General features: G+C 46.7%; 196 protein-coding genes and 4 pseudogenes (2 of these 200 running past the window's edge). 104 read left to right on the top strand and 96 right to left on the bottom strand.

Annotated features, from left to right (window positions below; genetic code table 11):
* The 5 genes from C9I98_RS01770 to C9I98_RS01750 all read left to right on the top strand — a co-directional run.
* Positions 1-579: the 3' portion of a GH92 family glycosyl hydrolase gene (locus C9I98_RS01770; protein ID WP_036822384.1), read on the top strand. The gene continues 1,848 nt to the left of window position 1, outside the view; 579 of the gene's 2,427 nt are visible here — the last part of the coding sequence; its start codon lies off the left edge, out of view; it ends in the stop codon at positions 577-579.
* A 65-nt stretch (positions 580-644) separates the two neighbouring features.
* Positions 645-3,350 (top strand): GH92 family glycosyl hydrolase, encoded by a 2,706-nt coding sequence (locus C9I98_RS01765; RefSeq protein ID WP_107271490.1) that lies wholly within the window; start codon positions 645-647, stop codon positions 3,348-3,350.
* A 153-nt stretch (positions 3,351-3,503) separates the two neighbouring features.
* On the top strand, positions 3,504-5,957 hold the full coding sequence (locus tag C9I98_RS01760; RefSeq protein ID WP_036831592.1) for a GH92 family glycosyl hydrolase: 2,454 nt from the start codon (positions 3,504-3,506) through the stop codon (positions 5,955-5,957).
* Between the two features lie 71 nt (positions 5,958-6,028).
* Positions 6,029-8,503, top strand: a complete 2,475-nt coding sequence (locus C9I98_RS01755) for a GH92 family glycosyl hydrolase (protein ID WP_036831594.1) — start codon at positions 6,029-6,031, stop codon at positions 8,501-8,503.
* 211 nt (positions 8,504-8,714) lie between these two features.
* Positions 8,715-9,053 carry a hypothetical protein gene (locus tag C9I98_RS01750; protein ID WP_146153847.1) on the top strand — a complete coding sequence of 113 codons (339 nt, stop codon included), beginning with the start codon at positions 8,715-8,717 and terminating at the stop codon, positions 9,051-9,053.
* Positions 9,054-9,205: 152 nt separating this feature from the next.
* Here C9I98_RS01750 and C9I98_RS01745 read toward each other — a convergent pair whose 3' ends face one another.
* Positions 9,206-11,113 (bottom strand): PTS fructose transporter subunit IIABC, encoded by a 1,908-nt coding sequence (locus tag C9I98_RS01745; RefSeq protein WP_036819090.1) that lies wholly within the window; start codon positions 11,111-11,113, stop codon positions 9,206-9,208.
* A gap of 428 nt (positions 11,114-11,541) precedes the next feature.
* Here C9I98_RS01745 and C9I98_RS01740 point away from each other — a divergent pair, with 428 nt between their 5' ends.
* Positions 11,542-12,384 (top strand): helix-turn-helix transcriptional regulator, encoded by an 843-nt coding sequence (locus C9I98_RS01740; RefSeq protein WP_036819092.1) that lies wholly within the window; start codon positions 11,542-11,544, stop codon positions 12,382-12,384.
* Between the two features lie 6 nt (positions 12,385-12,390).
* On the opposite strand, the gene C9I98_RS01735 is transcribed toward C9I98_RS01740, so the two are convergent.
* Positions 12,391-13,167 (bottom strand): PTS sugar transporter subunit IIA, encoded by a 777-nt coding sequence (locus tag C9I98_RS01735; RefSeq protein WP_036819095.1) that lies wholly within the window; start codon positions 13,165-13,167, stop codon positions 12,391-12,393.
* A gap of 8 nt (positions 13,168-13,175) precedes the next feature.
* Positions 13,176-13,478: a PTS fructose transporter subunit IIB gene (locus C9I98_RS01730; protein WP_036819097.1), complete on the bottom strand. Its 303-nt coding sequence runs from the start codon at positions 13,476-13,478 to the stop codon at positions 13,176-13,178.
* A gap of 199 nt (positions 13,479-13,677) precedes the next feature.
* Here C9I98_RS01730 and C9I98_RS01725 point away from each other — a divergent pair, with 199 nt between their 5' ends.
* Entirely contained in the window at positions 13,678-15,549 is a 1,872-nt protein-coding gene (locus tag C9I98_RS01725; RefSeq protein ID WP_107271488.1) for a fructose-specific PTS transporter subunit EIIC, read from the top strand.
* Between the two features lie 95 nt (positions 15,550-15,644).
* Here C9I98_RS01725 and C9I98_RS01720 read toward each other — a convergent pair whose 3' ends face one another.
* The 7 genes from C9I98_RS01720 to C9I98_RS01690 all read right to left on the bottom strand — a co-directional run bounded on the left by C9I98_RS01720 (position 15,645) and on the right by C9I98_RS01690 (position 24,782).
* Positions 15,645-16,361: a hypothetical protein gene (locus C9I98_RS01720; protein WP_036830750.1), complete on the bottom strand. Its 717-nt coding sequence runs from the start codon at positions 16,359-16,361 to the stop codon at positions 15,645-15,647.
* A gap of 219 nt (positions 16,362-16,580) precedes the next feature.
* On the bottom strand, positions 16,581-17,426 hold the full coding sequence (locus C9I98_RS01715) for a DmsC/YnfH family molybdoenzyme membrane anchor subunit (RefSeq protein ID WP_036830751.1): 846 nt from the start codon (positions 17,424-17,426) through the stop codon (positions 16,581-16,583).
* Position 17,427: 1 nt separating this feature from the next.
* Positions 17,428-18,045 (bottom strand): DMSO/selenate family reductase complex B subunit, encoded by a 618-nt coding sequence (locus C9I98_RS01710; RefSeq protein ID WP_036830752.1) that lies wholly within the window; start codon positions 18,043-18,045, stop codon positions 17,428-17,430.
* Between the two features lie 10 nt (positions 18,046-18,055).
* Positions 18,056-20,485 carry a DmsA/YnfE/YnfF family dimethyl sulfoxide reductase gene (locus C9I98_RS01705; RefSeq protein ID WP_107271487.1) on the bottom strand — a complete coding sequence of 810 codons (2,430 nt, stop codon included), beginning with the start codon at positions 20,483-20,485 and terminating at the stop codon, positions 18,056-18,058.
* A 392-nt stretch (positions 20,486-20,877) separates the two neighbouring features.
* On the bottom strand, positions 20,878-21,723 hold the full coding sequence (locus C9I98_RS01700) for a dimethyl sulfoxide reductase anchor subunit family protein (protein ID WP_036828078.1): 846 nt from the start codon (positions 21,721-21,723) through the stop codon (positions 20,878-20,880).
* Position 21,724: 1 nt separating this feature from the next.
* The gene (locus C9I98_RS01695) at positions 21,725-22,342 is read right to left on the bottom strand and encodes a DMSO/selenate family reductase complex B subunit (RefSeq protein WP_036830725.1); all 618 of its coding nucleotides are present in this window, start codon (positions 22,340-22,342) and stop codon (positions 21,725-21,727) included.
* 10 nt (positions 22,343-22,352) lie between these two features.
* A complete protein-coding gene (locus tag C9I98_RS01690; RefSeq protein WP_036830726.1) occupies positions 22,353-24,782 on the bottom strand; it encodes a DmsA/YnfE/YnfF family dimethyl sulfoxide reductase in 2,430 nt (809 codons plus the stop codon).
* A gap of 381 nt (positions 24,783-25,163) precedes the next feature.
* Here C9I98_RS01690 and C9I98_RS01685 point away from each other — a divergent pair, with 381 nt between their 5' ends.
* Complete coding sequence (locus C9I98_RS01685) at positions 25,164-25,748, top strand: molecular chaperone TorD family protein (protein WP_245907067.1); 585 nt, start codon at positions 25,164-25,166, stop codon at positions 25,746-25,748.
* 69 nt (positions 25,749-25,817) lie between these two features.
* On the opposite strand, the gene C9I98_RS26765 is transcribed toward C9I98_RS01685, so the two are convergent.
* Together C9I98_RS26765 and C9I98_RS01680 are read right to left on the bottom strand one after the other, a co-directional pair.
* The gene (locus C9I98_RS26765; protein ID WP_245907075.1) at positions 25,818-25,991 is read right to left on the bottom strand and encodes a helix-turn-helix domain-containing protein; all 174 of its coding nucleotides are present in this window, start codon (positions 25,989-25,991) and stop codon (positions 25,818-25,820) included.
* 34 nt (positions 25,992-26,025) lie between these two features.
* The gene (locus C9I98_RS01680; protein ID WP_245907066.1) at positions 26,026-26,700 is read right to left on the bottom strand and encodes a cupin domain-containing protein; all 675 of its coding nucleotides are present in this window, start codon (positions 26,698-26,700) and stop codon (positions 26,026-26,028) included.
* 182 nt (positions 26,701-26,882) lie between these two features.
* Between C9I98_RS01680 and C9I98_RS01675 the strand changes: the two genes are divergently transcribed.
* Complete coding sequence (locus C9I98_RS01675) at positions 26,883-27,080, top strand: hypothetical protein (protein WP_036825002.1); 198 nt, start codon at positions 26,883-26,885, stop codon at positions 27,078-27,080.
* 136 nt (positions 27,081-27,216) lie between these two features.
* Here C9I98_RS01675 and lhgO read toward each other — a convergent pair.
* Together lhgO and C9I98_RS01665 are read right to left on the bottom strand one after the other, a co-directional pair.
* Positions 27,217-28,416 (bottom strand): annotated as a pseudogene (gene lhgO / locus C9I98_RS01670) (L-2-hydroxyglutarate oxidase); the annotation flags it as partial.
* Positions 28,417-28,710: 294 nt separating this feature from the next.
* Complete coding sequence (locus C9I98_RS01665; protein WP_107271486.1) at positions 28,711-31,173, bottom strand: choice-of-anchor L domain-containing protein; 2,463 nt, start codon at positions 31,171-31,173, stop codon at positions 28,711-28,713.
* A gap of 474 nt (positions 31,174-31,647) precedes the next feature.
* On the opposite strand from C9I98_RS01665, the gene C9I98_RS01660 reads away from it, so the two are divergent.
* From C9I98_RS01660 to C9I98_RS01650, 3 genes are all read left to right on the top strand, one after another.
* The gene (locus C9I98_RS01660; RefSeq protein WP_107271485.1) at positions 31,648-31,872 is read left to right on the top strand and encodes a hypothetical protein; all 225 of its coding nucleotides are present in this window, start codon (positions 31,648-31,650) and stop codon (positions 31,870-31,872) included.
* Positions 31,873-32,002: 130 nt separating this feature from the next.
* The gene (locus tag C9I98_RS01655; RefSeq protein WP_036826563.1) at positions 32,003-32,410 is read left to right on the top strand and encodes an ester cyclase; all 408 of its coding nucleotides are present in this window, start codon (positions 32,003-32,005) and stop codon (positions 32,408-32,410) included.
* 78 nt (positions 32,411-32,488) lie between these two features.
* Positions 32,489-32,782, top strand: a complete 294-nt coding sequence (locus C9I98_RS01650; protein ID WP_036826560.1) for a DUF3303 domain-containing protein — start codon at positions 32,489-32,491, stop codon at positions 32,780-32,782.
* 17 nt (positions 32,783-32,799) lie between these two features.
* Here C9I98_RS01650 and C9I98_RS01645 read toward each other — a convergent pair whose 3' ends face one another.
* The 4 genes from C9I98_RS01645 to C9I98_RS01630 form a co-directional block, all read right to left on the bottom strand.
* Positions 32,800-34,173 carry a sensor histidine kinase gene (locus C9I98_RS01645; protein ID WP_036826557.1) on the bottom strand — a complete coding sequence of 458 codons (1,374 nt, stop codon included), beginning with the start codon at positions 34,171-34,173 and terminating at the stop codon, positions 32,800-32,802.
* A gap of 9 nt (positions 34,174-34,182) precedes the next feature.
* On the bottom strand, positions 34,183-34,986 hold the full coding sequence (locus C9I98_RS01640; protein ID WP_107271484.1) for a response regulator transcription factor: 804 nt from the start codon (positions 34,984-34,986) through the stop codon (positions 34,183-34,185).
* 146 nt (positions 34,987-35,132) lie between these two features.
* Entirely contained in the window at positions 35,133-35,828 is a 696-nt protein-coding gene (locus C9I98_RS01635; RefSeq protein ID WP_107271483.1) for a spondin domain-containing protein, read from the bottom strand.
* Positions 35,829-35,838: 10 nt separating this feature from the next.
* Positions 35,839-36,522, bottom strand: a complete 684-nt coding sequence (locus C9I98_RS01630) for a spondin domain-containing protein (protein ID WP_036827963.1) — start codon at positions 36,520-36,522, stop codon at positions 35,839-35,841.
* A 200-nt stretch (positions 36,523-36,722) separates the two neighbouring features.
* Here C9I98_RS01630 and C9I98_RS01625 point away from each other — a divergent pair, with 200 nt between their 5' ends.
* From C9I98_RS01625 to C9I98_RS01610, 4 genes are all read left to right on the top strand, one after another.
* Positions 36,723-36,938: a TIGR02450 family Trp-rich protein gene (locus tag C9I98_RS01625; RefSeq protein WP_036827965.1), complete on the top strand. Its 216-nt coding sequence runs from the start codon at positions 36,723-36,725 to the stop codon at positions 36,936-36,938.
* Between the two features lie 128 nt (positions 36,939-37,066).
* Entirely contained in the window at positions 37,067-37,498 is a 432-nt protein-coding gene (locus C9I98_RS01620; RefSeq protein WP_036827973.1) for a GNAT family N-acetyltransferase, read from the top strand.
* 617 nt (positions 37,499-38,115) lie between these two features.
* Positions 38,116-39,477, top strand: coding sequence for a C4-dicarboxylate transporter DcuC (gene dcuC / locus C9I98_RS01615; protein ID WP_036829294.1), 1,362 nt, complete (start codon positions 38,116-38,118; stop codon positions 39,475-39,477).
* 379 nt (positions 39,478-39,856) lie between these two features.
* Positions 39,857-41,929, top strand: a complete 2,073-nt coding sequence (locus C9I98_RS01610; RefSeq protein ID WP_107271482.1) for a PhoX family protein — start codon at positions 39,857-39,859, stop codon at positions 41,927-41,929.
* 69 nt (positions 41,930-41,998) lie between these two features.
* On the opposite strand, the gene C9I98_RS01605 is transcribed toward C9I98_RS01610, so the two are convergent.
* Complete coding sequence (locus tag C9I98_RS01605; protein ID WP_107271481.1) at positions 41,999-42,538, bottom strand: cytochrome b; 540 nt, start codon at positions 42,536-42,538, stop codon at positions 41,999-42,001.
* Positions 42,539-42,880: 342 nt separating this feature from the next.
* Between C9I98_RS01605 and C9I98_RS01600 the strand changes: the two genes are divergently transcribed.
* Complete coding sequence (locus C9I98_RS01600) at positions 42,881-43,444, top strand: sugar O-acetyltransferase (protein WP_036822135.1); 564 nt, start codon at positions 42,881-42,883, stop codon at positions 43,442-43,444.
* A 78-nt stretch (positions 43,445-43,522) separates the two neighbouring features.
* On the opposite strand, the gene C9I98_RS01595 is transcribed toward C9I98_RS01600, so the two are convergent.
* Positions 43,523-45,214, bottom strand: coding sequence for an amidohydrolase (locus tag C9I98_RS01595; protein WP_036822132.1), 1,692 nt, complete (start codon positions 45,212-45,214; stop codon positions 43,523-43,525).
* 540 nt (positions 45,215-45,754) lie between these two features.
* Here C9I98_RS01595 and C9I98_RS01590 point away from each other — a divergent pair.
* Entirely contained in the window at positions 45,755-47,416 is a 1,662-nt protein-coding gene (locus tag C9I98_RS01590; protein WP_107271480.1) for a cytochrome c peroxidase, read from the top strand.
* 82 nt (positions 47,417-47,498) lie between these two features.
* Here C9I98_RS01590 and C9I98_RS01585 read toward each other — a convergent pair whose 3' ends face one another.
* The 9 genes from C9I98_RS01585 to C9I98_RS01545 form a co-directional block, all read right to left on the bottom strand.
* Complete coding sequence (locus C9I98_RS01585) at positions 47,499-48,467, bottom strand: MBL fold metallo-hydrolase (RefSeq protein WP_211318294.1); 969 nt, start codon at positions 48,465-48,467, stop codon at positions 47,499-47,501.
* Between the two features lie 98 nt (positions 48,468-48,565).
* Positions 48,566-49,222, bottom strand: coding sequence for a CoA transferase subunit B (locus C9I98_RS01580; protein ID WP_107271479.1), 657 nt, complete (start codon positions 49,220-49,222; stop codon positions 48,566-48,568).
* Between the two features lie 80 nt (positions 49,223-49,302).
* Positions 49,303-49,998, bottom strand: coding sequence for a CoA transferase subunit A (locus C9I98_RS01575; protein ID WP_107271478.1), 696 nt, complete (start codon positions 49,996-49,998; stop codon positions 49,303-49,305).
* Positions 49,999-50,156: 158 nt separating this feature from the next.
* Positions 50,157-50,789, bottom strand: coding sequence for a maleylacetoacetate isomerase (gene maiA / locus C9I98_RS01570; RefSeq protein ID WP_107271477.1), 633 nt, complete (start codon positions 50,787-50,789; stop codon positions 50,157-50,159).
* Positions 50,790-50,809: 20 nt separating this feature from the next.
* Positions 50,810-51,799, bottom strand: a complete 990-nt coding sequence (locus tag C9I98_RS01565) for a fumarylacetoacetate hydrolase family protein (protein WP_107271476.1) — start codon at positions 51,797-51,799, stop codon at positions 50,810-50,812.
* Positions 51,800-51,819: 20 nt separating this feature from the next.
* A complete protein-coding gene (locus tag C9I98_RS01560; RefSeq protein ID WP_036817445.1) occupies positions 51,820-52,947 on the bottom strand; it encodes a homogentisate 1,2-dioxygenase in 1,128 nt (375 codons plus the stop codon).
* Positions 52,940-53,167 (bottom strand): DUF2783 domain-containing protein, encoded by a 228-nt coding sequence (locus C9I98_RS01555; RefSeq protein ID WP_036817446.1) that lies wholly within the window; start codon positions 53,165-53,167, stop codon positions 52,940-52,942. Before C9I98_RS01555 ends, C9I98_RS01560 begins: the two co-directional genes overlap by 8 nt.
* An 11-nt stretch (positions 53,168-53,178) precedes the next feature.
* Complete coding sequence (locus tag C9I98_RS01550; RefSeq protein ID WP_036817447.1) at positions 53,179-54,858, bottom strand: FAD-dependent oxidoreductase; 1,680 nt, start codon at positions 54,856-54,858, stop codon at positions 53,179-53,181.
* Between the two features lie 26 nt (positions 54,859-54,884).
* Positions 54,885-55,841 (bottom strand): MBL fold metallo-hydrolase, encoded by a 957-nt coding sequence (locus tag C9I98_RS01545; protein WP_036817448.1) that lies wholly within the window; start codon positions 55,839-55,841, stop codon positions 54,885-54,887.
* 303 nt (positions 55,842-56,144) lie between these two features.
* On the opposite strand from C9I98_RS01545, the gene C9I98_RS01540 reads away from it, so the two are divergent.
* From C9I98_RS01540 to C9I98_RS01510, 7 genes are all read left to right on the top strand, one after another.
* Positions 56,145-57,173 carry a TRAP transporter substrate-binding protein gene (locus tag C9I98_RS01540; RefSeq protein ID WP_036817449.1) on the top strand — a complete coding sequence of 343 codons (1,029 nt, stop codon included), beginning with the start codon at positions 56,145-56,147 and terminating at the stop codon, positions 57,171-57,173.
* Between the two features lie 2 nt (positions 57,174-57,175).
* Complete coding sequence (locus C9I98_RS01535) at positions 57,176-57,715, top strand: TRAP transporter small permease (protein ID WP_245907065.1); 540 nt, start codon at positions 57,176-57,178, stop codon at positions 57,713-57,715.
* Positions 57,712-59,013, top strand: coding sequence for a TRAP transporter large permease (locus C9I98_RS01530; RefSeq protein ID WP_107271475.1), 1,302 nt, complete (start codon positions 57,712-57,714; stop codon positions 59,011-59,013). The genes C9I98_RS01535 and C9I98_RS01530 overlap by 4 nt, the downstream gene beginning before the upstream one ends.
* A 117-nt stretch (positions 59,014-59,130) precedes the next feature.
* Positions 59,131-59,586 (top strand): MarR family winged helix-turn-helix transcriptional regulator, encoded by a 456-nt coding sequence (locus C9I98_RS01525; RefSeq protein WP_036828125.1) that lies wholly within the window; start codon positions 59,131-59,133, stop codon positions 59,584-59,586.
* A 168-nt stretch (positions 59,587-59,754) separates the two neighbouring features.
* Positions 59,755-60,345 carry a GNAT family N-acetyltransferase gene (locus tag C9I98_RS01520; RefSeq protein ID WP_036828122.1) on the top strand — a complete coding sequence of 197 codons (591 nt, stop codon included), beginning with the start codon at positions 59,755-59,757 and terminating at the stop codon, positions 60,343-60,345.
* Between the two features lie 107 nt (positions 60,346-60,452).
* Complete coding sequence (locus C9I98_RS01515; protein WP_107271474.1) at positions 60,453-61,310, top strand: GNAT family N-acetyltransferase; 858 nt, start codon at positions 60,453-60,455, stop codon at positions 61,308-61,310.
* A 176-nt stretch (positions 61,311-61,486) separates the two neighbouring features.
* Complete coding sequence (locus C9I98_RS01510; protein WP_036819289.1) at positions 61,487-62,206, top strand: class I SAM-dependent methyltransferase; 720 nt, start codon at positions 61,487-61,489, stop codon at positions 62,204-62,206.
* A 128-nt stretch (positions 62,207-62,334) separates the two neighbouring features.
* Here C9I98_RS01510 and C9I98_RS01505 read toward each other — a convergent pair whose 3' ends face one another.
* Entirely contained in the window at positions 62,335-63,768 is a 1,434-nt protein-coding gene (locus C9I98_RS01505) for an amidohydrolase (protein WP_036819291.1), read from the bottom strand.
* 515 nt (positions 63,769-64,283) lie between these two features.
* On the opposite strand from C9I98_RS01505, the gene C9I98_RS01500 reads away from it, so the two are divergent.
* Both C9I98_RS01500 and C9I98_RS01495 read left to right on the top strand, forming a co-directional pair.
* Positions 64,284-65,183 carry a phosphate/phosphite/phosphonate ABC transporter substrate-binding protein gene (locus C9I98_RS01500; RefSeq protein WP_107271473.1) on the top strand — a complete coding sequence of 300 codons (900 nt, stop codon included), beginning with the start codon at positions 64,284-64,286 and terminating at the stop codon, positions 65,181-65,183.
* A 25-nt stretch (positions 65,184-65,208) separates the two neighbouring features.
* Positions 65,209-67,380, top strand: a complete 2,172-nt coding sequence (locus C9I98_RS01495) for an EAL domain-containing protein (protein ID WP_107271472.1) — start codon at positions 65,209-65,211, stop codon at positions 67,378-67,380.
* Positions 67,381-67,390: 10 nt separating this feature from the next.
* Here the strand turns inward: C9I98_RS01495 and C9I98_RS01485 are convergent.
* Positions 67,391-67,785: pseudogene (locus C9I98_RS01485) on the bottom strand (LysR substrate-binding domain-containing protein).
* 127 nt (positions 67,786-67,912) lie between these two features.
* Between C9I98_RS01485 and C9I98_RS01480 the strand changes: the two are divergent.
* Together C9I98_RS01480 and C9I98_RS01475 are read left to right on the top strand one after the other, a co-directional pair.
* Complete coding sequence (locus C9I98_RS01480) at positions 67,913-68,863, top strand: ankyrin repeat domain-containing protein (protein WP_036821304.1); 951 nt, start codon at positions 67,913-67,915, stop codon at positions 68,861-68,863.
* A 221-nt stretch (positions 68,864-69,084) separates the two neighbouring features.
* A complete protein-coding gene (locus C9I98_RS01475; RefSeq protein ID WP_211318293.1) occupies positions 69,085-69,453 on the top strand; it encodes a hypothetical protein in 369 nt (122 codons plus the stop codon).
* 103 nt (positions 69,454-69,556) lie between these two features.
* Here the strand turns inward: C9I98_RS01475 and C9I98_RS01470 are convergent, their stop codons facing one another.
* The 6 genes from C9I98_RS01470 to ltnD all read right to left on the bottom strand — a co-directional run bounded on the left by C9I98_RS01470 (position 69,557) and on the right by ltnD (position 76,082).
* The gene (locus tag C9I98_RS01470; protein ID WP_081878923.1) at positions 69,557-70,765 is read right to left on the bottom strand and encodes a multidrug effflux MFS transporter; all 1,209 of its coding nucleotides are present in this window, start codon (positions 70,763-70,765) and stop codon (positions 69,557-69,559) included.
* Between the two features lie 159 nt (positions 70,766-70,924).
* Positions 70,925-72,379, bottom strand: coding sequence for a GntP family permease (locus tag C9I98_RS01465; protein WP_036821301.1), 1,455 nt, complete (start codon positions 72,377-72,379; stop codon positions 70,925-70,927).
* A gap of 134 nt (positions 72,380-72,513) precedes the next feature.
* Positions 72,514-73,290: a 2-oxo-tetronate isomerase gene (gene otnI, locus C9I98_RS01460; protein WP_107271471.1), complete on the bottom strand. Its 777-nt coding sequence runs from the start codon at positions 73,288-73,290 to the stop codon at positions 72,514-72,516.
* Positions 73,290-73,922, bottom strand: a complete 633-nt coding sequence (gene otnC, locus C9I98_RS01455) for a 3-oxo-tetronate 4-phosphate decarboxylase (protein WP_036816502.1) — start codon at positions 73,920-73,922, stop codon at positions 73,290-73,292. The genes otnI and otnC overlap by 1 nt, the downstream gene beginning before the upstream one ends.
* Entirely contained in the window at positions 73,915-75,174 is a 1,260-nt protein-coding gene (gene otnK / locus C9I98_RS01450; RefSeq protein WP_036816504.1) for a 3-oxo-tetronate kinase, read from the bottom strand. The genes otnC and otnK overlap by 8 nt, the downstream gene beginning before the upstream one ends.
* A 2-nt stretch (positions 75,175-75,176) precedes the next feature.
* Positions 75,177-76,082 carry an L-threonate dehydrogenase gene (gene ltnD / locus C9I98_RS01445; RefSeq protein ID WP_081878815.1) on the bottom strand — a complete coding sequence of 302 codons (906 nt, stop codon included), beginning with the start codon at positions 76,080-76,082 and terminating at the stop codon, positions 75,177-75,179.
* Positions 76,083-76,376: 294 nt separating this feature from the next.
* Here ltnD and C9I98_RS01440 point away from each other — a divergent pair, with 294 nt between their 5' ends.
* Together C9I98_RS01440 and C9I98_RS01435 are read left to right on the top strand one after the other, a co-directional pair.
* Positions 76,377-77,135 (top strand): DeoR/GlpR family DNA-binding transcription regulator, encoded by a 759-nt coding sequence (locus C9I98_RS01440; RefSeq protein ID WP_036816509.1) that lies wholly within the window; start codon positions 76,377-76,379, stop codon positions 77,133-77,135.
* A 208-nt stretch (positions 77,136-77,343) separates the two neighbouring features.
* A complete protein-coding gene (locus C9I98_RS01435) occupies positions 77,344-78,066 on the top strand; it encodes a hypothetical protein (protein WP_036816512.1) in 723 nt (240 codons plus the stop codon).
* A 12-nt stretch (positions 78,067-78,078) separates the two neighbouring features.
* Here the strand turns inward: C9I98_RS01435 and C9I98_RS01430 are convergent, their stop codons facing one another.
* Positions 78,079-78,594, bottom strand: coding sequence for an RNA methyltransferase (locus tag C9I98_RS01430; protein ID WP_036816515.1), 516 nt, complete (start codon positions 78,592-78,594; stop codon positions 78,079-78,081).
* A gap of 245 nt (positions 78,595-78,839) precedes the next feature.
* Here C9I98_RS01430 and C9I98_RS01425 point away from each other — a divergent pair, with 245 nt between their 5' ends.
* Positions 78,840-81,212: a Lon protease family protein gene (locus tag C9I98_RS01425; protein ID WP_036816518.1), complete on the top strand. Its 2,373-nt coding sequence runs from the start codon at positions 78,840-78,842 to the stop codon at positions 81,210-81,212.
* A gap of 76 nt (positions 81,213-81,288) precedes the next feature.
* Here the strand turns inward: C9I98_RS01425 and C9I98_RS01420 are convergent, their stop codons facing one another.
* The 3 genes from C9I98_RS01420 to C9I98_RS01410 all read right to left on the bottom strand — a co-directional run bounded on the left by C9I98_RS01420 (position 81,289) and on the right by C9I98_RS01410 (position 84,022).
* Entirely contained in the window at positions 81,289-82,380 is a 1,092-nt protein-coding gene (locus C9I98_RS01420) for an acyltransferase family protein (RefSeq protein WP_107271470.1), read from the bottom strand.
* Positions 82,359-82,985, bottom strand: coding sequence for an SGNH/GDSL hydrolase family protein (locus tag C9I98_RS01415; RefSeq protein ID WP_107271469.1), 627 nt, complete (start codon positions 82,983-82,985; stop codon positions 82,359-82,361). The genes C9I98_RS01420 and C9I98_RS01415 overlap by 22 nt, the downstream gene beginning before the upstream one ends.
* A gap of 125 nt (positions 82,986-83,110) precedes the next feature.
* The gene (locus tag C9I98_RS01410) at positions 83,111-84,022 is read right to left on the bottom strand and encodes a DMT family transporter (RefSeq protein ID WP_211318292.1); all 912 of its coding nucleotides are present in this window, start codon (positions 84,020-84,022) and stop codon (positions 83,111-83,113) included.
* Positions 84,023-84,272: 250 nt separating this feature from the next.
* Here C9I98_RS01410 and C9I98_RS01405 point away from each other — a divergent pair, with 250 nt between their 5' ends.
* On the top strand, positions 84,273-85,019 hold the full coding sequence (locus C9I98_RS01405; RefSeq protein WP_107271468.1) for a hypothetical protein: 747 nt from the start codon (positions 84,273-84,275) through the stop codon (positions 85,017-85,019).
* A gap of 46 nt (positions 85,020-85,065) precedes the next feature.
* On the opposite strand, the gene C9I98_RS01400 is transcribed toward C9I98_RS01405, so the two are convergent.
* Positions 85,066-86,124: an isopenicillin N synthase family dioxygenase gene (locus C9I98_RS01400; RefSeq protein ID WP_211318291.1), complete on the bottom strand. Its 1,059-nt coding sequence runs from the start codon at positions 86,122-86,124 to the stop codon at positions 85,066-85,068.
* 341 nt (positions 86,125-86,465) lie between these two features.
* Between C9I98_RS01400 and C9I98_RS01390 the strand changes: the two genes are divergently transcribed.
* The 5 genes from C9I98_RS01390 (at position 86,466) to C9I98_RS01370 (ending at position 92,299) form a co-directional block, all read left to right on the top strand.
* Complete coding sequence (locus C9I98_RS01390) at positions 86,466-87,155, top strand: GntR family transcriptional regulator (protein ID WP_158262649.1); 690 nt, start codon at positions 86,466-86,468, stop codon at positions 87,153-87,155.
* A 276-nt stretch (positions 87,156-87,431) separates the two neighbouring features.
* On the top strand, positions 87,432-88,397 hold the full coding sequence (locus tag C9I98_RS01385; RefSeq protein ID WP_036826777.1) for a TAXI family TRAP transporter solute-binding subunit: 966 nt from the start codon (positions 87,432-87,434) through the stop codon (positions 88,395-88,397).
* A gap of 94 nt (positions 88,398-88,491) precedes the next feature.
* On the top strand, positions 88,492-90,426 hold the full coding sequence (locus tag C9I98_RS01380; protein ID WP_107271466.1) for a TRAP transporter permease: 1,935 nt from the start codon (positions 88,492-88,494) through the stop codon (positions 90,424-90,426).
* Between the two features lie 165 nt (positions 90,427-90,591).
* Complete coding sequence (locus tag C9I98_RS01375) at positions 90,592-90,735, top strand: DUF2256 domain-containing protein (protein ID WP_081878976.1); 144 nt, start codon at positions 90,592-90,594, stop codon at positions 90,733-90,735.
* The gene (locus tag C9I98_RS01370) at positions 90,728-92,299 is read left to right on the top strand and encodes a cryptochrome/photolyase family protein (protein ID WP_036824299.1); all 1,572 of its coding nucleotides are present in this window, start codon (positions 90,728-90,730) and stop codon (positions 92,297-92,299) included. The genes C9I98_RS01375 and C9I98_RS01370 overlap by 8 nt, the downstream gene beginning before the upstream one ends.
* A gap of 102 nt (positions 92,300-92,401) precedes the next feature.
* On the opposite strand, the gene C9I98_RS01365 is transcribed toward C9I98_RS01370, so the two are convergent.
* Both C9I98_RS01365 and C9I98_RS01360 read right to left on the bottom strand, forming a co-directional pair.
* Positions 92,402-93,661 carry a hydroxymethylglutaryl-CoA reductase gene (locus C9I98_RS01365; protein ID WP_107271465.1) on the bottom strand — a complete coding sequence of 420 codons (1,260 nt, stop codon included), beginning with the start codon at positions 93,659-93,661 and terminating at the stop codon, positions 92,402-92,404.
* 95 nt (positions 93,662-93,756) lie between these two features.
* A complete protein-coding gene (locus C9I98_RS01360) occupies positions 93,757-94,164 on the bottom strand; it encodes a helix-turn-helix domain-containing protein (RefSeq protein ID WP_036824138.1) in 408 nt (135 codons plus the stop codon).
* Positions 94,165-94,265: 101 nt separating this feature from the next.
* Here C9I98_RS01360 and C9I98_RS01355 point away from each other — a divergent pair, with 101 nt between their 5' ends.
* A complete protein-coding gene (locus tag C9I98_RS01355; protein ID WP_036824141.1) occupies positions 94,266-95,174 on the top strand; it encodes an aldo/keto reductase in 909 nt (302 codons plus the stop codon).
* A 93-nt stretch (positions 95,175-95,267) separates the two neighbouring features.
* On the opposite strand, the gene C9I98_RS01350 is transcribed toward C9I98_RS01355, so the two are convergent.
* From C9I98_RS01350 to C9I98_RS01310, 9 genes are all read right to left on the bottom strand, one after another.
* The gene (locus C9I98_RS01350) at positions 95,268-96,719 is read right to left on the bottom strand and encodes a tetratricopeptide repeat protein (RefSeq protein WP_036824144.1); all 1,452 of its coding nucleotides are present in this window, start codon (positions 96,717-96,719) and stop codon (positions 95,268-95,270) included.
* Positions 96,716-97,741 carry a family 8 glycosyl hydrolase gene (locus C9I98_RS01345; RefSeq protein ID WP_036824147.1) on the bottom strand — a complete coding sequence of 342 codons (1,026 nt, stop codon included), beginning with the start codon at positions 97,739-97,741 and terminating at the stop codon, positions 96,716-96,718. Before C9I98_RS01345 ends, C9I98_RS01350 begins: the two co-directional genes overlap by 4 nt.
* A complete protein-coding gene (locus C9I98_RS01340) occupies positions 97,738-99,801 on the bottom strand; it encodes a hypothetical protein (protein ID WP_107271464.1) in 2,064 nt (687 codons plus the stop codon). Before C9I98_RS01340 ends, C9I98_RS01345 begins: the two co-directional genes overlap by 4 nt.
* The gene (gene bcsA, locus C9I98_RS01335; RefSeq protein ID WP_051902141.1) at positions 99,801-102,032 is read right to left on the bottom strand and encodes a UDP-forming cellulose synthase catalytic subunit; all 2,232 of its coding nucleotides are present in this window, start codon (positions 102,030-102,032) and stop codon (positions 99,801-99,803) included. Before bcsA ends, C9I98_RS01340 begins: the two co-directional genes overlap by 1 nt.
* Before the next feature lies 1 nt (position 102,033).
* Positions 102,034-102,558, bottom strand: a complete 525-nt coding sequence (locus C9I98_RS01330) for a hypothetical protein (RefSeq protein ID WP_036821487.1) — start codon at positions 102,556-102,558, stop codon at positions 102,034-102,036.
* Between the two features lie 311 nt (positions 102,559-102,869).
* Positions 102,870-103,310 (bottom strand): VOC family protein, encoded by a 441-nt coding sequence (locus C9I98_RS01325; RefSeq protein ID WP_036821490.1) that lies wholly within the window; start codon positions 103,308-103,310, stop codon positions 102,870-102,872.
* 44 nt (positions 103,311-103,354) lie between these two features.
* A complete protein-coding gene (locus C9I98_RS01320) occupies positions 103,355-104,032 on the bottom strand; it encodes a type 1 glutamine amidotransferase domain-containing protein (protein WP_081879018.1) in 678 nt (225 codons plus the stop codon).
* 121 nt (positions 104,033-104,153) lie between these two features.
* A complete protein-coding gene (locus tag C9I98_RS01315; protein ID WP_036826085.1) occupies positions 104,154-104,582 on the bottom strand; it encodes a MarR family winged helix-turn-helix transcriptional regulator in 429 nt (142 codons plus the stop codon).
* 28 nt (positions 104,583-104,610) lie between these two features.
* Positions 104,611-105,231: a cytochrome b/b6 domain-containing protein gene (locus C9I98_RS01310; RefSeq protein ID WP_036826087.1), complete on the bottom strand. Its 621-nt coding sequence runs from the start codon at positions 105,229-105,231 to the stop codon at positions 104,611-104,613.
* A 128-nt stretch (positions 105,232-105,359) separates the two neighbouring features.
* On the opposite strand from C9I98_RS01310, the gene C9I98_RS01305 reads away from it, so the two are divergent.
* The 3 genes from C9I98_RS01305 to C9I98_RS01295 all read left to right on the top strand — a co-directional run bounded on the left by C9I98_RS01305 (position 105,360) and on the right by C9I98_RS01295 (position 107,696).
* A complete protein-coding gene (locus tag C9I98_RS01305) occupies positions 105,360-105,845 on the top strand; it encodes a c-type cytochrome (RefSeq protein WP_036826089.1) in 486 nt (161 codons plus the stop codon).
* A 112-nt stretch (positions 105,846-105,957) separates the two neighbouring features.
* Entirely contained in the window at positions 105,958-107,145 is a 1,188-nt protein-coding gene (locus C9I98_RS01300; RefSeq protein ID WP_036822531.1) for an MFS transporter, read from the top strand.
* An 89-nt stretch (positions 107,146-107,234) separates the two neighbouring features.
* Positions 107,235-107,696: a dCMP deaminase family protein gene (locus C9I98_RS01295; protein WP_036822521.1), complete on the top strand. Its 462-nt coding sequence runs from the start codon at positions 107,235-107,237 to the stop codon at positions 107,694-107,696.
* Positions 107,697-107,811: 115 nt separating this feature from the next.
* Here C9I98_RS01295 and C9I98_RS01290 read toward each other — a convergent pair whose 3' ends face one another.
* From C9I98_RS01290 to malK, 3 genes are all read right to left on the bottom strand, one after another.
* Positions 107,812-107,994 (bottom strand): hypothetical protein, encoded by a 183-nt coding sequence (locus C9I98_RS01290; protein ID WP_036822523.1) that lies wholly within the window; start codon positions 107,992-107,994, stop codon positions 107,812-107,814.
* Positions 107,995-108,176: 182 nt separating this feature from the next.
* Positions 108,177-109,037 (bottom strand): alpha/beta hydrolase, encoded by an 861-nt coding sequence (locus C9I98_RS01285; RefSeq protein WP_051902194.1) that lies wholly within the window; start codon positions 109,035-109,037, stop codon positions 108,177-108,179.
* Positions 109,038-109,171: 134 nt separating this feature from the next.
* Positions 109,172-110,281, bottom strand: a complete 1,110-nt coding sequence (gene malK / locus C9I98_RS01280) for a maltose/maltodextrin ABC transporter ATP-binding protein MalK (protein WP_036822527.1) — start codon at positions 110,279-110,281, stop codon at positions 109,172-109,174.
* A gap of 606 nt (positions 110,282-110,887) precedes the next feature.
* Here malK and malE point away from each other — a divergent pair.
* The 3 genes from malE to malG all read left to right on the top strand — a co-directional run bounded on the left by malE (position 110,888) and on the right by malG (position 114,620).
* Positions 110,888-112,069 carry a maltose/maltodextrin ABC transporter substrate-binding protein MalE gene (gene malE / locus C9I98_RS01275; protein WP_036822112.1) on the top strand — a complete coding sequence of 394 codons (1,182 nt, stop codon included), beginning with the start codon at positions 110,888-110,890 and terminating at the stop codon, positions 112,067-112,069.
* 65 nt (positions 112,070-112,134) lie between these two features.
* On the top strand, positions 112,135-113,718 hold the full coding sequence (gene malF / locus C9I98_RS01270) for a maltose ABC transporter permease MalF (RefSeq protein ID WP_107271463.1): 1,584 nt from the start codon (positions 112,135-112,137) through the stop codon (positions 113,716-113,718).
* An 11-nt stretch (positions 113,719-113,729) separates the two neighbouring features.
* A complete protein-coding gene (malG, locus tag C9I98_RS01265) occupies positions 113,730-114,620 on the top strand; it encodes a maltose ABC transporter permease MalG (RefSeq protein WP_107271462.1) in 891 nt (296 codons plus the stop codon).
* 572 nt (positions 114,621-115,192) lie between these two features.
* Here malG and C9I98_RS01260 read toward each other — a convergent pair.
* From C9I98_RS01260 to C9I98_RS01250, 3 genes are all read right to left on the bottom strand, one after another.
* Entirely contained in the window at positions 115,193-116,452 is a 1,260-nt protein-coding gene (locus tag C9I98_RS01260) for a GGDEF domain-containing protein (protein WP_036821964.1), read from the bottom strand.
* 52 nt (positions 116,453-116,504) lie between these two features.
* Entirely contained in the window at positions 116,505-117,059 is a 555-nt protein-coding gene (locus C9I98_RS01255) for a DUF1415 domain-containing protein (RefSeq protein WP_036821967.1), read from the bottom strand.
* Between the two features lie 90 nt (positions 117,060-117,149).
* Positions 117,150-119,156, bottom strand: a complete 2,007-nt coding sequence (locus C9I98_RS01250; protein WP_107271461.1) for an exoribonuclease II — start codon at positions 119,154-119,156, stop codon at positions 117,150-117,152.
* Positions 119,157-119,473: 317 nt separating this feature from the next.
* Between C9I98_RS01250 and C9I98_RS01245 the strand changes: the two genes are divergently transcribed.
* The 3 genes from C9I98_RS01245 (at position 119,474) to C9I98_RS01235 (ending at position 125,250) form a co-directional block, all read left to right on the top strand.
* On the top strand, positions 119,474-121,153 hold the full coding sequence (locus C9I98_RS01245; protein ID WP_051902740.1) for a sensor domain-containing diguanylate cyclase: 1,680 nt from the start codon (positions 119,474-119,476) through the stop codon (positions 121,151-121,153).
* A 314-nt stretch (positions 121,154-121,467) separates the two neighbouring features.
* On the top strand, positions 121,468-123,348 hold the full coding sequence (locus C9I98_RS01240) for a DEAD/DEAH box helicase (RefSeq protein WP_036832504.1): 1,881 nt from the start codon (positions 121,468-121,470) through the stop codon (positions 123,346-123,348).
* A 198-nt stretch (positions 123,349-123,546) separates the two neighbouring features.
* Positions 123,547-125,250 (top strand): phospho-sugar mutase, encoded by a 1,704-nt coding sequence (locus C9I98_RS01235; RefSeq protein WP_036832506.1) that lies wholly within the window; start codon positions 123,547-123,549, stop codon positions 125,248-125,250.
* A 95-nt stretch (positions 125,251-125,345) separates the two neighbouring features.
* Here C9I98_RS01235 and C9I98_RS01230 read toward each other — a convergent pair whose 3' ends face one another.
* Positions 125,346-125,798 carry a hypothetical protein gene (locus tag C9I98_RS01230; RefSeq protein ID WP_036832530.1) on the bottom strand — a complete coding sequence of 151 codons (453 nt, stop codon included), beginning with the start codon at positions 125,796-125,798 and terminating at the stop codon, positions 125,346-125,348.
* Between the two features lie 228 nt (positions 125,799-126,026).
* Between C9I98_RS01230 and mrcB the strand changes: the two genes are divergently transcribed.
* From mrcB to C9I98_RS01215, 3 genes are all read left to right on the top strand, one after another.
* Complete coding sequence (mrcB, locus tag C9I98_RS01225; RefSeq protein WP_051902742.1) at positions 126,027-128,372, top strand: penicillin-binding protein 1B; 2,346 nt, start codon at positions 126,027-126,029, stop codon at positions 128,370-128,372.
* A gap of 103 nt (positions 128,373-128,475) precedes the next feature.
* A complete protein-coding gene (locus tag C9I98_RS01220) occupies positions 128,476-129,024 on the top strand; it encodes an NUDIX domain-containing protein (protein ID WP_036832535.1) in 549 nt (182 codons plus the stop codon).
* Between the two features lie 349 nt (positions 129,025-129,373).
* Positions 129,374-130,663, top strand: a complete 1,290-nt coding sequence (locus tag C9I98_RS01215; protein WP_036832509.1) for an L-cysteine desulfidase family protein — start codon at positions 129,374-129,376, stop codon at positions 130,661-130,663.
* Positions 130,664-130,714: 51 nt separating this feature from the next.
* On the opposite strand, the gene C9I98_RS01210 is transcribed toward C9I98_RS01215, so the two are convergent.
* The 3 genes from C9I98_RS01210 to C9I98_RS01200 form a co-directional block, all read right to left on the bottom strand.
* On the bottom strand, positions 130,715-130,990 hold the full coding sequence (locus tag C9I98_RS01210) for a Rho-binding antiterminator (RefSeq protein WP_036832512.1): 276 nt from the start codon (positions 130,988-130,990) through the stop codon (positions 130,715-130,717).
* Between the two features lie 144 nt (positions 130,991-131,134).
* Positions 131,135-131,914: a RelA/SpoT domain-containing protein gene (locus C9I98_RS01205; protein WP_173424733.1), complete on the bottom strand. Its 780-nt coding sequence runs from the start codon at positions 131,912-131,914 to the stop codon at positions 131,135-131,137.
* A gap of 306 nt (positions 131,915-132,220) precedes the next feature.
* Positions 132,221-133,024: a nucleotidyltransferase family protein gene (locus C9I98_RS01200; protein WP_036832516.1), complete on the bottom strand. Its 804-nt coding sequence runs from the start codon at positions 133,022-133,024 to the stop codon at positions 132,221-132,223.
* A 561-nt stretch (positions 133,025-133,585) separates the two neighbouring features.
* Between C9I98_RS01200 and C9I98_RS01195 the strand changes: the two genes are divergently transcribed.
* Entirely contained in the window at positions 133,586-133,918 is a 333-nt protein-coding gene (locus tag C9I98_RS01195; protein WP_036832519.1) for a hypothetical protein, read from the top strand.
* Positions 133,919-133,997: 79 nt separating this feature from the next.
* Here the strand turns inward: C9I98_RS01195 and C9I98_RS01190 are convergent, their stop codons facing one another.
* From C9I98_RS01190 to C9I98_RS01180, 3 genes are all read right to left on the bottom strand, one after another.
* Entirely contained in the window at positions 133,998-134,363 is a 366-nt protein-coding gene (locus C9I98_RS01190; RefSeq protein ID WP_036832522.1) for a HopJ type III effector protein, read from the bottom strand.
* Positions 134,364-134,445: 82 nt separating this feature from the next.
* The gene (locus C9I98_RS01185) at positions 134,446-134,844 is read right to left on the bottom strand and encodes a DUF2750 domain-containing protein (RefSeq protein ID WP_036832525.1); all 399 of its coding nucleotides are present in this window, start codon (positions 134,842-134,844) and stop codon (positions 134,446-134,448) included.
* A 163-nt stretch (positions 134,845-135,007) separates the two neighbouring features.
* Complete coding sequence (locus tag C9I98_RS01180) at positions 135,008-136,024, bottom strand: transporter (protein ID WP_338049228.1); 1,017 nt, start codon at positions 136,022-136,024, stop codon at positions 135,008-135,010.
* 423 nt (positions 136,025-136,447) lie between these two features.
* Here C9I98_RS01180 and C9I98_RS01175 point away from each other — a divergent pair, with 423 nt between their 5' ends.
* From C9I98_RS01175 to C9I98_RS01150, 6 genes are all read left to right on the top strand, one after another.
* A complete protein-coding gene (locus tag C9I98_RS01175) occupies positions 136,448-137,023 on the top strand; it encodes a hypothetical protein (protein WP_036827383.1) in 576 nt (191 codons plus the stop codon).
* A gap of 41 nt (positions 137,024-137,064) precedes the next feature.
* Positions 137,065-137,400: a hypothetical protein gene (locus tag C9I98_RS01170; RefSeq protein ID WP_036827381.1), complete on the top strand. Its 336-nt coding sequence runs from the start codon at positions 137,065-137,067 to the stop codon at positions 137,398-137,400.
* A gap of 83 nt (positions 137,401-137,483) precedes the next feature.
* The gene (locus C9I98_RS01165) at positions 137,484-138,146 is read left to right on the top strand and encodes a hypothetical protein (protein WP_245907064.1); all 663 of its coding nucleotides are present in this window, start codon (positions 137,484-137,486) and stop codon (positions 138,144-138,146) included.
* Positions 138,147-138,262: 116 nt separating this feature from the next.
* Positions 138,263-138,937, top strand: a complete 675-nt coding sequence (locus C9I98_RS01160) for a C39 family peptidase (RefSeq protein WP_051902458.1) — start codon at positions 138,263-138,265, stop codon at positions 138,935-138,937.
* A gap of 8 nt (positions 138,938-138,945) precedes the next feature.
* The gene (locus tag C9I98_RS01155) at positions 138,946-139,455 is read left to right on the top strand and encodes a hypothetical protein (protein WP_036827149.1); all 510 of its coding nucleotides are present in this window, start codon (positions 138,946-138,948) and stop codon (positions 139,453-139,455) included.
* A gap of 299 nt (positions 139,456-139,754) precedes the next feature.
* On the top strand, positions 139,755-141,101 hold the full coding sequence (locus C9I98_RS01150) for a sigma-54-dependent transcriptional regulator (RefSeq protein ID WP_107271459.1): 1,347 nt from the start codon (positions 139,755-139,757) through the stop codon (positions 141,099-141,101).
* Between the two features lie 81 nt (positions 141,102-141,182).
* Here C9I98_RS01150 and C9I98_RS26985 read toward each other — a convergent pair whose 3' ends face one another.
* Together C9I98_RS26985 and C9I98_RS01145 are read right to left on the bottom strand one after the other, a co-directional pair.
* Positions 141,183-141,308 carry a hypothetical protein gene (locus tag C9I98_RS26985; RefSeq protein ID WP_275451434.1) on the bottom strand — a complete coding sequence of 42 codons (126 nt, stop codon included), beginning with the start codon at positions 141,306-141,308 and terminating at the stop codon, positions 141,183-141,185.
* Between the two features lie 177 nt (positions 141,309-141,485).
* Positions 141,486-142,925: an MltF family protein gene (locus tag C9I98_RS01145; protein ID WP_036823487.1), complete on the bottom strand. Its 1,440-nt coding sequence runs from the start codon at positions 142,923-142,925 to the stop codon at positions 141,486-141,488.
* A gap of 454 nt (positions 142,926-143,379) precedes the next feature.
* Between C9I98_RS01145 and nrdD the strand changes: the two genes are divergently transcribed.
* From nrdD to C9I98_RS01125, 4 genes are all read left to right on the top strand, one after another.
* A complete protein-coding gene (gene nrdD / locus C9I98_RS01140) occupies positions 143,380-145,500 on the top strand; it encodes an anaerobic ribonucleoside-triphosphate reductase (RefSeq protein ID WP_036825346.1) in 2,121 nt (706 codons plus the stop codon).
* A gap of 108 nt (positions 145,501-145,608) precedes the next feature.
* Positions 145,609-146,076: an anaerobic ribonucleoside-triphosphate reductase-activating protein gene (gene nrdG, locus C9I98_RS01135; RefSeq protein ID WP_036825348.1), complete on the top strand. Its 468-nt coding sequence runs from the start codon at positions 145,609-145,611 to the stop codon at positions 146,074-146,076.
* A 480-nt stretch (positions 146,077-146,556) separates the two neighbouring features.
* Positions 146,557-148,632 (top strand): EAL domain-containing protein, encoded by a 2,076-nt coding sequence (locus C9I98_RS01130; protein ID WP_245907063.1) that lies wholly within the window; start codon positions 146,557-146,559, stop codon positions 148,630-148,632.
* Between the two features lie 32 nt (positions 148,633-148,664).
* Positions 148,665-148,928: a DUF2960 domain-containing protein gene (locus C9I98_RS01125; RefSeq protein ID WP_036823239.1), complete on the top strand. Its 264-nt coding sequence runs from the start codon at positions 148,665-148,667 to the stop codon at positions 148,926-148,928.
* 3 nt (positions 148,929-148,931) lie between these two features.
* Here C9I98_RS01125 and C9I98_RS01120 read toward each other — a convergent pair whose 3' ends face one another.
* The 4 genes from C9I98_RS01120 to C9I98_RS01105 all read right to left on the bottom strand — a co-directional run bounded on the left by C9I98_RS01120 (position 148,932) and on the right by C9I98_RS01105 (position 151,969).
* The gene (locus C9I98_RS01120) at positions 148,932-149,735 is read right to left on the bottom strand and encodes a ceramidase domain-containing protein (protein WP_051902215.1); all 804 of its coding nucleotides are present in this window, start codon (positions 149,733-149,735) and stop codon (positions 148,932-148,934) included.
* A 7-nt stretch (positions 149,736-149,742) separates the two neighbouring features.
* Positions 149,743-150,144 (bottom strand): globin, encoded by a 402-nt coding sequence (locus C9I98_RS01115; RefSeq protein ID WP_036823242.1) that lies wholly within the window; start codon positions 150,142-150,144, stop codon positions 149,743-149,745.
* Positions 150,145-150,296: 152 nt separating this feature from the next.
* Positions 150,297-151,193 carry an EamA family transporter RarD gene (rarD, locus tag C9I98_RS01110; RefSeq protein ID WP_036823246.1) on the bottom strand — a complete coding sequence of 299 codons (897 nt, stop codon included), beginning with the start codon at positions 151,191-151,193 and terminating at the stop codon, positions 150,297-150,299.
* A gap of 179 nt (positions 151,194-151,372) precedes the next feature.
* Positions 151,373-151,969, bottom strand: a complete 597-nt coding sequence (locus C9I98_RS01105) for a hypothetical protein (protein ID WP_036823247.1) — start codon at positions 151,967-151,969, stop codon at positions 151,373-151,375.
* Positions 151,970-152,306: 337 nt separating this feature from the next.
* Here C9I98_RS01105 and C9I98_RS01100 point away from each other — a divergent pair, with 337 nt between their 5' ends.
* From C9I98_RS01100 to C9I98_RS01085, 4 genes are all read left to right on the top strand, one after another.
* Positions 152,307-152,660 carry a DUF2750 domain-containing protein gene (locus tag C9I98_RS01100; RefSeq protein ID WP_036823249.1) on the top strand — a complete coding sequence of 118 codons (354 nt, stop codon included), beginning with the start codon at positions 152,307-152,309 and terminating at the stop codon, positions 152,658-152,660.
* Positions 152,661-152,777: 117 nt separating this feature from the next.
* Positions 152,778-153,029, top strand: coding sequence for a hypothetical protein (locus C9I98_RS01095; RefSeq protein ID WP_245907062.1), 252 nt, complete (start codon positions 152,778-152,780; stop codon positions 153,027-153,029).
* A gap of 110 nt (positions 153,030-153,139) precedes the next feature.
* On the top strand, positions 153,140-153,730 hold the full coding sequence (locus C9I98_RS01090) for a TetR/AcrR family transcriptional regulator (RefSeq protein WP_036823251.1): 591 nt from the start codon (positions 153,140-153,142) through the stop codon (positions 153,728-153,730).
* A gap of 85 nt (positions 153,731-153,815) precedes the next feature.
* On the top strand, positions 153,816-154,670 hold the full coding sequence (locus C9I98_RS01085; RefSeq protein ID WP_107271458.1) for an alpha/beta hydrolase: 855 nt from the start codon (positions 153,816-153,818) through the stop codon (positions 154,668-154,670).
* Between the two features lie 95 nt (positions 154,671-154,765).
* Here C9I98_RS01085 and C9I98_RS01080 read toward each other — a convergent pair whose 3' ends face one another.
* Positions 154,766-155,524 carry a 1-acylglycerol-3-phosphate O-acyltransferase gene (locus tag C9I98_RS01080; protein WP_036816038.1) on the bottom strand — a complete coding sequence of 253 codons (759 nt, stop codon included), beginning with the start codon at positions 155,522-155,524 and terminating at the stop codon, positions 154,766-154,768.
* Positions 155,525-155,775: 251 nt separating this feature from the next.
* Between C9I98_RS01080 and C9I98_RS01075 the strand changes: the two genes are divergently transcribed.
* The 3 genes from C9I98_RS01075 (at position 155,776) to C9I98_RS01065 (ending at position 159,123) form a co-directional block, all read left to right on the top strand.
* Entirely contained in the window at positions 155,776-157,446 is a 1,671-nt protein-coding gene (locus C9I98_RS01075) for an amidohydrolase (RefSeq protein WP_036816039.1), read from the top strand.
* A 485-nt stretch (positions 157,447-157,931) separates the two neighbouring features.
* Positions 157,932-158,444, top strand: coding sequence for an NlpC/P60 family protein (locus tag C9I98_RS01070; RefSeq protein ID WP_051901773.1), 513 nt, complete (start codon positions 157,932-157,934; stop codon positions 158,442-158,444).
* Positions 158,445-158,604: 160 nt separating this feature from the next.
* Positions 158,605-159,123, top strand: coding sequence for an aminoacyl-tRNA deacylase (locus tag C9I98_RS01065; protein ID WP_036816042.1), 519 nt, complete (start codon positions 158,605-158,607; stop codon positions 159,121-159,123).
* Positions 159,124-159,215: 92 nt separating this feature from the next.
* On the opposite strand, the gene C9I98_RS01060 is transcribed toward C9I98_RS01065, so the two are convergent.
* The 4 genes from C9I98_RS01060 to ylqF all read right to left on the bottom strand — a co-directional run bounded on the left by C9I98_RS01060 (position 159,216) and on the right by ylqF (position 163,474).
* Complete coding sequence (locus tag C9I98_RS01060; protein WP_036816045.1) at positions 159,216-159,764, bottom strand: protein disulfide oxidoreductase; 549 nt, start codon at positions 159,762-159,764, stop codon at positions 159,216-159,218.
* Positions 159,764-161,866 (bottom strand): protein-disulfide reductase DsbD family protein, encoded by a 2,103-nt coding sequence (locus tag C9I98_RS01055; protein ID WP_036816053.1) that lies wholly within the window; start codon positions 161,864-161,866, stop codon positions 159,764-159,766. The genes C9I98_RS01060 and C9I98_RS01055 overlap by 1 nt, the downstream gene beginning before the upstream one ends.
* A gap of 73 nt (positions 161,867-161,939) precedes the next feature.
* Positions 161,940-162,344, bottom strand: a complete 405-nt coding sequence (locus tag C9I98_RS01050) for a hypothetical protein (protein WP_036816055.1) — start codon at positions 162,342-162,344, stop codon at positions 161,940-161,942.
* A 179-nt stretch (positions 162,345-162,523) separates the two neighbouring features.
* Positions 162,524-163,474: a ribosome biogenesis GTPase YlqF gene (ylqF, locus tag C9I98_RS01045; protein WP_036816056.1), complete on the bottom strand. Its 951-nt coding sequence runs from the start codon at positions 163,472-163,474 to the stop codon at positions 162,524-162,526.
* Between the two features lie 283 nt (positions 163,475-163,757).
* Here ylqF and C9I98_RS01040 point away from each other — a divergent pair, with 283 nt between their 5' ends.
* Positions 163,758-163,937, top strand: a complete 180-nt coding sequence (locus tag C9I98_RS01040) for a hypothetical protein (protein ID WP_036816058.1) — start codon at positions 163,758-163,760, stop codon at positions 163,935-163,937.
* A gap of 141 nt (positions 163,938-164,078) precedes the next feature.
* Here the strand turns inward: C9I98_RS01040 and C9I98_RS01035 are convergent, their stop codons facing one another.
* Positions 164,079-164,264 (bottom strand): hypothetical protein, encoded by a 186-nt coding sequence (locus tag C9I98_RS01035; protein WP_036816059.1) that lies wholly within the window; start codon positions 164,262-164,264, stop codon positions 164,079-164,081.
* A gap of 247 nt (positions 164,265-164,511) precedes the next feature.
* Between C9I98_RS01035 and C9I98_RS01030 the strand changes: the two genes are divergently transcribed.
* From C9I98_RS01030 to C9I98_RS01010, 5 genes and pseudogenes are all read left to right on the top strand, one after another.
* The gene (locus tag C9I98_RS01030; RefSeq protein ID WP_107271457.1) at positions 164,512-165,414 is read left to right on the top strand and encodes a LysR family transcriptional regulator; all 903 of its coding nucleotides are present in this window, start codon (positions 164,512-164,514) and stop codon (positions 165,412-165,414) included.
* Positions 165,415-165,766: 352 nt separating this feature from the next.
* The gene (locus tag C9I98_RS01025) at positions 165,767-167,257 is read left to right on the top strand and encodes a DASS family sodium-coupled anion symporter (protein WP_051901989.1); all 1,491 of its coding nucleotides are present in this window, start codon (positions 165,767-165,769) and stop codon (positions 167,255-167,257) included.
* A gap of 141 nt (positions 167,258-167,398) precedes the next feature.
* Entirely contained in the window at positions 167,399-168,862 is a 1,464-nt protein-coding gene (locus tag C9I98_RS01020) for a class-II fumarase/aspartase family protein (protein WP_158262648.1), read from the top strand.
* Between the two features lie 287 nt (positions 168,863-169,149).
* Positions 169,150-169,479 (top strand): annotated as a pseudogene (locus C9I98_RS01015) (DUF3332 family protein); the annotation flags it as partial.
* 379 nt (positions 169,480-169,858) lie between these two features.
* Positions 169,859-170,218: a DUF3332 family protein gene (locus tag C9I98_RS01010; protein ID WP_051901983.1), complete on the top strand. Its 360-nt coding sequence runs from the start codon at positions 169,859-169,861 to the stop codon at positions 170,216-170,218.
* A 93-nt stretch (positions 170,219-170,311) separates the two neighbouring features.
* On the opposite strand, the gene C9I98_RS01005 is transcribed toward C9I98_RS01010, so the two are convergent.
* Entirely contained in the window at positions 170,312-171,427 is a 1,116-nt protein-coding gene (locus C9I98_RS01005; RefSeq protein WP_152557101.1) for a helix-turn-helix domain-containing protein, read from the bottom strand.
* A 167-nt stretch (positions 171,428-171,594) separates the two neighbouring features.
* Positions 171,595-171,756, bottom strand: coding sequence for a hypothetical protein (locus tag C9I98_RS26610; RefSeq protein ID WP_170111204.1), 162 nt, complete (start codon positions 171,754-171,756; stop codon positions 171,595-171,597).
* Positions 171,757-171,898: 142 nt separating this feature from the next.
* Between C9I98_RS26610 and C9I98_RS00995 the strand changes: the two genes are divergently transcribed.
* From C9I98_RS00995 to C9I98_RS00965, 7 genes are all read left to right on the top strand, one after another.
* On the top strand, positions 171,899-172,660 hold the full coding sequence (locus C9I98_RS00995; RefSeq protein WP_036824348.1) for a ribonuclease H family protein: 762 nt from the start codon (positions 171,899-171,901) through the stop codon (positions 172,658-172,660).
* 420 nt (positions 172,661-173,080) lie between these two features.
* Positions 173,081-173,341 (top strand): chaperone NapD, encoded by a 261-nt coding sequence (locus C9I98_RS00990; protein ID WP_036824347.1) that lies wholly within the window; start codon positions 173,081-173,083, stop codon positions 173,339-173,341.
* A 1-nt stretch (position 173,342) separates the two neighbouring features.
* A complete protein-coding gene (napA, locus tag C9I98_RS00985) occupies positions 173,343-175,829 on the top strand; it encodes a nitrate reductase catalytic subunit NapA (protein WP_107271455.1) in 2,487 nt (828 codons plus the stop codon).
* Positions 175,830-175,846: 17 nt separating this feature from the next.
* Positions 175,847-176,608, top strand: coding sequence for a ferredoxin-type protein NapG (gene napG / locus C9I98_RS00980; RefSeq protein ID WP_036822588.1), 762 nt, complete (start codon positions 175,847-175,849; stop codon positions 176,606-176,608).
* Positions 176,608-177,462, top strand: a complete 855-nt coding sequence (gene napH, locus C9I98_RS00975; protein WP_036822590.1) for a quinol dehydrogenase ferredoxin subunit NapH — start codon at positions 176,608-176,610, stop codon at positions 177,460-177,462. The genes napG and napH overlap by 1 nt, the downstream gene beginning before the upstream one ends.
* On the top strand, positions 177,452-177,886 hold the full coding sequence (locus tag C9I98_RS00970) for a nitrate reductase cytochrome c-type subunit (RefSeq protein ID WP_036822593.1): 435 nt from the start codon (positions 177,452-177,454) through the stop codon (positions 177,884-177,886). The genes napH and C9I98_RS00970 overlap by 11 nt, the downstream gene beginning before the upstream one ends.
* Positions 177,887-177,894: 8 nt before the next feature.
* Positions 177,895-178,491, top strand: a complete 597-nt coding sequence (locus C9I98_RS00965) for a cytochrome c3 family protein (RefSeq protein WP_036822595.1) — start codon at positions 177,895-177,897, stop codon at positions 178,489-178,491.
* Between the two features lie 125 nt (positions 178,492-178,616).
* On the opposite strand, the gene C9I98_RS00960 is transcribed toward C9I98_RS00965, so the two are convergent.
* Entirely contained in the window at positions 178,617-179,474 is an 858-nt protein-coding gene (locus C9I98_RS00960) for a patatin-like phospholipase family protein (protein ID WP_107271454.1), read from the bottom strand.
* A 468-nt stretch (positions 179,475-179,942) separates the two neighbouring features.
* Here C9I98_RS00960 and C9I98_RS00955 point away from each other — a divergent pair, with 468 nt between their 5' ends.
* Positions 179,943-182,144, top strand: a complete 2,202-nt coding sequence (locus tag C9I98_RS00955) for a bifunctional metallophosphatase/5'-nucleotidase (protein WP_036822245.1) — start codon at positions 179,943-179,945, stop codon at positions 182,142-182,144.
* A gap of 58 nt (positions 182,145-182,202) precedes the next feature.
* A complete protein-coding gene (locus tag C9I98_RS00950) occupies positions 182,203-183,327 on the top strand; it encodes a YibE/F family protein (protein ID WP_036822248.1) in 1,125 nt (374 codons plus the stop codon).
* 112 nt (positions 183,328-183,439) lie between these two features.
* On the opposite strand, the gene C9I98_RS00945 is transcribed toward C9I98_RS00950, so the two are convergent.
* From C9I98_RS00945 to C9I98_RS00935, 3 genes are all read right to left on the bottom strand, one after another.
* The gene (locus tag C9I98_RS00945; protein ID WP_051902179.1) at positions 183,440-184,750 is read right to left on the bottom strand and encodes a DUF1501 domain-containing protein; all 1,311 of its coding nucleotides are present in this window, start codon (positions 184,748-184,750) and stop codon (positions 183,440-183,442) included.
* Between the two features lie 3 nt (positions 184,751-184,753).
* Positions 184,754-186,706 (bottom strand): DUF1800 family protein, encoded by a 1,953-nt coding sequence (locus C9I98_RS00940; protein WP_051902182.1) that lies wholly within the window; start codon positions 186,704-186,706, stop codon positions 184,754-184,756.
* Between the two features lie 449 nt (positions 186,707-187,155).
* The gene (locus tag C9I98_RS00935; RefSeq protein ID WP_173424681.1) at positions 187,156-188,835 is read right to left on the bottom strand and encodes an RluA family pseudouridine synthase; all 1,680 of its coding nucleotides are present in this window, start codon (positions 188,833-188,835) and stop codon (positions 187,156-187,158) included.
* Positions 188,836-189,041: 206 nt separating this feature from the next.
* Between C9I98_RS00935 and C9I98_RS00930 the strand changes: the two genes are divergently transcribed.
* Together C9I98_RS00930 and C9I98_RS00925 are read left to right on the top strand one after the other, a co-directional pair.
* The gene (locus C9I98_RS00930) at positions 189,042-190,130 is read left to right on the top strand and encodes an iron-sulfur cluster-binding domain-containing protein (RefSeq protein WP_036822251.1); all 1,089 of its coding nucleotides are present in this window, start codon (positions 189,042-189,044) and stop codon (positions 190,128-190,130) included.
* An 8-nt stretch (positions 190,131-190,138) separates the two neighbouring features.
* Positions 190,139-191,200 carry a fatty acid desaturase family protein gene (locus tag C9I98_RS00925; RefSeq protein WP_036822254.1) on the top strand — a complete coding sequence of 354 codons (1,062 nt, stop codon included), beginning with the start codon at positions 190,139-190,141 and terminating at the stop codon, positions 191,198-191,200.
* Between the two features lie 136 nt (positions 191,201-191,336).
* On the opposite strand, the pseudogene C9I98_RS00920 reads toward C9I98_RS00925, so the two are convergent.
* Positions 191,337-192,535 (bottom strand): annotated as a pseudogene (locus C9I98_RS00920) (MFS transporter).
* A gap of 154 nt (positions 192,536-192,689) precedes the next feature.
* On the opposite strand from C9I98_RS00920, the gene C9I98_RS00915 reads away from it, so the two are divergent.
* Positions 192,690-193,571, top strand: a complete 882-nt coding sequence (locus tag C9I98_RS00915; protein WP_036831192.1) for a LysR family transcriptional regulator — start codon at positions 192,690-192,692, stop codon at positions 193,569-193,571.
* 106 nt (positions 193,572-193,677) lie between these two features.
* On the opposite strand, the gene C9I98_RS00910 is transcribed toward C9I98_RS00915, so the two are convergent.
* Positions 193,678-194,199, bottom strand: coding sequence for a cysteine hydrolase family protein (locus C9I98_RS00910; protein WP_036831194.1), 522 nt, complete (start codon positions 194,197-194,199; stop codon positions 193,678-193,680).
* Positions 194,200-194,315: 116 nt separating this feature from the next.
* Between C9I98_RS00910 and C9I98_RS00905 the strand changes: the two genes are divergently transcribed.
* Positions 194,316-195,281: a GlxA family transcriptional regulator gene (locus C9I98_RS00905; RefSeq protein WP_036831197.1), complete on the top strand. Its 966-nt coding sequence runs from the start codon at positions 194,316-194,318 to the stop codon at positions 195,279-195,281.
* A 127-nt stretch (positions 195,282-195,408) separates the two neighbouring features.
* Entirely contained in the window at positions 195,409-196,521 is a 1,113-nt protein-coding gene (locus C9I98_RS00900) for an alkene reductase (protein ID WP_036831199.1), read from the top strand.
* Positions 196,522-196,632: 111 nt separating this feature from the next.
* On the opposite strand, the gene C9I98_RS00895 is transcribed toward C9I98_RS00900, so the two are convergent.
* A complete protein-coding gene (locus tag C9I98_RS00895) occupies positions 196,633-197,949 on the bottom strand; it encodes a DEAD/DEAH box helicase (RefSeq protein ID WP_107271453.1) in 1,317 nt (438 codons plus the stop codon).
* 218 nt (positions 197,950-198,167) lie between these two features.
* Between C9I98_RS00895 and C9I98_RS00890 the strand changes: the two genes are divergently transcribed.
* Positions 198,168-198,782 (top strand): glutathione S-transferase family protein, encoded by a 615-nt coding sequence (locus tag C9I98_RS00890; protein WP_036828626.1) that lies wholly within the window; start codon positions 198,168-198,170, stop codon positions 198,780-198,782.
* Positions 198,783-198,902: 120 nt separating this feature from the next.
* Here the strand turns inward: C9I98_RS00890 and C9I98_RS00885 are convergent, their stop codons facing one another.
* Positions 198,903-199,778, bottom strand: coding sequence for a LysR family transcriptional regulator (locus C9I98_RS00885; protein ID WP_107271452.1), 876 nt, complete (start codon positions 199,776-199,778; stop codon positions 198,903-198,905).
* Between the two features lie 140 nt (positions 199,779-199,918).
* On the opposite strand from C9I98_RS00885, the gene C9I98_RS00880 reads away from it, so the two are divergent.
* From C9I98_RS00880 to C9I98_RS00860, 5 genes are all read left to right on the top strand, one after another.
* A complete protein-coding gene (locus C9I98_RS00880; protein WP_211318290.1) occupies positions 199,919-201,016 on the top strand; it encodes an alcohol dehydrogenase family protein in 1,098 nt (365 codons plus the stop codon).
* Positions 201,017-201,117: 101 nt separating this feature from the next.
* Complete coding sequence (gene modA / locus C9I98_RS00875; protein WP_107271451.1) at positions 201,118-201,885, top strand: molybdate ABC transporter substrate-binding protein; 768 nt, start codon at positions 201,118-201,120, stop codon at positions 201,883-201,885.
* Positions 201,885-202,574 (top strand): molybdate ABC transporter permease subunit, encoded by a 690-nt coding sequence (modB, locus tag C9I98_RS00870; RefSeq protein ID WP_036822440.1) that lies wholly within the window; start codon positions 201,885-201,887, stop codon positions 202,572-202,574. Before modA ends, modB begins: the two co-directional genes overlap by 1 nt.
* The gene (gene modC / locus C9I98_RS00865; RefSeq protein ID WP_036822443.1) at positions 202,571-203,650 is read left to right on the top strand and encodes a molybdenum ABC transporter ATP-binding protein ModC; all 1,080 of its coding nucleotides are present in this window, start codon (positions 202,571-202,573) and stop codon (positions 203,648-203,650) included. The genes modB and modC overlap by 4 nt, the downstream gene beginning before the upstream one ends.
* A gap of 533 nt (positions 203,651-204,183) precedes the next feature.
* Positions 204,184-204,825: a CAP domain-containing protein gene (locus C9I98_RS00860; protein ID WP_036816456.1), complete on the top strand. Its 642-nt coding sequence runs from the start codon at positions 204,184-204,186 to the stop codon at positions 204,823-204,825.
* Positions 204,826-204,922: 97 nt separating this feature from the next.
* Here C9I98_RS00860 and C9I98_RS00855 read toward each other — a convergent pair whose 3' ends face one another.
* From C9I98_RS00855 to malT, 5 genes are all read right to left on the bottom strand, one after another.
* On the bottom strand, positions 204,923-206,203 hold the full coding sequence (locus C9I98_RS00855) for an LssY C-terminal domain-containing protein (RefSeq protein WP_036816458.1): 1,281 nt from the start codon (positions 206,201-206,203) through the stop codon (positions 204,923-204,925).
* Positions 206,204-206,206: 3 nt separating this feature from the next.
* Positions 206,207-206,938, bottom strand: a complete 732-nt coding sequence (locus C9I98_RS00850) for a glycosyltransferase (protein ID WP_036816461.1) — start codon at positions 206,936-206,938, stop codon at positions 206,207-206,209.
* Positions 206,939-207,242: 304 nt separating this feature from the next.
* On the bottom strand, positions 207,243-207,521 hold the full coding sequence (locus C9I98_RS00845; protein ID WP_036816463.1) for a hypothetical protein: 279 nt from the start codon (positions 207,519-207,521) through the stop codon (positions 207,243-207,245).
* 145 nt (positions 207,522-207,666) lie between these two features.
* On the bottom strand, positions 207,667-208,350 hold the full coding sequence (locus C9I98_RS00840; protein WP_036816465.1) for a DUF4336 domain-containing protein: 684 nt from the start codon (positions 208,348-208,350) through the stop codon (positions 207,667-207,669).
* A 54-nt stretch (positions 208,351-208,404) separates the two neighbouring features.
* Positions 208,405-211,113 (bottom strand): HTH-type transcriptional regulator MalT, encoded by a 2,709-nt coding sequence (gene malT / locus C9I98_RS00835; RefSeq protein ID WP_036816468.1) that lies wholly within the window; start codon positions 211,111-211,113, stop codon positions 208,405-208,407.
* Between the two features lie 488 nt (positions 211,114-211,601).
* Between malT and C9I98_RS00830 the strand changes: the two genes are divergently transcribed.
* The 8 genes from C9I98_RS00830 to C9I98_RS00795 all read left to right on the top strand — a co-directional run bounded on the left by C9I98_RS00830 (position 211,602) and on the right by C9I98_RS00795 (position 225,121).
* Positions 211,602-214,061, top strand: a complete 2,460-nt coding sequence (locus tag C9I98_RS00830; protein WP_107271450.1) for a glycogen/starch/alpha-glucan phosphorylase — start codon at positions 211,602-211,604, stop codon at positions 214,059-214,061.
* Between the two features lie 149 nt (positions 214,062-214,210).
* Complete coding sequence (gene malQ / locus C9I98_RS00825; RefSeq protein ID WP_107271449.1) at positions 214,211-216,394, top strand: 4-alpha-glucanotransferase; 2,184 nt, start codon at positions 214,211-214,213, stop codon at positions 216,392-216,394.
* Positions 216,395-216,410: 16 nt separating this feature from the next.
* Complete coding sequence (gene glgB / locus C9I98_RS00820) at positions 216,411-218,594, top strand: 1,4-alpha-glucan branching protein GlgB (RefSeq protein WP_107271448.1); 2,184 nt, start codon at positions 216,411-216,413, stop codon at positions 218,592-218,594.
* Between the two features lie 396 nt (positions 218,595-218,990).
* Positions 218,991-219,890, top strand: coding sequence for a hypothetical protein (locus C9I98_RS00815; RefSeq protein WP_170111203.1), 900 nt, complete (start codon positions 218,991-218,993; stop codon positions 219,888-219,890).
* A gap of 14 nt (positions 219,891-219,904) precedes the next feature.
* Positions 219,905-221,092, top strand: coding sequence for a BamA/TamA family outer membrane protein (locus C9I98_RS00810; RefSeq protein ID WP_036827543.1), 1,188 nt, complete (start codon positions 219,905-219,907; stop codon positions 221,090-221,092).
* A 5-nt stretch (positions 221,093-221,097) separates the two neighbouring features.
* Complete coding sequence (locus tag C9I98_RS00805; protein WP_107271446.1) at positions 221,098-222,357, top strand: DUF4056 domain-containing protein; 1,260 nt, start codon at positions 221,098-221,100, stop codon at positions 222,355-222,357.
* A complete protein-coding gene (locus C9I98_RS00800) occupies positions 222,350-223,327 on the top strand; it encodes a patatin-like phospholipase family protein (RefSeq protein ID WP_107271445.1) in 978 nt (325 codons plus the stop codon). Before C9I98_RS00805 ends, C9I98_RS00800 begins: the two co-directional genes overlap by 8 nt.
* A 210-nt stretch (positions 223,328-223,537) precedes the next feature.
* Positions 223,538-225,121 (top strand): methyl-accepting chemotaxis protein, encoded by a 1,584-nt coding sequence (locus C9I98_RS00795; protein ID WP_036827266.1) that lies wholly within the window; start codon positions 223,538-223,540, stop codon positions 225,119-225,121.
* 186 nt (positions 225,122-225,307) lie between these two features.
* On the opposite strand, the gene C9I98_RS00790 is transcribed toward C9I98_RS00795, so the two are convergent.
* On the bottom strand, positions 225,308-226,957 hold the full coding sequence (locus C9I98_RS00790; protein ID WP_107271444.1) for an ABC-ATPase domain-containing protein: 1,650 nt from the start codon (positions 226,955-226,957) through the stop codon (positions 225,308-225,310).
* A gap of 259 nt (positions 226,958-227,216) precedes the next feature.
* Complete coding sequence (locus tag C9I98_RS00785) at positions 227,217-229,166, bottom strand: methyl-accepting chemotaxis protein (RefSeq protein ID WP_107271443.1); 1,950 nt, start codon at positions 229,164-229,166, stop codon at positions 227,217-227,219.
* A gap of 556 nt (positions 229,167-229,722) precedes the next feature.
* Here C9I98_RS00785 and C9I98_RS00780 point away from each other — a divergent pair.
* Positions 229,723-229,962 (top strand): hypothetical protein, encoded by a 240-nt coding sequence (locus tag C9I98_RS00780; protein ID WP_036819730.1) that lies wholly within the window; start codon positions 229,723-229,725, stop codon positions 229,960-229,962.
* Between the two features lie 47 nt (positions 229,963-230,009).
* On the opposite strand, the gene C9I98_RS00775 is transcribed toward C9I98_RS00780, so the two are convergent.
* Positions 230,010-230,686 carry the 3' portion of an ATP-binding protein gene (locus C9I98_RS00775; protein ID WP_036819733.1) on the bottom strand. The gene runs 661 nt beyond the window's last position, so the window shows 677 of its 1,338 coding nt (coding positions 662-1,338); its start codon lies off the right edge, out of view; its stop codon occupies positions 230,010-230,012.

The raw sequence follows: 230,686 nt of genomic DNA, 5'->3' as shown, positions 1-230,686 counted from the left end.
TTGGACAAGCTCACGGAAATCATGGGGGGAACCCAAGGGTTAAACGACAAGCTAAACAACTTGTTTAATGCCGATCCTGAGGGGGGTGAAGCCCACCAAGATATGACAGGCTACATCGGCCAGTATATCCACGGCAACGAGCCATCACACCATGTGATTTACCTGTACAACCGCACCGAAGAATCTTACAAGGCGCAGGAATACCTCGATCAGGTTTACGACCAGTTCTACAAGCCTACGCCTGACGGCATTATCGGTAACGAGGATGTGGGGCAGATGTCTGCCTGGTACTTGATGTCTGCGCTGGGCTTCTACCAAATCTCGCCGACCGACCCTACCTACAGTATCGGTCGCCCAATCTTTGATAAGGCAACGGTAGATATTGGTTCCGGCTCATTTACGGTGACTGCTGAAAATAATGGCCCAGACAATATGTACATCAAAGAGGTCACCATCAATGGTAAGCCTTTGGATGTGTACAACACCTTCCAGCACAGTGAATTTAAAGCGGGTGGTGAACTGCATTTTGTCATGACTGCAAACAAGTTCGAGGCGATGCAAGCCAACTTAGCCAAGTAACTTCATTTTTTAGGGGACCTCGTGTCCCCTTTTTTTACGTGTATAAACCAATCGTGGATAAAATAATGAAACTAAAAAGAACACTTCTTTCTACGGCAGTGCTTTCCGTCCTGCTTGGTCTTGTTGGCTGCAACAGCGATTCAAACTCGGAAACGCCTTTCACCTCGACGCCTATTTTGGAATACGTTGACACCCTTATTGGTACACAGGGGTTAGGTAACGTTAATCCGTCACCGGTTATGCCTGAAGGCATGATCCAGCCGTCGCCTGATAACTTTGACCCTACGGGGTGGGAAGGGAAGGGCTCGCCGGTTGAGTATGATCCCGTGCATAGCTTGATCTCTGGTTTTTCCATGACGCATATTTCCGGTGCGGGTAAGGGCGACTTAAATGATTTTGCTTTTTTGCCTTACACCGGTTTCAACACGGATCCCGTCACCATGGATAAGACTGCCGAAGTAGCTGAAGTGGGCTATTACGCGGTGGACTTAATGGAAACGGGCGTCAAGGTTGAGTTATCGACCACCGATCGCGTGGCATTTCAACGCTACACCTTTAAGCCGGGTGAAGACCGCAAAGTACGTATCGATCTCCAGCACGAGCTGCTTGAGCAATATGGCAACCACTCACGCAGTATCTACTACAAGCGAGTTAATGACACGACGGTTGTGGGTGCGCGAACATCCAATGAGTGGGGGCAATGGCAGACCGTTTTCTTCGCCGCAGAATTTTCTGAGCCAATTGTCGAAGAGAACCTGTATTCAAAGCTCGCTTCAGAAAGCAACTTGAGTCCAACCGATGCGACCGAAGTTGGCCTGGAGGACTACCGGGGTTATGCCGAGCATGAGTCAATGCCGGGTGAACCAGAGCCGGATCCAGAGCGTTTGGCTCGACGTGTCAACGACGTGATGACCCACTTGAACTTTGGCAAGAATGACGAACCACTTGTTGTCAAAGTGGCGGTGTCTGGTACGGGTGTTGACGGCGCATTAAAGAACTTACAGGCAGATGCTAACGGTTGGGATTTCGATGATGTGGTGGAGCAAAACCGCATGTCGTGGCAAAACCTACTGGGTGAGTTCGAGCTGGAGGGGGGAAATGCAGCGGATAAAACCATGTTCTATACCTCGCTATACCGCACCTTCATCGCGCCATTCTTGTACCAAGATGTCGATGGCAAATACCGTGGCATGGATGGCAAGGTGCATCAGGCCGAAGACGGCTTAGTTAACTATTCTGTGTACTCGATGTGGGATACCTTCCGCGCTGCCCACCCACTGAAAACCATCATCGACAAAGACCGTGCCATCGAGCATGCCCGCGACTTGCTAAATAAATACCGAACCGGCGGTGTGTTACCGAAATGGGAGCTGCACTCAGACTATACCGGGGAAATGGTAGGCCATCCTGCGGTGTCTGTGATTGCCGATATTATGGTGAAACACCCAGATGCCTTTACCACCGACGAGTTTGACTTGGCGCTCCAAGCGGCGGAAGAAACGGTGAACTTTGACCTCGCCAAAACCGAAAGTTGGGTGCCGTACCAAGACGCGTGGAATGGTGACAAGCGCTTTACGGTAATGACGCGCCATAACGACTACCAAGAAGACATCGGTTTCATTCCAGCAAATACCAAATGGGCACCAGACGCAGGTGACAAGCCGGGCTATGTTGAAGGCTTGAGAGTGGATAAATACGATGAGCTAGTGAGCGAGTCGGTTTCTTATGGTTTGGAAAATGCCTACTACGACTGGTGTATTGCGCAAATAGCCAAACTGGCTGGTAACGATCAGCAGTACCAACGTTACATGGCTCGCTCTGAGTCGTTCAAAAACTACTTTGATTACAACCCAACTCAATACGGCAAATTGCAAGATCCCAACGGTAACGCATTGGGTGTGACAGGCTTTATGCGCCCAGCTTACATGAACAGTGGTAACAAAGTTTGGGCGAACAACCTCAAAGCGGAATGCTTGGATGAGAATATGGCGTTGTCGATTCCCGATGGTATGGACTACGACGCGTGTAAAGATCGTTCTGCGCTCACTGAAAGCGATGTATTTTGGCCATACCGCGCCGAGCACCGTGGCGAAGACTTTACCGAGGGCAATACATGGCAATGGACATGGTTCGCGCCCCATAGCTTGAATGGCCTCGCCAATGTGATGGCGGGCGAATTCATTGAACGGACGGACTTCTCACTGCCTGAAAGCGTGACTGAACAGGGCAAAGCCGCATTCCTGACCAACCTGAACGCATTGTTTAATGCCGATCCTAATGCAGACACCAGCCAATCCCATGACATGTCGGGCTACATAGGCCAGTTTGTGATGGGTAACGAGCCGGATCACCACGTCCCTTACCTATACAACTGGACGGCAGAGCCTTGGAAGACCCAAGAAGTGGTCGACCAAGCCATGAACGAGTTCTACCACCCAACGCTTGAAGGCCTGATCGGTAACGAAGATGTCGGCCAAATGTCGGCTTGGTATGTGATGTCTGCACTGGGTTTCTATCAAGTCACGCCGGGGGATGCCACCTATACCATTGGCCGTCCTCTGTTCGACAAAGCTGTGATCCCTGTTGATGGCGGCAAATTCACCATTACATCGCAAAACAACAGTGAAGAGAGCATTTACGTTAAGTCAGTGACTATCAACGGCCAGGCGCTGGGGGACAATTTCAGCTTTGCCCACAGTGATCTAAAAGACGGTGGTGAACTGCACTTCGTGATGACGTCCGATAAATCTGAAGCGATGCAAGCGCAGTAGTCCACGCGCAATAAACCATGCGCAGTAAGCTATGCACAGCAGTTCACGCCCAGTAACTCGCTCGCAGTAAATCATGCTCTCCAAAATAACAAAAAGGGGGACACCCTCGTCCCCTTTATTTCTACAGAAACGTCAACGCTATGGAACAGTAATATGAAACTAAAAAGAACCCTTATCTCTACCGCTATTGTTGCGGTCATGTTTGGGCTTGTTGGCTGTAATAATGACAGCGACAGCAAGTCTGGAACACCACCCTTAGAAACGTCTCTAACCCAATACGTCAATCCGTTCATTGGTACTGGCGCCGATGGTCATACTTTTCCTGGCGCCGTCGTGCCCTATGGTTTGGTGCAATTGTCACCCGATACAGAAATGGAAGGCTGGGGATCGGCGGCAGGTTATTTTGATCATGGTAAGTTGACCGAAATTCCCGTGTACGGTTTTTCCCATACCCACCTTTCCGGAACAGGTATTACTGATCTTGGCGATATCTTAGTGCTGCCGTTCACTGAGAAAGAAAGCGCGGTCTTTAATACCTTTGATAAAGAGAATGAAACGGCTGAAGCCGGCTATTACGCAGTGGAGCTAAACAAGGGGGAAATAAAAGCCGAGCTTACCACCTCATCGCGGGTTGGCTTTCATCGATACACTTTCAAAGAAGGCACTAAACCACAGATCAAATTTGACTTAGACCACACCCTTAACAAGGGGCACTTTGATAACCGTACCATGAAGGGCGATCTTGAGTTTATCGACGCCTACACGATTCGTGGTTTACGCAGCTCAAATGGTTGGGCGAATAACCAGCATGTTTACTTCTATGCCAAGTTTAACCAGCCTATCGTAAAAGCGGTCGCGTTGGTCGATGGTGTTGAAACTGAGGTTGATGTAGAAAACGACAACATTGATGCCACCAAAACCATCGCTTACCTAGAGTTTGACCCATCAGCGTCACCACTTGAAATCCAAGTCGGCCTATCACCTACCGGCACGGAAGGCGCACAGAAAAACCTAGAAGCCGAAGCGCAAGACATATCGTTTGATACGGCGCGTGCCAACGCCAACGAAGCGTGGCATCAAGAGCTAAGTCGAATGATCGTTTCGGGGGGTACAGAAGATCAGAAAGAAATCTTCTACACCGCGCTTTATCATGCCTCCATCGCCCCGATGATTTTCCAAGATGTTGATGGGCAATACCCTGCAATGCGAACCCGCATTCAAAAAGATGCAGAAGAGACACCTAACTATTCGGTGTACTCAATGTGGGATACCTTCCGTGCGGCGCACCCCCTGAAAACAATCATTGACCCAGTGCGTGCAGAAGAGTTTGCCAATGACCTGATCCGTAAATATCAGGACGGCGGTATCTTGCCTAAATGGGAGCTACACAGTCATTACACCGGAACAATGATAGGTTTCCCAGCCGTGTCTATTATTGCGGATGCAATGGCAAAAGGCTTGGATGTTGATCCACAACTTGCGAAAGAGGCGGCTGAGTTTACTGTCCGTTACCATGAACCATCCGAGTTCCCGGATTGGACAGAAGACAACAATATTGGCGCGGCAAGTGTCGTACAGGTGCAAGTGTACGAGGAAAACGGCTTTGTTCACCATGGCTACTGGAACAGCGCATCATATACCCTTGAGTTTGCCTACGGCGACTGGGCAATGTCAGAAATCGCGCGCATGGCAGGTGATGTGAAGCTGCAAGAAGAATTCCTTACTCGTGCTGACAACTGGCTCAATCATTGGGATGCAAAAACGGGCTTTTTACGCCCTAAGAACCACCCAGAGAGTACATCGCCGAATAAGCCTCCGTTGGAGTTCAACCAACCGGTTGATGAAGAGCGATTGGATGAGTGTGTGATGGTGGAATACCCAGAAGGTTCTGGTGAGATGAAACCGCAATGTCCGCTATTGCCTTTCGACCCTTACTACGTGGACGAGTTTGCCTATACGGAAGGTAACGCGTGGCAGTGGAAGTTCCAGCCAATGCACGACTACAACCGCTTGAAAGAAGAGATCTACCAAGCGGATTTAGCAAAAGGCAAAGACACTACGCCAGAGATAGCGTTCCGAGAAGACTTGGATGAGTTATTCAACGCAGATTCATCGAATACGGGTGAAGAACTGCCTGATCTAACCGGCTACATCGGCCAATACATGCATGGGAACGAACCATCGCATCATATTCCTTACCTGTATGCATTAACGGATGAACCATGGAAAACACAAGAGTACCTCGACCGAATCATGTCTGAAATGTATACCACCGAGCCTACCGGTTTGATTGGTAACGAAGATGTGGGGCAGATGAGTGCTTGGTACCTAATGTCGGCAATGGGTTTCTATCAAGTAACACCAGCGGATCCGATTTACACTATCGGTCGTCCTATCTTTGATGAAATTACTATCCCTGTCGAAGGTGGTGAGTTCAAGATCATTGCAGATAACAACAGCCCACATAATAAGTATGTGAAATCAGTGACCATCAATGATCAGCCACTAGATAAGAACTTCACCTTTAAGCACAGCGAAATTATGGCTGGCGGCGTTCTGCGCTTTGTAATGACAGGCGATAAACAGGAAGCACTACAAGCTCAGTAAATATGAACTGAAGTATTCAGGAATCAGTGCAGATGGGGGAGCGTTTGCTCCCTTAATAAGGAATTAAAATTATGAACTTTAATAAAACTGCGACCACTATCGCTGTGGTGGCTGGTTTGGTTGGCCTCGTTGGTTGTAATAGCGATGATGCTGACCCCAGAAGTGGCCTTACAGGCAATCTAGAGTACGTCGACCCATTAATTGGTACTGGCTTTAACGGCCATACTTTTCCGGGGCCTGTTGTACCCGAAGGAATGGTCCAGCTTTCCCCGGATACCGAGCTGATCGGCTGGCATTCATCATCGGGCTATCACTTCGATAAGAAGACGCTGTTTGGATTTTCCCATACTCACCTTTCTGGAACAGGGATGGGCGGCTTGGGTGATATTTTGTTTCTGCCGTTTACAGAAGATAAATCTAAGTACATTGAAGAAAGCGATGATTATACCGAAGCTATCTCGGTCAAAATGGATAAAACATCCGAGGTGGCAGAGGCTGGCTATTACTCGGTTACAATTGCTGAAAACGGCATCAAAGCTGAGCTGACATCATCTGAGCGTGTGGGTTTCCATCGCTACACCTATCCCCAAGGCCAGCCACAGCGGTTGAAGATTGATCTGAACTCTATCCTCAACAGTGATTGGGGGGCGACCTCTTTACGTAACAAGCTGACGGTAAGTGAAGATGGCTACACGATAGTTGGCGAGCGTGACGCGGCGCATTTCTCTGGCTGGGCGAAGAACCAAAAAATCTTTTTCCATGCGACTTTCGATAAGAAGATCAAAGATGTTTACATTCTTGCCAATGGCGAACCGGTTGATGGCCTAACTGCCGAACACGTTTCTGAGTTGATTTACGATGAGAACGACACGCCAATCAAGCGGGTAACAGCAGACGTTACGGCATATGTGGAGTTTGAAGATGAGGGCTCGCAACAGCTGAATGCGAAAGTGGCATTGTCGGCTGTTGATGCCGAAGGGGCTGAAAGCAACCATGAAGCGGAAGCGAATATTTCGTTTGATATCGCACAAAGCAATGCTCGCGAGAAATGGGCGAATGCACTCAATATCTCTATCGAAGGTGGCACCGAGTCGCAAAAGGAGATTTTCTATACCGCGCTTTACCACACTAAGATAGCCCCTATTGTTCATCAAGATGTTGATGGCCGTTTCCGTGGTATGGGCAAAGGCTCAATTCGTGAAGGCGAAGGGGAGTACTCAATTGCTTACGGCCAAGCCACTGATGAACAGCCAAACTTCTCGGTATATTCATTGTGGGACACGCACAGGGCGTTGCATCCATTAAAGACCATTACCGAACCCGTACGCGCCGTGCAATATGCCAAAAACCTTGTACAGAAGTACAACGAGAGTGGTTTGCTGCCGAAATGGGAACATTTAGGCGACGAGACGGGAACCATGGTGGGCTATCCAGCGGTCGTGGTCATTGCTGATGCGATGATCAAGTTTTCGGATCAGTTCACTCAAGAGGAGAAAGCGTTGGCTTTGAAAGCCGCGGTAGACTCATCCACTTATGATAATTACCCAATGCTGCAAGCTGAATGGGATCAAGCGGTATTGGATCGCACTTTAACCAACCATATAGATTACATTGAGAAAGAAGGCTTTGCGCCTGCGATTCAACGTATTGACGGTGAGCCGGTTTTTGATGACTACACGGTTGAGTCTGTTTCTTACGGCCTCGAAAATGCCTTTTATGACTGGGCAATTGCTCAAATAGCGAAAGCTGCTGGCGATACTCAAGTAGAAGAAACTTATCTTGAGCGTGCTAAAGGTTACCAAAAGTACTTCGATTATAACCCAGCGGAATATGCCGAGTACGACGTAACAGGTTTTATGCGGCCTGTTTTGATTGATGAAACCTTTATGACCCCATTCGACCCGTACGGCACCGAGCATGAGACGGGTAACTATACCGAGGGTAATGCGTGGCAATGGACGTGGTTTGTGCCACATGACATTGCTGGTTTGAAGGCATTGATGGGGGGCGAAGTAGCATTTCAGAAAAACCTTGAAGCCACCTTCACCGCAGAAAGCCAAGGTACTGAAACGCCAGATATGTCTGGTTTGATTGGGCAAGTGGCGTTTGGGAACGAGCCATCACACCATATTCCTTACTTGTTTAACTGGACGGCAGAGCCTTGGAAGACGCAACAAGTGGTCGACCATATTCTGGATGACATGTATTTTGCGGCACCAGAAGGTGTGATTGGCAACGAAGATGTAGGTGCAATGTCTGCTTGGTATGTTATGTCTGCGCTGGGCTTTTATCAGGTGAATGCTGCAGATCCGACTTACACCATAGGCCGCCCTTTGTTTGATAAAGCGGTGATTCCAGTGAAAGATGGAACGTTTACCATCACTACCGAAAATAATGCGGATGACAATATGTATATCAAGTCAGCCACGATTAACGGTAAAGAGCTGGGGGCAAACTTCACCTTTGACCACAGTGAGCTGAAGGACGGTGGTGAGCTGCACTTCGTGATGACGTCCGATAAATCTGAGGCGATGCAAGCGCAGTAATTCTCACTCTTCAAAATAACAACAGGGGACTTTTTAGTCCCTTTTTTTTACAAAATTGTCAATGCTATGGAACAGTAATTAAGCCGCCCCCGGCAATAAAGCACAAGCATTCAGAAATTAAATAATTTCTATTTAACGAAGCTTTTATTAAAATTCGCACACTAAAATTGACCTAAATATATAATATATTTACCAGCAACTGGGGTATAAATTGAAAAAATTCAGCATATTAACGCTTGTGCTATTGCTCTCGAGCCACCCAGTCGCAGGTGATGCTTTGTATGATATGCGAGAAAAGCAGTGCCATGGCATAGAAGAGATCGCATTGACAGTGATGGAAATGAGGCAGAATGAAGTGCCCGTTTACCAAGTTATTAAAGAAGTAGGATTTAGTGATGTGATATCCGAGATTATTATCGAGGCTTATCAAGACCACGATGTCGTTACAACCTCTGAAATGCGGCTGATGGTTAGCCCAGCTTTCGCTAATAGCTATAAAACAAAATGCCTAGCTGGCGTGTTTGATTTCCGCGACTTTACAAAACTTTAACGAATATGCCCATGCTTAGGAAGCTCGACTTCTGAACCGTTCACTTTGAAGTAACTTGGCTGTATAAGAAAAATGGGTATATAAAAAAATGGCTTGGACGATATCGTCCAAGCCATTTTTTGTGGGGATTTTAGGGGGAGGCAAAAACCAGATTAAGCCATTGCTGCGACCATTTTGGCTTTGCGCATTTTCTTCAGCGTTACACAGGTTAGTGCCGTTACCGCTGCGCCAGCTGCCATGCAAATGAGCGCCAATACTGGCTGGTTCATGGCACCAAGCAGGGCAACCACTGGGCCACCGTGTGCAACGCTATTGGTGATCCCAAATGAGAAGGCCATCACTGCCGCCACCATCGAGCCAAGCACGTTGGCTGGAATGACAGACATAGGATCCTGAGCTGCAAACGGGATAGCACCTTCGGAGATACCCACCAAACCCATGGCCCCGGCAGCTTTACCTGCTTCCAATTCTGAAGGCTCGAAGAGTTCGAATTTACGGCCTAACGCTGTGGCTAGTGCCATACCAAGTGGCGCTACAGGGATAGCACAGGCCATTGCGCCCATGAATTGGGTTTGACCGCTGGCAATCATGCCGACAGAGAACAGGAAGGCCACTTTGTTGAACGGGCCTCCCATATCGAAGCCTGCCATGCCCCCAAGTACTATACCCAGCAGTACCACATTACCTGTACTCATGCTGGTTAGCATGGCTGTAAGGCCGTCCATGAGGCTCGCAATCGGGGCGCCAATGACAAAGATAAACAATCCCGCAATAAACAGAGAGCCTGTGATAGGGGCAATCATGATTGGCACCAAAGGTTGCACAAACTTATGGAAGTTGATCGAGGTGATCCATTTCACGAAGTAACCCACCAGCAAACCCGCGATAATGGCACCGATAAAGCCTGTTCCGGCTTCGGCACCGTAGAACGAACCGTTGTTGGCAATCCAGCCGCCAATCAGGCCTGGTGCTAGCGCGGGGCGATCAGCGATGGCATAGGCGATATAGCCTGCAAGGATCGGGATCATCAGCGTGAAGGCAACCACACCCACCTCTAGGATTTGGTTCCACACACTGCCATCGGGAATCGCCATGCCGGCTTCGCTTGGCTCGCCACCAACTGCGAGGGCCAGTGCGATTAATAAGCCGCCGGTCACCACGAAAGGGATCATGTGCGATACGCCATTCATTAAGTAGCGGTACAAGTCAGAGCGCGTTTGAGAGGCTTTGTTGGCGATAGAGTTAGGGGCGTTGCTGCTTGCTTCTGCTTGGTAAGTCGGTGCGGCTAATGCTTCGTTAATCAACCCTTGCGCATCGCGTATAGGCGCTTTTACATTCGTTTTTACTACTCGCTTGCCCGCGAAGCGGCTCATATCAACTTGCTTGTCACAGGCAACGATGATGGCATCGGCTCGTTCAATTTCTTCTGCTGTTGGGCTGTTTTTCACCCCGATTGAACCGTTGGTTTCTACCTTGATATCAAAACCCATGGCGGTAGCCCCTTTCTCTAGCGCCTCTGCTGCCAGATAAGTGTGTGCCACGCCGGCTGGACAACCCGTCACGCCGATGATGAAGCCCTGGTTGGCAGGTGTTGCTGCTACAGGTTGTTGTGTTTCTTTTGCTAGCAGTAGTGTCAGCGCTTCCTCGCTATTAGGGGCATTTAAGAAGGCATCGATAAAGCCTTCTTCAATTAATTTGGAAGACAGCTCCGCAAGCACTTCAATGTGATGGTTATCCCCTCCGTTTGGGGAGGCGATCATAAAAAATAGTTTTGATGGTAAGCCGTCTTCAGCGCCGTATTCGATACCAGATTGGCTGACGCCAATCACCACAGCAGGTGTAGTTACATGGGCACTTTTGGCATGTGGTATTGCGACGCCTTCTTCGAATCCAGTATTCCCTAATGCTTCTCGAGCTAGAATATCTTGGAGAAATTGTTCGCTGTCGGAAATACGTCCTTGGTCATACAGAACAGCAACTAATTCCTTAAACACCTCTTCTTTAGATGTCGCTTGAAGATCAAGCTTAATAAGATCTTTATTTATGAGTTTGGTGATCATGGTTGAACCCTTATAAATATAGTTTTGTTTCAGGGTTATTTTTAAATGAGCGAGAAAGAGACTGAAGTGAAGAAAAAATGCATTTGCTGGAGGATTGTAACTGCCTCACGGGAGTGTGATTCAGATCGATTGAGCGGTGGTCATAGCTGTATAAGTGTGACATTCCTTCAAGGTACTGTATCTAACTGATAAATGTGCGATTACTCCCAATTATCAGTCTTGTAGACAGGCTTTAGCTTAAACCTTAACTGTAAAATTGGTGCGTTGACTGGATTTTTGTAACCTTAAAATGAAAGTGTGAGATTGCTCAGTAGCACAAAATATCAGTCCGGTGTATATCTATATGCACAGTTATTTCAAAAGTGATTTTATCTTGATTTAACGGGCTATGTTTATAACAGCATGTGTGCATATGTAGAGTACATTCAATGATTTTTCATGACTTAATTTCATCGGTATTAAGCGAGCGAGAACCATTTCACAACATATGGTTTGCTGGTGATTTTCATACGCCACCTGAATTTAGCTATCAGGTTAATTTTCCGCGTTTAGAATTAGTGCTTGATGGGGAATACATTAATGAAATGGAAAGTCACGATCGAAAAGTGACCCATGTTGTTGCCAAAAAAGGGGACGCGATATTTATTCCACCCAATAGTTGGAATAAGCCTGATTGGGATACAGATTGCTCTGTGTTAAGTATTCTGTTTGGCCGCCGTCAACTTGGTTTGAGCTTGGTCAGTAAGCGAAAGAGTGAAGCGAGTTTCTATGATATCCAAAAGCACAGTATTCAAACTCGCTCAGGCTTTGCCATTGATAACATCTTAGAAGCGCTCAGCTCTTTGGCCCGAGAAAGTAATAAGAAGCCAATGGATGAGCTGTTGCTACAGGCGCTGTTGCAGTACTCAAAAAGCATGCTGGATGCACCGGTTGAGCAGAAGTCCCACAGTCGGGTTCAGGATCTTTACCAGGGCATTTGTATCTATATCCAAGAGAACTTCCATCGTCCTATTAACCGAGACAGTATCGCGTCCCGATTCAGTATTTCTTCCAATCACCTATCACGGCTGTTCCGCCAGCAAGGGCACATGACACTTGCCGACTACATTACCTGGGTAAGGGTTGACCGCGCTAAGTTCATGTTGAAAAAGTACAACTTCAAGCTTAATGAGGTATCTATCCGCTGCGGATTCAAAGACGTGAACTATTTTTGCCGTGTCTTTAAGAATCGAACCGGTCGAACCCCAACCGAGTATCGGGCTTCCATCTAATTGAAACTAAGCTAGCAGCCTCGACATGGCGTACATCAGGAGCGCTTGTAAGTCGACGCTGCTTCTTGTGAGCAGCAATCGTTCTGCGATTTGGCCTGTTAGCAGGTTACGGGTGAGATTTGTTGCCGTTATGATTTGTTCGCGGGTTGGCTTCGTTGGCATCACCAGTGCTATTGCAAGGTTCACTTCCCCCATCTTAGAAGCCCAATCCATCGGCGTTTCACTGGCTATAACGGCCACAGAAATGTGTTCGGCTTCGGCAAACATGACATGGGGGAGGGCGATCCCCGGGGTTACGCAAGTGGATGAGCGTTCTTCTCGCTTAATGAGATCGAGAACGAGTTTATCGGCATGGGTTGGGTATATGAGTTGGGCCAACCCTTTAAGGCATTCGAACTTGTTGAGCTCGGTATGGGCCTTGGCATAGTGCCACTGGATCTCACAGGGTGGGCAGATTTGGGGAATACGTTCAGCCAGTTGGCTGCAGAACTGATGGTCGATATGGGAACCAACCACAATAAAGTGCTCGGCAATGATATCTTTGATGACGAAACACGCCAGCTCTGCATCAATGCCAATGGCTGTGATCTGGCAAAGATCACCTTGCTGTAGCCCAACTTGCAGCATGGCGACAGACTTGGTGAGTTCGGCACTGCGGTTTTGCGTTATGTTGATGATATTTAAGGTACTTTTAAACTTTTTTGCCACCCGGTGCAGCGGTTGGCCCACGCGGGCACTTGCATTGCTATCATCGACAAAAAAGGTGATTTGGTATTCGTTCATCAGCAGGCTTAGTCGCGGCAGTGTACTAGGAACACTTTATCGACATTCAGTAACACACTTTCGATTGAGATTTGGACTTTGCTGATGCCGTCAAAGCGGGCAGGTTGTTCAATCTCGATATCGGACACAATTAATACGCGATCGGCTTGGGCAATATCATGGGGAGTGAGCTGATTCTCAATACCCATCGCGCCTTGGGTCTCAACTTTAATTTGTACGTTATGCTTTGGCGCAGCTTTAATGAGTGCATCCGCTGCCATGTAAGTATGAGCGATGCCTGTAGGGCACGCTGTCACTGCTACGATTTTCATATTCTATCCATATTATTTTTGGGGAATATTATCACAGCGGTTTAGGAATAAATTGATTTAAAAGCGATAAACACAAGAGCTCTATCACAGTTTAAATCTCATGTTACATTAATCCAGTAAATGCATTTTCTGTCCTGTATATCAGGTGATGCTGGATCGCTAGGGTATATACCGCGTGGAACGTTTCAAGGTACCAATCATGGACATAACCAACCTGATCAAGCCAGATACAATTTGCTTAGATCTTAAGTCCCAAACCAAAGATGAAGTGCTCAAGGAGCTTGTCGGCATGCTGGATGCTGCGGGCAAGCTTGTCAGCAAGGATCAGTTTTTGGCCGATGTTTGGAAGCGAGAAGAGATTGGCAATACCGGCTTTGATGAGGGGATCGCCATTCCCCATGCCAAAAGTGATGCGGTAGTCCAGCCAGCTGTGGCTGTAGGTATCAGTCGCAAAGGGATCGATTACGGTGCTGATGATGGCGAACTGTCAGATGTTTTCTTCATGTTGGCATCGCCAAATGGCGATGACCACCACCATATAGAAGTGTTGGCGCAAATCTCCACCAAGATCATCGAAGATGGCTTTGTCGACCAGCTCAAGGCGGTTGCAACGGTTGAAGAGGCACTTGAGCTGCTTACCGGCATCCAACAGACATCAAATGACAGCGTATTTACTCCCCCAGAGTTTGTGTCGGAGCCATTGAGTCCGTGGGCGCAAAAACTCAGCCGTATGAAAGAACACTTGTTGTTTGGTACCTCTCACATGATCCCGTTTATCGTTGCGGGCGGGGTGCTGTTATCTCTTTCGGTGATGCTATCAGGGCATGGTGGTGTGCCTGAAGAGGGGGTACTTGCCGATATTGCTGAAATGGGGATTGCTGGCCTTACGCTCTTTACTGCGGTGCTTGGGGGTTATATCGCTTACTCTATCGCGGATAAGCCTGGTCTAGCGCCGGGGATGATAGGCGCTTGGATTGCAGTGGGCCATTACAACACCGGTTTTTTGGGAGCGATTGTTGTCGGGTTTTTTGCTGGCTTTGTGGTTTGGTTGCTAAAGAAAATTCAGCTGCCAGATAGCATGAGCTCGCTGGGTTCTATTTTTATTTACCCCTTGGTTGGGACGTTTGTCACCTGCGGGGCGGTGATGTGGGTGATCGGCTCGCCAATTGCCACCGCCATGACGGTGATGAATGATGTACTCACGGGGATGGCGGGTTCAGGCAAGATCATGTTGGGTACCGTGTTAGGTGCCATGACAGCCTTTGATATGGGCGGGCCTATCAATAAGGTCGCGACATTGTTTGCTCAAACCCAAGTAAATACCCAACCGTGGTTGATGGGCGGGGTGGGCATTGCCATTTGTACCCCACCATTGGGTATGGCATTGGCGACGTTTTTGTCGCCGAGTAAGTTCAAGCGTGACGAACGAGAAGCTGGAAAGGCGGCGGGCATTATGGGGATGATCGGGATCAGCGAAGGTGCGATTCCTTTTGCCGCTGGCGACCCTGCACGAGTGCTACCTGCGATTGTTGCTGGTGGCATTGTGGGGAATGTAGTTGGCTTTATATTCCATGTGATTAATCATGCGCCTTGGGGCGGCTGGATTGTCTTGCCTGTCGTCGACGGAAAGATTGGCTATGTTATTGGCACGATTGCAGGTTCGCTGACAACGGCTCTGATAGTGATTGCATTGAAGAAAACCGTGACAGAAGACGAGAGCCTTGTAGGCCAGTCTCAAGCTTATTCATCAGTAAAAGGTGAGGGTGAAGCCGATATTCTTGCGGTGACATCATGCCCATCAGGCGTGGCGCATACTTTCCTGGCGGCGAAATCTTTGGAAAAAGCGGCGTGCGCGTTGGGTATTAAGATCAAAGTAGAAACCCAAGGGGCTAACGGCATCATTAACCGAATTACTGCCGCAGACATTGCGAGAGCCAAGTTTGTGATTTTTGCTCATGATGTGGCGATAAAAGAGCCTGAGCGATTTAAAAAAATGCGGGTTATCGATGTCAGCACCAAAGATGCCATGATCAATGCATCGGCATTAATTCAGGCGAGGCGAAGTATTTAATGTTCTCATTTGATTGAAGTATAAGAATATTATTAATGACTAAAAATGTGAAAAGCGCCGATATGGGCGCTTTTTCATTTCTAGATAAAAACATTTTATCGGCTACGCGAGGCGAGTATTCGTAGTGGTTTAAAATAGCCGATTGAGGCGATAGTTAAGCCGAGGAAAATGAGAAAAAAACTTGATGGCTCAGGTACTTCAGCTGCTTTTACTTCAATATCGAAGCTACCTACTTCAGCTGGCAAAGCAAATCCATATGGCCACGAGTTGTCTAAAAGTAGAGCTTTGACGGTATAAGTCCCGACTGCATCAACGCCATTCGCAACAAGATCCACCCAACTCACAAATGGGTTTAGAGGGTTAATGAGGACATCTGCATGGAAGTTTGATATGTCAGTACCAAGTCCAAAATCGGTAGGCATTAAGTCAAGGTATAAATCTAAATGTGGCGCGGGAAGGTTGTAGTTTAGCTGTAGATCCATCCCTAACACTGTCATTTGGTTATCTGGAAAAATGCTTCCTAGAAGGTAAGCGGTATAGGACGTTGATTCGTTGGGATCTGCACTAATATGGAAAGCTGTATGAGTCAACGGGTCGTAAAAATCATCAGTATTTGGGTTGTTATCATCTATAGCAATAGGACCAGGAGGGCTGCCAATACATCCGATTAAAGGGATGCTGATTTCAGGACTGCTAAGGTCCGTAATTGGGCATTGAGGGTCAAAAAGAGGTTGGGTAGTTAATAATGGTGAAGCATTGGCCTTAATAGCCATCAGTAAAAAAATGCATACTAGCTGTACTACTTTGAACATTGCATTTCATCCAGTTAAGTTAAAAGTTTGGATAAGCAATGAATGGACCAATTTTTATATTGCTGATTTTAAGCGTCTTTATAGTCTGGTGTCTGGTAAGGTGTAAATTAAACCGACCATAGATATTCGGCAGTAATAGCCTGAATTCTATACAAAAACGGGAGCCGCTGGCTCCCGTTTGTCTTATTGTTGTTTGTACTTTATAGATATCAGCTTATTTTAAATACCTACCGTCATGTGTAAGCCATAGAACACACCGCGGCCAACCAGCTCGGAGAGTAGGACCAGTACAAAGCTTAGTGCCATCACCGGTACGCCAGGGCGGCTATCCATTAGGTTCGGGATGAACCAGACCGCTAGGGCCGCCAACAGCAGGCCAATGCGGATGATCTGAAGTTGAGCTAGGTTGGGGATAAGCTCGACTGCCGTGGTGACCGAGGTTTGGATTTCGCCCAAGCCAATCATTTGGCTAATCAAGGCCGCTAAGCTAACGACAACAGCAAGTGCACCAATAAATGGCAGTGTACGATCTAGGGTTGCCATTTTATGCTGCGAACTGGTGAGCAGTAGGTGGCCGAAGATCAAGCCGGAAATGACCATGGTACTCATGAACGCGATTGGGGTATATACCGTATTCCAAGTCGGTACTGTATCTAGCAGGTACAGCTTGGTCATTGAGTACATAAAGCTACCAGCAACCACAATTGCGGCAGCGAGCAGCAGTTTGCGTACTGCTTCAGGGCCTTTATCCAGCACTTCGAGTAGCCAGTAACCACCACCTAGTGCAAAGAAAAGGCTACCAGTGAATATTTCGTTGGAAAGCCAAGAGCTTCCCACTTGGTTAAGTGCATTGAAAGCACGCAGCGGACTACCAAGGTGCATGGTTGAAGCGGCAAAGCCGATACCCATCAGTACCCAGATAAAGAACATTGCCTTATGGAGGCGATCGTTGACACCCACACAAAGTTTGCCCCTTAGCACGACTGCACCAAGTAGGATAAATGCACCTACCGCAGTTTGCGCCAGCACGGTGAACAAGATCAGAGGCCATTCATGCAAAGCCATCTTATACCTCCTTCGGGTTTGCTAGGAAGCCGCTACGGTCGCCTGTTGGACGGGCGTGACGGTTCGCTTTAATGACAATATTCGGTTTGGTTTTCAGCGATGATGGCAATGGTGCCACATCCGCATTGGTGCCGTATTTCGCACGCAGCTCATCAATAGGGCCAAACTCCAACGCGCGCAGTGGGCAGGAGCCGACACAAATTGGCTCAAGACCTTGGCCAACGCGCTCAAAACAGCCGTCACATTTGGTCATATGACCCTTATCGGCATCATATTGCGGTGCGCCGTAAGGGCACGCCATTGAGCAGTACTGACAGCCAATGCAGGTGTCGGTATCCACCACCACCAAACCATCTTCCTTGCGCTTGTGCATCGCACCCGATGGGCATACTTTGGCACACGCTGGCTCATCACAGTGGTTACAGGCGATAGACAAGTAGTAAGAGAATACATCTTGGCGGAAGGTGGCTCCTTCTTTTACCCAATTGCCTCCTGTGTACTCGTAGACGCGGCGGTAGTTCACGCCAATATCACTGTCTTTGTTATCTTTGCACGACAGCTGACAGGTTTTGCAGCCGGTGCATTTGCTTGAATCGATATAAAAACCGTATTGTTTCATGGTTTAAACCTTATGCTTTTTTCAGCAGTTGCACGTCGACAAGATTGGTGTGCTGCGGGTTACCTTTTGCCAGCGGGCTAGGACGAAGGGTGGTGAGTACGTTCATACTGCCGCCGTGATCAACGCCATTTTTATCCGGTGCGTACCAAGCACCTTCGCCCATAGCGACAACCCCCGGCATCATGCGCGGCGTCACTTTTGCTGTCAGGTGAATTTCGCCACGCTCGTTGAAGATACGGATAGGATCATCGTTCTTGATACCACGTTGCTCCGCATCCATAGGGCTCATCCACATTTGTTGCGGAGCCGCCTCCATGATTTGCTCAACGTTGCCATACGTTGAGTGGGTACGGGACTTGTAGTGGAAGCCCGTTAGCTGAAGTGGGTATGTCGAGCGTTTCGGGTCATCCCAACCATCGTGCGTTGAGGTGTAAACTGGTAGCGGGTGGATCACATCGTCTTTTGGTAGCTCCCATTCTGCTGCGATTTCGGCAAGGCGCTCTGAGTAAATCTCAATTTTGCCCGAAGGTGTCGCAAGCGGATTGTTGTCCGGGTCTTTGCGGAAGCCTTCATGGGCAACAAAGTGCGATGTCTTGCGCTTGTAGATACCTTGTTCCCGCATGGTTTCAAAATCAGGCAGGCTAGGGTCGGCTTTGCGGGTTTCTGCGTATAGGTGGCGTAGCCATCCTTCCTGATCACGGCCTTCGGTAAACGCTTTTTCGATACCCAAACGCTTGGCAACTTCAGTACAAATATCGTAAATGCTACGTGCTTCAAACACAGGTTCGATGGCTTGGCTGGCGAAGATGAAGTACGGCATGTTGGCAGAAGCGCCATCCATACAGAAGTCTGATTGCTCAGAGGTAGTCAGATCCGGCAGGATAATATCGGCATACTTAGCTGATGACGTCATGTGGTTGTCGATAACCACGATCATCTCGCAAGCTTTGTCATCTTGAAGGATTTCGTGGGTGCGATTGATATCAGAGTGCTGGTTCACCAAGCTGTTACCGGCATAGTTCCAGATAAACTTGATCGGTACATCCAGTTTATCTTTACCGCGCACACCATCGGCTTTGGCGGTCATGTCTGTTCCGCGATAGATTGCATCTGTCCATAGGAAGAAAGAAATGGATGTTTTTACAGGATTTTCCGGCATTGGGAAGCGCACGAACGGGATTGAAGTATTGCCCTCGCGTGCGCCGGTGCCGCCACCTGCTATACCGACATTACCGGTTAAAATTGAGAGCATTGAAATGGCGCGAGCTGACAGCTCACCATTTGCATGACGTTGTGGCCCCCAACCTTGGAAGATGGCACACGGCTTGGTCGATGCTATTTCACGGGCCAGTTTGATAATAATATCGGCAGGAATACCCGTGATGTCTGCCGCCCAAGCAGGTGTTTTCTCAAGACTATCGGTGCTTTGCCCCAAGATATAAGACTTATAGTCAGAGTTTGCTGGGGCTGAGGCCGGTAGGGTCTTTTCATCGTAGCCGACGCAGTATTTATCGAGGAAGGGTTGGTCTACCAAGTCTTCAGTGATCATCACGTGCGCCATACCTGCGACAAGTGCGGCATCGGTGCCAGGGCGAATTGGGATCCACTGATCTTCACGGCCGCCTGCAGTATCGGTGTAGCGTGGATCGATCACGATCATCTTAGCGTTAGAGCGTGTTTTGCCTTCCATGAGGTGATGGATCTGACCGCCGCCCGACATACGGGTTTCTGCAGGGTTGTTACCAAACTGCACAATGAGCTTGGTATTTTCGAGATCAGAAAATGAATTGTTGGCACCACTGCCGAAGGTATAGGGCAAGCTTGCTGCGATCTGGGCGGTTGAATACGTACCGTAGTGGTTTAGGTAGCCACCGCTGAGGCTCATTAGGCGGGCAAGCAGACTTGAACCCGGAGGCCACGATTTTGTCACCGTGCCGCCTAACGTACCCGTGCCATAGTTTAGGTATACCGCTTCACTGCCATACTCTTTACGGATACGAATTAGGTTGTCAGCGATTTCGTCAAAGGCTTCATCCCAAGTGATACGTTTGAAATTACCTTCGCCACGTTTGCCGACTCGCTTCATTGGGTATTTTAAGCGGTCAGGGTTGTAGACCCGGCGACGCATTGAACGGCCGCGTAAACAGGCACGAATTTGGTGGTTTCCGTATTGGTCATCACCGGTATTATCGGTTTCTACCCATTTGATTTCGCCATCAACAACGTGCATGCGAAGCGGGCAACGGCTACCACAGTTTACAGTACACGCACTCCAAACAACCTTTTCGTCTTTTGGCGTAGCGGCTTCTACTTTTGTTGATTTAAATGGCAGTGTCATACTGCCTGCAACTGCAGCTAGTCCACCGACAGCAGAGCTCGATTTAATGAAGTCTCTGCGAGTGAACTTAGGTGCCAGTAGCTGTTTGAGCTTATTCTTCATAGCACGACATTCTCTTGATTTTTAGTTATCCACACTACTTTAGAGGTAGGGTTCTACTGTGATAATCAGTTGGCTGCCGTCTGTATGTTTTGTTTTCTATCAATAAACGGCGCATATACATGCGCTGAATGAATAGAATGTAAGATAATGTGAGATTCATCATACAAATATGTCGCTGCATGTTGCTGTTTCATCTCATTGAATTACAAATGTTTTGTAAATGGTTCTTATTACAACTTGGAAGGGGTAGAGACGAGTTACCTGATGGGCTATACCGAGGAGGTATGTTGAGGCAGGGCGAAGAAGATAATGGAAAATTAGTGAAGTAAAGGAGAAGTGGTAGCAACCACTTCTCCTTTATAGGTTATTGCCAATAACTCATCAGTAAGTGACTAGACGCCTACTGTCATGTGCAAGCCATAGAACACGCCACGGCCCACCAGTTCGGAAAGTAGCACTAGGCCGAAGCTCAATGCCATCACGGGCATTCCCGGGCGGCTGTTCATCAAGTTAGGGATGAACCAAACAGCAAGGGCTGCAAGCAGAAGGCCAATACGGATGATCTGCAGTTGCGCCATATTGGGGATAAGTTCCGCTGCTGTGATCACTGACGTTTGGATCTCAGCAAGGCCAATCAGCTGGCTAACCAATGCCACCAGACTGATTACAATGGCAACGGCACCGATGTATGGCAATACGCGGTCAAGATTTGCCATTTTGTGCTGAGCGCCTGTTAGCAGTAGGTGACCGAAAATCAGGCCAGAGATAACCATCGTGCTTAGGAAGGCAATTGGTGTATACACCGTATTCCAAGTCGGCACTGTGTCTAGCAAGTAAAGCTTGGTCATCGAGAACATAAAGCTCATGCCAACAACCATGCCAGCAACAAGCAGCGCCTTGCGAATTTTCTCGCTACCTTTATCCAGCATTTCAAGTAACCAGTAACCGCCACCGAGGGCAAAGAAAGCACTGCCGGTGAAGATTTCATTCGATAGCCAAGAGCTACCCACTTGGTTAAGTGCATTGAACGCACGTAGCGGACTACCTAAGTGCATGGTTGAAGCCATAAAGCCCATGCCCATGATCACCCAGATAAAGAACATGGCTTTGTGCAGGCGGTCATTCACGCCAATACAAAGCTTACCGCTCAGGATCACTGCACCAAGTAGGATAAAGGCACCGACCGCTGTTTGCGCCAATACTGTAAATAGGATCAGAGGCCATTCATGCCAAGCCATCTTATACCTCCTTAGGGTTTGCTAGGAAACCGGTGCGATCGCCAGTTGGGCGAGCATGGCGGTTTGCTTTGATAACCAAGTTAGGCTTGGTTTTCAGTGATGATGGCAAAGGCGCAACATCGGCATTGGTGCCGTATTTCGCACGAAGCTCGTCGATAGGGCCAAATTCAAGCGCACGTAGCGGGCACGAACCGACACAAATAGGCTCAAGACCTTGGCCAACGCGCTCAAAGCAGCCGTCGCACTTGGTCATGTGGCCTTTCTCGGCGTTGTATTGAGGTGCGCCGTAAGGGCAAGCCATTGAGCAGTACTGACAACCGATGCAAGTATCAGTATCTACCACCACCAAGCCATCTTCCTTACGCTTGTGCATCGCGCCTGATGGGCACACTTTGGCACACGCCGGCTCATCACAGTGGTTACAGGCGATGGATAGGTAGTAAGAGAAGACGTCCTGACGGAAAGTTTCCCCTTCCTTCACCCAGTTACCCCCGGTGTACTCGTAGACGCGGCGGTAGTTCACGCCGATGTCTGAGTCCTTGTTATCTTTGCACGACAGCTGACACGTTTTACAGCCGGTGCATTTGCTTGAATCAATATAAAAACCGTATTGTTTCATGGTTTAAACCTTATGCTTTTTTCAGCAGTTGCACGTCGACTAGGTTGGTGTGTTGCGGGTTACCTTTTGCCAGCGGGCTTGGACGCTGGGTAGTGAGCACGTTGATGCTACCGCCGTGATCAACCCCTTTCTTGTCTGGTGCGTACCATGCACCTTCGCCCAGGGCGACAACACCCGGCATCATGCGAGGGGTCACTTTGGCAGTCAGTTGGATTTCACCGTGTTCGTTGAAGATACGGATAGGATCATCGTTCTTGATCCCGCGATGATCGGCATCCATTGGGCTCATCCACATTTGCTGTGGCGCTGCTTCCATGATCTGCTCTACGTTGCCGTAGGTGGAGTGGGTACGAGACTTGTAGTGGAAGCCCGTTAGCTGAAGTGGGTATGTCGAGCGTTTAGGATCATTCCAGCCGTTAAAGGTATTGGCATACACAGGCAGGGCGTGGATAACATCGCCTTCAGGTAATTCCCACTCCTCGGCAATGTTGGCAAGGCGCTCAGAGTAGATCTCGATTTTACCCGATGGCGTCGCCAGAGGGTTGTTTTCAGGATCTTTACGGAACTCAGCATGGGCAACGAAGTGCTCTGCCTTACGCTTGTAGATACCTTGCTCGCGCATGGCATCAAAACCCGGCAGGGTTGGATCAAGCTTACGGGTTTCAGCGTAAAGGTGGCGTAGCCAACCTTCCTGATCTCGGCCTTCAGTAAATTCTTTTTCGATACCAAGACGCTTAGCAATCTCTGTACAGATGTCGTAAATGCTACGCGCTTCGAACACGGGCTTAATCGCCTGACTTGCGAAGATGAAGTAAGGCATATTGGCTGCAGCACCATCCATACAGAAGTCGGACTGCTCAGAGGTTGTCAGATCAGGCAGGACGATGTCTGCGTATTTGGCAGAAGACGTCATATGGTTATCAACCACGACAATCATTTCACAGGCCTTATCGTCTTGTAGAATGTCGTGGGTACGGTTGATGTCTGAGTGCTGGTTGATCAAACAGTTGCCCGCGTAGTTCCAAATGAACTTGATTGGCACATCCAGCTTGTCTTTACCGCGAACACCGTCAGCTTTGGCTGTCATTTCTGGACCGCGAACAATCGCATCAGTCCATAGGAACATAGAGATAGCCGTTTTGATTGGGTTCTCTGGGATAGGGAAGCGCACGAATGGAATCGCTTGGTTACCTTCACGAGAACCAGTACCACCACCATTGATGCCTACGTTGCCTGTTAGGATGGCCAGCATAGCGATAGCACGTGCTGTTAGCTCACCATTGGCGTGACGTTGTGGGCCCCAGCCTTGGAAAATAGCACATGGCTTGGTTGAGCCAATTTCACGGGCAAGTTTGATGATGATATCAGCAGGAATACCGGTGATATCCGCCGCCCAAGCGGGTGACTTCTCAGTTTGGTCTTCACCGTTACCAAGAATGTAAGACTTGTAGTCAGAGTTTGCAGGTGCTGATGCTGGTAGGGTTTTCTCGTCGTAGCCTACGCAGTATTTGTCCAAGAATGGCTGATCAACCAAATTTTCTGTGATCATGACGTGAGCCATACCGGCGACAAGCGCCGCATCGGTACCCGGACGGATCGGTATCCATTGATCTTCACGGCCACCGGCTGTATCGGTATAGCGAGGATCGATAACGATCATTTTCGCGTTTGAACGAGCTTTGCCTTCCATTAGGTGGTGGATCTGGCCACCGCCTGACATGCGCGTCTCGGCTGGGTTGTTGCCGAACTGAACAATCAGCTTGGTGTTTTCAAGATCAGAGAATGAGTTGTTGGCACCGTTACCGTAGGTGTATGGCATACCTGCGGCAATCTGAGCGGTTGAGTAGTCGCCGTAGTGGTTGAGATAGCCGCCGCTTAGGTTCATCAAACGGGCAATCAAGGTAGCGCCAGGTGGCCATGATTTGGTTACCGTGCCGCCAAGGGTACCTGTACCGTAGTTGAGGTAGATGGCTTCGCTACCGTAGTCTTTGCGAATACGGTTTAGGTTATTGGTGATGTCGTCAAAGGCTTCATCCCAGCTAATACGCTTGAATTTGCCTTCGCCGCGTTTACCCACTCGCTTCATTGGGTATTTCAAACGATCTGGATTGTATACCCGGCGGCGCATTGAACGGCCACGCAGACAAGCGCGTACTTGGTGATCGCCGTATTGGTCTTTACCGGTGTTATCGGTTTCAACCCATTTGATTTCACCATCGACAACGTGCATACGTAGCGGGCAACGGCTACCGCAGTTTACGGTACATGCACTCCAGACGACTTTTTCATCTTTTGGTGTAGCGGCTTCGACTTTACTTGATTTAAATGGCAGCGTCATACTGCCTGCAACTGCAGCTAGCCCACCTACAGCAGAGCTTGATTTGATAAAATCCCTGCGGGTGAATTTAGGTGCAAATAGCTTTTTGAGTTGTGTTTTCATTGCACGACATTCTCTGTATTGACTTACTCGTCCTACACTTAGTGGGTAGGTTTCTGACACGTATTTTCCGCATCGGCGAAGTGGTTAACTTTGCTTTCGATCAAATAGAAATGCGCAAATTATTCATCACTGTTATGAGTTATTAATTGTGTAATGAATGCCGTTTCATTTTGTAACTAAATGATTCTATATCGTTGAAATGTAATTGATAATTAATATCAACAAAGGTTTAATAGCAAAAATATTTGTTCTCGAACAAGTTTTCTGTGTCAGAAATCAGCTAAGGTTTTATTCACAAATTGAATAAACATGTTTTCAGTCGCTAATTGGCGTTGGCGATATGAAAAAATATTGCAGTTAATGAATATGCTGGAGGACAGTGTGACCACTGAGCACATGGCAACCATCGCCCGAATTTTGGGCAGCTTTTTTTACTACCCTGTGAACCATGAGGCTAACCTTCAGCTTCGAGAAGTACTGGCGCAAGACGACCAAGAAACGGTGTTTACGCCAGTGCTAGCACTGATGGATCAAACGTCGGCGGAAGCTATCAGCAGTGACTTCCAAACATTGTTCGAAGGCTGTGAGGTAATGCCGGCTCCGCCTTGGGGCTCGGTCTACCTCGATAAAGAACAGGTTATTTTCGGTGAGTCGACGATCAGCTTTCGCGCTTTTTTAACTCAGCATGAGATGTCGCTTGATACCGGGATGCGTGAGCCAGAAGATCAGTTTGGCCTGATGTTGCTGGCAATGGCGCAGTTGCTTGAGGAAAAGCAAGATCTTGAAGCCGTGAAAGTGATGCTGGGCGAGCATATCTTGCCTTGGTCTTCTCGTTACCTTGAGCTAGTGCAAAAGCATGCTGATACCGAAATTTACCAAATGCTAGCGGCGATTGCCGAGCAGTGGCTGTTATTGCTGCAAGAAGAATACGGTATTCAGCCTGTTGAAAAGCGAGTGTATTTCTAGTTTCTAATCAATCGCACCTAAACTAAAGGCCGCAATTGCGGCCTTTTTTATGTGTGTAATTCTTGATGCCTAAACTGCGGCGGCTACCTTGTATTTTTTGCGGTACTGGCTTGGGGTTAGTTGCTTATATTGTTTGAACTGGCGGTTAAAGTTAACTTGGTTACGGTAGCCAACGCTTTCGGCAATCAAGTTGATGGGCTGCGAGGTGGTTTGCAGTAGCTCTGCGGCATGGTTTAAACGCAGCTTTTTCAGGTATTGGCTGAAGTTCTCTTTGAAATTAACCGAAAACAGGCGGTGAATACGTATTCATGTGCTTGGCGAGATCCCCCAAGGTAATAGCGTGCTGGAAGTTATCATCCATAAATTGGCAGACCTTTTCGATTTTTTCCTTGTTGGTTGTGTCGCTGGCTTTTTCTTGCTTGGAGGCGAAAGAGAGTAGGGTGCTGGTGTCTTTATCAGCGACCAATATGGACAAGACTTGAATCAATACACCTAATTGGTGCATCGGCGTATTGCTACCGACGCCATCGAGAAGCGCCAGTACATGAATGCTAGCTTGTGGTGAAAACTGTACGCCTTTCTCTGCCCGTTTGAGTAGAGATTCGAGCTTTCGCATTTCAACGCAGCTGAACATCATGTTGGCTACCCACTCTTTTTTGAACCAGATGACATGGGTCTCGCATAGCGTGTTATCCCCGGTGGCTCCGTCTTGCTGCGCTGGGTGAGAGTAAAAGCGGTGGGGGATGTGCGGGCCTATCAGCATCATGTTATCACCAGAAAAATCGCCCTGATAATGGCCGACTTCCGCGACACCGTGAAAGTGGCGGTGGATAACTAACTCATATTCTTGATGAAAGTGCCAGTCGTAATGCTTGTGAGGCTCTTCTACTTGCCGGTAGCGCCATGAAAATCCCTCCCTTTGCATCACTTTCTCGATGTTAGCTTTCTTCATGGCTAGAGCCTTATTATGGTTGCGCTGAATGTGCGAAATAGTACTTATTGATAACAATATAGTACTTGGATTTCTCGGTATTTTAAGTAAATGACGGAATAGTATTGATAGTTGGCAAGATCAGGCTAAATCCAATACGTGTGAACCTTACATTGAGCTCAAACGCAAAGAGAGGAGGGCGTATGAGCAAGTTAAAAAGTACTATTCAGTCATTGGTTGAAACGACACGTCGTGATTGCTTGGCAACCATTGTTAACGGCTATAAGGCAGATTATCGCGGACACTGGCAAGCGCTTGGCTACCAAAGCAAGGATGAACTTGAACAGGACTTGGCTGCCAGCGAGTCACGCAAGCAAGCCAAGCAACACCTTACGCTTTAGTCGACTTTATATGGATTCAGTCATCGGATCTTTAAGTTGTAGTTTCAAGGTGTTGGCCTGATTGAGCCTTCTCTGCTTGGGGTTGATCATCCGTATGGGTAGTAAGCTCGTCTTTGGTTGCCTCGGTATTAGAGGTTAATAGCTTATCGCAGATGTAGTTGCCAATCGGGATGGCTGACGTGGCGGCTGGTGAAGGCGCGTTACAAACGTGAAGGCTTCTCGGGCTTTCGGCAAAGAGAAAATCATGTACCAAACTCCCGTCTTTTAGAACCGCTTGGGCGCGGATGCCTGCCGGGTAGGGGAGTAAATCCTTGGTCGCGAGTTGCGGGCAATATTTATTGACCAGCTTCAGGTAGCCGGGCTTCCACCATGAGTTTTTGGTTTCAACTAACCCTGTTTTCAGGTTGTTGGCGGTGACTTTCCAGAAGCCTTTGAAACGCAACATCTCGGCGGTATCTCTCAGGCTGAAGTTGACCTTGCCGTAACCTTCGCGCTTCCAGCCTTGAACGGCATTAGGGCCGACAGTGACTGAGCCATCAATCATCCTCGTTAGGTGGACGCCAAGGAAGGGCAACTCCGGATCGGGGATCGGGTAGATAAGGTGATTGACGATGTGGTTATGCTCGGGCTTTAATCGATAGTATTCCCCCCTATATGGCACGATCTGAAAGTCGGTCTCGATTCCCAGCATTTTGGCCAGCCTATCGGCCATTAGCCCTGAGCAACTAACGATAAAGCGAGCAGCAAGGTGGACGGGCTGGCCGTCACTTTTAGCATGGATGCTAACCCTATCACTCGTTTCATTCATTGCCACGACTTCAGTACGTTTGGCAATCTGTCCCCCGAGGGCGATAAATGCGCCGGCCATTTTTTCGGTCACCAAGCGGTAGTCAACAATGCTGGTGGCATGGACGAGAATCGCCCCGAGCCCCGTAATGTTAGGCTCCTTTTGTTGTAAGCCTGCCTTATCGAGTAGTTCAACGTCGATACCATTTTGCTGGCACCTTTCAAACAAGGCATGCATACGCTCGACTTCGGTATCGTTGGTTGCAACCAATAACTTGCCGCAGTTTTCTACCGCAATACCATGTTGTTGGCAAAAGGCCTTGGTTGCTTCGACGCCTGCTTTACAAAATTCGGCTTTGAGGCTTCCCGGCGCATAGTAAACACCCGCATGGATCACCCCGCTGTTGTGGCCCGTTTGGTGCGCGGCAAGGTGATCTTCTTTCTCTACGACCAACACACTTTTGTTGGGACAGCGTTGCTTAAGCTGCCAAGCCGTTGATATGCCGACAATGCCCCCACCCACAATGATGTAGTCGTATATCTTTTCCATGATCAACTCCTTGTAATTTGATTGAAGGCGAGGCGATTGCCACTGTTTAGGACTCAGTGATGTTTGCACAAATTGGTCGGTTAATTTTGGCTAAAGAAATCGAAGTTGTCGGCATTCGATGGTGGTTTTGTGACTTGAGTTTGCGCGTAATGTCATTGGGTGTCAGGAAATGATTGGTTACACCATGATGAAATATAACAGTTTGTGCATATTGAAAATTATAGGAGATGTTATTGTGAATTTTAGAGCATAGGAAGGAGTGTCCCCTCTTCTATGCTCTACTTTAAGTGTAAATTATTTGAATGTAATACTATCAACAAGTATGGCACTATCGTAAATACTATCACCAACATCAGTTACGTACAGGCTTAGATTGATTCTTTTTCCTGAAAACGCACTAATATCAAAAGTTGCATTCTGCCAATTAGTTGTATAAACGTCCCCTTGGTCGAAACTAATGTTTGACTTAGAAAGTGAAGCTGGATTAGTACAAAGTTCATTGACACTGGTTTCTAAGAGAATAGAGCAGTTAGTTAGATCGCTATCAACTTCGCAAATCTCTACAAAAAACTTATCGTCAAATTGCGTGTTACAGTACTCGATAAACTCTTCAGAGTAAAAATTCCAATTAAAGCTAATTGTATTCACATCGTTACCTAAACAACCTTGTTGGGTTAACTTACCGGATTGGGTAGTAAAGCCTAAACCAGTTGAGATGATGCTCATATATTTTCCATCAGTTGGTTTATCTGGACCTAACTGGGTTATGATTCGCCCATCACCTTCTTTATTCCAAGGTGCAAGGTTTCCATTTTCGAATTTGAGGTTATTAAGCATTCCATTTGATAGTTGAAGGTTATCTGAACCTAATGTTAAGAGATAGGCAACACTGTCATCACCTTTTTCTTTATGGTATAAGCTATCATTAACACCGTATAGGTCCTGTGCTATTTTTACAGCTTCTGATAACTGCAGATCATTCGTTAGCATCTCACTTATTATCGTTTTTGTTGCATCTTGGGCATATTTGGAGATCACATAATCATCAAATCCAATAGTAGCTCCTGCTCCTTTTGATAATAAAACGTACGCTAGTGAATTATTGTACATGGAACGACAAGCTGAAAGTGTTACTAGGCTATTTGGAAGTTGCTTAACATAATGATTGAAAAATGAAGGTAATGCGTGTAAACCACCATCTGAGCTTAGAGCGAGTCGTTTACTTTGAAGGTCATCTTCATATCCTGTTAAGATGAAATCTCCATTTTGGTCGATTGGTAGGTATAGTCCTGTATCAATAGTAATTAAAGATAGATTTCCCTGGAGAAAGTCATTTGGCCCCCAAGAGTTTTGCCATAAATTTAAAAGACCACTATAGTAGTTGTCAGCATGAGTTGATAAATGGATGTAGCCATATTCTTCTATGTTTTTAAAATCATTAATAGAAACTCCCATGTTTTTATTATTTACTTTCTCTGTAGCTGGATATAGGCTGCAATTATTTTTATCTTCTATTACTTTCCATGCGCCATAATAATCATCTTCTCCAAAGAAGTTATTTTCTGCATCAACGATTGGATTATCAATATATGGGCTGATGATTATTGCTTTGCTACTTTTTATTCTGTTTTCTAAACTATTTGATGCTTTACTGTTTAAGTCGAGTGTCTGTCGAGATATATTGTTTTTATGATAATAACTAGGTGTAAGTTTAGTGTTTTCTACAGGGGGATTATGAGTGGTATTTGGTCTAGATTTAGAGTAAACTTTTTTCCCCTCTAAAGAGTTATGATGGAGATTCAGCAGGCCACTATTTGTTATCCACCAAACGCCCCCATCTATTGTAGTAGCAGCATGTGCAACAATACTTTCACTCTGTAACATTTTTACAGCTTTTTCAGCAGCACCAGTATCAGAGTTAGTTAATTTAGCTTGATAAATCTCAGCGACTTGATTTGAAAGGTTTATGGACTTTCTTATCTCATCATTTGTATAATGCTCACCGACCCACAGACATTTCTTTTCCGACTGATAGAAACTACCTATAGAGTCATCGACTTTAACTCTAAAGCACTCGTAGCCGATTTTATGTCCGGAGAAATTGAAAACTGCTGTATATATGCCATCGCCTTCAATCTCATCTGGTAATATACCGTTATCAAAGAGAACTACTTCCATAATATCAGATGTGGTTCCATTTTTAGATTCGCGATGGAGTTCTAAAATTGGTGAGTTACTGTTACTAGTTCCAACCATTGCTGTTATCTGTAGTGGATTATCTCCGATATAAGCTACTGATTTATCAAGTTGCAACGGGGTTGTAAAGTCTAAACTCTCATAATATGTAATTATAGTGCTTATTGAAATTGATTCATTATTATCTAAAATCATATTAAAAGTAAGTGAGTTGTCTCCTTCAGTAAGTATTAAATCAATACTCCACTCACTTATTCCAGAGACTTTTCCTTGCTCTGATGTTGATGAATTACTATATTTTATTTCCTTAATAGGTATGTTTGAAGAGGCTACTCCTGATATTTTTACGTTTCTGTTATTTGTTACTTTTATAGAGCTACCAAGTCCTATAATTGCAATAGAGCCTTGAGTTGATAATTTGTTTTCTGATACTGGAGTATTTCCTCCACCATCACTTCCACCATCGCTTCCTTCATTACTACCACTTCCTCCACCACATCCAATGAAAGTAATGATAATGAAAATAATAAGTAAAAAAACACTATTTTTAAAGAAAGACATATAATCACCACTTTATATAACAAAATGATAATTTAACTAGGCTGTAAGGTTTGCTTTTTCCTACAGAATTTAAACTTTAGTTAAATGTTTCATTACTGTTGTCTCAATAGTTAGAATTGAGATGATGTAATATCGATGGTCTTGTGTGCTGGTGTTTTTTATGATTGTTGATAGATTTTTCTTATTTACGTGTTGACCTTATAGGCTGTAAAGTATGTTAGGTTTACAGTTGTTGGTTGTTGGTTGTTGGTTGTTGGTTGTTTTGTGACTTGAGTTTGCGCGTATTGTCATTGGGTGTCAGGAAATGATTGGTTACACCATGATGAAATATAACAGTTTGTTCTATTTTGTATTCTAGCCGGGCCTAGCAAAGAATCTTTGTTGCATATGGGGTATCTTGAAGTCGCTCGAAAATGCAGTTTCAAGCAAGCAGCACCATACTGTAGTTAATCTTGTTGTCGGTAGGGGGAAGCGATGTTTAGGAAGGTCAGTGACTTTGAGTTCTTTAAGTTGTTTACCGTGCTCGCACTGTATTTTGCCGGTTTCATGGGGCTCTATCATATCTTTATCCATACCAATCTTAGCAATAACCTTATTATTTACCTGTTTGTCGTACTGGCTGTTGTCGTGAGCTCGGTATTGATCCTAACGCTATACAAGTTACGCAAGCGGAAGAAAGAAGCACGTCGCTTGGATTAATATCTGACTAGATTACCGGACATCAACTATACCTTTAGAGTGCTTGAGCCTATGCCTAGGCTCGAGCGCTGGCTGTCTCAGATAGCCATGTCTTCTCACTATGGCCATTTCACGATGGCGGGAGGTAACCATGGGCTTAGTCATCACCAAATATGAGCAAGTTTGGATTGACGGGTTGAATCGTGGCGATGTATCGGGAGCAGACGAAGCGTTTGCGCCGCATTGTGTTATTCATATTGCAGGGGCGCCAAGTCCTGACTTGTCGGTTGACGAGTTCAAGGGGTTAGTCGGTGGGTTGCTGGCTGCCTTTCCAGATTTAAAGCTAACCGTAGAAGATCAAATTGTTTCTGGCGATAAGGTGGCAACACGTTGGTCGGCGCAAGGTACGAATACCGGCATGTTGGGTGATAATGCGCCAACGGGCAACACGGCAACGTTCCATGGGTTAATTATCGATGACGTGGTAGACGGTCAAGTTGTTGAGCGCTGGGAGCAGTGGGATCAAATGGGGATGCTTCAGCAGCTAGGGTTAGTGTGAGTCATCTATACTCTTAACGACTTATTACGGAACAGTATGGATTCGTTATAAGGCTGATTTTCTAACGAGGATAGCATCATGTTATTTCTAGTTTCTTGGCAGCTTCATGAAGGCCGATTACACCCGGTGTTGGCACACTTTGCTCAAATGAGCGAGTCGCTTGATAAAGACATGATGGGCGATGAAGTAACCATGGTTGGCCGTTGGCATGATTTGGTGAGTGGTAGCGGGGTGGCCATTGTTGAGTCGGATAGTGCTGAGGCGGTGGCGGCCTATGCATTGGCTTGGAACTCAGAAATGGATATCTCGGTTCAACCCGTTGTCGATGATGCAGCTGCCCGACGATTGGGCAGCTTGTTGCTGGAAGAGTAGGTTGAGTAACAGTGGCTTTAGCCAGAGCTGGCGGGTAAGTGGAACTGTTGCAAGAAATGGTTTTCCTCTTGCTTGGTTATCAATTGACTGTGGTGAAGCATCAAAATTGATTGAATGATTTTGGTTCCAAGCCCCATCGAGCCTGATGGGGCGCTTGGGTCGATATCATTGCACAGCTTAATGGTTAGGTTAGGATGCTGGTGGATAACCTCTAACGCGATGCGGCTATTGCTAGGCGCATGGCGAATCGCATTTTCGAACAAGTTGGCAAATAGCCTGAGCAATAGCTGTCTATCGCCAAACACCACTTCTTGCTCCGGTATCGAAACCGCCAGTGACAACGCTTTTTTATTCGCTTCCGGTGCAAGGCTTTCTTGTATCTCCTCTATCACTTCATAAAGTGCAATTTGCTCAAACTTAGGTTGGGGAGCTTGTTGCTGGTTTCTAGCCAAAGCCAACTGTTCGCTGAGCTGCTCTGATAGTTTTTCTGCATTGCGATGGGCTGTATCTATCAGTGCATTGGGCTCTTTATTCTGGATTTTCCATGTTTCTAAATAGCCCAAGATACTAGAGAGCGGTGTTTTCAAATCATGGCTGAGCTGCATTAATAGTTCGCGTCGACGCGCTTCTTCTTGCTGTAACTGAAGAAACTGCTGTTGGATTTGTTGCGCCATTAAATACAGTTGCTTGGCAACAGGTTTCAGCTCAGGAACTTGGTTTACAAATTCGGGTTTAAGACGAAAATCGTTGCCAGCCTGATCTTGTAGATCCCCCGTGACATGCTCAATCGGTTTAAGCAAAGTGCGTTTGACTAACCGATAGGTTAAGTAGCTAAAGCCGATAACCAGTAAGAGAGAGACACCGATTAGATAGAATAGCGTCGTGAGTTGTTCTTGCTCGGCTAACAAGGCGCGCTGTTCACTGCCAATCACTACATATAAATAACCAATAACAGAACCGAATTCGGTGATGGGGGCGACGGAAAAGACTTTCTTTACGCTCGGATTGCGTGGGTCATCACCGAGAATCGGGAAGGGCTGGTTGTCGAGAAATTGTTGGATAGGGGAGAGACTGACACTGCCGAGTAGTACTTTGCCTTCAGGGGCGGCATGGGTGCGGATGGTGCCTTGTTGGTCAAGAAAGTAAATTTCAAAATCAGGACCAAGCAGCATTAAGGTGTGGAATAAAGATTTTAATGCCGCTGGGTTAAAGTCGGTGCCTTGCATGAGCGGACTATCGTCCCGCATATGGGCAGCAAGTTCCTTGTGTAACGCTTGCTGGGTTCGCTGTTCAACCAATTGCTGTTGGTAAACAAAGAGACCGCCGAGCAACAACGCCGAGAGCAAAAACCAAAAGCCGGTTAGTAGGAGTAATCGGTGTTTAAAATTCATATCGACTCCTTACGCGGCATCGGATCTTGCCTGGAATTTGTATCCAACGCCCCAAACAGTATGGATATATTTATGCTGCGTGGTAGGCGGCTCTAGCTTGGTACGCAGACGGTTGATCGTGCTGCAAACAGTGTGGTGGTAGCCGCTGAAATTGGTTTGCCATACTTGGTCTAACAACTCATCTTTGCTATATACCCGACCAGGTTTACTGGCAAGAAAATGCAGCAGAGTAAATTCTGTTGCGGTCAGGGCAATAGGCTGATCATCCAATTCAACTTGATGGGATTGGGGGCGAATCGTCAGCCCTTCAAAGGAGAGAATCGTCTCTTCGTTGGCCTGAATTGTCAGTGGTTGCTCACTATCGTTTTGTGCCTTTTGATTTGGCTGATCATGATTTTGCTGGGGATGACTCTTACGCCGTAAGATTGAACGCACCCTGGCTTGAAACTCCAACACGCTAAAGGGCTTAGTGAGGTAATCGTCAGCCCCCGACTCAAGGCCATCAACTTTATCTTTCTCAGTATCCCGGGCGGTGAGCATAAGTACGGGTAACCAATTATCTTGTTGGCGTAGTTCTTGACATAGGGTTAAGCCGTCACCATCTTCTAGGCCGCGATCAAGGACCAATAAATCAAACAGCTGGCCTGCATGACTGGCGTTGGTGATTGAGCTTCTTGCTTGCTCTAGACTGGTTACTCGCGTGACTTCATGCCCCTGAAAGCTCAGGTGCATGGAAATTAAATCAGCTAAGTCATTGTCATCTTCCACGATGAGGATCATGGCAGGATCAACCTGGTTTGTTAGTGTTGTCATCAGTACATCCCAATCATCGACATAGTTAGCAAGCTGTACCTAGTAGGGTACCTAGATACAATCCACATACTTCCTAGCTAACGACCGGATGTACTGATATTTCTTTCATCACATTGGGAAGTTTTCCCGGGTGACGGGTTAAAATTTTACTCGGTGCGAGTAATGGTTAATCGTGCCCCCGGATTGAGAAAACGGTGGGTTGCATTGAGGGCTGAAGTTGCCAGTCCATCATCTTGGCTAATGACGCCCGCGTGAAACGAAACCCTATCGTTATCATCTCGGTTGCTATTGAAGCCTTCACCGCCAGCAGCGGGTCCGGGCACGGTTGCTGCAGCTTCATCATTGGCTTCGGTTCCTGAATCCCAAACCGCCATGTTGATACTCATGCTGTCACCAACGGCTAAGCTGGAGAGTGAAATTTGTGTTTCGCCAACGAATCCATCATTGGTATTCACCAACATACTGCCTACCGAGACATATTGCGCTTGATCAGGGTTGAATGTCATGGTGACGCTGTCACTTTGTGAGGGGAGGATCACGCCAGCGCCTGAAAAACTGTAAGCGACGGCAGCATCATTGAGAAGTTCGCTGTTATCGCCACTTTCGGCCATCAGTTCCAGCGCGTTCGAAGCTGGCTGGCCAATTTCAAACATTTGGTAGTCGGCATCGTGTGCCAATACCGCAAGCGGTGACAGCGGCTGGTTAGAGGTTAAGTTTCTTACCTCAACGGTATAGCTCACCATGGTATCTGCTGGGGGCGGCGTATCATCGTCCTCATCAAAGATAGGACAGCCCGCGAGAAGGGTGGCGCTGGTTGCTATAAGTAATAAACGGTATTTCATCGCAGCCTCCTTACTTCACCGTTACTGTCACAATGGCAACTGGGTTTAGCCAGCGATAGGTTGCGCTGTTGATATCACTTAAACCGCCATTGGGATCGCTGTCACCGAGATTACCAGGGTGGATATGGACTTTATCATTGGTCACGGTTGTTTCTACTCCTGTCCCGCCACTACCAAAGTTAATAAACGGTGGGTTAGGCATACTGCCAGCGAGTTCGTCATTGGCTTCGGTGCCTGCATCATAGCTATTCAAGGAGAAGGTATAGGTGCCCGGTGTTGATGGTATCTCCCAGCTATCAAGGCCAACGAAGCCATCGTTGGTTGGCAGTAACATGGCGGTGATCGACAAGCGGTTGGCATCACCGGTATCCATGCTGGCCGTTGCGGATACACCCGGGTCAAGGATACCGCTGGCAGGATCTGAGGCGACGACAGCACCCGCGTTGCTTGCCAGTGACGCAAGCCCTGAAATATCGCCGCCTTCAGCCATTGCTTCTACTTCGGGTGAGGCGCTTTCACCGGTACGGAAAAGATAAACATCGCTGCTGTGCGCGGCGACTAAGAGTGGGGTGAAGTAGATATTTTTGGTGGCGTTGGTGATAGTGACATCAATCTCAGCGGCATGAACGCTGCTGATGGCGATTGAACCTAAGAATGCACTGGTAATGGCAACTGATGCTAGGGTCTTTTTCATTGTTCTGTCCGTTTAGTAATGAATCACGTTATTACTATGGCGGGTAAATCTTGCAGACCCCTCGCACAGGATTCATAACTTCATCGCAAAACTCTCACAGAATTCTCACAGTAAATAGTGCAATTGCCTCAATAGGTTGAACTAAACCCTTAATTACTACGTTTGGACTAATAGGTTATATTTGAACCCAGAGGTGAGTGATGAACCGAATACACCCCAAAGGTCTGCTGCAAAGCAAGTGGACTAAGGTGGCAGTGCAAAATAAAGAGAAGCACTTTGTGATCACTGACGTTGAGTTTGATGAGAACCAGAAAGTGATCCACTGTGTGATTGAGGCCGTGATAAACCATCACCAGTACCCTTTAGATTGGCATGAGCTTAAAGACGCTACACTTTGGCGAGTGGGTTGGAAGTAGTGATGCAATGTGTGGGATAACGATAGGCAGTGTTTGAAATGATGACTTATTACTGGCTTTTGGGGGCTAAATGACTAATATACGGGTTCGCGGCTGCACAGTTCATCAATGTATTTATAGAGATTAATATGATTGTCGAAAATGTGCTTCCTAGCGATTATGCAGAGATGCTGGTTGTCTGGGAAAATTCAGTCCGAGCAACCCATGACTTCATCACAGATGAGGATATTGAGTTTTTTAAACCTATTATCATTGAACAAGCCTTTCCTGCGGTTTCACTTCGCTGCACCAAGAATGATGCAGGCGAGATCATCGGATTTATCGGTGTTCACGAAAAGAAGATTGAAATGCTATTTGTCTTGAATGAGGCAAGAGGACAAGGGGTGGGTAAGGCGCTATTGCAATACGCGCTTACTGAGTTTGATGTAGCGGAGGTGGATGTAAACGAACAAAACCCTCAGGCAGTTGGCTTTTACCAACGTATGGGCTTTAAAGTTGCGTCACGCTCGCCGCTCGATGGTATGGGAAAACCATTTCCAATCCTGCATATGACGTTGTGATTCTCGGTGCCAATTAACCGTGTCATGTCCTGATAGAAGAAGCACTTGACGCTAATAACTGATGGTGCTTCCGTTTCTATATCTCATGTTTATTACTCACAAATATGAAACTCTCCCTTTCTTAGGGAATCACTTCCTACGCCTTGCCAAATGGTATAGTAACAAAAAGGTGCTGGTTAATATTTGTGTGAATTTATTGCTTGGTTGTTGTGGTGGTTTTCTACATTGATTTATATTTAACAGCTGTGATGTTTGGTGTGAATGTGTTTATTTAACTGTTGTGGGTTAATCTTTATTTATTAGGGGTTGGTTTCTAATAAGTAAGAAAGATTGTCTAGTGATTTGTTGTTCTTACCTTTTGAATAATAAAGATATTTGCAAAAATATGTAGCACGGATATTAATGGCAACAGCTTGTTACAAATAGCGCTATGATACAGATCGCAATAAGCCGCTAATAAAAGTCAGTTTAATCATTAATTATGTAAAGATTATTTCAGTCTTTATTTAAGACAACTATTAGCTGCTGTGTTTCAAATCGCTCGGTACAAACAGGGATGTAGCCGTTGATTCACCACGCTTTTTGTATTCCCATGCTACTTAAGTGAGTGATTTATGATCGTCCCTTTGCTATCGCTGCCAATTATATTTGGTGCAGGTTATCTGATCGTTAAAAAATACAATACTCAAGCTGCGCTATTTGGCGCGGGCTTGTTGATGATCTTGATTGGTGTTATTTCAGGTAATACTGAATTCCTACCGTCGGGAACAAGTTCTTCTGGTGCTATCGTTTTTGATTTCTTCTTGGTGATCAAAGCGATTTCTTCCTCTACCGTGGCCAATCTTGGTCTTATCATCATGAGTGTGGCGGGTTTTTCTAGCTACATGAACCACATCGGTGCCGCGAATGCGATGGTGCAGGTTTCAACCAAGCCATTGTCATTGTTTAAGAGCCCATATGTGGTGTTAGCGCTGACTTACATTCTTGGCCAGGTGTTAAATATCTTTATTCCGTCAGCGGTTGGCCTAGCCATGCTGTTGTTGGTAGCCATGTACCCGGTATTGGTACGTATTGGTTGTACCCCAGCGTCAACAGCGGCAGTACTGGCAACAACCGCGTGTCTTGACTTGGGACCAGCATCGGGTAACTCACTGAAAGCTGCTGAAGTGATTGGTATAGACGCTGCTGCTTATTTTGTTAGCCACCAGATGATCGTTGCCCCTGTTGTAATGGGTACGATTGCTGTCCTGCACTATTTCTGCCAACGCTGGTTTGATAAGAAAGATGCGGAGAAGGGGATTACTCACGAGCTGAAAGTGGAAGATAAAGAAGAGGCCCAGGCACCGAAGTGGTTCGCTATTCTGCCAGTTCTACCACTGTTTATGCTGCTGACCTTTAGCAGCTTCGCGATTGATACCATTAAGGTTGACGTAGTGACGGCCATGTTCACAAGCTTGTTTATTGCCATGGTGTGTGACTTTATTGTTAACCGTAACGGCAAGAAAGTGGCGGCGTCACTGAAAGTGTTCCTCGATGGTATGGGCAAGGCGTTTGCAAGCGTTGTTTCCTTGATTATCGCCGCACAAACCTTTGTTGTGGGCCTAAGCACCATTGGGTTTATCAGCATGCTGCTAGGTGCAACGTCGACGGCTGGCCTGGGGTATTTGCCGATGGTGATTGTAATGGTTTCGATTATTGGTGCGACGGCATTGCTGTCAGGCTCTGGTAATGCGCCATTCTTTAGCTTCTCTAACCTTGCACCAGAAGTTGCTGCAACGCTAGGCGTATCAACGGCTGCATTTGCACTGCCAATGCAGTTATCAGCCGGTATCTTCCGTTCATTCTCACCAGTTGCAGGGGTTGTTATCGCTTGTGCTGGCGCGGCGGGTGTATCGCCAATTGAACTGGTGAAACGCACTGCGATCCCGATGATGGGTGGCTTGGTTGCATTGGTGGCGATGAGTGCATTTCTTGGCTAATGCCCATATCACTCGATGGTTAATCGCGAGTGCTAATTAACCCTTTTGAATATACAGGCTCAGCATCTCTTGCTGGGCCTTTTTTGTTGTTCTTCTCATCAGTAACCATTACTCGTTATTTGTAATACCAGCTAAAGTATATTCTTCGCGAATGCTTGGTTGGCATTGCATTTTATTGGTTTATTTATTGGTTTATTTATTGGGGTTTGAGCTATCACTCTGTTTTATCTTAGATATTTATACTCCTTCCAAAACGGCACAGTATCAAGATTACATGTAAAAAATTACACATAACTTTAACATTTCGCTGTTATAAAAATTGCCGAACTATCTAGAGCCACTACTCAAATTATTTTTATTCAGTTTACAAGGTTGCGTTATGAGTCGATGTACTACCACAAACGAAATATTTAATAAAAGTACGAAAAAGCCACTTTCTGACATTATGGCCAAGGCAATGTCACGTCGAACGATGCTTAAAGGTACTGGCAGAGCGGCGGCGTTCGGTGCCATGACCAGCTTGGGTTTGACGGGGTGTAATAGCTCGGATTCTTCTACCAGCGATAAAACCCAAGGTATCTCTTCGCTGGGGTTTGAATCTGTCAGCGCCCAAGGAAAAGACGCATTTGTGGTGCCGGAAGGATATTTCGCTCAAGTACTTGCTCCTTGGGGGACAAACCTATTTTCTGTTTCGGTAGATGGCGAGCCTATTCAACCGTTCAAGCAAGATGGAACCAACACCGATATCGACCAGCTGCATTCTGTTGGGCAGATGAATGATGGGATGCACTATTATCCTTTGGATGATACCCAAGGTATTTTGTGTATCAATCATGAATTTATTTCCAATGGCACACTTCACGAAGAGGGTTACTCCCCAAACGATGAAGTTATTCGCCAAGTAGATAAAGTAAGAAAAGAATACTATGCCCACGGTGTTTCCGTTGTGCACATCCAACTGTCTCAAGGAATATGGCAGGTGGTGGTAGATAGCCCGTATAACCGACGGATCCACCTTTCGACCGAGATGGATGTGACTGGCGCTATTGCTGGCAGCGGTTTATTAACGACCAAATTTACCGCCGAGAAGGGAAGACCAAACGTCACTCATGGTACTTACAACAACTGTGGTAATGGCTTTACTCCTTGGGGGACATACCTGACATGTGAAGAAAATTGGCCGGGCCATTTTAAGATCACATCGGAAGTGGATCCTGTTAGAGAGCGATACGGCACTAAAAGTGATAAAGCCTTTAACGGTTGGGATACGCCTTTCGCTTATGATGAGCAATTTACTGGTGAATTCAAGCGCTGGGATATTAGCAAGACATCGGATAACCCTGAGGATGATTTCCAAAACTACGATAATGGTTTTGGCTATATTGTTGAAATCGATCCGTTTTCCCCAAATGCCAAGCCTGCAAAACGCTCTTCTATGGGGCGCTTCCGCCATGAAGATTGTACCTTTGGTGCATTAGAACCGGGTAAACCTGTGGTGTTTTATAGCGGTCATGACGGAAGATTTGAGTATGTCTATAAGTTTGTCTCAGACGCCCTGTGGGATGAAAGCGATGCCAGTGAAAACTTGCCACAAGGTACTGATCGCATGGCTATCGGTGCCAAGTACATGGATGAAGGCACGCTGTATGTGGCCCGGTTTGATGAAAATGGTAAAGGTGTATGGTTGCCATTGACACAAGACGGCGTGACTGAATCCGGCGTGCGGTTAGGGGTTCTTATTGGAAACCAAGCTGAAATTATCCGTAATACCCTTGGGGCAGCCGATGAAATGGGGGCAACCCCGATGGATCGTCCTGAATGGACAGCGGTGGATTACGATACCGGGTTGGTCTACCTCGCTTTGACGAATAACACCGACCGAACTGAGGATGACGTGAATGCGGCAAACCCGCGTCCTGATAATGAATACGGCCATATCATTCGCTGGCAAGAAGGTGCAGATGATACTGAGTTTGAGTGGGAGATCTTCATTTTCGGCTCTGCCTCTGAAAGCGACGCGGCTAGCATAAATTTGTCTGGCCTGACGGAAGATAATGAATTTTCATCGGCTGACGGTATTACCTTCGACCAACGTGGGATCTTGTGGATGCAGACCGATTCCGGTGCCAAGAAAGACATTCAGGTTGATAACCAGATCTTGGCGGTGATCCCATCCAATTTGGACGAAACAAATACGGGTGAGCCAGTGGTTAATATGAGTAATCAAGAGCAGGTTAAGCGGTTTGCGGTGGCGCCGACAGGGTCGGAATCGACCGGGATCACCTTCTCGCCAGATTACATGCACATGTTTACCAATGTTCAGCACCCAAGCAACTGGCCGCATTCTGCACTCAATGCTTCGGTTGAAACGCCGGATGATGGCCGCAGCTGGCGCCCTCGCTCCAGCACAGTGGTGATTTCACGTTATGATGGTGGCAAGTTGGCTGAATAAGTCCGCAAGGTATTGAGCTATAATATAACGAATGAATGCCCCTTCCTGGGGCATTTTTTAGTCAGCCGCTTATATCACTTTTGCTTGCCCCAACATACGCTTGAGTACTAGGTTTTTGGTGACAAAGTGATGTTTAAGTGCCGCAGATGCATGAAGCAAAACAACCAGGGCCAGTGCCGCGCAACTGATGCGGTGCACCGTAAAAAAGAAGCTATTGATATCCGGAGAAGTTATCGGGTTGGGGATAGTGATGAGCCAAAATAATTCGTAGCTTGTTTCAAGCATCAAAAAGCCACTGATAAACACGACCAACATCAATTGGTAGATGACACTATGAATGAGGTGAGCCAGGCTTGATTGCCACTGGGGGATACCTTTTTCATTAAATGATTTGACTGGACGAAAATATTTCCAAATCCAGCGTATTATAAAAGCAATACTTCCAATGGTTGCTAAGGACATATTCAATACTGATAAGAATTGAAAAATGTTCGGGTGGCTATCAATGACTAAGTGCATGGCATAACCTGCACAGGTTGCGTATATGATGATAATCGCCATTAGCCAATGTAAATATCGGGTTGCTCGGTCATAATTTACTGTTTTCATGGTGGTTCCTAGCCAAGATATTATATTTGTTATTTCAAGCTAGCAACGGAAATATGCTTTGTCATGAATATTGACGTGACATTAATTCAATAACGAAGATGTAACTTAATTAGTTGTTTTATTTTTACGATAATAACGTGAATTCAATATATCAATCAGGCTTGTTTATAATTATTTAGCTGGGTTTTATATTTTAGGACAAGCATGGATAACGCAACCAGTGATTGCTTATTACAAAGTGCTGTGTATGGCACATTATTACACGTGAGTGCATGAAAAAGGGAATAAGACTGCTACTATGCGTTACCAGATTTACGCCTAATCGTGTAGGAGCGAGCAGTAATGGCACTAACAGACAGAGAAAAAAGTTTAATCAGCGGGATGCTGTACCACCCGGACAATGATGGGTTGCCAGATGATAGAGCAGTGGCAAGAAAGCTGAGTCATGAGATCTCCAATTGCTTTGATAAACAAGAGAAAACCGAGCTTATCAAGCGTTTGTTTGGCAAGGCAGATGACACCACCGCCCTGAATGGCAACTTTTTCTGTGACTATGGCTATAACATCACGGTTGGCAAAAATTTCTATATGAATGCCAATGGCGTGATCCTCGATTGTGGCAAAGTGACCATTGGCGATTATGTGATGATTGGGCCGAACGTTACCTTGTGTACCGCAGGCCATCCGCTTGATGCTAAAACACGTTACACCTATGAAGAATTCGCTAAACCTATCACAATTGGCGATAAGGTGTGGATTGGCGCCAATGTATTGGTATTGCCGGGCGTGACCATTGGTGATGGCGCGGTCGTTGGGGGCGGCAGTGTGGTGACCAAGGATGTACCGGCTGATACCGTCGTCGTTGGTAACCCAGCCCGAGTCGTAAAAGAAAATATCAACGATTAACGGTTTGTCTGCCAGTGACAATTAAACTCTGCTGGCAGACGTATATGAATGCAGTATTGGCGTTAACGGTAAATATAATTAGTTGCCGGCACTGCTATCGTAAACAATCTCGCCTTCCAGTATGGTAATCAGCACCTGCGTTTCGGCTATCTCTTCGATAGCCAGCTGGGTGAGGTCTTCATCTAATACAACCAAGTCGGCTGACTTTCCGACCGTGATAGTGCCGGTAATGTCGTCTAGCCCAAGGCTTTTGGCTGCATTAATGGTATAGGCATCAATGGCGGCATTAATATCTGGCATACCTGTCTTGCCCATGATCAGGCTATTGCGAATACCGACTAGCGGGTTGATGTCGTGCACATTCCAGTCGCTGCTCAAGGTGATATTTGCGCCGGTATCGACTAGGCGACGAATTTGCATCAGCGAACGTGTTCGTTTTGCCCCCAGAAAGGCTTCAGCCCAGCGATGATCGTGATAGGCCACGTAATCTGAGCCGACTTGAAAATCAGCGGTGACATTGAGTTGCTTGAATCGAGGTACATCTCGACTGCTTACCAATTCAACATGGGTAAGGGTATAGTCTTGGTTTGAACCTGCTTTACGCCTGGATTCAACCGCATTGAGGGATTCCCGAATTGCGCTATCGCCAATGGCATGGATATGGGCACCGAAACCGATACTATCGAGTTTTTGCAACCATGATTGCATTTGCTCTGGTGGGATGTAATTGATGCCATTAGGCTCATCTTCAATATAGGTGGATAAATACGGGGCGAGGGTTTTCGCAGTCCCGTTAATGAAAATGCCGTCGCTATACATTTTCACCTGGTCGACGATAATCTTTGAGCCCTGCTTGTTGCTGCGAATATTATTTAAGTATTGGAGTTGCGGCTCCATGGCATCTTGGGGGTATATCCAAGGGCGTAGCGATACTCGGGCAGTTAGTGTTTGGTCTTTCTCTGCTTGTTGCCATACTTCATACCAGCCCCGTTTCCAGTACATGCGACCATCACCTATGGTGGTAATGCCGTGGCTTGCCGCTTCTTCAAGTCCCGCTAGCAGGCCGTCGTAACTTAAATTGAATTGGTCATCTAGGCTGTTCCAAGCGAGTTCCATCACTATGTCACCCGCATTATCGAGCAGGATGCCATTAAGATCGCCGGTCAGCGGGTTCCTTAACAGTTTCCCACCTTGAGGTTCAGGCGAACTCTCGTTAATACCGGCAAGATCTAATGCGGTTGAATTCACCCACATTGAGTGGGAAGTTTGCTCCATGATGACAACGGGTTGGTTCGGGAAGATCGCATCCAGTACTTGGCGGGGTGACAGTGCCTCTGGATCCTCTTCTTGTTGCTCTAGAATACGATCGATAGAAAAGCCATAACCCGTAACCCATTTCCCTTTAACTGCATGTTGCTGGCACTGTTTAAGGTAGGGAATTTGAGCATCTAAGTTACCATCCGCTGCGAGTTCACAGCTACCGCCGGCTTCAGAGGCTGCTTCAAACACATGGTTATGATTATCGATAAATCCTGGCATGATGAACGCGCCATCCATATCGATAATTTCTGTTGCTTCCTCTTGGTGCTTCAATACAGCATTGTCACTGCCAATGTGGGTGATGATCCCTTCATCAATAGCGATGGCAGTAGCTGCTTGGTTGTAGATATTTGCGTTGATGATAATGGTATCAGCGGTGTTGTCGGCTAACGCTGGTGATACCAAAGCCATACATAATCCGATCCAACTGGCTTTGATGAGATGAGCCATAGTGCCTCTTATTGTTAGTTTCATGCTCAAAGAGCCAGTAAGCGCCTTACTCAATTGTAATGGCTATTGCTATTAGTTGCATGGTTTTGTTATGACTAAAGTAGCAAGAGCAGCAATGATTGGGCATTGCTAACTATCACGGTTGCATAATACTAAAATATTGGACAATCTTGCTTGTATTTTAAGACGCATAAAGGTGGTGATACTCGTCTTATGAATATTTCATATTACTTTTTTATGACTCTTGTAATTAATTTGTTTTTTGCAGTAATAAAGTGTCACTAAAAAATATAATTGTCGTTTTTATTGTCTGATATTTCACTATTGAGAGTGAATTTTAACTTTGATTATTTTATTGGTTTTAATTTTTTGTTGTACTCATTTGGAAATGAAATTTATTAGCATTCTTTTATTTGATAATTTCCGTTGTTGAGAAATAAAAATTTACCCACCATGCTAAATTTATTCTATCTTCCCGTTGTTTAAGAAGATGCGGTATTAAAACTACGTTCTTGTCTAGGTGAGAAGTTGGTGGGCTGTATGCTATATAAAATAAGAAATACTAAGTTAAAAAATAATAATGAATTAAAGTTTAATACTACTAAAGGAGTAATTATAGGGCTAAGTCTATTTTCATTTAATGCTTATGCGAATGATGCATTTCCTTCTTTTCCAGGGTTTCCAACATCTAACCCTGAAGATATGACTTATATTGAGGAGTTTGGGAAAAGGCTATTTTTTACTGAAATTTCGATTAATCGAAACCAATCATGTGCATCGTGCCATACTTCCGATACTGGTGGTACGGGTGGTGACTCTGAGGTTAACTTAGGGCAGGTTGCCGTGACGGGGTCTGATGGTTTTAGTGTGGGTACACTAAAGCCGCCAACAAATAAATATGTCCAGTTTTTGGACTATAAAGATGGCAAGATTCGGGGTTTAGAAAACTTTGATAATGAAGGACGATGCTTCTTCCAAATTCCAAATGGGCCTCGAATTATTCTTCCATGTGGTGGTGCCTTTTGGAATGGTCGAGCAACAGGGTTTGAGCTAGAAAAACACGTTGATGTATTCGAGGGCATTGATCACAAATATCATAGTATGTATAGCAAGTATTTAGGTCCAATGACTGATCAGGCGCATGCTAGCCCATTTATTAACCCTGTTGAGCAGGCTTTACCTAATATGTATGAGGTCTGTAAACAAGTAAAAAAATCACTTTGGGGGCCGCAGCTTTATCAATATTCTTGGGGTAAAAAATTACGTTGTAGTAGTGACAAAGATGTTAAGCAAGCCTTTGGTCGATTTGCTGTCTCATTAGCTGCATGGCAAATGTCGAAGGATAATAACCCATTTCATACAAAACGAGATCATGCTCTTGCGAAAGAAATTAAGAAGGCCGAAGAAAATAATGAACCAATCTCTTTAGCTTTTGAGGATTTCTCACCTCAAGAGAACTTTGGTCGCTTTATGTTCTATACCAAAGCGGCATGTAATGCTTGTCATGTGAGTGATGGTGATACATTTGGTGTAACGCCAGGGCAACGCTATACCAATGATAGATATTTTAATATTGGTGTACCTCGTAACCATGAAATCCCTGAAAACCCAGAGCCTAATGAAGGTGTCTTTGCGATGACGGGTAACTTTAACCATATGGGCCAACATAAAGTACCGACGGTACGTAATGTAGATAAACGACCATATGAAGGTTTTGCCAAGGCATACACCCATAATGGTTGGTTTAAAACATTAGAACAGTTGGTTCATTTTTATAACTCGTCAAATGTAGATTACGATCATGAGGCTTGTGATAATGCTGTCGATGACGATGCGAAAATGGCGATATCGACTGCATGTTTCTTTGGCAAAACACGTTGTACTGGTTCTGACGTGAGTGTTGAAGAGGCGATGGATCAAAATTGTTGGCCAGAGCCTGAGTTTGACCATAACATAGCAACGTTTGCTGTTGGTGACTTGAAACTCACTGAACTGGAAGAGCTTGCTGTTGTTGCCTACCTGAAGACATTGACGGATCTGTCTGACGTGAAAGCACCATCTCAGTATATGGCAGAAATGTATAATGAAGGCCGTTTAGTCAATAAGTATGGTGAAGAGCAGCAGCATGAGGAACCTTCTCATTCTGTTGAACAGCCAGTTGACCCTAGGCATTCACGCCCGAGCTTTTCTCGACGCCGATAGAACCGGGATACTGAAGTAAAATGATAAAACCTTGGGCTGTAATATGGCCCAAGGTTTTTATTTTTGTGCTCAAGGACGAATGTTAATAAACGTCGAGATCTTGCGCCATGACGTACTTTCCGTTGTAGAAGCTACGGAATTCTTGATCAATTGATTCTTCCCCGGCGCCGAAGTAAAGCACGTGGTTTAGCACTAATAGCTTTGGTTTTATTCGGTCGCCAATTTTAGCCAGCTCCTCGGTCGAGGTGTGGGCGGCTTGGTGGTATTTCTGCCAATCAGGAGTACGCTTGGCAAGCCCTTCCATGCTGTAAACTTCATGGATAAGAATATCTGCCCCTTCGTAATGCTTAATCACGTTTTCGTCGTAGGCGGTATCACCAGAGATGACAATCACACGATCAGGGGTGGTGAAACGAAAGCCTAACGCATAACCATCAGGCCAGTCGCCGTGGCGTGCATTGAAGGCTTCAACTTTTACGTTGTCATCCTGATATACCACGCCCTCTTGCTTGATGGTGGTGGTATTGACTTTATAGCCTTCCGGGGTCGCTGGCTGCTTGCCCTTCATGCGGTGTTCAATATCAGTAGAGTAAGCAGCGAGCACATTGTTGACCATGAATTTGGTGTTTGGCGGGCCAAACAGTTGTAGCGGTTCTTTTCGGCCAAGTACCCATGGGGTCAGAATGATATCGGGTAGGCCTGTAGTATGGTCAGAGTCGAGGTGGGTTAGGAAAGCGGTTTTCAGAAAGGTTGGGCGCATGGTATTGCCTGGGAATCCGGCGAAACCGAGCTGCCTAGCCGCGTCCATTTGTCTGACGGCGCCAGGGCCGAAGTCGACAAGATAGACCTGGTCGTTAACTACAATCGCGATAGATTGGCCAGAGTGTTTGGCATCGTTGAAGGGAGTCCCGGTACCCAGCATTACCACCTTGGTGATGTCAGAAGGTTGGTATGCGTTGCTATCTGTATTCGCATTCACCAAATGCGGCATAAAAAACGAAAAGATCAACACGGGTAGCATTAACAAAAAAGAGTGTAGCTTTGTTGGCATGTTGCTGTTCCTTTTGAAGTTGTTGTCCAAGTACATAGGAAGCCCAGCCATACTGATCTTATTGTTGTTGTATGGCCGGGGTGCTTCGGTTGTGGAAGTTAGAATTGCATCTCAGGGATCTCTCCCTGAACAACGAGCTCTCCTGCGGTTTTTTGTTTAATTTCTTCAACGCTGACACCCGGCGCGCGCTCTTTGAGCCAGAATGCGCCATCTTTGATTTCCAGGTAGGCCAGGTCAGTCAGGACTTTCTTGATGCAGCCTGCGCCAGTAAGCGGAAGGGTACAGCTTGGGAGTAGCTTTGAGTCACCATTTTTCGAGGCGTGGGTCATGGTGACAATGATGTTGTCGGCGCCGGTAACCAGATCCATGGCACCGCCCATGCCTTTAACCAGTTTGCCCGGGATCATCCATGACGCGATATTGCCCCAAACATCGACTTCGAAGGCGCCGAGTACGGTTAAATCAACGTGGCCGCCGCGGATCATGGCGAACGATTCGGCTGATGAGAAGATTGAGGCGCCAGTAACAGTTGTGACGGTCTGCTTACCTGCGTTGATCATATCGGCATCGATTTCGTCTTCAGTCGGAAATGCGCCCATGCCCAATAGACCGTTTTCAGATTGCAGCATGACTTCCATGCCGTCGGGAACATAGTTGGCAACCAGAGTAGGAATACCAATACCAAGGTTGACGTAGTAGCCATCTTGAAGTTCACGCGCAACGCGCTGTGCCATTTGCTCACGAGTTAAAGCCATTTTTTGCTCCTTGCTGGGCAAGCACTAATGATGCTGTGCCCTATTGAAATTGTTGTTCTGTGGAATGTTTTATTAACCGGTTAGCGTGTCGTGCGCTGCTCGATACGCTTCTCAAAAGTGCCTTTGATGACACGGTTAACGTAGATCCCCGGCGTGTGGATTTGAGTTGGGTCTAACTCACTAGGCTCAACAATTTCTTCGACTTCCAATACGGTGATCTTGCCTGCGGTTGCAGCAAGCGGGTTGAAGTTTTGTGCGGTATGGCGATAGATAGCATTGCCGTAACGGTCGGCTTTCCAGGCCTTAACAATGGCGAAGTCGCCTGTGATTGAGCGCTCCTGAATGTATTGTTTCCCGTCGAACTCGGCAACAGGCTTACCTTCAGCAATCGGGGTGCCGTAGCCTGTAGCAGTATAGAAAGCTGGAATACCCGCACCGCCTGCTCGCATTTTTTCGGCCAGTGTACCCTGCGGTGTTAATTCAACTTCCAGTACGCCAGATAGCAGTTGCTCTTCAAACAATTTGTTCTCGCCCACATAAGAGGCAACCATTTTTTTGATCTGGCGATCTTCAAGCAAAATACCAAGGCCGAATTCATCGATTCCACAGTTGTTGGACACCACGGTTAAATCACGGGTACCACGTTGTTTAATGTTGGCAATTAGCCCTTCCGGTATACCACATAAACCGAAACCGCCTGCAATCACGGCCATGCCGTCTTCAAGGCCGTCCAGTGCTGCTTCATAGCTGTCGACGACTTTGTTAAATCCTGCCATGGTTCTATTCCTTCTAAAGCCTGATGATGTTCCCGTATTGGGAGCTGTCTGTTTTTATTGGGTGGATATTGAATCTTGAGATTGAAAAAGAGGGCCGGGCGATGACGGCCCGGCTAAATATTGCCACTCACGCTGTTATCTTGTTATGTCGACTATTGTTATGCTTGCGGTGCGTTATCTGGGTGGGCGGCAATGAATGCCTCCAATTCATTACACGCCTTGTCGATAGCCACCAAGGTTGGGTAGTCGCTCAGCGGAAGGTTGAACCGCTTAGCGTTGTACATTTGCGGGACGAGACAAATGTCGGCCAACGTTGGTGTGTCACCGCAACAGAATGGCGTTCCCTGGTGCTTTAGTTGCTGTTCTAATGCAGCGAATCCTTTGTGCAACCAGTGGTGGTACCATTGCTGCTTTTGCTCTTCATAGACCCCAAGTTCATTGGTGAGATACTTGAGTACCCGAAGGTTGTTGAGTGGATGGATATCGCAACCTACTTGGTAGGCCAGCGACCGGCATTGGGCCCGCGCAAGGCTACCTGCGGGTAGGACGGAGGGGGTGTCTGGGAACGCTTCGTCCAAGTACTCACAAATGGCCAGCGACTGGGTGAGGATATGCTCACCCGTGTCCAATGCCGGTACCAGCCCGGCAGGGGCAATGTCGGTATATGAAGGGTCTGACTGCTCGCCTTTCAGCAACGATACCGGTACGCTCTCCCAGCCAATTTGCTTTAGGTTTAAGGTGATACGCACACGGTAAGCGGCCGATGAGCGGAAATAGTCATAGAGCTTCATGAGTTACCCCTTTTCGGTTGTTATTGAGATACTGGGTACTGGACGACGGTTTGGTCGATAGCACCAAAGATGCTGTTGCCCTGGTCATCGAACATCTCGATGCGTACCTGGTCACCGAACTGCATGAATGGTGTTTTTGCTTCACCGAACTCGATGATTTCCAGCATGCGCTTTTCAGCTAGACAGCATGAACCACTTGAGCGGTTAACGTTTGACACCGTTCCTGAGCCAACAATGGTACCGTTGCCAACATGGCGGGTTTTCGCGACGTGGCTAACCAGCTGGGCGAAGTTGAAGGTCATATCAACACCGGCATTCGGGTTACCAAACAGCTCATCGTTTAGGTGAACGGTTAGCGGGTGGTGAACCGTCGAGTCACGCCAGTTATCACCAAGCTCGTCTGGTGTGATAGCCACAGGCGAGAAGGCCGACGCAGGCTTAGACTGGAAGAAGCCGAAGCCTTTGCCCAGTTCTGATGGGATGAGGTTACGTAGTGATACATCGTTTACCAACATCAGCAGCTTGATGTGAGACGCCGACTGCTCAGGTGTTGAGCCCATAGGTACGGTGTCAGTGATCGCGGCAATCTCTGCTTCGAAGTCGATACCGTAGCTTTCTTCACGAACGCTGATATCGTCGCGAGGGCCGATAAAGCCATCACTCATACCTTGGTACATGAGCGGATCAGTCCAGAATGAAGCTGGCATTTCGGCATTACGGGCCTTACGAACCAGTTCAACGTGGTTCACATAAGCACTGCCGTCTGCCCACTGGTAGGCGCGAGGCAGTGGCGATGCACATGCTGCTGGATCAAAAGCAAAGGTATCTGCACACTGTTTGTCGTTGAGTTGTTGGTAGCGTTCTTCCAGCTTGCCTTCAACTTGTGCCCAGCTGTCCAGTGCATGTTGCAATGTAGGCGCAAGGTCACTGGCACTAACGGCGGTGGTTAAGTCACGCGAGACAAGGATCAGCTGACCATCAAGGCCGTTTTTAAGAGAAGCGAGTTTCATTGTGTTATTCCTTTACTAACTTATTTTTCAATCCATGAATTCACGTAGTCGGTGTTCTCGACACCTTGTGGTAATTCAGGTACATCTAGCGGCATGCGAGTATCGATCATGACCGCAACCTCGTCGGTTTCTTTCTTGGCATGCTTGGCGCCCGCAGCGGCAGCTTTCGGGTGTGGGCCATGCGGGAAGCCACAAGGGTGAAGCGTTACCATGCCTGCTTCAATGTTGTCGCGGCTGAAGAAGTCGCCTTTGTGGTAGAACAGCACTTCATCGTAGTCATCGTTGTTGTGGTAGAACGGTACTTTCAACGCGCCTGGATCCGATTCGATAGGGCGTGGCACAAACGTACAGATAACAAAACCATTGGCAACAAAGGTGATGTGTGCTGATGGCGGCAGGTGGTAGCGGTGGCTCATCAACGGGCGAATATCACGCCAGTTCAGCTTGAATACAGTCAGGTTGCCTTTCCAGCCTTGCGCATCGAGCGGGTTGAATGGGTAGCTGATTTGGTTCATCTGGTTGCGGCTCTTAAGCAGTACCGTCCAGTTGTCGCTGCTGCTACGCTGGGCGTCAAACTTGTCGTTGATGGTTGGGTATTCCAACACTGCCGGATCAAAGATGGCGTGGTCACCAACGATACCGCGCTCAGCACTCATGTATGAGCCATTGGTCGCTTCAATCATCAATACCGATACCGGCTCGTTGATTTCGATACGCCAGTTGGTTGAGCGTGGGATCATCAGGTAATCACCATCGGTGAAGCTGATGTGGCCGTAGTCACAGTACAGGTCACCACTACCTTGGTGGATAAACAGCACATCATCACCGTCGCCATTGCGTGCAAGTTCGGTCATGTTGCTGTCACAGTGCCACATGCGTACCTTGACGTTAGCATTGCTCAACAGCTCGGTCGCGTTGAAAGGCTGGTTGGTTTTTTCTTCCAGCTTGTTGGTATCAAATGCTCGCGGCTTAAGCGGGCCTTGCCACTCAGTCCAACCCGTTGGCGCATGGGTGTGGTACATGTGGGTTGCCGGACCGAAGAAGCCTTCTTTGCCAATTTCGCGCTCAAAGCTCTGCTCTGGTAAGTCGCAGTGGGCTTGGTTTGAGGCTTTTCCTTCTTTGATAGGAAACTGGAACCACTTACGCATTGTTGCTCTCCTCAGTTGGTGCGGCAATATCAAGGGCTTGCTGCAGAATGTCGTTATTTCCAATATGGTTTGCCAGAGTCAAAATGAGTCGGGCATTGATTTTTTGGCTTAGCTGCTCGTCACCGTGGCGATGAAGATCAATCAGGCGGTTATAAAAGCCATCGGTATCGTCCAGGTTCGGCGTTAAGATCAGCTGGTTGTTGGTGTTCGGCGTTGTCATCACAATCTCTCCTATCCGTTACACGTTGCTTTAGCGATGGCCTGATTAATATTCTCAGGATTGAATTCACGCCAGCGTGCCGTTACGTGCTGATCGGGGCGGAAGAGGTAAGTCGTTGATGGCTGGGCATCAAAGCGATCAAACAACACGTTAGATTCATCTTGAAGGGTAGTGATACCTTCTGGTAGCTCAATCAACTCGGCCTCTTTGCTAAACAGCACGAGTGGCTTAACCGGGATGGCTTGCTTGGTTAATGCCTGAAGCGCTTCCGTTGGGATATCGCTGTTGCTGTCGGCAAAATAAATGGCGGTGAAGGCGTTACCGATTTGGTTTAGCAACCAATGCTGCGAGCCGTCTGCCAACGTGACAGGTGCATCGGTCGATACCGTGCCCGGTAGCATTTCGCTGCAGAATGTCTCGTTGTCTTCGGTATTCAACGCTGAGCCTGACAAGCGAGCCGGCACAGACAGGCGACCAGAATTCACCATTGGGCGAGCGAACTCGTATTGATCCGCAAGATCCAATACCGTGTCACGGAACATCAGGCTGATGTTGTTTTTTGGTGTAATGAAATCGGTTGAACGGGTTGAGTTCATGATGTTTTCATCCGCCGCGTAAACACGCTCATCACTGTAAGTATCGAGAAGTTGCGTCGGGGCTTTGCCGTCAAGAACCAGCTTCAGTTTCCAGATCAGGTTATCTGTATCTTGGATGCCGGAATTGGCACCGCGGGCGCCAAACGGGCTGACTTGGTGTGCGGCATCGCCAGTGAACAGCACGCGGCCGTGACGGAACTTATCCATACGGCGGCAGCGGAAGGTATACACACTGCACCACTCAAGCTCGAAGTCTTCATGGCCCAACATGGCGGCCACGCGAGGGATCACATTCTCGGGCTTCTTCTCTTCTTCAGGATCGGCGTCCCAACCCAAGTCGAAGTCGATACGCCACACGTTGTCTGCTTGCTTGTGAAGCAAGGTTGAGTGGCCTTTGTGGAATGGAGGCTTAAACCAGAACCAACGCTCAGACGGGAAGTCTGCTTTCATGACCACGTCAGCAATCAGGAAGCGATCTTTGAAGATCTGTCCTTTGCTTTCCAAGCCCATCATGGTGCGGATATCGCTGTTTGCGCCATCGGCAACAATCAGGTAATCGCAACTTAGACGGTATTCGCCATCAGGCGTATCGATGGTGAGGAAAACTTTGTCTTTGCAATCTTCGATAGCGGTGACTTTGTTTTTCCAGCGAAGATCAACCGTTTCTGGGTGCTTTTGTGTTTCATCAACCAAATACTCTTCCATGTAGTATTGCTGTAGGTTGATAAAGCCTGGGCGGCGATGGTGCGCTTCAGGCAACATGTTGAATTGGTAAACCTGTTCTTCCTCAAGGAAAACTTTACCTGTATTCCATGTCACGCCTTTGTCTACCATACGCTGGCCAGCTTCACCGGCTACGCGGTCAACGACTTCAAGGAATCGCTTGGCGTAGCATACTGCTCGCGAGCCCACACTCACGGTATTGTTGTCGTCAAGTACCACAACAGGCTGGTTATGCGTGGCGCAATCCAATGCAGCAGCAAGACCGATTGGCCCTGCACCAACGATGATGACAGGGTGGTGAGCGGTATGTGTCCCCGCTTGATCTGCGTGCTTCACGTAGTCATAAACAGGGTTGGTATAGGTTGAGTGCATTTATGTATCCTCCATTCCTTGGCGGTTTACAGTGCGTCTTGTAGTGAGTGCCACATTTCAGTATCACGCTCTGCTGTCCAGATGCGAGGATTCTCGTAGTCGCCTGCTTCGTCGTAACAGCGTGTAATATCGAACGGTAGGCAATGCTCGAAGATCACCCATTCCGCATATTTAGGTGCAAGGATTTGGTAGGTATCGCGGTAGCAATCAGCCAGTGATTTACCGGCTTCTTTACCTGCCTTCACCGATTCAAACATGGTGCTTACGAATGCGCGGGTGCCTTCGATAGCGTCCTGACATAGGCGAGGTGTTGTTAGTGCCTCACCACGACCTGGTACGAGTTGCTGAGGCTCAAGCGCTAGCAGCTTGTCCAGCGTGTTTGGCCATTCTTTGTGGTAGGCGTCACCTGAGTATGGGGTAGCACCGTATTCAACCAAGTCGCCAGCGAATAGGATTTTCTCTTCAGGAAGCCATACCACGGTATCGCCTTTGGTGTGGCCTGCACCTAGGTGCATGATTTCCACTTTGCGTTTACCCATGTATAGGGTCATCTTCTTGTCGAACACAACGGTTGGCCAAGTTAGGCCCGGTACCGTTTCTACACCGGCGAATAGGCGAGGGAAGCGACCAACTTCTGATTCATAGTCTTGTTGGCCACGCTCAACAATCAGGTCGTAGGTGTTTTGGCTGGCAATGATGTTTTCAGCGCCATAAGCAGATGCACCCAATACGCGTACAGCATGGTAGTGGCTTAGGACGATGTGCTTGATTGGCTTGTCTGTTACTTCGCGGATGCGGTTGATAACGTCCTCGGCCATGGCAGGGGTTGCTTGTGTATCGATGACCATGACGCTGTCATCGCCAATGATGATACCCGTGTTCGGATCGCCCTCTGCGGTATAGGCGTAAACCCCTTCGGCTAATTTATCAAAGCTGACTTTCTTGATTTCAACGTCAGCATGTGAAGCAAACTTCTTAGTCATTTTGAGCATCCTTTCAAACGGTGATTGAACCTGTTTAGCCGTTTCTTTGATGTGGCTGAGTACAACAGAGATTCATTTATGGTTAACAGTAGTTCCATTGCTTATTAGTTGCAAATGAAACTAAATTTTCATTAACAATATTGCTAACAAACCTTGAGCGCAATTAGACTAAAGTCTAATAAAATTGGCGTTGATAGTTCTTTAAGAGCATGTTTTATTGTTAATGGATGGTTAAAAAATAAATAATCAAACAACAATGGCTCTAGTAACATATTGTTACAAGTGAAACAAAAGGAAGGATGTATGTCAGTTTCAAAAACGGCGCTACTGCTTGGTGCCACTGCTATGCTGTCCGCGTCATGGAACGTTTTTGCCGCACCAGAGAAAGTCATTCGAATCAGTACTTGGGGATCGCCTAATCACGGTGTGAACAAGGTTATCTGGCCGACATGGGGGGAGTGGATCGAAGAAGCAACCGACGGTCGTGTAACGGTTAAAGTGGAGTATGATTTAGGTCCACCGCAGTCTCAGGTTGACTTGGTCACCGACGGCATTGGCGAGGTAAGCTGGATTTTCCATGGTCATAAGCCGGGTCGATTCAAACTGACTCAAATGCCAGAGATTCCTACCTTCACCGAAGGGGCAAGTTCTGAGATTTCGTCTGTTGCCTACTGGCGTACCTATGACAAATACTTGAGCAAAGGCAAGGAGCACCGGGGCTTAGATGTTATGGCGGTTGCCGTTCATGGACCGGGGCAGATCATTACCCGCGAAGAAGTGAAATCTTTGGATGACCTTCGTGGTCAGAAAATCCGTATCGGCGGCGGTGTGATTGGCCAGTTGGCCAAAGAAATGAAAGTCACCTCTGTTTCTATCCCAACCACCAAGGTGTATGAATCCCTTTCACAAGGTGTTGTTGACGGTACCTTCCTCACCCTTGAGTCACTCAGTAGCTTCCGCCTAAATGAAGTAGCGCCTTACACCATGGTGGTGCCGGGTGGTCTATACCGCGGGAGTTTCGCCATTGTGATGAACAAAGATACATTGCGTGGTGTTTCGAAAGAAGACCGTGAAGCGATCATGGCGGTATCAGGTGAAAAGTTGTCGCGTTTGTTCGGTAAAATGATGGATGATGCTGACATCGCCGCTGTTGAAGCCGCGAAAGCTGCCGGTAACCAGTTTAGCTACGCCCCAGACTCGATGGTCGCTGAATTGAAGGTACTAGGCAAAGATCTTCAGACCGATTGGTACAAAACAGCGAAAAAGCGCAAGGTTGATGGCCCAGCCGCTTACGACTTCTACCAAGACCAACTTACCGCATTAGGTGAATGATGATGAATGCTCGTATTTCAACGGGCATTAAGCGAGGGCTAGAAGCCCTCGCCGCCCTCAGCTTAGTGTTAATGATGGTGATCACTTTCGTTGATGTCTTCGGCCGATATTTCTTTGATATGCCCATTACTGGCGCGACGGAGTTGATAGAGGTTTTGCTGGCCGTCATGGTGTTTATGGCATTTCCGCTTGTTTCTTGGGATGAAGAGCATATTAGTGTCGATTTGCTCGATAGCTACTTCCCGAAGCGCTGGATTAACATTCGCCAGGTTGTCATTAACCTAGTGTGTTCAGTGGCACTGATTCTGGTGGCGATGACCAACTGGAAATTAGCGGGTCGTTCATTGGAGTATGAAGAAGTGTCAGAAATCCTGGAGATCCCAACGGGCTATGTGACTTACTTAATCGCAGTGACTGGCTTTGTTGGCGGGGTACTGACACTGGCGAATGCGGGTGTATACACGAGGAAGATGTTTTCCGGCCGCGCTGCGACAGGTGACGTTGTCGCGAACACTGAAATAACTGAAGGAAATAATGGATGATTGCTTCAATTATTGGCTTTGCTTGCCTGCTTATCATGGTATTTCTTCGGCTGCCGTTGGCATTTGCAATGGGCGTCGTTGGCTTCTTCGGCTTCTGGTATCTGGTTGATTATAATTGGATGGCGGCCATGTCAATGGCGGCGCGCCGTATCATTGATACCGGGCAGGATTACAGCTTGTCGGTGATACCGCTATTTATCTTGATGGGTAACTTTGTCACCAAGGCGGGCCTGTCTAAAGAGCTTTACCAAGCGTGTAATGCCTTTGTTGGTCACCGCAAGGGCGGCTTGTCGATGTCGACCATTCTGGCTTGTGGCGGTTTCTCGGCTATTTGTGGTTCGAGCCTTGCGACATCGGCAACCATGTCGAAGGTAGCAATGCCACCCATGCGTAAATACGGTTACTCAGATGGCTTGGCATCGGCATCGATTGCCGCTGGTGGCACCCTGGGGATTTTGATCCCGCCAAGTGTCATGCTGGTGATATACGGTCTACTTACCGAGAGCAGTATTCGCGAATTGTTCGCTGCTGGCTTTATACCGGGCGTATTGGGTATTGTACTTTACTTGATGGCTGTTCGTTGGGTGGTTTACCGTGATCCTACATCAGCTCCTCCGGGCGAGCGCATGAGCTGGAAAGAGCGCTTGATTGCCCTGAAAGGCATAGCGTCAACCATCATGCTGTTTGTTTTAGTGATGGGCGGGATTTACATTGGTGCGTTCACGCCAACGGAGGCCGCTGGGATCGGTGCATGTGGTGCATTCGCATTAGCGTTTTTCCGAGGGGCGCTGAATTATCAAGTGATGCGTGAAATCTTGTTGGATACTGCCAAAACGTCTGCAGCGTTGTTTGCGGTGGTGATCTCTGCCTTGATTTTATCGAACTTTGTCAACCGAGCAGGCTTGCCTGATGCACTTATCGAGATGATTGTGGCCGTCGAGATGTCACCATATTTGGCAATGGCAGTGATCTTGATGATTTACATCTTGCTTGGCTGTGTTTTCGAAAGTATGTCGATGATGCTGCTGACCGTGCCAATTTTCTTCCCCGTTGTGGTGCAAATGGGCTTCGACCCAATTTGGTTTGGTATCGTTGTGGTTGTCGTGACCGAAATCAGCTTGATAACACCGCCGGTGGGACTGAATGTGTTTGTTCTCTCAGGGGTGATAAAAGACATCAAAACGTCGACCATTTTCAAAGGGGTTGTTCCTTTCTGGGTAGCGGATATGGTTCGACTTGCGATTATCGTGTTGATCCCAGGGGTTGCGTTACTTCTGCCCCAAATAATGTATAGCTGACGGAAGCTATCGGTATACTAATAGATATTTGAATTCATAAGTAATAATTAGGCTGTACCACCTATTCAGATTAGTTATATTAGGGAGGTATCAAGAAGTAGAAGGAGGCTGACAGGGATGAAAAATAATTCCAGCTTTGAGTTACAGGAATTCTTTCCCTATAAATTGGTGAAAGTTGCTGATTTGGTTAGCCGAGGCTTTTCGGAGATCTATACCAAAGAGTTTGATATTACCCGTGCGGAATGGCGTTTGATTGCCGCGATTGGCGAGCACCAACCGGTTGCGGCAAAAGAATTGGTCGAGATCACCTATATGGATAAGGTAAAGGTTTCTCGTGGTTTGCAGAAAATGGAACAGAAAAACCTGATTGAAAAGCAATCGGCTGAATTCGATCAGCGCAGTGTGCTGGTGATGCTGACAGAGGAAGGTGAGCAACTGTTTGGTAAATTGATCCCAAAAGCCACCGAATGGGAAGCAGAGCTTCTTAATGCGCTGTCTGCGGCGGAGTACAAAGATTTATCAATGAGCCTAAATCGGCTAGTGCAGCAACTAGAAGATATGAATAAAGCTTAAGGCCTATGTAATAAATAAACAGCAAGTCGTTTATCGGCTTGCTGTTTTTCTATTTCTGCCTGTCAGAAATCAGTGAGAGGCGCTTTGGGGAAGTTGTCGGATTTGTTCAATCTCTCATGCTGATACTCTCTTAACATAGTCGCATGAACACCAAAGAGAGAAAGCACAATGCGCTTTGAACCACTAAAACAAGGTCAATCTATCCCTTTAACATCAGAGTACGACATCCAATTAATTGTTCAGGATGACTTAGCCGATATCCTCGTTATGTTGGAAAACCCCAAAGTGACAGAGTACCTGTTTTTTGCCCCGGCACCCGAATCGCTTTATCGTGGCTTCTTTCAGCCAATTATTGATGATACCCAAGTGGCGGTTAACGAAGGTCGATGGCCCGAGCACCCAACGGTGATTATTCGCGATAAGAGCGGTCGTTATATGGGAATGGGCGGGTTAACTCAGGTTATGTTGCTTGAGGGGAACTTCGAAGTCGGCCATCAGCTACCTGAGCATGCATGGGGTAAGGGGATCGCGACTGCGGTTTGTAAAACGTTAACCCAACTGGCTTTTGAAAGCCTGAATGCCCATAAAGTTGCTGCAGACTGCTATGCAGGAAATGTGGGCTCATATAAAACACTCGAAAAGTGCGGTTACCAACAAGAAGGCCGTTCGGTTGATTATTACAAGCTGGAGAACGGCTTCGATGACCGACTTTACTATGGATTGTCTGCTGCTGATTATGAAAGGTTAGTATCGAAATAGATTGCCGCTGGTACCGTGATGCAATTCCGGCACAGATCACGCTTATTCTGTCTCTGTGTTTGCTATTTGTCGGCTACGCTTAAAACATTGATTTTAAGGAGTTGCCTATGTCTGAACGCGATTATCACATTAAGGTCATGAGTCAGTCTGATTTGCTGTTGGCTATCGATTGGGCCGCAGCAGAAGGATGGAACCCGGGATTGCATGATATAGAGTCCTTCTATGCGGCTGATCCCAATGGTTTTCTCGTGGGGTATTTAGGGGATGAGCCCATCGCTTCTATTTCAGTGGTGAAATATGACCATAGCTACGGATTTCTTGGCTTCTATATCGTGAAGCCGGAATACCGGGGCCAAGGGTATGGCTGGGCATTATGGCAGGCTGGGTTGAAGTACCTTGATGGGTGCAATATAGGTCTTGATGGGGTGGCAGAGCAGCAAGCCAATTACCGTAAATCCGGCTTCGCACTGGCTTATGGCAATATCCGGTTTGAAGGTAATGGGGGAGGGCCTGTACCCGAGCCCAAAGATGGCGATTTGGTCAATTTAGAAACCGTGCCTTTTGATGATGTCGAAAGCTATGATCAAGGCTTTTTCCCTACGGCTCGTACCGCATTTTTACGTGCTTGGCTGATGCAAACTGGCTCCACTGCGGTGGGTATCAAGCAGCAAGGCCTGTTGGTGGGGTATGGGGTTATGCGTCCGTGTCGTAATGGTTACAAGATTGGCCCGCTGTTTGCCAATGATGCACTGGTGGCGGAAGATATTTTTCTGGCGCTTAAGGCTTTGGCAAAATCGTCGGAAAATATTTATCTTGATGTGCCCGAAGTGAACCTGCCCGCCGTGGCACTCGCCCAAAAGTACCAACTTGAACCGGTATTTACGACAGCCAGAATGTATACCAAACAGATACCTGAAATCTCGGTAGATCGCACCTTCGGCGTGACGACTTTCGAGTTGGGGTAGTGTTATATACCTACTTATTTTTGCTGGTTAAATTTGCTGAAGTTATACCTTGAGTTCAGACCTTGAGTTCAGACCTTGAACTCAGACCATAGAGCTACACCTTGAAGTGGCTTGGGTATAGAATACGCACCCGTACCGCGGCATTCTTTAAACAGCAAGTTTTATGAGAAGGTATTATGAAATCAAAGATGTACTCAACGTTCGCTAGCGAATATGACGAAGTCATTCAAGACAACATTTACAATGCATATTTAGAGCGTCCGACTCTACAAGCCATGCTGCCAACCGTGGTGGGTCGTGAGGTAGTTGATTTAGGTTGTGGCTCTGGTGTTTATGCCCAGTACCTGTTGGCGGAAGGTGCCAGCAAAGTGACCTGTATCGATTACTCAGAAGATATGGTGAAATTGGTTTCTGATAAGGCTGAGAAAGCAGGTGTAACCGATAAGGTGGTGGCCTATGCGCAAGATCTTTCTAAAGGGTTGCCAAATGAGGCTGATGCCAGTGCGGATTTGGTGATTTCGCCACTGATGGTTCACTACCTTGAAGATTTGAATCCGCTGTTTAGCGATGTACACCGTGTGTTGCGAGCGGGTGGTTCATTTGTATTTTCGACCCACCACCCGTTTGCTGATTTTGAATGCACAATTTCAGGTAATTACTTCGGACGCGAGCTAATTACAGAACAGTGGAATACAGTCGGTAAGCCAGTTGAGGTGAGTTTCTACCGTCGTTCATTAACCGAGATCACCAACGCTTTGACCCAAAATGGTTTGGTTATCACGCAGATTTCAGAAGGTGAAGTGGCTGAAGAAGTGAAAGAGATGGATGCGGATCGTTATGAGTATCTATCGAAGAACCCGAACTTTATCTTCATCAAGTGCCAAAAGCTAGCTTGAGCCTTAAGCCCTAAATAAAGCGCTGTTATTTGTTAATGACGGGATAACGGGATTGAGCTTGCAATAAACAAGGCCGAGATTTATATCTCGGCCTTGTCGTTTTTACCGATGCCAACAGCTTATTCGTATTATTTCATCAAGCTTGGTGACTTAATCGCTTTCTTCGATAACTCTTTCGCGAACGCTGCAATATCGTCTTCGATGACTTTGACGGATTTTTGCATCTCTGTCATATCGATGTTTTGGATTTGGCGGTTTTCCATAACGATATCGCCATTCACGATCGTGATAGCGACATTGCTTGGGTTGGCTTGGTAAACCAAAGTCGCGTATGGGTTGTAATTGGGCATCATGTTCGGAGACTGGGTCTCTACAATAATGATGTCGGCTTTTTTTCCGACTTCGATGGAGCCAATTTCATCTTCCATATGCAGGGCGCGAGCACCGCCAATGGTCGCAAGTTCAATGACCTGCTCAGGAATCATAATGGTACGGTCTTCATGTTTGAGGCGCTGCATATTAGCGGCATAGCTCAAGGTGCGCCATAGGTCGACTTGATTCGAGCTCATCGGCCCGTCAGTGCCTAAGCCTAGGCGAATATCTTGTTGGTACATATCCCAGGCTGGGGCAATACCTGTGGCGCCTTTGGCGTTAGCCATCGGGTTATAGGCAACACTCGCGTCAGCGGCTTTGATCAAGTCGATATCATCTTGGCTCAAATGAATACCGTGTGCCAGCACCATACGGCTATCGAGTACACCGATTTCTTTCAGCCAGGCTACTGGGCTCAATTGTTCAGTGTTCCCCTCAATTCGCTCTGCCTCGTTACCGAATTCTCCAACATGGATAAGTACAGGTGCAGCTAGCTGCTGGGATAGTTGATTGATTTCTTGCAGTTTCTCTTTTGAAACCGTGTATACCGCGTGTGGCGCGAAAGCGGGGGTGATCAGCGGATCATTTTGGTATTCCGCAATAAAGTCTTTGGCATATTCAATACCGCCATAGGGCTCTGGTGCATCAACCACAGGGAACTTAATCACCGTTTCGCCCAGTACTGCACGCAGGCCCACTTCTTTGGTCGCTCGTGCCATGTCATCCATGTGGTAGTACATGTCGGCATAGGTGGTGACACCGCTTTGGGCAAGGTCGACGGCGCCTAGTTTAGTGGCTTCGTATATTAGCTCTCGACTCAATTTTTCTTTTTCTAATGGGAAGAAATAAGCAAACAAGCGGTTTGAGATCCCTTCTTCACCAAGGCCGCGAAAGGCAATCATAGGCAGGTGGTTATGGGTGTTGATCATGCCTGGCATAACGATGCCATCTTCTGCATCAATCACTTTGGGCGCTTGGTATCGGCTCAACAGGCTTTCGTCACCCACCGCTATGATGGTGTCATCTTGGATAACAATCACGCCATCGTTAATGACTTTTTTGTGATCATTGATAGTGAGAATCTGACCATTGGTGATGATCATCGATGCGTTATAGTTTGTCTGGGGAGCAAGCGCTGAGCAACCGGTTAGCAAAATACCAGCGGCTAATAAAGAAAGTGTACGTTTCATTTTATAGTTGTTTGAAAATAATTATCGAAAAAAGGCTGTTTGGAATGATTGACTGGGTTAACTTGGTAATAAGTCATACAAGTGCTCGCGATAGTAGTCGCAACTGAGTAGTTATGCAAATAGCTATATTTAAAAATGAGAATCTCTGCTGTAAAAAATTTAGCTCAGATACGTGAAATTTTAAAAAAAACTGAAGTGATATCACTTTTTTGTGATTCTATTAGTGTGATCCAGGTCGCATTTTATTAAACTTGTTAATTGTTTAATCTACATGACAGGTGACGGCTAATTAACCCTAAGTGGTTAATTGAGAATTCATGCTTCCTTATTTAAATCAATAGTTAATTGCTACTTTTATCAGTATAACTGCGTGATATGTAAAGTAACCTGCCTAAAAATGCTGACAGTTAGGGCACCGCTAGTGTTTTTATTAACTAATACAAAAGTTTAATGCGCCCCAAAAAATTTGTTCTTTGTCTAGCCTTATATACAAGGTGTTTAATAAGGACTGTCTGATGCGTTGTGTAATAGCCATAATAATATTAATGGCACTGAGTTGGCCTACATTAGCTAAGAAGCCACAGCCAACCACATTATCGATTGGGGTTATCAGCAACCATCCCTCGAAGCATATCAAGAAAACCAAGCCTATTGCGGCTTATTTACAGCAAAATCTTGAACACTTTGGCTATAAAAACTATGAGGTAATAGTCAAAAGAAATGTCAATGAAATGGTGGAAGCGGTTAATCAAGGGAAGGTGGATATTATTTCGGAAACCTTGTACGGATCGAGTATTTTATACCATAAAACAGAGATGGAGCCTGCACTTGTTCGGTGGAAGAAACGTGTAGCTCGTTATAATACTTACTTTATTACTCATAAAGACAACGAAATAAATACGATTAAAGATATAAAGGGAAAAACCCTGGTTTTTGAAGATCCAGGCTCGACGAGTGGTTACTACCTGCCAATGATGGCGCTTGAGCGAAATAGTCTATCAGTAAATCCGATGCCATCATTGGATTCTGACAGGTTAGAGGGAGTGGTGAACTCCGTATTTTCATCAGACTTCACTCGCAAGCACAATGAAGTGAATATTTCGACTTGGGTCTTTCATAAAAAGGTGGATGTTGGCGTTATCAGTAACGTTAACTGGAATGACAACGAAGATGTACCAGACCGAATCAAGGGGGATCTTAAAGTCATTCATAAAACACCAGAAGTTCCCCGAGCGTACTTGCTAATTCGCGCCAGTTTGCCTGAAGCACATAAAGCGGCTTTGCAGGCGGTATTACTGAGTGCCCATGAATCGGAACCAGGTTTGAAAGCGCTTAAGGCATATCAAAAAACCAGCCGTTTTAGCCAGTTGACTGAGACTGATATCAGTTGGCTCGATAGCATAGACCCATTGTAAGTTGTTGTGTGTTTAGAGGTATACGATGAGGATAGGATGGGCGACAAAAAATGTAATTCTAACTGCAACCATTATTACGTTGTCGATGGCGGCATTATTGATTGTCCATCTTAACCGATTAGCCAAGGATGCGGAGCTATCCGTTCAGGCAATACAGTTAACCATTGATGATAGTTATAGAGATATCGTGCAAAACAACGGTGAGTTACTTTCGGGCTATTTGGAGAAAGAGTTAACAGACTCAATTTATCTGCTTGATTACGAACATATCAATTTAGTCGTCGAACATCTTCGATCTTCAGACATCATTGATGAAGCGATTATTTTTGATAGAAACGGGGTCATTATTCATGATGGCACCGATGAAAATATCAACATGGGTCGAAGTTTTGCCAATGCGGTTGTGGTTGAACGTGCGCTGCACGGTCAGACTTATCAGTATTTGGGAAAAAATGACTTTAATATTAGTTACCCGATACAAATTGATGGCAGTGTGATTGCGGGTATTTTTATGAGTATGCCGCTTAGCAATGTTAACCAGATTGCTGCCTCAGTGAACCATAAAATTGTCAACCAGCTAGAAGAGAGCAGAGCAACACATACTCGACAAAGCATTATCTATTTTATTGTTACTGTACTGTTTTCATCAATCTGTGTGTTCATACTTAGCCGGAAACTGATTTCCCCGATTTATCACCTCACTCGGCATATTGGGAGCATGAGGGAGGGGGAATATAAGCCATTAAAAATAAAAAAAGTGGATGATGAAGTCGGCTTAATGATAAATAAGTTCAATGGCTTATGTTACCAACTAAAACGACATGATCAGAAGCTAAGTGAAATAGCCTATTATGATGCCCTCACGTTTCTTCCTAACCGCAGGATGCTAAAAAAGACGGTAAATAGTAGCGCCAATGGCCAATATTATGTGCTTTTTATGGATTTAGATGGCTTCAAGTCAATCAATGATAATTATGGTCACCAGATTGGTGATGAGGTGCTAAAAGTTGTCGCCTCACGGATCCGAGCCTCACTTCGCTTATCTGATCGACTGCTATCTCCAACGGCAAAAAATATGGCTGCAAGGGTCGGCGGGGATGAGTTCGTTATCTATCTAGACGATAGCATGAGTGAATGCGATGTAGAGTCGGTCGCTAACCGCCTCATTGCTGCAATCAAACAGCCGATTGCTATTGAGGATAACGAGCTGTACGTGAATACCAGCATTGGCATTTTTCATGGCCTTGAAACCACAGAAATTGAGCAGTCCATTAAGAATGCGGATATCGCACTCTACGAGGCCAAGCGTCGTGGTAAAGGGCGCTTTATTCATTTTGACAATGAAATGGAGAAGGGGCTCCACGAACGCTATCGGCTTGAAAATAAGTTGCAAAGTAGCTTAAAAACGCTCACTGGCTATTACCTTGAGTTTCAGCCCCAGTTCAAATTGGCAGATTATGAAATGGCCGGCGTGGAGGTACTGCTGCGATGGCATGACGACGAGTTTGGTGAAATAGACTCGGCAGAGCTTGTGAAGATATGTGAAGAGCTGAATATCTTGAATGAGTTAACCCGCTGGCAAGTTTCGGAGTTGATAAAGTTTTACGATGGGGTACGTGATTATGTCAGCGACAGCTTTTATTTTTCAATCAATATGGGAACTAAGCAAGTCATTGAACACCCGAGGATAGATAGAACGCTACGTTACTTAAACACGCAGGCCATCAGGCCATCGCTATTTCGAGTGGAGATCCCCGAGGCCAGCTTTGTTCATGACGCCGATGATGTGAAAGCGGCTATTAATACGCTAAAGCAAAATGGTATCGATGTTTGGCTTGATAATGTTGGGGCCAGCCAAACCTCTTTGAAGCTGGTTTCAGAGTTGAAACTAAGTGGCTTTAAGATAGACCGTTCCTTCTTCACCCAGCCCAGCCAAGAAAACGAGCTGATTGTGTCAGCCTTGATTTCTATTGCTAGCAAGTTGGGGATAGGCGTTATCGCTAACGGGGTCGAGTCAGAAGAAAGCGAAGCTTTCCTCAAAAGCGAAGGGTGCCTGGTTGCACAGGGGCATTATTTCGCGAAGCCGATGAGCAAATCTCACCTTGAACATTTACTGAAATGCTTTAGCGCCAAAGATCACCAAGCATGTTTGGAGGTAGAGAAGCACCGAACACAAAACGTTAAAAGTGCGATGTAAATTGCCGTTATTATTGCTGTGAAACCTCGGCCACTAAATAGTCAATGAGCAGTCGAATGCGGACAGGGAGAAATTGCCGCGAAGAGTAGTAAAGCCATACAGGGATAGCTTTCCCCCAATGCCCTTTTAAGATAGGAACAACTTGCCTAGTTTTGATTTCTTGTTCAAACATCCACTGACCCAAGCACCCGATGCCGGCACCGTTAATGACTGCGGCTCACCATAATGCTCCAAGTAGCTTGGGGCTGCATACACCCCTACACCCGTTGAGAATAACTGACGAGCGATCAGGCGAGAGTCTTCATTGATAGACGTTCCGATACCAATATCAAAACCGTGCTCGATCAAGTCAACACTGCGATCGTCAAAATGAAGATCGACGCTGATCTCAGGGTGGTTGCTCATAAACGTGATGATCAGTGGCAGGATGATGTCTTGCCCAATCGCACACTACAGGTTAATGACTACTTGTTCAATACTATAGTCAGTGGTAAGGGCACACACAAATATCCCGCAAGTATTGGAGTATCAAATGGCATTACCTCACCTTCATCAAATGATTGTCAACGGCGATAAAACGGCTTTTGCTCAGGCAATGACAGCTGGCGCCGATGTGAATCAGCTTGACCCAGTCATGGGCAATTCACCGTTGCATATTGCCGCCCAGCAAAGTGATATTGCTTTTGCTAAAGCCTTGATTGAATCGAGGGCGTTTATCAACCTTCAAACACCAAAGCATGGTGTAACCCCATTGATGGTGGCAGTTTGGCATCGCAAGCCCGCAATGGTTGAGTTTTTATTGCAGCAGGTAAATACCAATATCGAAATCGTATCAACTTTTGGTCTGAAAGCTGAGCAGCTAATCGACTTTGGTGCTGTTGATGATGACGCATTTGCCAACGAGCAAGGCCAATTAATGCATCAGCTGTTCGATCAATACAAGCAGGGCTTAGCTGAAAGGCAAGCCAAGTTAGCAGCGTATAACCTGATGTTGGACACAGAGTTGGCTGATGAAGAAAAAATCACACAGGTTAGGCAGCTGGCTAGCCTTGCAGAAATCAATACTACATCGCCAGTAACGAGCTCGGGCAATGATGAGCACACGGCGGTGATGGTAGCGGCGCGGGACGGACTTACGCAAAGCCTGCGCCAGTTGATGGCGTTAGGAGGCGATCAGACTATCCCTGACCATTACATGAAGGCAATACCATTGCACAAAGCGGCTTACAACGGCCATGCCGATGTCATTACCGTATTGGCAGATTACCCAGGGTTCCAAGAAACGTTGAATGCTCAGGGGCCTAACAATGGATATACCCCACTGCACGATGCTATTTGGCATGGTCATACAGAAGCTGCTGCCGTGTTGTTGAATGCAGGGGCACGTATTGACTTGAAAGGGTACGACGGCAAAACCCCGCTGGAATTGGCACATGAGTTTTACTACCAAGACATCATTGACTTGTTTGAGGATAAAGCATGATAGTGCGCTATTTGATTGAATTTTAATCAAAACAGGGCGGTGGCTAATTCTTAGGCTGTAACAAACTATGTAAGTGATCACCCACTTTTCAGTGAGTTAGCACTATCCATTAATATCTTTATGGATACTTGCTTTGGTCAGACCAGAAATTGACATTTATCGAACATTGTTTTTAATGGCGGAACATATCCTAGTTTGCAGAATAAACGAGGAGAAAAGCCATGAAACAATGGTTAAATCCAGCTAACTGGAAAAAGAAAGCATTGGTTAACGGTGTGGTTGCAACACTGGTTTTATCTTTTGGACTAGCAATCCCGACTGTGGCTGAAGCACATGGTCATAAGTACTACCATAAGCATAAAAAACATCATAAGCACAAACACAAACACCATAAGCATCACCACCATCACCACCATCATAAGAAGGTGGTGGTCGTGAAACATAAACCAAAGCACAAGCACTACCACCATAGTCGATTACCCGAAATCGCAACTTTTGCGATTGTGGCTGGGGCAACTTATGCCATTATCGATAACCACTTCTACAAACGTCGCGGTGATCGCTATGAATATGTTGAGCGACCAAGATAATCGGTTGTGCAAGACATATTATTGATAGCCAATAAGCAAAGCCCCACAGCATTGATGTTGTGGGGCTTTGTATTATGGGGTGCAACTGAATTGATTTTTGGAGCTAGCGTTTGCCTTTCAGGCGCTGACACCAAAAGTAGAGTATGGTGACTAGCACGAAAGTGGCTGTCATCAGCCAGACCATAGGGACAACCCCTGATCCAGGATACACCACCAAACTGGCGCAGGTAGAGAGTAGCGCCCCACCGCCTGTCATGATAGCGGCACCCAGACCGGATGCTGAGCCGACAAGTTCAGGTTTGACCGAAAGCATTCCCACCGTTGCATTGGGCAAGATCAAGCCATTGCCAAGCCCAACAAACGCCATTAAGCCAAAGAAAATAAGCGGGGTAGTCAGCCCTGCGTATTTCATCGCGAGGATGGCAATGAGGCCGACAAAGCACAGGGCAATGCCTGCCCCAATCATTTTTTGCATACCTAGGTGTTTCGAAAAACGGCCTGATAAGTAGTTACCGATGAGATACCCCAATGGGGTGAAGGCAAAGTACAGCCCGAAAACGGATGGTGTCATCTCAAACACCGCGGAGCCGATTAACGGACCGCCGGTGAGGAACAAGAAGAAAGTACCGTTGGCAAACATGGTGATCAGGCAATAGGCCCAGAATGACTGATTTTTTAGGATGCTAGGGTAGTTTTTGATTTGTTCAATTAAGGATGAGCGGCTTTGGGGGGCGGTTTCACCCATATCGACAAAAGTCAGAATGGTAATGGCAACACCGGAAATAAGCAGTAGTACGAAACTGGCCTGCCAGCCGAACCATTCACCAAGGAAGCCGCCAAGCGTTGGCCCGATCATTGGCACCATCGACATGCCCATCATGATATAGCCAATCATGCTGGCGGCATCACGCTCATCGGCAATGTCTCGCACCACGGCACGGGCGATCACCCCTGCACTAATGACGACGGCTTGGACTGTCCTGAAAAAGAGAAAAACATAGGCATTATCGGTAAGGAGGCATCCAAGGGTAGCAAGCGAGAATATGACACAAGACCACAACATCATGGTACGTCGGCCGTAGCGATCAGACAGCGGCCCAATGACGAACTGCACGACGGCATTCATGGCGATATAGCCTGAAATGGAAAGTTGCATGATGCCGTATTCAACGTTAAAGAACTCGGCCATTTGTGGCAATGAAGGCAGGAAGATACTGATCGACATTGCCGATAGGCCAGTTAACAGAACCAGCGTGGTAATGCTAGGTGGCGACAGGGGGGATGTCGACAGTGACGGATTGCTTGAACTCAACGTTGAAACCTTAACTGTGTTTTTATGCTTTATTACGCAGCATTTTACCCAGATAGCAATACCATTACCTAGGTAAAAGGCGACATTGTTAAGGTTAGAGTAAGAAAAAAACAGCCTACCGAAGTAGGCTGCTTGAGTGAAGGGTTGTCGAACTTCCGCTTATGATGCGGTTGCGTTTACTACTGGGGTTGCTTTGCGAGACTTCATCCAAACCACGATGGCGCCAAGTACAGCCAGTGGAATGATTGGGTCGATTAGCGTACCGCCTTTTCCGAAGAACAAGTTCAGCGTCATGATGATGCTTGCGCCAATCGCCCATGCGATAGTCGAAGTCATGCTCCAAATCTTAAGTTGGTCAGAAAGCTCAGTGATACCCAGCGTACGGCTGATGATGTGGAAGTATGAGTCGTTTAGGTGTGAGAAGCCGACTGGGCCAACAGCACAAGCTAGTGCGACAAATACAGGGTCAAGGCCCAGTGTTTCTACTAGTGGTAGCGTCATTGTCGCAGCAACCATCATTGACGCCGTCGCTGAGCCCTGGATTAGGCGAAGCATTGAAGCGATAGCAAGTGGTACTAGTAGTGGTGGGATACCACTGCTTGCAATGACTTCTGCGACCTGCGGGCCTGCACCAGAAGCTTTTAGTACGGCACCCATCGCACCACCACAACCTGTTACCACAAGGATTAGACCGGTTGTTGACAGCGCATCGTCCATTGAGCCGACCATTTCTTTGCGGTCGATTTGCGTAGTTAGGCCGTAAAGTGCCATAAGAACACCGATACCGACTGCAACGACAGGGTTACCCACTAGCTGGAGGAAAGTGTGGAAGAAGCTGTTACCTTCGCCAATCATTGTGTTTGCAAGGATAAGCGCGATTGGCACTAGGATTGGGCCGAATGACAGGAAGTTGCTTGGTAAATCTTCGTCTTTGGTTTCTTTAACGTTTTCTAGATTTGCCCAGTCCGCTTGGTTCGTGATCCAGTTGTCACCATTTGGTACTCGGTAGTACTGCTGGCCCACTTTGCGGATGTAGATTAGCGATAGCATCATCATAGGGATAGACACTGCCAAGCCCCAAAGCATGTAGACACCTAGGTCAACACCAAGAATACCCGATACCGCAACTGGTCCTGGCGTTGGCGGCACAAGTGCGTGGGTGATCAATAGGCCAAGCGCCAGTGTGACACCCAAGCCAACTGCAGACTTACCGGTGTTGCGTGAAATAGCGCGAACCAGCGAGTGCAGCAGTACATAAGCAGAGTCACAGAAAACAGGGATCGCCACTAATACGCCGGTAAAGCCAAGCGCGAGATCCTCACGTCCCTTACCGCAAATTTTGACAAAGGTTTTTGCCATTCTCACGGCTGCGCCCGATTTCTCGAAACAGGCACCCATGATGACACCGAAAGCGATGATTAGGCCGATACCGCCGAGTACACCACCGAAGCCTGATTTGATTGCATTTACCAACTCAGTTGGCGCCATACCTGCAAATAGGCCCATGATTAAACATGAAAGCACCATTGCCAGTGCGACAGGGATACGGGTCTTGATGATCATGACCATCATTGCGGTAATACCAACAATAATGCCTAGAATTGCTCCATCCATCTTTTCATTCCTTTTGTTGGCCTGCTGAGCAGGCTCTATGAGTTATTTAATTTCACGTCGTTTATACGATTTTTGAATTGGGCACTTGGAAGAACAAGTGCCACAAGCTGTTCTACGTTTTCGTTGCTAAAGCGCTAAAGGTAAGCCTTCACCCAACCCAGTCCGTCGACTGTGTTTGTTCTAGGGTTGTATTCACAACCAATCCAGCCGGTGTAACCAGACTCGTCCAGCACATTGAACAGGTGAGGGTAGTTCAGCTCACCTTCGCTTGGTTCATGGCGCTCAGGTACCGAGGCAATTTGAATGTGGCCGGTGTAGTCAGCCAAGTCGCGGATAAGCACCGATAAGTCGCCATCCATAATTTGCGCGTGGTAGAGATCTAGCTGCAGCTTCACATTCGGGCGATCAACCAGTTTGATTAGCTCAACCGCATCACGCTGGCGAGAAATAAAGTATCCCGGCACATCACGGTTGTTCAGCGGTTCAATCATCAACTCAATGCCGTGGGCAGAAAATACATCGGCAGCAAAACGGATGTTGTTGATGAAGGTGTCGACATGTTGTTGGTGGCTGTAATTGCTATCAACAATGCCCGACATCGCATGCACTTTTTTGCAGTCTAAGGTGAGCGCGTAGTTCAGTGCTGTATCGACACTGGAACGGAACTCACCCTCACGGCCAGGGATTGCGGCAAAGCCACGCTCGCCGGCATCCCAATTACCCGGAGGCATATTGAATAGCGCTTGCTCGAAGTCATATTTCTTTAGCTCGCCAGCCAGTACTTCTGCGTCATAGGCATACGGGAAAAGGTATTCCACGGCCTTGAAACCGGCTTGGTGAGCTTGCTCGAAGCGCTCTAGGAACGGCACTTCGGTAAATAGCATTGTGAGGTTTGCTGCGAACTTGGCCATTACTTGCCTCTCCCTTGTAGATCTGTGATTTCTTCATCGCTCAGGTATCGGATTGATTTGCCATCGAGCATCAGCGCAAGCTTTGCGGTTTCTTCCAGCTCCTCGGCATTGTCGATCGCATCAATGAGGTCGCTGCCTGTCACGACCGGACCGTGGTTGGCGAGCAGGAAGGCACGGTAGTCTGCAGCGCGTTTGGCAAGCTCTTCAGCGATGCGCGGGTCTCCCGGGCGTAGGTAAGGGATCACCGGCAACTTACCGATACGCATAACAAAATATGGCGTGAACGGTTTAATGGCATTGTCGGTATCCAGCCCTTCCAAACAGGACAACGCCGTTAGGTATGTGGAGTGCAAATGCACGATGGCATTGCATTCACTGTTGTTACGGTAAATTGCCAAGTGAAATGCGACTTCTTTCGAAGGGCGGTCACCTGAAATGTGGTTGCCATCAATATCAACGACCGATAAACGTTCTGCGTCCAGTCGGCCAAACGAAGAGCCTGTCGGTGTGGCGAGAAAGTGCCCGTTAGGCAGTTTGAGCGATAGGTTACCCGCGCCGCCGGTCGCGTAACCTCGCTCGAACATTGAACGGGCAAGCGTTACCATTTGCTCTCTAAGTTGTTGTTCAGTCATGGTAGAACCCTTGTGCCGTTTCGAAGAAGTTAACGTCACCAAAGTTGCCGGATTTCAGCGCCAGTGACAGCTTGTTGTCGACGGCTTTTACCCAAGGCACACCCGGTGCGATTTGAGGGCCAATGTGGAAACCTTTTACATCAAGGCTCTGGGTCACGACTCCGGAGGTTTCGCCGCCCGCAACGATGAAGTTCTGCACACCATTTTCTTTTAGCTGGTGGGCCAGTTGGCTGAAGAACTGTTCAACCGCATGGCTGGATGCTTGAGCGCCATATTGCGCTTGGATAGCCTTTAGTACTTCCGGCTCTGCTGTGGCATAAACCATGGGTGCAAGGTCAGCATCCAGGTTTTCAATTACCCACTGGAACACCGATTCACAGTAATCTTGCTGCTCAAGACACGCTTTTATATCCAACGCCAGGTGTGGCGCCTTTTGCGCATAAGTGGCCACTTGCTGATTGGTCATGACTGAGCATGAACCTGAAAGCACCACGGTTTTGGCTTGCTGCGGTTTACCCGCTTCTTTAGCCGATGACTGGTCGGTCAAATGTTCGGTCCAGTTTTTCGCAATCCCCGACGCTAAACCAGAACCGCCTGTAACCAGTTTGAGGGATTTAACAGCCTTACCGACTGTCTCAAGATGGGACTGGTTGAAGGCATCAACAACCGCATATTGCTTGCCTTCTTGGGCGATGGCGGCGAAGCGTTCTGTAACAGCCTGAGCACCAAGCTCTATTGACTGGTAGTTCACCAAGCCAGTTGTGCCTTTTGATTGCGCATCCATCAGGCGAACAAGGCTGGAGTCTGTCATCGGGGTAACCGGGTGGTTACGCATCCCCGAGTCAGAGAGTAATTCACCCATGACAAACAGGTGGCCGTTGAACACAGTGCGTCCGTTAACGGGTAATGCAGGGCAAACGATAGTGAAGTCTTCGTTTAGGGCTTCAAGCAGTGCATCGGTGACAGGCCCAATGTTGCCTTTGCTAGTACTGTCGAATGTCGAGCAGTATTTAAAGTAGAACTGCTGGCAACCTTGTTGTTGCAACCAATTAAGGGCTGCAACCGATGTATCAATCGCTTCTTCCACGGGGCAAGAGCGTGATTTTAGGCTGATGACGACGGCATCAGCGTCGATATCGAGGTTGGTCTCTGGGACACCATTTAGTTGAATGGTACGCATGCCGTTTTCAACCAGAAAGCCTGCAATGTCGGTTGCGCCGGTGAAATCGTCGGCAATAACTCCTAGTAGCATGATTATTGCTCCTTCTTAGGCAGTTCGATGCCATCGAAAATTTTAATGACGGCACTGTCGTCTTCTTGGCCAAAACCGGCATTGCTAGCACTGGTGAACATGTTCAGTGCTGTAGAGGCGAGCGGGAGTGGGAATTTCAGAACCTTGGCAGTATCAGAAACGAGGTTGAGATCCTTAACAAAGATGTCGACCATTGACGTTGGGGTATAGTCGCCATCGACTACGTGCTTCATGCGGTTTTCGAACATCCAAGAGTTGCCCGCGGCGTTGGTTACTACGTCGTACATCAAATCCAGAGGAATATTGGCACGAGCGGCAAGCGCCATGGCTTCAGCTCCCGCAGCAATGTGAACGCCCGCAAGCAGCTGATGGATAATTTTCACCGTGGCACCCATGCCGATTTCGGTGCCAATGTTGTAAACCTTACCTGCGGTTGCATCGAGTACCGGTTTTAGTTTGGCGAAGGCTTCTTGTGAGCCTGACGCCATGATAGTCATCTCACCGACATTGGCTTTCGCAGCCCCGCCAGAAACTGGTGCATCAAGCATAAGTAGTTGGTGTTCTTTAAGGCCGGCTTCAATACTTTTCGCGTCTTCTGCAGAGATAGTTGCAGAGACCATCACGGCAGTGCCTGGCTTTAGTTGTGCGGCTAGTTGATTATCAAAGAGTACTGCTTTAGCTTGACGGGCATTCACAACCAGTAGCAAGACTGCATCGAGTACGTTGGCGAAGTCAGCACAGTTATGTGATATGCCTTTTGCACCGGCTTGTTCAAGCTCTTTCAGTGCGTCGGTGCTTAGGTCGACACCATAAGTGTCAAGGCCTGCACGAATGCAAGATTTAGCAGCACCCATGCCCATAGAACCTAGACCAATTACGGCAACTGATTGTAATTGTTGACTTTCCATTTGCCTCTCCATGTTAACTTTTGTGAATTTGTGTTCTTGTTTGTGATTCTATGCTGCTTTTTTCGATTGTTCTAGGCGTGACTTCACACTTTTTAACATGGGGTGTGATAAATAATGTGAATTTTTGATGTGAAACTTGCCGTTTAAAGTGAATAACTCACCCTGACACAGACTAATAAGCTGAAAAATTGGAGAATAATCAAATTCTGCCTTATCAAATACTCACATATATTCACAGTTGGTGATTGGTGGTGTTAAGATGTGTGCAAGATAACTCGATATAGAAGAACCATTATGATTCCGGCAGAACGACAACGAACGATCCTGACTTTGTTGGGTAATCAGGAAGTCATTAGCATTAGTGAATTGACCCACCAACTTGATGTATCACATATGACTATTCGCCGTGATATCGCCAAGCTAGAGTCTGACGGACGAGTCATGTCGGTATCGGGTGGAGTACAGCTAACAGAAACGATTCACACCGAACTGTCACATGATGTGAAAATTAACCAGCATCGTAATGAAAAAGCAGAAATCGGTATGTATGCGGCACAACTTATTAAGCCGAATATGACGGTATACCTTGATGCAGGTACAACAACACTGGAGATCGCCCATCAGCTGAATCATCGTGATGATTTGTTGGTGATCACCAATGATTTTGCGATTGCTTGCTATTTGATGAACCATTCAGAATGCGATATTTACCATACCGGTGGCAAGGTTGATAAAAGTAACCAGTCTTGTGTCGGCCAGAAGGCTGCGCATTTGCTTCGGGAAATGAATATCGACTTGGCTTTTGTTTCGACATCATCATGGAATCAGCGGGGGATCTCGACACCAAGTGAAGATAAGGTCTTGGTGAAAAAGGCTATTATTACTTCAGCACAGCAGTGCTATTTGGTGAGCGATTCCTCTAAATATGGCAAGGTTGCTACCTTTCATGCGGTAGATATTGATAGCTTTGATAAGGTCATTACCGATAGCGATTTCCCGGCAAGCTGTATTGATGACTTGTCTGAACGCGGCATTGAAGTCGCAACCGTTTAGCAGCTAAAAAAGGAAATAATGCCACGCTTTACGGTGCGGCATTTTTCTAAATACAACCTAAGTCACTAACAATACTGAAGTATTGGCTATACTGATAGTATTCAACCACCTTCTTCACCCACTATCTTTTCAACAGTTCCTTAAACCTTCCAATCATTTTAACTATTTTGGTGCTTAGCACCTGTGTTTCGATTCTGAGGGGGATACCATGCTGGATTTTGCCAATAGTCGGGTTCTTAAAGCCAAGCAAGCCAAGGCAACAACGGCTTCGAATATCATCAAAGATGTGATTTTGGGGGATCTGGTCGAGCTGTACTCGCCAGCCGAAGTCGAGTTGCTGCAACAAGCGCAGCAACTGATAGAGGGGGGAAAGACCCGAGTTCAGTGTTTGAAGGAAAAGCGCCAACAGGAAGAAAGACAACGGGAAGCAGTAGAGAAGGGGCTTCATGAGAAAGCCTATACTCAGGCGATGGCCGCGCTCGATAACATGCCGCTGTCTGAGCTGTATATATTGAGTGTGTGCTTTTCATATTCGTCATCTTCTGCCATCGAGCTGGTTCAAGATTATGACCATCAACATTACCTCGCTTCTGTTCGCGGGTGGCTAGATACTGAGAGCCACGATGAAATCCATATAGAACAATCACCAGAAGAAGTTCGCGAAGAATGGCAACGGGGGATTGCTAAAGCGGCTGTTGAGGCCATCAGTTGGCCATGCTTGAAGTACCATCGTGATTACCAAGATCAGGTGGTTAGCTACATGGAACCTAAGGGGATCGCCGAAGACTTCCCCCATTCGATATATAACGACGTGATAGAAAACAACCAATCACGTTTATCTGAAGCGTGCTTAACGGTGCTCCAAGCCATTGCGGCTTACGAAAATAATGCAGCGGCTGTACGTGAGATTTTGGCAGGGTTTAGCCAATAAGTGCTAAACCTGTCAATCCGCTGTTTTCACTACTAAGTTGTTGCGGTTATCTCGACTTTGTCGGATTAACTCATCACCCATGATCACATCATCGGCTTTTGCCAAGCGGTCATAAAGCAGCACATTAACAGTTGCAGCAAGGTTCATGCACCCGACAGTCGGGACATAAACAACCGCGTCGGCTTGGTCGACAACTTCTTGGGCAATCGTGCCGTCTTCCGGGCCGAATACGTATAAGGCATTTTCCGGGTGTTTGAATGCAGGCAATGGCGTTGCACCTTCTGCCAGTTCAACACAAACAATTTTGGTTTCGGCAGGGAGATCATCAAGCAGCGACTGTACGTTTGTCAGCGGGATCTTATCTGTAATGCTTTGGGTGTCGGTGTGAAACTTGGCTGCGTAACCATAGCGACTCCCCGTATACCTGACAGAGTCGACGCGATAGCAACCCGCAGCACGCATGACAGCGCCAACATTTGTTGGGCTTTTAGGGTTGCTTAATCCAATACTGATTCGACTATTTTTCATTGATACTTTCCGCTGACCAGATACAAGGCGCGGTATATTAGCAGAGTGGCCGTCATTGGGGTAGTGAAGTGCAACAGACACAAATCATGAGAAAAATAACACTTATTTGTGTATGGTTTTTGTTCACAAAATCAGCAAAAGAACACAAATAATGGCAATTCGAGTCTAAACGGTAGCTAAGTCACTAAAACATAATGCTTTACTGTCTACACTGGATGTAACTGGTTGTTTATGGAGGGAGCCATATGACTATTCAATCGCTTAGCAGTGACAAACTGTACCGCGCCTCAGAACTAAATGGCTTGCCTGAAGATTGTAAGTCGACGAAAAACCTCACCCCGCTTGATGAGATTGTCGGGCAAGAACGTGCCCAAAAGGCGGTCGAGTTCGCCATGTCCATCAAGGAGAAGGGTTATAACATCTACGCGATTGGCCGTAATGGTTTGGGTAAACGCACCATGGTGTTGCGCTACCTCAATCGCCACGATCCTAACGGTAGTGGGCATATGCTATATGACTGGTGTTATGTAGCCAATTTTGAAGAAACACGTAGCCCGAAAGTCCTGAAGCTGCCTGCAGGCAGTGGGCAAAAGTTTAAAAAAGATATCGAAAAGCTAATGACACGTTTGGTAAAAGCCTTGCCGTTGGCCTTCGATAATGAGATGTACTACAGCCGCTCAGAAAAGCTGAAAAACCAGCTCACCCAGAAGCAAGAAAGCGCGCTCATTACCTTAACCACCGAAGCCAAAGAGCACAGTGTCAGCCTATCGGTCACCACAACCGGTGAGTATCAGCTGGTGGCACTAAATGGCGAAGAGCCACACACTGAGCAGACTTTCGCCGAGCTTTCCGAGGAAGAGCAGCAAGGGTTTGAAGATACCATTAACGATCTTGAGCGTAAGCTGCGGGGTATCGTCCGCCAGCTGACCGAGCTGGAAGAAGAATTCTCCGATAAAATCCAGAAGCTAAATGAAGAAGTGGCCCTTGATGTCGTGGCTCACTTTATCAAGAGCCTGAAAGCCGATTACAAAGGCCTACAAGAAGTGGTGGCTTACCTGAAAGCCATGCAGGAAGATATTCTTGATAACCTCGATATCTTCCTTGAAGAGAGTGAAGAGCAGGTGGCACTGGCTTACGCTGCACTGGATAAGAAGATGCCCCGTCGCTATCAAGTGAATGTGTTGGTCAGCCAACCGGATCATAAATTTCCTATTGTGGTGGAAGAAAGTCCAAACTATCACTCTATTTTTGGTTATGTCGAAAACGCGACCTATAAGGGCACGGTATTTACCGATTTTTCTTTGATTCGTCCGGGGAGTTTGCACCGTGCCAATGGTGGTGTGCTGCTGATGGATGCGGTGAAGGTGCTTGAACGCCCTTATGTTTGGGATGGCCTCAAGCGTGCTTTACGGGCCCGTAAGCTGAACGTTAGCTCGCTGGAAAAAGAAGTGACCTTGTCGGGCACCATCTCGCTCGATCCGGAAGATATTCCGCTTAATGTAAAAATCATCTTGTTTGGTGATTACCAAACCTATCAGCTGTTGCAGCACTACGACCCGGAATTCAGCGAGTTATTCCGTGTTACCGCTGATTTCGAAGATGAAATGAACCGCAGCGATGAGTCTGAGGCTCAGTATGCGCAGTTTATTTCCAGCATTGTTAACGATAACGGCATGTTGCACTGCGACCGCAAGGCGATAGCACGAATTATTGAATACAGCTCTCGACAGGCGGATGATCAGAATAAGTTATCGCTTCATTCGGCAGATATTGCCAACTTGCTGCGTGAAACTAACTATGTGGCGAAGTCTTCAAATGCAACCATGATCCGTGCTAACCACGTTGAACAAGCGCTGCAAAGCCAAGAGAAACGCGTGAGCCGCTTAAAAGATCATGTCATGCAAACCTTCACCAACGGCACCACCCTTATCGATACCGAAGGCGTGGTGGCTGGGCAGATCAATGGTCTATCGGTTATTTCGACGTCGGATTACCAGTTCGGCGCCCCTAACCGAATTACCGCAACAACCGCCTTTGGTGAGGGCGAGGTGTTTGATATCGAGCGCAATGTGAAGCTGGGTGGCCGTATCCACTCGAAAGGGGTGATGATCTTATCGGCATACTTGGCGTCTATTTTTGGTAAAACGAGCCGTATCCCGTTAACGACCCACCTGACTTTCGAGCAGTCTTACGGTGGCGTTGATGGCGACAGTGCCTCAATGGCTGAACTATGCGCCATTGTCTCTGCCTTTTCACATTTGCCATTGCGTCAGGATGTGGCCATCACAGGTTCGATGAACCAGTTTGGTGAAGCTCAGCCTATCGGCGGGGTAAACCAGAAAATCGAGGGCTTCTTTGATGTTTGTAGTATCAAGGGACGTCAGCCAACACAAGGTGTGATTATTCCGAAATCGAACGTTCATAACCTGATGCTTCGTAAAGACATTGTGGATGCAGTAGAGAAAGGCGAATTCCACATTTGGGCAATTGGCCATGTGACTGAGGCGATTGAAATTCTGACCGGTATCACTGCTGGTGAAGTCAGCCCTGATGGTATCTACCCAACCGAATCAGTATTTGGTAAAGCACAAGTGAAGCTGAACGCGCTGCGCCGGTAGCCAAGAGAATTACAGTGCTAGTTAACCTTATGAACAAAAGCTTTGGGTGCAAGCCCAAAGCTTTTTTAATAGCACCTTATCGACCATTAAATGCTAAAGAGGCATACTTGTTCTTAGATATAATGTTGCTGTGTATCCATAACGTAATAGCAATAGTCGATAAAATTAGGGTGGGGAAGCCGATCATAGGTGGAACATTGTATTGAATAAACATTAAACCGAGTATGACTACAATAATATGATGAAAAAGATAAACAGTATATGATGCATTTGATAAGTATAAAAAAGTGTTGGATTGTTTATTAAATGCTATATAGAACAGTTTAAAGCATAAAAAGACAAGCGCCCATTGCAGCAAATAACCAAAATAAGTACTTGTTATATTGTTTATGAGGCTGTCAGCTTCTCTTATAAATAAAATATTAATAGTTGTTATGGCAGTAACAGTGAATAAGTATGTTTGTGTTTTTGTTTTTATAATTACATCTATAATTTTCTTATTATAGCAGATGTAGATACCAAAAATAAAAAATGGAAGATATTTCAATAATGAGTATATTGAAGTTAACCCCATTATGTCATCATAAATGGGTATGCCTGTTTTATTTAATGATAAAATAATAATGTGTAAAAATGGCAATGTAAAGAAAATTAAAACTGGACTAATTGTAATGTTAATTGATTTTCGGGCAGGGAAAATGTGTCTAATGCTGTAGAAGAAGGCTGAAAAAATAAAATATGACGTCAGATTAACGAGAAACCATAGGTGTGATATGTATTCTCCATTTAATACATAATTTTTTATGTTTGTATCAAGCCAACCTGTTTTAAATAAAATGAATGCTTGGACGGAGTTAAGGATAATTGCAGTTGCAATAAAGGGTATTATTATTCTTTTTAGTCTGAATTTTAAAAATTTTGTGGCGCTGTATTTAGTCAGCGTTAAATAGCAAAAGAAACCAGCAACAACAAAAAATGCGGGCATTCGAAAAGAAGTAATTATATCTGCGGATAAACCTGCAAGGTAAAGTGTTTCTGGATTATAAATCAACCATCCTTGAATTGGGGAATATACGTTGGCTGAATGAATGACAACACCTAGCATCATGAGGATGGCTCTCATCGCATCCAGGTAATGGAAACGTTCTATATTGCTATGTCCTGGCATATGTCACTCACTCCCTGAGTAAATAAATCATAACCTTTATCTGTTAAATGTATACCATCACTAGTGTAGGATGTAGCCGTAAATTTATCCAAATTATTTTCTAAAACTCGAACATTATTTATATTGGAGAACGTAGCTTCAAGCTGTTGATTAAATTCAGTAAAATCATCATGGAATCTTTCTCTTGCAGGGGACAGCTTAATCTTGATTATACTGATATCATGACTATTTGATTGAATGAGTTGTTGAGTTAAACTCTTCATCCTTTCCAATGTCGTATCGACGGAATTCCCAAAGGCAATATCATTCTCACCAGCATATATAATTACATGATTTGTTTTAGTTAAAGCAGGAGAAAGGCTTAAATAATTTGTTAGGTTTGTTATCGTTGAATTACCCATTCCCCTGTTTAGCCATTTAACACATGATAGAGAGTCGGTGTTTTTAATTTTTTTAATCGATGAGCTACCAATGAGCAAATTCACGTTATTATTAGTATTTATTAAATCATCAATCAAATATTGCACTGTTTGTTTATTAATATCATTGGTTAAAAAATAGAAGCTTAAACTAAACAAGGCAATCAATGTGATAACAATTTTCATTGTACAGTCTCAAAATAAGTATAGTAATCATAAATATAGACTAACTTACTTAGTTTGAGCTTCGGTTAAACTAAAATGAGTGAATAGGCAATGTACTTGCCTATTCACATTGGGCACTATGATTTTTACTTAGCAAGGCCTCTTTTGCTACCAAAAATATTGATGAGCGTACCCGCGATAATCAATCCACCACCGATCAGGGTCCACACTGATGGTAGTTCGCTGAACAACACAGCACCCAAGATAATCGAGAATACCACCTGAATGTAGGAGTATGCCGTAGCCTTGCTTGCTGCTTCTGTTTGCATCGCTTTAGTAAGGCATACCTGCCCAATTTGGGTGAAGATACCCACTAAAATGAGCAATACGCCTTCGAACAGCGTTGGCATTTGGAAGTTATCACCCAGCAAAATAAGCGACAGCGGTAGGGCGATAAACGGGAAGTAGAATACAATGACTGAACTGTCTTCACTGCGGCTTAGACGTTTGACGATGGTATAGGCAACGGCACTAAAGAAAGCACCAAGGATCGCAACGCCAACGCTCAGTGTAGGAAGATCAACCGCAGTGCTGGTGATCATGTTTGGTTTCACCGTGATCACTAGGCCAATAATGCTTAGCACGATACAGGCTATGGTCGATAGATGAATGCGCTCCTTAAGAAATAGCAGAGCAAGTACCGCAGTGAAAACCGGATGCAGGTATTGCAAGATGGTTGCCTCGGCCAAAGGTAAGTTGGCAATAGCGTAGTAAACACAAATGAGACCGATAGTGCCGACGGTACCGCGAGCTATTAGTAGTGGTTTGTTGTTGCCCCATACCGGGATTTTCTTACGTTTAATATCAGCGTAACTGATCAATAGCGAGACCAGCGCCCTTGCTGCCACGATTTGGAAAATAGGCATACCGGAAGCACTGACCAGCTTCACGCAAGCTGCCATTAAGGCAAAGCCGAGAGCCGAAAGTAGCATGAACTTTAGACCAGCTGGCATTAGGTTGTTACCGCTGGGCAAGGATGGGTTCAGTTCTTTGGTCATCGTTCTAATCAAAACCTCTGTCGCGAATGCAGGCCCACAAGCTCAAATAGCGATGAGCGGGCATCAAAAATACTGCGACAGAGTGTGCCTGAAAAGCACGAGTTGTGCACGGGAATTGTGTGATGAATAAAAACTTAAGTTAAGAAAGGATGTAATAGTGTCAAAAAATTTTACAATCTTTGGCCTTTGCGAGGTTAAGTGGTTGTAATTGTTAATATGGAACAATTATTGCTTTATATGGATTTTCTTGATGTATAAGGATTATGCAATGTTGTTCAAGTTTAAAAAAATGACCATGAAATTTTATTTTCTTCTTTTTATGTCGAAAATCTTATTTTTCATTCCAAGTGTAAATGCAGAATTAATTACGTATTCATTTGAGGGCTTTTTTAATAGTGGGCAATCAAATGACTTATTCAATGCAGGTGATAGAATCAGTGGTTCATATACTTTTGAATCTAATTCTTCATTGATGACTTACAATGGGCCAGATCCAGCTATTGATAATGTAGGTAGGATTATTGATGATACATTAATCGGTACAAAGTGGGACTTTACAATATTTTCTTCATTGATTGGAACGTTTTCCCACTCAAGCTTTTCAAGTTCTACTTTTGGTAACTTAACTATAGGAAATAACTCTACTTTTGGTGACTTATATATAGTTACTTTAGGAGATGTAGCATATACACCACCAAATGCTGGAGGGTTTAACTTTTTACAGTTAGACTTACGAGATAGTAATGCTAATGGTGCCGATATAATTGATGGAAATCAAGTAAGCAACTTACCTGACTTTTCTTTAGCTAGCTTCACAGGTGGACGCTTTTTTGTACTTTCACCTACAGGTGGTTGTACTCAATGTGGAATTACACTTACCTCTTTGTATAGTTCTGTACCTGAACCAAGTTTTATTTATATATTTATTACTTTTATATTATCTTTAAGCTTTTATTCTGTTTTTCTTAAAAAGCCAGTGATTGGCAATACTATTTAGAAATAACACCTACCTCAGACTGTACTGAGGTAGGTTATTTCGCCTGCTACTCACCGTCCGCATATTGTGCAAAAGACTTCTTGTTTTGCGCATTGATGTACTCAGCCGTGATCACTGGTTCATAGCGAACCTCATCACTTTCTGTTAAGCCCATGTCGCGAGGGTCGATCACCGAGTCTGGGGTTGGATCGAAGAAAATGGCAATTGAGTGGCGTTCATTGCCCGAGCGGTTGATGACGCGATGCAGGTTGGAGCTGAATCGATCGTTTGACCAGCGGTGCAAAAGATCCCCCACGTTGCAAACTAGGGTACCCGGAATAGGGACTGCCGTGACCCACTCGTTGTCTTTAGTGAGTACCTCTAACCCACCATTCATATCTTGGAGTAGTAGGGTCAAGACACCGTAGTCGGTATGAGGGGCCGAGCCGTAACGCTCTTCCGCTTCATCCTGTGCAGTTGATACTGGGTAGTAAACCAGCTGGCCGCGCGCAAGCGGTGTTTGGTAACGCTTGGCGAAGAAATCTTGCTCTAAACCCAGTGCTAAGGCGATAGCTGCAAGAATTTTATGGCCGACTTGGCAAGCTGCGTCATAGTATGGAAGCAGGTCTGTTTTTAGCTCTGGGGTAGAGTTATCAGGCCAGAGGTTATCGGCAATTAAGGGAAGCTCTTCACGTTTTTGATTAAGCTCGTCTGTCCATTGCTCGGGTCCCCAGAAGAAAATCTCCTTTAAGTCATGGGTTTTGTTGCCTTCCAATGTTGCCATTCCCGGAGCAAGCCAACCTCGCTGGCTAGTATTAACCGGAATTTCGCCCTTCGCCTCTTGTGGCTTGGCAAAGAAACCTCGCATTGCAGAGCCTGCAGCGTCAATGACTTGCTGTGGGATACCGTGGTTGGCGATATAGAAAAAGCCCTTATGAGTAACGGCGTCAAGAATTTGCTTAGCCACAGCTTCAATATTATCGCCCGCAATTAAAGGCGCGATGTCGATAACGGGAATATCGTCAGTCGTAATGGTTCTTGCCACGGCATATTCAGCTTGTTTGATGACTTCTATCTGCGCAGCTTTGTTCATTGGAGCGGTTGGGGCAAGGGTATCGGTAGCCATAATTTTCCTCTCGACTTAGTTAATCCGTTATCTAGCTGTTGGTGGTGGCATGTGACTTAAGTTTTGTATTCTTAACTTTATTCAAGGTTGTATACAGTTTAGCGATCGAAAAGAAAATGTGTAGCCATTTTGTTACCAAACTGTGATCGGCTAACGGTTTGAATGCAGGGTATTGCTTTGATGAAGGCATCGAAATATTCATCGATTTCATAAGCCAGCACCAATTTTTAAGCATTTGCAGGGGATAAATCTTGACTCCGATGAAGCAAACTGAATACAGTTCATCGAGAATTTATGAAAAAAGATTAATAAGAATGCCTAGCTCAACCATTGATAAGCCTATGAAAAAAACAGCAAATTCAAGCGAAGATATCGACGTATACCAAACCGTTAGGGATATGGCGATTTCGTTTCACTTCAAGCCAGGGGAGCGAATTAATGAAGGTAAACTCGCCACGCTTCTTGGGGTAAGCCGAACTCCTCTGCGAGAGGCTATGCAGAAATTGGTCTCTGATAAACTGTTGCGCTGGGAAAGAAACAAAGGCTTCTTTTGCCATATGCTCGACGAGAAAGAAGTGTTCGACTTGTATGAATTCCGCAAGATCATCGAGCAGCAGGCGACACATTTGGCTGCCGAGCGTGCCAGTGATGAAGAACTACAAGCATTAAAAGCCTCTGCGATTGAGTACTCGCAACTGGGTGAAGATACACCAAAGGAAGTGTTGTTGGACTTCGACCAAAAGTTGCATCAGCAGTTGGTCATGTTATCGGGAAACCAGGAACTGGCGGAAGCGTTGAAGAAGATCAACCAGCGTATTTATTTCATTCGCTGGGTTAACTTGACCGATCGACCGACAGGGAATGAGTCGGAGCATATTCATATTATTGAGGCGTTGATTGCCCGTGATGCCCAGAAGGCGATGGCCATTATGGGTAACCATGTTGAAAAGCGTAAAGAACAAATCTCAAACTATATTAGAGAAGGCTACGGCCATATTTACACCGGGAATACGCCCAATATTGTTAAGTAATTCAAGCATATAAATTCTCGCTGAACCTGTACCTTGAAGTTGCTTGGGTATATTCGCTTAGGCATTGCGGTTGCTTCGGCCTACTTTCCTTGAAGAGAAGAGGAAAGTAGGCCGTTTTTGTTGATGATGGTTTTACATTTTAATCACATTTTTATCACTGTTGTTTGACCTTTGATATTCTGTTCTGTATACAATTTAGAATACAGAAAAGAATGTGGCCTGCGTAACCATAACGATTACAGCGCAAGGGATTCATAAAAATAGTGAGGGAAAACAATGAAAATGCTCAATAAAGTCGTGCTTTTATCTGCTTCAATGCTGCTTCCTGTTGCCAGTCATGCTGAGACCATCGAGTGGACGTCTGGCCAGCTGGGCGGGGGCTGGTACAGTATGTCTTCTGGCTTGGCGAATTTGATCAAGAAGGATAACCCAGAGTTTAACCTCAAAGTGGTACCGGGAGGTGGCACGGCAAACCCAACCAAAGTTAACCGTGGTCGCAGCCAGATCGGTTGGGGCCTAGATACTTTCACGTACCAAGCATACACAGGTACGGTGTTGTTCAACGGTAAGCCGCATAATGATTTGAATACTATCGGCATGAGCTTTTCTGACGTATACAGCCATTTTATCCGTGCCGAAGATGCGCCTTATCAATCAGTTGAGGAAATCTTGAAAGGGAAAAACGTGAAGATTGGTATCATTCAGCGTGGCTCGTCAGGTGAGCAGGCATTTCGTTGGATCATGGAAGCTAATGGTACTGACTACAACACTCTGCGTAAGAAGCAAGGCTTTAAAATCAACCACGGAAGCTTTTCTGAGCTAAGTTCGCAGTTCAAAGACGGGCAGATTGATTATGTCTTTGGCAACCTAGGGTTACCGGGCGCGGTTGTTATCGAGATGAGCCAATCTCGCGATTTGGCATTTGTTGATTTCTCTGAGCAGCAGCTTGAGAAGCTAAACAAGAACTACGGTTTATTGCCAACAGCGATTCCGGCTGATACTTACCAAGGTGTCTCCCAACAGGCCCATACCATCAAGATGGCAACCACACTAATGGTGAATAAATCGGTATCTAATGACACGGTTTATAAGATCACCAAATCGCTGTGTGAGAACCAAGCGCAATTGCCATCAATCCATGACAGCATGTCTGTATTTGACTGTGCAACCTCCATGCAGGATGCACCAGCACCTATCCACCCTGGTGCTGAGCAATACTTCAAGGAAAAGGGCTACCTGTAATTCTAGTTTCATTAGCGTAATGAAAAGCACAAGCAAGGCTGCTTGTGCTTTTCATGAGTAAATCTTATTCAATAGCCCGAAATGGAGTCTTATCATGGCTACTGATGTTAAGGAACCTCAACCGCAGCAGACCGACTTTCAACGACTGCTAATGCTGTTCATCATGGGCTGGGCAGTAGTGGGTACATGCTTCCACTTCTACAGCGCATTCATTGGTTATCTAGAGCCAAGAACCCAGCGTTCAATCCATTTATTATTTTTACTCCCTCTTATTTTTCTTGTGACGCCGGGCCGAAAGTCTAATGCAGGCAGAGGTGATTTTTATTTACCAAGCTGGTCAGGAATGTTGCTGTTCCTTGTCGCCATCGTGCCTTTTGCCTATTCCTGGATGGATGCGGAGAGGATCAACTATCGTCTTGAAGGGGTCGATGAAATCCTGCCAATAGAAATGCTGATGGGAACGGTGGCAACGGTGTTGATCGTTGAAGCAATTCGCCGTGCTGTCTCGCCTGTGCTTGCCGGACTCGTAGCGGTGAGTATTGGCTACCTGTTCGTTACTGATTATATGCCCGGGGTGCTGCATTATCGCCCGATAGGTTTTGATGAAATTGTCGAAACCTTGTTTTTGATGAATGGGCAGGGGATCTTAGGCTCAATCACGGGCATTGCTGCCACCATGGTCGCTATCTTTATTGCTTTCGGGGCATTTATGGAAGCCAGTGGTACCGGGCGACTCTTCACCAATGGCGGTGAGATGATTGCCGGCCGTTATGCGGGCGGCCCAGCTAAGGTATCGGTCGTGACTTCGGCTTTCTTCGGTACCATGAGTGGTTCAGCGTCATCGAATGTCTTTACCACAGGATCATTTACCATTCCGATGATGAAGCGCATCGGCTATCGCCCTCAAGTGGCTGCGGGTATTGAAACGGCAGCCAGTGTCGGTGGGCAGAGTGCACCGCCTATTATGGGGGCGGGTGCTTTCATCATGGCGGAGATGACCAATACGCCATACTCCGACATTATTGTTGCGGCGGTACTGGGCTCGTTCTGCTTCTTCTCTTTGGTGTTTATTTCGGTTCACTTGGAGGCGAAGAAAAACAATCTGAAGGGAATGGATCCGGCGGATCTTCCGACCCTCAAAGATATCGCCAAAGATCTTCACCTCTTGCTACCAATCGTCGTGCTGGTTGCCTTGTTGATGATGCGTTATTCGCCGCATACTGCCGCCTTGTATTCCATTGTGGCGACATTGGTGATCACCTCTCTGAGAAGAAGCAGCCGCTTTGATCTGAAAAAGCTGGTGAACGTGATGTATAAGGCAGGGGTGAATACCGCTCCAATAGCCATTGCTTGTGCTGGCGCGGGGATCATTGTTGGCGTGCTAACCAAAACAGGTTTGGTTGTATCTATTGGTGGCATCATCTCTGATGTATCTGGCGGTAGCCTTTGGCTGGCTGCTTTAATACTGATGTTTGTTACCTTAGTCATGGGAATGGGCGTGCCGACCACTGCAGCTTATGTCATTACTTCTGCGATTGGTGCGCCAATGTTAATCAATGAGTTTGGGGTACCGGTACTTGCCGCACACATGTTCGTGTTCTACTTTGCGATTTTGGCCGATGCCACACCGCCGGTATCGATAGCTTCCTATGCTGCCGCTTCGATTGCTCGTTGTAATCCACTGGTAACAGGCTTGCATGCATCTCGAATGGCTATCGCAGGTTACATCGTTGGCTTGAGCTATCTATTCGTCCCTGAGATGCGGATGGAAGGGGAAGTACACAATATTATTGGTCACTTGATTGCCATTATTGGCGGTCTGACCCTTGTCGCTGGTGCCATTACCGGCTATTTGGGTGGTAGGCTGAATATGGTGATGCGTGGTGCGCTGATCTTGGTTGGCTTGTTCTTAGCACTATACTCTGAACTTAATCTGGTTGTACGTGTAATCGCAGTACTGACTGTGCTAGCCGGGTTAGTTTATGTGCCTAAGCTCACTCGCAAGGAGATGAAGCAAGAGCTTTCATAGTACGTAGCAGAAGCTTTGAACTATTAATTAAATGAAAGGAGCCGTTGGCTCCTTTCTTCGTTTGGCATTAGATATTTCCACCCTATTGTTATTGCATGCCTATGATCGAAGTAGCTATTGAGCACGTTTAAGTTCAGTGACTTGGATGAAGAGTGATTATCGGCAATGAAGAAATCCCAGTTACCTAGTAAGCAATGTAAGGTGTGCGGCTTACCTTTTACTTGGCGTAAAAAGTGGGAAAAGGTGTGGCATGACGTGAAATATTGCTCGAATCGGTGCCGAATGCAAAGGAAGGTGAAGCATGGATAAACATTACCGCTGCCTGAGGTTGATACTCGGCGATCAGCTGAACTTGAGTCATTCATGGTTTAACCAAGTTGATGATGACACACTGTATGTTATCGCTGAACTACCGCAAGAAATGGATTATGCCTCGCATCATATCCAAAAGATCCAAGCCTTCTTCTTGGCAATGGCAAATACGGCTGATGCCCTGTCAGCCTCTGGCCATTCGGTGTTGCACCTAACCTTAGATGACACTAGTTGTTACGCTAATCTGCCTGATTTGATTCAACATTTGATTGTACGTTTTGACTGCCAACGATTTGAATACCAGCAGCCTGATGAATTCCGGCTTCACCAGCAGTTAGCCTTGTTGTGCCAGCAGCTGGCCATCGAAACAGTCTGTGCCGACACCGAGCATTTTATTGTTCCTCACGATCAAATTAGTTTGTATTTCTGCCAAGAGAAATCAGGGCGCTTAGAAACCTTCTATCGCAAATTGCGGAAAAAGCATGCCATTTTGATGACGGAAGAGGGACAGCCAGAAGGCGGCAAGTGGAACTTTGACAAAGCGAATAGGGATAAGCTCAAGCCCAGTGATATTGCCGAATTACCTGAACCCCTGATTTTTGACAATGATATCGCTGAGATCAATTTGCGTTTGCAGCGACATCAGGTGAAAAGTATTGGCATAAGCCGCGATAAGTTAATTTGGCCGGTGACCCGAGCGCAGTCATTACAGTTATTGGACTTCTTTTGCACCCATTGCTTGCCCAATTTTGGTCGCTTTCAAGATGCGATGACCTGCCAAGCTGACGACTTGCTATGCAATAAACAATGGAGTCTTTACCATTCGCGGCTGTCATTCGCCTTGAATAGCAAGATACTTAATCCCTTGGAGGTGATTGAATGTGCGATCGCCCATTACAGGGCCAATGAGGCGATTAATATCGCCCAGATAGAAGGCTTCGTTAGGCAAATTCTTGGTTGGCGGGAGTTTGTCCGCGGAATCTATTGGACCCATATGCCTGGCTATGCGGCGCAGAATCACCTCAATGCTCGGCAGGCTTTACCATCTTGGTTTTGGAGCGGTAAAACCAGGATGAATTGTTTACACCATGCTATCACTCAATCGCTTGAATATGGCTATGCCCACCATATTCAGCGCTTAATGGTTACAGGTAACTTTTGCCTGATAGCTGGAATTGACCCTGCAGAGGTCGATGCGTGGTATCTGGGCATTTATGTTGATGCAATTGAGTGGGTGGAAATGCCAAATACCCGTGGCATGAGCCAGTACGCCGATGGTGGGATAGTGGGTAGCAAGGCCTATGCCGCGAGTGGAAACTATATCAATAAGATGAGTGATTACTGCCAGCATTGTCATTATCAGGTGAAAGAGAAGACAACCGAGAATGCTTGCCCATTAAACAGCTTATATTGGCATTTCATGACGCATCATCGAGAGCAATTTGAGCGCAACCCAAGAGTCGGGATGGTGTATCGCAATTGGGATAACCAACCGGATGAAAACCAGCAAGCGGTATTGCAGCGGGCCAAGCAGTTATTGATAGATATAGAGTTGTTATGACAGTAACGCTTTGAATGAAGAGTTTGAATGGATAGAAAGTGCCGCTTCCCTCATGGATAAAATGAAGATAGCGGCATCACTGTTAGGTTTGTTAAGTATGACTTAACGCGCCAACTTATGGTGTGCTCGGGAGAAATGGCCAGCGCAGAATGCACCAACGATGGATAGCTCACCCGCCAAGCAAAGGGCGGCACAGACTTCGGCCAAGGCTTGCGACTTGCCGGCACCATGCAGCCCCATCAGATCCAAACAGGCCTTCTGGCTTGGTAGCGAGGTACCGCCGCCAACAGTACCCACCATGAGGTTGGGTAGGGTGACCGAGGCGTACAAGCCGCCATCTTTGTTGACTTCTATACGGGTCATGCCAACGGCAGATTCGGCTACGCAAGCGGCGTCTTGGCCACAGGCAATGTAGAAAGCCGCAAGCGCGTTGGCATAATGGGCGTTGATCCCGATACTGCCGCTTAGGGTGCCACCGATGGTATTCATGCGGGCAAACTCAGCCATTTTCTCTGGCGTGGTATGTAGCATTTTCTCAACCAAGGCTTTTTCGATGTTCACTTCGGCTGTGACTTTCTTGCCTCGAACACCACGCAGGGTTTGGGCCGTTGCTTTCTTGTCACCTGAAAGGTTGCCATCCAAGAAAGCCTGCTGTGGTTTGATCGGCGTATGGTGCAAAATATGCTCGAATACCGCGTTGGTGGAAATGGTCACCATGTTCTGGCCCGATGCATCGCCTGTCAGGTACTCGAATACCAGGTATACGTGGTTGCCCTCAATGTTGACGTTGATGTCGGAGAGTTTGCCGTGGCGGGTGGTTGATTCGGCAATGGCGCGGAATTCATCGTACTGGGTGACCACCCATGCGACGAATTGGCCCGCTTCTGCGAGGTCATAGAAGGCGAAACATGGTGTTCGGGTTACCCCTTCGTTCAGGAGCATGACACTGGCACCGCCCGCTTTGGTGATGAGCTGCGAGCCACGGTTATACGATGCAACCAGTGCGGCTTCGGTAGTGGCAAGCGGGACATGGTAATCATCCTCGGCAAATAGGCCGTTAACCCGTAATGGGCCGGCAATACCGATAGGCATTTTGATGGTGCCGATAAAGTTCTCGATGTTTTTGTTGTAACACGCCATTTGCTGGTGGGTGTGTTCATCGAGCAGCTGTGCTTTGGCTTCTGCGTTGTCGAGGGTTGCCCAGCGTTTCTCTACCGCTTTCGGGGTGAGATAGGGAGTACGTGGCTGTTTTTTTTCTGGCTTATCGTGGTTTGGACCCAGTTTTTGTTGTAGTTCTTCTGATGAAAGATGTGTAACTAGTGATGTTGTATAGTCACGGCGATGCAGGTTTAGCTTTGGCATAGCAATACTTCTTAACATTCGATGGCGAGGATTCTACAGCCCAAATACCAAAACACTACTCCTGCCAGATAGTTAGTTACAAAGAAATACAGGAGTCATTCAGGTTCATCCTGCTTCGCCAGTGCCAGAAATGCTGCCATCCCACTGATATCTAAATAACCATCCGCTTTTTTATGGGTACGTAGGTATTGGTATCCCGTAATAATTTTTAACAGTTCGTCTGATTCAGTATTGCTGATTTTTTTGCCACTTACATGTTCATAAGCGGTAAACAGGGCTGATTTATCGACCACTTCAGCCTGACGGTATAGGTAGCCACAGCCTGTTGCCAGCCATTCAAGAGAGCAATTGGCGCGCATGGCAATTTGGTTGGCTTTGGTCAGGCTTGGCTCGCTCCCCTTGAGATACTTTCTGATCAGCGCTTCGCTGATGTCTACCCGGCGGGCAAACCCACTGATACTTTCTTCACCAATTAAAGACTTCAACCGATCGGCAAATGACATAGTTCGTACTCCAGTTCGAGGCTTTCGATTTATAGCATTGCGAACTGGGCAGAACAAGCCTAGGATGGATGCGATTTTTGAGTAAACGGAGTTAAGTCCAGATGGTGGCAAAAGTTGAACTCACCCCGAACGGGCAGCAGTTTTCTGAGTTGGTTCAAGGATATTGGCGTCTAGCTGATTGGCACATGAACCCGCAGGCGCGCTTGAGCTTTTTGAAGCAGCATATAGAAATGGGCATCACAACAGTGGATCACGCCGATATTTACGGCGGTTACACTTGCGAGCAGTTGTTTGGTGAAGCGCTAGCCATTGACCCAAGTGTGCGCGACCAGATTGAAATCGTGACCAAGTGCGACATCAACCTGTGTACTGATCTGGTGCCAGAGCGCAAGATCAACCATTACGATACCAGCAAACAACACATCGTGAATTCGGTGAACAACTCGCTGTCTCGCCTTCAGGTGGAAAATATTGATGTGTTGCTTATCCACCGTCCGGATGTATTGATGGAAGCGGATGAAGTCGCAGAGGCATTTGCGCAATTGAAACAGCAGGGCAAGGTTAACCATTTTGGTGTGTCTAATTTCACACCTTCGCAGTTTGAGCTATTGCAATCACGCCTTGATGCACCATTAGTGACCAACCAAGTGGAAATTAACCCGCTTAACTTTGAAGTGGCTCATGACGGTACCCTGGACCAACTACAGATGAAGCGTGTTAAACCTATGGCGTGGTCATGCCTGGGTGGCGGCGCGATTTTCTCAGGTCAATCTGAACAGCAGATCCGCGTCCGTAATGAGCTTGAAGCCATTCGCGAGGAAGTGGGCGCGCAGAGCATAGACCAAGTGATTTATGCTTGGGTACGCCGCTTGCCTTCTAACCCGCTGCCAATCATTGGCTCGGGTAAAATCGAACGTGTGCAAGCAGCGGTCGACGCGCTGGATATTACGCTTACCCGTGAGCAATGGTATCGGGTTTGGGTCGCGTCAAAAGGCCACGGTGTGCCTTAGTCGATAGATAGCCGATAAATAGAAGGAGCCTCATTTAGAGGCTCCTTCTATTTCGTATGGTCTTGTCTGGTTTTAGCCGGCTTGAACCGGCCGCTAGAAGCACATCATCTTATAGCTTTTCTTCTGGGCACAATCTGCGATTTTGAGTGCCTCTTGGTACTGCTCATCATGCGGGTAGGCATCAACCAGTTGCTGGAAGGTTTCAACCGCTTTGGTCGTTTGCTTATTGTTATAATAAGCCCAGCCTCGAATTTCCATTAGGCCGATATCTTGGCCGTACTGGTGTTCAAACTGTTCACTCCTGTTAATGACATATTGGTAATCCTGCTTTTCATAGGCATTGAGGATTGCTTTTGATTCCCGCTGTTTGGCATAAAGGCTTTTCTGGGTTGGGTCTGATAGCTTGTGGGCGAGAAATTCTGCGTGTTGCTCAAAGCCCGATTTATTGAGTGCCAAGGTATAACCATATTGAGTTGATTCATACTGCTTGTCGCTGGATGCCATACCATCTAGGGCCTGTTCAAATGAGCGCTTCGCAGTAAGGGGGCGATCCAGCTTGTACCATTGCCAACCCGCAAGGGCATGTTGTTGCGGGGTGAGGCTTTTCTCTTTGTTCAATAGCGTCAGGCAGCGTTGAGGGTTGGTTTCGCATGCTTTTGCCAGCTCTGGTGAGCCAGAGCCCGTATGGAGTTTTTTCAGCGACGGGTAGCGTGAAGACCATAGCGACTTGAATCTATCGTACTCTGCTGTTTTATTTAGCCCTTGAAGGCTCAGCAACTTGCCTTCAATTTGTTTCCTGGTTGGGGTTTCCGTCCAGTTAATCGATTGATCAAACCAAGATAAGGCCTGCGGGTAGTTCTTGGTTTTCAGGTACTGCCAGCCGAGTAACTCAGCACCTTTAGGGTCTTTCACTTGTTGAATTTGTTTACTGGCGGTTTTAGCAGTGGCACTGCTGACACGCTGGTTGCCAAGTTGCGATAGTTGAACTTGATACGCCAGCTTGTCGTATTCCGCTTGATTGAACCCGCTGCTTTGCTTGTATTTTGTGAGGATATCAGGGCCAGCTGCTGCGCGCGTCCAGCCAAGTAGCTTCTGGGTGGTGCTCAGACTGAACTCAGGGCAGCTCTGCAAAATGTTGCTGAACTTCGCTTTGGCGTTAGGGCCATAGCCTGTCGCGACTTCGTTTTGCAGGTCTAGCCACATCCATTGAATACGCTGGCAGCTCATCCAGTCAGGGTGGGCTGCTAGCAAGGCATTGGCGGTTGAACTTTGTTTATTTTGCACCGCTTGATCAAGGCTGTTAAGTGTCGATTGGTATTGAATTTCGTCATCGAGCTTATCGGAAATCTGCTGGTTTTCGGCCGCTGCCTGGGCGGCTTGCCAGCCTTTGTTTTCGAGGATCTTCCATATCGGTGTTTCATCGTAGTAGGCATTGGTTGGCGAATTCACCTCTACCGACACTTGGCGGTCAAGAAGTTGGATATGTGCTTGGTCATTGGCAAAGGCACTGCTAGAAACGAGCAGCGCAAGGTATAAAGGTTTCATTGGCAGTACCTCTCATGAAATGCAATATGGGAAAAGATAATCAAGCTGGCAGAATAGTAGTCATCCGCCTTGGTAGGGTGGGGTAATGCACTGCGGTGCTTGTATTTTTCCTGACTGAGTTGAACCAGTGTCGCGACGGCATTAGCCCCTCTGGGCGCGGCGTAGTTGGCCATTTGGTTATTACTGATATTGACCCAAGCGCGATTGTATTCGCTGATCCAGCTTTGGTAGTGGTCGTTAATCACGCTGTTGTATCCACCCCATATTAAATAGAGCGGGATCCGGTAGCTGGCATAGCTGAACTGGGCAGGAAACTGCTGCGCCGGTTGCCAAGTGTCGTTTCTGTACTCGAGCCAATCTGAAGGCAGTTTAAAGCTGCCAAATTGGTTTTTATTCAAGATGTTGATACCGCCTTGAGACAGCTGTTTCCAGCTATCGTCGAAGCGGGCAAAGTCATTGAATGCCGGATAAACCCAGTAGGAAGGGTTTATGACAGTGCTGTATGACTTATCAAAACCGTATTGCGCTGGCAGTAGGGCATATTCACCGTCAAGCTGGATGATATGGCTGTCTGATAGCGCATCGATAATTTTCTTCGCTTCTTTACCGTATTGCTGCTCAGGCCATAGCTTATCGGCTTTGAGTAATGCCCAGGCGATAAAGATATCGCCGTCACTGGCATTATTTGGATCTGGAATATGCGGTGGCTGGGGTTGCCACTTCCATGAAAACAAACCATCTTCTCGGCGTTGAAGGGTCTGCTTCGTCCAGTGCCATAAGGATTTGAATGTTGCGTGGTCACTGAAGTAAGCAGCCATCAGCATGCCATAGCCTTGGCTTTCACTATGGCTGATGCTGTCATTGCCGTTGTCGACTACTCGCCCTTCAGGTAGGACGAATTGAGTTTTGTAGAATGACCAGAGCTGCTGGTCATCCTGTATGTTGCAGCCATGTACCTTGGCTTGCACCGATGAGTGGCTCAGCAGCGGCAAGGTCATGGCTAATATTGGAAGCCATTTCATTTTTTTGCCTCCAAAGCACGCTGCACCATGAGGGCAAGTGGTGCCAGCAGGGCAAATAAAATCAGCGGTAGCGAATAAGGGTGAGTGATAAAACCAGCTCGAGCTAACTGGACATCACTTTCGTGGCTAGGTGTAGCTAAAGCAATTGTGCCTTGTGTTTGCGGTGACTTATCAGAGAGGTAGATAGCCATGTCTTTGTTCAGGCTGGCTTCATCCCTCGCATTAAATTCAATTTTATGCCAACCAGCACCATCGGTTGATAGCCTTGCTAGGCTGTCGCTTGGTGCGACGGTTTGCCAGGTTGGCGTAAAGCTGCCGTATTGCCCAGCCGGCGTTGCGGCAGTCGTCACTGTTGATGCCCCTGACGACTCCACCATCGATGCAAGCAGCTGATGGCGTAATTCATCCATCATATTGTCACTTTTTGGGGCTGAAAGTGAGTTTGGGATCGCGGTATTGCCGACATTAAACACCAATTGTATTGGTCGCTTGGCTGTTGGCGATGTCGTGATTAACAACTGCTCCATTGGTTTGCGTGCTTGCAATGAAACATGACTCAGTAGCTCCCATACAGCGGCTAAGTCACTGTGCTGATCATAGTTAAGGCTGAGTTGAGTTTTAGCCCCTTGCTCTGTAGTCGTAAACAGCAGTTGGTCTGCGTGCAGCTTTTGCTCATTGACTGAGTAATAGTTAACCCAAGCGCCCATTTTCAGGGTAGAGGTAGAATCAATTTGGGCAATGAAAGGTTGGTAGTTTTTCCCTTGCCCGAATTCACTCATTTGCTCCGGGCCATACAGCTCAATACTGACGGTGTTTAATCCAGCGTGTAGTTTTTCCATCGGGAAAGACAGGCGGTAGTGCTGGGCGTTTCGCCAGTAACTTGAACGCAATGGCATGCTGTTGGCATATTCGCCGTTCACACGTAACACCATGGCTGCTTCACCTGGCTGTACCTTGGGGTGGCTTAGCATGAGGTTGATGTGTGCCGTATCGCCTTTGTTTACCAGGGTATTGGCGGGCATCATCATAGGTAGCACTAAGGGTGAATCACCAAAGGCTTGTTGAAGCGTAAACGTATTGAGTGGGTATTGCTTATTACTTGCCAGCACCGCTTGCGCTTGGTGATCTTTTGCTTCAACCAAGGCATAGGATTGGTTAGGAAGTAGGTTGGCAGGGTTGGCAAAGAATTGGGCAGCCTGCATTAATTCCAAGTTGTTTCGGCCAGACACCACAAACACCCACTGCTGCTTTTCCGGGGCAAAGTGGAAGCCAAGATAGGGACCGTTAATGGCGGCAGTGAAGTTTTTCGGCAAAACACTGGCGTTTAAGATTGACTCAGGTAACCCGAAAATAAGGTTAACTTTACTGCTAGGTGCCACATGATTTTCAGAGTCTTGAGCTTGGTTGAGTTGAAATTGATAAGCATCAGTGCCGCTACGCAGTGTCCAACCTTGCACCAATAACCCAGCTACAGACAGCGCGGTATCACTGTTGGTTTCTAATAGGTTGGTAAGCATAATGCTTTCTTGGTGAAGCTGGCCGCTACGCATCAGTGCAGCGAAACTGCTAAGCGATGGCTGCTCCCGAGTATAGTGATAATCAATCTCGTAAAATGATTGCTCAGTCAGGACTTGGGTTACCGCTTCCGACGCTTCCATTCTTTGCTGGGTCAAACTCAGCGACGGTGGAAGCTGGTGGCGGACGGATAGCGTCATCACATTACCGTATCGCTGCAACAAATCAGGCGTTAGGGTCGCAACAACTTGTTGCGACTCCGTTCTTGGTTGCAGCTGGATGTTGGCCAAAGGCTTCTCACCTAGCTGCAGCCATAGTGTTGCAGTATCGATATTTCCTGAGTGCGCTAACTTAAGTGTCACTTTCAGGCTATTGGCTTGCTGGTTTTCCAGAATCGTCAGTGGGAAGCTGATTTTATCCCATTGACCGCGAAGCATCGCATCTTGCCCGTCGGGCAGAATAAAGTTTAGTGGTACTTTGGTGACTTCTGCTTGACTGAACCCGCTGGCAACCAGCAGCATTAGCATTGTTATAAACCGTTTCATTAGCGTACATCCTGTGTTGAGCCGTGGGAAATACCTTTTACCTCTGAAGGTGTTGGTTGCTGTTTTGCGGTTGAGCTAACCAGTGCGCAGCTTTGTATCGCCAGCTTGAAGAAGCTGATCATTGCTCGCAAAATGCCTTTTTCTTGCTGCTCTTCAAACTCTCTTCGTTTAGACCACAACTGGCTATTTGAGAAAGCTAATGAGGTCAGGACTTTTGCCGATTGAACGTTGCTTTCGAGTAATTCGCAGCTGAGCATTTGACCTGATGCTAGCAACTGGCTGTGGTGAACCTTCATCGCAAAGGTATAGGGCTTGATACGAGATTTGCTCTCACCTTGTTTGGGTGGGTGTTTGATATAGCAAGTCAATTCGACCACATCACCCGCAGCCAAAGGTGATTCTAGCGATTGAACCGTCACTCGCGCGCCGTTGACCGAGGCATCATTGATGACTGCGCTGGCGCCCATGTTATTTGCTGACAGGTAGGCGGGCGATTGGCATTGCGTTCGGGGCTCGATGCGACGTTGTCTGCGCTCGGCTGTCGCGCCAAGGCAGGCCAAACACAAGATCAGGTTAAGGGTATTGAATACCAGTACCACAGTGAGCTGGCCTTGCTCGATTGGGTAATTGAAGACCCGGTAAATACCCCAGACTTCAGCAATCGAGATAATACACAGCAGCCCGAAGAGAACGGGGGCCAATGGTGAGAAGTGCGCTTGCTCGGTGGTTTCCCCTTTGGGTGTGACTGTGAAGCTCGGTTTACGTGGGTTAACAATCGCTGAGAGCGTTGGCAGCACCAAGTACAGTGATAGTATGGTTTCGTAGAACTCCGAGAAGAGTGCATTACGGGTTTTGCCGAATAGATGTTGGTTGATAGCTAAGCTGATCAAAAGGTGGGGCACGGCAAAAGCAAGGAAATCACTACCATTACCGACGAAGATTTGCAGGTCGAACAACAAGTAACACAATGGCGCCAGCAAATAGACGGTACGGAAGATAGGGAAGAACCAGAACAAGGTTGAATTTATGTAGCAGAGCTTTTGCGGTAAGCTCAAGCCTCGTTTTAGCAGCGGGTTATTGAGCATGAAGATTTGTATCATACCCTGTGCCCAGCGAGAGCGCTGCGTGACGTAATTGCCAAAGGTATCTGGGGACAAGCCTGCAATCATGGCGATATTCAAATAGGCGCTATCCCAGCCTTTGGCATGCATGTTCAAAGCGGTATCGGCATCTTCGGTTATGGTTTTGGTCGAAATGCCACCGACTTCTTCAAGTGCTGAGCGACGGATCACCGCAGCCGAACCACAGAAAAAGCTGGCGTTCCAAAAATCCATCCCCTTCAATATTCGGTTATAGAACATTTCGTTCTCGGCTGGCACTTTATCCTGAATACCTAGGTTACGCTCAATGGGGTTTGGGGTGGCGAAAAAGTGTGGCGTTTGGACAAAGCCAAGGTTTGGCTGTTGTTGGAACATACCAACAGTGTTTAATAAGAAGTCTTGAGTGGGAACATGGTCAGCATCGAGGATCAGGATCAGCTTACCCTTGCTATGCTTCATCGCGTTATTGATATTACCCGCCTTGGCTTGGATGTTATCAGGGCGAGAAATATAGTTTGCGCCTAGTGATTGGCAAAGTGCCTTTAGCTCATTAGTGCGCTTGCGGGCTGCTTCTGCAAGGTGCAGGTCTGGATTGTTGAGTTTATTGGCAGTACCCCCATCATCCAGAATCCATACATTGACCTCCCCAGGGTATTTTAGTTGCATGGCGGCCGTCAGGGTGGGGCTAACAACCCGAATTGGTTCGTTGTAGGTTGGAATGAAGACATCAATGCTAGGTAATGGTTTGCTGTCATCAATTGGGACGATGTTACGCTCTTTCTGCTGCACATTAACGAACATGCCGAGTAAGTAGATGGTGATGCCGTAAATTTCAGTGACCAACAGCGCAACAGCAAACGGAATATCGAGGTTACTCTCCCAAGGCAGAGTCTCAGTATATCGCCACCAAATATAGCGTATAGAGATAAGGGCACCGGTCAGCAGCATGGCTAACTGCAGGAATTTTTTCTCTTTCATCAACATACTGAACATAACGATGACAAAAGCGGATGAGGTTAACCAGATTTGGGTCTCAACCGTTACTTTGATCGTTGCGATGCTGATGATGGCGAAGATGAGAATACAGGCCAGTAGCCACTTCATCCATGTGACAGTATGAGAGTTTCTCATGTTAAAAGTCCTCTAGATAAAAGCTCGGTTTCAGTTGGTTTAGCCAAGCCATGGTGCTGGGCTTGTTATCTGGGGTGCAATAGTGGACAAACACTGACAGCCAGTGCTTATCTTTGCGGGTGTGCTGCTGGGCATATAGGCAGGCATCGCCATTGGGCATCACTTTTACCCAGCGCTGGTAAGGACCAACCGCATTGTATTGGTGTTCGCCTTTTTCAACCGGAACGGTAAAGGCAAATAGGGGGGGCGGCTGCTTGAGCGGCGCTTTACCGATGACTTGAACAATCATGTTCTCGCCACGTTGAAATGTCTTGTTCTCTAGCTCTGACCAGTACCAGGTTTCTTGATTTCGGTTTTGACGATAATTAGCAATCACCTCAATACCATCGGGATAAACCGGGAGTTGGTAGTCATGGACATTAACCGGGTCGTTAAAGCTGTGGTTTGTATATTGCGATTGGGTCAGTTGGCAGCCAATCAGCCCCAATGTCCCTATTGCAATCGTGGCATATCGTAATGTATTCATTTTTCCTCCTTGGTGTCTGCTTTTACATATGCAAGGAGGTGACCATTTTGCGGGGCATGAATGAGAGTTTGTAAGTGACTGAAATAAAAAATACTTACATTATTGTCAGTAAAGCCCGTTTTATTTTGAGACGAAAATTGGGATTCGAATATCAAAAAATTGCAACTTGCAAAGCTTAGAGTTGGCTTATTTCTTTGTTAGGTATTTCTCATTCTGACGAGGCGTTACGAGCAAAAGAAAAAGCCGCCCCTATATAGGACGGCTGTCGTTAATGGTGATTGCAATTATTGAGGTGGTGACCGTTTAGGTAATTACCATTCACCTGTGTTTGGCATCGATACCCATGGCTCAGCTGGTGGTAGTGCTTCACCACGTTGTAGTAGTTCGATAGAAATTCCATCAGGCGAGCGAACAAATGCCATGTGACCGCAGCGAGGCGGGCGGTTAATGGTGACACCATTATCTTGAAGGTGGGCACATAGGCTGTAGATGTTATCAACGCGAAAAGCGAGGTGGCCGAAGTTACGGCCGCCAGTGTACTCTTCCGAATCCCAGTTGTAGGTCAACTCAATAAGAGGGGCGCTGTTAGCGCGGGCGTGCTCTTCGTCACCAGGGGCGGCAAGGAAAACCAAAGTAAAGCGGCCTTTTTCACTTTCCTTACGGCTTGTTTCAATCAGGCCAAGTTTGTTGCAGTAGAAGTCGAGTGATGCATCCAGGTCGTGCACACGTACCATTGTGTGTAAAAATTCCATTGCTATTCCTATGCTTATGTTTTTATATCTAGGTTACTAGGTGATCATTCTAACAGTAATTCCGCCACTGCTTCACCTACCCCTGCCGCTGATTGTGGGTTTTGTCCTGTAACTAACTTACCATCGACGACCACATTCTTTGCCCATGCCTCTGCGGCGACGAAATGAGCGTTGGCTGCCTTTAACTTGTCTTCCAGTAAAAAAGGGACGATCCCGGTTAAGCCGACGGCGTCCTCTTCTTCGTTGGTAAAGCCGGTTACTTTTTTATTGGTGATGAGGTGATCACCATTGTGATAACACATGTTAACGAGAGCAGCTGGCCCATGACAGATAGCGGCAACGACACCGTTTTGTTCGAAAATACTCACCGCCGCGCGCTGCACATGCTCGTCATCCGGGAAGTCCCACATGGTGCCATGACCGCCTGCAAAAATAATGGCCTGGTAGTCTGAAGGAGTAATAGCTGAAAGCGGGTGACTATTTTTGAGTTGCTCGACAAGTTCTGGGGTGGCAAGGAAGCGAGCATTACCAGGATCTTCCTCTTCCCAGCTTTTTGGATCGACAGGGGCTTCTCCGCCAGCAATAGAAACGATATCTGTGGGGATCCCGCTATCCACTAAAGCGTAATACGGATGAGTGAGCTCGGTTAGCCAAAAACCTGTTGCTGTGCCAGTGTTTCCCAGCGCGGCGTGGCTGGTAACGACGATAAGCGCTTTTGTCATAATCATTGCCTAGGTAGATTAGAACTTACAGCGAAAGCATAGTATAGGATGGGGTAGACGTGGGCAGGGGCGAAAAGAAAAGGGCTCTTACCGATTGTGCCGATAAGAGCGCGAATATGGCCTAGATGGATGCCACCATTTTTTGCAATAAGCGAATCATCTCTTGCTGTTCGTTTTCTTCAAGGCTACTAAGCATTTCTTTGTTTATTGCAATTGGAATAGGCAGCAATGCTTGCTCTAAGTCTCGTCCTTTTTCTGTTAGGTAAATGCGAAATGAACGGCGACTATTAGGGTCGGCTTGGCGCTCAACCAGCCCCATTTTTTCAAGCTTATCCAGGGTGCGTGTAGTGGTTGAGTTTTCAACTTTTGATTTTTGCGAAATCTCTGTTTGTGTCACCCCTTCTTCTTCCCATAGGCACATTAACGTTGGCCATAAGGCGATGGTAAGTCCGTGCTTTTTTAACTCGGTATCGAATACTTTCGCTGCACGGTTGGCAACGACATTAATCATCCACCCGAAGCTCGATTGACGATCAAACTCTTCACTCATCGGTTATTTCCCTGCATCAGAAGTGCATTTAAGCAATTATTGCCATTGTAACTGATACCGATGCAATAAACAGCATCAACGCTTTGCGGTTAGAGGCAAGCTTAACGGCACTTGGTGCGGGTAGGAATTGTTTACCTGTGATCATTGCCATCACCATCGGCTTTTTCATGACCTTATAGGCTGCAATAGCAACTAAGTGAGCGATGACCAGCATCGGAAGAAGCCGGGCAAGCAAGCCATGGATTGTACCCGCGAGGGTATACATGTCATCTGTTAGCAAGGTACTGGCTAATGGCAGCGAATCGAATAGGCCGGCGATTAGCATTCCTGATAAACATTGCAGCAGCAGTGTTGTGAGCAGGGCGACTACCATCCAGCCGCCAGCTGGGTTGTGCCCAACTTTGGTATTGGCTTTACCACGAAAGTAGTTAATGACTGTTTTTGGTGACCGGACAAATTGTTTGAACCGACTAGTCTCACTGCCAATGATCCCCCAGCCCAATCGCCAAACCAGCAAGCAGAACAATCCGAGCCCAAGCAATAAGTGAGGCCCATGACCTGAAAAGCCAGATGCCGCTAACCCAATGAACAATATTGCTTGAAGCCAGTGATAGAGGCGTGTAGGTAAATCCCAGATTTGTGTTTTCATTGGTCATCTCCTGTGTTGATAATCTTGAACGCAATCAATTTACACAACAACTGTTGCACACGCAATGGTTGTTGTGTAAATTAAGATCAAATCACCACGGTGGTGACGTGAATTAAGAGGAATACACAATGAAAAAAGCAACCTTGACTAAAGCTGTTGTTATGGTGATTTGGGGAGTGGGTACTGCTCTAGCAAGCTCTGCTCAGGACAGTAACGGGCAGTCGAGCGAAGCAAAGCTGGATGCCGAATCGGTGATTGCAGAAAGGCAAGGCGCCTTCAGGGCCATAGACAAAAAAACGAAAACGCTAAAGCGAGAGTTGAAAAAGAGTGAGACTGACTGGCAAAACGCATCGCTAGTTGCTGAAGAGTTGCAATCTCACTCTACGAATCTAATGGCGTTATTCCCCGAGGGGAGTGGTGCGGGCAGTAAGTCAAAAGAGAAAATTTGGCAGAGCAAAAGCCAATTTGATCGGCTGCTTAATGACATGGTGGCAGGGTACACCCTAACGAACCAAGCTAGTCAGCAAAAAAATACTTCCCAAGCCCAGCAGGGGTTAAAGCAAGCCGAGTCAACGTGCCGGGCTTGCCACCGTCAATATCGTTCACTTTGGTAAGCACAGAAGTAGAATGAGTGGGGCGGGTAATGCGAGTTATTTAATTTAATTATTAAGAATTTTGTAATTATCCGTTAACCTATAGGGATACGCTTACATTTAGGGTTCCCTGATGCTTTCCAAATTAAAGGCCAATGATTGGCGAACGCCACAAAACTTTCTCATTCTTATTTCGATAATCGTCCCGATTGCCTTTTCTAGCTGGCAGGCGTTGTTGAATAATTTCGTTATCGAAGAGGCAGCATTTACCGGTGCTGATATTGGCCTGCTACAAAGCGTACGTGAAATTCCAGGGTTCTTGGCATTTACTGTTGTTTTTGTCTTGCTGTTTATTCGCGAGCAACGCTTCATGTTGTTGTCACTGGCGATGCTCACCATTGGTGTCGCTATTACCGGCTTTTTCCCATCGGTATGGGGCTTGCTGATGACCACTATGTTGATGTCGACAGGTTTCCATTATTTTGAAACCCTAAAACAATCACTGTCACTGCAATGGCTCAGTAAAGAAGAAGCCCCGGAAGTGCTGGGTAAGCTTATTTCGGTGGGCGCCTTTGCGGCATTATGTACCTATGGTGTGCTGTGGGTGATGCTGGAGCAGCTCCATCTTGAATTTAAGTGGGTATACCTTATAACGGGCGCAGTGGCCTTTACATTGGTCGCTTTTATTGCCTTGGCCTTCCCACAGTTCAAAACTGAAACAACCCAAAATAAAAAATTAGTCTTGCGTAAGCGTTATTGGCTTTACTACGCCCTTACTTTTATGAGTGGTGCCCGCCGCCAGATCTTCGTTGTATTTGCCGGCTTCTTGATGGTTGAAAAATTCGGTTATTCTGCAGCCGATATTACCTTGCTGTTCTTGGTTAACTACCTGTTCAACTGGCTATTTGCCAAGAAAATCGGCCGATTTATCGGACGAGTGGGCGAGCGCAAAGCCTTGGTGTTTGAGTATGTTGGCCTGATCTTTGTTTTTGCCGGGTACGCGTTTGTTGAGCAAGCTGAATATGCCGCTGCCCTATACATTATCGATCACTTGTTCTTTGCCTTGGCGCTGGCAATGAAAACTTACCTGCAAAAAATTGCCGATCCTGCTGATATGGCTTCTACCGCAGGGGTATCGTTTACTATCAACCATATCGCTGCTGTAGTGATCCCTGTGACATTCGGATTGTTATGGTTAACATCACCGGCAAGCGTCTTCTTGGCGGGGGCCGCCATGGCCGGTGTTTCATTGCTGCTTTCGTTGAATATCCCAGAGAAGCCTGAAGAGGGCAATGAAGTAAGAATACTGGCTTGGCGTTAACAATACTTACCATATTGTTAAGGAACAGGCTTGAGCTAATTTGCGAACTTTTGCAAAATAGTGAATATCAATAAGAAAAGGTAAAGAGCATGATTTCAAAGTGGGCAGTGCGCTTCTTTCAAATGGCTGAATTGGTCGGTTCTTGGAGCAAGGATCCATCAACGCAGGTAGGCGCGGTTATCACTAAGGGGAATCGCATTGTTTCGGTTGGCTTCAATGGCTACCCGCACGGTATCTCCGATAGTGCTGATATTGATGACCGTGAAATGAAGTTGCTAAAAACCCTTCACGCTGAAGAGAATGCGATTTTGTTTGCTAAGCGTGATTTGGCTGATTGTGATATTTGGGTTACTCACTTCCCTTGCCCGAACTGTGCAGCCAAGATCATCCAAACAGGTATTTCAACGGTACATTGCCCAGAGCAAACCGAAGATTTCCTTTCTCGTTGGGGTGACAAAATTAAAGTGAGCCAAGATATGTTCACTCAAGCAGGGGTAAAGGTAAACTGGCTACCGCTTGATGAATTGGCAAAGCTTAACGCGGTCGAGTAGCGCTAAGCTGGTCGCTAGGTTGACCTAACGAAAAACATAAAAAGTGCTGCCGGGGGCAGCACTTTTTTCATAAAGGTCGTCGGAATCAGAGCAGCAATGTTGGTTTCAACTTAAATTAGTCATAGTCCATGAAAGTACGCCCCTCTAGGGAGTAGGGCTCGTTTCTATCGTACATGGTATGTTGGCCTCTCAGCCGGTTGAGCTTGGCCTCGAGTGCTTTTGCCTCTTGATAATTTCCCTCTTTGTAAGCTAAATCAATACGTTGTTCGATATCTTCGATTCTGTCATGGCTGCTCATATCATGATCCTCCATCTTGAAGCGAATACTAACCAGAGAATTCGTACTGGCATCCGTTCTAATCTGTGTTAAGAACAGCCCAGTTGCGTACTGGCATAGTTTGAGTTTAGAAGTTGACGGTTTTATGTTCCACCCAGATAACGGGTGGCTAGCGTGTCATACGTAGCGCAGCCTAATATGGATCACTTGAAGTAAAATTGTTTGACCATGTTAGGAAAGCGCTTGGCCCATGCAGTTTCACTATGGATGGCACCTTCCTCTATATCAAAGCAACATTGGATCTTTGCTGACTTCGCTTGAAGCTGCTGGGCGAACTCGCAAGCGAGATCGTGATAGATAGCGGGAAATTCGGGTATGGCATGATCGCTGGTTTCGTTAGTACCAATATCCATGTAGATCTCAATTGGCAGTGGGGTGTCCACCTGCTCAACAAACTCTTTCATTGGCTCGGCGGCGAACCAAAAAGCGGGTGAGAAGACGCCGGCTTTGGCAAAAACGTGAGGGTGGCTTAATGCCGCATAGAGGCTGATGAAGCCGCCCATGGAGCTGCCCGCGATGCTGGTATGCTCGCGCGAAGGCAAGGTACGGTATTGGCTATCGATATAAGGCTTAAGGGTATGAACCAGGAAGTCGCAATAGGCTCTGCCTTCGCCGCCCTGTGACTGCTGTGCTTGCTCCCAGTGTGTGAGCGCCCCAGTAAACGCATGGGGCCAAGGGGAGTATTCGTCACGACGACCTAAACTTTCCCGTGCTTGGCTGCAATCAACGGCGACAATAATGATCCCATCGGTATGACCTTGCTTCTGGCAAGCATCGAGATGCTCAGCAGCTTGCCAACTGGCGCCGGATAGGCACAGTGATGGTTCAAATACATTTTGGCCGTCATGCATATACAGTACCGGGTAGGATTGATGGCCGGCATGGTAGTTTGCTGGAAGGTAAATTCGAACTGTGCGTTCACGGTCAAGTTGCGGGATAGCCATGTTTTCAATAATGACCATACGGCTATTGTCGTAATTCTTTTCAAAGGCAGAAGTCGGCATAGTGAATCTCGGCAAGAAAGAATAAAAAGGCGCCGTTGATATTATCAACAGCGCCTTTGGCACTAGGTGCTAGTGGTGTTAGTACATGTGTTGCTAGTGCTTATGGTATTAGCTGCTTGAAACAAAGTGCTGGATTACGCCCCTGGTTCTTTGTACAAACGCTGGCAAGCACGGCCATCGCTGTGGAACAGGTGACAGCGGTGGGCTGGAATGCCAACTTTAAATGTGTCGCCTGCTTCAACATTGAGTGTATCTGGACGGCGGTAGATGAAGTCAGCATCCATGTGGTCGAGGTGGATGTAAGCCTGGGTTTCGTAACCTAGCTTCTCAACGACTTGGATTGTCCCTTCGATGCATGCATCACCTTCATCCGCTGGCACGAGGTGCTCCGGACGGATACCCAGCGACATGCGGTCGCCCTTGGTCACAGTTGTACCGTCAACCGGGATCCAGAACGCATTACCGTCTGCCATTTGTACCATGACACGCTCATCTTCTACTTGCTCAATGAATACGCTCATGAAGTTCATCTTCGGTGAACCGATGAAGCCTGCAACAAAGCGGTTTTGTGGGTAGTGGTATAGCTCAAGTGGCTTACCAACCTGAGAAACATAACCGCCATCAAGTACCACGATCTTCTGAGCCATGGTCATCGCTTCGATCTGGTCGTGGGTAACGTAAATCATGGTGCAGCCAAGTTGCTTGTGCAGTTTGGCAATCTCGATGCGCATCTGTACACGCAGGGCGGCATCAAGGTTAGACAGTGGTTCATCCAAAAGGAAGACGTTAGGCTGAGAAACCAAGGTACGACCGATAGCCACACGCTGACGCTGACCACCTGAAAGGGCTTTCGGCTTACGCTCTAGTAGATGGCCTAGTTGAAGGATTTCTGCTGCGTGGTCGACACGGCGCTTGGTTTCTTCTTTATCGGCTTTCGCCAGCTTCATACCAAACGACATGTTGTCGAATAGGTTAAGGTGTGGGTAAAGTGCGTATGACTGGAACACCATACCAACGCCACGCTCTGATGGTGGCACATCGTTCATGCGTTCTTCGCCGATGTATAAATCGCCAGAAGTAATGTCTTCCAGACCTGCGATACAACGTAGAAGAGTTGATTTACCACAGCCTGATGGACCGACAAAGACAACGAACTCGCCTTCAGCAATATCGAGATCGACATTCTTTGAAATCAGGTTATCTCCATATGCTTTACACACATTTCGTAAAGTAACACTCGTCATCGAGCCTATTCCTCTAAGTTGTTGTTGCCAGCAAGGCCACATCATATGTGTCCAGCGCCTTGCGGGTAAAGAATTTTTCAGCGCAGCTGAAGAAAAAACGGGTAGTCGTCTATTCATTGGAGAGAACAGACGACTACCCGGACTAAATTCGCTTTATTTACTTCCCCAAGAAATAAAACGGTGCTGTCGTCTTAAAAAGTGGTTACTGAGAAAAAACTATTAGCTTGAACAGTAACAGCATCTTCAACTACCCCGTTGGGTATGGTCGTATTTTTGCCTACGAAAGCCAGTAAAACATCCTCCTTTTATAGAAATTAAAAGGGGGATGAGGGGGGGAGGAGTGCTTAGATCACACTTTGTCGTACGTGGGGCTGAACGGAACATTTATTACAAGTACTATGTGCGCTGTATCACAATCGATCGTCGTTATTAGATCTGCATCACTAATCGAAACGACATAGATCACGCTTTTCATACTTGGGGGGTGGGGGCGTAGAACACAGGATGATGCCATGTGCTTGATACTGGTGGATGATACACCCTGCAAATTGTGTTGCAGAGTCAACTCTGTATTACAACCGATAACAATCATGAAGGATGTTAAAAATGAAGAAAGTCCTCAGCACAGTCGCTTTTTGTACCCTTGCTGCTCTTGGTTCTGTTTCTGCGCACGCAGCCATTGAAGAAGGTCAACTAACCATTTGGATTAATGGTGACAAAGGTTACAACGGCTTGGCAGAAGTAGGTAAACAGTTCGAAGAAGACACTGGCGTTAAAGTAACAGTGGCTTTCCCTGATAACCTAGCTGAGCGTTTCCCACAAGTAGCCGCGGCTGGCGATGGTCCTGATATCGTATTCTGGGCGCACGACCGTTTCGGTGGCTACGCAAAAGCGGGTCTACTAACTGAAATCAACCCATCTCAGGAAATGAAGGACAAGATCATCGACTTCACTTGGGATGCAGTATCATACGACGGCAAGTACGTAGGTTACCCTGTTGCAGTTGAAGCACTTTCACTTATTTACAACAAGGACCTAGTGCCTAACCCACCTAAGAACTGGGAAGACATTGAAGCGCTAGATAAAGAGCTTCAAAAAGATGGCAAGAAAGCGATCATGTGGAACCTAAAAGAACCGTTCTTCACATGGCCTGTACTAACTGCTGATGGTGGCTACGCGTTCAAGTTCACTGCTAACGGTTACGACGTTAAAGATGTTGGTGTGAACAACCAAGGTGCCAAGAACGGCATGAACTTCATCAAGTCTTTGGTTGATAAGAAAGTTATCTCTCCAGATATGGATTACAGCATCGCAGAAGCTGAGTTCAACCAAGGTAATGTAGCAATGACCATCAACGGTCCTTGGTCTTGGGGCAACATCGAGAAATCTGGCATCAACTACGGCGTTACTCTTCTGCCTAAGCTAAACGGCAACCCTTCTAAGCCATTTGTTGGTGTTCTAACTGCCGGTATCAGCGCAGTGTCTCCTAACAAAGACCTAGCGGTTGAGTTCATCGAAAACTACCTACTAACCAACGAAGGTCTGGCGAAGGTTGACGCTGATAAGCCACTGGGCGCGGTTGCGCTGAAATCTTTCCAGCAGAAGCTTGATAAAGATGCCCGTATCGCTGCGACAATGGATAACGCAATGAACGGTGAAATCATGCCTAACGTACCGCAGATGACTGCTTTCTGGTACGCACAAGGTAACGCAATCCAGAATGTTGTTGATGGTCGCCAGGGCGTTGATGACGCACTAGACGCAGCAGCTGGTCACATTCTTAAGTAATACGTTTTGCGGGGAGGGGCAACTCTCCCCACTTTTTATTGTCATTTTGCTAGCAAGGAGCTGAGATGCAGTCAGTTCAAGGTGCCGGACTTTTAGAAACACCAAATGAAAGTCCAAAATTAAATTATCGTAAGTGGTTGAAGTGGTCACTACTTGGCATGATCGGTACGATCAACGGTTATGCCACCGTATTGATGTATGCTCAAGGTGAAATTCCTTTTGCACTTCTTACCGTTGTCCTCACAGCTCTTGCTCTTTATATCTTCGGTAGTAAGAAAACATACGCTCATCGCTATATTTATCCGGGCATTGCCGGGATGCTAATTTTCGTCATCTTCCCGCTAATTTATACCGTGGGACTGGCATTTACTAACTACAGCGCATCTAACCAGCTCTCCATAGAGCGTGCGCAGTCGGTGCTACAACAGCGAACTTTCCTTGCGGGCGAAAGCTATGGCTTTGATCTGTATAAGGTTGAAAATGGTCACCAAATAATAATCAAGGCTAACGGTGATTTGCTGGCATCAGACGTTTTTGACATCTCTAATCCGCCGGCGGAAGAACAAATGGATCTTCGCTTGGTTGATAGTGTTCAGGGTGAGAAAGAAAAGATCCGTGCGATCGTCCAAAACCGTGCAAACTTGAGCAAAATCGAGTTTGAAATGCCAAACGGTGACGATATCCGCATGAGCGGCCTACGTAAGTTTGCTGCTGAGTCGCCGCTATTCACGCTTCAAGAAGACGGCGAGACGTTGCTGAACAACCAGACCCAGCAACTATTTAAACCAAACATGGAAATCGGTTTCTACCAGCCTGTTGATGAAAACGGTGCGTTTACCGACAAACCAATTTCTCCAGGATTCGTCGTTGGTGTTGGCGCGGCTAACTTTGAACGTGTAATGACTGATGACGGCATCAAAGAGCCTTTCTTCGGTATCTTTGTTTGGACGGTGGTATTTGCCTTCCTTGCCGTAGCACTTACATTGGCACTGGGTATGGTACTGGCTTGTATCGTACAGTGGGAGCCACTAAAAGGTAGCGGCATCTACCGCGTACTGCTTATCTTACCATATGCGGTACCATCCTTTATCTCAATCTTGATCTTTAAGGGCCTGTTTAACCAGAGCTTTGGTGAGATCAACATGCTACTTGAGGCGATGTTCGGCATTAAGCCATCTTGGTTCTCTGACCCAATCATGGCGCGAGTGATGGTTGTACTGGTTAACACCTGGCTTGGTTTCCCTTACATGATGATCCTATGTATGGGCCTATTGAAGTCGATTCCGGATGACCTCTATGAAGCGTCTGCCATTGATGGTGCAGGCCCAATCCAGAACTTCTTCAACATTACACTGCCTATGTTGATTAAGCCGCTAACGCCGCTACTGATTGCAAGCTTCGCGTTTAACTTCAACAACTTTGTAATGATCCAGCTCTTGACGTCTGGTGGTCCTAATATGGTTGGTACTTCAGAGCCAGCTGGTTACACCGACTTGCTAGTAAGCTACACCTACCGTATCGCGTTCGAAGGTGGCGGCGGCCAGGACTTTGGTCTGGCGGGTGCAATCGCAACGATTATCTTCCTATTGGTCGGTGGTATGGCACTACTTAACCTGAAATTCACCAACACTAAGCTTGAGCAGGACTAAGGAGAGACGTCATGCCAATGGTTCAACCTAAATCATTAAAGTATCGGGTATGGGCAACGCACATCGGCTTGTGTTTGTTCCTAGCGGCAACCATCTTCCCGTTGTTGATGATTGTTGCTATCTCCCTGCGTGAAGGTAACTTTGCAAGCGGTGAGCTTATCCCAAGTAACCCAACGCTAGATCACTGGCGTCTAGCGTTAGGCTTCTCGGTAACCAACAGTGATGGCAGCGTAACCCCGCCACCGTTCCCAGTACTGCTGTGGCTGTGGAACACGGTAAAAGTTGCGGGTATTACGTCGATTATTATCGTAGCGCTATCAACCACCAGTGCTTATGCGTTTGCGCGCCTGCGCTTCAAGGGTAAGAGCACCATCCTAAAAGGGATGATGATCTTCCAGATGTTCCCTGCCGTACTAGCACTGGTAGCATTGTATGCCTTGTTCGATCGCCTTGGTCAGTACATCCCATTCTTGGGGCTTAATACCCACGGTGGTTTGATCTTCTCTTACCTTGGCGGTATTGCACTGCACGTATGGACGATTAAGGGTTACTTCGAAACCATTGATGGTTCGCTTGAGGAAGCAGCAGCATTGGATGGTGCAACGCCGTGGCAGGCATTCCGCTTGGTTCTTCTGCCACTGTCAGTGCCAATCCTAGCGGTAGTATTCATCCTGTCGTTCATCGGTGTAGTCACTGAGGTGCCAGTTGCATCGCTACTATTGACGGATGTGAACAACTACACCCTAGCTGTAGGTATGCAGCAGTACCTATACCCTCAGAACTACCTATGGGGTGACTTTGCAGCGGCAGCGGTACTATCAGCAATTCCAATTACAACGGTCTTCCTGCTTGCACAGAAATTCCTTGTTGGTGGCTTAACCTCCGGTGGTGTGAAAGGCTAATTCCCCTTGGTCAATGACACCTAACCAAAGGCCTGCTATATGCAGGCCTTTTTATACTTTATTTTCATTGATGGGCGATGTCCGATAGCGCGAGAATGGAATATTGCTAAACAGTTTAATGAGTTCAAGTGAATATAGATGCCGTGAATATATGCATCCAGCTGCTTTTCAATAATGCTATTTACAATAAAGTTAGTAGATTTATCTTTGGTAACAACAGTTTATAAATGATAGGAAATACTGAATTGGATCTGACTGAATTTCTTAAATCACTGTTTTTTTGTTCCCAATATTCTGCTCGGCTGTTACTATAATACGTATAGGGTATGTGAAATACTCACAGAGATAATGATAATAACAACGCTTGTTTTTCACTTAGGCAAGCGACTCCCAAGCTCAGAACCTAGCATTGGTTTGGCCGCCGGTCTGCTAGGAAACCTCTGCGCTTACACTTAATTGGCGTTGCTGCATAGCTGGGCTTACTCTTCGACGAAGATGATAAGTTTTATTGGTAACCGAAACCCGATTATTCATCGGGTTTTTTTATGTCTACAACTCTAGGCTATTTGGGGTTAAGACGTTTTGTTGCTAATGCGGTTTCGGCCTGTTGCCTTGGCATGGTAAAGGGCTTTGTCTGCCGTCTTCATAACCCGCTCAGGCTTGGGCTCTAAATAACTGTCAGCGACACCGATACTGATGGTTACCTGAACTTGCTGCCTCTCATGATGGCTGGGCTGGTTTCGGCTGTTTTTACCTTCGGTATCGCTGCGTGGCCTATCAGAGTAGTGCCGTAGCACTAACGGGTATGTTTCAACCCGGCGGCGTAAGCTTTCCAATGATGCCATACACTCCCGCTGCTCCCGTCCCTTAAATAGAATCGTGAATTCTTCTCCGCCATAGCGGAATACTTCGGCGCCGCCGTCCACTTCAGACATTAAGCTGGCGACAAGGCGAAGCACATCGTCACCGGTATCGTGGCCGTATTTGTCGTTAAACTGCTTGAAATGGTCAATATCCAGCATAGCAATGGTGTACGTTCGCCCTAGGTGCTTCAGTTCAGTCTCAAGCGCTCTCCGCCCTGAAATGCCTGTCAGTTGGTCAATGTACGCTTGTTCATGACTATTGCTGATCAGGTTGAGCAATATCAGTAACCCTGCGAGCGAGAAAGCACTACTGGTGACATACGGAATATCGATGAGAATAAAGCTAATAAAGGCAAAGAGGCTACAGACGAAAAGCGCCTGATCATGGCTGTGGTTACGTTTTAGAACCAACCGTGCCTGATATGCAATCGTCATGACTGACAGTACGATTAATATGATTGGCAGCGGTGACCAAGCCTGGAGATTGAAAAGCAGAGAGTGTGTTAACCATTTGAAGTCACTGCTCTGAAAGTGATAAACGACAAGGCAGGACCAACTCAACTGCAGCAACAAAAAGGCAATAAACCCGCTACCGTGGCGCGACAGCAGCCTGCGATCGGGCTGCAGTTGTATCTGAAGCAGGTTGAGCGGTAAAAGGGCAGCCAAAAGCCAGTAGCCAAGCGTCATGAAGTTGTCTGGCAGTGGGTCAGATAAGAAATTATCTGCCAAGCTGTAGGCTATCTGCATGGCAATGGCGGCAAGCGATGTGCGCCCTTGAGAAAATGATTGGCTCAGTAAGATGACCAATGCAAAAAGGATATACGGCTGCAGTGCCATCGCCTTTTTGTATGCGAGTTCCCATTCTTGTATAAATGGCAAGAAGCCAATCAATAAACTGACAGCAAGGAAAATAGGCAGCCCGAAGCGCAAACTAGCGTGTCTAAAAATAGAAAATGATACAGGCTGCATAGTCCAAACGGCGTTATTGAACACTATTCAAAGTTATCGACAAAGCGATTAATTACTTTAGGAAAGGAAACAACTTTTTTACTTCGTCTTCACTGAGGTTTTCCACGCACTCGATATTGCGCTCTGGAATACCCTCAGGATCAGGGTAGTGCTTGAGCACCTTTTCCATACTGGCTTCACGAATAAGGTGAAAGATAGGGTATGGGGATCGGTTGGTCAGGTTCTCTGCATCCTCTGGGTGGGTACCTTGGAAGCAGTAGTTCGGATGGAAGCTAGCCACTTGGTAGGTGCCTTCATAGCCACATTGGAAAACAAGCGCATCCACCAAATCAAGGAACTGGTTGTAGTCATCGAACTCACCAAATAACTCGGTGGCGACAACAAGTGTTGTTTCAAGTTGCTCGACCGGTGTGTCATCCAGCATTTTCAGTTGTTGGTAGATATCTTCCAGTAATGCTTCTTCAGATTGGCTAGTATGCAAATGGATTTTGATTTGCTTGTTGCGGTTGGGCTTTGCTGCGAATGGGCAAAGGTTTAGGCCTATCACGACATTCTCTAGCCATTGTTGTACTTCTTGCTCGATGGCGATGTGGTTTTGTTCTGACATAGCTGACTTAGTAGTAATTATTTTTTGTATAGATATAAAAAGAGCCAGCGCATGCTGGCTCTTGAGATTGTAACCCAATATCGAGTTAACTTAGGCTTTTTCTGCTTCGTTCGTCGCGTCTGCTGCTGCCGCTTCTGTTGCAGGGAACTGCTTAACAGGCTTGGCGATCAACTGACGAGTGGCAGAACGAATTTCAGCGAGCTTCACTTCAAAGCTGTCGCCTAGCTGGAATTCTTTGATCTTATCAATATTGATAATACCCAAATCGCCGCTGCACTCAATGCGTGATTTCTCGCTAACAATCAGCGGTGCAGGAATAAACGCTGCCGCACCATTTTCAAGTAGGCGAACACGCATACCCGCGCGGTTGATATCAAACACTTCGGCGGTAAATACGGTTTCTTGCTTCACTGCATCTTTAAGCAGGCGAACGTATAGCCAATCTGCCACGTCACGCTCGGCCATGCGGTGGCTACGGCGGTGAGTTGCGATTTCTTCACCAACGTTATCGTCCGGTGTTTGGCTTGGCTCTTGGCCTGAAATCAATGCTTTTAGCAAACGGTGGTTAATCATATCACCGTACTTACGGATTGGAGACGTCCAAGTTGCGTAGACATCCAGACCCATGGCGTAGTGCGCAGCTGGCTTGTTGCCCACTTCGCTATATGCTTGGAACTTACGCAGACGGTTGTCTAGATAAGTGGAGTCTTGGTCGTTCAACCAACGGCGAAGCGCACTGAAGCCTTCTAGCGTCAACAGCTGCTCTTTTTCAAACGGCGCTTCTGCATTGGTCAGAAACTCCATTGCCGTGTCCAGCTTCTCTGGGTTGAAACCATTGTGGTAGTTGAACACACCCATACCAAACTTAGCTTGAAGCGCACGGCCGGCACAGATGTTTGCTGTGATCATCGCTTCTTCAATCATGCGGTTCGCTGTACGGCGAGGATCGGTATGAATAGCGATAACATCGTTATCTTCGCTAAGCTCAAAGCGGTAGTCAGGGCGGTCCGGGAAAACAACAGCGTTGTTTGCACGCCAGTGACTGCGCGCGTCGGCAAAGCCTTTTAGCGCCGTAATTTGCTCAAGGATCACCGCGTTTGGTTCCCAACCTTCGCACTGGCCGTGCTCAAGCAGGTCTGACACATTGTTATATGCCAAACGGCCCTGAGATTTAATCCAAGCGGCAAAGAAGTGGATGTCGTCTTGAATAACGCCGTCGCTATCGATGCTTACACGGCAGCATAGTGTTGGGCGCTTCTCGTCTTCAAGCAATGAACAAAGCTCATCGCTCAATTCGCGAGGTAGCATTGGGATATTGCGACCCGGCAGGTAGATAGTGAAGCCGCGTTGGCGTGCTTCGTCGTCCATCTTATCGCCAACGGCGATATATGAGGTTGGATCGGCAATCGCAATCGTAATTTCGAAGCTGCCGTCATCTTTTTTCACGGTGTAGATAGCATCGTCCATGTCTTTGGTCGATTCACCGTCGATAGTAATGAAAGGCAGTGCCGTTAAGTCTTCACGCTCTAGCCCTTCGTCCAGCATCGACCAGCTTTCTTGTGGTGCTGGCTCGGCGTTAGGCAAGTCGTGATGAGCCAGAGTAACCCACCATGGAGCAATCTTGTCGTTACTGTCGGTGATCTTCTCTTTGATTTCACAAAAGAAGGTTTTGTTATCACCAACAAGCGGGTGACGAGTAAGGTTAGCAACAACCCAGTCACCCTCTTTCAGTAGCTCCGGATTCAACCCTTTTACTGGACGGGCTTTAATCGCATCTTTTAGCTGAGGATGATCAGGAACAACATGCAAGCGGTCACGGATCAGCTTCACTCGGCCGATAAAGCGAGTAATAAACTGTTCAACAAGCTCTTGCGGCTCAGCAACTTCACGTTCCTTCTCTGTACGAATAACAGCCACAACACGGTCACCGTGCATGACGTTCTTCATATAGTTAGGTGGGATGAAAATGCTCTCTTTATTGTCGATTTCCAGAAAGCCGAAGCCACGATCCGTCGCTTTGATATTGCCTTCTTTCTTAGGAAGAGTTTCCTGAATCTGTTTTTTTAGCTGTGCTAATAGAGGATTATCTTGAAACATTATGCCCGTTCTCAGGTAGTTAACAGGCACATAATAAGGCCTTCAGCGGTTAAAACCAAGTTTAACCCAATGAGTATCACCGGATTGTCATAGTCTATGACTTATTTGTTTATTGGCACTGGTGTGGGGATGGGGCAAAAATGACAAGTAAATGAAGGAGTAAAGGAATAAATAGCGACACACAGTGGCTTCTTTAAATTAATGGGTATCACTTGTCACACTATTGGTGATCAAGATTTATAAATTCTCAATGCTTTGGTAAAAGTGAAAAAAAATCACTCTAAAAATTGCTGAAAAGAAGCTAGCTAGGTAAAGGAATGAACACAGAGTTTGAAACCGGGTTGGAGCAGTTGGTTGCTGAGCTGACGAATCAAGCCAACATGGAGCGTTGGTGCCATTGTTTGTTGTCGACGCTGCAGAAAGAGCTCAAGCTCGATTACATCACCTTTATGGTGGAACACAAAGATGAAACCAGCGTGTTAGCCAGTTGGGTGAACACCGACTTTAAGTTTTACTTCAATTCGCTACGTTTTGACGATTACAACGGCGTGCCTTATGAAACCTTAGCGCAGGTCAAGCAATCCGGTCAGACTGTTTGTACTTTTACCGATAAGCCTTATAAAGCGATTTGGCATGAAGCAAGCTGTGCTTGGTGCCAACTGCTCCTTCCTATCAAGATGAATAATCGCCAAGTCGGCTATTTGTATATTGAAACTCAGCGCCCTGAATGCATTGATGACAAGTTAGGTAATGTCGAGCAGGTGCTAGATAAAATAGCCTCTGATTTGAGTGTCAGGGTATTGCAGCAAGAAGTACTCGATCAGCACCTGACTCGGCGCAGTGTTGAGGCTGAGTTGGAAGTGCGCAATCACTCTATTAATGCGTATCTATCTTTACTACAGCGTTTACACGACGTGACGTTACAACTGTCCAAAGCTGAGTCTTTAGAGGAGCTGTATAAAAATGCGGTGGCGCTTGGCCGCCAGTACCTTGAAATTGACCGAATGGCTGTGTTTCTTACTGACTTTGCCAAGAATGAAATGACAGGCACTTATGGTACTGACCCCGATGGCAATCTGGTATCGAGGCGAAGCTTTAGCAGCTCGATTCCCGACCACCCACTTGTTAATGAAGCCCTTAGCCGCAAGGATCATGTAGTCGTAAAAGAAAATGCACCTCTATATTACGGTACTAACCAAGTCGGGACCGGATGGAATGCCATGATTGCCATGTGGAATGGTGATAATTGTATCGGCTGGGTTGCTGCTGACAATTTAATTAACCAGCGAACCCTGACAGAACACCAGCGGGAAATCCTCAAGCTATTCGGCGCCGCGCTTGGCCAACAAATTGTGATTAAGCGTAATCATGAGGAGCTGAGTCAGTTGAACGCTCAGCTAGAGGCTAGGGTAAGCGAACGGACTCAAGAGTTGTTGGCATCCAACCAGGCATTGGCAAAAGCCAACCAGCAGTTAGAGCGGTGGTCGATGCAAGATGGCCTGACAGGTATCGCTAATCGGCGCTTTTTTGATTTAACCCTCAAGCGATATTGGAATAAGGCAATAAAGAAGCAAGTGCCGTTGAGTGTGATAATGGTCGATGTAGATTACTTTAAAAGTTTCAATGACCAATACGGGCACATGGCGGGGGACACATGTCTTAGAAAAATTGCCGCTACACTTGAGAAAGTTGCTAAGCGCCATAAAAGTATGCTGGTAAGTCGCTTTGGTGGGGAAGAATTCGCGTGTTTAATACCAAAGAGTGATAGCGAAGTGATAAAAACTATCGCCGGCGAGATGCTGGAAGCAGTATTTGACTTATCAATCAGGCATATAGGTTCTAAAAAAGGCCGGGTAACCATTAGTTTGGGCTGTCATTCGTTACAACCCAACTCTCAAAGCAAAGAGAAGATGCTTATTGATAGCGCAGATAAAGCGTTATATCAGGCAAAAATGCGTGGACGTAACCAGATGTTCCAAACCACGGCTGTAAACTGATCTGGATTCAAATCGTGGTTAATATTTGAATTATCACTAATTTCCGCTCTCATTTTCCTTATACAAAATGTGGGAAACATCACGGTTTGAGTATTATTTTGAGGCTAAATGGTTCATGACACAGCCTTATTGTTTAAATAATAGGTGCTTGAAAGTTATTTTGTGACATTGCTCAATTTTTTCTGGCATTTTATCGAGTAATAGCGCACAATGCGCGCCTCTATAGTCGAGGCCCAAGCTTGTGGTTGCTGTTGCAGAACCGTTTTTTAGCTTTAGGGGCCCCGTTTTACGTTAGATCATTTATTGGGATCCCAATGCAAGAATCTGTTACAGAATTTCGCCAGTTAGACCTGGCCGACACACTACTATCCGCACTAGACTCAATGGGCTTCGTAGCGCCTACACCTATTCAGGCGGCGTCTATTCCTCTACTTCTTACTGGTACTGATGCACTTGGTAAAGCGCAAACAGGAACAGGTAAAACAGCGGCATTCTCATTGCCACTGCTTAACAAGCTAAACCTAAAACAGCATAAGCCACAGGCGATCGTTATGGCGCCAACACGTGAGCTTGCTATCCAGGTTGCTGCTGAAATTAAAACACTTGGTCAAAACATCAAGGGTCTTAAAGTACTAGAAATCTACGGTGGTGCTTCTATCGTTGACCAGATGCGTGCACTTAAAGCAGGTGCTCACATTGTTGTTGGTACTCCTGGCCGTGTTAAAGACCTGATCACTCGTGATCGTCTACACCTTGACGAAGTACACACGTTTGTACTTGATGAAGCCGATGAAATGCTAAAAATGGGCTTCGTTGATGACGTAACTTGGATCATGGAGCAAGCACCAGAATCAGCACAGCGCGTACTGTTCTCTGCAACTATGCCTCCAATGGTTAAAGAAATCGTTGACCGCTTCCTACGCGAACCTGCACGCATTGACGTTGCTGGTGAGAACCGTACTGTTTCTCAGGTTGAGCAGCAGTTCTGGGTAGTGAAAGGTGTTGAAAAAGACGAAGCAATGAGCCGTCTTCTTGAAACTGAAGAAACTGACGCGTCAATCGTATTCGTACGTACTCGTCAAGATACTGAGCGCCTAGCTGATTGGCTATCTGCTCGTGGCTTCAAGGCTGCTGCACTACACGGTGATATCCCTCAGTCGCTACGTGAGCGTACGGTTGAGCACATCAAGCGCGGTGTTATTGATATCCTAGTTGCTACTGACGTTGTTGCTCGTGGTCTTGACGTGCCACGCATTACACACGTATTCAACTACGACATCCCGTTCGATGTTGAGTCTTACATCCACCGTATTGGTCGTACTGGCCGTGCTGGTCGTACTGGTAAAGCAATCCTATTGGTTCGCACTAACCAGATCCGCATGCTACGTACTATCGAGCGCGTAACTAAGTCTCGTATGGAAGAAATCCAACTTCCTCTACGTGACGTTGTTGCTCAGGCTCGTCTAACTCGTCTAGGCGAAGAGCTTGAAGCTCAGAAAGAACAAACTAACGTTGAAGCGTTTGTTGAGCTGGTTGAAAAGCTACAAGAAACTATCGATGTTGATGCTGCAACATTGGCTGCAATGCTTCTTCAGCGCCAGCAGGGTAACCGTCCTCTGTTCTACAAAGGCCCAGACCCAATGATTGCTGCTATCGAGCGTGACAAGCAGCGTCGTGAGCGCCGTCGTGAAGACCGTGGCGGTGAGCGTGGCGAGCGTCGTGAACGTCGCACTTACAACAACGCTGACTGGGATACTTACCAGCTACAGGTTGGCCGTGAGCAAGGTGTTCAGGTTAAAGATATCGTTGGTGCAATCGCGAACGAACTTGGCCTAAGCAAAGAGTTCATCGGTGCTATCAAGCTTGCACCAGAGCACACTTATGTTCAGCTTCCTAAGAAGATGACTGCAGAAGTAGCTTCTCAGCTTAAGAAACTACGCATCCGCCAGAACGAAGTGAAAGCGGTTGTTGTTGAAGGTGAAGTACTACGCGAACACCGCCGTGGCGGTAACCGTGATGGTGGTCGTGGTGGTTACCGTGGTAACCGTGACGGCAATCGTGATGGTGGCCGTGGTCGTCGTGACGGTGAACGCCGTTTCGACCGTAACCGTGGTGGCGACAACCGTGGTAGTTACCGTGGTGAGCGTAACCATGGTGCTCCGCGCCGCGACCGTAAGCCACGCTTCGAAGATTAATCCTTCGTCGCTGACAAAGCTTAAATAAGAAACCAGCTCCCTTGGGAGCTGGTTTTTTTCGTCTATACCTTTTCATCCCACCATCAAAAGAGCCTTAACACTTTGTTATCGATATGAATATCGGCACAAAGACATAACTTCCTATACAAGCTCTATACTTCATGCAGTAGGTTTGTTTGATGTTAGGGAATACCAAAAATGAAAAACGAAGTATCACAATGGTTGGCACGAGACCCCGATCCGGTTACCCGAGAAGAATTAAAACAACTCCTTGAGGGTGATAATCAGGCTGAACTCGAAGACCGTTTTTCATCCCGCTTGGCATTCGGTACTGCTGGTTTGAGGGGAATAGTTGGTGCTGGTCCTAACAGGATGAATCGGCTGGTTATACAGGAGACTGCACTGGGATTAGGTCAGTACTTGCTGACTGCAGCTGAAAATGCCGCAATGAAAGGGGTGATTATCGGCTATGACGGCCGTCCTGACTCGAAGCAGTTTGCGGAAGATGCAGCTTGTATGCTGATGGCAAAGGGCATTAAGGTTTTCTTAACTGCCAAAGTGGCCCCGACGCCAGTGGTGGCCTTTGGTATTCGCCAACTCGGTACGGCGGCGGGTGTTGTGGTGACGGCAAGCCATAACCCTCCAGTTTATAACGGCTTTAAGGTGTACTGGGGCAACGGGGCACAAATTATTCCGCCTCATGATGCAGGCATCGCAGCACAAATTGATATTGCTGCCACCGAAGCTTTGCCGTCGATGAGCCTTGAGGCAGGGGAGCAGCAGGGACTATTGGTTTGGTTAACTGATGACTATTACAACCAATACCGTGATGCGTTGAATACGAGTCGGTACCTGTCTAATCATACAGAGCCCCAAGGCATTAGCCTTGCTTATACCTCAATGCACGGTGTTGGGGCGGATATGGCAGAAACATTATTGAAAGATGCAGGATTTAACCAAGTTTACAGTGTAAAAGCCCAACGTGAACCTGATGGCGCTTTCCCTACGGTTAACTTCCCTAATCCAGAAGAAGAAGGGGCGATGGATTTGGTAATTGCCGAAGCCGAAAAGCATGGTGCCGTACTTGCTTGTGCCAATGATCCCGATGCCGACCGTTTTGCTGTTGCGGTAAAAACCGAGAACGGTGATTACAAAATGCTGACAGGGGATCAGGTAGGGGTACTGCTTGGCCATTACCTACTGACCCATGCAGTGCCGGAGCAATGCTTAGTGGGAACGACGATTGTGTCTTCAAGCCTGCTGGAGCAAGTGGCCAAGTCGGTCGACGCGGGTTATTTCCAGACCTTAACCGGTTTTAAGTGGTTAACGAACGTGGCCATGCAGCAACAAACGGAGCAAAGCCAATTCCTATTTGCCTACGAAGAAGCGCTCGGTTACACCGTGGGTAATACGGTGTGGGATAAAGATGGCTTATCTGCTTTGGTCGCTTTTGCTCAGCTTACCGCCGAGTTGGCAGCCAGTGACCATACTATTTGGGACCGTTTGGAAGCGATTTATCGTGAACATGGCTTATACCTCAATGCCCAGCGGAGTATCGCCCTAGAGCCAGGTGCGCCGCCGATAGGCGATACCCTGCGTGCCGATCCACCCCAATGTATTGCAGGACGCAAGGTGATGATCGTTGATGATCTGAAAACCTCCCAGAAGATCCATGACGATGGCAAGGTTGAAGCCATTGATTTACCGCCAAGTGATGTGCTGATTTACCATCTGGATGATGATTCCCGCGTTGTGGTTAGGCCGTCAGGGACAGAGCCGAAACTCAAGTGTTATTATGAGGTGATTGAAGCCATGAGCCATGAAGATACTATCGAACATGCTCAGCAACGGGCTGAAGAGGCGATGGCCGATCTTATTGCTAAGCACCAGGCTTCGTTATAACTTTCTGCACATATAAAAACAGCCAGAGTTATCTGGCTGTTTTTTTGCTTCTGGCTCAAGTACTGCTAGCTGTTTTGCTTCTAGCTTAAGTACTGCTAGCTGCTTTTCTTCTCGCTAAGCTCGGCGTATTTGTGCAACAGGTCAGTAAGAACTTTCACCCAACCAAATGCATCTTTGGGTGCTTTTGTCAGAATCGCTTCCACCTGTTGGCAGTGTTGCTCTAGGCTGACGGCCTCTTCAAGATTGAACGACATGGCGTAGAAATGCCATAGGATCAAGCGGGTCATACGCTCAGTATTTTGCGCCGCATTGTCAGATTCTGAGAACGCCACACTGACTTCACCCAAGGCAATGGCTGTCATTCGTAGCATTGCATCGAATTGCGCCGACTTCATACGCTCTTCGCTGTCTACTTCTTCTTGCTCGAAGGTAAACAATTCTTGCATGACATCTTCTGGAACCATACGGCCGATAACGCGCAGGCTAAACTCTTCCAGTTCGTGGCGTGGCATCGTTAGTAGGCATTCAAGTTTGTAATCGCGTTCCATTTTATCTCGGCTTTTATCTGACTTATTAACAACATAGGAAATGACGTAAACAGAGCCACGATATTGCTGTGAGAAAGCGGTCGTTTCTGTCTTGTCATTACCCAATAAAAGGGGGCGTATTTTGAGTGATTTTGCCGATAAAAGCCAGCGCCTGTTTGACAAAACGATGACACCTGAGGGCAGCAGTTCGGATAAGGTCTGCACGAATTCGTAACCAGCAAGACCATTATGACCGATCAACAAAAGCCTAACTCATCGAAACCTAAAGAGGCAGGCAAGCCTTCCATATCACAAGAGCAGCAACCACCGGTGAAGAAGCGACGCTACAAAGCCGTTGCCTATACCTTAATCGGCGGCACATTACTGTTCGGGGCGGGCATGGTCAAAATGGGCATGACCATTAACGAAGAAATCACGGAAAAATTCGAAGGGCAGTTATGGCAACTGCCTTCGGTGGTCTATGCACGCGAGCTAACCCTCCAGCCTGGGGCGGTGATCCGCTATGAAGATCTGATCAATGAGCTGGAAGTACTCAAGTATCGCAAGGTTGAGGGCAAACCAACTAAAGCGGGCGAGTACACCACTAGCCGTTTGAAGGTAGAGTTCATCCGCCGTCCGTTTGAATTTAGGGATGGACTGAAAGATGCTCGTCACCTTGTGGTTGAGTTTGATTATTCCAAGATACGCCGAATTTATGAAGCCGATAGCCAGCGAGAACTCGGTATTGCGAGGGTCGAACCTAAGTTGCTCGGCATGCTGGAAGCGCAAACGGAAGAGCAGCGTATTTATCGTCCAAAAGATGAAATGCCTCAGCCGCTGATTGATGCGCTGATAGCAACGGAAGATCGCGATTTCTACCAGCATGACGGGGTATCGCCTACGGCCATTGCCCGTGCATTTCTTGCCAACATGCAAGCGGGCCGTACGGTACAGGGGGGAAGTACCCTGACCCAGCAGCTGGCGAAAAACATGTTCTTAACCAGCGAACGTAGTTTGTGGCGAAAGTTTAAAGAAGCCTACATGGCGCTAATCATCGACTATCGCTACAGCAAAGACCAGATCCTCGATGCGTATTTAAACCAGGTGTACTTGGCACAAAGTGGTCGAGATGCCGTTCACGGGTTTGAGCTAGGCTCCCGTTATTACTTCGGCTTGCCGTTGCGCGAACTTCGGGTGGATCAGCAAGCATTACTGGTTGGCTTGGTGAAGGGGCCTTCGTATTACAACCCGTGGCGATATGAAGAAAGAGCTAAGCGACGCCGCGATCTAGTACTCCAACTGATGGTGGAAAACGGCACCTTGGAGCAAGCCGACTATTTAGCGGCGATTGAAAAGCCGTTAGATATTCAAGCCAAGGGCAAAATTGCCAATCGTCAGCCCGCGTACTTCGGCCAGCTGCAGCGCGAACTTGAGCAAAAAGTGGATGGTTACCAAGCAGGGCAAGGCTTACGTTTGTTTACCACGCTTGACCCGCGCTCGCAGGCTATGGTGGAGCAGTCTGTTCGAAATACTGTGCCTAAGCTGGAAGCCAATGCCGGTGATGAGCTTGAAACTGCGGTGGTGGTTGCTGACCGCATGACCGGTGAAATACGTGCCATGGTCGGAGGCTCACGTACCGGCTATGACGGCTTTAACCGAGCCTTGGATGCAAAAAGGCAGATTGGTTCGGTGGTGAAGCCGGCAATTTATCTGGCTGCGCTCGAAATGCCAAAGCGCTTTTCGTTAGCGACGAGTTTGCAAGATAAGCCGATCACGTTAAAAGGCGAAAATGGTGAGAATTGGTCACCTCGCAACTATGACCGCCAATTCCGGGGTGAAGTGCCTTTATACCAAGCGTTAGCGAAGTCTTACAACATACCGACAGTTAACCTAGGGATGGCGGTTGGCCTTGATCAAGTAACCGAGACAATGGAGAAGCTTGGCGTCAACCCTGATGAAGTGCCAAAGCTGCCATCCATGTTGCTTGGGGCGTTTACCTTGACGCCAGTTGAGGTAACCCAAATGTACCAAACCATCGCCAGCGGCGGTCACCGAAGTGAGCTGAGTGCGCTTGGCGCAGTCGTTGATAAGCAAGGGAACATTGTTTACCAAAGCTTACCGGTCTCAACGCCTGCGGTATCTGAACAAGCAGCGTGGCTAACCATGTACGGTATGCAAAAAGTCGTGACCGAGGGGACAGGCCGTTATTTGAATTCAGTCTTGCCGTCGTCGCGCTTGGCAGGAAAAACCGGTACGTCTGATAAAGGCCGCGATAGCTGGTATGTCGGTGTTGATGGCCGTGAGGTGGTCACGGTATGGATGGGACGAGATGATAACAAGGCAGTGAAGCTGACAGGCTCTTCTGGACCATTGCGCTTGTATGCCGACTATATTCAGCACCGCGATCCTGAGCCGCTGGTAATGAAAAAGCCTAACCAAGTGGTTGAGTTTGATTATTACCGCGACCAATACGGCGTACTTTCACAAAGCTGCGTTGGCCAGACTCACCTACCCGCATGGGACCCTCAAGGCTCGCTAAAGCAAGGTTGTGCCAAGAAGGTCGGTACGTTCATTAAACGGCTATTTACCTGGTAGTCAGTAGATACATGGCTGGTCGCCCAAAAGGTGAAATTTGCTTGGGGGCGACCAGATAGATACAATGCACCGCTTTGAAACTGGCTACGAGACCACCTTTGTCATGCGTTTATTGAAATCAACCGTTCACCCTGATCTAAAAAACCTTGAAGGAACCATGTTCCACCGCAAGGCGGCGCGAGGCATCATCCTAAATGGTGACAATATCTTGATGCTCTATACAGAGCGTTACCATGACTATACGTTACCGGGTGGTGGAATAGACCAAGGTGAAGATGCCGTTGAAGGGTTGATTCGTGAGCTAGAAGAAGAAACCGGCGCCCAGAATATCCGTGACATCACTGAATTTGGTATGTATGAAGAATATCGCCCATGGTACAAGCCAGATTTCGATATTATGCACATGGAGTCTTACTGCTACGTTTGTACTATCGATGAAAAACTGGGTGAGACAAAGCTAGAAGACTATGAAGTGAAAAACGGCATGAAGCCCGTGTGGATGAATATCTACGATGCGATTGCCCACAACGAGCACACAATGGCAAACAGTGAGAAAAAGGGCATGTCGATTGAACGTGAAACCTTCTTGCTAAGGCGCATTGTTGAAGAGCTGCTGACCGCTTCCCAGCCAGCGTTGAAAGCCGCGAGCTAGCATTATCACCGGTAAACTTGCTTTATCATCGGAAAAATAGAGACATAGAGGGCGAGTTCAATCTCGCCTTTTTTATACCTGCTTTATACCCTCTTATACCCTTCTTCGCATTTTATAGAATGAATGCAGATACTCTCTTTTCAAATTTGACTATTTGGTAGGCTGTAAATTCCACATGACTTTATTTTGTGGGAAATTTTTCTACTTATGGTCTTTTTGGTAGCAAATATTAGGAAAACATTCCCCAAGAATAGGTGTAAATTAATCCTTATAGAATGAAGGGTCTATGTGCGACAGCATAGTTTGAACCCATTTCCCTACACCAAATATTCTGCACAAAGGTATAACAATGAAAAAGCATCTATGGGCTGATTTTATTACGACGGTAAAACGTGAAGTTGTTCCTGCTTTAGGATGTACAGAGCCTGTCTCTGTTGCACTGGCTGCTTCCATTGCGACTCAGCAGCTTACGGGTAAACCAGTAAAAATAGATGCATTTGTATCACCTAACCTAATGAAAAATGGCATGGGTGTAGGGGTGCCGGGCACGGGTATGGTTGGTTTGCCTGTTGCAGCTGCAGTGGGTGCGCTTGCGGGTGAGCCTGAAGCTGGTTTGGAAGTGCTAAAGAGCATCACTAAAGCTGATGTTGAAGCAGCAAAAGCGATGCTAGATGCAGGTTCTGTTAACGTTGGCGTTGCTGAAGTGAGCAACATCCTATTTGCTAAGGCGACGGTATCGGACGGTACCAACACTGCCACAGTGATGATTGCAGACAGCCATACCGAAGTTGTATCGATTGAGGTAAATGGTGAAACGCGCTTTATTGCAGATCAAAAAGCACCAGCCGCGCAAGCGCCGGCAAAAGTGAATATTTTTGAAGAAGCGACGGCGCAGGATATCTATGATTTTGCCTTGCATGCGCCGCTTGAAGATATTGCTTTTATCAACCAGTCGCTCGAGCTAAATGATGCCTTGTCGCAAGAAGGGTTGACCGGTAAGTATGGTTTGCAAATTGGTGCTACGTTCCAGCGCAATGTCGACCGTGGCCTGCTAGCTGGTGGGTTGATGACCGATATCCTACGTCGTACATCTGCAGCGTCTGATGCGCGGATGGATGGCGCCATGAAGCCTGCAATGAGTAATTCGGGTTCGGGTAACCAAGGTATTGCGGCAACCATGCCTGTGGTTGTGGTGGCTGAGCATGTAAAAGCCGATCCTGAAACAACGACACGTGCGCTAATGATGTCGCATTTAATGGCTATTTACATTAAGAGTTACCAAAACAAGTTATCAGCGTTGTGTGGTGCAACAACAGCTTCTATGGGTGCTGTAGCGGGAATGACTTGGTTGCTGGGGGGTAACTTTAAGCAAGTGAGTTCAGCAATTTGCAGCATGATTGGCGATATCACCGGCATTATTTGTGACGGGGCGAAAACCAGTTGTGCAATGAAAGTATCCTCGTCGGCAAGTGCGGCATTAAAAGCAGCCTTGATGGCGCTTGATGGCATCCGTGTGACGGGCTGTGAGGGCATTGTGTGTGATGATGTCGATGCAACCATCCGTAACATGGCATCACTGGCGAATGGCGCTATGACGCAAACAGATGTGCAGATTTTGGATATCATGGTTCATAAATAAGTGATGGCTATTCATCACCGCTAATACAGCAATGACACGAAAAAGAGCACCTTACGAGGTGCTCTTTTCACATTCTATCACCGAAAACTTTGCGCCGGGTGTGATAGAAGACATCCGGGTGATGAAGTCTAACCGGATTTTGGTGTACTGGAATTCGGTTTTAAAAATCAACCACTCAGACTTGTCGGGCTGGGTTTCTGTATTAATACACTTGCCTTCCAATGTACTGTCATCCAGCAAATCAAGCTTTACGTCATAGTGGTACATGCAAGCTATTTCGAAGTAGTCATAAAGATGACAGTCAATTGGCTGATAGCGGTTACTCATGGTTATCCCTCATGTCGTCGGCAGTCATTTTCAAGCGCTATGACATTAAGTTTAAGCTTAGGTAATGGTTTTAGGTAATGCTGTGTTGGGGTTTGAGGCTGCCACGTTCATGCTGTTGCAGCCTCAAGGGGGAATGATTAACTGTTAGCTTGCGATAGAAACTGGCTGTAAATATTGCTGCCAGGCGTCATGATAAAGGTTTTTCGAGGTTGCGCGCAGTTTGGCAATCTGGGCTTTTTCAAACTCGGTAATATCACGTTTCTCTGCAAGTGCATTACGTTCGATGTGCTGTACCTGCTCGTAAATCTCATGCTCTTCGCCGTTTTTAACGGTAGAGATAGCAGAAAGGTGTAACTGAACTTCTGCGATCATCTTTGATTTAGGCAGTTGAACCAGCATCTTAAGGTCACGGTAACCTGACTCGGTTGGTGACTTAAAGCGGTTCTTAATCGCGACAATTTCCACTTCTTTGTTCATCAGCTCAAAGGCTTGAACTAAGCTCGGAATGTCGTCTGCCACAATCGAGGCACGGGCTAAATCGGTAATTTTATCGACCTGGCCGTTTAGCTCAGTGTTAATTTTTACTTCAGCGCGCTCCTTACTTTTTACTGGAGGAACCACTGATGCTGTTTCGGTAACCAAGCTAATTTCATTAATCAGGTTAGCCAGTTCATGCTGGGCAGCTGGCGCAGCATGGTACATAGATTCAAAGTCACTATAAGGCTGTTGAAGTGCAGCCTGCTTCCAACTATCAATGCTGTATAAACCACTTAAGCTTCGCTGAAACGTCTTTTTGCTTGTTTCAGATTGCTTAGACGGTACCTCATAGTCTAGCTCTGGGAAATCTGTGATTGGCGAAGCTACAACCGGGCCTCGACCAAACACCATAAGAAGAATAAAGCCAGTGCGAAGTACAGATTTAATATCCATTGAACAACTCCTGTCATACCGGCCGGTTAGGCCAGTACTATACGTGAAACGGTATCTCTAAGCGCTTTGCTTAGTAAAGGTGACGTATCAGGTGTGTTGCTAGCTACACTTTTTATACCTAAGTAACTTAGGGTATGTGAACAGATTACCAGTTTTATCTGAACGCAGGATGAATTGCAGGAAATAATGCATAAATCCGGTGAATGTATCGATTGAGGGGCTTAGTGAGTAATGAATAGAGTAGAAAAAAGGCCCTAATCTTTCGAATAGGGCCTCTGGTGTGGTTGTTAGGCGATTAAACTAGCTAGCCAGTTTTAATGCCGTTTGAGCGACGGTCTCTGGTTGCAGGTACTGATGCCAGGCCTGCTGGTACATCTCTTGAGTTTGTTTGCGTAGCTGGCTAATTCGTGCCGTCTCGATATCGTTTAGATCTCTATTCTCAGCTTGGGCTGTACGCTCTGTTTGTTGAATTTGCTCGTAGATAACGTGTTCAGGGCCACTTTTAAGTGCCGCAATACTGTCTAGGTGAAGCTGAACTTCTGCAATGATGTTGGTTTGTGGCAATTGCACTAGTAGTTTCAGGTCACGATAGCCTGACGGTGCTGGCTGCTTGAAACGGTTTTTAACCTCAACCACGGTTGCCTCTTTGCTAATTTGCTCGAAGGCGTGAACAAGCGAAGGAATGTCTTTGGCAATTAAAGTACCGCGAGCCATGTCTGTAAGGTGCTCAACGTGGCCATCCAACTCGGTGGCAATTTTGTCTTTGGCTCGTTGCTCTGATTTTACGCCGGGTAGCTGTGGAGTCGTGGATGAGTGAAGGCTAATTTCTGTTAGAAGCTGTTCCAGTTCTTTTTGAGCAGGCTCTGCTTGGGCGTAGAGTTCATCGAATTGGTCATGGGGTTGATACAAGTTATGGGCCCTAAAGCTTTGGACCGAGAACAAACCGCTGAGCGAGCGTTGCAACTTATTCTTTGTATCTTGTGTTGGTGCAGGATGTTCGATATCTGAATCGGTAAATTGAGGGATGGTTGCATTGGCAACAGGCCCACGGCCGAGAATACAAAGCAGAACAAAACACGTTCTGAATAAAGACTTCGAGATCATTGAAACTCCTTAATAACACCACTTAATCTTCCAAGTGGCCTGCTTAAGATATAAGGGCAGAGGGGCGAGTTTCAATATGAATCAAGGTGAAAATAAGCAGGGAAATGTCAGGCGTGTGATTAGATTCGCAATCAGGAAATTTGCGGTGTGATCGAGTTATAACTTTGCATCAAATAATGAACTTATTCATGGGCACTTTAGCTGGAAAATTGAACAGCAACCACCATGTTACTGGTCTGATATTCTGCTTTTTCTTTAAAAGATGGTAATTGATGTTGTGATCTTGCGCGTCTTTCAAATCTTTCTTTTGTTGTCGTGTCTTAAGCGATGGCGGCATAACCTGCGCTCTTTTCAGCCAAGGTGCATATTATGCCAACCATTATTCCAGCGTAATACTTAGACCAATGGCTTATCCTGGTGGGTATTATTAGCCTCAGGCACCATGGATTATCAATGGCAATATAGGGGGGAAAGACAGCGGTTTGAGGCCGTGAATCGGATTTAACTACGATCGGCTTAATGCTAAACTGCTTGCTCAACTAGCATTGAGAAGGACTCGTTTTGCAACAGGATTTATTGATTATTTTTGTCGCCGTTTGGCTCGGTTTGTCCGTTGGCAGCTTCATGCTGTTCCAACGTGGTTCAGATGTTGAGAGAAAGCGGAAGCTATGGCCAATCTATACCATTTGTAGCAATGTGGTGATAGGTGCTGTGATTGTCTATATGCAGCCACCTTTAATGATGATGTTGGGCCTGCTTGCCTTTATGGTGCCGCTAACTTGGCTGACTATTCGTTCAACAAAGTTCTGTAGTGCTTGTGGTAACCCGTCACGATCGCCTTTCTTTATGAAGCCACCGACAAAGTGCTCACACTGCCAAAAGCCGCTAGACTAACTGGCCAAAATAGAAATTGAACTTGGTTGCTTTACATTGCCTAAAAGCAACCAAGTGATTAAATCTTATGCGGTGCCGATTAGGCAGGGGCATTCAGCTTAGGGGCTAATGCCGCATTGGCAAATTGGATACCTTGCCAACCATACTTCATAAAGTGGCGAATATTTTGATGGTCGGTGTTTTCCGGGTGCTGTAACACGTCAACCCGGTAAAAATCACCAAAGCAGGCCAGCGTTTCGGCTTCATTGAGCTGATTGGCTTTTGCAAAAGCGAAGATCTTACATGAGCCTTCATTTTGACCGGCCTCATTTCGCAGGGTTTCTTTACCTAAACCGTTAGTAAATGCAGTCGGTGTATAGGTGTAATGCTGTTCAATGGTTTGGATAACATCTTTGAAGCAGACGGTTTCTATGCTGTTCTTGATTTGATCCAGTAGCGCATCCATGGCTGTTTAGCTCCTAGAAGGGGCCACAATGACCCCTGAGTAAATAATAAGTGATGAAAATCTAGCATGAACCTCGCTATGATTAGCGTTGGTTTTGCTTGCGAGCCTGTTGTTTCAGCTCAAAATCAAGTTCATCAGGGTAAACGACAAGCCCGTCTTCATCTTGATTTGGGAAAATAACCACTGCCAACTCATCATCTTCAAGGCCATGAGTCCAGCGGCTGTGCCATTTATTTAGTGAGATTGATTCTGCTTTGCAATCTTCCCACTCGCCAGTTGCCCAAGATTCAGCGAATTCTTTGTTTGGCCATACCGGTACGCAATCTTCATAGTCGGTATTAAGCATCACACAACCGTGCTCATCGGTCAGAATCCAAATTTCGCGGTTAGCAACAACTTCTTTAACCAAGTATTTGTAACGTTTTTCAGCGTCATAGCCCTGAATGGCTTCAACTTGATTTGCTTCAAGCGGCGTGGACATGTCTATTTTCCTGTAACACATTCTAATTCCGACATAGCATAGAGGAAAATTAGACTTTAGTCATTGTGTTATCCCGATCTGATGAGGGTATGAAGGCGATAAAAAAGCCCCGCAAGTGGCGGGGCTCTGGTATTTGAAAGTGCTTTTAAAAATAGCTAAGGCATTATTTAAGCGTGTAAGGCACCCTGACGGTGAGCTGGAAATCAGGGGCGTCAGCTGTAAGGCCTGCATTGATACCAACATTTAGTGTGGTTTCTGGGTTAATCGCATAGTTGGCGCCCATTGACATAGAGCTGAGTTGCAGCAATTTCGCATTGTCGACGTTCTGACCATCTTGTTTGGTTTTAAAAATGGTTTTGTGGCTAAGCCCTAAGCTGAACGAGAATTTAGGGTTGACCGAAAAACCCATACCGGCGCTGAAACCAATCGTATCACCAAGGTCAAGTTCAACAGATTGGCGATTTCCATCAGCATCATCAAAGGAAACATCATCTTTAATATTCCAGATATAGCTCAAGTTGGCGTAGATAACAGCAGGGTCTAACGGCATAATCATGGTGAGGTTAGGTTCGATACTTGGGAAACCTGAGCCTGTTGATAGTTCATCGCCACTTGTCTCGAATGGAGAACGGCCTGTTGTTGACTTAAAGCGTACCCCTGCAATCCAATAAGGGGCCCCTGTCATATTAATTTGGTATTTAAAGGCAGCTTCTAAATCACCAAGGTCACTATCAGAGAAGGTTTGAGTTTCTGGCGCGGTACTTGGTTGACCATCATTAGCACGTCTGGAAATAGAGTCATAGCGGTAAACCCACGGGATCCTTGCCTCCACCTCTAATCGATTGGTGATACCATAACGCCCAGTTAAGCCGAATGTTAATGTGGTTCTGTCGGTATCGCTGGCTTCAATCAGGCCGACGATAAGGGCGGGTAAGACGGTATAACCTACAACGTTAACCGTGTTAGAGGAGTTTTGAGTAAAAGAGAAACTGGTATCGAGAACAAACGATCCTTTAGGGGTCAGAACCCCAGGAAGGTCTGGGTCAAGTAAGTCCCCGAAGGTTTGCACTCGTTTAGGCTTTTCATTTTGAGTTGTTGAGTTGTTTGTCTCATCAGCCAGAACTGGCCCTGATAATAAAGCAAGAAGCGCGATATAGCTTATGTTATTGATATTACTCACGATTTCCTCACTTAGCTATAAGTGTTGCCCCAAAGAATCAGCATCGTATCTATATGACAAAAAAGTACTGACATTTTTTAATAAGAAAATGATAGTAGAGGTAAGAATATCTTGGTACTTGAGAATCTCAGATCTGGTCTTATTCATGAGACAGCTTATTACTGTTCTCTAATATGAGATGAAAAGGATAAATAATCTTATTATTAAGCCATATTCTGAAAGTTGAATTGATGAGACGGGATTATCATATATTGTGCGTTGTAAATATTATGATTTAAATAACAAAAATGATATTTAAGTGAGTTCGAAATTTATTAAAAATAATACAAACATAAAACTTGCCAAGCCTATAGTTAAGTTATCTCGCAAACACATGCGAGTGATTATAAAAAATAACTGCTCAATTATATTTGGAGTATGACCATGCGTAAAACAAGTATCGCACTATTTATAGCAGTAGTAGCTTCTCCAGTAGCGCTAGCAAATTCATACTATAACCCTTACGGTTATGACGATAAAGAGAACACAATTTCAGACTCATTTAATAAAACATTAGATGCAGATCTATATGTAACTAAGAATAACGAATACACTAAGAAAGTATCGTATAGCGATGATAGCGACAAACTACTTATGTACGATGTAAATAATACAGATGAGCATAAGTACATCGATAATAGCATGCATGATTACAGCCAAGACTGGGATGTTACAATTAAAGATACCTACAATGTAGCTTCTTCATATCTTGATGGTATGGTTACTTACAGTAAAGTTGAATACGGCGCGGGTTGTTGTGGTGGTGGCCATGGTTACTACGGTAAAGGCGGTCACGGTTACTCATCGTCAGATCCATCAATGCTAACAGTTAACCACACTAATGATATGTCGGGCGCATTCTCTGGAGCGTCAGGTGTTAACCTTGCTGGTCAGAACGCAGGTAATAACTCGTTACTACAGCAAACAGCTAGCACCAACGCGACTCTTGCAGGAAATTAACACATAACTGAGGGCTGGTTAACAGCCCTCAGGAGGATGTCATGAAATATTTAACACTGATAGCTGCAACCCTGGTTTCGTTTAACCTCTATGCTGCTGATGAGTTGGATATTCTAGCAAATTCTGAATTACTACATGAAGATTATATGACCACAACGCGTGGTGGAGAATACGAGTTAAAACTCGATAATATTCATGCGAGTTCAGATATGCACGGCAATGTTGGTGGTAATAGTGCATATAACAACACAACAGGTGATAATATCATTGATAACGCTGCGTTAAGCGATTCATCTGGGGTGTTTAATATTGTACAAAACACCGGTAATAATGTGTTGATACAAAATGCAACCGTGGTAAACCTGACATTGAAGTAATTGTTAGTCTATCTATGCTGGCTTAGCGCCAGCGACCAATAACAATAAAGATATATTGAATTGGTTTCGCAGGGGTAACAACTATGCTTCTGGTTAGTGATACTCAGACTAATAAGTATCATGTTCAAACGGATGTGCAAAAAAAATATTATATTTGGAGTATTATCATGCGTAAAACTAAAATTATGCTATTAGCAGCTATTATTGCATCACCTATGGCTTTTGCAGACGATGATTACTACTACGATGATTACTATCATGATGATCCAACTTATAACATTCAAAATAGTGGTAACAAAGATGTTGGTATCAAAGTAGATTATGATTCTACCTATAAAACTGACAAAGACTACTACATCACCAAAGATAACGACTTCTTAGGTATGAAAAATGTAGGTAATACCTATAAAGTGCATGACGAAGATAACTCGAAGTGGACAGCAACGAAAGATATTGATATCGATAAAGAAATCAATACTTATCTTGCGAAGTCTAAGCTACATGGTGCTGTAATGGGTACATCAGTAACCTATGGCGGTGCATGTTGTAAAGGCAAGTCGTCATCTTCAGTGGTTGAAGTTGATCACGCAAACTACATGGGCGGCTCATTCGTTGACGCCTCTGGTATCAACATTGCGGGTCAGAACGTGGGTAATAACTCACTTGTACAACAAACTACAAGTACTAACGCAGCGCTTGTTGGCTCAGGTGGAGCAACATCACCAATCGGTGGTGGCTCATACTAATATCGAAAAGGGCCGCAAGGCCCTTTATTCTTAAAATTATCATAATTGATATTTTTTAGTGACAAGTTTTGTATAGTATTAATTGATAGATGATAATTATAGGAAGGGTGAAGAGTATGAATAAGCAGTCTTTAATGCTCATTAGCCTATTATTTTCAAGTAGTTCACTTGCATTAGATTACTTCCCCAATCGTGGTGGTTTTAACGTTGAGGTGAAAAGTTACCAGGAAAAGTTGTTTGGTGATGTTTATCGTCAGCAATATGATTTTAGTTGCGGATCAGCCGCTGTAGCTTCTCTCTTAAAATTTCACTACAAAATTGATAAAACAGAACAGCAAATATTTGAATATATGTTCGAACATGGAAATAAGGAAAAGATTGAACAACAAGGCTTTTCCATGTTGGATATGAGGAACTATTTAATGTCACTTGGGCTTGATGCTAATGGCTACAATATTCCTCTGGATAAATTTAAAAAATTACGAATTCCGGCGATTACCATTGTTAACTTTGATGGCTATATGCATTTTGTTGTTATAAAAGGAATGAATTCAACAGATGTAATATTGGGTGATCCATCAAGAGGCACAATGATGATGCCAATTAAGGATTTTGAAACTTATTATAAAGGTGCCGTTCTTTTGGTTAAAAGTAATGCGAGAGTGGGGCGTGAAAGCTTTATAACTGCGGATAACTATAATATATATACACCTTCCCCAACCTCAGAAGCGATAGTCAGAGATTCATTATCAACATTTAGCATTACTTTACCTGGTCCGAATGATTATTAGAGGCTAGTATGAAAAAGTTAACTCAGCTATTAGTTGTGTCAGCAATAAGCTGTTCTGCTGTGATAGCACAAGCTTCCATTTCCTTCATGACAGTCGATGATACAAAGTTGACCTCGCTGTCTGACGATGAGATGTCAACGCTACGTGGTGGGTTTGTTACCATCAACGATGAAAGTATCATCAATATAGGGCTATCTATTAATACAGCAATTGATGGGCAGCCAATCCTTTCAACACATATTGCTGATCTAACAATAAATAATGGCGTGTTGACGGGAAAAGACGGTACAACATATGAAGATATTAACCCTTTGAATTTAGTTCAGGTTAGCTCTAATAGTGTCGTAACGAAACCATTGAGTGGTGATGCTGTTGGCGTTGTTATTCAAAATGATGTTAATGGCAAAATAATTAACACGGAAACTATTCTCGATATTGAAGCGGATGTTGACAGCTTTAATCATCAGACTCTATTTAGAAGCCGTTTAGAAAACTCTATCCTTTACAATGGATATTAATATGTGAGCATATCTATTATCACATTCAGTTGTACTTTTTTGTCATTTAAAGGGCATTGTTATTAACAATGCCCTTTTTGTTTGCTATTGTTTAAAGTCGACCTATAAAAAGTTCAATTTTATTTTTCTTTTCTTAATTTATTTAAGTTGTTGATAATGTTGTTTATTGTCAGTATTGAATGAGAAAGTATTATTCTTATAGAAGATTTCTTACTTGTGATACGGTGCAAACTATCTGGTTATTGCCTATATTTTTATTACACAATAATAAAATGCACATTGTTTAGAAGGTGACTTCGATGGTGGCTCAATGTCAAAATAAATCAATTAATGGTCGTTTAGTTGCAATTGGATGTAACTATGAACCTTGGATTGCGCTGTTAGAACAATCAGGTTGGAAAACTCATTGCTGTTATGACCTCCGCACGGCTGATTCAATCTTGGAAGAATACAGTCCTTGTATATGTGTTGTTGATTTAAGCAATAATGATTTTAGCTTAAATAGCATTTCTTTAAGGGCAAATAAAACCAAACAAGTTAAATGGATTGCGATAATTAAAAAGGAACAGTTGAAAACTGATGCTATTTGTCAGTTTATCAATAACTTCTGTGTCGATTACTTCTCTGTTCCTATTCCTGGCAGCCATTTGCTTGATACCGTCGGGCATCAACTTGGTATGCTTGAGATTGAAGCAAGCTCTTGGGTTGAGATTACCTCTCAGCATGACATGGGGTTATTTGGTGAATCCAAATCGATTAAGCAATTGCGAGATATGGTGCGCCGAGTAGCCATGACAGAGGTAAATGTCTTTTTGACAGGTGAAAATGGTACAGGTAAAGAGTTGATTGCTAAATCAATCCATAACTTGTCTAAGCGTAAAAACTCACCATTTATCACTATCAATTGCGCATCGTTAACGCGTGATGATGACAAGATGGCGTTGCTAAACGGTACCCATCGCAACGAAGATGGCTCTGCGTTCAACGGCACCATCATGCTTGATAATGTTGAAGAGTTATCGCGTGATCTTCAGGATGATTTATTAGCTTACCTACAAGCACCGAGTAACGATAGCTTAGATGACGACTCTGGTTGTGATGTTAGGGTTGTCGCATCGTCAAGTGCCGATCTGGAAGCCGCTGTTGCTAATGGTGAGTTCAGTAAGGAGCTCTTCTATCGGTTAAATGTGTTCCACATTAAAGTACCAACACTTCGCGAACGTGGGTCTGACATTTTCTTATTAGCTGAAACCTTCTTGACCAAGTTCGCCAGAGAATATAGCACGATGGCATCGACCTTCTCTGAAGATTCTAAACAGTTGCTATTACGCTATAGCTGGCCTGGTAATGTGAGAGAGCTCATCAATCAGGTTAAGCGTGCAGCGCTATTGGCTGAAGGTAATGAAGTGAAGGCTGAACATTTTGATTTACCAAGTAAAGCAAACCTTAAGCAGAGCTTACGTAATATCAAAGATGAAGCTGAGAAGGATGTGTTGGTGGCTGTGCTTGAAACGCATCGTGGTCAGGTTGCTTCAGCGGCTAAAGATCTTGGTGTGTCACGAGCAACCATGTACCGCTTATTGAACAAGCACAACATTGTACCTGATGTTAGGCATTACAATAACGGTGGTTATGCTAGAGAGTAAATCACCAAAGTAACTACGGTTCTTCGATAGACAACAAAAAAGCCCTAATAAGGGCTTTTTTGTTGTCTATGCTATTTGGGTTTATAGCAAGATAATATCGTTAGCGAGTGCGTCATCAGCATCATTGAGAAATAGCTGATCTGGACACTCTGCCAGTAACTCTTCTTCTGTCGGGGCAACAAACGTCGCCATATTCAATGTATCCATTCATATATTCCTTGTTCTGTTGCAACGCATACTTGGCTAACTGTTGATATTCAAGAAGCTGAGCATATGTCTTCAGTTTTATTCTTGAGGCTAGCTTTGATAAATGACAGCGTGATGAAAGTTAGATGTAGCTCTCAAATCCAATGTTGCCCTGTACATTCTTTGCGCAATGCTTGCTTATCTGCGAAGCATGAAACGTAGGTGCTCCCTGGATGCTGTCCGTTGGCCAGCAGCATTCTGAAGCGAAAAGATCTGCTTATAGATGGTGTAATAACGGTTGATGTTACCCACATAAGTGATGGGTTCAAGGCCGACTTCTTCGCGTACCACCACTTCAACATTGTTGAACCACTTGGTTGGGTCAAAGCCTCTTTCTTCGGCTACTTTGCGCAGGCGGCGTATACGGTTTGGACCAGCGTTATAGCTTGCTAGGGCAAAGTAGAGTTGGTTGATCTCATCCGTTTCATCATCGGCAATATATTGCTCTCGGATGAAGTCCATATATTTTACCCCGGCATGGATGTTGTTATCTATATTCTGAATGTTGCTAATATTGATATAGGGCTCTCTGGCTGTTTGTGGCAACACCTGCATGATACCGACAGCCCCGGCATGGGAACGTTTGGATTGATCAAATTGCGACTCCTGAAAGGCTTGGGCTGCGATGATCAGCCAGTTCATATCGTACATGTTTGAGTAGCGGATGAACCTTTCTTCAAGCGATTTAAATTTTTCGATGTTCTTGGTACTGACCACTTTCTTAAACCAGACCTTGCTATTGAGGTAACGGTTGAAAATAACATTGCCGTTGAGTGTCCCTCTACGGTTCTCTTTAATGAAGCTGTTAATGAGCTCCCCAAGCTTAGGGCTGTCTTTACGGTAGCTCCAGCCAATGCTGGCATTTTTCCTGATAGGGTAGTCGTAGTGGATTTGTAAATCGTCAGTCACCAGATCCCAGAATTCAGCTTTGTGCGAGTCAAGTACCGTCATGGGGATGAGCCCATCTTGGATCATTTGCAATAGCTCATAGTCTTGTAATGTTTCCTCCAAAAAGTGGACAAACATTGGCTCTAGCCCCTTATCGGTGAGGCGTTTGTTTATCTTTCTGATACTTTGGTAATAACTTGAACTAGCGCGAACCCAGACGCTTTTTTCAGACAAGTCGCTGAGCTTGGTGATAGGGTTTCGGGTAGTATGCGTGATCAGCAGTTCATTGATGTCGGTAAGGATTGGAGTACTAAAATCGACATGTTTCTTTCGCCGTTTGGTAATAGTGAGATTTGCCGCTGCGATATCCCCTACACCTGCGATGAGGGCTGGAAAAAGCTGATCTCGGTGTACGGGAATGATTTGCAGCCGGTGGCGTTGCTGCGTTTCGAGTAGTATGTGTTTTTCAAATAACAGCAGCATCTCGGAGATCATCCCCTTGGGCTGGCCTCTGTCCAGATAATAAAACCCAAGATCGGCGGCAACCAGGACGCGAATCACTTTTTTCTCTGTGAGGGTAGGGAGATCACCGGTGTATTTATCTTGCGGAATGGGCGACACCTCGAAGGCCGGTGCCAGTGAAGAAAACCCTATCCCGATGATGAGCATGAAAAACCAGATAGTACGCATAGCGGATACCTTTACTGCAATGTATTTGAGTATAGGAGATTGCTAGGCAAGCTAACGAGATGACAAAAATATGAGTTAATCCTAATCTCTCACATGGTTTGCGAGTAGCCTCACGCTTTGATGGAAGAGGTAAAATTGGGCGAGAAAATGCGTTCATGGCGAGTCTAGTTTTTCACTCTATGTCACAGAATAAAATCAAGTAATTTTTTTTAATTTTCTTAGCTTTGAGCCAAATAAATCGGTTGACAAAATGAAGCTGTTTCACGCGAAAATTTCGTTTTTGAGAGTTCACCGAAAACATCGGTTGCAACCTGTACTCTCTTAGTAAAATACTGATTTAGATCAATGTTTCTATTCCTGAATTCTCGCTTAATACCCCACATCTAGTACCAGCCCCATTACTAGACCCTATATTTAGTGGTTTAGTGACAGTGTCATTTTTTAGGAGCTTTGTGTGAACCCTGTTGTGATCAAGCGTGATGGATGCCAAGTACCGTTTAATACCAAGCGTATTAAAGAAGCGGTACTCAGTGCTGCCGAGTCTGTAGAGTCAATGGATGCGGCGTATGCTGAATCTATTGCTGAGGAAGTGCTTTCTCAGTTTGAAAACCAAGCTCAGGTGGAAATCCATGCAATCCAAGATGCGGTTGAAGATCACCTGATGAATGGTCCACACAAAGAAGTTGCTCGTGCCTATATCGAATATCGTCATGACCGCGATCTTGCTCGAGAGAAGAAAAGCCACCTTAATGGTGAAATTCGTGGCTTGATTGATCAAAGCAATGCTTCGTTGCTAAACGAGAATGCGAACAAAGATGGCAAGGTGATCCCAACTCAACGTGATCTGCTTGCTGGTATTGTGGCGAAACACTATGCGAAGCAGCACCTGCTACCTCGTGACATTGTATCGGCACATGAAGACGGCGATATCCATTTCCATGATTTGGACTACTCACCCTTCTTCCCGATGTTTAACTGCATGCTGATCGACTTGAACGGTATGCTGACCCATGGTTTCAAAATGGGTAATGCAGAAATTGATACGCCAAAATCAATTTCGACAGCGACAGCTGTGACAGCTCAGATTATTGCACAGGTAGCTAGCCATATTTACGGTGGTACTACGATTAACCGTATTGACGAAGTACTGGCTCCGTATGTAACAGTTAGCTATGAAAAGCACCTGAAAGTGGCGAAAGAGTGGGATGTCCCTGAGCCAGAAGCGTTTGCCAAAGCTCGTACAGAGAAAGAGTGCTATGACGCATTCCAGTCGCTTGAGTACGAAGTAAACACATTGCACACGGCAAACGGCCAAACCCCATTTGTGACCTTCGGCTTTGGTCTTGGTACCTCTTGGGAATCTCGCCTGATTCAGTCGTCTATCTTGAGAAACCGTATTGCGGGTTTGGGCAAGAACCACAAGACAGCCGTATTCCCGAAACTGGTGTTTGCGATTAAAGACGGCCTGAACCACAAGCCGGAAGATGCTAACTACGATATTAAGAAGTTGGCACTAGAGTGTGCTTCCAAGCGCATGTACCCAGATATTCTTAACTACGACAAAGTGGTTGAAGTCACGGGCTCGTTCAAAACGCCAATGGGCTGTCGTAGCTTCCTTGGTGCATACGAAGAAAATGGCGAGCTTATCCACGAAGGCCGTAACAACATCGGTGTGGTGAGTTTGAATCTACCACGTATTGCCCTTAAAGCTAAAGGTGATGAAGCACGCTTTTTCGCTATGCTGGATGAGAAGCTGGTGCTAGCACGCCGTGCACTAGAAACCCGGATCAGCCGCCTTGAGGGTGTTAAAGCCCGTGTTGCGCCAATTCTATACATGGAAGGGGCGTGTGGTGTTCGCTTGAAGCCTGATGATGATGTATCTGAAATCTTCAAAAATGGCCGTGCGTCGATTTCATTGGGCTACATTGGTATCCATGAAACAATCAATGCACTTTACGGCACTGGCACACATGTTTACGACAGCGAAGCACTGCGAGATAAAGCCATTGCGATCGTTAAGCGCCTGAAGGATGCGACAGAGCTTTGGAAGCAAGAAACGGGTTACGGCTTTAGCTTGTACAGTACCCCAAGCGAGAACTTGTGTAGTCGCTTCTGTGCTATTGATGCGAAAGAGTTCGGTGTGGTTGAAGGGGTAACTGACAAGGGTTACTACACCAATAGCTTCCACTTGGATGTTGAGAAGCAGGTGAACCCTTACGATAAGATTGATTTCGAACTGCCTTATCCGGAAATCGCCAATGGTGGCTTCATTTGTTACGGTGAATACCCGAACATTCAGCATAATGTTGAAGCGTTGGAGAATGTGTGGGATTACAGCTACTCTCGCGTCCCATACTACGGGACGAATACCCCGATCGATGAGTGCTACGACTGCGGTTTTACTGGTGAATTCGATTGTACAAGCAAAGGCTTTACCTGCCCTAAGTGTGGCAACCATGATCCTTCAAAGGTATCCGTAACTCGCCGTGTGTGTGGTTATCTTGGTAGCCCTGATGCACGTCCATTCAACTTCGGTAAGCAAGAAGAAGTGAAACGCCGCGTTAAGCATATGTAAGTTGCGTTTGAACATGGCTAAAGTTGCACTGGTAAATGACTAGTGCAATAAAACCCGACTGTATTTTCAAAAGTGCCGATAGCGGCACTTTTTTCTTTGGTAAACGTTATGAATTATCACAATTACTACCCAGTTGATGTTGTTAACGGCCCAGGCACCCGTTGTACCTTATTCGTTTCAGGTTGCGAGCATCAATGCCGTGGTTGTTATAACAAGAGCACTTGGCGCCCTGATGCGGGCCATGCGTTTACCCAAGAAATGGAAGATCAGATCATTGCCGACCTAAACGATAGCCGTATTAAGCGTCGTGGGTTATCACTTTCTGGTGGTGACCCACTGCATCCAGCAAACGTGTCGAGTGTGCTGCAGTTAGTGCAGCGTGTGCGCGAAGAGTGCCCAGGTAAGGATATCTGGCTTTGGTCCGGTTACCTATTGGCTGAACTCACGATAGAGCAAAAGGCAGTGATTGACCTTGTCGATGTCATGATTGATGGCAAGTTTGAGAAAGAGTTACATGACCCTTCGTTAGTGTGGAAGGGCAGTAGCAATCAGGTTATCCACTATTTTAAGTGCTAGGCTTCCATGTGTGCTGTACATAAAACAGACAAAACCCCTTGTTAGTTGTTGAGTTTTTGTAAACAGAACACCTGTTTAACTAAGTTATCCACTGTTTCTGTGTATAACTTTGGGAAAAGCAGGTGCATGAATTTCTTCCCGTCCTTCTACAATCTACTCAGATGATTTCATCTGTGATTCTATAATGCATATGGTTTTATATGCTTCATTTGTTTCCTGGTTTGGTTTTATTTAATTTATTTATCATTTGATTCGGTTAATTCAATAAATCTAACTACAATAGAAAATGCTTATTTAATGTAATGGTATTTCTTGTGGTAAATAGTTATTTACAACACCGCTGTGGATATTTTTAATTAATGTGTGCTATTTAATAATATTTGATATGATGTGGCCAAATCACGGTTTCTTTAAGTGGTTTGATTAAGAAAAAAGGATAAAGGATTACCTTTTTAGGGGTAGGAATATCATTTAAATAGAGTGTTTTTTATTGGGTCGCACAGGTTGACGAGTTTTTTATCAAGGCTTTCTTCAAATCCTTATCTTATTGCGGTGAGTAACGTCTTTATCATGGCGTTGCCTGTATCACTGATCGCTACGTTTTGTAACTTGATTGCGTTTCTGGCTGCAGAGGGCGGCTATAGCAGCGTTAGCCTCACTGTTGGCTACGTGGGTCAGATGACGGGGCACATGTTCCCGATCTTGCTCAACATCTACTTGGCAACGTATGTTGCTTCAACTCGGCGCCTACCAAAAGCCGCTGCTATCTCATGCTCGTTAGCCGTGTTTTTTATTGTTTCTCAAAAATGGAATTTGATCTCTCCGGTTATACCTCTTCCTAATAATTTCGCGCTCTCTTTGCTCTCGGCTTATATCACTTGTATTGTTATTGGGTATATAAAACAAGTTCGTTATTTTTCGCTGTCAGATTTTAATAGTGTTGTTGATAATTCAGCGAACATGATCATGATATGTATATTGTCATTAGGCAGTGTTCTTTCCTTTTTCTTTATTGCCGAGCTGTTTTTTGAAGCTTATATTTTACCCTTGGTCCAATTGCCGTCACTTGACCCATCGTCATTTTATGACGGTCTGCTTTATGAGTTCATTCGGGGGGTATTATGGAGTGTAGGGGTTAACGGGCACAATGTGCTTCATATGTTCAAGACAGAGCTCTATGACATTACTGTCGCCAATATGGCGGATTGGCATAACTTTGGTACCGAACTCAACATCATTAGTACGAACTTCTATGACTTCTATACGGGCATGGGAGGAAGTGGGAACACCATTAGCCTCGTTCTTTGCATGCTGTTTTTTTCAAAGAACAAAAACTACCGCATGCTGGCCAAGGCAGTACTGATCCTAAGTTTGTTCAATATAAACGAACCTGTGCTTTTCGGTGTACCGGTTATCTTTAATCCCATTATGATCGTCCCGTTTCTATTGGTGCCTTTGTCGAGCTTCCTGTTGGCCTATGGCGCAACTTATATCGGTTTAATACCACCATTGAGCGTGGTGCAAAGCTGGATAGTACCACCGGTAATTAGTGGGTATTTGGCAACAGAAGGCTCGCTAGTGACGCCGCTGTTTCAAATCGCTTTGATAGCATTTGGTATGGCGTTGTATTACCCGTTTTTCCGTTTTATGGACAAGCGTTCAACTGGATTGGATTTATCGTCTATTTTCAATAACCGTTTCTTTAACGACGAAGAAATCCAGACCCGTTCTCGGTTAACCAGCTTCATTCCGTCATTACAGAGCAATCTTGAAGCTCAAAAAGAAGTGGAGTCGCTACAGTCGAATGGATCGTTCGTTTTGCACTACCAGCCACAAGTAGATGTAAATACACAGGATGTTGTAGGGTTTGAAGTACTTATTCGCTATCAAACTAAAGATGGAAAAATAAAACCGCCTTACTTTTTGAAGTCATTTTCACAGCTTGGCTTAATGCCAGAGTTGGACTTTTGGGTGATAGACCATGCCGTGAAAGCTGCCGCCCCCTATGCTAATAGCCCGGGCTTTTGTATCTCCATTAATGTCTCGCCTGAGACGGTGTTAACGAAAGGGTTTGTTAAATCCCTGAAGCGGATTGTGGCTCAAAGCGAACTTAGTTTTGAACAGGTTGAAATTGAGATCACCGAAGAGCTATTGGTCAAAGATGAAGCTAAAACCGCTAAAATCATTAATGAGCTACAGGCCCTGGGGCTATCTGTCGCATTGGATGATTTTGGTACTGGCTACTCTTCATTGGCTTATTTATCACGCTTTGACTTTGATAAAATTAAGATTGATCGCTCGCTAGTGCTGAACCTGGATACTGAACGAGGAAAGAGCTTGTTTGGTGTTGTTGTACAGCTCAGTAGAATTACCAACGCGCAAATTTTGGTGGAAGGCATCGAGACGGATAAGGATCTCGCCTTTATCGCTGAGTTGGGTGTACGGTATGTGCAGGGCTATTACTACTATCGGCCTATGTCATTGGAAGCGCTAGAAGCTGATGGAATTATCCTATCTTCGGTGAATAGGGTTTCATCTGAGGGCGAACTAGGGTAAATTCCTCCCTCAATTTTGCTGTAGGAGGCGTTATGTCACGCACCATTATTTATACATATAAGAAGCAAGAGAAAACTATGACGTTTTCCTATTCTCAGTACCGCACCATCCACGAGGCGGTTGCAGCAGCGGAAGGTATCGACTTAACCCAGTACCTGCAAATGGAGCAGCAGGTCGAGGCCGTTTCTTCGGGTAGCAAGGCGGTTCGAGATTTTCGAGATAGCCACTTCCGCAAACTTGGCTTTGGCAAAATCTCGCTTGCCAAGAAAGAAAACCGTGGCGTTGGCCAGAAATAATCTTTATAGCCCTGCCTCTTGGTGGGGCTTTTCTTTTCGCTTCATCCAACCTAAATAGACACAATAGCCCGCAATCGCTGCAAACACGTGCTTAATCGGGTGGCCGCTCATCGTGCCTCCCAGTAGCTGGTAAATTTCATCATCGTAAGATTCAGCTCCCTTAGCGAGCACATACCAAAATAGAGCGTAGATATAGTAATGCGAATGGGTATAGCGAGAAGGGTAAAGTTTAATAATCAGTGGCAGGTGTATGATGGGCAGAAGCTGTACTAACACATAGGCGGCCATATTTCCCCTGCCTGTGGTGACATCAGTCATGTACCAATAGAGCACGGACAAAATACCGTAGCCAATGAGGAGAAATAGCATTCGCCGCCCCAGCTCAGGCGATAGGCACTCGGCAATCACGATACAATATAGGCAAACAAAGCCCGTTGTGATCGGTATGCGATCCACCATTAATGAAAATGCATCAGGCGTATAATGGTAATAGGAAGATCCAATAAAAGCGCCGATTAAGCTAATAAAAAAAAGAGGATAGGCTGGGCGGACTTTTGCAACATGCTGATAATGGCGTATTGATCGTAAGAGGCCTAAAATACCGACGAGCAGAAACCCTAAGTTAGAAACCACATTCCAGAAATGTGGCACGCCTAATATAAGGCGCTGGTCAGCATAATTGTAAAAGTTGCGGCTTTGATGAATAGGGGAAAAGTAGATGGCAAGGGCGGCGAGAAAAATGGCGATACTAACCAGTAGGCCATACCGCCAGTCATAAAGGTCTCTCTTGTATGGTTTCACCGTCATGTTGTTCCTAGCTTGAGCATTCCTCTTTCATTATAGCGATACCTTCTTTAAAGCATGTGGTCCAAGCTTGTTTAACTGCCTCGTTATATCTAGGGTCACACATACTGACCGCTTCCAATAAGCACTCAAGCCAAATATCGAAATCAACAGGGTTTACCCCAATACCCTTTGGTCCGTGCCGTTGACCGAATACCCGAATAGATTCCCTTGCTTGTTCTGAGGTGGATGCCAATAAGATCATCACAATTGAGGCTTTGATCATTTTGATCTGCTTTTGCATATCAACCCCATCAAACATTTGGCGGAATTTTTCATCTCTTTTGAAAAACAGATCGTAAAAAACCTCAAAGAAATTACTGTGTCTTAAACAGCGCTCGTAGCTGTCATTGAATTGTTCGTGAAAATCCATTTCTGCTCCGTTCAGCAAGGAAGAGATAGAGTAAGGCGCAACATAAGTATGGTTATGCCGGTTCGGAATAACAAAATGTGACGGGAAAACTGTGAGGCAACAGCGAAAAATGCCCGCATAAATAGCGGGCATCTATATGATAAGTAGCGAAATTATGCTGCGCGATGACGCTGGCGTAGCATACCCGCGATTGCTTCTAGGCTGCACAGGATAAGGCCAAGCCAGATAAACCCGAAGCTGACAGCTTTGACTTCATCGAACACTTCACCAAACAAAAATACAGCCAGCAAAAATTGCAAGGTAGGCTCTATGTATTGCATTAAACCCACCATGGTTAAGCTGGTTCGGCTAATGGCGAGGGCAAAGAAAATCAGCGGTGCTAACGTAACCGGAGCCGAGCCAATATAAAGCAATAGCGTAGACACATCCGAAGCAAACACGGTACTGCTGCCTGTGCTGATCGTATACAGCAGATAAGTCAACGCTACTGGCGCTAAGAGCATAGACTCAACGGTCACCGAGGTTAAGGCATCGTACTTGATATGTTTCTTGCACAGGCCATATAGGGCAAAGAAGCTACCCATGATCAGCGAAATCCAAGGCAATTCCCCGTAGTGCCATACTTGGTACCCAATACCGACAATACCGAGAATAGAAGCGATTAACTGGGCAGAGCTCAGGCGTTCTTTAAGAAAAAGCACCCCAAGCGCAATGGCAAACAACGGGTTGATAAAAAAGCCCAGGCTGGCTTCAAGCACATTTCCTTGGGTTAGCGCCCATGTAAACGCATACCAAGATACGCACATGATTAAACCCGCCAAGCCGCACATGGCTAACGAGCGCTTATCTTGCCATAGTGCAGAGAATGAAGGCATCGGGCGACGCAATAGCATGATCGCCAAAAGCATAAAGGGCACCGAAAAAATAATTCGGAATGACAAAAGCTCATTAATATCTGCTTGTGGCAGAAATTGGTAATACAGTGGCAAAATGCCCCAAAGCACAAAAGAGAACGCAGCCAGTGCATTCCCCGCACGATGAGTTTGCATATACAGCAACCTAAGTGAAGAGTGACGAAATTGCGTGCATTCTCGCATTAAAGTGAATGCGGGAAAAGGTGCATATAGAAATAAGTTTAAGTTATTTCAACAGGCGGGATTAATATACCCAGTTACTTCAAGTTATATGTTGAAGCAGCTTGGGTATAGGAGTGTGCTGGCTTTAATCCTTACTTTTTCATCGCAATGATTGTATGGATCAGCCACAACCGTTTTTTGCCAGTGAGGTGGGCAGAGTATTCCTGCTTTTTCTTCCACGAGATGATGTAGTACTCATTTAACAGATGCTCAAGTTCCCGCTGGCTATGGGTAAGAATGGGGAGTTGTTCATTTTCTTCCAGCGTTTCATTGCCCAAAAAGTGGCCACAAAAAATACCGTCATGGCACAAGCTGTTTTGGATGTTGTTCCATAGGATATTGAAATCGGTTTCGGTACTGAAAAACAAACAAGCACTGGCATTAATCAGGTTTGCCCGGGGAAATTCGTATTCGGCAAAGCTGCTAATTTGGATATCGAGATCAGGGTTGTCCCCGGTGAGTGGGTGCTGCGACAGGGTTTCAAGTCTGGGGATATCATTATCGAAGGCATAAACTTGGTAACCATTCTCTAATAGGTATAAGGTGTCGCGGCCTGTACCGCAGGCAATGTCGACCGCCACTTTTTTACCTGATCGGCTACCTAAAAACTCAATGGCCTCGACAAGGTGGGAGCGGGGAGTGAGAACCGTTTGGTTATTTAGGTTGGTTAGCCAGTCAATGGTTGCCATGCAGATACCCTCATAGTGACTTGAACGGCTTGAATCAAAATAAACTGTGGTTGGGCCGCTATCTGTGAGTAATTATAGCGCCTTTATTTAACCTCATAATTGTTAAGGGAGAATACCTCTTGAAATTGGTGCTTATCTGCCTGTGAATGTAGGGAAACCAAAGAAAAAATTGCATGAAAAGCGTTAAGTTTTGGTACTATACCCAAGTAGTTTGAGTAAAAGCGTTTATTCGAGCAGTCGCTTGATGCGATATACCACCACCATAGCAAATTGTGGTTTCATCTAAAATTGATGGTATTGCTTTGGTTGGGAAAAGTTAAATTTAAGAGAGAATAGAATGACTAAGTTGACCGCTGATACTAAAGCAAACATTGATGTGTTTGTGACTGATACGAAAGAATCTCAAGTTGTTTGGGGTCTTTGTAACGAAGAGGGTGACTGGCTTTCTGTTGCATCAAGCGAGTTTGAAGATTCAGAAGTGATGCCATTCTGGTCTGCTGAAGCCGATGCGAGTGAGCACTGTGCTGACGAGTGGGCTGAGTTTTCTGCTGTAATGATCCCACTGGATGTGTTTGTTGAAGACTGGATGATTACCCTGTCAGAAGATGGCGTACTTGTGGGCCTTAACTGGAACGCACAACTAGAAGGTTCAGAGCTTGAGCCAACAGATGTAGCGAAACTATACCTATAATTTTATTGGGTATTTTCGAATAGATTTGAAAGCCACAGCCCCTGCGCTGTGGCTTTTTTAATGGAGGTAATTCGTCATTGCTATAATCTAATTGACTGGATTGTCACTAGGAGTGCGATGATGGTACTGTCAGAATGTCGTCAGCTACTTGCTGACAAAACAATTATCGAAGCCCGTTTGGTCCATGACTTCTTTAGTGCTGGTTGGGGCATAAACTTCATTGATGCTGAGGGTAACGAGTATCCGATCACTGATACTTACGGCATACCTTGTAGTTATGATTCATTGAAACAAGCCGAGAATATTGTGCATCAAGTGGGGGATTGCCCTGTTTACGTCGATAGTTTATTCCGCTTTTCAGAACGCTAGAGCAGCGTCTGACTAAAGCAGCGAAGCGTATTGGCAATTTTGTCTTGCCAATAAAAGTACGATCGTGCTAAAAATAGGTTGTTCGTCACTGACCAAGTAATTGCAACCCTATGAGCAAAAGACAGACAACTCGTGAGCACATTTTGACAACGGCGTTTGACGTTGCCAGTACCGAAGGGCTAGATAGCCTGACGATCGGCCAGCTGGCTAAAGCGGCGGGCATGTCGAAGAGCGGTGTGTTTTCGCATTTTAACTCGAAAGAGAACTTGCAGGTTGCGGTCATAGAGTTTGCTGGGCAGCTGTTCGTCGAGCGGGTGATTCAGCCGGCACGTATCGAAGCACCTGACAGTATCGAGAAGAAGCTTCGGGTTTTGCTCAAGCACTGGTTAGAGTGGAACCAGTCGTTTCAGGGCAGTTGTATGTTTTTGGATGCGTGGAAAGATAAAGCCAATGCTGATTCACCATTACAATCTGCACTGCAAGCTTTGACGCGGCATTGGCTTGAATACCTTGCTGTCCAAATAGACAAGGCAAAGTCGCAGGGTGAGTTTAAGCCTAGCTTGGATACCTGGCAGGGCGTGTATCGCCTGTATGGCAATTACCTGAGTTGCCACCTATTCCATTCGCTGGCATTGGAAACCGATGACCGCCAGCGTTTTTGGCAAGGCATCGAAGATATGTTTACAGAGTGGCGCGTATAGCCCGGTAATAAGCCGGGTGTACTTGGCGCCCTTTTTATTAAGAATAAAAAGCACGACCGTTCTATTTTTTGAGGAAGAGAACAGCATGAGTAGCAAAATATACTTTCAACAAAAACAAGGCTTCAGCTTCCGTAAGAGTATGGTAAACCTGACTTCTCGTCTTCATCACCGTCTTGCACCAACTCATGCCAAGAAGTTTGCAAAGAAGCTGTTGTTAACACCTGTGCGCAGTACGCGTAATGTTGCCGAGCCAGAAGGCTTGATCCGTGAAGCGGTTGAAACTGCCGAGGGCAAAATGATGACCTACCGCCTTGGTTCAGGCCCGACATGGGTGCTAGGCCATGGTTGGTCTGGCTCATCGAGTCAGTTTTTCCCTCTGATGGAATATATCGCCGAAGCGGGTTTCACTGCGTTGGCGTTTGACAATCCAGCCCATGGTGAGAGTGAAGGACGGTTTGGCCACCTGCCGGGATTCGTATCAGCGTTGGATTCTGTCTTAGAGCAACAAGAAAGTATTGCCGGTGTTGTGGCCCATAGCATGGGGGGCGCGATGGTATTGGAAAGTCGCCACCAATGTTTAGAGAATAAGCCGGTGCTGCTAGTGGCGCCGGTGCTGAATTATACCGAGAACTTGCTATCAACGGTGGCCAGCTCCGGCTACTCAATGAGGCTATTTAACGAAGTGGTTGATGACATTGCCGAGGCTTACCAGTATCCGCTTGATAGTATTGATCCGATAAAGCGATTGTCGCAACGCCAAGCCAAGGCCGTCATTGTCCATGATACTGGCGATCGCTTTGCATCGTTTTCGGCATCAGAGCAGGCGAGCACAGAGTTTGATCATGTCACCTTGATTGCGACAGAAGGGCTAGGCCATGGTCGTATCTTGAAAAGCGAGCAGCTGCGCCAAGGTTTTGATTTATTGGCGAAAGCCTCATAAGGCTAGAGGCTGTTAACCAATATAGCAAAAGGGCTTACCTCGTTGAGGTAAGCCCTTTGTTTTATTTACTAATTTTTGCCTTTTGATACAAGGAGCTAGTTTGTACTCAGTTCCTTGTGGGCTTTTGCTTGCTCAAGGCGTTCCACTTCAGCATCAAGCTCTGCAATCTTTTCTTTCATCAGCTGGTGGCAATGGTCGGCCAGCTTGCGAGCATCCTGCAATTCATAGCCAGATACATCGATAGGGTCAAGCATTTCCGCGATGACAATACCGTTGTCACGCGCGTTGAGGGAAATCTTGCCGTGAATAGAGCTTACGCACATAGGAATAATAGGCACGCCAGCTTCGATGGCCATGCGAAAAGCACCGGTTTTAAATGGTAATAAACCACGGCCCTTGCTTCGCGTGCCTTCAGGGTACATCCATACCGACAGGTTGCGTTTGTGGATGGCTTCAGACACCTGCTGGATTGTATTGCGCGCCTTTGACTTGTTTTCACGGTCGATCAGGATATTACCGGTGATCCAGTAAAGCTGGCCGAAAAACGGGATCCATAGCAGGCTCTTTTTACCAATCGATACAGTACGCGGCGGCAACATGCCCGGAGAAGTCACGAAGTCATAAGTGTTTTGGTGATTAGAGATGTATACAGCCTTCGGAATACCATTAGCTTTTTCTTGGCCACGGTGTATTAGTTCAAGGCCAACTATCTTATGGAGTTGGTTGAACCAACGGCAGAAAAAGTGAACGTGCTTAGGGTTCCTTGGGCTGAAAATGCAGCAATATACCAAGGCGAAAAGCGTGGTAAAGACGATGAAGATGGTTGCAAGCATTATGCGAATTAATGAAAGCACGTGCATTCCTTTGTTCAAATACAAAACTGTGTTCATTATGGGATTTTTTTGGAGCGATGACCAGTAAGAACATGGCCTGGCGCGCTGATTTTCTCTATTAGGAGTCATTTTTTGACCCAAAATCAGGTGGTAAGCGAAAAAACTTAAACCGACTTCACATCCGCTGCTCAATAATTAAGTGCAATAGTGTGCTTATAAGAGGGACAAATATAATTACATAAACACAATCAGATACTTAGTTGCAGGTGACCGTGTACCTACTCAGGGCTTTCTGTTTTTTCGCCTCATTCCTATTTCTACCGCCAGTGGCAGCCGCTCCGAATATCGATACGTTGATTATCAACGGACAGGTTCATCAGGCACCTGATGATACAGTGGTCGGCGTGACGCGGGGCAAAATCAGCTACCTTGGAACGTTAGAAAAAATACAGCCCTTGCTAGGGGACACCACCCAAGTGATTGATCTTGAGGGGGCGGCTCTTTATCCCGGTTTTATTGAATTACACGCCCATGTTTTCGATAACATTATGTTTAGTCATCGAATTTGCCCACTGCAACGACTGGGGAACTCGCTAGCGATCGCCAATTGTGTTGCCATGGCGGAGCAATGGCCCAAGGAGCGTTGGGTGATGGGGTATTCACATGGGTTGCTCGATACGCTACCTAAAAACAGCCATCCACGGCAATGGTTAGATAAGCACTTTCCTGATCGCCCCGTTGTGGTGAGTGAGCCGCACTCGTTGATTGCATGGCTTAACACCCGCGCCCTCGAGCGCTTAAAAGTGACACGGTACAGTCTTGATGCCAAAGGGGGAAGAGTACTGCGAGACAGTCAGCACTACCCTAATGGTATAGTGGTGGGGGCGATTGCAGAGCAAGCACTAATGGAAGCCGTCCAATCCCACCCCATGACGTTTGCATCGAGCTTAACGAGTATGCAAGAGATACAAACGGCCTTTCACCAACAGGGGATAACCAGTTTGGCTGAGGGCGGCAGCTTATGGCAAGTTGGCAGCATTGATTTTTGGCTGGCGGTACTGGATAGCGGCCAGCTTGATGTGCGGGTGTCGGTACGACCCAGGCTGTCACCCTACCGCGGGGTGAACGAGCAGCTGGTGCAGCTGAAAAGCATTTTGCGTAATGATTTTGCTTCATCGCTGATTATCAACCAAGTCAAGATAAGTGTTGATGGGCAATATCACTTAGGTACCGCGCGGTTGAACTCCCCTTATTTATCACCCGCGATAGCCAGTGAAGAGAAGGGATTATTTTATTTCTCGCCGACGGAGCTGAATACGTGGCTGCAGCGGCTGCAGGCGCTTGGTTATGGCGCTTATCTCATTACGGAGGGGGATGCTGCTGTAGAAGCGGCGGTATATTCCATTCAAAACGCCCGTCGCATGAGCCAAGATCAACGGTTTACCTTGACCGACATGCATTTTGTTGAGCCAAATGTGCTGCAGTTAATACACAAATATGATGTGAGCGTAAATTTCACTGAGCTTCATGATAGGCGATACTTGTCGCGCCAAATGGCGAAAGAATTGCCCGGCTCTGTCTCTGAAAAAGTGACACTGGCGAGCTTGTCTCGTCATGGTATTAGCACGGCGTTAAGCAGCAAGGGGTATAACGGGGGGCATCAGTCCCCATTGGCGCAGATTAGCCAGTCTTTGCAGTTGGGTGAGCACGGCTTCGGCAGTGTGAGTGAGGCCATCGATAGCTATACCATTGAGCCAGCACGGGCATTGGGGATAGAAGGGATCACCGGGAGTATTGTATTAGGCAAATCAGCAGACTTTGTCGTGATGGAAAGGACACTGGATGAATTTGCCCATGAAGCAATTGCCGATGCTGTGATACTAATGACGCTCTATCAAGGGAAAGTGGTTTATGAGGCAGAAGAATTAAAGCAATCATTGTAAAGATTGAAAGTTCAACACCTTGTGAAAAGCTTCCATCTTCGACAACTCTTTTCAACATTGTTCTTACTACAGGCGTGAAATGGATCGCAGCGAAGGTGGTAAATTTATAAAATCGCTGGAAAACGAATGGGATTCACGCGATAAATGCCTTCGGTAGGTGCAAACACTATTCCTGATAGTAGCGATGGTTTTTAGTCAGACCATAATACCAAGACCATTAAGTATCTGATCAGATAATTGATGGAGTTGGTATTAGTACCTACCTCTTCTGTTGTGTGGAATTTCGAGGCTAATGTTGGTTAGCCTCCTTTTTTTCAGCCTACCGTCGATTTTTTCATCACCTATTGTCAATTCTTTTGCAACCACGTGGTTGTTGCGGCTGTGTATTGGTACTATTTGAAGATGACCGCATAAAAATGCAATAAAATTATTCAACCGCTCAAACTATGCTTAAGCCCAAAGCATGGACGGGTGTGGAGCACTTGATGAAGAAAACAAGTTTGGTGTCGTTTCTCGCTATCGTTGGACTGGCGGGGTGTAGTTCGTCACCAGATAGCATCGAACCTGAACCGACAGCGAACAACGAGGTAGGCAAACAATACCAGTACGTGCCGTTAAATGTACCATTTAACCAACAAGCTTCGTTTGATACTGTTTATCGTCAGTGGAAGGGGACACCATACCGCCTTGGTGGCACCACGCGTTCTGGGATTGATTGCTCCGCCTTTGTCCAAGTGGGCTATGCCGATGTCCATAACCTTCATTTGCCGAGAACAACTTCCCAGCAGGCGAAGCTGGGCAAATGGGTTGCATTAAACGATGTGCAAGAAGGCGACTTGGTCTTTTTTAAAACAGGGCGTAACTTGCGCCATGTTGGCATTTATGTGGGCGAGTCACAGTTCTTACATGCCTCGACTTCTCAAGGCGTTATGATATCAAGCCTGAAGAATCCGTATTGGCGCAGTGTATACTGGCAAGCCAGGCGGGTAACCAATTGATCTTGGCATATCAAGACAACAAATCTTTACGCATTCAACCGGAAACTTAGCGCCCGGTAGCACAAGTTCAGGTCGCGAAATTAGCGATCTCCCACCATACTGAGGCTATAGGATAATTACCCAGTTGTACTCTGACTGGGCTATCTCTGGAGGTGATCCTATGGCTATGGCATTAACGGTAGGCCAATTCCTTACCAGTCATCATGTTGACTATAGCTTGATGAAACATCGTCATACCGATACTTCATTCAGTTCGGCTATTTCAGCGCACGTTCCTACATCTCAAGTCGCCAAAGCGGTGATGTTGAAAGATCAAAACAACGAGTTTTTGATGGCGGTGGTGCCTTCAAATCGACGGGTGATGATCGACAAGATCAGCCGCATGATGGGTAAACAGTACTTCCTTGTTGGCGAGCACGAGCTTGCATCTATCTTCCAAGACTGCGAACCAGGAGCTGTGCCTTCAATGGGACCGGCTTATCAAATTGATATGATTGTTGATGATCTCTTGCTCGAGCAGGATGAGCTTTATATTGAATCTGGCGATCATGAAAACTTGATCCACTTGGAAAACAAGCAATTCCACAAAATCATACAAGATGTACCGCATCAGAATATTAGCGGCTACCGGATGATATTCTCTCAAGCCCATGACGGGCGCCACTGGGAGTGGGAATAGCTAGGTATCAGTATAAGCGTTCACAAGAGTCGAAAACGAAACAGCCCGACCATCAACGGCCGGGCTGTTTGATTTTTGGTTTGGCGTGGTGATTAGCTTGCCAGCTTCATTCGAAGCCACAGCCCCGGTGGGGTGCTAAAGCCTGTAGTGATTGATGAGACTTCGCCGTCTTTAACAATCACCACTGACGGTACCGCAGACACGCCCCATTGCTTCATCAATTTAGCCTTGTTGTCGTTGATGGTCGCAATGTCATAGCCATGGTGGTTCAGGTAGCCCAACAAGCGCCTGTCATCGCCAGAAGTAACCGCTATCGACACAACGTCGAAGTCATCGTTCAGCCAGTTGATGGTTGGAGTAACAAAGCGGCATACCGCGCACCAAGTTCCCCAAAAGTAGACCAATACCGGTTTTTCATAACTACGCGCTATCAAGTCGACCGTTTCGCCCTGAATAGTTTGCATTACCAGTGGCGGTACATCCCCCTTGGGCATATCTTGGCTGCGCCAGATATCGACCGCAGTGCTGAAGAAGATAAAAATCAGCATCATTAATACTGCTTCTCTGGCAAAACGGACAAGCCGAGAAGACTTTTTACCTTCACTTGCTTTTTGTTTCGTTGATGTTGATTGCTCTGCCATTATTGACCACCTTTACCACCGGCGGCCTCAATGGCAGTGATCACGTCATTGCTGTTCAAAATCACGGGTAGTTCAATGCCCATTGGCGCATTTGGCCCGTAGACAATATTGAATGGCACACCAAAACGGCCATTAGAACGAAGGTAGCCTGTCACGTAATCCGATGGCTTAGTCCAGTCCCCCTTCATCAATACGATGTTTTCTGCGCCAAGGGCGGAATACACCGGATCTTGAAGCAATACGCTGACTTTGTTGACTTTACAGGTAATACACCAGTCTGCAGTGACATCGACGAACACGGTTTTGCCTTGGTTAACATGCTGCTGGATGGCATCTACATCCAACGGCTGCCAAGGGTGGTCTTGCGGTAGGGGCGTTGCCCAGTTATCTGCTGTCATGCTGCCTGCAATCAAGCCGCCGCCAGAGCCAACAACAATAAATGCCAAGGCTAAAATGACCGGCTTGCGACCCTTCACCTTGCCCAAGCGCCATAGCAGGGCAATTATCATCACAATACCTGTAACCACAACGGCTGCGGTACCAAAGAAGTTGGTCATCAGGCTAAGCAACCACAGGCTGGTGGCCAGCATCATAAAGCCGAACAGGGTTTTCACCTTGTCCATCCACAGGCCCGGTTTGGGTAGCACATTTGCCAAGCGAGGGGATAGGGCGATAAGCAACCATGGTGCAGCCATACCGACTGCCAGTGCGGTGAATACGGCAACCAGTGTCAGGTTATCGGCACCTAGGGCAAAGGCAACCGCAGTGCCTAGGAATGGTGCGCTGCATGGTGTTGCCAGCAAGGTAGCAAACATGCCTTGTACGAAGTGGCCAGCGTAAGAGTCATCGCCCTTGGTGGCCATCCAGGTATTGGCATTGCTTGATAGACGAATTTCAAACAGGCCTAGCATGTTGGCTGCAAATAGCAGGGTGATGACAACCATTGCACCGATAAAGTACGGGCTTTGGAATTGCACACCCCAGCCCAACGCTTGGCCTGATAGCTTCAATACCACCAGGAAGCCAGCGAGTAACCAGAATGAGAATAAGATCCCCGCTGCGGAGGACAAGAACTGGAAGCGGATTTGACGTTGTTGCAGGCCTTGCGCGGAAATTACGCTGCTAAGCTTCATGCCCAACACCGGCAATACACATGGCATGATGTTCAAAATCAGACCGCCAAGCAGGGCGATACCGATAATTTCAATCATGCTGTTACCGGATGATGTGATAGCCACAGGGATATCATTGGCAACAGCTTGGGTTTCTACCGAGAAGTCGGTATCGCTGATGGTGACATTGAGTGTTTCGCCCAATAGCTGAGGTTCGCCGAACCAGCTGCTTACCTTCATCTGTGCAGTGAGGGTATTGCCGTTGACTTGCACACTTGGTTTAACGAAGGATGCATCCTGAACATTTTGTGATTCACCATCGATGAATACGTCAGGTTTGCTCCAACCAAGGGTGTTTTTCGCCACAACAGTCAGTACACGCTTATCTTTGTTCCAAGAAAGGGCATCGATGCTCACCGTTGGTTGTGCTTTTGGCACTTGGCTCATGCCCTGGTTGTACAGGTGCATCGCCTCTTCCGACGAAGTCAGCTTGGTTGGGTCGAAGCTTAGCGAGATCTCGTAATCTGTCAGTACACAGATATTGGTACACGAAGACATGGTAAGCATACCGGATAGGAAAACCGGCTTGGTCATGTCTTCGATATGCAATGTCATCGGAAATACGATGGTGTTTTTATACCCGAGGGTCTCGACACCGAGGAACTCATAACGGGCTGGCATTGGCCAGTGCCAATCCACGTCTTTCAGGTTGCTGGATAGCTCCCAGTCGATAGACGGCGCAACGCCCCCTTCACCTGGGCTTCGCCAGTAGGTTTTCCAGTCGGTATCTAGCTTTACTTCCATTAAAGCTTCAATGGTTTTGGACTCGGGATCTTGCTGGCCTGTCAGCATATACCTTAGCTGCACAGGCGGGTGGTCTGGGTTGCTCAACCAGCCAGTCGAATATTCAGTCGCTGAAACTGAAAGCGTAAAGAGAGTACTCACTAACGCAATGAACGTTGTGATAAAGGAAAATCGTTTTAAAAGCATAGTCTTCAATGTAATAACTCCAAAAATAAAGCAGCAGAAAGCGCAGGTAAAAACCTGGTGGAACAAGCTGGTTTTATTCTCGGAATACACAAAAAGTGAGGTGTCGCCGTTGCGTGGGGGGAATAGGTTCGGTGAGTACCGGCACAATGCGGCTCACACCTGCGAACATAGCAAAGGTCAATACAATGAACAGTAGCGTGACAATCGCGTGCTCAATTGAGTGCTGGTGTTGTTGTAGCAGGTGATCTGTCAACGAGCATTGTTCGCTGGTGGCTCCCGTTTCACTACTTTCAGTTTGCTGGAATAGTGATGAAAGGGTTGGCGCGTTGAAGTAGCTATCGGTTGCTTGGGTCCCATTACTAGGCACACTGCATGAAGTTACCCAGCCCATGTTTTGTCCCGAGCAGACAAAAATGACTAGCATAACTAGCATCAGTGAATATTTAGCGTTTTGGTAACGATTTACCCAATTGCTCATTAATGTACTCAACAACCGTTTGATTCTATTTATCTTCAAGGACTGCTTGAAGATAAGCTTTCAACGACATTCAGACCGTGCTTGTGACAGAAAGTTTCATATGTCGGTTGGTATTAACCACCATACCAGAAAAAATACTGTGGTATCTTCGGGTAGGTGGTTAAACATGATACCAATTGTTAGCGCTTGTTACGTAGGTAGCGCTTGCGACGCTCCTCTTTCTTCTTCGCTTTTTCTTCCGCTTTACGCTCGTTATCGGCAGCAACCTTGACCAACTCTTCGGTGATCATTTCTGGGCGTTCCATGGTGATGTGGCCTAGCGTACCGTTGCGTAGTTCGTTAATCAGAATTTCAGAGGCTTTGTGTAAATCAACACGGCCGCCAGATCTTAGGCAACCACGCTTGCGACCAATTTCTTCCATCAGCTCGATTTCAGATTCAGGCAGATCGTCATCCAAGTCGTAACGGGCTTTGATCAGCTCAGGGTAAGCTTGGATCAAGTACTCAATGGTAAAGAAAGCCACGTCGATGTAATCCATCGCGGTGTCTTTTACCGCCCCGGTTGCAGCCAAGCGGAAACCACTGTGTGGGTTTTCTACTTTCGGCCACAAGATCCCTGGGGTATCAGACAGGACAATGCCGTTTTGCAGGTTGATACGCTGTTGCTGGCGAGTCACCGCCGGTTGGTTACCCGTGACGGCTACCGTACGGCCTGCTAGCGAGTTGATGATGGTTGACTTGCCCACATTCGGAATACCCATGATCATGGTACGAATGTTCTTGCCCATGTCTTCACGGTGCGGGGCAAGCTTGCGGCAAAGCTCAGTGATCATTTTCACTTCATTTAGGTTTTCAGTGGTGATCGCGATAGCCTTAACCCCTTGCTCTTGCTCAAGGTGGTCAATCCACAGTTGGGTCATTTCCGGATCAGCCAAGTCGCGCTTGTTCAGTACCTTCACAACGGGTTTGGCGTTTTTCTCGCGGAAGGTTTTGATCAGCGGGTTTTCACTACTGAACGGGATACGGGCATCGAGTACTTCGATGATCACATCAATTTTAGGAAGTACTTCTTCGATTTCTTTACGGGCTTTGTGCATGTGGCCCGGAAACCACTGGATAGCGTTGCTCATTAGATTTAACTCTTTAATTATTCGGCAATTGTATTCGGCGTGCAAACCACACCAAAACCGAAACGCTCAGCAAAAGCCGCAGATGAAAGCCATGCAACATGTGCATTATTAATCATAACCTTGCCAGCTCTTGCTTTGAGTGATGATAGAACTTGGGCTGAAGTTTACCGTAACGGGGGGGAGACATAAACTGTTTCGGTGTGATTAGCCTTGATGGTAGTTTTATATGTAGCCCGTTTTGTTATCCTACATATTCATGCTCTTTTTTAGGTAGGAAATCAAATTGACGTGGACTTTAAGCATCCCCCCAGTATCAGAGCAAGAGCGTATACAAAAAGACTTAGAAGCACTGCAGAAACAACTTGAGGATGCCACCACTAAAGCAGAAAAGGCAAAGTATGCGTCGGTAATCAGCGACAGGCTGGCATTCCACTTTGATAAGGCGCTTTATTTAAAAGAGTAAAAAGTGGATGGAACAGAAGATTGAACCTCAACCCTGATATTTAGGTGATTCACTATTAATAAATCACTTGAGCTATTCAGAGTTGAGGGTTACTGGATAATCAATTAGCTACACTCATTTGCATCGAATTAACCACCGACCTTAATGCGAAAAACTCTCTAGCATAGCTATGAGCTCGGCTTCGGTTTTGGGTTCTTTGTTTAGCTCATAGTAGGGCGAAGCACCGCCTTTGAGTTGGTAAACCGTTGTACCGCAGTGGTCGTAGTGATACCACTTTCCGTTGATGCACACATCGGTATAGCATCGAGGATCTTGTTTTAGGTCCATAAGTACTCCCTTACTTCCTATTACTTCAACAATCCAACTTTTCCTGTTTCAAATACTAAGCTAGCAAACATTATCACCATTGCCTAAATGAATATTTTTAATAATGTGATATGTGCTTATATGCATTATTTAAATAAAGATAAAGCTTGCTGTCTGTCAGTTATTTAACTGGTTGATAAAAGTGAACTGCCTTTAGTTTTCGATTTCGTTTATTCTAAAACCGTTAAAAGTCACTGAGCATGGATATATGAATCTGAAGTCATTACAGATTTTCGCGACAATCATGGAGCAGGGTTCGCTAGCCAAAGCGGCCGACAAGCATTGTTTGAGCGAGTCGGCGGCAAGTCGTCAGCTTAGCCAGCTAGAGGCGGAAGTCGGTTTCGCGCTCTTTTCCCGTGAAAAGCGCAGCTTAAAACCAACGGTAAAAGGCGAGGTTTTTTATAAAGAAGTGCGCCGTATTTTATACGGGTTTGATGAAATCCCCGACATTATCGAAGACATCAAGCGTACCGAGAATGCCAAATTGCGGGTGGTGGGTATTCCGCGCTTGGTCAGGCATATCCTGTCACCTGCAATCGCCCGCACTTGCCAGCAAGATAAAGACTTGCGAGTGCACGTCGATATACAAGCAATGAGGACGTTGGAGAAGTGGGTGGCGGGCTTCCAGTTTAATATTGGCTTGGGGCGCGTGCCAGCTGAGCACCCAGCTATAGTGACTGAAACGTTTTGCTCATTGCCAACCGTGGTCGTGTTGCCATATAACCACCCCTTATCGAAGCGCTCTGAGCTCACCCTGTCTGATCTGGATAGTATGCCGATGGTCTCGATGATTAAAGACACCTTGTTGGCAAAAGACATCGAGGGTCTCTATCACGCTGAGGGAAGGGAGAGCGACCCTGTGATTGAAGTCGCGACCTCTTATAACGCCTGTAGCATTGTGGCATCCGGCTACGGCTATACCATTGGCGATCCATTAGCCGCCCATAGCTTAGGTGAAAAGAGCGTATCCATTGTGCCGCTTAAAACAGACTTTATGTTTGATTTTGCGTTCTTTGAACCGAATAACTTTGAGTTATCTAAGGCGGCTCAGTTATTTAAGCAAAATATCAAAACGGTTGCTGCCGAATACAAGCTGAGCCATGGTTTTTAACGTATACCCAAGTAACTGGGTTAGTCCTAACCATTAAGGGCTAGTTTGCGCTAGCTCTCATTTCCATATATTTCTTCCCTCCTGCCTCTGTTAGCGCCTAGTGAAACTTGGGTGTAGTTCTAATTTTATTAGTTCTTTTTGTTACGCTAAATCTATTATTTATCAGTTACTTAGTGGGTTTAGGTTGATGTGGTATCGCTTATGGCAGTGAAAGACAAATAACAGTTGCAACAAGTGCAAGAGTACTTGTTTTAATTGCGATTGTTGAAAGAAAACTCGAGCGTTATTTTGATGGGCAATGGCAGCACACCGCACATTGCCTAGCTGGTGAAAATAACATCGAGGGATAAACATGAGCCACATAACCGCAAACCCAGAATCCGAAGGGTTGGCCGGTAAAACCGTTAACTCTGAACCATTCATAGTTGCGAAAGTCTTACCGCTGAGCCTGATCTTATTAGTCAGTACCGTTTTATGGCAATTTAACCCACCCAGCGGCCTCGATGTTGCCGCCTATCAAACAGCGATAGTTTTTATTGCGACCATCGCAGCCATTGTCGCAAACGTATTACCAACGGGTTCAGTGGCGATTATTAGTTTAGCCATTTACACCCTATTAAGACCGGGCGGTGAAACAACAGCGAAAGCGGCCATTGAAACGGCACTGAGTAACTTTAACCACTCGTTAATTTGGCTCATTATTATTGCTTTTATGATTGCCCGAGCCTTCGCCAAAACAGGCTTAGGTCGCCGTATTGCCTTATTGTTGCTGAGCAAATTTGGTCATTCTTCATTGCGAGTCGCGTACTGCTTGGGTATTGCCGATTTTCTTATTGCCCCAGCCACGCCAAGTAACACCGCGCGTGCAGCCATTGTATCGCCAATCGCCAACTCACTTGCCAAAACCATTAATGAGTCTGACAAGAAGCTGGGCAAGTATCTCATTTCTAGTTCCAGTGCGATGAACGATGCCTCGGCGGTAGGTTTCCAAACAGGCTTTGCGGGTAACCTGGCGCTGGTAGGCATCGCCTCAACCGTAGCAGGTATCACCCTTAGTTTTGCTGATTGGGCTTTCTACCTGCTATTGCCTGCGCTGGCACTGTTGGTCGTGATGCCGTTTGTGTTGTACCGCGTCATTTCGCCAGAAACCAAACAGACACCCGAGGCTCCCGTTTTTGCCAAGAAAGAGCTGAAAGCCATGGGCGGCATGTCATTGGGTGAGTGGAAACTGGTTGGGGTGTTTATTTCGCTGATTGTGATGTGGGTAGGTGGTAAAACGCTTGGCTTGCATTCCACCTCTGCCGCGTTCATTGGCCTTGCTGCCCTTCTATTGATGGGCGTACTTTCTTGGAACGACATCAAATCCGAAAAGGGGGCATGGGACACGCTGATTTGGTTTGCCGTACTTATGGGGATGGCGAGCCAGCTTAAAACTCTGGGTTTCACCGCCTGGGTGGGGGATTGGGTATCCGATCTGCTGTCTGCCGGCATGAGCGGGGCAAGTGCGACCATGTTCCTTACCGCGATGATGGCGTTTTATCTGTTTACGGCTTACTTCTTTGCCTCTGCGACGGCGAAAGTGGTTGCCCTGGCGCCAGTGATTATCGGGGCGTTAATGACGCTTGGGGTATCGCCGCTGGTGGCGGTACTGGCGGTAGCCGGTATTACCAATCTGGGTTGTAACCTCAGTACCTATAGCCATGCTCGTAACCCACTATTGATGGGGTATGGATTCCATACCGATAGCGAATGGATGAAAGTTGGTCTGGTTATCGCAATTACTGGCTTCGTTGTCTTTATGTTTGTGGGTTTAATTTGGTGGAACCTGCTCGGCATTATTTAAGTGAAATTAAATCAAGCCATATTTAAATTTAAAAATTAAAGCCTGATAAAAGGCAAATAGTTAATGACCTTAGGTGTTCTCGATAATGTGGATCTTGCAGAGAGGTTCGCGGCTTCGTGCACCCTAATGAGAGGCAAACAAATGAAATTTCAAATGAAGAAAACGGCTTTTGTTGTGTTGTGTGCTTTATTTTCAGCCACGGCCGTAAGCGAAAATATTAAATCAGCGACACAAGAACAACCACTAATATCTGATCATCAGTCGGAAAGTGTCAGTGTGTTCGAATCTGCGGTTTATGGCGATTTGTTCGGTACGCCTGAGATGCGCAGTATCTTCAGTGACAAAGCCATGGTGAATCAATGGATAAAGGCAGAAGTGGCACTGGCTAAGGCGCAGGCAGAGGTCGGCATTATTCCGGTAGAAGCGTATGAGTCTATCGCCAAAGCGGGCGACAATCTCACCATTGATTATGCTGAACTTAAAGCTGGCACGAACAAGGTAGGTCGTGGGATCAGCTCGCTTGTCGCCCAATTTAAGCAAGCTGGCGATGAGAATGTGTCGGACTATTTGCACTTTGGTAGTACCACCCAAGACATTATGGATACCGCGACAGCGGTTCAGGTACACGAAGGGATACAGTTGATCCGTGCTGATTTGGTTAAGTTGGTCAACCAACTGGCAGATATGGCCGACGAGCATAAACAAACCGTGATGCTTGCGCGTTCCAATGGTCAGGATGCAATCCCAACAACTTTTGGCTTACACCTTACCACTTACATGATGGAGCTGGCGCGTAATATCGACAGGTTAGATGAAGCCGCCTCCCGTATTACCGTACAGGTAGGCAGTACCGTTGGTACCTTGGCGCCATATGGTGATAAAGGGCTGGCACTACAACAAGCGTATGCGGACGAAATTGGCTTGAATGCGCCAATTGCCCCTTGGAACCCAAGCCGTGACGTCTTTGCAGAAGCTGTGCAGACGCTAGCAATGGTGAATGCCACATTGGGCCGTGTTGCAGACGATGTGAATAACCTAAGCCGTACCCAGGTCAATGAACTGCAGGAAGGTGAGGGCGGTGCGAGTAGTACCATGCCTCAAAAACGTAATCCTCGCGCGTCGGAGTTTATGGGGGGCTTTTACCGCATGGGTAAGATGTATAACGCTGCCGCACTCGATATGATGAGCCATACCGATGCGCGTCAGGGATCACCTTGGATACTAGAATGGTCGGTAGTGCCTGAAAGCTTTATGGTGACATCGGCTTCGATTGATCGTGCCCAGCGTATGTTTGCCAAGCTGATCGTCAACGAAGCGCAAATGCGAGAGAATTTCGGCACGGCTAACCATTATGCGATGTCAGAATCATTGATGAACCACCTTACTGACGAGCTTGGTCGCTCTGAAGCGTACAAATTGGTAAAAAGCGCAATTAAAACGTCAAGCCCAGAAGATACGTTGCTAGACGTGATTGAAAATAATCCCTCCATTAATCAGCACCTAAGTGAGCAGGAAATTGCCGAGATTATGGAGCCGAGTAATTACCTTGGCTCATCGGTGCAAATTGTGGATCGCTCGGTCGAATATGTACGAAATAAATACTAGTGAATATGAAATTACAGTAATTAGATAAGCGCTAAAGGCAACTAACAATAGAGGCACTTGAATATTCTTCAAGTGCCTTTTGTGTTTAGTTAAAGGTTTAAATTACGAATCAGTTGTAGATAGATGAGAGTAAAGTGAGTACTGATTATTAGGCAGGTATGCTTGTTTTATGTTTTGGGATGCTAATGAGCTGGAGGGGAAATACAGGCAAAATTAGCGCCATGCAAAGCAAGGTGTGAGTGACACAGGTTATTTGCTTTAGTGTTTCAATAACTGGAAAATTTAAAATGAAGGTTACGCTGTTTAGTAAAGTAGCAATTGCCGTAGTGGCAGGTGTGATGTTGAGTGGTTGTGTTGGTAGTAATGTGGCTACGAATAAACTCATGGAGTACAACGTTAAAGCGGTTGATAACCGTTATGCCCGTGGTGGTTTGAACATGCTGATGTCGCCTGTTTATGGCGTTACTGTCGCGGCAGACTACCTAGTACTGAACTCCTTAGAGTTCTGGACAGGCAGCAACCCAGTTACTGGTAGCCCGCATGTCTTTGATACAAAAACAGAGACGTGGATTGACGTAAACGAAAACATTGATGAATCGCTGCGCTCGGCACCGATCAAAGTAACCAAGGAATAAATAGAAGAGCAACAAACTTATAACGACGTGATTGTTTGATTGAGGTATGTATTTCCCCCCTTTTCTCCAGAATTGGGGGCTTTTTTACTGGTGTTTCAGGCTGTTCATGTGATTTATAAATAGTCATACATACGATACTGCTTGTCGCAATATGACCTTCTTTATCCCGACGTGGAGTGTTTAAATACATTTGCCTAGCTAGGCAAGCTAATAAAACCTATATTAGGAATACTTGCCCCGAAACTTGGGGCATTTTTTCTTTTACTTGTAAGAAAACCGGAATAAAAGCACTGGTTTAATCGGTAATAACGGTTTAATAGCAATTAAATACTTATCCTGTTGGGGTTTGGATAAATTAATAATGAACATTAATAAGCTGAAGCTTTTAAAAAAAGTAACCTTGGTTACTGTCGCTGCGACATTACTGAGCGGGTGTGTAGGTAGTAACGTGGCAACAAACAAATTGATGGAATACAACATCGAAGCCGTTGACAACCGTTATGCGCGTGGTGGCCTGAACATTGCGATGTCGCCACTATATGGTGTGACAGTTGCGGCCGATTACTTGGTGTTGAACTCCTTGGAGTTTTGGACCGGATCAAACCCAATTAATGGCAATGCCCACATTTTTGATACCGAGACTGAAACTTGGATTGAAATGAATAACAGTATCGATGAATCGCTGCATTCTGCTCCAATCAAAATTACAAAAGAAAAATAGTCGAAGAGAAGACTGTGCTAGTGTTTGATAGAGGTATGTTTGCCCTCACTATGTGAGGGCTTTTTTATATCTACTGATCATCGCCACTACGAATTAAGAAGCAATCTTACCCGCCTGATAATACTTAAGGTACTGGGTTGGAGACATATTGATTTGCTTTTTCATTGCTCGAGTAAAGTTGGAAGGATCGGAATATCCTAGTTTGAAAGCGACATCGCTGACGTTCATACCAGAGCGAAGTAGCTCCATTGATTTATTGATCTTCTTCTCGTTCAAGTAATGGCGGAACGAACTGCCTTGCTCCAGAAACAACCGCTGCAACGTCCTTTCAGATACGCCGAATAGGTGGGCAACAAAGTCTAGACTGAATGACTCCTCTTGCCAGAAAATATCGATGACGCTTTTAAGACGATCGATGGCGTGTTGTTCGTTTTCAGCCGTTAGGTGAAAGCTCACATCGTTAATGGTGTAGTTAATTGGAATGTAATTACTCTTTTGCCCTGTGATTACCTTACGGTACTTCGTTTGGGCGACTACCTTGTTATACGGGGCTGATACGTTCTCCATCACGAGATAATCAGGTTTCCAGCTTTCACCTAAGTGCTTTCTTAAAACACTCAATAAAAGGAAGGTGGTGTAGTCATTGGCATAGTCAAAGCCTCGACTGTTTTTATGTAAAGCACTGCGGTGGTATATACGCAATTCGTGTTGGTTCGACTCCGCCCACAATTTAAAGTGTGAACCTTGTAGTTTCTGATGTGATAACAATGCGGATAATAAACCACCAATGTTGTCGTTTTGCTCAAGCTGTTTTGCTAGCGAAGGGTGAACGGGCGCACAGCATTGGTACTCACTGGCAAAGTAGCTGATGTCTTGTTGGTTGGTCATGGTTGCAACCATATCAACCATCTGCCCAATCATATGGCTTGGTACGTAAATGTTTGGGTTGCTGATAACCTGTTTGTCGACTTCAAATACCGTCAATACGCGAGCGGGGTCAATACCGCTGTCATCGAGGAAGTTCAAAAAAGGCAGACCTAAAACTGCTCTACTGAGAGGCAGCGCATTAATACCATGGCTTTTCGTATTTGGCTGCATATTTGCTGCGCGCGATGATGTCTTGCCGTGTAAGGTCTGGCACTTTAGGTTCTTGGCGGTATTTAAGTTATTGGTATTTAGGTTTGTGCTTCTTAAGGTATCGCTTTTCAAGGCATTACTTCCCAAGGACTAGCAGTCTCATCTGTTGTGAGCGGCTATTCCTTTTGCAACACTCAATTTATATGTCTGTTTGGTGAATAATTTATCACATATAAACGATGTTTATTGCTTTGGGAGCAAGTAATTGTATTACTAAATGTTTCACCCCAATAGCGATATTATTTTATGGTATTAAGATCTTGTTTTTCCTTATTTAATAGCTCCTCAGGCACTTGTTTTTTTAGTGCGTGATATGCCTCAATCAGCTTACGATCCCTTTCTGCAAAATACAGATCTTCTTCTGCTTTGCCGCGAAGTTTCATCTTGTCTGTAAAGTCCATAATTCGCGCCCCTCTACCTTGATTTACCTTAAGCCTAGACAAGCATTTACCAGCTATCATTTCCAATTGACAAGAGTTTGACCTTGATTAAGTTTTTAGCTGGGGGTATAGATCACTCCGCTGATCATAATAAGGAAAACCAATGGCTAAAAAATTTTATGTTGTCTGGGTAGGACGCGAAACGGGTGTGTTTACAAGCTGGGACAAAACCAAGCAGCTTGTCGACAAGTTTCCCAAGGCCAGATATAAGTCGTTTCCTTCACGAGAAGAAGCAGAGAGTGCATTTAAGTCTGGTGCGGGTGCAGCAGCTCCTTCGGCAAAAAGCGCGAAGCCAGTATCGTCTGCATCCGCAAAACCTAAGCCGACCATCAAGCCATTGGCTGATTTTGATGTGAATATTTTCAGTGATGGTGCTTGCGATCCTAACCCGGGCAAAGCTGGATCAGGTATTGCTGTTTATCACCGCGAGCAGTTGGCGGCGCTATGGTATGGATTATATAACCCCAATGGCACCAATAACTCGGCTGAGTTGAATGCATTACATCAAGCACTACTATTGGCAGAAGCTGCTTTGGAGCAAGGCAAGTCGGTTCACGTGTTGAGTGACTCCCAATATTCGATTAACTGTATTTCTGTTTGGGCATACAGCTGGAAAAGAAAGGGTTGGCAACGTAATGAGCCGGGCGATATTAAGAACCTTGAGATCATCCAGGCCGCACATGAGTTGTATGAGAAGCTAAAAAACAAGGTGACGCTGTCACATGTGAAGGGGCACGCTGGTATTGAGGGTAACGAACTTGCCGATAGGATGTCTGTTTACGCTGTCGATCAGTGCGATACAGAGTTTCACCAATACAGTGGTGAGATAGATGTTGAAGCCATATTAGCCATGCGGGCTGGTTAGTTTTTCTCGTTACTGATGGGGTTCCCCTAATATAGATGCTTGTTGGTTATTACTTCTCATGGCCAGCAAGCCTATTCACCATGTTAAAACTGAACATTAAGCCTCGTACGTATTCCACGATAAGCCTTGATTAAACTACCTACGAGGCTGGTTTAATATCAGGCAACTGAATTCATAACTTGTCTTATCTTTTCATAATCTTTCATTAATTGCGTATTTTAGCTTCAAGTTACTGATTTTAATAACTGTGAACTTGGTGCTGTTCCTTTCTTGATCTAACTCAATAGTAGTACCTGTTACCTCTTTGGGGGTATGTCTTGTCTATCCATTAGGAATAAATTGATTATAACCACTCTAAGTGTAGGTGCAATGCCGCTTGGTGTGGATGGTGGAGGTGTGCCTGTTTAGGAGGACTTAGCAGTGGATGAATACCATGTCTGTAGCTTGATTGTATATGCAGTCGCGAACCAGAGTGGGCAGGTTAAAACAGCAATTGAAAACCTAAAAGGGGCGGAAGTACCAATACACAGTGAATCAGGAAAGATGGTAGTCACGCTGGAAGGAAGCAGCAAAGACGGGCTGGTGGACAGCTTTAATGACATAAAGGCCATGCCCGGCGTTCTAGATACCACACTGGTTTTCCACCAAATGGATGAACAATCTGAGCTTAAGGAAGCATAAAATGACAGTCACTAGACGTAGTTTCTTAAAGGCGAATGCTGCCGTTGCCGCCGCAGCTGCCGCAGGGCTGACCATCCCCGTGTCTGTATCCCATGCAGCCGGAGAGGATAAAGAGGTTAAATGGGATAAAGCACCTTGTCGTTTCTGTGGTACCGGTTGTAGCGTACTGGTAGGTACGCAAAACGGTCGTGTGGTTGCCGCACAAGGGGATCCTGATTCACCGGTCAATAAAGGCCTAAACTGTATCAAGGGGTACTTCCTACCCAAGATCATGTACGGGAAAGACCGCCTAACACAGCCATTGCTTAGAAAACGAGATGGCGTGTATCACAAAGAGGGTGAGTTTACGCCAGTTAGCTGGGATGAAGCCTTCGATGTAATGGCGGATAAATACAAGCAAGCCATGAAAGACAAAGGCCCAAGCGGGGTGGGCATGTTCGGCTCTGGTCAGTGGACAGTATGGGAAGGCTATGCCGCTGCCAAGCTATACAAAGCCGGCTTCCGTTCCAACAATATTGATCCGAATGCGCGTCACTGTATGGCTTCGGCCGTCGTTGGTTTTGGCCGTACCTTTGGTATGGACGAGCCTATGGGTAGCTATGACGATCTGGAAAAAGCCGATGCGTTTGTGCTTTGGGGCGCGAACATGGCTGAGATGCACCCAATTCTTTGGACTCGACTGACGGATCGCCGCCTGTCGAACGACAAAGTGAAAGTGGCGGTGCTATCAACGTATACCCACCGTAGCTACGAGCTGGCAGACAATGCCATGATCTTCAGCCCGCAAACCGATTTGGCTATCTTGAACTTTGTTGCTCACTACATTATTTCCAATAATAAGGTGAACCAAGACTTCCTCGATAAGCACGTTAATATCCGTAAGGGTGTAACAGATATCGGCTACGGTCTTCGTCCTTCTCACCCGCTAGAGAAAGCTGCAGCCAACCCGGGCAGTGGTGACTCTACGCCAATGAGCTTTGAGGATTACGCTAAGTTTGTTTCTACCTATACCGCAGAGTATGTTTCTGAGCTATCCGGTGTGCCGGTCGATCAGCTAAATGAGCTGGCCGAGCTATACGCCAACCCAGACGTCAAGGTGGTATCGTACTGGACGATGGGTATTAACCAGCATACCCGTGGCGTTTGGGCCAACAACCTGATTTACAACATTCACCTTCTTACTGGCAAAATCTCAAAGCCAGGTTGTGGTCCGTTCTCGCTAACAGGTCAGCCTTCGGCGTGTGGTACAGCACGAGAAGTGGGTACCTTTGCGCACCGTCTGCCTGCCGACATGGTGGTAATGAACCCGAAACACCGTGAAATGTGTGAAACCCACTGGAATATTCCGGCAGGCACCATTCCACCGAAGCCGGGCTACCACGCCGTATTGCAAGATCGCATGTTGAAGGATCGTAAGCTCAATGTGCTTTGGGTGATGTGTAATAACAACATGCAAGCTGGTCCGAATATCAATGAAGATCGTCTGCCGGGTTACCGCGATCCTGCCAACTTCATCATCACTTCCGATCCTTACCCTACGTTAACAGCCATGGCATCGGATCTGATCTTGCCGACAGCGATGTGGGTAGAGAAAGAGGGTGCCTATGGTAATGCCGAGCGTCGTACCCAGTTCTGGCATCAGCAAATTTCACCACCGGGTGAGTCAAAATCTGACTTGTGGCAGCTAATGGAATTTTCCAAGCGCTTCAAGGTTGAAGCAGTGTGGCCTGAAGAGTTGCTTGCCAAAAAGCCTGAGCACAAAGGCAAAACGCTATATGACGTTCTATTTAAGAACGGCGAGATCGACAAGTACAGCTTGGATGAGCTAACGGAAGGCCAGTTAAACGATGAGTCGCGTGATTTTGGCTACTACGTACAAAAAGGCTTGTTCGAAGAATACGCCTACTTTGGTCGTGGCCACGCGCATGACTTGGCGCCGTTTGATATGTACCACCAGTCTCGCGGCCTGCGTTGGCCGGTAGTGGATGGTAAAGAAACCGTATGGCGTTACTCGGAAGGTTATGACCCTTATGTCAAGAAAGGGGAGTCATTCTCGTTCTATGGCAAGCCAGACAAGAAAGCGGTGATCTTTGCACTGCCTTATGAGCCGCCAGCAGAAGCGCCAGATGAAGAATATGACCTATGGCTATCAACAGGTCGAGTCTTGGAGCACTGGCATACCGGTTCGATGACCCGCCGTGTGCCTGAGCTATACCGTTCATTCCCTGATGCGGTTGTTTACATGCATCCATTGGATGCGAAGAAGCGCGGTTTACGCCGTGGCGATGCGATTAAGCTGGTCTCACGCCGAGGCGAGGTATTGAGCCATGTTGAAACCCGTGGTCGAAACCGAGTACCGCAAGGGCTGGTATATATGCCGTTTTTTGATGCAGGGCAGCTTACCAACAAGCTAACACTGGATGCCACTGACCCAATTTCTAAAGAAACCGACTTTAAGAAATGTGCGGTGAAAGTGGTTAAAGCCTAACAAACAGGTACAGAGCGATGAAAACGTCACGCACGCCAACATCAGAGAGTCGCCGACGCTTTTTGCGCGATTCGATGCGCACCGCCGTCGGTGTCGGTACTGCCGCCACCATCTTGGGGTTGCAGAGCAAGCAAAGCAAGGCTGAAGCAGGGGTACCTATTCGTCCGCCGGGCGCATTGGAAGAACCTGAATTTCTTCAAGCTTGTTTGCGTTGCGGGTTGTGTGTGCAGGCATGCCCTTACGACACATTGAAACTAGCTACATTGCTTTCGCCAGTCGCAACGGGAACGCCGTACTTCACGGCAAGAACGATCCCGTGCGAAATGTGCGAAGACATTCCATGTGTGGTGGACTGCCCGAGCGGTGCTCTCGATCAGGCGTTAACCAACATTGACGACGCCAGAATGGGCACAGCCGTGCTGATAGACCATGAAACTTGCTTGAACTGGCAAGGGTTGCGGTGCGATGTGTGCCACCGGGTTTGCCCCTTAATTGACGAGGCCATCACCCTTGAGCCAATTCGAAACCAGCGTACTGGCTACCATGCCAAGTTTATCCCGACGGTGCATTCCGATGTTTGTACCGGGTGCGGTAAATGCGAGCAAGCCTGTGTGTTAGAAGAAGCGGCGATCAAGGTGGTGCCAACGGCGTTGGCGAAGGGGCAACTGGGCCAGCATTACCGGTTGGGTTGGGAGGAAAAGGCCAAACAAGGTGAAAGCCTTGTGGCTGATGAACTCTCGCTGCCGGTTAGGGAACCTGTGAAGGGAGGAGATTTGTAATGGCTAAGAACCGTGCAAAAGACGCAGGCAAAGCTGCCACCGCGACTTTGGGCTGGTGGAAAGCCCATCGATTCCTTTTACTGCGCCGGAGCTGCCAGTTGATGATCATTGGCTTGTTCATGATTGGCCCTACATGGGGTGTGCTTAGGGGAAACCTGTCGTCAAGCAGCTTGTTTGGCACCGTGCCACTGACCGATCCGCTGATCTTGTTGCAAACCATGGCCGCTGGGCATATGCCAGAGCTCATGGCGATTGTAGGCGCGCTAATTGTGGTGGTTTGCTATGCCGTGGTTGCCCCGCGTGCATTCTGTGCTTGGGTATGCCCGCTGAATATGGTGACGGATTTAGCCGCATGGCTAAGACGTAAACTCAGCATCAAAGCGAGCTATCGCTGGCCGTCTAACTTGCGCTACTGGTTAATCCCGGTATTGCTGTTGGGCAGCGCGATTTCTGGCACTGTGTTGTGGAACTGGATTGATCCGGTGGCGGCATTGCACCGTGGTTTGATCTTTGGCATGGGGGCGAGCTGGATTTTGATCTTGCTGGTGTTCCTGCTGGATCTGCTGTTGGTTGAGCATGGCTGGTGTGGGCATTTATGCCCCTTGGGCGCTACCTATGGTGTGATTGGCCGTTATGGCTTGATCAGGGTAACGGCAACGGATCGTGAGGCATGCACCAAGTGCATGGATTGCTTCAACGTGTGTCCAGAACCAGAGGTACTCCGCCAACCGCTGAAAGCTGGTGATCGTAAAGTGATGAGTCAAGAGTGCATTAGCTGTGGACGCTGCATCGACGTCTGTCCTGAAAAGGTATTGGAATTTAAAATAAGAATTGGAGCCAAAAATGAAGGGTAAGTATGTTGTATCTGCACTGCTCGCCGCAGTGGTAAGTGTTGCAGCATTCGCTGAGGTTACCTCGCTTCGAGGTGATCAACCTATTGGTGATAACAATGAAGTTGCAACGATTAAGCAAGTACCTAAGATGCAAGGTCGCTTGGCGCTTGATTTCGTTCACCAACCACCACTTGTTCCGCATTCGACTGAACATGTGCAAATTAATGCCAGCAACAACGGGTGTTTAGCGTGTCACGATGTTGACAAAACCCGTCGCACTGGTGCGCCGCGTGTCAGCCCAACTCACTACATGGATGGTAATAACAAGATTTTGGCCGAGGTTGCCCCTCGCCGTTACTTCTGTTTGCAGTGCCATGTACCACAAGTTGATGCTGAGCCGATTGTCGAAAACACTTTCGAGCCAGTCGGTAAGTTTGGCCAATAGGAGGGGGTATGGAAGGAAAACGACCAGGCTTGCTCAGGCGCTTTTGGCAGTGGTTTCGTAAACCTAGCCACTTTGCCATTGGTAGTATCTTATCGGTTGGTGTCATCGCGGGTGTGATCTTGTGGGGTGGGTTTAATACTGCCATGGAAGCAAGTAACAGCGAGGGCTTCTGTATCGGCTGTCATGAGATGGAAAATACCGTGTACCAAGAGTACATGGGCACCATCCACTACACCAACAGTAGTGGGGTGAGGGCGACATGCTCTGACTGTCACGTGCCGAAAGACTGGGGTGCCAAGATGGTGCGTAAGATCCAGGCCAGCAAAGAGCTTTACGGTAAAGTGTTTGGCAAGATCGATACCCCGAAGAAGTTCGAGGAGCACCGGTTTGAGATGGCCTCACGCGAGTGGGCACGAATGAAAGCCAACGATTCACAGGAGTGCCGTAACTGCCACAACTTTGAATACATGGACTTCAGTACCCAGAAAACCGTGGCGGCTTCTATCCACAGCCAAGCCGAGCTGGATGGCAACACTTGTATTGATTGTCATAAGGGCATCGCCCACCAGCTGCCAAAAGGCCACACCGTCGATAACGCGATTTAAGGTCTTTTGAGTCAATAAACAAAATCCCTTTCAGTCGCCTGAAAGGGATTTTTTTATCTTTGTTTTTTATCGTAGTTTTTTACTTGGGTATAAGCCTGAACAGCACTTACTGGCTGGTATCAGGCTTAGCTGGTCAAATACTCAAGAAAGGACTTCTTATCTAGCGATTGCTTCACATCGGCTAGCCACTCAGCATCTTTGTGCTCAAAGTGGCTTTTCGTTGCGTCATAACCTAGATCATATAACTGCTGGAGGCTCTCGTTATCAACATTAAACGCGCCCCACTTATCGATGCCTTCAGGGGCGATGCACACATCAGGCAACTTCATGCTTTTTAATAGGTGTGCTGAGCTGTAAATCTCAAATACCCGATCCAGCACGTCAAAGGCGTTAGCAAACTCATCACTCTCTTTGTGCTCAAGCGGGCTGAGGTACATCCCGAGGTGTGCTTGGCATTGATCATTGATGAGATCGGTAGGGAAGTTGTTGGTGATCCCACCATCAGAGAATAATTTACCGTCGATCTCCACCGGGGTGAACATGCCCGGATAGGCCGCCGAAGCGAGCAGGGCAGGAAGCAATGGACCTTCGTTAAATACCACCTGATGGGCGGTGTTGAGATCGGTGGTGGCAACATAGAGTGGGATGTCTAACGCATCAAAGTTATCGCGTTTGATCCAGCCTTTGAAGTGCTTCTTGAGCCGTTCGGAATTGATAATGCCTAGCTTGTTGAAAGAGAAGTTATCAATCTTGAACATTTGGTTTTCAACAAAGAAGGAGAAGATGTTGTCCGGCGTATGCCCCGCCGCATAAAGGGCCCCCACAAGCGCACCGCCACTTGCCCCTGAAATGATGTCAGGCTTGATGCCTTGCTCTTCAAGGTACTTGAGCATGCCGATATGCGCCATGCATTTAGCGCCGCCACCTGATAACGTGAGACCAAATTTATAGGGCTTGCGGTTGAAAAAAGTCGGTGATGCCAATGTATTTGCTCCTAAGTTGATGACATGTTTCCTGCTCCTCTACCATAAGATATCAGATAGAAATTTAATTGAACCTGACTCGTTATAGTATAAAAAGCCACCATTTCTTTTCAGTGTGTAACGTTTCAAATTTACAACGTACAACAAGAATGATCATTGTCTTTAGTATATTCAAGTGTGATTATTGTCACATTTTTGTCTGGTTTGTTGGCTCTTAAGTTGAATTCATTTGAGATCAATATCACACCAACAAACGTTTGCGTGGTTGTTTATTGAGCGATCTTTTGTTGGCGGAATGTTTTGTTTTAACGTTTAAGCATCATGCAAAGGATTACAATTAACCCTTGATTCATCAAACTTACTGAATTTACAGCTTGAAACATTTAGGTTGATTTTCGAGTATTTGTTCTATTTTCTACATGTATATTTCTCGTGCTTTTATTCCTCCTTTTTATTGGTTTTCGAGAAATGAAAAAAACAACTATCAAACATGCTGCACTAAGTGCTGCGATTATTGCTTCACTTGCTGGGTGTAATAGCAGTACGAAAGATAACGCCAGAATTATCCAAGAGTGCAAGATGTATGAGCCGACCCCTTCGGTTATCGTCAAGGGCAACAATAACGAATTGACACATCAAACAATTACCATCGGTGCAACAGGCGATATGCATGGGCGTATCTTCGCCTACGACTACGCGCTTGATGGCGTCGATGTGAATGCTGGCTTTACAAAAATTGCCACGTTGCTTAATGAAGAGCGTGCCAATAATGATAACTTCTTAATGATTGATCTTGGCGATACGGTGCAAGGTAACTCAGCTGAGCTATTCAACAACGAGCCTGTTCACCCAGTCGTTGAGACCATGAACTTCATGGATTACGACCTTTGGGTCCCGGGTAACCATGAATTTGACTTTGAGCGTGCTTTCCTAGAGCGAAGCCTTGAAGGATTTAATGGTTCAGTGATCTCATCAAACATTGTTTGGGACAAAGATTCAACTGACTGTAAATCTAATGGCGAGGAACCATTCCTGCGTGGCTACCAAATCTTCCAAGTTAATGGTGCCAAAGTGGCTGTTATTGGCTTAACACCATCTTGGGTGAAAGTGTGGAATGCATCTAACCCGGAAAACTTCCGTAATCTTGATTTCAAAGATGAGCATGTTGCGATTGAGCAAACCGTCAATGCTGTGATAGATCAATACCAGCCAGATGTGGTGATTGGCGCGCTTCACTACGGACGTAAAGAACACGATCGCGGTGTTCATGAAATCGCTTCTGATCTTGCGGATAAGTTTGACGTGATCTTTATGGGCCACGAGCATGCACGGTTTATTGAGCAAGTTGAGAAAGGCGCAGACTTCACGGCAGAAATGCCAAATATTTCTGCTGATAACAAAAATGAAGTAGAAGACAAAAATAAATCAGGCGTATACAACGCCGAAAACCGCCATGAGAAAGTGAAAGTTATCGAGCCGGGTAACTGGGGCTGGGCTTTGGCAAAAGCAGAAATCGAACTTGAGAAAGATGAAAACGGTAAGTGGCAGATCGTTGATACCACACTGTCGAACCGTACTGTTGCCGACGTTGAAGAAGATCCTGCTCTGCAAAACGAGATGCAGCATATTCACGATGCATCAGTTGCTGACGCTAATATCATGATTGGTAAAGTAAAAGGTAACTTCACCAACACGCCAAACGGTCGAGCTGATGAAGCGGTTCATGATAATCAGCACCTAACCGACGAAGGCTTGCGTCTGTATACGACTATCCATAGTGCGAAGCTTTCTGACATGCCATTAACTGATTTGATTAACCAGATCCAAATCATGAATGTTGAAGATAAAGCTGGCGTAGAAGTAGATGTGTCTGCCGCTGCGCTGTTCTCTGATGGTTCAAATCTATTCCACGACCAAGAGTACCGCAAGAAAGACAGTGCCAACCTTTACATGTACGACAACCAGCTGGTTGCCGTGAATATCACGGGTAAGAACCTGAAGGAGTACATGGAATGGTCATATGGTTACTTTAATCAATACCAAGATGGCGATATCACCGTCTCTTTCGATCCAGAAGTACCATCGTTTAACTACGACATTTTCGATGGTCATATCGAATACGTGGTTGATTTAAGTGAGAAGAAAGGTAACCGAATTCAGGATATCAAGATCCGTGGTGTTGAATTAGAAGATGAGCAAACCTACGTGCTGGCTATCAATGACTACCGCTTTGGTTCGCCAATGAAAGAAGTGGGCTGGGTAACTGATGAAGACGTTATCTGGGACTCTTCAGCCGAGCCGATTTACGCGGTGCGTGACATGCTAACAGATTACGTCGCCAAAACGGGTGTACTTGATCGCGTTAAGTTTGAAAATACCAACTGGTACATCAAGCAATACGGACCATCTGATACTGATGGCGTAGTAGCCGACGAACACAAAGGTGCTATTTTGACCCTACGTGAAGATGGTGCTGAAGGTGAGGCACTTTGGAACCGTCTGGTCAGTAAAGAAATTTGTGTTATGCGTTCAGGCCCAAGTGATCGTGATTCTATTAACGTGTCGCTGAGCACTAAAAATGCCAATTCTTGGTTTGAAAACCCGAACAAAGATAGTGACGATTTAACTGAAGTGTATAACGGTTGTACTTATACCAATCAGATTCAGTAATAAGCTATTGATTTAAATTAAGAAGGCGCATTAGCGCCTTCTTGTTTAGGATACCGAAATGTTTAACCGATTAATTTTTCCGACCGTTATCTTTATTATTTCTACGGCTATTTTGTGGCTTTCGCCAATGGTTAGCGATAGTTTTCGCCCCACAGCCTATAGCAACCAAGTTTTTGTTAAGGCGGAAGTCATAGAGGTTTTAACTGAAAGTACTCAATCGGATCATTTAGTACCTTCAATTAAAACGGGCCGCCAACGTTTGTTGGTGAAATTATTAGATAGTGAGGAGCAGGGTAAGCAAGTTGAAGTCGAGAACCAACTTAGCCGACTTCATAACGTCTATGTGCAAGAAGGCGATAGGTTCATCATGCTTATTCGCGAACAGGCAGGGCGAACCATTTACTGGCCATTCAACCATGATCGCTCTTCAGCAGTGTATTGGATGATTGGCATCATAGTGTTACTGACTATCTTGTTGGCCGGGATCCAAGGTGTTAACTCTGTGGTCTCATTGTATTTCACAGGCGCGTTATTGATTGGCGTATTGGTACCAGCGTTATTCGCAGGATTTAACCCTGTTATTGTGACTATTGGCCTTATGGCGATAAAAATTATCGTCAATTTCTTGCTGGTTGCGGGGTACAACAAGAAGTCCATTGTCGCCATGCTAGGTACGCTGGCCGGCGTTATAGTTGCCGGGGTGATGGCACAGATATTTGGTGAGATGGCGCAATTGAATGGCTTGTATCTCGACAAGGGGGAAGACCTCCTTTATTTAGGTGGCACAGGGCAGATCCAGGTACGCTGGTTGCTGTTTGTCGCCATTATGATCTCGGCCCTTGGTGCAGTTATGGATGTCGCAATCTCGATGGTTTCTTCTTACCATGAACTTCGTGATGCTTCGCCAGAGCAAACGGAAAAAGAGCGTTTGATGGCAACAATACGCATTGGCCGCGATATTCTTGGCACCATGACCAACACCTTGGTTTTGGCGTTTGTTGGAAGCGCACTCACGACCATCATGATGGTTTGGGGCTTCCAAATGCCAGTGATGCAATTTATGAATATTCCCGCTCTGTCACTGGCGATGATCCATGGCCTTGCAGGCAGCATTGGTTTGATCATGACTGTGCCATTGACGGTATTGATTGCGAGTTTTGTCTACCAAAAATATAACGACTAAAAAGAAGGCGGTGCATCAAAGAGGCACCGCCTTATAGAGGCTAGGACTAGCTGTGAGGGCGGGACACGGAAGGAGCAGTGTCGCCCGTCTGTGAAGGGTTATGCCAACATAGCTAGCCCATGAAACCGAGGTTCATGGTGCCAAAATTGGCAGAGGTGGTGGGGAATACCGTCTCGATCCCCGAACTGCTGACGCCAAACCAAGTGGCTAACGTGGCGGCCATTTGCTCATGAGCGAGGGTAGGGATCAAGCGTCCCCTGCCGTTATCATCCGGACTACCCACACTAAAGTCAGGGTAGGCGCCATAACAACCGCCCATAACGCTACCGCCAATCACCAATTGGTTGCTGCCCCAACCATGGTCGGTACCGTTATTGCTATTGTTGTGCATGGTACGGCCAAAATCTGACATCGTGAAAGTGGTGACATTCGGTTGCAGACTTTCTAAGGCTAGCGTGAACTCAGTAAGCGCGGTATCAAGTTGGCTATACAGCGATTCATGCCTTGGTAGTTGGTTGGAGTGGGTGTCGTACCCGCCTTGGTTAACGATGAACACCTGACGTCCCACACTCCCCGATGCGACAGACGCGTCAATGATGCGCTTTACAGCAGATAGTTGGGAGCTCAGAGAGCTGTTACGGCTGATGTTCGGATCTAAAGGCGTAGACTCGATCAAAGAGCGGAAGTTGTTATAGGGGGTGAGGAAGCCTTCATGCTGTTTTAGGTATTGCTGGTGGAAAGGGGAAAGGTAAACCTCGTTGACCATCTCGTTGTATTCCGCTTCCAGTGTTGATGAGTCGCTAAAGGTACTGACTTCAGACACCGAGCCTTGAGTGTTAGTACGCACATCACCGACATTCACCCCTGATAACCAACTATTACCGCCGAGGGAAACCAGTTCGGGTATGGCTCCGCCTTGCGCAAGTAGGTCCATCAATAATCCGCCCCAGCCATATGCGGCATAACCACTACTCTGCCAGGCACTTTCCCAGGCATATTGCTGCTTGGAGTGGTTGAATAACCCCGTTGGGTTTGGGGCTCCGCTGCCGGCAGGGCCAACCAGTGTACCTATATTGATGAGTCCGGCTGCCAGCCCATTCTGAAACAGCGATTGCACACCGGGCATATTGGGGTGTAGTCCTATGGGTACCCCGTTGTTATCGGTTTTGCCTGTCATTAACAGTGAGGTTTTTTCTATGGCAATATTCGGGCGTCTGGTGGCGTACTTGCCATACAGGTCATCATCGCCAGCCATGAGCATATTAAAAGAGTCATTGCCGCCGCGAAGGAATACACAGACCATGGCCTTATAGTCGGTGGCTGCGTAGGCTTTATTGCTGAGCGTGAACGCCATCGGTAGTGAGCTTGCCCCCGTCATCAGGGCGCTATGTTGTAAAAATCGACGTCGCGATAATTTCATCATGAGTTACTCCTGAATCTGGAATTCTGGTGACATGGCTGCCACCCAGAAGACTTTGTACATATTGTCGTGATTAGATTTTGGCATGGCGTCATAGACATCCCCCAGCCGTTGTTCGAGCTGCGGAGTAAGCGTACCGTCGAACAACGTATCGGCGAGCTGATCCAAAAAGCCTTGCCTGTCATTGGCGGTCCAGAGTGGGGTGAAGGCAGAGTAATCAAGGATCAGACGATCATCGGCTAACCCGGTGACATCGCCATCGAGAGTGGTATCGCTTTTTAGCTTACGGTAAATGAGATTGGCAAAGTTAGGGATCTCTGCCGAGGTATATAATGCGAATTCAGGCCCAATCAAGTTGTTATCTTCCAAAGGACCGCTAGGGGTGAAATTAGCAGGGAAGAAATTGAAAACGGATGGCGCACTTAATGGGCCTTGAGAAAATCGGTGCTTTTCCGGTGAGTATTCGCCATCGTAGCCGTAGCCAAGGCTGGTATCACGGTGATGCGGATAGCTATCACCCATCTGGCTATTAAACGCCCGATAGAGGGCTGCTGTAGTGAGTATGGGTTCGCGCGCTTTGGATACTGAAATAGGGTTGAACTCATAAGGTTGGGGGTCGGTTAAAATGGCTTTGACGACTGCTGCTAAATCACCTTGGGTGTTGTTGAAAACCCTTGCTACCCGCTCGACATAGAACTTATTCGGGTTGGAGGTCACCAATTGTTTAATCAGGTGCTTACTAACAAACACGGCGGTTTCACGCTTGCCAATCAAGATATTGAGTAGCCTTTCCAGCTCTTCATCAGCGCTTTCGTTACCGGGGTAATTCTTGCCGAGAATACGTTTAGGATCAGTATCATGATTGGCAGCGGTAACCACCATTGGCGCTAATAGCCCATTGGCTTCATCCCACCCGGTAAAAAGCCGAGCTAACTCTTGGACATCCTCCTCGGTATAAGCCGGAATAGGGGCGCCGGTTTCACTGTCCTTTTTAACTATGCCACGATAGTTAGTTTTCCATTCGCCAAGGGAAAACAGTTGGAGCAGTTCTCGGGCGTAGTTCTCATCAGGGTAACGGTTCTGCTCGGGATCAGGCGGTAAGTTGCCTGCCATGGTTAGGAAGCGTCCCATCGCGGGTGAATAGGTAACATCACGCAAGAGATCTTTATAATTGCCGAAGGCGTGTTGCACTAAGAGATCGTAGTAGATGGCAAGCCCTTTGGCGCGATTGTTGCCGGAAAGCCCCGCATCATTTTGTGAGACGACCAGCATCTGGCTCAAGGCGAATGCCACCCGTTGGCGAAGTTGATCCTCGCTGTTTAACGCTATGCCCCACCAAGCGTTACTGCGGTAGTTGCGGTGCTCGCTAATACTGCCGTTTATCTCGCCCCGAATAGTTTGGATCCGGACATATTCGTCGTGGTGGTAGGAGGCGGGCAAAGCCATTTGTTCATCTACCCATTGTTCTGCGGTTTGGCCGACTAAGGCATTAACCGTCGATGGGGTTGGGCCGAAAGTTCCCCGTTCTAATAATCGTGCGGCATTTTGATAATCGAGTATAAGTGGGGTGTCGATGCGTTCGAATTGTAAACTGTAGCTGTTATCCTCAGCCCAGAGATGGTTTTCAGTCTTGGACTTTATTGGAACGATGGTGTCATCAGGCTGTAGTTGACCGATGGTAACCCTGAGACTGTTATTATTGATACACTGGCCAATATGGTACGGCCACTGTGCTTTTCGGTTGTGTCCTTTTTTATTTATTTGGCATTCAAAGGTTTCAACAATATTACCGTCGCTAACGACGGAGACATTGACGGAATATGGAAAGTAGCTGTAGTTTATTGCTCGCTTGATGCTACCATTGTCAATCAAATCAACAGCGTATGCATTTATTGCAATAATTTGAAAGAGTAAGAAAACGATAGCCTTTTTCAAAATATTGACGGTTTTGAAAAACATCGTGTTTACTCCGGATTGAAGTGAAAGTTATTGATAAATAAAGCTTTGGCCGATTGGTTCTCACGATCTTGCATGTTGTTTAATCAACAAATTAGCCTGATCTTTTTATACACTAAAAATTAGATCGAAAAGAATATCGGTTACCTTAATAAAAGTATGTGTTTTAAGTTTCATATAAACTTATTTAGCGAACTGTGAAGTTAATGCAGAATAAATAAGAAACAGCCTTATTTTATAACATAGGGTTGAATAACTCTGACTTAATGCTATCGGCTAGTATCGGACGTGACTTAGGTATTTAGTTATTCTTTTTTTGGGGTGGTGGTGGCGCTATTTTGCTTTGCGTGTTGTATTTAAAATAAAAAAGCCAGCACTGAAAAGTACTGGCCATTTGGATATACCCAAGTTAGTTCAAGATGGGCATCTTTAAGTCGTTTGGGTATAACGAGTTAGAACTCGGCATCGACTCGAAATGTCATCCGCTCATGGGTAATCGGATGGTCCAAAACTAAGGTTTCAGCATGCAGGTGCAGGCGGTTTTCCTTTTTGCCATACAGGTCGTCGCCGATAATTGGCATTTGCAAGCCGAGGGGGTGGGCGCAGTGAACCCTTAACTGGTGGGTACGTCCTGTTTTCGGCGAGAGATACACTTTGGTACGGTTGTCTTTACGTTCAATCACCTGCCAAGTGGTTTCCGCAGGTTTTCCGTGCTCGTAACAAATCAACTGGCGTGGGCGGTCATCAAGATCACCGCGCATTGGTAGGTTGATTGTCCCTTGCTCGTTTTCAAGTAGGCCATCAATGAGGGCAACGTAGCGTTTTTCGACCGTACGTTGGATGAACTGCTTCTGTAGGCTCTTATTTGCCCGCTTGCTAATCGCGATAACCATCAGGCCAGATGTCGACATGTCCAAACGGTGGACAATCAATGGACCCGTTGCATTTGGGAACAACAGCTTCATGCGATGGTACACCGAGTCTTCGATGGTCTTGCCCGGAACAGACAGAAACTCGGCAGGTTTATTTACCACTGCCATGTCTTCATCTTGATAGATAATATCGACGTGCTTGCCTTCTGCTGGGTTTGATAGCAATGGGTTTTCATCCACGACCAAACCTTCAAGCATATGGGTCAATATTGGCTGGCACTTACCCTGACAAGCCGGGTAGTAGTTCTTGTGTTGCCTAATTTCAGATTTAGGCGGTAATCCCCACCAGAACTCGGCAAGGGCAATAGGCTTCAGCCCCCACAGGTAAGCGTATTGTAATAGCTTGGGTGCGGCGCACTCTCCGGCAGCAGCTGGCGGAACACCTTGGGTCGTTTTTGCAAACAATTCGCCCAGGTTTTTATTTTCCCCATTGGCGTTGAGGAAGCGGTATTGGGCAAACAGTTTTTGTTGCAGTGCGTTTGAGCGTGCCTTGCGTTGCTCTTTCAGCGGGGTGATTTCTCCAACAAGCGTATCTAACTCTTGTTGGATAGTGCCAATACGCTCTTCCCAGTGGAGCTTCAAATCACGAAGCTGGAGTTTTTCAATCACACTCTCTTTGCTAAGCTGCTTCTTCAATGCATTGCGTGCATCTTCTGTGAGTGTCGCCGCGGCCGCTCGTTTGGCTTTACGTACCTTGCGGCCTTCCACCATGTTACTGCGGTGGGCTTTGAGGGCTTCTTCACCCGCTTCGCGCTCTTGTTTGAGGGTGATAGCAAGTCGGTTGAGAACTGGATTGGATTCCAGGGCTTCAATTTCAGCGGTAATCTGGTTGATCTCAGCCTGTTCTACTAAGTAGAAGCTGTCTTCAGCCAGCATATCAAATACAGGCGGGACAAAGCCTGGCAGTAGGTTTTGATCGGCTATTTTGCCGGAAAAGGCAGACAGGTAGCCGATTTCGCCTTGACAGTTCTCAACAACAAGTACACCAAACATTTTGCCGATGGCACTTTCAGTATCACCGTTCAAACCGAAGTTATGTTGCCAGTCAGTCTGCGTTAGCAAGTGCTGCTGCAATTCTTCCGCCGCCAAGATGCTGATTGGGTGCGGCTCGTAATAAAACGGATAGGTGAACTTTTCCGGCAGTGTATAGCCATCAATGGATGACTTGAACGGTGTAAAGCAATGTTTCGGGCTGTGCATAGGCAGATCTAAATACAACGTTGGGCCCGCTGAGCACAACGCTTCATGGGCATGGTTAAAGGCGGGCAATTCTAACTGTTCAGCGACAATTTATCACTATTTCAACCCATGAAAATTGATAGCTTTTTGACATTCTAGAGCTTGCTTTTTAAAACTTTAGGCTTACACTTGTTCGCTCAGTCAGCTAACAAGTGTAAGCTAAAATAATGAAAACAACGCTCAACCCTTTGAAGCATTTTGTAAATGCTTCGCTGTTCAATAACTCTTCAGCTACCGATTGGTTAGCGCCGGTTATTCAATTACGACGGCCCGGATGGCAACCTGGGCTATTTCGCTGTGACGTCAAAAGTAAACAACTTATCAACCAACAAGTGCTGCAATTGCGCCTCAAGCCAGCAGCAAACTGGCCAGGTTTTACGCCAGGTCAGCACATCGAGCTCAATACGGAAATAGAGGGTCGCCAACAAAGCCGCACTTTTACCATCTCGAGCTCATTGTCTCTGTGGCATCAAGAGGGTGAGATACAACTCACCATCAGGTGTCATCAAGATGGCAAATTTACTCCGCACCTGTTATCGGCCGTTTCGCCTGGTGATCGGTTATACATTAGCGAAGCCAAGGGAACATTTTTCCCCAACGCCGACAGTACCCCTCTATTGTTAATCGCCGGTGGTACTGGCATTACGCCATTTGCCAGTTTTCTTAACGACCAAGTGAAAAGCGCAGCCCCGGTCACCTTGTTACATTTTGCGCCGACCGCAGGTAACCATCTGTTTAGCCAACAGTTCACTGAACTTGCGCAACGTTCCCCGCAGTTTCGTTACTTACCGCTAAGTACTCAGGAACATGGCTATCTGAGTAGCGAAATATTGCGACAACACCTCAGCCCAAATGGTAATGACCGTATCATGGTCTGTGGCCCTGATGGGTTAATGAAGCAGGCTCGGAAATTGGCTGAAGCAGCAGGCATTGCCGCAGACAACGTCGTCACTGAAGCCTTCTCGCTCACCATTGATAGTCTTGAATCAGGTGCAGCGCCAGCTATCGCTGTCAGCCAGAATGGCATCAGCCAGCGGGTACAACCAGCCCAAGCCGATACGCTACTGAATCAATTGGAATCAGCAGGCGTCGCAATACGCTCCGGGTGCCGCATGGGGGTCTGCCACCAATGCAGTTGCCTTAAAAAGTCCGGCACTGTCGTCAATTTGCTTACCGGGAAGACATCCGGCCCCGGTGAAGAGCGTATCCAAGCTTGCATCTCTCAAGCACAGACCCAGATCGAACTTAGCCTTTAGGATCCAACATGAAGCAATTAACGCCTGCCGATTTCGATAATCTGGCCCGTGATTTAGACCAAATTAAAGCTGACACCCAGAAAAAGGTCGGCCAAACTGATGCTCAATATATCCGCAAAGTCATCCTGGTACACCGAGCGGCTGCCATCGCCGGCCGCGTTCTGATCTTTGCCGGTTGCTTCGTGCCATGGATGTTGATCCCCGGTATTGTGCTGCTTGCACTGGCCAAGATCCTCGACAATATGGAAATCGGCCATAATGTGCTCCATGGCCAGTATGATTGGATGAACGATGCCAATATCAACTCCGATAAGTTCGAATGGGATATTGCTGGTGACAGTGGCAGCTGGAAACGGGTTCACAACTATGAGCACCATACCTACACGAATATCGTCGGCAAAGATCGTGATTTCGGCTATGGCTTGCTACGCCTATCCAATGATTTTCGTTGGCGAGTTAAAAACCTCTGGCAACTGCTAACCTATGCGGCCTTGAGCCTGCTTTTTCAGTGGGGAGTGTCCTACCATGAGTTGGCTGGAGAGCGGGTATTCTTCGGTAAAAAGAAAGAGGGACGTGAATCAGCAGTCTCACATAGTGAACTGAAAAAAGCCTTCTTCGCTAAAGGTGCCCGACAAATATTCAAAGATTATCTGTTGTTTCCGGCCCTTGCTGGACCGTTCTTTGTGACTGTTTTACTGGCAAACCTGTCTGCCAACGTACTGCGCAATTTATGGACATCGACCATTATCTTTTGTGGTCACTTTCCTCAACAGACCCGCACATTTACCACAGAAGAGTGCGAAAATGAGTCTAAGGGACAATGGTATTATCGCCAAGCCTTGGGTTCAGCCAACATTAACGGCAAGCCATGGTTTCATATTCTGAGTGGGCATCTGAGTTTGCAAATTGAACATCACCTGTTCCCGGATATGCCCTCATCGCGCTATCAAGAAGTTGCCCCTCAGGTCCAAGCTGTCTTTGCTCGCTATGGTATCCCCTATAACACTGGCCATTTCTTCAGCCAATATGCTTCGGTAGTCAAGCGCATTGCCCGCTATTCGCTTCCATGATCTTGGCCGCTTGCGAATACCGACTGGAACCCCAGAAATAACAATGCCGCTCACGTTAAGTGAGCGGCATTTTGGTTTTAGCGCGTTATTTTAAGCAAGTTATTTCAAGCGATACTTAATTTAAAGGCTACTTTGTTCATGCGGCTTGGTTGAGTGCCTGCGCTGTTGATCTTGTTGCTGTGCGCTTATCTAGCGCCCCGCTTAGGCGAGTCAGTGCCAAGGCAAACAAGACAATGATGCCGCCTACCCAAGGGGTGTGCATTAAGCCAGCTTTTGAAACAATCATGCCGCCACCCCATGAACCAAAGGCAATACCCACATTGAATGCCGCAATGTTCAAACCTGAAGCCACATCCACAGCATCTGGGGTGTGCTTTTCAGCCAGTTTTACAACATAGACTTGCAGGCCAGGTACATTACCGAAGGCAAACGCACCCCATACTAAGATGGTAGCTACCGCCAGAATTGGGTTAACGGCAGTGAAAGTAAAGGTGAACAGTACTGCAGCCAAGCCGATGAAAATTAATGTTAATGCACTAATCGGCCCTTTTTTATCGGCCATTTTACCGCCCCAGATGTTACCAACAGCAACCGATACGCCGTAAACCAGCATGATTAGGCCAATGGCGCTGGCATTAAACCCGGCAACCTCTTCTAGGATTGAAGCTAAGTAGGTGAAAGCTGTGAATGAGCCGCCATATCCAATGGCTGTGATGGCATATACCAATAATAGACGAGGCTGGGTCAGTACCTTTAATTGCGATGACAGCTTAGTTGCCGCAGGTTGCTTGAGGTTCGATGGTATCAATAGCGCACTGCCGATTAGGGCAATAATGCCAAGGATAGCCACAATCAAGAAGGTTGTTTGCCAGCCGAACAGTTGGCCGATGTAAGTACCGATAGGCACACCAGTCACCAGAGATACGGTTAGGCCCGTGAACATAATCGCGATGGCGCTGGCGGCCTTGTCTTTGGCGACTAAGCCGGTGGCGATTGTTGAACCTATTGAGAAGAACACACCGTGCGCCAAGCCGGTCAGAATACGGGCGGTGATCAGCGTGTTGTAGCCCGGCGCCTGCCAGGCCAATAGGTTTCCGGCAACAAATAGTGACATCACGGCTAGCAACACATGCTTGCGGTTCCACTTACCGGTTAAGGCAGTAAGGACAGGTGCACCAATGGCCACACCCAGGGCATACAAACCACCAGTAGGCCGGCAGAAGGAAGTGATACGTTGAGGTCTTGCGCCATGGTTGGGATAAGGCCAACGATGACGAACTCAGTGGTGCCGATGGCAAAGGCACTGAGGGTTAACGCTAAAAGTGCTAATGGCATAATGCTTTTCTCTTCGTGTTAGGTTGTAAGGAGTGTCGCCCTCACTTGATGGCGTGTATTATTCGAGAAAAGTGATTTGTGAAAAACAGCACTATTGGCAAATTACTTTTGTTATTATTGAAATAATAACTGCTCACTTCATTTGGAAGAAAATATGCTTACTCGTTCTGATGACTTGGAAATCTTGCTCGCCGTCATTGATAGCGGTGGTTTTTCAGCCGCCGCCGAAGCACTCGATATCCAAGTCGCGAGGGTGTCCAGGGCGGTCAGTAAAATCGAGAAGCAACTAGGTGTGACGATTTTGAACCGTACCACGAGACGCACGGAGCTAACTGACGAAGGGCGGATGTTTGTTGAATCTGTTCGGGTGGGGTTGCAGCACATCCAACTGGCCGAGGAAGAAATCGTATCGAGAGGGGAGCTACCAAAAGGCCGCCTAAGGGTCGATGCTGCCAGTCCGTTTGTTTTTCACCAATTAGTGCCTCTGGTCGGTGCATTTAAGCAAGCTTATCCCGACATCGAGCTTGAGCTGACGTCGAATGAAGGCTTCGTCGATTTACTGGAGAAACGCACCGATGTGGCGATTCGCATAGGTAAGCTTACCGATTCTACGTTGCATGCCCGTCCGCTGGGAGAAAGTGCGCTCTACCTTGTTGCTGCCCCTGAATACCTTGCCAAGCGTGGTTTACCGCAAAAGCCCGATGAACTGACAAGCCATGAGTTGATTGGTTTCACTGGTGCGAAGGTATTGAACAGTTGGCCGTTAAAGGGTGTTGGGGAAATAAAGCCCACCATTACATGCAGTAATGGCGAAACTGTTCGACAACTTGCCATACAAGGCAATGGAATTGCTTGTTTATCTGGGTTTATGGTGAAGAAAGATATTTCAGCAGGGCGGTTAGTGCCTGTCTTGGAGAGTCATAAACTATTGAATACCGGGCGTGAGCAAGTTAATGCGGTGTACTACAAGTCTTCCAATGTGGCGCGGCGTATTTCAGCTTTCATCGATTTTATCAAGCCACAACTGTCGCTCTGATTTTGTCATGCGAGAGCAAGCCCAGTTACGATGGTGAGTCGTGACTGGACTTCTTGCTCTTAGCTTTAAGGCGCCTGGAATTAACGGCGTCTGGATTTAACGGCGTTTAGACAAAAGCCTGTTCAGAGTTAACCAAAGGCACTCGGGTGGATACGGCGTGAAGTGCGATATTGTGGATCATCTCATCCACAGTGGTACAGCAATCCATCAAGATTGAAACATCATACTTTTCAGCGGCTTTGGAAATGGCGGTGTGGGTTACACAGTTCTGGGTCATCATGCCGCAAACCAGTAATTCTGTAACACCATGGCGCTGGAGTACGTTTTCTAGCTCCGTTTTTTCAAAACCATCGGCAAACGCTTTCACCACCACTTCTGCGTTAGGCGCTGCAGCAAAGATCTCTGGGTGAATATCAGCCCCGGTTGTCCCTTCATTAAAGAATGGGGCGATCCCCATTGCTGCATCAGCAATGTGCTGGATGTGGATGACTGGAATATTATGTTGGTTGGCGTTATCAATCGCGGTTTTAATGTTCGCTAGTGTTTGTTCGGTATTCCAAAGCGGAAACTTACCGGCTGGGAAATAGTCATTTTGTAGATCGATAACGAGTAGGGCTTTCTGGCTCATGGTTGACTCCGTCAAGTTGATTTTGATGATGTGAGTATAGGTACTGTAAAGTGAATTATTCAGAGTCTAAAATGACATAAACAAGGTCAAAACTGACAAAGTTGAAAAGCATCATCATGAGCGAGAGACAACCAAAGACAATCATAAAGATAGCGATAGTCGATTATCCAAATAGTTTGAAGTCAGCACTGTATGGTTTGGAAGAGTTGTTCCAAATGGCGAATTTGGCATGTCGCGATTTAGCGATTTCCCTTGAGTTTCAGTGTGATATTGTTAATCAAAACCATTATAAACATATCGATGGGAAAGGTGATCAAGCGCCGTCCTATGCCGCGATTATCCTGCCTCCGAGCCTGCAGAGTGACTATTACCTAGCTCCCGAACAGATATTAATGGCCTGGCTTCATCACCATCACCAAAGGGGCGCGGTACTCACCTCGGCCTGTGCCGGGGCGTTTATTCTTGCGGCAACCGGATGTTTGGATAACAAAGCTGTCACGACCCATTGGGGCTTAGCGGACTTGTTTAAGCAGCAATATCCTCAGCACCATCTGTCGGTAGAGCAAATCTTAATTAACCAAGGTGATGTGATCACCGCGGGTGGAATGATGTCATGGCTTGATTTGGGTTTTGAGTTGGTCGCTCAATTCTCAAACCCCAGTGTGATGCGAATGGTGGGCAAAATGCTAGTGGTTGATACCGGTGCGCGGGAGCAACGTTACTACCAACAATTTTCCCCCAACTACCAGCATGGGGATGAGGCAATCGTTGCGATCCAGCATGAAATTAACGACAGTTACAGCCAAAGTTTGAGTGTGTCTGCGCTAGCGAAGCAGGTAAACCTGACAGAGCGTACTTTCCTTAGGCGTTTCGTTAAAGCGACAGGTATCAAACCTACCCAATACATTCAACGCGTACGGATCCAAAAGGTATGCGACATGCTTGAGTCCACCAACCATTCGTTTGAATGGATTGCCAATCAGGTGGGTTATGACGACGCAAGCGCCTGTCGTAAGGTATTTTTTCGTACTATGGGCTTAACCCCGGGTGACTTTAGAAAACGATTTTCGGCCAGTCGCTAAGCCAATCTGGATTTACCAAGTTGAACTGTTTCATTTTTAACAAAAGTCATTTGTTATTTGTGCTATTAGTGCAAATTAATTTGGTTGCTAATATCGCCATCAAGTTAATTTTGTAGGACGTATAATCATGACGGCTTCTTTATTTCAGCCAACTCAGCTTGGCCAGTTTTCAATCAATAACCGTATCGCCATGGCACCGATGACGCGTTCTCGTACGACCCAGCCGGGTGATGTGCCAAACGACATGATGGCCACGTATTACGGTCAGCGGGCGACTGCAGGTCTAATCATTACCGAAGGGGCGCCAATTTCGGCTGTCGGTCGTGGTTATTCGTTAACGCCGGGTATCTATACTCAAGCGCACATCGATGGATGGAAAAAGACAACACAAGCTATCCATGACAAGGGCGGGAAAGTCTTTATCCAGTTGTGGCATGTTGGTCGCCGCAGCCATGAAAGTATTACTGGTGAGGAAATCGTATCGGCATCTGCTATTAAGGAAGCGGACAAAGTCTTTGGCCCGTTGCCAGACGGTGGGTTCGGTATGATTGAAACTGGCGTACCACGTGCAATGAGTATCGCGGATATTCAACAGACGATTGCTGATTTTGTGCAAGCGGCAAAAAACGCGATGGAAGCAGGCTTTGATGGTGTGGAGATCCACGCTGCTCACGGTTATCTGCTTGATCAGTTCATGCGTCTTGCCAGCAACCAACGTGATGATCAGTATGGCGGTAGCCAAGAAAACCGCATGCGCTTTTTGCTTGAAACAGTAGAGGCGGTGGTTGATGCGATTGGCGCAGATAAAGTCGCTATTCGAGTTTCGCCGCATGTGGTTGAAGGCTTTGCAGACTTTGATCCGGAAATTGAGGCACTAACGCTGAAAGTGCTTGAGCAGCTTGCGCCGCTTAATTTGGCCTACCTGCATTTTTCAGAGAACATCTCTAAGTATGTGGAAGCACCGGAGTCGTTCCGTCAGGCTGCGCGGCAAGTTTACCCTAACACCATTATGGTGGCGGGTAAGTTGGACAAGGCAAAGGCGGAAGCATTGCTTAGCAAAAAGTATGCGGATTTAGTGGCATTTGGCACACCGTTTGTGACTAACCCGGACTTTGTGCACCGTATCGAGCACAACATAGCGTTGACTGATTTTGATGCCGATGCGCGTTTATCTCTATATGGCGGAGACGAAAAAGGCTATATCGATTATCCAACAGCAGAAGAATCACTGACTGTTTAACGATAACAGTGCTAGATAAGAGCGGCGATTAGCCGAGCAGGAACGGGAAGAATAAAGCGAGCCATTCGGCTCGCTTTTTCAGTTTCCAACATTGCTAGTCGCTAATAGGACTTAGGCATCACGCTTTGGCGCCGGCTTATTGCCTGAACGGCTGCGATTGCCGCTCGATGGTCGGCGGCGTTTGTTTTGCGGCTTGGTTGAGCGCTTATCGCTATCGCCTTGGGAAGCCTTACGATCATCGTTGTTACGCTTGTTTTTAGGTACGTAGTTGAGGATCGAGATTGGCACCTCTTTGCGTGGCTCGAACCCTTCCACCACCTTACGGGTAAGCAGGTGGCCTAGGCGGCTTTCAATCGTGCAAAGGTTCTTGAAGTTGTCTTTCGAGACAAAAGAAATCGCTTCGCCTGATGCACCAGCACGGCCTGTACGCCCGATGCGGTGGATATAGTCTTCCGGCGGATAAGGCAGGTCGTAGTTAACCACGCGGGTCAATTCCACGATATCAATACCGCGAGAGGCCACACCAGTAGCGACGAGGTATTTAATCTTACCTGCTTTGAAATCTTCCAATAACTGCTCGCGAATCGCTTGGCTACGGCCGCTGTGGAACGACTCAGCAGCAATACCGCGCTTTTCAAGTTGGCTAACCAGTTTGGCTGCGCCGTGTTTGGTTTCGATAAAGATCAAGGCCTGATCCCACTGGTTTTCAGTGATCAGGTGGCTTAATAGGGCTGATTTTTTATCTTTATCGACAGTTACTAACCACTGGTCAATCTGAGGTTTATTGTTCTCATCAGGGGTGATGGCAATTTCAACCGGATTCTCGACAGCGGTTTTAGCCAGCGAGCGAACCTGCGGAGACAGGGTGGCTGAAAACAGTAGGCTTTGCGCATCAACAGGGGTGCGATCCATGATTTTGTTGATGTCTTCAATAAAGCCCATATCAAGCATGCGGTCGGCTTCATCGAGCACGACAACCTCGAGTTCATCAAGGTGGATAGCACGCTGGGTGCACATATCCAATAGTCGGCCCGGAGTGGCAACCAAAACATCAACACCCTCAATGAGCTTTTGCTTTTGATATTTCGAATCAACCCCACCGTACATGGCCAAGGAGTTTAGCGATAGGTGCTTGCTGTATTGCACAATGCTTTTTTCAACCTGAACAGCCAGTTCACGGGTTGGCGTCAGGATTAAGGCATGAACACGTTTTGGGCGTACCTTGCGTTGTGCATCGCTTAACATCTGCAAAATAGGCAGGACAAAGCTAGCGGTTTTACCTGTGCCCGTTTGTGCTGCTGCCAAGAGGTTACGGCCCGTCAATACCGTCGGGATCGCCTTTTCTTGAATGGCGGTTGGGGCAGAGTAGCCGAGTTCGGAAATGGCTTTGACAATCGGATCGCTTAATCCAAGCTTGGAAAATGGCATGTGAAGTCTCAGGTAAAAATCAAAAAAGACGGCTATTGCCTTAGCAATAGCCGTTAAGTCATAGAACTATTCTAACATGAAGTCAGGACAAGGGGCGACGTGTACGTAGGCTTGGCGGTTGATTGCTTATATTTCTAGCAAGGATTTGCTTTCTTGACCAATCGTTCAATTATGGTTACATTGAATTAAATAACGATCGTTCAATAAAAGGAAGTGTAATGAAAATCTATGAACTGGCCCCGACCCCGAGTGCGAAGCGTGTTAGTTTTTTCCTCGCCGAAAAAGGTATTGAAGTAGAGCGAGAAAGCGTGAATGTCCGTGAGGGGGAGAACTTAACCGAAGCGTTTCAATCTTTGAGTGTGAATGGTCGCATTCCTGTTTTGGCGCTCGATGACGGCACTACGATTTGCGAGTCGATTGCCATCTGCCGTTACTTCGAAGAGCTTTATCCGGAAAAGGCTCCGTTGTTTGGTGCAACTGCCCTAGAAAAAGCACAAGTTGAAATGTGGCAGCGCATCGTAGAGTTACAAGGATTGTTTGTGGCATTTCAGGCATTTCGTAATATCACGGCGATTTATAGCGATCGTGAGACGTGCATTGAGGCCTGGGGGCATGAATCTCGCCAGCGTGTCATCGATTTTTTACCAACACTAGAGAAGCAGTTGGCTGAGCAACCTTACGTCGCGGGTGAGCATTTCAGCGTGGCAGACATTACTGCTTTCGTGTTGATGGGAATGCTTGCGGCACTTGAAGTCGCCATTGATGAATATCCTAATATGCAAGCGTGGAAAACGCGTATTGCTGAGCGTCCTGCAATCCAGAGTATCGCTTAATCATACCAATCTCATCTCTAAACCAATCCCATCTCGGGTAAACGCCCACATTCGCCTTGGTTTGTGGGTGTTTTCTTGTCGCTATTCTATCGCCAGATATTTTAGCCCTGATATTGAATATCACTTTTGCTCGGCAAGCTTTAGGCAGTGGGCAATTTTCTCCACGGTTTGATCATCGAGGTGAGGAGAGTGGATCATATTGATGTTCAAGGTCTGGTTGCTCTCGATAATCGAACTTGGCAGCGGCTTAACTCGGTTCGGATCGATTATGGATTCTGGTAATAACCCGATAGCAAACCCGGTATGCACAGCCGTTGCAATATTCTCTAAGATCGAACTGGTAAGCACGGTATGTTGCTCAAAGTTTGCTTGCTCTATGCCTTGGTGGTAAAGATCGCTGAGTATGCAGTTATCTTGATAGATGGCGACTGGCAAGCTAGAAAGCAGTTCATAGTTTAATTGATTGGCACCCACCCATAGTAACCGCTCACTCCATAGTGTGAGTTTATCCTGATAATCGGCCTCTCCTGAAACAATCGCGATATCAAGCTCGCCTGACATTACTTTACGGCGTAGCTCACGGCTTCTATCACAGGTGATTGTGGCCTCAAGATTTGGGATCTCTTCGCTTAGGATCGGCATGAACCCGGTTAAAAAATGCTGGGTGTAGTCGGTTGGCACCCCGAAATTAAAATGCCCGGATACCGTATCTTCCTTTAGCGCTGAGAATGTCAGGTTATTGAGCTTCAAGAACTGCTCGCTATAGCCTAATAGGGTTTTACCTGTTTCGGTGAGTTGGATTCCCCGGTTGCTCCGTACCATGATTTGGCTACCAACCAATTGCTCTAACTTTTTCATTTGCATACTGATTGCTGCTTGTGAGCGGCAGACGATCTCTGCGGCTTTTTTAAGCTCGCCGGTTTCGGCGACGGCGTTGAAGGTGCGCAACAGGTCAAGATCCAATAAGCGGTCTACTTTTAGTTGGGTTGCTGTCATCGTGGTACCACCGTGGTTTCAATATGAGAACTTAATTTAGAAAAACTAAATTGATGCTTCATTATTATTAGTTTGGCTGAAGTATAAGCCTTTTTTACTATTGTACAAAGTGAATCTAAGGCAATTGGTGAGAGGTAATTATGCGAACTCAATCAACGTCGCTACCGAAAATGATGTCTGGTGTGGTGCTAAACGGCCACGGTGGCTTGGATAAATTGGCGTACCGTGATGACTTGCCAGTCCCTACACCGGGTGATAATGAGGTTGTCATTAAAGTTGGAGCGAGTGCCATTAATAATACTGACATTAATACCCGTATTGGTTGGTATTCAAAGCAGGTGACTTCGCAAACCAATAACGGCGCCCTTGATGGGTTTGACGCTAGCGTTGATGATGACGCGAGTTGGGCCGGCAGCGCGCTGAGCTTTCCACTGATCCAAGGGGCTGATTGCTGCGGCATCATTGTAGCTGTTGGCGGCAATGTTGATGAGAGCCGAATTGGTGAGCGAGTGATCATCCGGTCGATGCAGCAGGTGGGGGATGCCGCTGACCACTTATGCCGGACTTTTGGCTCTGAAGTGAATGGTGGTTTTGCTGAGTATGCCAAGGCTGATGCGGTTGAGGCTTTCACCGTGAAAAGTGAGCTGACAGATAGTGAATTGGCGTCGTTCCCGTGTGCTTACTCAACCGCGGAAAATATGATTGAACGCGCCAATGTTAAAGCGACAGATACCGTGATGATCACGGGGGCCTCGGGTGGGGTAGGCTCGGCGGCTATCCAGCTGGCTAAGCGTCGAGGTGCTAGGGTTATTGCCATTTGTAGCCAATCGAAACGCGAGCAAGTATTAGCATTAGGTGCAGACGAGGTTATCGCTCGCGATCAAGATGTTGTAAAAGTACTGGGTGAAGAGTCGGTAGATGTCGTGATTGACCTGGTTGCGGGTGGCCAATGGGGGAGCTTACTGACTGTCTTGCGCCGTGGAGGGCGTTACGCGGTAGCTGGTGCCATCGCAGGCCCTATGGTTGAGCTTGATGTTCGTACCTTGTATTTAAAAGATCTTACTTTCTTTGGTTGTACCTACCAGCAGCGTGAGGTATTTGAAAATCTGGTCAGTTATATCGAACGCGGTGAAATTAAACCGCTAGTTTCTAAGCAGTATCCGCTAAGCGAAATCAAAACGGCCCAGCAGGCATTCATGGCGAAGCAGTACACCGGGAAGCTAGTGTTGATACCTTGAGTTTTCTTGAACTTGAATAGCAAATACCACTAATGGGTATTCCTCAACACCGTTATATACTTTAGTATATAACGGTGTTGTTTATATCTAAGGTTGTAGCGATGAAGCGATGGTGGGCATATGGGGCTTTGGCGGGGGTACTTTGTTTTTCGAGTGCTATTCAGGCAGGAGAGCGAGTCACTGTTTTTGCTGCCGCATCATTGACCAACGCCCTTAACGACGTAGCAGCAGCCTATCAGCAAAAATCTGGTGTAAAAGCCATTTTCTCTTATGCGTCTTCTTCTTCGCTCGCCAGACAAATTTCCCAAGGCGCACCGGCGGATATCTATATTTCAGCCAATGAAAAGTGGATGGACTATGTCGAGCAGCAACAAGCGATAGAGCCGGATACCCGAAAGACATTGCTGAACAACAGCTTGGTGCTGGTGGCTCCGAACAGCTACCCGCAAGATGAAATTACCCTGTCTGCCTCGTGGAATATTGCCGATGCCTTGCAAGGGACTCGCCTTGCTGTTGGGGATCCGAACCATGTACCGGCTGGTATTTATACCAAAGAGTCACTGAAGGCGTTGGCATTATGGCAGCAAGCCGAGCGGGTGATGGCTCGCGCGAACAATGTACGCTCCGCGCTGCTCTTGGTTGAACGGCAGGAAGCCATGCTGGGGATTGTGTATAAAACCGATGCCTTGATTTCGAAAAATGTGAAAGTGGTGGCTGAAATTCCACAGCAAACCCATAGTCCAATCTCATACCCAGTTGCTATTGTTAAAGATAAATCAAATAGTAAGGTGCAAGGGTTCTACGATTATCTGGTATCCGATGAAGCGGCCGCTATTTTTGCGCAATATGGATTTGGGGAAGTGGAATAGTGTTATCGGAGTACGAGCTTCAGGCATTGCTGCTGAGCTTGAAAATATCTAGCGTCGCCGTTTTGGTCAGTTTACCGTTGGGGGTACTTTGCGCGTGGCTATTGGCCCGGGTTCGTTTTGTTGGCAAGTCACTGCTAGATGGTATTGTCCATCTGCCTTTGGTGTTGCCTCCCGTTGTTATCGGTTATCTACTATTAGTACTGATGGGGCGTCAGGGTGTCATAGGTAAAGCCTTGTATGACTGGTTTGGTATTTCAGTCAGTTTTAGTTGGCGTGGTGCGGTGATTGCCGTGGCCGTTGTTTCTTTTCCCTTGATGGTACGTTCTATTCGGTTGGCGTTAGAAAGCGTTGACCCCAAATTAGAGCAAGCCGCCCGTACATTGGGCGCAAGTCCGTTGAAAGTGTTCTTTACCATTACCTTGCCGTTGACGATTCCCGGTGTCTTAACCGGTGCCATTTTGTCTTTTGCTCGTGCGTTAGGCGAATTTGGTGCAACCATCACCTTTGTTTCAAATATTCCCGGTGAAACACAAACTATTCCTTTGGCCATGTTTTCATTTATTCAAACGCCTGGGGCTGAGCAAGAAGCCGCTCGGCTTTGTGTGATTGCGGTGCTCATTGCTTTGTCATCCTTATTGGCTTCTGAGTGGCTAACCCGCAAAGCACGCAGAAGGTTGAACGCCCTATGATCACCATAAACGTCAAGAAGGCGTTGGGAGCGCTTCAGCTGAATATGCAGCTTGAGTTGCCGATGCAGGGCATTACCGCAATCTTTGGCCGCTCGGGGGCGGGAAAGACATCGCTAATCAACATTCTTAGTGGCTTAAGTGTGCCTGATAGCGGCGTGATCTCTGTGGGGGAACATGTTTTGTATAACAGTGAGACTCAGGTTAATTTGCCGCCAGAGAAGCGTGACATTGGCTATGTTTTCCAAGATGCCCGTTTGTTCCCGCACTATACCGTGGCCGGAAACTTACGCTATGGCTGCAAGCAAGACGATCCACAGCAGTTTACAACCATTATCACCATGTTGGGCATTGACCACTTATTAGAGCGTTACCCTGCGTCCTTGTCGGGTGGTGAGAAGCAGCGGGTAGCCATAGGCCGTGCCTTATTATCTAACCCTGATTTGCTGTTAATGGATGAGCCACTGGCTTCGCTTGATTTGCCCCGTAAACAAGAGCTGATGCCTTATTTGGAAAAGCTTGCTAAAGAAGTGCAGATCCCGATTGTGTATGTGACGCACAGTTTGGATGAGATCTTACGATTGGCAGATCACATGGTGATGATCAACCAAGGCGAGGTGGTGGTATCTGGCCATGTGAACAGTGTATGGGGGGCACCTGAGATGCGGCCTTGGTTACCGGCTAAAGAGCAAAGCTCGCTATTAAGTGCACGCGTGAATTACGATCATGCCCGGTACGCCTTAACGCAGGTGATGCTGAACCATGATTCATTTCTATGGGTGAATAAGCTAAGCCGTGCTCGCGGTGAGTGGGTGAGGGTAAGGATCCACTCTAATGATGTGTCGATCACCAAGGTAATGCCTGAGCAAACCAGTATTCGTAATATCTTGTCGGCTAGAATTGACAAGATCCACCCGGTAGATGAGCAGCAGAAGGTGGAAGTGCGCTTAAGGGTTGGTGAGGCGCAGCTGTGGGCGAACATTACCTTATGGGCCGCCGAAGAGTTGAACTTACAGGTAGGGGATCACGTGTATGCCCAAATTAAGGGTGTGAGCGTTACCCAAGATGATTTGGCTTAAAGTGTTACTTTATTACCGCTGATTCATCCGAAATATAATATAAAAAAGTCCAGCATTATTGCTAATAATAATGTTGGACTTTTTTATTGTACTATTAAGTCAAAAAAGTGATGTTAGTAATAAATATGACTTAAATAGTCGTCATTATTTTTTCTTAAAATGAATTAGATTCAAATTAAAGTCAGCGAACTGTCAATTTTGACTAGCTTAACATACGCGTGTGCCAATAAACGCTAACGCAATGTATCAAGAGTGAGAATTGAGTTTTAATGATTAAATATCATCGGCTTATGGTTTTATTAGTATTCAGGTAGGTCATGTGAGGTGTTAATTTTATGTCAGGAAGAGCAAAAAATAACCGTTGCATATTGAAGGGTTAAGCTGCGAGTCAGTATAGTGTGTTCCACGAAATCGCTGACAGACAATTAGCGGAAATATTAATCTTGCTTTATTTTAGCCTAAGCTTACTTTTAGCTTTTGCCTATTTTTAGGGGAATAAAGCATATCTAATGTATTCAACGGTTAGGTACATCATGCGAGTAGTTCCAATTATTCTATTATCTTCATTACTATTAGTTGGCTGTGGTTCTGGCGGCTCCGACTCTTCTGGTACAAATTCAGGCAACAATGGTGGCGATGTTTCCGATGGCTCCGGTAACAACGGTGACAACGGAAATAATGGTGATGATGGGAACGACGACGATCAAAATGGTGGCGGGAACTGGCCTGAGCCTTCTCCACCACCGCCACCAAGTGATGAGTTTGCAGATCAGATGTTGTATGCAGTGAATCTGGCTCGTTCTGAAGCGCAAAATTGTGGTGGCGAAATGATGCCAGCCGTACCTGCGCTTGAGTGGGATCTCGATTTGGAAGCAGCGGCTTACCGTCATTCAAGTGATATGGCAAACCTAGGCTTTATGGATCACACTGGCTCTGATGGCAGCTCACCAGGTGATCGCATCGCAGATACAGGCTATCAGTCTAGTGCATGGGCGGAAAACGTTGCGGCAGGTCAGCGTGATATTGACGAAGTGATGACAGCTTGGATGAACAGTCCTGGCCACTGTAAAAATATCATGAGTGCCAATGTGACCGAGATGGGGGCTTCTCTTGTTGAAAACCCGGGTGTAGGTTACAGTTACTACTGGACGCAGGTGTTTGCTCGTCCACGTTAATACGGCGTAGCATCACTTAGAGTCAGGCCCAAGGCCAGTAAACCCCAAATATAATGTTTGGGGTTTATGTTATTTGGGGTTTTATTTTATACATGGCTTATGTTTGTTTTTCCAAAATCAGAACGCGCCCATCACTGAAGTAGTGGTTGGATTTAGAATAAGCTTTAGGCTCGCCCAAACGTTGATAGCTAACTGACCACTTTTCGTGATTAAGAGGCTCTGCTAGTCTATCTCGTTCTTCATCAATATCTGGGTCGATGGCATGTAAAATAGTAATCATGCCCTTGTAGTGCGCGATTTTTAGATCATTGTCGTAGCTGACAGACCCAACCCAAATCTCTTTCTGGCTTGTTTCTTCTTTTCCTGCATACCACCAACGAATGTGGCGTCGGTTTACAATGTCCCCTTTGTGTTGATAAGCCAGTAGCTGTGGCTGCTGTGCCCAATAAAGATCGGAAATAGGTGGAAGCGCTTCTGACATCAGGTCTAAATACTGCGATAGATCCAACCTATCATTTGAGAAGGTTTTATTCTCAACCCAACCTTGCTCTTTCATCAGAACACTCGGGTTTTCTCCAATAACGACTACATTGATGGGCTGCGGTTTATAGACCGGTGCTAACCCTGGGTAGACTTTGTAATCGAGTTGCTCCAGCGATACGGGTTGTGTTTGCGCAGTGGATTCGGCATTGGCAGAGGAAATCCACTCAATACTGTATGCATCACTATGGAAGAAGTGGTAATAGTTCGCTCCCCCTAGGGTGGCAAACCAACACATGCTCATTGTGAGCCACTTTTTCCAACCATAAATACGGTACAGAACAACGCAAACAAGTGAAGCAACAAAAATCGCACTGAACAGAATACTGTGTTCAATTAGGAAGAGCGAGATACTGTCCCAGCTAGGCAAAAACTCAATACCCATACCGAGTAGGTAGCCAGCTGCGACGAATTGGCCGATACCGACAATCAGCCCAATTAGAGAATAAAAGGTGAATTTGTACCAAGGGATAGCATAACTGCCAGCCAAAAATGGCATGATCCAAGCCACGGGGCCGAGCAAGCGTGCAAAAGCGATAAACCATGGCCCTTTTTGGCGAAACAACAGGCGCGTTTTTGCCATTGGACGGCGTGTTTTGCTAAACCGTTTCCTTAGTTTTCGACAGCCATCGGCACCGTACTTCGAGCCAATAAAGAAGCTGAGTTGATCACCGATAAAGCCACCGATGAATACAGCGATGACGCCATAGAGTGCGCCGCTCGCCAATAGATAGCCGGCTGCGAGCAAGAAGGGCTCGCCGGGGACGACTAAGTTAGGACCAATTAATGCGTCTAATAGGCTCCCCCCGAAGAACCACCACCACGCATGTTCAGACATTGTTTAGTTTGCATCCTTGTAGTGATCAAATTTGTATTCCATTTCATTTTTACGCATCTCGCCGAAGAAGAAGCGGCGAACATTGGCTTTAAAGTAAGTCCAGCCCATCTTAAAGAAGCCGTCTTGCTCTAGGCGACGCGGATCAAACCAGAAGCTGACTGGGATCATACGGTAGCGCCAGGTTTGGGCTGCGCGTTTGGCGTAGTCACAGTCTTCACATAAGGTGATGTCAGTATCAAAGCCGCCAATTTCATTGTGGGCGCGTTTGGTCGAGAACATACAAGCCCCAACAGCAGTTGGGAAAAAGAATGACGTTGCAAATAAGCCGGCATTAAAGGCGATATAGCCAAGTCGATAACCGACAGAGAGGTTATCGGCGTTCATGTAGGCACCCGCAACTTCAAGTTTCTTCGATTCCAACTGGTGAAGTGCGTTTGCGATAAATGTTGGTGGTAGCCGAACATCCGCATCGAGGAACAATAGACGTTCATGCTTGGCGATTTCAGCACCCGTATTTCGGCCAAGGCTGGTACCGCGTTGTTCCATTTTATGGACGGTGAGTGATGGTAACGCTTGCTCAAATCCTCGGGCGACCTCACAGGTGTTGTCGTCGCTGTTGGAATCCACCACAATCACTTCAAACTGTTGGTGGCTTTGCTTACTTAAGTCATCAAGTAGGCGTCCGATACGTTTCTCTTCGTTCAGGGTGATGATGATAATACTAATAGGCGTCATACTGGATTCTCTTGTTGTTGATAGTATGGCTCTATAGTACGTACCCAAGTTTGAACTATTGATGACGGTAGTTGTTCATGTTCCATTCATTTAACTGAAACGAAATGAATGGGTTAGAACAGTCCGAAGAGGGAAGTAGAAGTAATGGAACGATAGCTTTAGCGTTAATTTGATTGATAGAGCTTCTTGTTTTGTCCATACTCCACCTCCCGCTATTACTGATCATTGGTAATAGCGTTTTTTTGGAGGCGAAGGAGTGGGGAGGCTAGCGAGCGTCTAGGTCGGCGCTTTAGTTAGCTCTGGTTTAGTTTTGTTTTAGCTCTTTAGCTTTGGCGAGCAGGTATTCTTCTACATCGTGCACCCATTGCGGGCGGTTTATGTACTTCCCAAGCAATAAGCAGGGGATAGCGAAGAAAAATAGCGGTGCGGCTTCATGAAGATAAGTTGATGCCAAGGCATCCTCATGTGAAACGAAGTTTAATACTGCAAGTACGCCAAAAATTAGCCCCATCATTACCATGGTGGCAGAAATGATCAGTACTAAGCCCAGCATATCTCTGAAATACAATTTTGTTGCTGTCATTGTCTTAACCCTGAGTGCGTTGTAGCGGTAGGAACGTGTATCAATATACGCCTAAATAGGGGTTAAGTTGTGAAATGCATCACAGATTAATGTTGGTTGAAAGCTAAGAAAACCTTTCTTGATTTAAAGCAAAAAAGTAGCGCTGCTACTGGTTGAGAGCCCATCTAAACGCATGGTGAAAAGAGTCCTTACCACCTCTGTCGATAACTTGCCCGTGAGATAAAATAATGCGCTCAAAGGGCCAGGTTAGGATTTCCTGCAATGATTGGCGTAGCCGTGTTTTATCGTTAAAGGTTCTGCGCCAGTAATAGGGCATAGCGGGGTTGAGGTAGCAGCCATTGATCAAGCCAAGCATTTGGGTGCAAATGTTGGTTGAAGGCTTTAGCCATGCCAGGGTGTCGCCCACGATGAGGGTTTTCGACTCTGGATCGCAGAAGATGACTTCTTCCATGCGATCACTGCCTCGGAGTAGGGTTTGATACAGTTGGTGCTGCCAAATCTTTGGGCTATGTGCGCTTAATGCATCATCGAAGGCCAGATCGGTGCGTTTGTTTTGCAAACCGGGAGGGGCAAAGAAATAGGCATCGGGGTAAGCTAACCACCATTCGGAGAGAAAGAGATGGTGGTTCATGTTCGGGGTCACGATGGCATGAACCTGGCCAAGCTTACTCAGTTCAAGCTGTAGTTTGGTGGTGAGCTGGATAGGGGAGTGGATAAGCAGCTTTTGCTCATCCAACTTGATGACCGTCATTCTGGCACCCACTGGAATGCCGCTCATCTTGAGCGGCATATCTTGATACCAAACTCTGTCCTTGCTCCATTCAATCATTGGTTGTCCTTAACCAGTGATGAGCAATCTATACCAACCTATAGCAGCTTTAGTTTAGAAGCCCATGAGTTTTAATAAGTTTTCAGCTGTTTCAATCGCCTGCTGACGGTTTGCGATATTGAGCTTTTGGTACAAGTTACGAATGTGGGTCTTAATGGTTGTCGAGGCCACATCAAGCTCCGAAGCAATTTGCTCGTTGCTGTAACCGGTGTAGATCAGCCCAAGCACCTGCCACTCACGCTGGGTCAGTGGGCTGGTACGGATAAGCTCGGGTACGTCAGGTAGGTTGAGCAACTTCTCAACAAAGTTTTCATCGAAGTGTACTGAGCGGTGGCGTTCCTTGCTGGTCATCTCTCGCAGCAGCTGCCTCGCGCGGTGCATTTCTAACTCACTCAGCGCCTTGGTATCTACCAACTCTTGTAATAGATCGTTAATTTCACTGCCATCACAAAGGAAAATACCCACCATTCCTGTGCTATTGGTTAGCATCAGCGCTTCTTTTAGCTCAGAAAGGGCTTTATCACGCATGCCTTGCTTCTTGCTTAACATCGCTTGTACCACAAGGTTGCGGTTTTTGTCTGTGATCAGGTTATGCTTCACACAGCTTTCTTCAAGCATTTTAAAGATTTGCTCGGCGCGAGCATAGTCACCAACATTGACGCAAGCACGGCCAATATTGCGCCATTGCAACTGCTGGAAGTGGTTGCAAGCGGCTTCTGGCTGCTCTGCTTGGTTTAGCCACTGCTGGATACTGCTGATATCGTCGGTGTTTTGCCAGTACAGCAAATTTGCCAAATCGGTGTTTGCGCGCCAGTCGATATGGTAGCTAGAACGATCCATCATACTGTTGCAAAGCTCAAGATAGCGAGCCGCTTTGTCTTGTTCACCTCGGGTGATGGCAATACGAGCAAGCATCGAGTAGGCGTGCAATGACTTGGTTTCATCATAAGGCGCTAGCACTTCAAGGCTCTTCAGTGCCGACTCTTCTGCCTCATCAAGACGGTTCCAGCACCAAAGGATTTGCGCGCGAAGGCGTAGGAGGAACTCGTGTAGAGGTACTTGTTGTAAGTGCTGCTCTTTTACTAGCTTAAATGCTTGATCTAGTAGCTCATACGCAGTTTGTACATAGCCTTGAGCTAACAGGATTTCACTTTGCTGAAGCAGTGCCCACAATGCTTGGTGGTAAACATGATACTGACGAGCCATTTTCTCGGTTTGTTGCATCATCGGTAATGCACGGCTCAAATTACCCAAGCAGTGGTGAACCTCACCCACAACAGAGGTGGCGACGATACGGCTACGGTAGGTGGTCGATGGCAGTTGCCCCAGTGCTTGTTCTGACAGGATGAGGGCCTCTTCAGGCTTACTTTGGTTGATTGCAACTTGTGCCCTGAGTGCGTTGAACTCACCCTGAATCGCATCATCCAGTACGATATCGTGTTGTTTCATCGCTTGTTCGGCTTCAGCGATCATATCGCCCACATCATTGTAGCGATGCTGGCTCTGAGTTAGCCACATGCGCAGTAAGCCAAGGCGAGGGTTATTGACCAAGTGAGACTTATCGAGCGAGTCAATGCAGTCTTCCAATAGCTTGATTTCACCATGGTGGTACATTTCCCAGCCGTAATCACATAGAATTTGAATGATCAGTGATTCATCTTCACATTTTTGCGCGTGAAGTAGTGCTTGCTGCGGTGAGTCTTGTTTCAGCCAAGCTTTCGCTGCCAACGCGTGGAGTTCGCCTCGCTGTTGCGGAATTTGCGAATAGCGTTGGTGGCGGAGGAATTCGGCAAACAGGTTATGGAAGCGATACCAATTGCTATCACCCTCAAGGGTATTGAGGAATAAACCAAAGCGGTTGAGTGATTCTAGCATCGCCAAAGCATCACTACGCCCTGTGAGCTCTGTCACCAATTGTGCATTGAAAATGTCCAATACCGAGCACTGCAGAAGAAACTGCTGTGTTTCGTTATCTAACTGGTCGAAAACTTCTTCGGCTAGGTAGTCCCATAAGTGGCCTCGGTTGAAACTTGCCATTGATTCCGCAGACTCTTCTAGCATGTTCGGGCGCTGTTGGGCGTGAAGCGCGATAAGCTGCAATGCAGAAGGCCAGCCCTCCACCTGCTGGTGAAGGTTGCGAAGCACCGTACTTTCAATGCTTTCATTGACGCGTTTGCTAAAGAAGCGTTCGGTTTCTTCTTCGTCGAAAGCAAGGCGATCGTTATCAACTTCGATGAGAAGGTCGCGGATCCTCAAGTTTGCAGTGCCCAATGGTGGTAGCGTCCGGCTCGTAACAACCAGCGTGATGTTGTCGGGCATGTTCTTCAGGAAGAAGCGCATCCCATCGTGGATGTCATCATTGTTTATTACATGGTAATCATCCAGCACCAAATAGGTTTGTTCGTGATATTCGCTAAGTTCGCCGAAAAGCTCACTAAATAGAGTTGATAAGCAGGCAAATTGACGTCTTTCTGCCATGGCTTGTGTTTTTGGGCAAGCGTTATTGGTGGCTTTGTTGATGGATTGAAGCAGGTAGTTAGCGAAGCGGAAAGTGTCGTTGTCGTTTTCGTCGATGTTAAACCAACCCGTATGTTGGTGTTCGTTTAACCATTGAGCTGCCATGGTCGTTTTGCCAAAACCAGCAGGGGAGCGGAACAGAACAAGACGATAGAAAGGGGCCTGATCAAGAGTTTCCAGCAATCGCGGGCGAATTATCGCATTGTGTAAGCGAGCAGGGCGAGTCAGTTTAGATGGTATCCACATAGTCTAGCTACTTATTGTAAGGTTATGTCCATTATGCTCGGTTATTTGTTGGTAAAGCACTAATATGCCTACGCTTTGTTATTGGAGCTTTTATGCTTTCAAGTGATGATTATCTTGCCTGAAAATCATCTCACAGCATTTGATCTTGTCCATAACTTTACATTCGAAAATTTTGAAATCAGCAATTCTTATCCTCTCATCCCCATATTTATGAGTTAGATCACATATATAAGATCTTTCATAAATATTTAAGTCCCTATTTGCACATCGAAATGTAGTCTTAATTTGTGAATCAGGTTGCATTTGATGTATTCGACGTGTGTTTCTACACCTCGTTTTTTTGCAGGTGGTCACAGAAAGAGGGGGAGAGGCGTAGCTACGCCCCTATTACTCATCCCTCTACCCCTGTTTGTCAGGAGGATGTTTTAGCTGATAAACATGGGCAAGATAGTCACCAGTTGGAAATAATCCTAGAGCGAGATTGAACCATGTCTAAAAATGGTCAGACACAACAATTTGATAAAACTGCTTTTAAAGCGGCTGTAGAAAATCACCTTACTACTACTTATGCAAACACAGTAGAAACGGCATCACCACGTAGCTGGTACCTGGCAATGGGTAAAGCCCTAGCCGAAATCAGTACAGGTAACCTACTTGCCACTGAGCAGAAACTTGCAGAAGACAAAGCCCGTAGCATTAACTACCTTTCTCTTGAATTCCTAATCGGTCGCCTGACAGGTAACAACCTGATCAGCATGGGCCTATACGAAAACGTTGCCTCTGCAATGGAAGAAATGGGTCAGAACCTAACTGACCTGCTTGAAGAAGAGCGCGACCCGGCATTGGGTAACGGTGGTCTTGGTCGTCTAGCTGCATGTTTCATGGACTCACTGGCAGCACAAGAATACCCAGCAGTAGGTTACGGCCTACACTACGAATACGGTCTGTTCCGCCAGTCATTTGTTGACGGCCGTCAGGTTGAAGCACCTGATGCATGGCGTGGCATTGAAGGCTACCCTTGGGAAGTGATTCGCCCTGAGCTAACACAAGAAGTTAGCCTGTACGGCCACGTTGAAGCTTACACCGACGAAAATGGCGTTGCATGCCGCCGTTGGGTACCGGCAATGACTGTTGAAGGTATTGCTTGGGACCTACCTATCGTTGGTTACGACAACAACAGCGTTTACCCACTACGTTTGTGGGAGTGTCGTTCAAATGCGCCATTCAACCTAGCGCGCTTCAACGATGGCGACTACGTGGGTGCACAGTACTCAGCACTAGAAGCGGGTAACGTGACTAAGGTGCTATACCCGAACGATAACCACGACCAAGGTAAAGCACTTCGTCTAATGCAGCAGTACTTCCACTGTGCATGTTCAATCGCAGATATTCTGCGTCGTCACGAAGCGGCGGGTAACACTATCGAGTCTCTGTCTGAGTTGGAAACTATCCAGCTGAACGACACCCACCCAACTATCGCGATCCCTGAACTAATGCGCATCCTATTGGATGAGTACAAGCTTGGCTGGGACAAGGCATGGGAAATCTCATCGAAGACCTTTGCTTACACCAACCACACGCTACTGCCTGAAGCACTAGAAACATGGAGCGAAGCACTGATCCAGCAGATGCTGCCTCGTCACATGGAAATCATCTTTGAAATCAACCACCGCTTCATGAAGTTGGTTGAGCAAACATGGCCTGGCAACAATGAAGTGAAGCGCAAGCTATCAATCATTCAAGAAGGCCCGCAGCGCATGGTTCGCATGGCTAACCTATGTGTGGTAAGTACTTACGCAGTAAACGGCGTGGCAGCACTTCACTCAGAGCTGGTTAAGCGCGATTTGTTCCCTGAGTTCAACGAGCTGTTCCCTGGCCGTTTGACGAACGTGACGAACGGTGTCACACCGCGCCGCTGGATCAAATACTGTAACCCTGGTCTTTCTGCGCTGATCAGCGAGAAAGTGGGTGATGACTGGCCGGCAAACCTAGAGAAGATTGCAGGCCTAGAGAAATTCGCTGAAGACGAAGCGTTCCAGAAGCGCTATATGGCAGTGAAGAAAGAGAACAAGCAGCGTTTGGCTGACTGGGTTGAAGAGAACATGGGTATCGAGCTAGATACCAACGCTATCTTCGACATCCAGATCAAGCGTCTGCACGAATACAAGCGTCAGCACCTGAACTTGCTTCACATCCTGTCGCTATACCATCGCCTGCTGAACGACCCTACGTTCGACATGCAGCCACGCGTATTCTTCTTCGGTGCGAAAGCAGCACCTGGTTACGCACTGGCGAAAGATATCATCTTTGCCATCAACAAAGTGGCAGAGAAGGTGAACAACGACCCACGTCTAGGTGGCAAGCTGAAAGTGGTATTCATCCCTGACTACCGCGTAAGCCTAGCTGAAATCCTATTCCCAGCGGCAGACGTATCTGAGCAGATTTCAACTGCCGGTAAGGAAGCATCGGGTACAGGTAACATGAAGTTCGCCATGAACGGTGCACTGACTATCGGTACGATGGACGGCGCGAATGTTGAGATGCGTGAAGAAGTGGGTGACGAGAACATCTTCATCTTTGGCCTATTGGTTGATGAAGTACAGAAACTGAAGCAAGAGGGTTACGACCCTTACCGCTACTACCATGCTGATAGCCTGCTACGTGCAGCGCTGGACCTACTGGAAACAGATGAGTTCACCCCAGGCAACCCAGGTCAGTTGGCCGCTATCCGCCACAACCTGCTAGACGGTGGTGACCCATACCTTGTATTGGCCGATTTTGCTGATTACGTGAAAACTCAAGAGAAGATTGATGCGGAATACCGTGATCAGAAGACTTGGGCACGTAAAGCGATTCTGAACACAGCATTGATGAGCAAGTTCAGCTCAGACCGCAGTATTCGCGATTACGCCAATAACATCTGGAAACTTGAGCCAGTAAAAATCTAATCATTGATTAGAAAATAAGAACTCACCCTAAAGGTGAAACATACCGACCTGGATTGGCTGGCACGGTCCAGGTTGGTATCAAGCTCTGAATTGATATCAGCAAAACCCCTAACATCGTAGTTGCCGTAAGGCTGCTATCGGAGAGAACGATGAAAGATAATCAAGTATTAAAACAAGTTGCTGACATGGCTGGTATTGCAGATAGCTATGTAAGTGCTTGGGGCGATGACGCTACTGTTGATAGTGATACTATCCGTCGCTTGTTGGCTGCTTTGGGATACGACACCAAAAGTGATGAAGCTTTATTAGAGTCGGCGAATAAAAAGCAGCGACCAGATGTCTTGGCGCCAGTTAAAGTTATTCGCACCGGCGAACCAATGCATATTGAAATGCACCTTGGCCAGAGTGCGCGAATTAGTGACTTTAGCTGGCGTTTGGAAACCGAACAGGGCGAGATGCTAGAGGGCTGGTTACAGTCTCAACTGGTATCCGATACCCGTGCTGACGGTGGAACGCTAACATTTGCTCTACCAAACGATCTGGAACTTGGCTACCACAAGCTTGAAGTTTTCCGTAAGCGTCGTAAATCTCCGTTTGAAATGACTTTGATTGTGACTCCAACCTCTTGTTACAAGCAGGATGCCCTGCTGAATGACAAGAAATTGTGGGGTACAAGTGTACAGCTGTACTCAATTCGTACTAACCATAACTGGGGTATTGGTGACTTCGGTGACCTGAAGCAGTTGGTTGCAGACGTCGCTGCCCGTGGCGGTGACTTTGTCGGCCTAAACCCAATCCACTCTCTATTTCCAGCAAACCCTGAAGGTGCAAGCCCATACAGCCCATCTTCACGCCGTTGGCTGAATCTGATGTACATCGACGTGAGCTCGGTTAGCGAATTTGCTCAGTGTGATGAAGCCCAGCAACTAGTTGGTAGCCCGGAATTCCAGCAGCGTCTAAGCGACGCCCGTGATGCGAACTGGGTAAATTACAGCGAAGTGTCTTGTCTGAAAATGGCTGTGCTGCCACTACTGTTCAAGACTTTCACAGAGCGTCACCTAGACAAAAATACTGCCCGTGCACAGAAGTTCCTTCAGTTTGTTGAAGAAGGTGGCGATAGCCTGTTGCACCAAGCAGCCTTTGATGCGCTGCATGCAGAACTGAAAAAAGAAGATGACAACGTATGGGGTTGGCCTGTCTTCCCTGAAGAATACCGCCACTTTGATAATGCGGCTGTTCAAACATTCATTAAGAAACACTATGAGCAAGTACAGCTATTTATGTACCTGCAATGGCTAGCCGATACTCAGTTGGCAGAAGTACACGAACTTGCTGAAGAAAAAGGCATGGTAATGGGTCTTTACCGTGACCTAGCTGTCGGCGTGTGTGATTCGGGTTCTGAGACTTGGGCCGACCATGGTGCGCTATGCCAAGACGTGAGTGTAGGTGCGCCGCCAGATATCCTTGGTCCTCTAGGCCAAAACTGGGGCTTGCCTCCGCTTAACCCTGAAGTGCTGAAAGAGCGTGCCTACGAACCGTTTATCCAGCTGCTACGTGCCAATATGCGTAATTGTGGTGCGCTTCGTATCGACCACGTTCTTGGCCTGCTTCGACTATGGTGGATCCCTAAGGGCGAGTCAGCAGAAAGCGGCGCGTACATGTACTACCCAGTTGAAGACATGATGGCCATCCTTGCATTGGAAAGTCACCGTTATCAGTGTACTGTGATTGGTGAAGACTTAGGCACCGTGCCAGATGAAATTGTCGATAAGCTGGCAACCGCAGGTATTCACTCATACAAGGTGTTCTTCTTCGAAACAGCTGAAGATGGTGGTTTCTACTCGCCGAAGCACTATGCAGACCAATCAATGGCTGCGCTGTGTACTCACGATATGCCAACCCTACGTGGTTTCTGGCACTGTGATGACCTGAAAATGGGTGAAGAGTTGGGCCTGTACCCTAACAAAGAACAGCTTGAAGGCTTATTCGACAGCCGTGCTGAAAGCAAACAAAAAATCCTTGATAGTTTGGCTTGGCATGGTTATCTTCCTGAAGGTGTTGGGCATGATGCTGCATATGTACCAATGGACCGATACCTAAGTGAAGCTATGCAATTGCATTTGGCGGCTGGCTCAAGTGCGCTGCTAAGTCTTCAGCTTGAAGACTGGTTAGAAATGGATAAACCAGTCAACATTCCGGGTACGGTAGATGAATACCCGAACTGGCGCCGTAAGCTGTCGACCACGCTGGATGACATCTTTACCCGTCAGAACATTGTTGACTTGACTCGCCGTTTAACAGAAACACGAGAACAAGCATCACAAAAATCATAATATCAGGAGTAATGCGTTGGACACATTGAAAGTGACCCGCAGTGATAAGGAATACATGCAGCTCGAAAGGGCTGCATTTTCAGACCCATTTTCATTTTTAGGCCCGCAATATCAGTCCCAAGATGCTGCACTCCGTGTGTATCTGCCTGGGGCTGACCATGTTGTAGCAATTACTGAAAACGGTGAGCGTTTTACCCTCGGCCGCGAAGGAGATAGCGGTTTTATTCTTGAGGGTGACACCGATTTTACCACTGCACTATATCAACTAAACGTTTCTTGGCCGCAAGGTGAGCAGACGTTCTACGACCCATACCAATTCCACAACTTGGTTCAATCCTACGATGCACTGAAAGACCCGTCGCAAATGCACAGCGAAATGGGTGCTCAGCTCATCACATTGAACCGCGGCAGCCAGCCGATTTCAGGTGTACGCTTTCTTATTTTTGCACCCCATGCTGCTGCCGTAAGTGTCGTTGGCCATTTCAATGCTTGGGACGGTCGCCGTCACCCAATGCAGCGTTTGGACGATGGGCTATGGGGCTTGTTTGTACCTGAACTAGAAGCCGACGAGTTGTATAAGTTCGAACTGAAAGACAGCAACGGCGAAGGGCTACCGCACAAGGCAGATCCATGGGGCTACTACTCTGAGCAGTACCCGTCGTTTGCATCGAAGGTATATGACCAAAGCCGCTACCAGTGGAATGATAGCCAGTGGCAGAGCCGTCCGGTAACGCCAAAGCACCAGCAAGCACTTTCGTTCTATGAGTTGCATGCCGGATCTTGGAAGCTGAACGAGCAGGGCGAGTTCCTCAACTACCGTGAGCTGGCGGATGAGCTAGTCCCGTACCTTACTGAAATGGGTTACACCCACGTTGAGTTAATGCCGGTATCGGAGCACCCGTTCTTTGGCTCTTGGGGTTACCAGCCGATTGGCCTGTTCTCGCCAACAAGCCGCTACGGTTCGCCAGATGATTTCAAATACTTCGTCGATAAGTGCCACCAAGCCAATCTTGGTGTGGTACTGGACTGGGTGCCTGCGCACTTTCCGTCGGACGATCACGGCTTGGCAGACTTTGACGGTACGTCATTGTTTAATGATCCGGATCCTCGTCGTGGTTGGCACCAAGATTGGCAGAGCTACATTTACGACTATGGCCGTGATCATGTTCGCCGCTTCCTAGTATCGAACGCACTATTCTGGTTCGAGCATTACCACATTGACGGCCTGCGTGTTGATGCCGTGGCATCCATGCTGTACTTGGATTACTCCCGCGAGCATGACCAGTGGATCCCGAACCACGAAGGCGGCAATGTCAACTTCGATGCGGCGAGCCTGTTGCGTTGGATGAACGAAGAAGTGTACCGTCTGTACCCGAATGCAATGACCATTGCTGAGGAGTCAACGGCGTACCCTGGTGTCACTAAGCCAACAGACATGGGTGGCTTGGGCTTCGGCTTCAAGTGGAACATGGGTTGGATGCACGATAGCCTTTCTTATATTAAGGAAGAGTCGGTACACCGTAAGTACCACCACGATACGATCACCTTCCCAATGGTGTATGCCTTTAGCGAGAACTATGTGCTGTCTCTGTCCCACGATGAGGTAGTGTACGGTAAAGGTTCTTTGCTTGATAAAATGCCGGGTGATGAGTGGCAGAAAACAGCCAATTTGCGTGCTTACATGGGTTACATGTATGGGCAGCCGGGTAAGAAGCTGAACTTTATGGGTGCAGAGATTGCACAAAGTGCAGAGTGGGCGCATGAAGGGCAGTTGGAATGGCACTGGCTGCAATACCCACGTCATAGCGGTATGCAGGCATTGGTGAAAGACTTGAACCACCTTTACACTTCCGAGCCTGCAATGCATGAGCAAGATTGCGACCCTGCTGGCTTTGAGTGGCGGGTACAAGATGATGCTGAAAACAGCATTCTTGCCCACGAGCGTATTGCGCTAAATGGTGACAAGGTACTCGTAGTATCTAACTTCACACCAGTACCACGACAGGGCTATACCTTGGGCGTCCCTACCGCAGGTGAATATGAGCTGTTGCTCAATACCGACGATAGCAAGTACTGGGGTAGCGGTGCAGAGGTTAAATCGGTAATCAAGACCGAAGCGGTTGAAGCCCACGGGCTAGAGCAGTCCATTAGCCTTGATCTTCCTCCTCTCTCGACGGTGTTCATGCGATATAAAGGCTAACAATTTTAAGCTTTTTATTTAAATGAAAACCCATCGCTTATTAAGTGGTGGGTTTTTTGTTTTTATCTCGTCTTTTTTGGCTTACCGACGTCTAATGAACTGTGAATTATCACTTTGAATCGACATTTTGCGAGAAAGCTTAATGTGTGCTTAATGGCATAGTGAAAACCGAGATATGGGTCGCATAAAAGCTTAAAATTGCCTACTGGTCAAACCATCGTTAGATCTATATTATTCACGCCCCAGATATATCTATTAGGCATTTTGGATAAGCATAAATAGAGTTGTGCTTATTAGCACGCCAGTTAAATTAAGTGCCCATTAAGATATGTGATGTGATTATTTACGGGAGATGAAACCAAGGAAGGTGTCGTATTAAATGACAGAGATATTATTTTGAAGAAGACAGCTTTACTGCTCATAGCAGGCATTTTTGCACCGCTTACATTTGCACAGCAATCCTTTTTTCCCATCTGGGGCGATGAAGCAGAAAAGCTAGGCTACACACTCCCTAAGCCATATGGCTTTTCAATCTCATACATGGATATGAGTAACCCTATTACGGTTAACAGCATTGATTTAACTGGCCACCCAGTATTGGAAGCCATAGATGTTGATGCGAATCAAGCTGATTTTAAAGGCTCAAACATTACATTACGTGGCGATGTGTGGGTTTTTCCGTTTCTTAACGTTTACGGCATCATTGGTTATACCCAAGGCCAGAGTAAGGCCAGAATCAATTCAGTGAGCTGTGATCGCGGAGCAGTAAACGGCATTGTCAATAATGCCTTGTGCTCTGCAATCGATCAGGTAGGGAGCAATTTACCGGACAATGCCATGTTCACCTTGGATATGGATGGTGGCACCTATGGCATTGGTACCACCATCGCAGGTGGGGTGGGGAATTGGTTTGCACTACTCGACATGAATTACACCTACACCAGCATTTCCGCGATTGACGGCAACATTAAAACCTTTGTGGCAGCCCCCCGTGTCGGCCACCGTTGGGAATACGATGGAGGGCGTGAATTGCGCGTGTTTGTCGGCGCCATGTATCAGGATGTCGAACAGTACCTATCTGGCGATCTGAAGAGTTTAGGGTTACCGTCCGAGCTTGCTAAGGCTGTTGATGCCCTTGCGCCAGATGCAGGGTTTGAGGTGAGCCAGAGTGCTGAAGAGAAGTGGAACGGTGTCGTGGGCTTCCAATATGCCTTCAACCGTGACTGGGATATTTTGATGGAGGCTGGGTTTGGCCAACGTGAAACCCTCTTCTTTGCCTTAGGTCGTCGATTCTAACAATTTAATAAACAATGAAAAAAATACTTCTTTTAGTTTGCTTGGTTTTGTCTGGTGCCAGTTTCGCCCAGCAGGCCGAGCAAGGGCGCGTTCAGCAGGATCCAGAATTGACCGCGTACCAACGTTACCAACAGTGGCTCGATGGTATGCTGCTTGAGTTGGGAGCGGATGGCGATTTTAACCCTGAAAAGGGGATCGATTGGAGCGTGATGCCGGGGCCGTTCTATACCCCGGAGAAAAAGTTCGGTATTGGTGTCTCGGCGGTGGGTTTATACATGCCCGATATCAAGGATACGGTTTCGCAGCCAAGCTCCATCAGCCTTAATGGTTTTGGTTCGATAAATGGTGCCTACGGTGTCGCGATACGTAATGCCAACTACCTAAAGAATGACAAATACCGCTTGTTCGTCGATGCCGAGTTAATGGACTCACCGGACATCTTTTACGGCGTCGGGGTTGACGCTGGTATGAATAACGAGCGTGTTGACTATAACCGCCGGACTTATTCAGGCTCGGTAACGGGCATGGTGCGGGTACTGCCATACACCTATCTTGGTATGGGGTTCGAACTTTCCCGTCACGAAGCGTCGAACGTTGAACAAGCGCAGACAAGCACCCCGTGGATCGGGGCAGATATTGCCAACTTCCCTGAGACTCAGCGCAATGTTGGCGGGATGGTTAGCCTGACGTATGACTCCCGGGACTTTGCCCTGAATGCGTCAAAAGGGCGTTTGATTCAGCTTGAATACCACAACTTCAATACAGCATTGAGCTCAGACAATGACTTTGAGCGGGTGAGCCTGAACTACAGCGACTATCACTCCTTGTCTGCTATCCCGGGTGTTCTTGCCTGGCAAGCCCGGATCGAATCTAACTTCGGTGATGTGAATTGGGACCAAATGGCATTGCTCGGTGGCGCCGATGCACTGCGCGGTTATGAGCAAGGCCATTACCGTGACAGGAATATGCTTATTTCCCAAGCGGAGTATCGCCAACCCTTATCAGGCCGCCATGGCATGGTGTATTGGGTTGGTGCCGGTACGCTGGCGGAAGAGTTTGACCAGCTGGGCGACGAGAAATGGCTTTACTCGGTGGGGGTAGGCTATCGCTTTGAAATCAAGCAGCGCGTCAACCTACGTTTGGATATGGGCTTTGGCAACGATCAAAGTGGTTTTTACTTTGCAATCAATGAAGCGTTTTAACTGATATGAGCCGTACTTTATTACGACCGCTTTATGCGGTTGCGCTACTCACCTTGGTGTCTGGGTGTACGTCCAATACGTGGCAGACCCATGCAGTGCCAAGCAATGCGGAAGTGGCTGACATGCTGGCGGGTGGCCAACCGGTAAGCCAACCATGGCAGCTGGATGAAGCAAGCTACCCGCAGTTTACCGTGCCGCAGAATGTGCGGCCGTGCTGTGCCTTTGGCGATATGCAAAAGGTAAAGTTAGGCCCTGTCCCGGTGCCATTTTTCCGCTTGAATAACGTTGTTGGCCTGAGTGATATTGGTCCGCACAAATTCGCCAGTGGTATTTACCACTACACGCCATCATCTTCGTCGGTGCTGGATCATGGGGGGAGTGAAAATAACGGTATTCTGTACACCAAGCAAGGTGGGTTTATCGATCTCGCCCATGTACGCGACACCGCCGATGACACCATTGGCTTGTTCTTCGAAATTTTGGCTAACTTGGGTAAGGCCCATCGCATTGAGTTGCCAGCCGAGCTTGGACCTCGCTACATTGAAATGAAGGCCTTCGATGTATCGGCGTTGAATGATGAGCAGAAGTGGTCGGTTGCGGCGCATTTGGCGGCGCGTTTGGCTTACTTTAAAGCTGAATCTCATGAGATTGCGCAGTGGCATGGTTACACCAGTTTTTCTGGTTGGCCAGAAACCATTTCTGCTTACTCGCTGGAAGATCTTTACTCCAACATGCTGGGGGCGAAGATTGTACTTAACTTGATCCAGCAGCGTAAGGTGCTGAGTGAAGTGGAATACAATCAGAATGTAAGCTTATGGTTGAATGCAAGTTTGCAAGAGTTGGGCATTGTCGATAAGGCGCAAGCGAAAGAGGTGCTTGCCGCAGTCGATGGCAAATGGTGGAGTTCGCAGGCGTCTATTCCAAGCAAGTACATGGTATTAAAGCGCCATTACGATCTGGGCGATCAACAAACACCGCACCTGCTGACACCTGAGTTATTGGGCGATCAGTTTGCGCACTTACAGCCATTGGCACGATCGTCAGCAACCGTCATTTCGCTGCCTGCCTATGCGGAATCACTAGAGCTGGATCAAGTCGCTAAGTTGGTGCTGGAAATTGAGCCGCGTTATGCAGCGACATTTAGCCATATCCCAGCGCAGATTTGGTCTGATCGTATTGATCACACAGAATTTCCAATGATTGCTCAATATGCTGAGCAGCAAGACAGCAAAGATCTTGAAGCACTAGGAGTTGGTAATGACTAGTCTGGTTATAAAAAGTCTGGTTATGAAAAGTATCACCATAAAAACTAAGCCTCACCGTCTCATTACCTTATTGATGCTCGTTGGCTTATACGGTTGCTCAACCGTGAATGAATACGACGACCTTACCGCGGTAGACATTGCCATGATGCCAACGGCAGAAGCTGCGCAAGTCGAGCAAGTTAGTTCTCTAAGCACGGATAACCCCAAGCTGGCTATTGCTTTCGGCGGTGGTGCTTCTCGCGGCATGATGCACCTTGGGGTCATGAAAGCGCTGGAAGAAGCGGGTATTAAGGCTGATATCGTTACCGGTACATCGGTGGGCTCCATTGCAGCCGCGCTATATAGTAGTCATGAATATCATGATGTTGAGCGCAAGATGTTCGAGTTTGCTGAGCGTGAGATAGTCGATATTAACCTTTCGCGCAAAGGGTTGATAAAAGGCAAAGCCTTGGCGAAGTGGGTGAACAAGCACACGGGCTATGACGATATCAGTGATCTGCCTGTCACTACCGGTATCGTTGCGACGAATTTGACGCAACAGAAAGCGGTGATGTTCACTGCAGGCGATATTGGTGAAGCGGTACAAACGTCATCAAGTGTACCTGGGGTTTTCGTCCCTATTTACCATAACGAAGATATCCTTGTGGATGGGGGCGTGTTGTCATTGGTGCCGGTTTACGCAGCTCGACAGCTCGGTGCCGATATCGTCATTGCGGTTGATGTGTTCTGCAGCTTGCCGCCACCGCTAAAATACACCGCGGTAGATACCATGGCGAATACCTTCTGGATGCAAAGTTGCATAGCGACCAAAGAAGAGATTGATAGTGCGGATATCGTACTGGCCCCTGTCTCGCCTGATCCGAGCCTTGTGAACTTTGGCGGTTCAGTTGAGCGTACTGCCGCAATGAATGTTGGCTACGAGGCCATGAAACAGGCATTGCCAGCACTCAAGGCTAAATTGGGTCAATGATGGGTCAGTAAAAAGCAACATTGTTTACCAGCATGATTAAAACGACGAGGCATTGACCTCGTCGTTTTTTATTTAATCTCTCATCGTTATTTAATATAAATCAAGTTGATGATTTGGAATGAATGTCACAATAGCTCGCGGCGAGTAGCAATAAGTTGCTCGTAAAAGCATCTTTCATTTGAACTGGTATAAAAATAACAAGTGACAATAATGACAGTTGAAAATACATCTTTTAAGAATACGTCGGCCCAAGGACGGGAAGTCGAGTATTCCGCTTCTCTAAATTTAATCTCAACCACGGATCCTACCAGCACCATAACCTACGCCAACAATCACTTTTGTGATGTAGCGGGCTACAACAGCCAAGAATTGACCGATAATCCCCACAATATCGTTAGGCACCCTGATATGCCTAAAGCTGCGTTTGCCCAGCTTTGGCAGTATGTAAAACAGGGGAAAAGTTGGATGGGGCTGGTTAAAAACAAGTGTAAAGACGGAAATTACTATTGGGTTTCTGCTTTTGTTACGCCAATTTTAGATAGCAATGGCCAAGTCGTAGAATACCAATCGGTTCGTAGTCGCCCCAACAAGGATGAAGTTAATCGCGCTGAAACCGCCTACCAGGCACTTGAGCAGGGTAAAGCAGGTACTCAGCGTTTTCGATTCAAGTGCGGAGTGCTCGTTAATACGACGATCACTCTCGCAACACTATGCGCTTTGTATAATGCTGTCACTTCAGCCTCGGTTATTTCCATGGTTGCTGCCGCGTTGTTGTTTGTGGGGCTGGCGGTTAATAGCTATGGCCAAAAACGCTTATCCGTTGTCACAACATTGGCCCAAGAGGCTTATGACAACAAGCTGATGGAGCCTATCTATACCGGTAAGCTGGATGATTATTCTGGCATCGAATTGGCTTTAAGAATGCGACAGGCCGAGCTGCGTGCAATTGTTGGGCGAGCAAGTGAAACCTCAGCCGATATCCTACTTTCAGCCGAGGATGAGTTCGCCAATGCCCAGCAGGTGAAAACTAACTTGCAACAGCAGACGCTGGCGACGGAACAGGTTGGTGTAGCCATTGATCAGATGTCGGCAACCGTGAAGGAAGTGGCTGATAATGCGACGAATGCCTCGGAGATGACCGTGAAGGCGCAGAATGTTGCCAACAGTGGCCAGATAAGGGTTGAAGAGACCATTTCGTCGGTGAGTGCGTTGCATAAAGAGCTAGACGATTCAAAACAAGTGATTAATGCGCTTTCTGAAAGTAGCCGCCAAATTGAAGGTATTCTTGATGTGATTGGCACCATTGCCGATCAAACCAATTTGTTGGCGCTAAATGCAGCCATTGAAGCCGCGCGTGCCGGTGAGGCGGGCAGAGGTTTTGCTGTGGTGGCGGATGAAGTACGTTCATTGGCGCAAAAGACCCAGTCATCAACCGGTGAAATCCATAAAATGATTTCCGAACTGCAAGATATTGCGGGTCGTGCAGTGGCAGCTGTTGAACGTGGCGGTGAGCAATCGGAGCATTGCCGTCAGCAGGCGTTGATGATGGGCGAGCAGCTTCAAGAAATAAACCATGTGTTGGATGATGTGACTGATAGCAGTTTGCAAATTGCGGCGGCAGTAGAACAGCAAGCTGGCGTGAGTGCCAATATTGCTGAGCATATCCAAAAGATTAACCAACTTGCGGGCAAAACAGCTGAAACCAGTGATACCTCCGTCGATAACACCTGTAGGCTGGTGGAGCGATTGGAAGGACTACAAAGGCTGATGGAGCAATTTCAGCGGCGGCATTGATCCTGTAAATAATACTGATACCAACTTTACCAATTTTCTACCCATTTACTAGCTACCTAAAACAATGGCTGGCTGATGATGCAAAAAGCCCACAGTACTTAATGTGCTGTGGGCTTTACTATATAGGCTTCGCTATGAATGCTTAACGCATTTAGCGAGCTAACCTTACGGGTCAGTCTAAGTTGATTATTTGAACTCAGCCTTGCGCATACGGTTCAGTACCGCCATTACCTCAATCACGCGAGGCTTAGCAATATCACCATAGTTAGGCATAGCGCGGAACCAGTCACCATTAGCAAGCATCATATTGAAAGCTTTGCTTGGTGTTTTTTCCCAACCTTTGCCTTGTGCTAGTTGGAACCACAACCAACCAATAGCATGTAACTGGCTTGAATCAGCGACTTGCTCCAAGGCTTGCAAATCAACAAACTCACGGCCGAATCGCATCGATGTCTTGCTCTTAACTTGAATACGGAACTTACCGTCTTCTAGCAAGGTTTTTAGTGCTGCACGGTTTAACTTTCGGGTACGTGGTCGAGTGATCACTTCTGTCCCTTCGAGCTGACGGCGGGTAGGGTGGGAGGCTACTACCTCTTTCGCTTTCGCAGTAACGTCAATGGCCTGGTAGTTGTGCATCTGAATAACCGTGTCGGCAACATCCAGGTAGTCGCCAGAGCCGCCCATCACTAGCAATACCGACAGGTTCAGCTGATCACGAAGTAATGAGATGCGGTCTACCAACGGTGTGATAGGCTCATCGTTCTTGGTAATCAATGCCTGCATGCGCTCATCGCGGATCATGAAGTTTGACGCAGAGGTATCTTCGTCAATCAATAGGGCATTAGCCCCTGCTTCGATAGATTCCTGCAGCCAAGATGCCTGGGACGTTGAACCCGATGCGTTTTGGGTAGCAAACATGCTGGTGTCTTTACCCATAGGCAGGTTGCTGATGTAAGGTGTCAGGTCAACATTGTGAACGCAGCGACCGTCTTCAGCACGGATCTTCGAGGCTGTTTCGTCGGCAACGATGTACTCTCGGCCATCACCTGGTACGTGGTCGTACACAGAGCTTTCAATCGCATTCAATAGGGTAGACTTACCGTGGAAGCCACCACCAACAATCATGGTGATGCCTTTCGGGATACCCATGCCGCGAACCTTGCCTTTGTGCGGTGCTTCAAGTTCGACAGCCAGGTTTTCAGGGCTCACAAACGGTATAGCATCAGCCATTGGCAAATCGCTGTTACCCGCTAAACGTGGCAAGATACTTTCGTCAGCCACAAAGGCCATGAGGTTCTTGCCGGCCAGCTGCTTGCGAAGGGCTACCTGATCTTCAACCGTTTCACAGTGACGTTTCAGCTCATCCATTGGCAGTTCGCGTGCGATGGTGGCACGGCGAATGATTTTTGGCATGGTAAAGGTCAGCAGGTTTGCGGTTTTCTTCGCGATAATCGTACGGCCATCAGATGGCAGGTCGACGCGAAAGCGAAGCTCAAGGGCATCATCATCGAAAACAACGGCAGTACGATCTAGGATAGTTTGACCCGGACGATCAATCTGGATTTCATTCACCTGCTGGGCCAGCTCAGCAAATTGACGGGCAATAAAGTCACGGGCTGCGCGCTGGTAGTCTTCAGATTGGTCTTTTAGCCACTCAAGATCCGTTAGCGACCACTTGCGGCGAGCACGCACACGTGATGCCGGCGCGAAAGGGTCTGCTTGAGTAATATCAATGAAAAAATCGAAGTCAACGAAGTGATACTCACCGCGAAGGCTTGAGTAGCTGCGGTAGTTGTGACGATCAATTTTTTGTAATTTTGCTTCGAGTAGTTGCATGTTGCCTCGATATCTTCATTGTAAATCCGGGAGCGGATTCTACACCAAACCCCATCATTAAGCATATAAAGTTTACAGCTTAGAACCACTTATTTCACTGTTGTGAAAGGCAATGAGGGGGAAGGGGAACGGGCCAAGTAAAAGAATAAGCTCAAAGCAGAAGTTAAGATGGAAAAAAGGCGCTGAAATTATCAGCGCCTTGAGGCTATATCGTGTTGAGTATCAATCGAAGGCTGATACAGCTATTTCCGGCGAGAAGCTATAGCGAGAAACGACCAAGTTGTTGCTTCTGAGTCTCAGACATCTCAGACAGGTGGTTACTTGCTTGTGCTGTTTGACCAATACCCGCAACATTCTGGCTGATGATTTCATCAATGGTTGCAACGTTTTCGCTAATAGCCGCAATCGCACGATTTTGCTCGTTTGCTGCACTTGCCATTTCGCTGTTGTTTTGTGAAATCAGCTCGATAGCCGTTGAAATATTCTCAAGCTGCTGGTTGGTACGCTCACTCATTTCAGTTGTTGACGTTACCATGTCTAGACATTGAGTGACCGATTCAACCACATCATTTGATTTGCCTTGCAGCATATCGATAATGCTCTGGATGTTTTGCGTTGATTCTTGCGTTTTCGCCGCAAGCATACGCACTTCATCAGCAACTACGGCAAATCCACGACCAGACTCACCTGCACGCGCTGCTTCAATAGCTGCGTTTAGTGCCAGTAGGTTGGTTTGCTCAGAGATGTTCTCGATAACGGTGATGACTTCACTGATGCTGTCAGTTTGATCTTTGAGCGAAGTGACAACTGCAGACGTGTTGTTCAACTGGCTACCCAGCTCGTGGCTTAGTCGAGCACTTTCGTGAGCGGTATTAGAGCCTTCGTGGGTGATTTTCAATGCTTCGCGCGCACTGTCATCGGCTTGGTTTGCTGACGCATCGACTTGGGTTGCACTTGATGAAAGCTCGGTCACTGCTGATGCAATAAGCTCAACCTGGGCTTTTTGATCGTTAGCATTCGCTTCGCTTTGGGTCATGACGGCGGCAAGTTCAGTTGATGCCGAAGAAACTTCATCGCCCACTTTGCTTAGTTGGGTAACGATATTACGTAGCGAGTCGATAGTTGTGTCGGTATTGGCACACAGTTGGCCGATTTCATTGTTAGATTGAACACCCGTTGTCACATTGAGTCGACCTTTGGCTAGCTCTTGCATCACGTCTTGAAGCTTGCTGATGCTCACAAGAATAACATTGGCGATGATCCAACCGAAGGCAATCGATACGACAAGGCAAACAAGTAGCGCACTAATTAGCGTTTGGGTGCTGTTACCGATCAGGTTGGTACTGTCAGTTGCCAGTGCTTCCGTTTTCTCGTTGATCAGCTCTGCTAGGTCATACAGTGCAATCCGAATATCAGCGCCTTGCTGCGATAATTGCGCTTCTTGTTTGTTAATTTCAAGTGCGGTATCAACAATGTCGCTAGTTACTGCTAGGTAGTGCTTAAGCTCTTCACCCAAGATACGGTTTGCGATTGGGTTCCCCAGTTGGTTTAGTGTTGAAGTCATCACTGCCATTTCGTCATGGAACATTTGCAGGCGTTCTTCACTGAAACTGGTGTAAACAATACTTAAGTGGGTTTGAACTCGGATAGCGCTGTCGAACAGTGCAGCACGGGCTTTACGCCATGCGGCTTTTTCTTCGTAGATTTGTTCACTATCAAGAACTTCAACGTTGGTGTCATTAATTACGTCAGAAATCCAAGGCAGCGACATGTACAGACGTTCGTTTTCTTGGTTGAGTGTATTTGAACGGCTGATACCTTGCCCATAGCTGCTCAGGATACCTTCAATATTACGAATGATCGCACCATGCTCTGTGGTGTAGGCACTGCTTTTGGCTGCAGCCGATAGTAAAGATTGGATTTCTTGGTTATATGATTGGTATGAAGATTCCACTTCATCCCAAGGCATGATTTTACCTAGGCCACGAATGACATCCATGCGTAAGCGGTACATTTGACGCTGAGCTTCGACAATTTGCATGTTGTAGCTAATGCTATCGTCTGTCAGGGATGTATTTTGTTCTGCTTGTTTAAGACTGCCCATTACCATCCAAGATGCACCGGCAAAAAGGATTAGTGCGAAAAAGATGGGCAGTAATATCTGCACCTTTAGCGAAATATTGCCTAACCATTGGCCGAGACTTTTCAAATCTTACTCCTGTATTTGGATCTGACATAAAATATATGAGTTATTAATACCAATTCAGAACTTATCGCAGAAAACATGCCTAAAAGTGATGAATTATCGGTATTTATTGAGAGCGGCATTTTACCCATAATCTTTAGCGCTTGAATCGACCAATAGGAGCTATAAGTCAGGGTTATATATTCAATTTATATAAAAAAGCTAAAATTGGGTTATTAAATAAACAATTTTGTGTGTGAGTGCTTTTGCGATGTAGGAGGGTGGTATACAAATTGTTCAAATATCACACTGTGATGTATGTAAGTTGTTCACTTTAACTGTTATCTGTACACATGTGTCTGGCTAATCAGTTCCAACAAATAAATACAGATAAATTAATGATGAAACACTTTATTACATCTATCCAATTAACATATTCCTGCATTTTTATGGTGAATGTATTTTGTGCTGGAGAGCCACTGCGTGTTGAAAACGGATGGGCTGCGACCTAAGTCTAATTGCAGGCATAGGGTATTTACGCTTGAATCTAGCTAAATAGAGAGCGGTAAGGATGATATCTATGTTAGCCACAGGAATGTTTACGCTTCAAATGGCACTGTTGGTTGTTGGTCTTGCTATGGTTGGGGCGAGTATCGCCCAGTATGGCAAACGCACGCATGACTGGGCGGGTGTTGTGAAGATGTTTTATAAGCGAGTCGAAATGACGACCTCAGAGTACAAAAGTTACCGCTTAGGGGTGGCATTGTTTGTACTTGGTGTTGTGGTTCGTATTGTTAACTTAACGTTTTGGCCGGTCTAACCTTGTTTTGATTAAGTTAAGCCGAGCATCGCTATTCGAGAGGTGCTTTATTCTCTAGGTAAGGGCAAGGTTAATTCGGCACAAAGGCCACCCAATGCACTTCTCGATAGCTTTAGATCACCTCGATAACTGTGGGCCAATTCACTCACAATGTTTAGCCCTAACCCGGTGCCCGGGGTCGTCTCATCTAATCGGACTCCGCGCTGGATCACAGACTCGTAGGCATCATCACTAATGCCGGGCCCATCATCTTCAATGATTAGCTTGATGCTTTGCTGATCACTTTCTTTTTGGTGCACTCGCACTAAGTTGTTCGCCCATTTGTAGCCGTTTTCGATTAGGTTGCCGACAATTTCGTCGAGGTCCCTTTTCTCAATTGCCACCATGAGTTCGCTATCTAGCTCGTTAACCAACACAACATCACGATGGGCGTAAACTTTATCCATCGCCATCGAGATGGCATCAACTCTCTGGCTCGGTGCGGTTTTCGCGGCCAGGATATTGGCCGCGCCAGCCATGCGGGCGCGGCCGAGGTGGTATTCAATTTGCTGTTGGAGCTGCGCGAGGGTTGGTTGAAGCTTCGCTTGAGCCTCCTGTGGTAACTCGGCGACTTCATTATTTAGCACCGCAATGGGGGTTTTTAGCGCATGGGACAAGTTACCAGCATGGTTGCGGGCACGGTCAAGGATTTCTTGGTAATGGAATAGCAAAGCGTTGAGATCAT

It is taken from the genome of Photobacterium sanctipauli (genome assembly GCF_003026495.1).
GTDB classification, from domain to species: domain Bacteria; phylum Pseudomonadota; class Gammaproteobacteria; order Enterobacterales; family Vibrionaceae; genus Photobacterium; species Photobacterium sanctipauli.
Note: the sequence above shows the minus strand (reverse complement) of the source record. Positions and strands in the feature narration are given on the sequence as shown.

Excerpts from the sequence above, each read along its gene's own strand:
- C9I98_RS01350 (WP_036824144.1), bottom strand. The coding sequence starts at position 96,719 with ATGAAACCTTTATACCTTGCGCTGCTCGTTTCTAGCAGTGCCTTTGCC.
- C9I98_RS01545 (WP_036817448.1), bottom strand. The coding sequence starts at position 55,841 with ATGACTAAGAAGTTTGCTTCACATGCTGACGTTGAAATCAAGAAAGTC.
- C9I98_RS00945 (WP_051902179.1), bottom strand. The coding sequence starts at position 184,750 with ATGATGAAATTATCGCGACGTCGATTTTTACAACATAGCGCCCTGATG.
- C9I98_RS01010 (WP_051901983.1), top strand. The coding sequence starts at position 169,859 with ATGAACATTAATAAGCTGAAGCTTTTAAAAAAAGTAACCTTGGTTACT.
- C9I98_RS01575 (WP_107271478.1), bottom strand. The coding sequence starts at position 49,998 with ATGGCAGGATTTAACAAAGTCGTCGACAGCTATGAAGCAGCACTGGAC.
- C9I98_RS01200 (WP_036832516.1), bottom strand. The coding sequence starts at position 133,024 with ATGATCTCGAAGTCTTTATTCAGAACGTGTTTTGTTCTGCTTTGTATT.
- C9I98_RS01240 (WP_036832504.1), top strand. The coding sequence starts at position 121,468 with ATGCAAGAATCTGTTACAGAATTTCGCCAGTTAGACCTGGCCGACACA.
- C9I98_RS01020 (WP_158262648.1), top strand. The coding sequence starts at position 167,399 with ATGAAATTTCAAATGAAGAAAACGGCTTTTGTTGTGTTGTGTGCTTTA.
- C9I98_RS01385 (WP_036826777.1), top strand. The coding sequence starts at position 87,432 with ATGAAAATGCTCAATAAAGTCGTGCTTTTATCTGCTTCAATGCTGCTT.
- C9I98_RS01215 (WP_036832509.1), top strand. The coding sequence starts at position 129,374 with ATGAAAAAGCATCTATGGGCTGATTTTATTACGACGGTAAAACGTGAA.
- ylqF (WP_036816056.1), bottom strand. The coding sequence starts at position 163,474 with ATGAGCAACGCTATCCAGTGGTTTCCGGGCCACATGCACAAAGCCCGT.
- malT (WP_036816468.1), bottom strand. The coding sequence starts at position 211,113 with ATGTGGATACCATCTAAACTGACTCGCCCTGCTCGCTTACACAATGCG.
- C9I98_RS01500 (WP_107271473.1), top strand. The coding sequence starts at position 64,284 with ATGCGTTGTGTAATAGCCATAATAATATTAATGGCACTGAGTTGGCCT.
- C9I98_RS01255 (WP_036821967.1), bottom strand. The coding sequence starts at position 117,059 with ATGTCAGAACAAAACCACATCGCCATCGAGCAAGAAGTACAACAATGG.
- C9I98_RS00800 (WP_107271445.1), top strand. The coding sequence starts at position 222,350 with ATGACTAGTCTGGTTATAAAAAGTCTGGTTATGAAAAGTATCACCATA.
- C9I98_RS01315 (WP_036826085.1), bottom strand. The coding sequence starts at position 104,582 with ATGAGTGAAGAGTTTGATCGTCAATCGAGCTTCGGGTGGATGATTAAT.
- C9I98_RS01605 (WP_107271481.1), bottom strand. The coding sequence starts at position 42,538 with ATGAAAACAGTAAATTATGACCGAGCAACCCGATATTTACATTGGCTA.
- C9I98_RS01480 (WP_036821304.1), top strand. The coding sequence starts at position 67,913 with ATGGCATTACCTCACCTTCATCAAATGATTGTCAACGGCGATAAAACG.
- C9I98_RS00830 (WP_107271450.1), top strand. The coding sequence starts at position 211,602 with ATGTCTAAAAATGGTCAGACACAACAATTTGATAAAACTGCTTTTAAA.
- C9I98_RS01540 (WP_036817449.1), top strand. The coding sequence starts at position 56,145 with ATGTCAGTTTCAAAAACGGCGCTACTGCTTGGTGCCACTGCTATGCTG.
- C9I98_RS01235 (WP_036832506.1), top strand. The coding sequence starts at position 123,547 with ATGAAAAACGAAGTATCACAATGGTTGGCACGAGACCCCGATCCGGTT.
- ltnD (WP_081878815.1), bottom strand. The coding sequence starts at position 76,082 with ATGGAAAGTCAACAATTACAATCAGTTGCCGTAATTGGTCTAGGTTCT.
- C9I98_RS00895 (WP_107271453.1), bottom strand. The coding sequence starts at position 197,949 with ATGCCATTTTCCAAGCTTGGATTAAGCGATCCGATTGTCAAAGCCATT.
- C9I98_RS01250 (WP_107271461.1), bottom strand. The coding sequence starts at position 119,156 with ATGTTTCAAGATAATCCTCTATTAGCACAGCTAAAAAAACAGATTCAG.
- C9I98_RS01555 (WP_036817446.1), bottom strand. The coding sequence starts at position 53,167 with ATGACAACGCCGAACACCAACAACCAGCTGATCTTAACGCCGAACCTG.
- C9I98_RS01115 (WP_036823242.1), bottom strand. The coding sequence starts at position 150,144 with ATGGATTTTCACGAACAATTCAATGACAGCTACGAGCGCTGTTTAAGA.
- C9I98_RS01625 (WP_036827965.1), top strand. The coding sequence starts at position 36,723 with ATGAACCGAATACACCCCAAAGGTCTGCTGCAAAGCAAGTGGACTAAG.
- C9I98_RS01155 (WP_036827149.1), top strand. The coding sequence starts at position 138,946 with ATGAAAAAGTTAACTCAGCTATTAGTTGTGTCAGCAATAAGCTGTTCT.
- malK (WP_036822527.1), bottom strand. The coding sequence starts at position 110,281 with ATGACGAGTGTTACTTTACGAAATGTGTGTAAAGCATATGGAGATAAC.
- C9I98_RS01355 (WP_036824141.1), top strand. The coding sequence starts at position 94,266 with ATGGTGGCAAAAGTTGAACTCACCCCGAACGGGCAGCAGTTTTCTGAG.
- modC (WP_036822443.1), top strand. The coding sequence starts at position 202,571 with ATGATCACCATAAACGTCAAGAAGGCGTTGGGAGCGCTTCAGCTGAAT.
- C9I98_RS01440 (WP_036816509.1), top strand. The coding sequence starts at position 76,377 with ATGATTCCGGCAGAACGACAACGAACGATCCTGACTTTGTTGGGTAAT.
- C9I98_RS01720 (WP_036830750.1), bottom strand. The coding sequence starts at position 16,361 with ATGTTCAAAGTAGTACAGCTAGTATGCATTTTTTTACTGATGGCTATT.
- C9I98_RS01295 (WP_036822521.1), top strand. The coding sequence starts at position 107,235 with ATGATTTCAAAGTGGGCAGTGCGCTTCTTTCAAATGGCTGAATTGGTC.
- C9I98_RS01310 (WP_036826087.1), bottom strand. The coding sequence starts at position 105,231 with ATGAAAACACAAATCTGGGATTTACCTACACGCCTCTATCACTGGCTT.
- C9I98_RS00930 (WP_036822251.1), top strand. The coding sequence starts at position 189,042 with ATGAAAACAACGCTCAACCCTTTGAAGCATTTTGTAAATGCTTCGCTG.
- bcsA (WP_051902141.1), bottom strand. The coding sequence starts at position 102,032 with ATGAGAAACTCTCATACTGTCACATGGATGAAGTGGCTACTGGCCTGT.
- C9I98_RS01340 (WP_107271464.1), bottom strand. The coding sequence starts at position 99,801 with ATGAAACGGTTTATAACAATGCTAATGCTGCTGGTTGCCAGCGGGTTC.
- C9I98_RS01735 (WP_036819095.1), bottom strand. The coding sequence starts at position 13,167 with ATGAACGAATACCAAATCACCTTTTTTGTCGATGATAGCAATGCAAGT.
- C9I98_RS01745 (WP_036819090.1), bottom strand. The coding sequence starts at position 11,113 with ATGATCACCAAACTCATAAATAAAGATCTTATTAAGCTTGATCTTCAA.
- C9I98_RS00860 (WP_036816456.1), top strand. The coding sequence starts at position 204,184 with ATGCGAGTAGTTCCAATTATTCTATTATCTTCATTACTATTAGTTGGC.
- C9I98_RS00855 (WP_036816458.1), bottom strand. The coding sequence starts at position 206,203 with ATGTCTGAACATGCGTGGTGGTGGTTCTTCGGGGGGAGCCTATTAGAC.
- C9I98_RS01595 (WP_036822132.1), bottom strand. The coding sequence starts at position 45,214 with ATGGCTCATCTCATCAAAGCCAGTTGGATCGGATTATGTATGGCTTTG.
- C9I98_RS01210 (WP_036832512.1), bottom strand. The coding sequence starts at position 130,990 with ATGAGTAACCGCTATCAGCCAATTGACTGTCATCTTTATGACTACTTC.
- C9I98_RS01170 (WP_036827381.1), top strand. The coding sequence starts at position 137,065 with ATGAAATATTTAACACTGATAGCTGCAACCCTGGTTTCGTTTAACCTC.
- C9I98_RS01760 (WP_036831592.1), top strand. The coding sequence starts at position 3,504 with ATGAAACTAAAAAGAACCCTTATCTCTACCGCTATTGTTGCGGTCATG.
- C9I98_RS01505 (WP_036819291.1), bottom strand. The coding sequence starts at position 63,768 with ATGAAACGTACACTTTCTTTATTAGCCGCTGGTATTTTGCTAACCGGT.
- C9I98_RS00850 (WP_036816461.1), bottom strand. The coding sequence starts at position 206,938 with ATGACGCCTATTAGTATTATCATCATCACCCTGAACGAAGAGAAACGT.
- C9I98_RS01515 (WP_107271474.1), top strand. The coding sequence starts at position 60,453 with ATGTCTGAACGCGATTATCACATTAAGGTCATGAGTCAGTCTGATTTG.
- C9I98_RS01305 (WP_036826089.1), top strand. The coding sequence starts at position 105,360 with ATGAAAAAAGCAACCTTGACTAAAGCTGTTGTTATGGTGATTTGGGGA.
- C9I98_RS01730 (WP_036819097.1), bottom strand. The coding sequence starts at position 13,478 with ATGAAAATCGTAGCAGTGACAGCGTGCCCTACAGGCATCGCTCATACT.
- C9I98_RS01375 (WP_081878976.1), top strand. The coding sequence starts at position 90,592 with ATGAAGAAATCCCAGTTACCTAGTAAGCAATGTAAGGTGTGCGGCTTA.
- C9I98_RS01325 (WP_036821490.1), bottom strand. The coding sequence starts at position 103,310 with ATGGAATTTTTACACACAATGGTACGTGTGCACGACCTGGATGCATCA.
- C9I98_RS00970 (WP_036822593.1), top strand. The coding sequence starts at position 177,452 with ATGAAGGGTAAGTATGTTGTATCTGCACTGCTCGCCGCAGTGGTAAGT.
- C9I98_RS26610 (WP_170111204.1), bottom strand. The coding sequence starts at position 171,756 with ATGGACTTTACAGACAAGATGAAACTTCGCGGCAAAGCAGAAGAAGAT.
- C9I98_RS01765 (WP_107271490.1), top strand. The coding sequence starts at position 645 with ATGAAACTAAAAAGAACACTTCTTTCTACGGCAGTGCTTTCCGTCCTG.
- rarD (WP_036823246.1), bottom strand. The coding sequence starts at position 151,193 with ATGCAAACTCATCGTGCGGGGAATGCACTGGCTGCGTTCTCTTTTGTG.
- C9I98_RS01520 (WP_036828122.1), top strand. The coding sequence starts at position 59,755 with ATGCGCTTTGAACCACTAAAACAAGGTCAATCTATCCCTTTAACATCA.
- C9I98_RS01120 (WP_051902215.1), bottom strand. The coding sequence starts at position 149,735 with ATGACGGTGAAACCATACAAGAGAGACCTTTATGACTGGCGGTATGGC.
- malG (WP_107271462.1), top strand. The coding sequence starts at position 113,730 with ATGCCAATGGTTCAACCTAAATCATTAAAGTATCGGGTATGGGCAACG.
- C9I98_RS00935 (WP_173424681.1), bottom strand. The coding sequence starts at position 188,835 with ATGCACAGCCCGAAACATTGCTTTACACCGTTCAAGTCATCCATTGAT.
- C9I98_RS01715 (WP_036830751.1), bottom strand. The coding sequence starts at position 17,426 with ATGGCTTTGCATGAATGGCCTCTGATCTTGTTCACCGTGCTGGCGCAA.
- C9I98_RS01190 (WP_036832522.1), bottom strand. The coding sequence starts at position 134,363 with ATGGATGCGCTACTGGATCAAATCAAGAACAGCATAGAAACCGTCTGC.
- C9I98_RS01415 (WP_107271469.1), bottom strand. The coding sequence starts at position 82,985 with ATGAAAATTGTTATCACATTGATTGCCTTGTTTAGTTTAAGCTTCTAT.
- maiA (WP_107271477.1), bottom strand. The coding sequence starts at position 50,789 with ATGAAGCTCTATGACTATTTCCGCTCATCGGCCGCTTACCGTGTGCGT.
- C9I98_RS01055 (WP_036816053.1), bottom strand. The coding sequence starts at position 161,866 with ATGCTTTTAAAACGATTTTCCTTTATCACAACGTTCATTGCGTTAGTG.
- C9I98_RS01420 (WP_107271470.1), bottom strand. The coding sequence starts at position 82,380 with ATGCCAGGACATAGCAATATAGAACGTTTCCATTACCTGGATGCGATG.
- C9I98_RS01065 (WP_036816042.1), top strand. The coding sequence starts at position 158,605 with ATGGCTATGGCATTAACGGTAGGCCAATTCCTTACCAGTCATCATGTT.
- C9I98_RS01425 (WP_036816518.1), top strand. The coding sequence starts at position 78,840 with ATGACTATTCAATCGCTTAGCAGTGACAAACTGTACCGCGCCTCAGAA.
- C9I98_RS01380 (WP_107271466.1), top strand. The coding sequence starts at position 88,492 with ATGGCTACTGATGTTAAGGAACCTCAACCGCAGCAGACCGACTTTCAA.
- C9I98_RS01755 (WP_036831594.1), top strand. The coding sequence starts at position 6,029 with ATGAACTTTAATAAAACTGCGACCACTATCGCTGTGGTGGCTGGTTTG.
- C9I98_RS01035 (WP_036816059.1), bottom strand. The coding sequence starts at position 164,264 with ATGGACCTAAAACAAGATCCTCGATGCTATACCGATGTGTGCATCAAC.
- C9I98_RS01565 (WP_107271476.1), bottom strand. The coding sequence starts at position 51,799 with ATGAAACTCGCTTCTCTTAAAAACGGCCTTGATGGTCAGCTGATCCTT.
- C9I98_RS01530 (WP_107271475.1), top strand. The coding sequence starts at position 57,712 with ATGATTGCTTCAATTATTGGCTTTGCTTGCCTGCTTATCATGGTATTT.
- C9I98_RS01535 (WP_245907065.1), top strand. The coding sequence starts at position 57,176 with ATGAATGCTCGTATTTCAACGGGCATTAAGCGAGGGCTAGAAGCCCTC.
- C9I98_RS00950 (WP_036822248.1), top strand. The coding sequence starts at position 182,203 with ATGTTTAACCGATTAATTTTTCCGACCGTTATCTTTATTATTTCTACG.
- C9I98_RS01060 (WP_036816045.1), bottom strand. The coding sequence starts at position 159,764 with ATGGCAGAGCAATCAACATCAACGAAACAAAAAGCAAGTGAAGGTAAA.
- C9I98_RS01710 (WP_036830752.1), bottom strand. The coding sequence starts at position 18,045 with ATGAAACAATACGGTTTTTATATCGATTCAAGCAAATGCACCGGCTGC.
- C9I98_RS01475 (WP_211318293.1), top strand. The coding sequence starts at position 69,085 with ATGAAACAATGGTTAAATCCAGCTAACTGGAAAAAGAAAGCATTGGTT.
- C9I98_RS01165 (WP_245907064.1), top strand. The coding sequence starts at position 137,484 with ATGCTTCTGGTTAGTGATACTCAGACTAATAAGTATCATGTTCAAACG.
- C9I98_RS00795 (WP_036827266.1), top strand. The coding sequence starts at position 223,538 with ATGACAGTTGAAAATACATCTTTTAAGAATACGTCGGCCCAAGGACGG.
- C9I98_RS01630 (WP_036827963.1), bottom strand. The coding sequence starts at position 36,522 with ATGAAAAAGACCCTAGCATCAGTTGCCATTACCAGTGCATTCTTAGGT.
- C9I98_RS01360 (WP_036824138.1), bottom strand. The coding sequence starts at position 94,164 with ATGTCATTTGCCGATCGGTTGAAGTCTTTAATTGGTGAAGAAAGTATC.
- mrcB (WP_051902742.1), top strand. The coding sequence starts at position 126,027 with ATGACCGATCAACAAAAGCCTAACTCATCGAAACCTAAAGAGGCAGGC.
- C9I98_RS00845 (WP_036816463.1), bottom strand. The coding sequence starts at position 207,521 with ATGACAGCAACAAAATTGTATTTCAGAGATATGCTGGGCTTAGTACTG.
- C9I98_RS01365 (WP_107271465.1), bottom strand. The coding sequence starts at position 93,661 with ATGCCAAAGCTAAACCTGCATCGCCGTGACTATACAACATCACTAGTT.
- C9I98_RS00840 (WP_036816465.1), bottom strand. The coding sequence starts at position 208,350 with ATGATTGAATGGAGCAAGGACAGAGTTTGGTATCAAGATATGCCGCTC.
- C9I98_RS01300 (WP_036822531.1), top strand. The coding sequence starts at position 105,958 with ATGCTTTCCAAATTAAAGGCCAATGATTGGCGAACGCCACAAAACTTT.
- C9I98_RS00885 (WP_107271452.1), bottom strand. The coding sequence starts at position 199,778 with ATGACAGCAACCCAACTAAAAGTAGACCGCTTATTGGATCTTGACCTG.
- C9I98_RS01145 (WP_036823487.1), bottom strand. The coding sequence starts at position 142,925 with ATGCGTACTATCTGGTTTTTCATGCTCATCATCGGGATAGGGTTTTCT.
- C9I98_RS01125 (WP_036823239.1), top strand. The coding sequence starts at position 148,665 with ATGTCACGCACCATTATTTATACATATAAGAAGCAAGAGAAAACTATG.
- C9I98_RS01635 (WP_107271483.1), bottom strand. The coding sequence starts at position 35,828 with ATGAAATACCGTTTATTACTTATAGCAACCAGCGCCACCCTTCTCGCG.
- C9I98_RS01050 (WP_036816055.1), bottom strand. The coding sequence starts at position 162,344 with ATGAGCAATTGGGTAAATCGTTACCAAAACGCTAAATATTCACTGATG.
- C9I98_RS01105 (WP_036823247.1), bottom strand. The coding sequence starts at position 151,969 with ATGGCAACCATTGACTGGCTAACCAACCTAAATAACCAAACGGTTCTC.
- C9I98_RS00940 (WP_051902182.1), bottom strand. The coding sequence starts at position 186,706 with ATGTTTTTCAAAACCGTCAATATTTTGAAAAAGGCTATCGTTTTCTTA.
- C9I98_RS01435 (WP_036816512.1), top strand. The coding sequence starts at position 77,344 with ATGCTGGATTTTGCCAATAGTCGGGTTCTTAAAGCCAAGCAAGCCAAG.
- C9I98_RS01245 (WP_051902740.1), top strand. The coding sequence starts at position 119,474 with ATGAACACAGAGTTTGAAACCGGGTTGGAGCAGTTGGTTGCTGAGCTG.
- C9I98_RS01405 (WP_107271468.1), top strand. The coding sequence starts at position 84,273 with ATGTATAAGGATTATGCAATGTTGTTCAAGTTTAAAAAAATGACCATG.
- C9I98_RS01690 (WP_036830726.1), bottom strand. The coding sequence starts at position 24,782 with ATGAAAACACAACTCAAAAAGCTATTTGCACCTAAATTCACCCGCAGG.
- C9I98_RS01175 (WP_036827383.1), top strand. The coding sequence starts at position 136,448 with ATGCGTAAAACAAGTATCGCACTATTTATAGCAGTAGTAGCTTCTCCA.
- C9I98_RS01660 (WP_107271485.1), top strand. The coding sequence starts at position 31,648 with ATGTTTAGGAAGGTCAGTGACTTTGAGTTCTTTAAGTTGTTTACCGTG.
- napG (WP_036822588.1), top strand. The coding sequence starts at position 175,847 with ATGAAAACGTCACGCACGCCAACATCAGAGAGTCGCCGACGCTTTTTG.
- C9I98_RS01150 (WP_107271459.1), top strand. The coding sequence starts at position 139,755 with ATGGTGGCTCAATGTCAAAATAAATCAATTAATGGTCGTTTAGTTGCA.
- nrdG (WP_036825348.1), top strand. The coding sequence starts at position 145,609 with ATGAATTATCACAATTACTACCCAGTTGATGTTGTTAACGGCCCAGGC.
- C9I98_RS01070 (WP_051901773.1), top strand. The coding sequence starts at position 157,932 with ATGAAGAAAACAAGTTTGGTGTCGTTTCTCGCTATCGTTGGACTGGCG.
- C9I98_RS01495 (WP_107271472.1), top strand. The coding sequence starts at position 65,209 with ATGAGGATAGGATGGGCGACAAAAAATGTAATTCTAACTGCAACCATT.
- C9I98_RS01560 (WP_036817445.1), bottom strand. The coding sequence starts at position 52,947 with ATGCGTAAGTGGTTCCAGTTTCCTATCAAAGAAGGAAAAGCCTCAAAC.
- napH (WP_036822590.1), top strand. The coding sequence starts at position 176,608 with ATGGCTAAGAACCGTGCAAAAGACGCAGGCAAAGCTGCCACCGCGACT.
- C9I98_RS00925 (WP_036822254.1), top strand. The coding sequence starts at position 190,139 with ATGAAGCAATTAACGCCTGCCGATTTCGATAATCTGGCCCGTGATTTA.
- C9I98_RS01740 (WP_036819092.1), top strand. The coding sequence starts at position 11,542 with ATGATTTTTCATGACTTAATTTCATCGGTATTAAGCGAGCGAGAACCA.
- C9I98_RS00955 (WP_036822245.1), top strand. The coding sequence starts at position 179,943 with ATGAAAAAAACAACTATCAAACATGCTGCACTAAGTGCTGCGATTATT.
- malQ (WP_107271449.1), top strand. The coding sequence starts at position 214,211 with ATGAAAGATAATCAAGTATTAAAACAAGTTGCTGACATGGCTGGTATT.
- C9I98_RS01390 (WP_158262649.1), top strand. The coding sequence starts at position 86,466 with ATGAAAAAAACAGCAAATTCAAGCGAAGATATCGACGTATACCAAACC.
- C9I98_RS01640 (WP_107271484.1), bottom strand. The coding sequence starts at position 34,986 with ATGACAACACTAACAAACCAGGTTGATCCTGCCATGATCCTCATCGTG.
- C9I98_RS01610 (WP_107271482.1), top strand. The coding sequence starts at position 39,857 with ATGAGTCGATGTACTACCACAAACGAAATATTTAATAAAAGTACGAAA.
- C9I98_RS01160 (WP_051902458.1), top strand. The coding sequence starts at position 138,263 with ATGAATAAGCAGTCTTTAATGCTCATTAGCCTATTATTTTCAAGTAGT.
- C9I98_RS00790 (WP_107271444.1), bottom strand. The coding sequence starts at position 226,957 with ATGCAACTACTCGAAGCAAAATTACAAAAAATTGATCGTCACAACTAC.
- C9I98_RS01230 (WP_036832530.1), bottom strand. The coding sequence starts at position 125,798 with ATGGAACGCGATTACAAACTTGAATGCCTACTAACGATGCCACGCCAC.
- C9I98_RS00915 (WP_036831192.1), top strand. The coding sequence starts at position 192,690 with ATGCTTACTCGTTCTGATGACTTGGAAATCTTGCTCGCCGTCATTGAT.
- C9I98_RS01100 (WP_036823249.1), top strand. The coding sequence starts at position 152,307 with ATGACTAAGTTGACCGCTGATACTAAAGCAAACATTGATGTGTTTGTG.
- otnI (WP_107271471.1), bottom strand. The coding sequence starts at position 73,290 with ATGGCCAAGTTCGCAGCAAACCTCACAATGCTATTTACCGAAGTGCCG.
- C9I98_RS01410 (WP_211318292.1), bottom strand. The coding sequence starts at position 84,022 with ATGACCAAAGAACTGAACCCATCCTTGCCCAGCGGTAACAACCTAATG.
- C9I98_RS00805 (WP_107271446.1), top strand. The coding sequence starts at position 221,098 with ATGAGCCGTACTTTATTACGACCGCTTTATGCGGTTGCGCTACTCACC.
- C9I98_RS01620 (WP_036827973.1), top strand. The coding sequence starts at position 37,067 with ATGATTGTCGAAAATGTGCTTCCTAGCGATTATGCAGAGATGCTGGTT.
- C9I98_RS01345 (WP_036824147.1), bottom strand. The coding sequence starts at position 97,741 with ATGAAATGGCTTCCAATATTAGCCATGACCTTGCCGCTGCTGAGCCAC.
- C9I98_RS26985 (WP_275451434.1), bottom strand. The coding sequence starts at position 141,308 with ATGGATACATTGAATATGGCGACGTTTGTTGCCCCGACAGAAGAAGAG.
- C9I98_RS00995 (WP_036824348.1), top strand. The coding sequence starts at position 171,899 with ATGGCTAAAAAATTTTATGTTGTCTGGGTAGGACGCGAAACGGGTGTG.
- C9I98_RS01725 (WP_107271488.1), top strand. The coding sequence starts at position 13,678 with ATGGACATAACCAACCTGATCAAGCCAGATACAATTTGCTTAGATCTT.
- otnK (WP_036816504.1), bottom strand. The coding sequence starts at position 75,174 with ATGCTACTAGGAGTTATTGCCGACGATTTCACCGGCGCAACCGACATT.
- C9I98_RS00880 (WP_211318290.1), top strand. The coding sequence starts at position 199,919 with ATGCGAACTCAATCAACGTCGCTACCGAAAATGATGTCTGGTGTGGTG.
- C9I98_RS01370 (WP_036824299.1), top strand. The coding sequence starts at position 90,728 with ATGGATAAACATTACCGCTGCCTGAGGTTGATACTCGGCGATCAGCTG.
- C9I98_RS00780 (WP_036819730.1), top strand. The coding sequence starts at position 229,723 with ATGTTAGCCACAGGAATGTTTACGCTTCAAATGGCACTGTTGGTTGTT.
- C9I98_RS01550 (WP_036817447.1), bottom strand. The coding sequence starts at position 54,858 with ATGCACTCAACCTATACCAACCCTGTTTATGACTACGTGAAGCACGCA.
- C9I98_RS01290 (WP_036822523.1), bottom strand. The coding sequence starts at position 107,994 with ATGAGCAGCCATGACAGAATCGAAGATATCGAACAACGTATTGATTTA.
- C9I98_RS01185 (WP_036832525.1), bottom strand. The coding sequence starts at position 134,844 with ATGTCCACGCCGCTTGAAGCAAATCAAGTTGAAGCCATTCAGGGCTAT.
- C9I98_RS01430 (WP_036816515.1), bottom strand. The coding sequence starts at position 78,594 with ATGAAAAATAGTCGAATCAGTATTGGATTAAGCAACCCTAAAAGCCCA.
- C9I98_RS00905 (WP_036831197.1), top strand. The coding sequence starts at position 194,316 with ATGAGCGAGAGACAACCAAAGACAATCATAAAGATAGCGATAGTCGAT.
- C9I98_RS01590 (WP_107271480.1), top strand. The coding sequence starts at position 45,755 with ATGCTATATAAAATAAGAAATACTAAGTTAAAAAATAATAATGAATTA.
- malE (WP_036822112.1), top strand. The coding sequence starts at position 110,888 with ATGAAGAAAGTCCTCAGCACAGTCGCTTTTTGTACCCTTGCTGCTCTT.
- C9I98_RS01585 (WP_211318294.1), bottom strand. The coding sequence starts at position 48,467 with ATGCCAACAAAGCTACACTCTTTTTTGTTAATGCTACCCGTGTTGATC.
- C9I98_RS01700 (WP_036828078.1), bottom strand. The coding sequence starts at position 21,723 with ATGGCTTGGCATGAATGGCCTCTGATCCTATTTACAGTATTGGCGCAA.
- C9I98_RS01680 (WP_245907066.1), bottom strand. The coding sequence starts at position 26,700 with ATGAAGAAAGCTAACATCGAGAAAGTGATGCAAAGGGAGGGATTTTCA.
- C9I98_RS01695 (WP_036830725.1), bottom strand. The coding sequence starts at position 22,342 with ATGAAACAATACGGTTTTTATATTGATTCAAGCAAATGCACCGGCTGT.
- C9I98_RS01220 (WP_036832535.1), top strand. The coding sequence starts at position 128,476 with ATGCGTTTATTGAAATCAACCGTTCACCCTGATCTAAAAAACCTTGAA.
- C9I98_RS01465 (WP_036821301.1), bottom strand. The coding sequence starts at position 72,379 with ATGGATGGAGCAATTCTAGGCATTATTGTTGGTATTACCGCAATGATG.
- C9I98_RS01645 (WP_036826557.1), bottom strand. The coding sequence starts at position 34,173 with ATGAATTTTAAACACCGATTACTCCTACTAACCGGCTTTTGGTTTTTG.
- C9I98_RS01400 (WP_211318291.1), bottom strand. The coding sequence starts at position 86,124 with ATGGCTACCGATACCCTTGCCCCAACCGCTCCAATGAACAAAGCTGCG.
- C9I98_RS00900 (WP_036831199.1), top strand. The coding sequence starts at position 195,409 with ATGACGGCTTCTTTATTTCAGCCAACTCAGCTTGGCCAGTTTTCAATC.
- C9I98_RS00965 (WP_036822595.1), top strand. The coding sequence starts at position 177,895 with ATGGAAGGAAAACGACCAGGCTTGCTCAGGCGCTTTTGGCAGTGGTTT.
- C9I98_RS01330 (WP_036821487.1), bottom strand. The coding sequence starts at position 102,558 with ATGAATACATTACGATATGCCACGATTGCAATAGGGACATTGGGGCTG.
- C9I98_RS01320 (WP_081879018.1), bottom strand. The coding sequence starts at position 104,032 with ATGACAAAAGCGCTTATCGTCGTTACCAGCCACGCCGCGCTGGGAAAC.
- modA (WP_107271451.1), top strand. The coding sequence starts at position 201,118 with ATGAAGCGATGGTGGGCATATGGGGCTTTGGCGGGGGTACTTTGTTTT.
- C9I98_RS01650 (WP_036826560.1), top strand. The coding sequence starts at position 32,489 with ATGTTATTTCTAGTTTCTTGGCAGCTTCATGAAGGCCGATTACACCCG.
- C9I98_RS01600 (WP_036822135.1), top strand. The coding sequence starts at position 42,881 with ATGGCACTAACAGACAGAGAAAAAAGTTTAATCAGCGGGATGCTGTAC.
- C9I98_RS01030 (WP_107271457.1), top strand. The coding sequence starts at position 164,512 with ATGAATCTGAAGTCATTACAGATTTTCGCGACAATCATGGAGCAGGGT.
- C9I98_RS01525 (WP_036828125.1), top strand. The coding sequence starts at position 59,131 with ATGAAAAATAATTCCAGCTTTGAGTTACAGGAATTCTTTCCCTATAAA.
- napA (WP_107271455.1), top strand. The coding sequence starts at position 173,343 with ATGACAGTCACTAGACGTAGTTTCTTAAAGGCGAATGCTGCCGTTGCC.
- C9I98_RS01025 (WP_051901989.1), top strand. The coding sequence starts at position 165,767 with ATGAGCCACATAACCGCAAACCCAGAATCCGAAGGGTTGGCCGGTAAA.
- C9I98_RS01085 (WP_107271458.1), top strand. The coding sequence starts at position 153,816 with ATGAGTAGCAAAATATACTTTCAACAAAAACAAGGCTTCAGCTTCCGT.
- C9I98_RS01580 (WP_107271479.1), bottom strand. The coding sequence starts at position 49,222 with ATGGCTTTAACTCGTGAGCAAATGGCACAGCGCGTTGCGCGTGAACTT.
- C9I98_RS01510 (WP_036819289.1), top strand. The coding sequence starts at position 61,487 with ATGAAATCAAAGATGTACTCAACGTTCGCTAGCGAATATGACGAAGTC.
- C9I98_RS00890 (WP_036828626.1), top strand. The coding sequence starts at position 198,168 with ATGAAAATCTATGAACTGGCCCCGACCCCGAGTGCGAAGCGTGTTAGT.
- C9I98_RS01665 (WP_107271486.1), bottom strand. The coding sequence starts at position 31,173 with ATGTCTTTCTTTAAAAATAGTGTTTTTTTACTTATTATTTTCATTATC.
- C9I98_RS01655 (WP_036826563.1), top strand. The coding sequence starts at position 32,003 with ATGGGCTTAGTCATCACCAAATATGAGCAAGTTTGGATTGACGGGTTG.
- C9I98_RS01095 (WP_245907062.1), top strand. The coding sequence starts at position 152,778 with ATGATGGTACTGTCAGAATGTCGTCAGCTACTTGCTGACAAAACAATT.
- otnC (WP_036816502.1), bottom strand. The coding sequence starts at position 73,922 with ATGACTGAACAACAACTTAGAGAGCAAATGGTAACGCTTGCCCGTTCA.
- C9I98_RS00810 (WP_036827543.1), top strand. The coding sequence starts at position 219,905 with ATGAAAAAAATACTTCTTTTAGTTTGCTTGGTTTTGTCTGGTGCCAGT.
- C9I98_RS01285 (WP_051902194.1), bottom strand. The coding sequence starts at position 109,037 with ATGCCGACTTCTGCCTTTGAAAAGAATTACGACAATAGCCGTATGGTC.
- malF (WP_107271463.1), top strand. The coding sequence starts at position 112,135 with ATGCAGTCAGTTCAAGGTGCCGGACTTTTAGAAACACCAAATGAAAGT.
- C9I98_RS01705 (WP_107271487.1), bottom strand. The coding sequence starts at position 20,485 with ATGAAGAATAAGCTCAAACAGCTACTGGCACCTAAGTTCACTCGCAGA.
- C9I98_RS01260 (WP_036821964.1), bottom strand. The coding sequence starts at position 116,452 with ATGCAGCCTGTATCATTTTCTATTTTTAGACACGCTAGTTTGCGCTTC.
- C9I98_RS01090 (WP_036823251.1), top strand. The coding sequence starts at position 153,140 with ATGAGCAAAAGACAGACAACTCGTGAGCACATTTTGACAACGGCGTTT.
- C9I98_RS01675 (WP_036825002.1), top strand. The coding sequence starts at position 26,883 with ATGAGCAAGTTAAAAAGTACTATTCAGTCATTGGTTGAAACGACACGT.
- C9I98_RS00910 (WP_036831194.1), bottom strand. The coding sequence starts at position 194,199 with ATGAGCCAGAAAGCCCTACTCGTTATCGATCTACAAAATGACTATTTC.